Consider the following 230,686-nt stretch of genomic DNA (forward strand, 5'->3'; position numbering starts at 1 on the left):
CAGTTGTTGTTGGAGCTTCAGTCGTTGTTGGAGCTTCAGTTGTTGTTGGAGCTTCTGTCGTTGTTGGAGCTTCTGTCGTTGTTGGAGCTTCTGTTGTTGTAGTGTAAGTGTTTATGAACTTACGAGTTGAATCTGCTTCTTTAACAGTTGCAACTAGTTTACCTTCGCCGTTATCTACAACTTTAACATGAACTGTATAGCTTTCTTTAGAGTATGCAACTCCTGCTTCTGAACCAGCTTTTTCTGTAATTGTATATTCGTGGTCTCCAGCTTCAGTGTAGAGAACTGAGAAGACTACTTCATTTGTTGCTGCTTCAACACCATTAACTGTCTTACCGTTTGATGATGTTGCAATGACTTTTCCACCTTCGCTCAATTCAAACTCAAATTGTTCTTTAGCAAGTTCTTTACCAACTAATTCTTTAGTTGCTTTGAATGTGGCACGAGCAGGTGATGGCTCATATGTGTTTGTTAAAGTAGGTGTTTGAGTTGTAACCTCAGCTTTAAGTGTTCCACCTTCAGCTTTAACAACAACTGTTACTTCGTATGAGTTTTCATCAAATGTGATTCCTGGAACTTTTGTTTCAGTATTTTCTTTGATGACATAGTTATAGGTACCAGGACCTTTAGCTTTCAAACCTTCAAATGTGATGCTTCCATCTGCTTTGTTTGTTGTTGAAGCAATTGGAGTAGTCAAGTTATTTGCATTGTACAAATCAAACTTGAACTCACCATCTTTCAAGGCTACTGGACGATTTCCAGCAATTACTTTCTTAGCAGTAATTGAGAAATCTGCTGCGATTGGTTCGTCTTGAAGATTGATCTTAGAACCTTCAGCTCCAAGAGTTACCTTGTATTCTTTTTCATCAAGAGTATATCCAGCAGGAGCTGTTTTCTCTTTGATGATGAATGTCTTACCGACATATTTTTGATCAAACTCATCAGAGATTGCCACACCTTTTTCATTTGTAGTCAATTCTGTAAAGATAGTTCCATCTTCTGATTTCACTGTATAAACAGCGCCTGCAACAGGAACCAATGTGAAGGCATTTGTCTTGTTGATCTTAATCTTGAAAGCTGTAGAAGCTTCGATTTGTCCTTTTACAAGAGATACACGTTCAGCTTTGAAATCCAAATTTGTACGATTACTACGTTGAGTAATTGCAGTACCATCTGCTGTAGTCAACTGGATAACGTTTTGAACTTTGCTACCGTCACCAGGTGTAGTTGTATGATATTCAACCCAGTATGATTTAGAACCATCTGCAAAGATAAGCTTGAACTGAGTATAGTTCTCATTCCAAGCTACAGTATAGTCAGTACCTTCTACCATCTTCTTAGCATCAGATGGAACTTGAGAAGTACCATCGTTCAATGTAGCAGAAGAATAAACTACCAATGATTCTGGAATGTATTGGATAGCCGAAAACTCAGCTGTATTTGGAAGGAAGTCGTTTAATACTAAGTTCTTACCATAGTCTTGTCTTCCGGTGTTGACACGAATTCTCCATGGAGAATAGATATCTCCTTTACCTACTGAACCAATTGCTGCTAACTTTGCTGAAGTCCATTCTTTACTTACTACATCGTTACCAACCTTAGCATAGTTTTCGAAACCTTCTTGCTTACTGTCAACTGTTTTAGATGTAAAGGTATGTGTAATTGTTTTACCAACACCCTTGTTTTCAAAAGTTAGTGGTGTTGCTGTTTGGTCACTCTTGAACAAGAAAGTAATTGCATAATTTCCTTTTACGCCTTTAACGATATCCCCGCCTGTTTTAGCTTGGAACTCATCAAGGTTCTTCAAAGTAACACGTGCCTTTCCACCTTGGTTATCACCATTAGCAGTAACAACTACTGTACCGATATTAACTTTTGTTCCCTTATCGAACAATTCAGTCGTTCCATTATAGACAGTTACCGGTGTAGGAATATCTACATCAAAGTAATCGCCATTGGCCAATTTACCATCATATTGCTTGAGGTCAAATTGAACAAAGAACTGATTTGATCGATTGGTAATAATCTGATAAGTACCGTCTGCATTCGGTTCCAATTTGGAATCCGACATGTTGAGGACACTTATATCAGTTACTACACCCGTTAATTCTTTCCCATCTGCATAAGCGACATTGGTTGATAAGAAGAACGAGCTCAAGAAGGTCAGAACTGATACAAAAAATATTAAAGACGGCTTTTTCTTTAACTTTTTCACCATTATATGTTTCCTTCTTTCCTTATTTTTTAAATATATTGAATTATTAACTAACTCAACATTATAGTACTATAATTCAGTCTTAAAGTCAAAGAAATCGAGGGCGAAACCCCCTTAATTTAACATGCTTTTGCTAAAATCTTAAATTTTTGAAATTTTTAGAATTTTTCCTTTTATAGCATACATTTTTTTTGAAATTACGAAACATAAAAAGAGCGATAATTCAAATCTTTGATAGTGTAAATTTATAAACCATTCGAAAATTTTCGAATGGTTTTCATTTTTATGAGAACTATTTCTTTAATAAACTAAGTGCTCCAGCATCCGCAATAATAGTTACATCTGGATGGTTTTGCAAGCTACTTGCTGGAAGGTTTTCAGTTACTGGACCTTCAACAGTACCTGCGATAGCTTGTGCCTTAGATTCACCATAAGCAAAGAGCAAAATTGATTTAGCATCAAGAATATTTTTAATACCCATTGAGATAGCTTGTGTTGGTACATCTTCAATCTTATCAAAGAAGCGAGCATTTGCTTCAATAGTAGACTGATCAAGATCTACAAGATGCGTTTGACTATCAAATGGAGTTCCCGGTTCATTAAAGCCAATGTGACCGTTTCGACCAATTCCAAGAATTTGCAAATCAACTGGATGGTCAGCAAGAATTTGATTATAGCGTTCTACTTCTTCCTCTGCATTATCTTTGACACCACGCGGTAAAAAGCTTTCTTTAAATGGCTTTTTATTGAATAGATTTTCTTGCATAAAGTAACGATAAGACTGAGAGTTCTCTCCATCAAGTCCTACATATTCGTCCAAGTTAACACTAGTAAGATTTGAAAAATCAAGATCACTCTTAACGATTTCTCCATAAAATTCAAGCGGACTGCTACCTGTCGCAAGTCCTAATGTTTGAGCACCGTTTGCTAGCTTTTCTTTTAAAATTTCAAAAGCTACTTTCCCACCTTCTTCAGGATTTTTTACTTGAATAACTTTCATAATTGTTCCTCCATATTTCTTTATTTTATTATATGGTATAGACCAATTTTTGTCAAGTGTAAACGGTTTAATATTTTAAATTTTTATAGTATAAGAAAATAACATTTTTTAAAATTTCAATTACATAATAATGGATATGAAAATCATAAGAATATTTTCATTCTAACAAAAAATGATTCCCTTACGAGAATCATTTTTTTATTTAGATGGCTTCTGTGACAAAACTTCTGCTTTCTAGTACTTTTAGCATGGCATCTGCTGTGTCTAGAGCTGTAAAGAGAGGAACTCCATGTTCAATTGCTGAACGTCTGATTTGTTCACCATCTTCATCAGCTGTCCGTTTGGTACCAACTGTGTTGATGATAGCTTGAATTTTTCCTTTGCGGACGTAGCTTGGGATATCGTGTTCATCATCACCAATCTTTCCAACGAGTTGTGCCTGCAATCCATGACTTGCAAAGAACTCTGCAGTTCCTTCAGTAGCAAGGATTCCGTAGCCAATATTTTGGAAACGACGAGCCAAATCTAGTGCTTCTTCTTTTGCATCATCTGCGATAGTGAAGACAACATTACCAAAGGTTGGTAAGTGAAGATAAGAAGCTTCAAAGGCCTTGTAGAGAGCTTTTTCAAGAGTGGTATCAGAACCCATGACTTCCCCTGTTGACTTCATTTCAGGTCCAAGCAGGCTGTCTACCTTAGCTAGCTTGGTAAAGGAGAATACTGGTGCTTTGATATGAACGCGACTACTTTCTGGGTAAAGTCCATCTTGGTAACCAAGCTCTTCGAGACTTTGACCGAGAATTAGCTTAGTCGCTACCTGAGCCATAGGGATGTTGGTTACTTTAGAAAGGAATGGAACAGTACGGCTGGCACGAGGGTTTACTTCGATGACGTAGACTTTCTCATCCTTGATAACAAACTGAATGTTCATCATCCCAAGACAGTTGAGGCCAATTGCAAGACGTTTGGTGTAGTCTGCAATCGTTTCTTGCACTTTTTGCGACAAGGTTTGAGGAGGATAAACCGCCATGGAGTCACCTGAGTGGACACCAGCGCGTTCGATATGCTCCATGATACCAGGGATGAGGACATTTTGTCCGTCTGAAATGGCATCGACTTCACACTCTTGTCCGACGATATAAGAGTCAACAAGAACAGGGTGATCTGGACTTGCCTTAACCGCAGTACGCATGTAAGAACGAAGATCATCTTCATTCTCAACGATTTCCATAGCACGTCCACCCAAGACATATGAAGGGCGAACGAGAACTGGGAAACCAATTTTACGTGCAGCATGTACTGCTTCTTCTTCATTGGTTGCTGTTTGTCCAGGAGGTTGTGGAATATCCAAGTCTTTGAGGGCTTGTTCGAAGAGGTCACGGTCTTCCGCACGATCCAAGTCCGCAACTTGAGTACCAAGGATAGTCACACCAGCTTTTGCTAAGGGCTCCGCAAGGTTGATAGCTGTTTGACCACCAAATTGAACGATAACACCTTTTGGTTGCTCTAAGTCGATAACATTCATCACATCTTCGAACGTTAATGGTTCAAAGTAGAGTTTATCAGATACAGAGAAGTCTGTTGAAACTGTCTCTGGGTTTGAATTCATGATGATGGCCTCGTAGCCAGCAGCTTGGATTGCCTTAACAGAGTGTACTGTTGCATAGTCAAACTCAACCCCTTGACCGATACGGATTGGACCAGAACCTAGAACGAGAACTGATTCCTTATCAGACTTGATTGATTCATTTTCCCAACCATAAGTTGAATAGAAGTATGGAGTTTCTGATTCAAATTCTGCCGCGCAAGTATCTACCATCTTATAAACTGGGACAAGCTTGTTTTCTAAACGAAGTTGGCGAACTTGATCAGCTGTAGTTCCCCAAAGTTCCGCGATTTTACGATCTGAGAAACCATTGAGTTTTGCTGTTTTCAGGACATCAATATCCTGAGGATGTGCGCCCAATTCTTGCTCAATCTCAAAGATATGCAAGAGTTTATCAAGGTAGAAAATATCAATCTTAGTCAAGTCAGCAATCTCTTCTGGTGTATAACCCCGACGAATAGCTTCTGATACATAGAAGAGACGGTCATCTTGAGCCTTGACAACTTTTTCAATCAAGTCATCATCTGAAACATCTGCAAGCTCAGGCATTTCATTATGATGGACACCAATTTCTAGAGAGCGACAAGCTTTAAGGAGAGATTCCTCGATGTTCCGGCCGATGGCCATAACTTCTCCAGTTGCCTTCATCTGGGTACCAAGACGACGTTCCCCTTTTTCAAACTTGTCAAATGGGAAACGTGGAATCTTAGCCACCACATAGTCAAGTGCTGGTTCAAACATAGCATAGGTTGAACCTGTAACTGGGTTAATAACTTCATCCAAGGTCAACCCTACCGCAATCTTGGCAGCCAATTTGGCGATTGGGTAACCTGTTGCCTTAGAAGCAAGGGCTGACGAACGAGATACACGAGGATTTACTTCGATAACATAGTACTTAAAGCTGTGTGGATCAAGCGCAAGCTGAACGTTACATCCGCCTTCAATCTTGAGAGCGCGAATAATGCTCAAACTAGCATCACGAAGCATTTGGTTTTCATAGTCGGACATGGTTTGCGCAGGGGCAAATACGATAGAGTCCCCTGTGTGAATTCCAACAGGGTCAAAGTTTTCCATGTTACAAACAACAAGGGCATTATCAGCTGAGTCACGCATGACTTCATACTCAATTTCCTTGAAACCGGCAATGGAACGTTCAATCAAACACTGGGTAACAGGTGACAACTTCAAACCATTCTCAGCAATTTCACGCAATTCTTCCTCATTGGCACACATACCACCACCAGTACCACCTAGAGTAAAGGCTGGGCGGACGATAACTGGATAGCCAATAGTTGCTGCAAAGGCAACTGCTTCCTCGACTGTGTTGACAATTTCTGATTCTGGAATTGGTTGCTTGAGTTCTTCCATCAATTGTTTAAAGAGATCTCGGTCCTCCGCTTGGTCGATAGCAGACAATTTAGTCCCGAGAAGTTCTACTCCAAGCTCATCTAAGATACCATTTTTTGACAATTCCATGGCCATATTAAGCCCTGTTTGCCCTCCAAGAGTTGGAAGCAAAGCATCTGGACGTTCCTTACGGAGAATACGAGTCACAAACTCAAGTGTAATCGGTTCGATGTAGACCTTGTCTGCAATCTCTTTATCTGTCATGATGGTTGCAGGATTTGAGTTAACCAAGACAACCTCATACCCCTCTTCTTTCAAAGACAAGCAGGCCTGGGTTCCAGCATAGTCAAACTCAGCAGCCTGACCAATAATAATCGGACCAGAACCAATCACCATAATTTTTTGAATATCAGTACGTTTAGGCATAGTTTATGATACAAAGCCCGTCAAGAACACAGTGAAAATAGGAAACTTGGTGCAGACGCCTTCAGCGTCAAATCAATGTTTATCTTTTTCACACAGTTCTTAGGGCGTGTTCACTTCCGCGAACAATGTATCTTCTCCTTTCTATTCGGCAACTCTCAGGTTGCCATTAAATAAATTCTCCGACGATTTTTTAGAGAAACGATATTTTTCGATAAAAAATCTAGTGCAGGGAGTTTTTAGTTCGCCCAATAGCGACTAAAAGAAACAACCTGCCTTTCTATTCGGCAACTCTCTGATTGCCATTAAATAAATTCTCCGACGATTTCTCACTCGTCTTTAGTTTGCTTGTTTGAAAGCTTCCATCATCTCGATGAACTCATCAAATAGATAACTTGCATCATGTGGTCCAGGAGCTGCGTCTGGGTGGAATTGTACAGAGAAACCTGGTAGATATCTGTGACGTACGCCTTCAACTGACTTGTCATTGATTTCTTCATGGGTGATGATTAAGTGCTCTGGTAAATCCTCACGGCTAACCGCATAACCATGATTTTGACTTGTGAAGTCCACGCGCCCAGTTGCAATTTCACGTACTGCGTGGTTAAAGCCACGGTGACCAAACTTCATTTTATAGGTCTTAGCACCATTTGCCATCGCAAAGAGCTGGTGACCCATACAGATACCAAAGATTGGAATTTTCCCGAGAATACCACGGATCATCTCAAGAGCTTCTGGTACATCTTCTGGATTTCCAGGACCATTTGACAGCATAACTCCGTCAGGGTTTAAATGCAAGATTTCCTCAGCCGTAGTTGTGTATGGAACTACAGTCACGTTACAATCACGTTTAGATAGCTCTCGTAAAATAGAGTGTTTAAGGCCGAAGTCTACTAAAACAACGCTCAAGCCAACTCCTGGAGCTGGATAAGCAGTCTTTGTAGAAACTTGTCTGATATTATCAGTCGGTAAGACAGTTGCTTGAAGTTGATCTGCAATGTGATCCATACTATCGCCAGCATGTGTCAAAGTTGCACGCATTGTTCCATGTTTACGGATAATTTTTGTAAGAGCTCGAGTGTCAATGCCTGAAATTCCAGGAATTTTCTTAGCCTTCAAGAATTCGTCCAGCGTCATTTGGTTACGCCAGTTGCTGGCTCTACGAGCCTCTTCGAAAACCACAACTCCTTTACAAGTAGGACTGATAGACTCGTAGTCGTCACGGTTAACTCCATAATTCCCTACTAGTGGATATGTGAAGGTCAAGATTTGTCCATTATAAGATTGGTCTGTAATGGATTCTTGATATCCTGTCATCCCTGTGTTAAAGACTATTTCCCCTGTTACATCAATATCTGCACCGAAGGCCTTACCTTCAAAAACTGTGCCATCTTCTAAAACTAGAAGTCTTTTTGTCATATTTTCACCTCTCGTGGACGCTCACTGGCGTCTTTTAACGTTTTGTGTCTTATTTGGCTTTTCTACTTGCCAATACGGATTCTAAGATTGCCATTCGAACAAATACTCCATTGGTCATTTGTTGGACAATACGTGATTTTGGTGCTTCAACAAGATGATCGGCAATTTCCACATCCCGATTCACAGGAGCCGGATGCATAATGATTGCTTCTTCTTTTAAGCGATTATAGCGTTCTTGGTTCAAGCCGTGTTGAGAATGATACTCTTCTTTTGAGAAGACTGCTCCACTTTCGTGGCGTTCATGTTGAACTCGAAGCAACATCAGAACATCCACCTGGTCAACAATCTCGTCAATAGTTACAAACTGACCATAGTCAGCAAACTCTTGACTTCTCCATTCCTCAGGTCCTGCAAAGTAAAGTTCAGCACCTAAACGTTTCAAAATCTGCATATTGGACTTGGCAACACGTGAATGGTCCAAGTCACCAGCAATGGCAACCTTGAGCCCTTCAAAACGGCCAAATTCCTCGTAAATTGTCATCAAATCAAGCAGACTCTGACTAGGATGTTGCCCTGAGCCATCACCACCATTGATAATCGATGTCGTAATGGTTGGGCTCGCAATCAATTCCCTGTAGTAATCAACCTCTGGGTGCCGAATAACACAGATATCTACACCAAGCGCAGACAAGGTCAGGATTGTATCATAGAGTGTCTCACCCTTGTTTACCGAACTTGTATTCACATCAAAGTCAAGTCGTTCCAATCCCAGTTTAATCTCTGCAACTTCGAATGATTTATGCGTTCTTGTCGAATTTTCAAAGAAAAGGTTGGAAACAATGGGATGGTCTTCGTAGGGCAACTGGGCTCCATTTTTAAACTCAATCCCTCGTTTAATCAATTTTATAACCTGATCTACAGTGAGATCTTCCATGGACACCACATGTTTGAGTGCTTGTTGATTTTCTGACATGGCTACTCCTTTAGCTTTTAAGCTTCTTCAGTAATCAAAACTCTATCTTGGCCATCAAGTTCTGTCATCTCAACGATGATTTCTTCAGAACGACTAGTTGGAATATTTTTCCCAACGTAATCTGGACGAATTGGCAATTCTCTGTGTCCACGGTCAACTAATACTGCGAGACTCACACGGGCAGGGCGACCATGTCCGACAATGTTATCGATAGCGGCACGGATTGTACGACCTGTGTAAAGAACATCATCCACCAAGATAACTTCGCGGTCTGTCACATCAACAGAAATCAAGGAAGTATCTTCACCACTTTTGACATCGTCACGGTAAGGTTTGGTATCTAATTCTACAACGGGAACAGAGATGTTTTCCAATTGTTCCAAGCGCTCTTGGATGCGGTGGGCGATAAAGACACCGCGTGTTTTAATTCCCGCTAAAATGATTTTGTTCAAATCTTTGTTGCGTTCGATAATTTCATAAGTGATACGCGTAATTGCTCGCTTGACGGTTAATTCGTCTACAACTTCTTTTGTCTTCATGACAAACCTCCAAAAAGAAAAGTCTCCTTAGACAAGGAGACTTGAGAATGTATCATTAAGCGAGCCATACTGGAAACAGCATAGACTTACCCTTCTACTTTATCGAGCTCCTTGCCTGCCTCACGGGACAGGTTTAAAGGAATATTTTATTGTTCTTACTATATCACAAAGCCCAGTTCAAAGCAAGTAAAAACATTCAATGTTTGACCTTATAATGAACTAAAATCATATAATTGTGGATAGTGTTCGCATTCTGGATTTTTCGGATGACAGATAGCACGACCAAAGTAAATCATGGCCTGATGCGCCGCCAACCACTTTTCTGGTGGCAAGACATCCATGACACGTTTTTCAACTTCTAATGGTGTAGCTGATTTTTTAACAATATCATGGTGTTTGCAAATGCGCTCCACATGAGTATCTACCGCAAAAGCTGGAATTCCAAAGCCCACACTCATGACTACATTAGCTGTTTTACGCCCAACTCCCGCCAAACTTTCTAATTCTTCTCTAGTCTGAGGAACTTGACCATCAAAATCTTCTAATAACTGTTGCGCACATTTTTTAAGAAATTTTGCTTTATTTCGATACAGACCTAAACGAGAAATATGTTTTGCAATGTCCTTCTCACTTGCGTCCGCCATGGCTTGAGGCGTAGGGAAGGCTTCAAAAAGAGCTGGAGTCGCTTTGTTTACTGCCGTATCTGTCGTCTGAGCAGACAACATAACTGCAACTAAGAGTTCAAAATGATTGCGAAAATCTAGACTAGGTTTTGCATCTGGAAAAAGAGCTATGATTTCCTCAATGACATGACGGGCACGTTTCTTGGATAAAACCATCTATTCGTCTCCATCAAACAGCCCTTGTAAACCTGCAAAAGGACTATTTTCTTCTTTTTTGACTGCTTGTTGAGCTTGATATTCTTCCTCAGTCATGATTTGCCAGTCATTTCCAGAAACAAATCCCTGGCCTGCTTCTTCTTCTGCTGTTAATACCTTGATTGGAATGTTTAGCAAGATATTATCCGAAACACTCTCAGCCAGGTCGATTTCACCATTTTCGATAGGTAAAACCAAGTCATCATCAAGAACTTCTTGGTCCAGTTGATTGGTAGCACCTTCCATAAAGACTTCTGTCACTGGATAAGACTCTGCTAACTCAACAGGTTCCATACTACGACTAGAAGCAAGTACGATGGTATAAGACAGTTGGTAATCTAGGAAATACATACGGTCTTCGTACTGGACTTTTCCTACTGCTACAATATCTTTTACGTCTAAAATTTCTTGGTTACGCTCACGTAAGTCGGCTGCTAAGTCTAAGGCTACTTCAAAATGCAAGCCTTCAGGCTGCTTACGAACTTCTTGAATATTTAATTTCATACTTCCTCCATAAAGATTTACTCACTTGATTATACCATGAAAGGAGGTCAAGTAAAGCCTCTAAACTTTTAAAACATCTTTCTGTGGTTTTTTTATATATTTATTATGACAAATTTATTTTTTGTGCTATACTATAGGCATCAATACATGAGCAAAGGAGGACGCTCATATGGAAGACAAAGCTCTTTTAACAGAAGCCTATCAACTCGTTTCAAAATTAAACCAAACAATACAAAGCTGTAAACAGGAATTGCCAGATGACCTACGCTTACAGCAAAATATAGACGAAATTCTCAGAACTCTTAAAAAAGCTGAGAAAGTAGACAACGCCATCTTAATTGAACTGGAAACTTTTTACCAACGGACTAGCCTTTTGATTGGACTTGGTAGTCTAAAACTAAACGACCAAGCCCGCACTGATTGGCGAAACTATGATAAGTTTCACTACGATCACGTTAAACATACGTTGACACTTTATGGGCCTGTTTTTGGTCTTTAAAAATAGAGGATTTTCTGGCTTAATCTTGACAAATTTTCTCAAAAAGAGTATGATGATTGCAACAATACTCGGAGGTAAGGGAGACATGAACAACTAAGTCTATCAAATAAAGAACCTTTATTTAGTAGATCTTGTTTCTGTCTCTTTTTTGTGTACTCTTTTTTCTGCTGGATTTTCAGCCCTTTTAAAAGAGGTTTTTTGACATAGACGATTAGCTCTACTAGGTAAAGTAGAGCTTTTTGTTATGCAATATGGACATTCTAGAAAGGGAAATAATATGATAAAAATCAATCATCTGACCATCACACAAAACAAAGATTTAAGAGACCTTGTTTCCGATTTAAACATTACCATCCAAGACGGAGAAAAGGTCGCTATTATAGGCGAAGAAGGAAATGGAAAATCAACCTTACTTCGAACTTTAATGGGAGAAAAATTAGCTGATTTCTCTATCAGGGGAGAAATCCAGTCTGACCTTCAATCACTGGCTTACATTCCTCAAAAGTTACCTGAGGAGCTAAAAAATAGAACTCTACACGACTACTTCTTTTTGGATTCTGCTGATTTAGACTACAGCATTCTTTATCGTTTGGCTGAGGAGTTGCACTTTGATAGCGACCGTTTTGCAAGCGACCAAGAAATTGGTAGCCTCTCGGGGGGCGAATCTTTGAAAATTCAGCTCATCCACGAGTTAGCAAAACCTTTTGAGATTCTATTTTTAGATGAACCTTCAAATGACCTGGATATAGAGATGGTTGATTGGCTAAAAAAAAAGATTAAAAAGATGAGGCAAACCGTTATTTTCATTTCTCATGATGAAGACTTTCTCTCTCAAACAGCAGACACCATTATCCACTTGCGACTGATAAAGCACCGGAAAGAAGCTGAAACCCTAGTAGAACATTTAGACTACGATAGCTATAGTGACCAGAGAAAGGCTAATTTTGCCAGACAAAGCCAGCAAGCTGCTAACGACCAGAGAGCCTATGACAAAACCATGGAGAAGCATCGTCGCGTCAAGCAAAATGTAGAAACTGCACTTCGAGCTACCAAAGACAGTACTGCCGGTCGCCTATTAGCTAAAAAGATGAAAAATGTTCTTTCTCAAGAAAAACGTTACGAAAAAGCAGCTCAGTCCATGACCCAAAAGCCACTTGAAGAGGAACAAATTCAACTTTTCTTTTCAGATATAGAGCCATTAGCGGCTTCAAAAATCTTAGTTCGACTAGAAAATGAGACTTTATCCATTGGCCAACGAATTCTGTCTCAAGGGCTACAATTAACTGTCCGTAGTCAAGATAAAATCGGCATTATAGGTCCCAATGGCGTTGGCAAATCCACACTTTTAGCAAAGATACATCAACTACTAAGCGGCAAAAGAGAGATTTCGCTTGGTTTTATGCCACAAGATTACCAAGAAACACTGCAATTGGATCTATCCCCAGTAGAATTTCTCAGTCAAACTGGACACAAAGAGGAAATACAGAAAATCCAATCTCACTTAGCCAGTCTTAATTTCAGCTATCCAGAGATGCACCACCAAATCCACTCTTTATCTGGAGGTCAACAAGGGAAACTCCTTCTTTTGAATTTAGTTCTGCGAAAACCAAACTTTCTCCTTCTGGATGAACCCACACGAAATTTTTCTCCAACTTCTCAACCAGAAATAAGAAAACTCTTTGCCAATTATTCTGGTGGTCTGGTTACTGTTTCGCACGATCGACGTTTCTTAAAAGAAGTCTGTACGAGTATCTATAGTCTGACAGAGCATGGTTTAGAAGTAATTGATTTACAAGATCTTTAACTTTTGGAAATAAAACATCCAGAGAAAACCTCTGGATGTTTTATTACATTTGTTTCAAACGCTCAATCCGTTCTGAAATAGGTGGATGCGTATAAAATAGTTTTTTCAAGAAACCTGGTTTTTGAGGATCATTGATATAAAGTGCGCTACTAGCATCATCCACATGATGAGTCATGGGTTGACTATTTTCTAATTTTTGTAAAGCATTGATCATCCCTTGCGGATTGCGTGTTAATTCCACACTTGAAGCATCTGCTAGAAATTCTCGTTGGCGAGAAATAGCTAATTGCACTAAAGTCGCTGCAAGAGGTGCCAGAACAATTGCTAGGAGAGAAATGACTAACATAATCACTTCAAGTCCTCCACTGTCACGGTCACTATTTCTTCTACTACGTGATGCTCCACCCCACCACATCATACGACCAGCCATACTCGATAAAAGTGTAATGGCACTAGCCAGAGCAACAGCAATCGTAGAGATTCGAATATCCAAGTTGCGTATGTGACTAACTTCATGCCCAATTACCGCTTCTAACTCCTCACGATTCATGATCTCTAACAGTCCTGAAGTTGCTGCTACAGCAGCATTTTGAGGATTCGAACCTGTGGCGAAAGCATTCAAACCCGGGTCATCAATTACATAAACTCGTGGCATAGGAATTTGCGCCACCATAGCCATATCCTCAACAACATGATAGAGAACTGGTTCTTCATTCCTATCAACTTCACGCGCACCATTCATACTCATGACAATCTCTGTAGATTGAAAAATCATGGTCAAGGCATAGATAAAGCCAAGAATCATAGCTATAATCACGCCCCCAAATCCTGAGTTCATGAAAAGATATCCAACTGCATAACCTACAATAGCTAACAAAAGAAAGAAAACAATTAATAAAACCCAAGTTTTACGTTTATTACTAGCGATTTGTTCGTACAGCATCTTAGTCACCTAAACCACTAAAATCAACTCTAGGAACAGCCTTTTCTTCTTCTGAAGTCTGAAGGAAATCCGCTGCCTTGAAGCCAAAGATAGCCGCAACCAGATTACTTGGGAAAGTTTCTAATTTAACATTGTAGTTGCTAACGACACTGTTATAAAGCTGACGAGAGTAGGATATTTTGTTTTCTGTGTTAGTCAGTTCTTCTTGTAAGTGAGCAAAGTTGCCACTAGCCTTCAAATCAGGGTAGTTCTCTGCAACCGCAAAGATACCAGATACCTGACGAGTCAGTGCATCACTAGCTTTCATAGCTTCTGCAGGTGTAGTTGCTACAGCTACTTGCCTACGGAGTTCAGTCACCTTTTCTAAAGTAGAACTTTCGTATTTAGCGTAACCTTTTACTGTTTCAATTAAGTTTGGTAAGAGATCATTTCGACGCTTCAACTGAACATCGATCTGACTCCAAGCTTCCTTGGTCTGCATACGATTTTTCACCAATTTATTATAGCAGTCAATTACCAAGAAAATAATTAGAGCAAGAACTCCATAAAAAATCCAATTCATCATAAAGCTCCTTTCTGCCTTTTGATTAGTACAAGTATATCAAATTTCCATATTTTTTGGTAAAATAAGATGACATCAAAGAAGGATACAACTATGAAAACAGAAACTTTTTACACATTACTCGCTGAACAAAATATTGTTCTTACTGACCAGCAAAAAGCACAATTTGAGCGTTATTTTGAACTCTTAGTCGAGTGGAATGAAAAAATCAATCTAACTGCCATTACGGATAAGGAAGAAGTCTATCTCAAGCATTTTTATGATTCGATTGCACCTATCCTACAAGGGTTGATTGAAAATCAGGAAATTAAGTTATTAGATATTGGAGCTGGTGCTGGATTTCCAAGCCTTCCTATGAAGATTCTCTACCCTCAGTTAGATGTAACCATTATTGACTCTCTAAACAAGCGAATCAACTTCCTTAATCTCTTAGCACAAGAGTTAGACTTAGAAAATGTTCACTTCTACCATGGACGTGCCGAAGACTTTGCCCAAGACAAGCATTTCCGGGCCCAATTCGATATTGTTACAGCTCGTGCAGTTGCACGCATGCAGGTCTTGTCTGAGTTAACCATTCCCTACCTTAAAGTTGGTGGAAAACTTTTAGCTCTTAAGGCCAGTAATGCTCCTGAGGAATTGACAGAAGCCAAAAATGCTCTCAACCTTCTCTTTAGTAAGGTTGAAGATAACATCAGCTACACACTTCCTAATGGAGACCCTCGCTACATCACCATTGTAGAAAAGAAAAAAGAAACTCCAAACAAATATCCACGTAAGGCTGGTATGCCCAACAAACGACCACTTTAAGATATTTTAAATAGATACTCACAAGATTATACCTCGCGTCTTTATTTCTCAGCTCGGGAAAAGGGAGAGGAACAGAAATCGATTACCATTTATAATGACGATTTCGTCGTCCCTCCCCCGCAAAGTTGAGTAGGTCCATCAAAGCTAGAATCAAAGCGTAAGATGGGCCACTCAACCACTGCGTCTATCATTCAACTCTATCCTGAAACAAAATATATTCCATAGTGACTCACACCTCGCTCTCTTGTTTCAAGGCTCGGGAAAAAATGATTTACAAAATCATGCCTCGCTCTCTTGTTTCTTGGCTCGGGAAAAAATGATTTACAAAACGAATTTTTTCTGCTATACTATCCTAAGCAAAGGTTTTTAATGTCATCCCGTGAGGTGACGAAGACGCAGATATACATAACATTCATTAAAATGTGGTCAATTATTTTTTAATGAAGTCTTACTCTGAGAGCCTATTGCTGTAAAATAATGGGCTCTTTTTTGATGCCCAAAAGTGAGGTATTTATGAAACAAGAATCAACTGTTGATTTGTTATTAGACGTCGACCAACGTCCTTCTTTTGGTAAGGGAATTCTACTCAGCTTCCAGCACGTGTTTGCCATGTTTGGTGCTACCATCTTGGTGCCACTGATTTTGGGAATGCCTGTATCTGTTGCTCTTTTTGCATCAGGTGTCGGAACACTGATTTACATGGTGTGTACTGGCTTTAAAGTTCCGGTCTATCTCGGTTCTTCTTTTGCCTTCATCACTGCAATGTCACTTGCTATGAAGGAAATGGGTGGCGATGTTTCTGCCGCTCAAACAGGGGTTATCTTAACTGGTTTAATCTACGTTCTTGTTTCAACTAGCATCCGCTTTGCTGGTACAAAATGGATTGATAAACTTTTACCACCAATCGTTATCGGACCTATGATTATCGTAATTGGTCTTGGTCTTGCAGGTTCAGCTGTAACAAATGCTGGTCTTGTTGCTGATGGCAACTGGAAAAATGCTCTTGTAGCTGTGGTTACCTTCCTCATCGCTGCCTTTATCAATACAAAAGGAAAAGGATTCCTTCGTATCATTCCCTTCTTATTTGCCATTATCGGTGGATATATCTTTGCAGTCTTTCTTGGTCTAGTAGACTTCACACCTGTTCTTCAAGCTAACTGGTTTGAAATTCCAGGCTTCTACCTACCATTTAGCACAGGTGGTGCCTTCAAAGAATACAACCTTTACTTCGGTCCAGAGACAATCGCAATCTTACCAATCGCGATCGTAACAATCTCAGAACACATTGGAGACCACACGGTCTTGAGCCAAATCTGTGGCCGTCAATTCTTGAAAGAACCAGGTCTTCACCGTACCCTTCTTGGTGACGGTATCGCAACATCTGTATCTGCCTTCCTTGGTGGTCCTGCTAATACTACCTACGGTGAAAATACAGGGGTGATCGGTATGACTCGTATCGCTTCTGTCTCAGTTATCCGTAACGCAGCCTTTATCGCAATTGCCCTAAGTTTCCTTGGAAAATTCACTGCTTTGATTTCTACAATCCCTAGCGCCGTACTTGGTGGTATGTCAATCCTTCTTTATGGGGTTATCGCCAGCAACGGTTTGAAAGTTTTAATCAAAGAGCGCGTTGACTTTGGACAAATGCGTAACCTTATCATTGCAAGTGCAATGCTCGTGCTTGGACTTGGTGGAGCAATCCTTAAACTTGGTCCAGTTACACTTTCAGGTACTGCCCTATCAGCAATGACAGGTATCCTTTTGAACTTGATCTTGCCATACGAAAATAAAGACTAAAAGCATTCAGAAAAAAATCCACTCAAATGAGTGGATTTTTTTCTTAAGTTCTCCAAGTAATCAAGAGGTACAAGAGACTTGAACCAAACATATCTGCAAGAGCATGCATAAGAAAGAATGGCAGTAAATTCTTGACTACATACTTGTACAAGAAATAATAGAATAGTCCGTATACAAGCCCAATAACTAAGGCCCAGAGTAATCCTTGGTAGGTATGGAAAGAAATCCGTATGATTACCGAGTATACTAGAACCAGCCACTGATGCTTTTCTTTTACTGAAGTCAGTAATCCCAAGAAGAAAAATTCTTCGTAAAAACCATTTAAAAGCGCATAGCCAATAGCCATTGGCGTTAAGGACATGAATTTTCTAATGATTTCCATTGGGTCTATAAAAGGAATCAACTGAGGATTAAAATAATTGTACTCACCACTAAGGGTTGTTACAATATCACCAAAAATACCTACAATAGCAAAGATAAGGGGAACCCAGATGAAAACAGACCAGGAAAAACGGATAGGAAGTTGTTTAAAATCATAATTTCGAATCAAGAGATAAAGGAAAGTAATCCCTAACATCATCAGTTGAAAAGTAAAATTACTAGAATAAGCTACCCCATCACTTGCTACATTTGTTGTATTTTCCGCAACACTAGCAAGAGTTGAAGGTGATAGACTCTCCATAAATTGTTGAGTAGAACGGATGATAAACTCTCCAAACATTAAAACAGTGATGATTAAGATGTCGAACCATTTTAAGTATCTTAAAGGTTTAGCAGGATGAATACTTTGTATAAAATTCATATTTCCTCCGTTTAGCTTATTTTTGTAACTTTATTATAAACTTTCAATCTTAAAATTAATTAAATTGATACTAGAACATAAAAAAACAACCTCTTTATAAGGTTGTTCGTTCTTAAATGGACTTGTGTTTCTTTTCTAGCATTAAATCCTTTAAAGAAATAATAGTCACAGCCAATAAAATCATTGCCATTCCAACAAAATCAATAGGATAGAAAATATCTCCCATTATCATGAAAGCAAAGAAGACAGCAGATATTGGCTCAATAGAGGCCAAGAGACTAGATTTGACTGGCCCAACCAGACTTGCCCCCTTAAGAAAGGCCGTGTAGGCAAAAACAGTCCCGATGAGAATAATTCCAGCAAATGCTAAGAAAATATCAAATGACATAGGTAGACTAGCACCGATAATACCAGTAAATGGCACTGCTACAAACCCAGAAATGGTCATACCGACACCAATAACCAGAATGCTCCCCCATTTTTGAATGAGTTTAATGGGTAAAATGATATAAAGAGCATAGGTTAAAGCAGAGAACAAGCCCCAAAAGAGACCTGCTGGTGTCATAGAGAGCTGATCCAACTGACCATGAGTCGCAATTAAAAAGGTTCCACCTATTGCTAAAATCATAGAAAGGATTTCGGCTATAGTAGGTGCTACCTTATCCTTTATACTTGTGTAAGCAAGAATTCCAACTGGACAGACATACTGAAGCACCGTCGCTGTACCTGCATTTGTCTCCTGAATAGCCGATAAATAAGCCAATTGATTCAGAAAGAGGCCAAATAAAGAAAATAGGAAGAGAGAAAACAGACTTGATTTATCTTTTAAAAAAGCTAGAAATTGTTCCTTAGACTTTATATAGGACAAGAGAACTAAGAGCAAACCTGCAATAATCAAACGGATATTGGTTAGGACTAGAGCTGATATTCCATGAGCCATCAGGTACTGACCACTGGTCCCAGACAAGCCCCAAGCAATACCAGCAATCACTGTAAAAAGAGTTCCTTTAAGACCTTTTGACATGCTTCCTCCCTAGTCTGCTTCACGAATTAGGTCCATGACCTGATTACGGTCTATGATCCACTGCGCACGCTCGTCTTTTTCGTAGGTTCTATTGGACAAGAAAATCGCAGCTTCCTGCTTCTTACGATTCCACATGATAAAGGTTCCAGTATAGCCTGTATGATCTAGCCAATCACCTTCAAGATTCCAGGCCAAGGAGCGTTCCTTATCACTCAAATCTGAAAAATTCTGGCTTAATCCGTCAGCAAAATCATCCTGTAAATAATGCTCAAGGAAGATTTTTAAATCCTTCACAGTTGAAAACAAGCCTGCACTTCCAGCATGTTTACCTAGTAAACGTGCCTTAGGATCATGCACCACTCCTGCTTTCTGTCCCCGAACAGTAGGAACAGCACTGCTAACTGGTCCAAACTGAGTTTCCTTCATCTTCCATGGATCGAAAATTTGCTCTTGTAAAATCTGGTCTAAGTCTTTCTCAAAGTAATTCTCTAGGAGAAAACCGAGCAAGAGAAAGTGCACATCCGAGTATAGAAAAGCTCTCTTCTCTCGTCGATTCAAATGAAACATGGCTTCTTTCAATTCTTCTGTATTCAACTGGTCTCTATTGATAATAAACGGGTCCAAGTCCGTAGAATGTGTGAGGAGTTGACGAATGGTGATATCTGGATAATCAGAGTCAGGTAAAAATTCTGTCACTGACTTTTCTAAATCTAATTCCCCTTGATGCCACAAAAAAGTTAAGACAGTTCCAACTCCGACGACTTTGCTCACACTTGCCAAATCATAGACTAAACCTCGACAAGTCTGCTCTCCAATTTCTGGATTTGCTTCTCCGAGGTAGCAATCAGACCATGCACCATCCCGATAATACGCAAAAGAGGCACCAGGATAAATCCCTGCCTCAATTTGTTGCTCTATTTTTTGAATGATTTCTTGTTTCATACTTCCTCAAACCACAATTCGATATTGTTGGCATCCTTGGTTAGGAAAAACTTCTCAGACTTAGGAATAAAGTAACCTGCAGTTTCAAAACGTTGACGGAGACCAGCCAATTCAAGTTCTTTTACCTGGAATTTCAACATAGACAAATCCCAAGTTACATTATTTTCAACAAGCAAATCACTACCTTGAGCTTGTTTAAAAGTTATGCTAGTTTCAATTTCCTCTTTTTCAAGCAGGCTCGTCGTTTCAGCAGGCAAGTTAATTTCTGCTGAAATATCAAATGCTGTTAAATATTGCAGTTCCTCATCTTTTGTGAAAATAACAGTTTCATCAAACTTTCTCAAATCCTTGATGTCATCTTCCGCATGGATTAGGACAAGATCCCCTTCTGGAGAAAGGATTTCAAAAGCATATCCCTTGTTTCCTTTATAGAGTTGAGGAAGTTTTTCCATTCTAGCTAGCAGTGCTTCAACCTCGGATGGATTCGCTACTTTTACAATCAATCTAGCTAATTTTTTGATCCCTTCAACCTTACGGCTTCTCATACTTGGCGATTCTTCTAAAACCAATTTTTCAATGCCTGACTGGTCTCCTAGCGATAAGAAAGCCGACTCTTCAAGCAAGGGTTTCATTCCCAAGGTTTGGATATAAAACAATTCATTTAATCTTCTATTATTTATCTTTAGCGTCGGGATCATACGCACAATTTGATTTACATTCATAAATTCCTCCAACACTTTTTATTTTAAAGGATTTTATTTCATTTTACAAGTTATTCAACTAAAAACTTTAACTATATTAACCCCTTGAATAAGGAATCCCCTTCGCATATCCGAAGGGGGACTCGTTTTATTTTAGTAAAATTCTTTGTTAGTTCTTCCAAGAAAGTTCTGCTTGAAGACCGTAGTGATCACTGACCTGCGGACTTGCTTGGCCATCAAAAACTACCTGTAACTTTTCTACCTGAAGATCTTTTGTCGTAAAGACGTAATCAATTCGAAGCGGTTCTGAATTCCCTTTCCAACCATCAATTTCTGGAGGAACAGTGTAGCTTCCACTTCTCTCTTTTGCGACTTCATAGGCATCCTGTAATCCTAGCGGACTAGTTAGGATAGCTTGATATCCTTCCTGACCTGCAGGGTTGTTGAAATCTCCTGCTAGTAATAGAGGTTTATTCAACTCTTTTAGAACTGCTTCAAATCTTGCCCATTCCTCTTGGAATCCTTTATCCCACCAAGAGAGATGCACACTCGCAACTGCAAGCTCTTTACCTTCTACTACTGTTTCTACTAGTGCAACTCGACGAGTGTGATAATCAGTTGGATCATCTACATCTGAAACCAAAATCTCACGCGCCTCAATCGGTGTTTTAGATAGAATTGAAACTCCCTCATGATAACGGTCATAGCCGATATGATTATAAGCCCATGTCCAATAATAGTCCAGTCCTTTTTCAGACAACTTCTCTACCAAAAGACGAACATAGTGGTCTTGGTGAATGGGTTCTGCTGAAGGTAACGGATTGTAAAGTGGTCCAGACTCTACTTGAGTTGATGTAATTTCTTGGTTGATTTCTTGAAAACAAATCAAATCATAACTGTTTTCAAGTATATCTTGAAACAAGAGCTGAAATTTTTCTTCAGGATTTTTTTCCATCCAACTATGAGTATTGAGTGTTAAAAACTTCATGTTTTTCTCCTATAAACAAGAGGTTGGAAAACAGCTTCCAACCCCTTAGTGTATTACAATTCTACTTTTGCAACTGCTGTTTTAGCTGCAAGAGAACCGGTTTTTTCTAATTTAACTGACTTGATGGCATCTCCATTTGTAAAGACTACTACAGTTGTAGTTTCACGCTCAGCAGCCTGAATAGCTCCGAGGTCAGCTTTGACCAAGAGATCACCAGCAGCTACTGTTTGACCTTCTGAAACTACCACTTCAAATGGTTTTCCTTCAAGACTTACAGTATCAAGACCAATGTGAACAAGAACTTCAAGACCTGCTTCAGTTACAAGACCAAGAGCATGTTTAGTTGGGAAGACGCTTGATACAGTACCAGAAACTGGAGATACAATGTTTCCGTTTGCTGGTTCTACTGCAAATCCATCACCCATCATTTTTTGTGAAAAGACTGGATCCTTAACTTGTTCCAATTCAATGACTTGACCGTCAGCAACTGAATAAACTTCTTCAGTTACACCTTTGTAGACAACAGTATCTTTTTGAGCTGCTGCCATTTGACTTGGAAGAGTTTCAGGAATCACTTCTCCAGAATCAAGAATATCTTGGATATCTGATTTCAATACGTCAGCTTTAGGTCCGTAGATAGCTTGGACACCTTGTCCTTTCATGACAAGTCCCATAGCTCCTTCAGATTTCCATTGTTCTTCTGTTCCAACTTTTTCTGCATCTTTTACAGTAACGCGAAGACGAGTCATACATGCGTCGACATCAACGATGTTCGCACGTCCACCGAGAAGGTTGATGATGTTAACTGCTTGAGAAGCTTCTGCAACTTTAGTTTCACCGGCAGCTGAAGATTCAGAAGAACCATCTGCATTTTCGTAGTTACCGTTACGTCCTGGAGTTGCATAGTTGAATTTCTTAATCATGAAGTTAGCGATAAAGTACATGATAAATCCAAAGAGTACTGTCACCCAGATAAAGTTAACAATATCCATACCAATACCAGCGTTGATAGCTAGCGGAGTACGAGTCAAGAATTCGATTGAACCGAATGAGTGTACACGAAGGTTCACAATATCAGCCATTGCAAAGGCAGCACCTTGAACAAGAGCGTAAACAAGGTAAAGAGGTGTTGCGATGAACATGAACATGTACTCAATTGGTTCAGTTACCCCTGTCAAGAATGTTGCAAGAGCAGTTGCAATCATCATACCTTTGTATTGGTGTTTCTTATCTGGATCAACGTTACGGTAAATCGCAACAATGATACCCATCAAGATACCAAACGAACCAATCATTTGTCCAACTTTGAAACGAGCTGGATGTACTGTATCTAACAAGTGTTGGTATTGAGCTGCGTCAGTACCTTTAAGGTTTACAAGGTCAGTTACCCATGCAAGCCAAAGTGGATCTTGACCAAATACTTGAGTACCTTTTGCTGCACCAGTCATGATATCATAAGTACCACCAAGAGCTGTATAGTTCATTGGGATAGTCAACATATGGTGAAGTCCGAATGGCAAGAGCAAACGTTCCAAAGTACCATACAAGAATGGTGCTAGAACTGGAGCTGTTTCTTGAGAGTTGGCAATCCAGATACCGAAGTTGTTGATACCTGTTTGAACAATTGGCCAGAAAATTGAAAGAAGGATTGCAGCGATTGCTGAACGAAGGATAACAACAAACGGTACAAATCGTTTTCCGTTAAAGAAAGAAAGAGCATCAGGAAGTTTACGGAAATTGTAGTATTTGTTAAAGGCAGTTGCCCCTACAAAACCAGAAATAATCCCTACAAACACACCCATGTTAAGTGCTGGAGCTTCAAACACGCTGATAAAGTAATCAGAAACTTTGATGGAGTTACCAAAGATTGTTGAAACCATAGCATTAGGATCTTTCAACATATCACCACTAACACTAAAGATAGCACCAGTGATACGGTTAATCAAGATAAAGGCAAGTCCTGCTGCAAAGGCACCACCTGCACGTTCTTTAGCCCAGCTACCACCGATAGCAAGAGCAAATAAGATATGTAGGTTACCGATAACTCCCCAACCAATTTGCTCAAGGATCCCACCTGTAACAACAAGTGGCGCAAAGTTAGGGTTAATCATTGCAAGTGTCTTGCCGATTGAAATCATCAATCCAGCCGCTGGCATAACAGCGATAACTACCATTAGAGCCTTACCGAATTTTTGCCAAAACTCGAAAGACAAAACATTTTTGAATGTAGCTTTCATCATTCAAATCTCCTTATTTTATTTTAGTGCAAACGATTTACGAAAACGTTTGCACTGTTAACACCTCTATTATACCACTTTATTTTTTTTTGTAAAGGATTTATATAAGATTTTTTGATTTTAAAAATTTCTTACTTCTCTTCAATTGTTTACTAACTTTGAGTTTACTGGGGTTTTCTGATATAATATTAGCTATGAAATCCTATAATACCTTGAATGATTATTATCGAAATTTATTCGGAGAAAAAACTTTCAAAGTTCCTATCGATGCCGGATTTGATTGTCCAAATCGTGATGGTACAGTAGCTCATGGAGGTTGTACTTTCTGTACGGTTTCTGGATCTGGTGATGCTATCGTTGCACCTGACGCTCCTATTCGTGAGCAATTTTATAAAGAAATTGACTTTATGCACCGCAAATGGCCAGATGTAAAAAAATATCTAGTCTATTTCCAAAACTTTACTAATACTCATGAAAAACTTGAAGTCATTCGCGAACGCTATGAACAAGCTATTAATGAACCTGGTGTGGTTGGAATCAATATCGGTACACGACCAGATTGCCTGCCTGATGAGACCATCGAATACTTGGCAGAACTATCCGAGCGAATGCATGTTACTGTAGAGCTAGGTTTACAAACAACCTATGAAGAAACTTCTGAATTGATTAACCGTGCTCACTCCTATGAACTCTACGTGGAAACGGTTAAGCGCTTGAGAAAATATCCAAAGATTGAGATTGTTGCCCATTTGATTAACGGCTTGCCAGGTGAAACTCATGACATGATGGTGGAAAATGTTCGTCGCTGTGTGACTGATAATGATATTCAAGGGATTAAACTTCACCTACTTCACCTTATGACAAATACTCGGATGCAACGTGATTATCACGAGGGTAGACTGCAGCTTATGAGTCAAGATGACTATGTGAAAGTTATCTGTGACCAACTAGAAATTATTCCCAAACATATAGTCATCCATAGGATTACGGGTGATGCGCCTAGAGATATGCTGATTGGTCCTATGTGGAGTCTCAATAAATGGGAAGTTCTAAATAGTATAGAAGCTGAAATGAGACGTCGGGGTAGTATCCAAGGATGCAAGGCTGTAAAACAGGAGTTTATGAATGAAAAAACCACTTGAAATGGCACATGATTTTCTTGCCCAAGTCATCACAAAAGATGATGTTGTTGTAGATGCAACAATGGGAAATGGACATGATACACTTTTCCTTGCCAAATTAGCTAAACAAGTCTACGCTTTTGATATACAAGAACAAGCTCTTGAAAAAACTAGTCAACGTCTACAAGAATCCAGTTTGACCAATGTCGAGTTACTTTTACAAGGTCATGAAACCGTAGATCAGTTTGTAACAGAGGTGAAAGCAGCCATCTTTAATCTAGGTTATCTTCCTTCTGCCGATAAGTCTATCATTACTAAACCTCACACAACCATTGAGGCACTTGAAAAACTCTGTCAGATGCTCGTTAAAGGCGGACGAATTGCCATCATGATTTATTACGGACATGAAGGCGGAGATATAGAACGGGATGCAGTTATGGATTATGTTAGTCAGTTACCGCAACAAGAATATACTGCTACTATCTATCGCACCCTCAACCAAATTAACAATCCACCATTTTTAGTTATGATTGAAAAATTAGAAAGGTATCGACATGGATAAACAATACCTAAAAGATAAAATCGAAGCTCTTCGTCACAACTTTGTCGAGTCAACCCAACATGAACGTGCAGTTGGTATTTTGGATGAAGCACATATGAGTAAAAAAATGCTGAAAATCAAGAAGAAAATGATTTCACTTGAAATGGAGCGTTGTCAGAAGAAAATCGAGCATAAGGACTGCTCAAAGATTGATCAAAGAATCCAAGAACAAAAGGAACTTTTTGAAAATTGTCGTAAACAAAAATAGGGAGGTGGAAAATGAATTTACTTTTTTATCTCTTGGTATTTTTACTAGTTCTTATTGTTTCTAGTACGACCAATAAGCTTCTGCCCTTTTTACCCATGCCTCTGATTCAAATTTTGTTAGGGATTGGAATTGGACTTTGTTTACCCAACAACCAATATCATTTAGATACTGAGTTATTCCTAGCTTTAGTCATTGGGCCGCTACTATTCCGAGAGGCTCAAGAAGCAGACATTACTTCTATCCTAAAACACTGGCGGATTGTCCTCTACTTGATTTTCCCAGTTATCTTTATCTCAGCTCTGAGCATGGGGGGAGTCGCCCATGTCCTTTGGGCTAGCCTACCATTAGCCGCCTGTGTAGCAGTTGGTGCCGCCTTAGGGCCAACAGACCTAGTCGCCTTCGCTTCCCTTTCTCAACGCTTTTCCTTCCCAAAGCGGGTTTCTAATATCCTAAAAGGAGAAGGTCTTCTGAATGATGCTTCCGGACTAGTAGCCTTTCGTATGGCTCTCATCGCTTGGACAACAGGAACATTTTCGCTCACCCAAGCAGGAACTTCATTAGCCATTTCCATCGTTGGAGGATTTGCAGTCGGCTTTATAACGGCCCTAATCAATCGCTTCCTCCATACTTTTCTACTCAGTGTCCGAGCAACAGATATCGCAAGTGAGCTCTTATTGGAACTTAGTTTACCTCTCTTGACTTTTTTCATAGCCGAAGAAATTCATGTTTCAGGCATCATCGCCGTTGTTGTTGCTGGGATTCTGAAAGCCAGTCGTTTCAAGAAAATAAATCTCCTTGAAGCACAAGTTGATACAGTTACTGAGACTGTTTGGCAGACTGTAACCTTTATGCTCAATGGTTCAGTATTTGTCATTCTTGGGATGGAACTGGAAATGATTGCGGAACCAATTCTTAAGAGTGCTTTCTACAACAAAGTTCTTCTCTTACTCAGCGTTTTCCTCTTGACCTTCCTGCTTTTTGCTATCCGCTTTGTCATGATCTATGGATTTTACGCATTTCGGATTAAGAAGCTTCATAAAAGTTTGGACAAATATGTCAAAGACATGCTCCTCCTTACCTTTTCTGGTGTGAAGGGAACTGTATCCATTGCCACTATCCTTTTGATACCGTCTAATCTGGAACAAGAACACCCTCTTCTTCTCTTCCTCGTAGCTGGTGTAACTCTGGTAAGTTTCCTGACGGGATTACTAGTACTCCCACACCTTTCTGAAGAGAAAGAACCATCTAAGGATCAGCTCATGCACATCGCTATCTTAAACGATGTCGCCATGGAATTAGAGAAGGATTTAGAGAACACAAAAAACAAGGTTCCACTCTATGCGGCTATTGACAATTATCATGGACGTATTGAAAATCTTATTCTGAGTCAAGAAAACAAAGAAATTCAGGAGGACTGGGAAGCTCTGAAACTCTTGATTCTCAGTGTTGAAAGCGATGGCTTGGAACAAGCCTATGAAGAAGGAAAGATTGGAGATCGTGCTTATCGTGTCTACCAACGCTACTTGAAAAGCATGGAGAAAAATATTAAGCGAAACTTTGCTTCTCGACTAACCTACTACTTCCTTGTCTCCATACGCATTCTTCGTTTTCTACTTCATGAATTGCTCACATTTGGAAAAACATTCCGTTCATGGAAAGACAAGGAAAAACAGCGACTTCTTGCCATTGATTATGACCAGATTGCAGAACTCTACCTAGCCAACACTGAAATTATTATCGAGAGTTTGGAAAACCTTAAAGGGATTTATAAGAGTTCTCTGATCAGCTTCATGCAGGAATCTCGTCTTCGCGAAACCAGTCATATTACGAGTGGTGCCTTTGTGGAACGGGTTATCAATCGTATCAAACCTAATAACATCGACGAAATGCTTAGAGGATACTACCTTGAACGTAAATGTATCTTTGAATACGAAGCTCAAAAACTCATCTCAGCTCAATATGCCAAAAAGCTACGCCAAAATGTCAATAATTTAGAAACTTATTCCTTAAAAGAATCTGCTAATACCTTACCTTATGATATGATGGAATTAGTTCGAAGAAATTAAAGTCTATAAAAAACAAGAGAAAAACTGGAGGATTGTAACATGAAAAAGTTGTGGAAACAGCTGACTGATAGACCCTTATTAAAAGCTTTTTTGCACTACTATCAAGCCTCCGATAGTGAGTTAACTAGCGTTGCTGTTGCCTACTATTGGTTAATTTCAATCTTCCCTTTACTCATGATAGTGGTCAATATCTTGCCCTACTTTCAAATTCCCATCTCAAACTTTCTATTAACAATCAAGGAATTTTTACCAGATACAATCTATGAAGTTGTTGCAAAAATTGTCAGAGAAGTTCTGACTCAACCATCAACAGGTTTACTAAGTTTTGCTATCTTATCAGCTCTTTGGACTTTCTCCAAATCCATGGATTTTCTTCAGAAGGCCTTTAATAAAGCCTATGGAGTTGCAAAAAATAGAGGAATTATCTCACACCAGCTGATGAGTCTCTTGGTTAGCTTTGGTCTTCAAATTCTCTTTGCCCTTGCCTTATTCCTCAGTATGTTCGGTCATATGTTATTGGACTTGCTTAAAAACTATTGGAAATCCGAGAGTGCCCTATTTTCTTATCTACAGGATTTTACAGGTCCTCTGATTTATGCCTTTCTTTTTGCTACCGTGATTATGCTCTATTATTTCCTACCAAATGTTAAAGTAAGTAAGATTCGCTACGTCATACCTGGAAGTCTCTTTGTACTAGTTACGACGATTGCTTTATTAAACATCTTTGCAGCTTATTTCAACAATTATGTCAATTATCTCGTTGACGTCAGATTTTTCAGTTCAATCGTCGTCGTTGTCATGATGTTCTGGTTCATTATCATTGCCAAGATATTAATTATCGGTGCTGTTATCAATGCCAGTGTTCAAAGTCTAAAAGACCCAGACTTTAAAGCAAATCAATAATTTTTTATCGATTAATACTCAATGAAAATCAAAGAGCAAACTAGGAAGCGAGCCGCAGGTTGCTCAAAACACCGTTTTGAGGTTGTGGATAGAACTGACGAAGGTAGCTCAAAATACTATTTTGAGGTTGCAGATGGAAGCTGACGTGGTTTAAAGAGATTTTCGAAGAGTATAAACAAATCAATCCCCCAGTCATTTGATACTGGGGGATTTTTGAATTTCCTACTTTATTGTCCACTAGTCAGGGCTTGCAATTCTGTTTTTAGGTACTGAGCTAAATGTTGGTGAGCAAAAATATTGGCTTTTTTTTCTGCGGTAGGATTGTAGTTGGTGTTGGTATTTACATCATAGACATAAATGTCTCCACTCTCTGATTGAACCCATTCAATCGCCGCAACTTCAATCTGAGCATTTTTCAAGAAATTCTCATAAGCTTCTCTCCGGTCATCTGGTAGAGGTTCTGTAATCTGGAATTTTTCAGACATTTCTAGTTGCTCTGGTCTCTTGCCGATTTGGCAACCATCTGCTGGACACAGTTGGAATCCATCTGAAGAATCGATCGAAACAGTATAGAGGAATTTTTGATTGATAAACTCTGAACGACGGATACGTCCATCACTTGGCTTGATGTAGGCTTGTAACAAGGTAATCCCGTCCACTGATGGTTCAAAGAGAGGGCTATTGACATAAGTTGCCAGTTCCTCTTCATTTTGGAAGAGTTGAACGCCTAATCCCTTACCTGCACGATTGTGCTTGGTAATCAAAGGATAAATGTTTAATTTTCTTGCCGCTTCAATAATGTTTTCTTGACCCAAAACTGCAACTGTTGCAGGAGTCTCGATACCAGATTCGTTTAACTTCAAATATTGTTTGATTTTACTAATTTCAAGGTTGATAGCACCGGTACCATTCACAACTTTGCGTCCGTGTGCTTCTAACCAAGTAATCACTTGCTCTGTAAATTCTGGCGCATAACGATGTCCTCTTGTGTGTGAAGAGGCAGACATACGATTGTAAAAGATACCTTGCGGCGGTGGGCTTTGCAAATCTAAAATCCCACTAGACAAATCCCATAGTTCATAAGGGACTTCTAATTCTTCCAACCATTTCACTAAATGTTGAGTCCATTCTAGATTCTCATGAATCACATAAACTTTTGCTTCACTCATTACTTATAAACTCCTTAAGAAAAGCTGACTGATAATTGGCTTTCCTTTTCTTCCTCTAAAATATATCCTTCTGTTTTTTCGATAACGCTGACTGTTAAGATTTGTCCCAAAACATTGATCATGGTACGGCCTGCATTGACAAAGAAATCAACTGCAAAAATCAAGGCCACTCCTTCAACTGGCAAGCCCAGTTGAGGTGCTGCAGCTAATAGAACTACGATAGCTCCTGATGGCACAGTTGCTGCAGTTTTTCCAATCAAGGTCAACAATAAAACAGTAAACAAGAGACTTGATAAAGAAAATTGAATACCATAGGCGTGGGCGATAAAAATTGTCGCTACTGAGAAATAAACTGCTGCTCCTTCTAAGTTAAAAGTATATCCTAAAGGAACAACTAAATCAATTGTATGCTCGTCATGCCCCTGTTTTTTCAAATCTTTAAGAAGTGATGGCAAGACTACACTAGAACTTCCAGTAACAAAGGCTAGAGTCAAGAGACTCCAATTTTCACGAAAGGCTGATAAATACGGTACTTTAAAGAAGAAAGCAATCAAAGGGAAAATAAGGAGAACAAAAACAGCATAAGCCAGATAAGTTCCAATTACAAACTGACCAAGCCCAATCAACTTGTCGACACCCGTAGTTGCAACATCTTTGGCGATAAATCCAAAAATACCAATCGGTGATAGTTTGATAATTACTGCAACAATCTTGTAAATGGCTTCAATCCAGATTTGGAAACCTTCGATAATCTTCTGAGATTTATCAGACTTAAGATTCCCAATTCCGTAACCAAGAAAGATTGCAAAGACGATAATTGGCAATAGAGCGCCATCTGAAAGAGATTTAACGATATTTGATGGAATGAAACCAAGCAAAAATTCGCTGAACTTGACATTGTTAGCAATCCCATCAAGGTTTCCACCAGTTTGACCGATATTCACTCCTTGACCAAATCCTAAATAGTAACTAGCAAATACAAACAAAAGAGTAATGGCAGTTGTTACGGCAAAAAAGTAAACCAAGCTCTTGGTCAAGATTTTTCCGAAAGATTTTTTTCCGATAACTCCAGCTACTGCAACAACGATGGTTGGGAAGATTAGCGGAATGATAACCATATTGATCAATTTAATAAAGGCTTGACCTAAAAATTGATAAAAGCCTGCAAATTGTGGCCAGATAAGGGCAGCGATAACACCCAAGACCAAAGCCACCAATAATTGAATACCTAGTGAGAGTTTTGACCATAAAGTAACTAATTTCATAAGAAACTCCTTTGTTTTATTTGCTACTCATTCTACTACTATTCTTCTCTCCTGACTAATATATATTTTTTATTGTCACCATAAAAAAGATTTATAATGAAGGTTCAAACTACTCCAACTTTACAAAGTAAATCACATTGATGTTTGATATAGTATAAAAAATCAGTTTCTAAACAAAAATTTTTAGAAAAACACTGTTAAATCAAGGAATATGCTTTTCTTTTATTCGAATTTTATGATACAATATTGTTATGATTTTAATGAAACTCGCTTCCGTCTTGCTTTTGGTACTAACCTTGGCTTTGGCAATTATCTTTAGTAGATTTTTTAAGTTAAAGAAAAAGGGGATTAACTTTGCAGATTTGGCTTTTCCTTTTCTGATTTTTGAATACTATTTAATCAGTGCAAAGGTTTTTACCCATAATCAACTTCCCATTTTGGGGGCAGCCCTATCTTTGTTGGCAATCATTTTAACTTTTTTCTTCCTTAGCAAAAAACGCAACTTTTATTATCCAAAATTCCTTAAATTCTTTTGGAGAGCTGGATTTCTACTCACATTGCTCATCTACATCGTTATGATTGTTCAAATCTTCATGATGAAATAAAAATAAATCATGCCAGCACCTCAACAGTTGGCGACTAGTTCTTCCACATGAGGTGCTTTTCTAATGACATTTTAAAAAGAGATTATTAAAAAAATAGGAGATCAAACAAGTGAAAAAAACGCTCTTGGCAAGTGCCATCACGCTTTCATTTCTAGGATTCGCAACAAATCCAGCTTTTGCTGAAGAAAAACACCTACAGACTACTTCAGCAGAAAAGGCACAAGAAACTACAACTACAGAAAAAGAAAAAAAGAGCACCCCTTCAATCAAGGAAACTGCTCCTTCTACTGAAACAAGTTCAAGCCTCCCTACAACATCTACTACGACTCCAAGTACAAGTTCAGACAAGAAAGAAGAGACAAAAACTCCAGAAGTCAAAAAGAATGGTTGGGTATTTGAAGAAAATATCTGGCGCTTCTATGAAGCAAACAAACCTGCTCTAAACTGGAAAAAAATTAACGGCAAATGGTACTATTTCGATAAAAATGGAATCATGCTTGATAATACTATTTTCAATGGATACATTCTAACTTCTAGCGGTGCTATGGTCGATAGTGGCTGGGGTAAAGTCAAAGATAAATGGTATTATGCAAAGCCATCTGGTAAAATCTCTCAGCAAAAATGGGAAAAAGTTGGTGGTGTATGGTACTACTTTGACAAAGACGGAATCATGCTCAGCAACACCATTTTCAATGGTTATCTCTTTTCTAACAGTGGTGCCATGGCTGAAAATTCCTGGGTAAAACATGATGGCAAATCATATTACGCTCTAAGCTCTGGTAAAGCAGCTCAACAAAAATGGGAAAAAATCGCTGGATCATGGTACTATTTTAACAAAGATGCCAGCATGGCAAACAACCAATGGCAAGGTAACTACTACCTAAAAGCTAACGGAGTTATGGCTGAGAAAGAGTTGATTTTCGATAAAAACTATAATAGCTGGTTCTACTTGAAATCTAGTGGTACTTATGCTGCGCGTGAATGGATTGGCTCATACTACCTCAAGTCAGGTGGTTACATGGCTAAGAGTGAATGGATTGACGACAGCTACTATAATGCCCGTTACTATCTAGATGAAAATGGTGTCTATGTCACAGGAACTCGCAAAATCGATGGAAAAACACAGCAATTCCAAAGTAATGGGAAATGGATTGGCGAAATTCCTGTAAGTCGTGGATTTGAAAAAGGAAAATACACGAAGACTGTTTTCTTAGATCCAGGACACGGTGGTAGAGATCCTGGTGCTGTTTACTATAACACGAATGAAAAAGACCTCACTATGCAAGTTTACAAGAAACTTCGCAAGGAACTCGAGGGGCTTGGTTATACCGTTCTTTCTTCGAGAGATAGTGATGTCTATGTCGACTTTATCACTGAACGTTCAAAAATGGTGAATAGTACAAACTCAGATATTTTCATTAGTATCCACTTTAATGCTAGTGGCAACCCTGCTTCTAACCGTTCTGGAATTCAGACCTATTCTTACGAAGAAGATTCGGGCTATCGCGCTAAGATAAATCCTTACTGGCATAACCATCCTGATCGTATCAGTGAAAGTAATCGCCTTGCTGCTGATATCCACTCTTCACTCCTAGCTGAAACAGGTGCTAAGGATGCAGGCCTCCTCCAAAGTAGCTTTGCTGTCCTTCGAGAAACTGATAAACCAGCAGTTCTATTGGAGCTTGGTTACATTGACAATTTCAACGAAAACCAACAAATTCGTAGCGATGCTTACCAAAATAGATTGGTGGCAGGTATTGTCAAAGGTATTCAAAAATATTACGCAGGCAAATAAAGAAAAAGCCTCGAGAAAGCTCGAGGCTTTTTGTATTATGCTTCTTTCTTATTAGCGTCAGGAAAGAGAAATCCAATGCCCACGCAAGCCAGCACTCCTGCACCGATAACCAAACCACTTGAAAGTGGCAAGATATCAAAAATAGCATTTGCAATGATAAAGGCAATAATCAAGCTCATGAGACTGGCCTTATAATCTTTTTTAACCAAATTCTCAAGAGTAAAGAATAAGAATAAACCTACTGGAAAGAGTGCCCAGATGTTAACATCCAAACTTGGCCATCCAACTAAACCAAAATACAAAACTGCTACTGCAACGACTAAAAATCCGATACCTACTACTTTTTTCATGATATAACCTCATTTTCTATTTTGTTAGGAAGCTTTATCTCCCCTTGACAATTACTACTATAACAGAAATAAAAATCGCAAACAATAGGTTTTGCCTATGTGGTAGACATGATAGACTATGTGGTTAGAATTTTATAAAAAGGAAAAAAAGCCTGTCCTGAGACAAGGCTTTATTTATTTTTAAGAACCCGCACTTTCGTATGCGTCTAATCCCCTATCCCAAAGTTTGAGGGAAATAACAAAGAAAACAAGGGAAATCAGAATCAAACCACCAATATTAAATAAGACATCCTTATCCTGCAAGAAATAGCTGGCAGGATAGTAGGCGGTAAAGGCGAAAGGCACAATAAAGCTAATTAACCAACGAAGGAGCGAATTGTAAATGGAAATCGGGTACTTGGCAAAATCATTAAACATATAGAAAATGTAAATCATGGCACCTGACTGCTTGGTCCAAAAAGCGATGCTGGCTGTCGCAATTTTCAAGGAAGTATAAATCAAGGTCGCAAAAGGAATACAGACTAGGAAAATCAGGAATTTTGGAAGAGTCCAAGCAATGCTAGTCGCCGTTGTCGCTAGTAAGATTCCACCGACCAAAAGTTCACCCAAGGCATCAATCTGAAAGGTCTCAACGAGGATATGGAAGAGAGGATTGATAGGACGAGTCAGATACTTGTCAAACTCCCCTTTTCGAACTAGTCGTTGACCTAAAGCCCAGAGATTGTCAAAAAAGAGATGATCTAATCCCTTTGGAATTAAGGAAAATCCATAGATAAAGGCAATTTCTTGAAAGGTCCAACCTTCTAGCGAAGGGATGTGTTGAAAGAGCACATTGAGAAACAAGAGGTTCAGACCTTGAGTCAGAAAGACTCCCAAGACACCAACCACAAAATCCACCTTGTATTCCATGATTTGCTTGATGTATTGTCTGATAAAAATCAGATGCATGCGTTGATATTTTTTCATCCTAACCTCCCTGAATGGTGATAAATGACTGGACTCGTTTCCAAATCAACTGAGACAAGCCCACCATCACTATAAGCCAGAAAAACTGAAGCAAAAGTGCTTGAAGAATCTGACTGGCATCGTATTTCCCAACAATAATCATGACCGGAGTGTAAATCAAGGATGAAAAAGGCAAGAAGGATAGAATATCTGAAACGATTTTCGGAAAGAAAGCCAAGGGAATTAAACTTCCAGACATAAAGGCCACTATTGAAGTCTTGAGTAGGTTGGAACCCCATAGATTTTTAAACACAAAAGCTGAAAAACCAAAGCAGATATTAAAGAAAAAGTTAATCAGATAAGCCAGAGTTAAGCTAAAGAGATAAAGGACAGTTAATCCCAGCACTTCTACAATACCTTGCCCAGATAAGATTTTCATCAAGACAATCACACTTAGAAATGGCAGGCCAACAGAGATAAAAATCAACCACTTGGAACCAAGTTCTGTGAAAAGATAAGAGGCCGCAAAATGCACTGGTCTCAGCAAGCGCATGATAATGGAGCCATCCTTGACCTCATCACCTATCATAAAGGAGCTATCAGACCTGGTCAACAGATTGGTCACAAAACTCATGATGATGTAGAGGGTGATATCTGCCATACTAAAGCCCTGAATCAAAGACTCCTGCGAGGAGTCAAAGACTGCCTTCCAGAGATAAAAGGCCACAAAAGCCCCCATGACATCACCAATCCGATAGAGAATAAAATTGACTCGATAGGTAATCAACTCCTGAACCCCTGCATTGATAAAGGGTTTATAACGTCTCCACAATTTGACCATCTTAGAGCTCCTTTCGATAGAAGCGACGGATAATATCCTCAATATCCGTATCTACCATCTTCAAATCACGGACTTCAAAATCAGACAGGGTTTGTTTGATAATATCAGCTGATTGGTAGCGGGAACTATCGAATTCAATATTGAGAGTATTTCCTTGTCTATCAATGGATATATCAGGCAAGCCCTCATAATGAGAGATGGGATGACTTTGACCTGGCGTCAGTTCAAAGGAAAGAGTCTTCATCTTGCCAAAGGTCTCCTTGAGCTGGCTAACCGTTCCATCAAAAATCTCTTGCCCCTTGTCAATCATAAAAATCCGATCACAGAGTTGCTCAATATCACTCAAATCATGAGTAGTCAAGAGAATAGTTGTCTCTTCCTCTTGATTGATCTGAGTGATAGCACGTCGAATGTTATCCTTGACCGATACATCCAAACCAATGGTCGGCTCATCTAAAAAGAGAACTTTGGGATTGTGAAGCAAGGAAGCCGCAATGTCCGCCCGCATCCGTTGTCCCAGTGAAAGAGTCCGCACAGGATCCTTGATAAATTCCTTCAAATCCAAAACTTCATTCAAAAAGTCCATGCGCTTATGGAAAAGCGAGTCCGGTACATCATAGATCTCTTTCAAAACCGTGTAGGTCTCTTGCAGTGCCAAATCCCACCATAGCTGGGTGCGTTGTCCGAAAACGACTCCAATATCCTTGACATAATCTTGGCGATTGTCCTGGGGAATCTTGCCGTTAATCCGACAAAAACCAGATGTCGGTTTTAAAATCCCTGTCAGCATTTTGATGGTGGTTGACTTCCCAGCACCATTTGCCCCTATAAATCCTAAAATCTGCCCCTTAGGCACCTCAAAGGTCAAATCTTTGACCGCTTCAAAGGTCTGCTTTTCAGGATGAATAAAGGATCGCAAAGCTCCCTTCAATCCTGGCTCCTTTACTGTCTTCACAAAATTTTTCTGAAGATGTTGCACTTCTATCATTGCCATATCTATCTCCTTATCGTAAGAAACAACATTGTATTTTTGACTACAAATATTCTAAATCCTTACTTTCTACACCTTTTCAATATTATTACAGAAGGATTTATACCAACCTATTATAATCCAATAAAAAAAGGAATGCAAGCGTTTGCTTATTGATTTTGAAATTAGAGATTTCTCTCTTAAAATAATGCTTTTGAGTCAGAAATTCTGGTTTAATAGTTTCCTTAAAACACCAAAAAACCTGCCATTAGGGGCAGGTTTTTTTGTTCAGAAAAAGAATTTTTTTAATCGAAAAAATTAACGATTCTACTATTAATCCTTCAGCATTTAATTATTGTCATCAGTCTAAAATTTAAATGATCTCTAAACCATCAATGACTCTTTAAAAAATCTTCAATCTGAGAAACTATTTCATGACTTTGATAATGATAAAGTTCGTGAGGCGCGTCTATATAGACGACTTGAACATTAGACTGGTCACTAGAAAATTTCTCTGCATAATGCTGCCATTCTGATTTGCTAAAGGTCGTGCCTTCACCGTTAGAAACCAGTAATAATGTGGGAATTTTCAGATTAATGCTAGATGGAACTTTCTTGGCATTTTCCTTTGCCAAACGGGATTCATGAAGCATAGCTTGTGACATCAACTGCTTATATGCTAGTAATTTATATTGTTGTCGTTCAGTTTCAGTCAGAGTTGGATTTTTTATATAAAAGGACTCAGGGAAATAGCGTAATAAGCCAATCTTACTGCTCCAATAAGCCACAGTAAGCAAGGCCTGATTATCCTTTAATTCCTCATAACTTGCTGGTAATGCCCAATCCAGACCAACCAAGGCTTTCACTTCATCAGGATACTTTTCCTGCCAAGCCAGACTTTCAAGACTAGCCATTGAATGAGACAGAATGATAAAAGGACCTGTTACATTTGCTTGTGATAGAGCTTGATGTGTCTCAGACAAAACTTCCATCACATCTCTGGATTGATTACTATCCTCGCTATAACCATAGCCAGCTCTCTCGACTACGACAATTTTATATTTTTTTGATAGGGAATCTGTTAGATTCTTAAAGTCTAATATAGGTGAAGCAATTCCAGCACCTGATAGAACTACTATTGTCTCTGGACCATCCCCTTCAACGTAAACATTGATTTTGTGCCCATTAACGAGAACAGTTTTACCCATAGGAGTTAGAGAGGCTTGTTCCTTTTCTAAGCTGATACGATGAAAGATAAATGTCCCTACTAAAAACAAGATAAGGAAACTAAGAAGGACAAGGGCTGATTTTTTCAGTGTTTTCATAGCATTATTGTACAAAAATTAGGCTCTTTTATCAACTTAAGTTAAAGAATTTTCCTGTATAATCTGTATATATCCAGAAACAAAAACCCCACCTTCACAGGCGGGTTTCATTTTGTATAGTTCAGCTAGATTAAGCTTTACCTTCTGAACCGAATACGTCGATACGTTCTTCAACTGATGCTTGGATAGCTTTTACACCGTCAGCCAAGAATTTACGTGGGTCGAAGAGTTTCTTCTTGTCGTATTCTGCTTCGTTTGCTTCGTAGTCACGAGCAAATTTACGAGTTGCGTTAGCGAATGCGATCTGGCATTCAGTGTTAACGTTAACTTTAGCAACACCAAGTTTGATAGCTGCTTGGATTTGGTCATCAGGAATACCTGATCCACCGTGCAATACGATTGGGAAGCCTGGAAGAGCTTCTGTCAATTTTTGCAAGTGGTCAAGGTCAAGACCTTCCCAGTTTGCAGGGTAAGGACCGTGGATGTTACCAATACCAGCTGCCAAGAAGTCAATACCAGTTGCAACCATTGCTTTAGCGTCTTCTATTGGAGCCAATTCACCTTTACCGATGATTCCGTCTTCTTCACCACCGATAGTACCAACTTCAGCTTCTACTGAGATACCTTTAGCGTGTGCTTTTTCAACTACGTCTTTAGCCAATTTAAGGTTTTCTTCAACTGGAAGGTGTGAACCGTCAAACATGATTGAAGTGTAACCAACTTCGATACACTCAAGTGCATCTTCGTAGTGACCGTGGTCAAGGTGGATAGCTACTGGTACAGTGATACCCATTGATTCTACAAGGTTAGCGATCAAGTTGCGAGCAACTTTGTAACCACCCATGTATTTAGCAGCACCCATTGAAGTTTGGATCAAAACTGGAGCTTTTTTAGCTTCTGCTGCGCGCAAGATAGCTTGAGTCCACTCAAGGTTGTTTGTGTTAAATCCACCAACTGCATAACCGTTGTCACGAGCTGCTTGGACAAATTTTTCTGCTGAAACGATTGCCATTTTATCAGGCCTCCTGTATATTTTTATGGGATATCCCATTTACATTGTTCATTTTATCACTTTTTGACAAAAAAATCTAGTTTTTCCTGTAGTTTGAATTGAATTTCTTCTATCTTAAAATATGTAACTCTCCTCAAAGTCCTAATTTTATAGGTCTTTAGGTAGGTTCATATAAAAGGCTAAGTGGTCTTCATAGCGTTCAAATCGATAGTCAATTTCTTCGTTTTCCAATAAACTTTTAACTACGAATAGTCCCAAGCCAGCTCCCTTACTTTGTCGACTAGAAACCGTAAAGGATTGTTCAAACTTATCTTGTTCCTCAGGTGTACAGGCGTTCTCAATGAAAACCCAGCCATCTTCTGTCCCAATTTTTAAATAACCACCTTGAACAGAGTGTTTCACAGCATTACTGATAAGATTGGAAAGAATCAGCTTTAGTACCGAAGGATTTAGATAAGTTTGTTGGTCAGTCAGTTGATTCACAACTGAGATTTCCCTCTCTTTGGCTAATAAATCATAATCCTTTAAGAGAAAATCTGTCATTTCAAGAAGGTTGATTTGTTCTTTCTTATCTCGCAATTCTTGCACTGAAGAAAGGGATAAGATTTGCTGAACGTGGTGAGTCAAATCATCCACAATTCCCAAAGAAACTCCCAGATAATGGTCACGATCTTTATAGCGTCCAATATTGGCTTTCATATTCTCCAGAAGAATCTTTAGACTAGCTAGAGGTGTTTTCAGTTCATGGGAAGCACCTCGCAAAAACTCAACCTTCATCTTTTCCAGCTGGAGAATGGCCTCGTTCTTTTCATGCAAGTCTGCAATCACAGTCAAGAGATGCTGATAAAGGCTGTTTATTTGTTCTTTAAGATCGCCAATTTCATCCTGTGAATCCACGCGCAACCTCACTTCTGCATCCAAATCCATCATCCGTCGAGTCACTCGTTTGATTTCCAAAATAGGAGCAACAATGGTTCTAGCATAGATAAAGGCGATGAGGAGCGAAACGATGAAAGACGCTAATAAAGTATAAGGCAGAAATTGAAGACTGATATCTTCTGCTTCTTTCTGCAAATCCATAGAAGCTAAAAACTGCAAGGTCATGGTCTGACCATCCTTAGTTTGAACTTCTCTTTCCTCAATAACCAAGGAGGCCGTTTGTCGTTGTTTATCAACGGGAAGATTATCATTGACTTCCAACTTATCCTGAGTCATCTCTCCCTTAACAGCTCCCTTAATATCACTGCTTTTAGAATAAAGTTCAAGGACTTCCTGAATAGCTTGACCATCTTTGCCTTGGAGAGACTGGGCAATTTCTGTAGCCTTTTGCCCGATGCTTTCCTGACGGTGACTGAGATAGGTCGGAGGAAAGAGGAAATAGATGGCCAAATGCAAACAAATGACCAAGGTAGAAAATACCGAGAAGGTATAGATAAAAATTTTTTTAAATAAACCTGAACGTCTCATTTTCTCTCCAATTTATAACCAACATTGCGCACGGTAAGAATACAGTCTAAATCCAATTTTTTCCGTAGTTCCTTGATATAGACATCGATCACTCTGTCAAAAGGAACCTCATCTGTCATCTTCCATACAGCATCGATAATCTGCGACCGTGTTAAGGCTCGACCTTCATTTTTAACCAGATAGTCTAAAATTTCCAGTTCTTTTGCATTCACTGCAACTTCTTGACCAGCTACTTTAGCGCTATAGCTGTCAAAGTCTACCTCGGTGTCCCTATAGGTAAAAATACGACCGGTATCATAATAACGTTTAAAGATGGCATCCACTCGTACTTTTAACAAAGATAGAGAAAAAGGCTTTTCCAAATAACCATCTGCTAATGCAGCAAAGGCACTCATCTTATATTCTTCGTCCTGGAAGGCTGTCAACATCAAGACCGGAACTTGACTGCTTTTACGGATTTCTGACAAAACCTCTAAACCATTGAGTTTAGGCATTTGAATATCTAAGAGAACCAAGGCAACTTGGTGATTGGAAAATTGTTCTAAGGCCTCAAGGCCATCTGCTGCCTGAATGGTTTCATAGCCACAATCCGTCAAATAGTCACTAATTCCCTCGCGAATCATGTCTTCATCTTCTACAATTAGAATTTTCATATAAATCCTTTTCTATCAAAAATGCTACCTATATTATATCTCATTTTAGTGAGAATAGGTAGCAGGTTTTTTATTCACTATCCAACAAGAGTTCTTTTGGTTGTTTAAAGAGGAGATTGCTTGAAGCAAGTGCCATAACTAATACTACAAGAACTAAACCAAGTACAAAGATGATAGCAAAGTCAGAAGGTTGAATGGAAATATCCAGACTTGAAAGTGTCTTACTAAAGCCATCAACTTCTGCACCACCACCAAGATTAGAGGCTTGGGCTGCCTTACTTGCCTGTTTAGCCACATCTGATGTGACATTTGCAAGCACTGTATTTCCAATAGTACGAGCAGTATAGTTGGCTAGGAAATAAGCTGAAATTAGTGCTGGAATTGCAATCATAACTGCTTCTGTGATAAATTGTCCTAGAATACTTGCTTGTTTTAGACCAATTGAAAGGAGAATCCCAACCTCTTTACGACGGGCGTTAATCCATAGTGTCAGTAGGAGAGCAAGTAGAAGAACAGAGAAGCTCAAGCTACCCCAGAAGAGAAGATTAGCCATCTTGTACATGCCTGAGATAGATTGTTCAAGGGCAGGATAGTTAGATGAACTCTTAATCAAGCTATACATCTTCCAGTTGATGCCGTTGATCGACCCTAATTCTTGCATGACAGTATCTAGATTCTTATCTCCAGCTACAAAGAAGGTAGCATCTCCATAAATAGCTGTATCTTCTGTATAACCATAGAGTTGGGCTGCTGTGTGAATATCTGTGATAGCTGTATTCTCATAAAGTTCTTGTGAGTAGGTTACAGCAGATTTGTTATGTCCATCAAAAAGTCCCTTGATCGTTACTTCTACCGTTTCCTTGACTCCTTTTTCATTATCTGCATCGTAGATATTAGAGTTCAGTTTGACCTTATCTCCTACCTTCCAGCCATGTTTAGCCGCCAAATCTTTGTGCAGGAGAATCTGGTATTTGTCATCGTTTGTTAAATGTTCTCCTTCGACCAGTTTGTAAGAGCCTGACACAAACTTGTCTTCTTTAGAAGAGTCATTTACACCTGTTATCATCAAGCTACTTCCAAAACGTTGAGCTCGATCTGCAGTTAGATTTTTCTTGGTTTCAGGCGTTTCAATCAGTTCATAGCCTGTCAAATCACCGATAGCATTAATTCGTTTGATGTAGGATTCAATGGCCTTATTCTCGGTAATTTTTTTGATATCTTCACCCTTGATATTCCCCGCACCACGTGGAGTACCTTGATTGACCCTGCGGTTGATTTGCATGGAGAAACTATTGGTGATATTTTTAAAGGTTTCTTGAGAAGCCTTGGCTGTTGCTCCCTTGATAGACAAGCCGACCAAACTCAAACTAGCCATCAAGAGAATGATAAGAAAGATCACAATAGACTTAAAAAATTTTCTTGTGACATAGGCAAATGCGTTGTGTAACATAAGATTCCTTTCTAGATTTACTTCAGTTTTTAATATGTTTAAAAGTTTTAGTTACTGTTTGTTCTTATTTCAGTCAGTTTCTTATTCTTCAATTCCAGTGTAATATCTGATGCTTGTGCTACTTCCTTACTGTGGGTCACAACGATCACACACTTGCCTGTTTTCTCAGCAAGAGATTTGAGCAAATCGATAATATCTCCAGCAGTCTTAGGATCTAGGTTTCCTGTTGGTTCATCTGCTAAAATCACTGGTGCTTCCGATACAAGGCTACGAGCAATGGCAACCCGTTGTTGCTGTCCACCTGATAATTGGAGAACATTCCGCTTGATTTGACTTTCATCTAAACCAAGTTCAAGAAGGGTATCCTTGCTAGCTTTTTTATTAACCAAGCGGATATTTTCCAATGGAGAAAGATAATCAATCAGGTTATAGTTTTGGAAAACTAGCGAGATATGGTGCATGCGATGATAAGAATAACCTTGTTCACGAATATCCTTACCTTCGAATAGGATAGCACCTTCGACTGGGCTATCTAGTCCTGCTAATAGAGATAAGAGTGTTGACTTCCCAGCTCCTGATTCTCCGATAATACTATAAAACTTGCCAGGTTCAAAATCGTAATTGATTTTATATAATACTGCTTCTGCAGTGTTCTTGTAACGATAAGTAAGATCTTGTAATTGTAGTAAAGTCATAATTTCTCCTTTATTAACTGATGGATGATAAAATTTCTTTCGGTGATTTTCTAAATAAAAATAGGAAACAAAGTGCAACTGACAAGCAGCTGATGATAAGTAGGAAAATATAAGATTCTCCAAATGATAGAAGACTTGTTGAAAGATTCGTTGCTTTTGACAGAGTATCTTGTAGTGCAGCTTGGTCGCCACTTGCTAGTACAGTCTTCAAGAGATAGGAAGTAATGGCATTCCCAGCCACAAATGCAGGCAGAATAGATGCCAATGAAACTAGGATGACTTCCAGGCAGAATTGGCTAAAGATTGCTCCTTTTCCCTTACCTAGTGCCAATAAAATACCAACCTCGTAGACTCGCTCTCGTAACCAAAGTGACAAGACCAAGATCAGCGCTCCTACACCAGCAATCATAATGCCATAGAGGAAAATTTGTAGGAAGGTTTGGAAGGTCGAAACTGAATCCTTGATTTGTTCAAAAGCCTTATTTTCCTTTTCAACTTGATAACCTTTGGTTTCCAGAGATAACTTTTCAACCTCTTGAATGATACTATCCATATCTTTTGGATTTTCTAGATAGAAACGAGCGGCAGTTACTTGAGCTTCCTTATTCCCAAGAAGAGTTTGGCTACTTTCGTAGTCTGTATAGACCGTGTTTTCACTAAAATCTGACGAAAGACCAGTGAATTTCTCTTGTTTCTTACCTGAGAAAATACCTACGATTTCATAGTCTAGCTTTTGTCCACTATTTCCTTCAACTTGTCCAGGATTTAAACTAATCTTATCTCCTAGCTTTAGATTGTTTTTCTTAGCTAAATCTTCGTGGATTAAGATTTTTTTACTATCCCCTTTTTCGATATGTCTTCCTTCTTTAAGGGTAAAGGCGGAACTTGTAAAAGAAACATCCTTGGAAGAATCTTCTAATGCAATCAAACTGATAAGATTTTTTTCAGCCTCTGTCAAATCATCCCTTTGGATACTTTGTTCTCCAGTTACCACTTCTTTGTCAGTTAACTTAGCTATTGTTTCTAGCTCAGGTGAGATTTTCTCAAGACCCTTTATCTTTTTAAGGTCATCTAGTTGAGACAGTTGAAAGGTCTGATCTGCTTCTATTCTTTTAATCGAAAAAGACGTATTCAGTGAGCGATAGAGATTATTTTCTACTGTTTTGTTGGACTTCATGAGCGTCAAACAAGCCGATATTCCAGCCAATAAGACAAATAGAATCAGGAATAATATGAGACTTCTCAGTCGTTTTCTGCTGACGTAAGCCCAAGCTCTTTGAGTGGGATTCATATAGCACCTCCATATTTGTAAAACCATTATAATATTCAAATATGAAATGTTTATGAAATACCAAAAAAAGAGCAAAAATATTTTTGCTCTTTTTGATGAAAAATAAAAAGCTAGCCAAAGCTAGCTCACTATTATGCGGAGAGAGGGACTTGAACCCTCACGACCTAAAGCGGTCACAGGATCCTTAGTCCTGCGCGTCTGCCAATTCCGCCATCCCCGCGTCGATTACTTTACTAGTATATCAACTTTGAAAAAAATTGTCAACACTTTTTTCAGATTTTTTCATCTTGAAATGTATTATTCTGTAATTTCAAGCAAATTTTCATCAACCAATTTCGCACCAAGTGTATTCTTGAAATGTCCAAGTGCAAAGGCATGATTTTCAGGCCAAATGGAAGCTACTGCTGGTTTGACAACTTCTATCTGATAACCAAGATTATAAGCATCAATGGCCGTATGCAAGACACAGATATCTGTAAGAACTCCTGTCAAAATGACTGTATCTACTCTACGCTCTCTGAGACGGATATCCAAATCTGTTCCAGAAAAGGCCGAATAGTGACGTTTGTCCATCCAGAAAACACGACTATCTCCAGCATGCTCCTGATAAAAGTCTGCTAACTTGCCATACAGATTGCGTCCACTAGTCCCAATAATATTATGAGGCGGGAACAGCTTACTTTCAGGATGAAAAACATCATTTTCTTCATGGGCATCGATGGTAAAAAAGATATAATCTCCACGTTCAAAAGCCTTTTGGGTCACCCCATATATATCATCAGATATTGCTTGAGCTGGAGCGCCTGCAGTCAGTTTCCCATGATCCGCTACAAAATCTTCTGTATAGTCAATAGAAATTAAAGCCTTAGCCATTAATAGTCCCTCTTTTTCACTTCTTCAAAAATATCTGGAATTAGAACTTTGAGATAAGTTCCTTTCATACCAAGAGAACGACTCTCAATAATCCCTGCCGATTCGAGTTTACGAAGAGCATTAACAATTACAGAACGAGTGATACCGATACGGTCAGCAATGACTGAAGCTGTTAATTGACCTTCATTACCATTTAATTCAGCTAGAATAGCCGATACTGCTCTAAGTTCAGAGTAAGAAAGTGTATTGACCGCCATAGTTACAGCCGTACGACGACGAATATTTTTCTCATCTTCCTCACGTTGGAAGTTCAAGAGTTGAATTCCTACTACTGTACTGGCAATCTCAACCAGAATCAAATCATCTTCTTCAAACTTCTTATCATTGCGCCAAATAATCAATGAACCCAAGCGAATACCAGAGACATGGATTGGAGCAATCGTTGTCAAACCATCTGGGAAATCAGAACGACTCTCAGTTGGGAAAATTGTCAAATCATGCTCTACTGGAAGATTGGCCTCCGTATCGTAGATCATGTTCGCACCTTGCACATAATCTTCTGGGAAAGTCTTTGATTGGAAGAATTGCTCTACTCGGTCATTATTAGTTTTGTAGCGCATAAAGTAGCCCAACAAACGACCCTTGCTATTCACAATACAAGCGTTACAGTCAATAATATCTGCTAATTGACGTGTAATGGCATTATAAGGAAGCTCATCTTGTAATTGCTCCTCCGAACGTTTTAACATTGATGTGATTTTTCTTGTTTTTTCTAATAAATGTGCCATTTTTTACCTCGCATATAATCGCTTTCATTATATCATAAAATTCTGACTTTTTCAACAATTATCTGAAAATTGTTTATTGAATTGCAATTCAAGTGTATTCGAAAATTTTTCCTATTTTTTTATTATTTTCTTATTGACAGCTTCCTGACTTTTTGATAGAATAATATTACAAGATAACAAATTTATAAATACAAACTTCTCGTATTACTTTTCATATGACTCTCGGTCTCCTTATATATAAAAGCGATCCACCTCAGTGAACCGCTTTTTTTGTTATTTATCTCCTTTGTTACGAATAACAAAGCCTGTTTTCTTCTCGCTTGAAGTATTGCGTGGTTTTTTAGTATCCTTGCGGTAACGCTTCTCTTTATCAAAGCGATCCTTTGAACGTCCACCTTTACGATAGTCATCACGACGTCCATTGCCACGGCGATCACGGTCTCGACGGTCATCCCCACGACGGCCTCCTCGACCACCCTTGCCTTTGCCACCGAAGCCACCACCAGATGGTTTAAATGGTAACGGTTTTTCACGTGCAATCTCAACCTCAGGAAGACTGTCTGGGTCTTGAACAGTTAAGCTAAGGATATACATGGCCAATTCTTCAGGACTGAATTCTGAGGCTAATTGACGAGCATCCTTGCCAAACTTCTCAAAGTTGCTACGAATCTCCTCATTTGCAAAATCACGTTCAATTTTCTTCAGTGCAACCTGCTTCTTCGCTTGGAAGGCTTCTTCTGCACTTGCAGGCTTGAGACCTTTCATGCGTTTCTTAGTCAAGTTCTCAATGATTTGGAGATAACCCATTTCATTAGGTGAAACGAAGGTAATAGACTGACCTGACTTACCTGCACGTCCTGTACGACCAATACGGTGAACATAACTCTCAGGGTCTTGTGGGATATCGTAGTTGTAGACATGAGTCACACCTGAAATATCCAAACCACGAGCAGCTACGTCTGTTGCAACGAGGACATCAAGATTGCCATTTTTAAAATCACGAAGGACACGAAGACGTTTGTTTTGGTCCAAATCTCCATGGATACCTTCTGCACGGAAACCACGGATTTTAAGTCCACGAGTTAACTCGTCTACACGACGTTTGGTACGACCGAAGACAATAGACAACTCAGGTTGATCAACATCCATGAGACGAGTCATGGTGTCGAATTTTTCTTGTTCCTTAACGCGGATATAGTACTGGTCTACTAGTTCTGTTGTTAATTCTTTTGCAGCAATCTTTACATGCTCAGGTTCTTTCATGAACTGAACACCAATACGTTTGATAGCATCTGGCATAGTCGCTGAAAAGAGCAAGGTTTGACGATTTTCTGGTACACGAGAGATGATATCTTCAATATCTTCAAGGAATCCCATGTTCAGCATTTCATCTGCTTCATCTAAAATCAAGGTTTCAATATCATGCAATTTCAAGGCCTTGCGTTTAATCAAGTCAAGTAAACGTCCCGGTGTTCCTACAACGATGTGAGCACCTGATTTAAGAGCCTTGATTTGTTTTTCAATGCTTGAACCACCATAGACTGAACGAACTTTTACACCTTTACTACGACCAAATCGGAAAAGCTCTTCTTGACTTTGAACAGCCAGTTCACGAGTTGGGGCAATCACCAAAGCTTGGATAGTTGCTTCTTCTGTACGAATTTTTTCAAGGGTTGGCAAGCCAAAGGCTGCTGTTTTCCCTGTACCAGTCTGTGCTTGACCGATAACATCTTTTCCTTCAAGAGCCAAAGGAATGGTTTGCTCTTGGATAGGACTTGCTTCTACAAATCCTGCTTTTTCAATTTCTGCTAACAAATCAGCAGAAAGATTAAATTCATTAAATTTCACGTTATTCTTCTTTCTAAAGATGGTGCGAAGCCATCCTATAGCGCTTAGTTTATACTTTTCTTTTCATGACGGTTTTTCATATCTTTATATGAAAATATGAAAGATCGTGTTGCCTCTTTTCCACTAAAGAAAAGTACTGCTTTCTTTGCAACTTATCTAGTATAACACAAGAGAGGGCCAAAAGATAGTCTAACCACTTGATTAAATCATGTAAACGATTTTTCTATTTTTTGAACTTGATTCTCAAAAGCTTTCGTGAGACTAAATTAGTCCAATATTTTTTTCCGTAGCAGAATTGTGAAAAAAATTTTTTCTTATGCTAGAATGAAATCAAACAGGAGGATTTAAAAATGTTAACATACGATTTAATTGTCATTGGATTTGGTAAGGCTGGTAAAACTCTTGCTGCCAAACTAGCTTCAGCTGGTAAAAAAGTTGCCCTTATCGAACGCAACAAGGCTATGTACGGTGGAACTTGTATCAACATCGGTTGTATTCCAACTAAAACCTTGTTAGTTGCCGCAGAGAAGGACTTGTCATTTGACGAGGTTATGGCAACAAAAAATACAATTACGAGCCGCCTCAATGGTAAAAACTATGCTACTATCGCTGGTACTGGAGTCGATATCATTGATGCCGAAGCCCACTTTGTTTCAAATAAGGTCATCGAAATTCAAGCTGGTGATGAAAAACAAGAACTAACTGCTGAAACAATCGTCATCAACACTGGTGCTGTTTCAAACGTTTTGCCTATTCCTGGACTATCTACTAGCAAGAATGTCTTTGATTCAACTGGTATCCAAAACTTGGAACAATTACCAGAAAAACTCGGAATTCTTGGTGGTGGAAATATCGGTCTTGAGTTTGCTGGTCTCTACAATAAACTTGGAAGCAAGGTAACAGTCCTAGATGCTCTAGATACTTTCCTACCTCGCGCAGAACCTTCTATTGCTGCTCTTGCTAAACAATACATGGAAGAAGACGGCATTGAACTCCTTCAAAATATCCATACTACTGAAATCAAAAACGATGGTGACCAAGTTCTTGTCGTGACAGAGAATGAAACCTACCGTTTCGATGCCCTTCTCTACGCAACTGGACGTAAACCAAATGTAGAACCACTTCAACTTGAAAATACGGATATTGAACTAACTGAACGTGGTGCGATCAAGGTGGACAAACATTGTCAAACATACGTTCCTGGTGTCTTTGCAGTTGGAGATGTCAACGGTGGACTTCAATTCACTTACATTTCACTTGATGACTTCCGTGTTGTATACAGCTACCTTGCTGGTGATGGTAGCTACACACTTGAAGACCGTCTCAATGTTCCAAACACCATGTTCATCACACCTGCCCTTTCACAAGTTGGTTTGACTGAAAGTCAAGCAGCTGATTTGAAACTTCCATACGCTGTTAAAGAAATCCCTGTTGCTGCTATGCCTCGTGGTCATGTAAATGGTGACCTTCGTGGAGCCTTCAAAGCAGTTGTCAATACTGAAACCAAAGAGATTCTCGGAGCAACTATCTTTTCAGAAGGATCACAAGAAATCATCAATATCATTACTGTTGCTATGGACAACAAAATCCCATACACTTACTTCACAAAACAAATCTTCACTCACCCAACCTTGGCTGAAAACTTGAATGACTTGTTTGCGATTTAATTATAGAAAGCAGTCCGATAGCGGGCTGTTTTTCTTTTTCTAAAATCTCAAATCTGTCTTTTCCAGCATTTATGATATAATAGAAACATGAAATTAAAAACTACTTTGGGCCTTCTTGCTGGGCGTTCTTCTCATTTTATTTTGAGTCGTCTTGGACGTGGAAGTACGCTGCCTGGAAAACTTGCCCTTCAATTTGATAAAGATATTCTACAAAATTTAGCGAAGAACTACGAGATTGTTGTGATAACTGGTACCAATGGAAAAACCTTGACAACCGCTCTCACTGTCGGTATCCTAAAGGAAATTTATGGTCAAGTGTTAACCAATCCAAGTGGTGCCAACATGATCACAGGGATTACGACTACTTTCTTGACTGCAAAATCTTCAAAAACTGGAAAAAATATAGCAGTACTTGAAATCGACGAAGCTAGTCTCTCACATATCTGTGACTATATCCAGCCTAGTCTTTTCGTTATCACTAATATCTTCCGCGATCAAATGGACCGCTACGGTGAAATTTATACGACCTACAACATGATTTTGGACGCTATTCGAAAAGTTCCTACTGCTACTGTTCTGCTAAACGGTGATAGTCCGCTTTTCTACAAGCCTGCAATTCCAAATCCCGTTCAGTATTTTGGTTTTGATCTAGAAAAAGGTCCAGCGCAACTTGCTCACTACAATACTGAAGGTATACTCTGCCCTGAATGTCAAAGTATTCTGAAATATGAGCTCAACACTTATGCTAACTTGGGAGCTTATATCTGTGAAAATTGTGGATGTAAACGTCCTGACTTGGACTACCGTTTGACAGAATTGGTTGAGTTGACTAACAATCGTTCTCGCTTTGTTATCGATGGCCAAGAATACGGTATCCAAATCGGTGGGCTTTATAATATCTACAATGCTCTGGCTGCGGTTGCTATCGCTCGTTACCTAGGCGCTGATTCTCAACTGATTAAACAAGGATTTGACAAGAGTCGTGCTGTCTTTGGACGCCAAGAAACCTTCCATATCGGTGACAAGGAATGCACACTGGTTCTTATTAAAAATCCTGTTGGTGCTACCCAGGCCATCGAAATGATCAAACTAGCTCCTTACCCATTTAGTCTATCTGTTCTCCTCAATGCTAACTATGCTGATGGGATTGATACCAGCTGGATTTGGGATGCTGACTTTGAGCAAATTACGGATATGGACATTCCTGAAATCAATGCGGGTGGAGTTCGTCATTCTGAAATTGCTCGTCGTCTACGTGTTACTGGCTATCCAGCTGACAAGATCACTGAAACAAGTAGCCTGGAACAAGTTCTCAAAACGATCGAAGCCCAAGACTGCAAGCATGCCTATATCCTTGCGACATATACGGCTATGCTAGAATTCCGAGAATTACTAGCAAATCGTCAGATTGTTAGAAAGGAGATGAACTAATGGTTTATACTTCACTTTCCTCAAAAGACGGCAATTATCCTTACCAACTAAATATCGCCCACCTCTATGGGAATCTCATGAACACCTACGGAGATAATGGGAATATCCTCATGCTCAAGTACGTCGCTGAAAAGCTGGGTGCACATGTAACAGTTGATATCGTTTCGCTTCATGATAATTTCGATGAACATCACTACGATATTGCCTTTTTCGGTGGTGGTCAAGACTTTGAACAGAGTATCATTGCTGGTGATCTACCCGATAAAAAAGATAGTATCGACAACTTTATCCAAAATGATGGTGTCGTTCTTGCTATCTGTGGTGGCTTCCAACTATTGGGTCAATACTATATCGAAGCTTCTGGAAGACGCATTGAAGGCTTGGGTGTCATGGGACACTATACACTCAACCAAACCAATAACCGATTCATTGGTGACATTAAAATTCATAACGAAGAATTCGATGAAACCTACTATGGTTTTGAAAACCACCAAGGCCGCACCTTCCTCTCAGATGACCAAAAACCATTGGGCCAGGTTGTCTATGGAAATGGCAACAACGAAGAAAAGGTCGGTGAAGGGGTTCACTATAAAAATGTTTTAGGTTCTTATTTCCACGGGCCTATCTTATCTCGTAATGTCAACCTAGCCTATCGCTTGGTCACTACTGCTCTTAAGAAAAAATATGGTCAGGACATTGTTCTACCAACTTACGAGGATATTCTCAGCCAAGAAGTTGCTGAAGAATACAGCGATGTTAAAAGCAAGGCAGACTTCAATTAATATTTAGATTCCAATATGCTATTAGCTGTTGGAATTTTTTTAGGTTCTTTTCTCCTTCTTCCTTGCATTTTCTCCTAATTTTTGCAAAAATAGAGGGGTAGAAAGAAGGTAGCATATGTCTAAATTACAACAAATCTTAACTTATCTTGAATCAGAAAAGCTAGACGTCGCTGTCGTATCTGACCCCGTCACAATTAATTACCTCACTGGCTTTTACAGTGATCCACACGAACGTCAAATGTTCCTTTTTGTCCTTGCAGATCAGGAACCGCTTCTCTTCGTTCCAGCACTTGAGGTTGAACGTGCGACTAGCACTGTCTCTTTCCCAGTAGTTGGCTATGTGGACTCTGAAAACCCTTGGAAGAAAATCCAAAATGCCTTGCCACAGCTTGATTTCAAACGTGTAGCAGTTGAGTTTGACAATCTCATCTTGACTAAATACCACGGTTTGAAAACTGTCTTTGAAAGTGCTGAGTTTGATAACTTGACTCCATTGATCCAACGCATGCGCTTGATCAAATCAGCTGACGAAGTGCAAAAGATGATGGTTGCAGGTGTTTACGCCGACAAGTCTGTTAAAGTTGGTTTTGACAATATCTCTCTTGATAATACGGAAACTGATATCATTGCGCAAATCGATTTTGCTATGAAACGTGAAGGCTATGAAATGAGCTTCGACACCATGGTTTTGACTGGTGATAATGCTGCGAATCCACATGGTATTCCTGGAGCCAACAAGGTCGAAAACAATGCACTTCTCCTCTTTGACCTCGGTGTGATGGTGAATGGTTATGCATCAGATATGACTCGTACAGTCGCTGTTGGTAAACCTGACCAGTTCAAGAAAGATATTTACAACTTGACTCTAGAAGCTCAACAGGCTGCCCTTGACTTTATCAAACCTGGTGTAACAGCTCATGAGGTTGACCGTGCAGCTCGTGAAGTGATCGAAAAAGCTGGCTATGGTGAGTACTTCAATCACCGTCTCGGTCATGGTATCGGTATGGATGTCCACGAATTCCCATCTATCATGGAAGGAAACGACATGGTTATCGAAGAAGGCATGTGCTTCTCTGTTGAACCTGGTATCTATATCCCTGGTAAAGTCGGTGTTCGTATCGAGGACTGCGGTGTCGTTACGAAGGATGGCTTCGACCTCTTTACAAGTACCAGCAAAGACTTGCTTTATTTTGATTAAAAAGTATATTACAAAAAATAAGATGGAAAAGTTATTCTTTTCCATCTTATTTTTTGATTTGATAATAAATTTTATCAGCGATATAACCTTTTCGTTCAACTGCATTTGGAATTGTCTTCCAAAAAGTCATACCCGCCTTTTCCATCACACGACCAGAGGCGGGATTTAAACTTGCATAGCAAGCATCAACCTCTTCAAATCCAATCTTATCTAGACAGTATGATAAAACAGCCTTCAAGGCTTCTGTCATGAGTCCTCGTCCCCAGTAGTCCATCCCTAAGATATATCCGACTTCACAGCTAGAGTTTTCTTCATCCACACTGACCAGACTAATATCTCCAATGACATATTCTGGATTTTCTTTGAGACTAATGGCCCATTTGTAATAGTTAGGATTGTCGTAGAATGCTACCCAATTGCCAATAGAATTTCTAGTCTGTTCGACATTCAGGTGTGGATTCCAAGTCACATAAGTCAGATTTTCTGAGCGTGAAGCCCAATTATCAAACATGGCTTGAGCATCACCTTCCACAAATCTCCTCAAGATCAATCGTTCAGTTTCTATAGTTTGTGTACCTAGTGGTTTCATAATCGTAACTCGCCTTCTATTTTATGGATGGGCTCAAACTTGCATTGACCTATCTCAGCCTCCTATTTCAAGTTATAAAGTGAAAAATGTCCCCCGGACCTTCCTCGTTCTCCTGTTTCTAGACTCGGGGTAAAAACACTTTACTCATAAACATTGAGAAAACAACAGTTTCCTCTAATTTCATGACGCAGTAGCTGTCTGGCTTGAAATACGCTTTATAAAGCTTTTTCAAGCCTAGTCAGCCTTGCGGGGGTGAGACTACGAAATCGAACTCTTCGAGTTACTGGACCTTCCTCGCTTTTCTATTTTAAGGCTCGGGGTAAAAAGGTCCCCCGGACCTTTTTACTCCCAAAACGTATCAAACACGGTGATTGGTAGGTGGCGTTTGTGTTGGCCTTTGTGCCACCATTTTTCAATGGTTGCTTGGGCTTCTTGGCTGATTTGTTTACCTTCCAGGTAGTCATCAATCTCCGCATAGGTTACACCGAGTGCAACTTCATCTGCCAAGCCTGGTTTCTCTTCTTCTAGATCGGCAATCGGTACTTTTTCATAGAGTGCAGGATCGGCTCCGAGCTCCTTCAATAGTTGTTTTCCTTGACGTTTATTGAGGCGATAGAGAGGAAGAATATCTGCACCGCCATCACCGAACTTGGTAAAGAAACCTGTGACATTTTCTGCAGCATGGTCAGTACCAATAACTGCTCCACTATGAGCTCCTGCAAGTGCATATTGGGCAATCATCCGGCTTCTAGCCTTGATATTCCCTTTATTAAAGTCTGACATTGGACTTCCAGTAGCCTCTACTGCCGCTGCCATTGCATCTACAGAATCCTTGATATTGACCACCAAACTCACATCTGGCTGGATAAAAGCTAGGGCTTTTTGGGCATCATCCTCATCTGCTTGAATTCCATAAGGCAGGCGAACTGCTATAAATTTATAAGAATCATCACCGGTTTCAGCTCGCATTTCTTCCATAGCTATTTGGGCAAGACGACCAGCTAAAGTCGAGTCTTGACCACCAGAAATTCCTAATACAAAACTTTTAAGGAAAGGATGTTTTTTAAGGTATTTTTTCAAAAAGTCAATGGAACGACGGATTTCTTCTCGGGCATCAATGACAGGTTTAACCCCTAATTGCTGGATAATGGTCTCTTGCAAACTCATTCTTCTTCTCCTTCGCCCAAAGCTTCCTTACGCATCTTATCAATCAAGTCCATCTTGTCTTGCCATACATCACGAGCCAAGTCCACAGGATAATGTTGTGGGTTAAGAACACGTTTGTACTCGTCCCAGAGCTTGTCAAATTCCTTGCGAGCATAGGCTTGGATTTCAGGCAGACTTGGTAAGTCATAGACCAGCTTACCGTCATTAAAGATATTCACCAAGAGAGGAACGGCATCAAAATTGCGGACAGTTTTCTTGATGTAAGTATAGGTCGGATGGAACATCTTAATCTCTGTCATACTAGTAACATCTACACCATCGTATGTAATGTAGTCACCTTCAGACTTGCCTTTTTCACGGCTGGTGATACGCCAAACTTGTTTCTTACCTGGTGTTGACACCTTCTCTGCATTGTTTGAAAGTTTGATAGTATTGCGCATCTGACCATTTTCATCTTCAATGGCAACAACCTTATAAACTGCTCCTAGAGCTGGTTGGTCATAGGCTGTAATGAGCTTAGTCCCGACACCCCAGACATCAATCTTAGCTTTTTGCATTTTGAGGTTAAGGATGGTATTTTCATCCAGGTCATTGGATGCATAAATCTTAGCATCCGTAAATCCTGCCTCGTCCAGTTGTTGACGAACTTTTTTAGAAATATAGGCGATATCTCCAGAGTCAATACGAACTCCCTTAAAGTTAATCTTGTCACCTAATTCTCTTGCAACCTGAATGGCAGCAGGAACACCGATACGAAGAGTATCATAAGTATCTACAAGAAAGACACAATCACGGTGAGTTGAGGCATAAGCCTTGAAAGCCTGATAGTCATTCCCATAGACTTGAACCAAGGCATGGGCGTGAGTCCCTAAAACCGGAATTCCAAAGAGCTTACCAGCACGGACATTACTGGTTCCATTAGCACCACCAATGACAGCAGCACGAGTTCCCCAGATAGCCGCATCCATCTCTTGCGCACGACGTGTACCGAACTCCATCAAAGGCTCATCTTCAATGACCGAGCGAATACGAGCAGCCTTGGTCGCAATCAAGGTTTGAAAATTAACAATATTTAAAAGAGCTGTTTCAACCAATTGACACTGCGCCAAAGGGCCTTCCACTTGAACAATCGGTTCATTAGCAAATACTAAGTCCCCTTCTTGAGCAGAACGCACAGTTAATTCCAGCTTGAGATTACGGAGATATCCCAGGAAGGCACCATGATAACCCAGTGATTCTAAATAAGCAATATCACTATCAGAAAAGCGCAGATTTTCTAGGTAGTTCACAATTCGTTCCAAACCTGCAAAAACAGCATAACCGTTTTTAAATGGTTGTTGGCGGAAATAAACTTCAAAAACTGCTTTCTTATTATGAATTCCTTGGTCGAAGTAAACCTGCATCATATTAATCTGATACAAATCTGTGTGCAATGTTAAACTGTCATCTGGGTACATATACTGTCCTTCTTCCTTATTTGTAAAAAGAAGAAAATATTTCTTCTTTTCTCATAAATTAGTACTATTATAACACATTTTACCCAGATGGAGAAAAAGCTAACAAGCTATTCTATGCTCTCGAGCTCATCCATATCTTTTTCATACTTCTTCTGAGCCCATTCACCATAACTTTTCAAACCTAAGTTTCCAATAAAGACCCAAGGAAGATAAAAGATATAAGTAAATACCCATGCATAAATGTACTTAATATGTAGAGGGTTGTGCTGATAAATTTCGATATTAAACTGGTAGTTTTGTAGCATCAAGGTAGCTGTAATCACTAGAGTTAATAATAGGCAACCTAAAATTGTAAAATGAAAACGACTATAGTAGGTCACACCTAGACTTCGAGCACGATTGATAAAGAAAAAATTCCCTATGATGATAATTGCGAGAAGCATGCTAGGATTAAAAAGGCTTGGTGCTAACACTGATATGAAATAAGCTAGAAACAATAATCCGGTAGAGATATGAAAACTCTCTGCACCAGCTTTATGAAGTTGTTGTTCTTCTCTTTCATCAAGTAATTGATAATAAAATAATCTATTTTTCATCTTCTTCCTCCCAAAATAATTGATCTAAAGTTTTGCCTAAGCATCTGCAAATGGATTTGCAAAGTGAAAGCGAAGGATTGTACTTTCCAGCTTCTATCAAGCCGATAGTCTGCCTAGTGACACCCACAGCTTCTGCCAAATCACCTTGTGTCATGTCAAGCTCCACTCGAGCGAGTTTTAATTTTAAATTCTTAACCACTTGTTACCTCCTCCTTAATTTTAAAAGTCGCGCTTCTTTTTTCAACTTTATTATATCATATATTTTACATTATGCAACATATATCTGTCATTTTGTGAGATTTATTTTTAAAAAAACTCTACCACCGAAATGATAGAGAGTTTTCTGTTTACAAATCTTTTTGGTAATAGTATCTTTGTCCAGTGTAAGGATAATCTTTTAAGGTAAAGACTTCCTTGTAGCCCTGCTTTTGATAAAAGGCTGGCGCTTGAAACTGATAGGTATTCACAAAAGCAAAGCGACAATTTCTCATTTTAGCTTCACTCTCTGCTCGCTGCAATAGTTGGGAACCAACTCCTTGTCCTCGCAAGTCCTCCTTCACAAACAAATACTCAATTTCTAACCAATTCCCGAAAGTCTCTGCTACTAAACCAGCCATGATTTCACCATGTTCATCTTCGACATAAATGTTTAGTGGTTCACTTTCAGCAACTTCTCTTTTGGAACGATTATAGGAGCGAATCAAGTCTCCTATAATTTGCGATTTCTGAGACTCTGTATTTTCCAATCTTACCTGCATCCAAACCTCCTCGAAGATACTTATAGCTTGATTATAGTCTTATTACCAAGAGCTGTCAAACTAGAAAACTCATCAACCAGAGTTGATGAGCTTCTGACTTATTTTCTAAATTTCCATTGGCTATAAATACCAAAAGCAACAATCCAGATAGCTGAACCTCTGGCTCCCATTACAGTTGATTCTTGTAAAAAGAGAGTTCCGAATACAAAGATAAAGAAGAGCATAGTCAGAGGATTTAGCAAGCGATATTGGGGCATGAGATAGCCATCTGCCATAAAGTCTTTTGACTTGCGATACTTAAGATGGGCCACCATGATTAAGATGTAGATGGCGATATAAACACCTGATGAAGAAGCCGTAATCAAAGCAAAGGCATCTGATACGCCAGGAAGTACATTGATGAAGGCTGCAAAACCAATCAATACCGCAGAAGCAATGATAGCATTCTGAGGAACGTTGTGGCGTGAAAGTGTATCTGCCTTAATAGCTTTCAAGAAACGATTTGGTGAATCATGGGCAATTTGGTACAAGTGACGACCTGTTGAGTAAAGGGTTGAATTCAAGGCTGACGCAGCGGAAGTCAAAACAACAAAGTTAATCAAGGCTGCTGCCCACTTAAGACCAACAAGTTCAAATACCGTTACAAATGGTGAATCCGTCGCAGAAAGCTCACGCCAAGGAATAATAGACATGATTGCAAGTAAAGCCCCACCGTAGAAGAAGATAATTCGCAAAGGAATTTCCTTAACCGCCTTAGGCAAGACTTTTCGAGGATCTTTGGTTTCAGATGTTGTAACGCCAATAAATTCAATCATCAAGTAAGCAAAGAAAACCATTTGAAAGGCCATGACAAAATTCATTCCTCCATTTGGGAAAAGGGAGAATTGCTCACTAATATTGGCGAGACTTGCTAATCCATAAGGAGTTTCAAAGCCGGTCAAGACCATAAAAATACCCGTCGCAATCATGGCAAGAATAGCAACGATTTTAATCATGGCAAACCAAAATTCCACTTCACCAAATATTTTAACTGCAATCAGATTAACCAATCCTAAAATTGTTAAAAAGACAACCTGAATCAACCAAGATGGCCAAGACGGAAACCAAAACTGAACATAGTGAGCGATTGCAGTAATTTCAGCCATACCAATAAAGACTACTGATAACCAATAAGACCAAACCGAGAAATATCCCCAGCCCTTTCCAAGATAGCGAGTAATAAAATTGATAAAGGTGTGTTGCTCTGGGTCTTGATACAACATTTCACCGATAGCACGCATCATGAGATACATGAAGCCACCTGTAATCATATAGACCAAGACAATCGAAGGTCCTGTTAAACTAATCGAGCGACCTGCTCCGAGAAATAATCCTGTCCCGATTGTACCAGCAATGGCCATAACCTGAACATGGCGATTGGTTAGGCCACGCTCCATTTTACTTTTCTTTTTGTGCTTTTTTTCTGAATTCATCTAGTCTCCTTAAGTTTTTAAAAAATAAGAAAAGGAGTGATAGAAAACGCTTTCCCTAAATCCACTCCTTCTTTTTATCCTATTAAGCGGTTTTTTCAACCTTTAAGATTTTAACATCATAGCTTCCAGCAGGTGTTTCGATTGTAACAACATCACCTTTTTTCTTACCAATCAATGCTTGACCAATTGGGCTTTCATTTGACACTTTTCCTGCAAAAGCATCTGCTCCAGCTGAACCAACGATAATGTATACTTCCTTTTCGTCTTCTCCAACTTCTTGGATTGTTACAGTTTTTCCGATAGCAACTTCATTTTTTGCAACGGCATCGCTGTTAACGATTTCTGCGTAACGAATCTTAGTTTCTAGACTTGAGATTTGTCCCTCAACGAAGGCTTGCTCATCCTTAGCTGCTTCATACTCACTGTTCTCTGACAAATCACCATATGAACGAGCAATCTTGATACGTTCTACAACTTCTGGACGACGTACTAGTTTCAATTCTTCTAATTCTTTTTCGAGTTTTTCCTTTTCTTCCAAGGTCATTGGATATGTTTTTTCTACCATTTTTCTCAACTTTCTTTTGATTGAATTAATAAATATATGCTTTAAAGCAAAATTATGTGGAAAACCACATAATTTTAGTTTGTGCTATTTGATTGAGGTAATTTACTATTGATATGTTCTTGAACGTTACGATCATGTTCTTCTAGTGTTGTTGCATAGTAAACTTTACCATCTTGAACATTGGCTACAAAATAAAGATATTCACTCTTTGTCTGATTGATACTTGATTCGATAGCATCTAAGCTTGGGCTATCAACTGGACCAGGCATTAGACCTACTTTTGTATAGACATTGTATGGTGAATTAATAGATGTATCAATGGCTGCATCATCAGAGAGACTGATGTTTTGACCAAGTTTGCCTTCTGCGTAAAGGATAGCAATATTACTTTGAAGTGGCATACCGAGGTTTAAGCGGTTATAGAAGATTCCTGCAATCAGCTTACGATCTTCTGTTTTTGCACCTTCTTTCTCAACAAGTGATGCAATTGTTAAGAGCTCATTTACGGTCAAGTTCTTTTCTTTGATAGCAGCATAGTGTGAAGAAAGGTTCTTATCCATAGCTGCAAGCATTGAATCAATTAAACTTTCAACAGTTGTACTTTCTTTGATCGTATAAGTCGCAGGGAAAAGATAACCTTCTAAACGGTAACGAACACCACTATCTTTTGCTGGCAAGCTTTCAAGCAAGTTTGGATATTTGGCAACCTCTTGAGCAATAAAGGTCTCATCTTGGGCCTTAGCCAAGAATGCTTCCGCTGTCAAAGGTTCCTTAAAGTCACCTTGAAGTTGGCCAACAGTTTGAGCAATTTGTTCCAAAGTATAGCCTTCAGGAATAGTCAAGTCTGCAAGAGCAACTTCCTGAGGTTCAGGTGTACCACCCTTTTGCAACTCTTTAATGACATCTTCAACACTCATACTCTTTTGCAAGTTGTAATAACCAGACTTCAATCCAGTGTAGTTTTTATACTTGGCATAAAGTGTAAAGACCAAACCGTTCTTAATAACACCAGATTTTTCCAAAACTGAGCCAATTTCTTGAGTATTAGCACCATCTGGAATCTGAACTGACATATATTGTTTAGAACTTGGATCTACTGGTTGTAGAGCTGATTCAGCATAGCGTAGGCCAAAGAATCCACCAGCACCAATTAGAATCAATAATACCAAAACTGTTACTAAAAATCCTTTTAAGCGGGATTTCTTCTTTTTCTTGGCTGGTTTCACAGTCTCTCTCCGACTTCTTCTAGGAAGGTCTGCTTCTTCAGTAGCTTCTTGATTTGTCAATTCTTCATTGTGTGACGCAAGGTTTACTGTTTCTTTTTCTGGAACAGTATCAAATGCACGATAAGAAACTGAAACTCTAGTTGGAATTGAATTATTCTCTTCTTTTTCCGGAATTGATTGAGATGACTCAACTACTTCTTCTCGTACTGCTTCTGGAATTTCTTCTTGTACTTCCTCTGCAGCTTCTTCTGGAACTTCTTCTACAAGAACAGGACGCTCAGGAACAGTTGGGGCATTATCAATCAATTGATCAACAGCTGCAACTGATTTTGCAATCAACTCCTCTTCCGAAATACTTGGTTCCTTTTTTTCTGAAGTTGCTTCAGAAGGTTTTGCTAAAGTTGAAAAAAGATCATCCGTTTGTTCAACTTCATTTGCCTCTTTTTTTAGTCGTTCTAAATCTCGCAAAATTTGCTCTTTAAAACTCAACTTTTCTTCATTTGAATTTTCGCTCAAAGGTATTTACCTCCTTGTTGATAATCCTTAATATTATATCTTAAAAACTAAAGAAAAGCAACCTTAGAAGCCTTTCTACTCACTAATTCTTGTTTTCCCAGACCATATCATACCATTCTTCTCCCGCAAATTGGGACTTAGACTTTCCTTCATTGACAAAACCATGCTTCTCATAGTATTCAATAAGGTAGTCATGACAGGTCAGATTGATCCCCTCTCGTTCATGCTTAAGAGCCACTTCTTTCAATGCGGTCAGGAGTTTTTTTCCTAGTCCTAGAGATTGAGCTTTTTTTGCTATAGAAAGACAAGTCACAGAAATATAACCACCTTCCTTATGACTGTGGTCTTTTATTTCTTCAGTGAAAGACTGGTCTTGTAAATAACGATGAGGGATTACCGGACCTTCGATATAACCAAGTATCTCTCCATCTTTTTCAGCCACTAGAAAGCTCGTTTTTATTTCCTTTAAATGTGCTTCAAAGACAGATTGAGGTATGGCTTCTTCAATAGAAAAATTCTCTAATTCAATCTCTAAAATACGGTCTAAATCACTCAGTCTAGCTTGTCGAATAATCATAGTTCCTCCTGATAAAAGGGATTCTTCCAGCACATGAGAAAATTAACTTCATTTCCGACTCCCAGATCTACTATTCCTTGCTCTATAAATTCATTCATCTCAAAATAAGACAGCAATTCATCTTTACAGACCAGATAAATAGCTGGACTATTTTGTTGAAGAGCAACTTGTTTCATGGCTGCAAGCAACAAGGTTCCAAATCCTTGCCCTTGATAATTCGGATGAACAGATAAAGCATCAATAACAAGATTTTCATTACTAATAGCTTCTACATCTGCCATCTCTGCTATCCATCTATTTACTGAGGACATAGCAAAATCTGTCGCTAAAATATAAGCAATCACCTGATCATCTAAACTAGCTAAGAGAAACGTATCCGCAAAATTACGGATACGTTCTTCTATTATTTCTCTATTAAATGTTTCTTGGAAGTTTTGAGTACTCTCCTGTATCAAGCAAACCTGCTCGATATCAGATTGCTGAACTTCCCTTATTTTAATTGGAAATTCCATGGTGTTCCTTACTGAACATTACTTGTCAAATTTGACAAGAGACGTTCGAATGAGTATTCATATGATTGAATGTCACCTGCTCCCATAAAGACGTATACAGCATTGTCATGGTCTAAGAGCGGAGACACATTTTCAACAGTGATAACTTGATGTTTTTTATCAATTTTAGCTGCTAAATCCTCAACCTTAACATCACCATGGTCAACTTCACGAGCAGATCCATAGATTTGTGCTAGGTAAACTGCGTCAGCCTGATTCAAGGCTTGTGCAAAATCATCCAACAAAGCAATTGTACGAGTAAAAGTATGCGGTTGGAAAATAGCAACGATTTCCTTGCTTGGGTATTTTTGACGTGCAGCATCTAGAGTTGCAATGATTTCAGTTGGGTGATGCGCAAAATCATCGATGATAACAGTATCATTGACAATCTTTTCTGTAAAGCGACGTTTAACACCTCCAAAAGTATTCAAGTGTTCACGTACCAAATCCAAGTCAAAGCCAGCAGTATAAAGCAAACCAATTACTGCTGTTGCATTCATGATGTTGTGGCGACCAAAAGTTGGAATGTGGAATTGACCCAACTCTTGTCCACGGAAGTGAACTGTAAAGGTTGAACCTGTAGTAGAACGAAGTAAATCACTAGCTACAAAGTCATTGTTGTCTGCTTCAAAACCGTAATAATAGATTGGGGCATTTGCCGTAATCTTACGCAACTCAGCATCTTCACCATAGACAAACAAACCTTTGGTGATTTGTTTAGCATAATCATTAAAGGCGTTGAAGACATCCTCTAAGCTTGTGAAATAGTCTGGATGGTCAAAGTCGATATTAGTAATAATAGAGTATTCTGGGTGATATGGCATGAAATGACGTTCGTACTCGTCTGATTCGAAGACAAAATACTTAGCATTTTCAGAACCACGACCTGTACCATCTCCAATTAGATAGCTTGTATCAGTGATGTGTGACAAAACATGAGAAAGCATACCTGTTGTTGAAGTCTTACCGTGTGCTCCAGCAACTCCCATGCTGATAAAGTCACGCATAAAGCTACCAAGAAACTCATGATAACGTTTATAGCTTAGTCCATTCTTATCTGCATAGGCAATTTCAACATTGTTGTCTGGACGAAAGGCGTTCCCAGCGATGATTTCTATATCCCCTTGAAGATTCTTCTCATCAAAAGGCAAAATTTTGATACCTGCTTGCTCCAATCCACGTTGTGTAAAGTAGTATTTCTCTACATCAGATCCTTGGACCTTATGCCCCATTTGGTGCAACATCAAGGCCAAGGCACTCATTCCTGATCCTTTAATTCCGATAAAATGATAGGTTTTTGCCATCTTTTTCCCCTTTACTCTGTCATATTTGTCAAGTTCAACTCTTGAGCAATTTTACGTTCTTTTTCTGATTGATTTTCTTTTTTGTTATAAATTTGGCTTTTCTTTAAAAAATCATAATTATTTTTCTTTGGTCCAAGATGCTCTTCTTTAGTTGTCTGTTGCATCTGAGGAGCCATTTCAGCCAAAATATAATGGTTCTGAGTTAGTTTGTCACTAAATTTTGCTAGTTCCCCAGGATTTTCCTTTTGGAATGGAGCTGTTGGCTGATTTGCCTGTCTTACTACATTATTTGAAGGTTTATGACGTTTTGCAAAACTAACATCTTGCGTCAAATACTTTGCTGAACGTTTACGTTTCAAATCAGCTCTAGCTTCCTCACGAGCAAGTTCAGCGTAAGATTTTTCCTTTTGCTCAGTCAGTTTCTCTGGCGCCTTAGTCGGTGACTTTTTTTCAGTAGTAATTGGCGACCATTCCAAGTAGTTTTTATCTTGGTAGTCCCCTTTAATATTACTAATCAAATCCGACTCATCATATAAATCCATAAATGGCATCTCTGTCAGCATGATCTCATCATCTGACACTATTGGAAATCGTACTTGTTTCATTTTTATTCCCTTTCAATACTCCATTATAACGTAAAGTCTTGATTTTTCAAGTCTTGGCTTCAGAAATTCCTAATATTTCTTGAATTTCAGTAAGTGTGAGACTTCCACGAGACTCTGTTCCATCCAATACTTCTGAGACCAGATTCTTTTTCTCTTCCTGCAACTCTTGAATCTTCTCCTCAATTGTGCCTCTAGTTACCAGACGATAAACCTCAACAGCTTGGTCTTGTCCCATACGGTGGGCCCGGCCAATAGCCTGCGATTCAACAGCTGGATTCCACCATAAATCTACCAGAATAACTGTATCCGCACCAGTAAGGTTGAGACCAACTCCACCAGCTTTTAGAGAAATCAAAAACACATCGCGCTCACCTTGGTTAAAAGCCTTGGTCATTTCTTGACGCTCCTGTGATGGTGTAGAGCCAGTAATCTTAAAGGAAGTTAAGCCAAGCTGAGGCAACTCCTTTTCGATGCGATCAAGCATTCCCCTAAATTGAGAGAAGATGAGTACACGATGATTTCCCTCAGCAATTTGACTTAGCAGATCTCGTAAACTATCAAGCTTCCCACTATCTCCCTTATAATCCTCCATAAATAGAGCTGGAGTATCACAAATCTGGCGAAGACGCATGAGTCCTGTTAAAATTTCAACTCGATTTCGTTGAAATTCTGCATCGGTCACTTGTCCCAAACGCTCTTGCATCTGTTGAAGTTGGGCTAGATAGATGGCCTTTTGCTGATCTTCCAGTTCATTTTTATAAACGACTTCTATCAGATCAGGTAACTCTGTAAGAACATCCTCTTTTTTTCGACGCATGACAAATGGTTTGATAAACTGTGCCACTCTCTCAGCAGGCAATTTCATAAAGTCTTTTTTTGCCGGCAAAAGTCCTGGCAATACAATCTGAAAGATAGACCATAATTCCCCTAGATTATTTTCAATTGGTGTTCCGGAAAGAGCAAAAACTGATGGAACCACAAACTTTCTCAAAATCTTAGCAATTTTGGTTTGGGCATTTTTCATCACCTGGGCTTCATCTAGAAATAGAAAATCAAAAGATAAATTTCGATAGATTTCACTATCCTGACGGAAAGTGGCATAACTGGTCACATAGACCTGATGTTTTTCTGCTAAAATAGTCTCGCGATAAGGTTTCAATCCATGTACGACAGCCACATCCAAATTCGGTGCAAATTTTTTAAATTCATCAGCCCAATTATAGATGAGACCAGATGGAGCAAGAATCAAGACACGGCTATTTTCCTGAAGTTGGCTACTTAAAAAGGCGATGGCTTGTAAGGTTTTTCCAAGTCCCATATCATCAGCTAAAATTCCACCAAATCCATAATGGTCTAACATCTGAAGCCATTGAATCCCTTTTTTCTGATAATCCCTGAGTTGGGCTCGAATATCTAGGGACTTCATCGGAAAATCCTCTGGATGCGTTAAATGATGCGCCAAATGACGAAATTCATCAGTAAAAGTAACTTGATCCTGGTCCTTAAACAGATGAGATAAGGTATAAGCCAAAGACTTGCGAGCCTGGAAAGCAGTACTCTCTATCTCATCAATTCCTAATTCCTCTAAATCTTGTCGAATACGTTTTGTCTGTTCATCAAAATAATAGACCTGATCAGACGAGCTAATATAATAGTCCTGCTTGGCAACGAGAGCTTTCATTGCTCGATTGATTTCTTCTTGGTCTATATCCTGAAAATCAAATTGAATTTCTAAAAGACTTCCCTTAGATGATATCTGAACTTGAGGTTTTTGAATCTGATAAAGATCTTGCATGCTCTCTGAAATCTTTAATTCTCCAAGCGCTGCAAATGCTGGTAAAACTTCCTGAAAGAAAACATGGACTGCTTCAGCTTTCAAACTTTGACGCCACGAACGAAAATCCGCTTCAAACCCAGCAGATAAGGCCAACTGGAAAATCTGTTTTTCCAATTGAATGTCACTAGCAAAAGGAAGTTTCTCTAGTTCATTACGATTGGTTACTAGGCAAGTTTCATATTGAAATTGCATATCTAATCGAATAGAACCATCCTCTTCACGATCCATGTAAAAAGACGGACGGAAGGATTGGATTTGTAGTGAATCAGGAGCCTCTACTTTTCCTATGCATTTAAACTGTGACAAGGTCGAAGCTAAAAGATCTCGATCACGAGTATCAAACTGTAAGATTTTTTTGCCACCATTGTCTAAAGGAACTTTTCTAAGCGCATCTAATAAACTAGCCTGTTTTTTCGTCATCAGGAAAAAATTCCCCTTGTAGAATAATACTTGTCCCCTGTAAAAGAAATTAAGCCCTGTCTGTTCGAAAATCTCCATTTCAAAATAGTTGGATTTTTCTTCAATTCTAAATGAAAACAAACTTGCTTGGCCATCAAAGTCTTGGAAGAGAAGACGATGATAACTCGAAAGTTGGTGGTCAAACTGAAAGGCTTCTAATCCCATCAGTAGACTAGCCCCCTGCTCAAAAAAGGTTTTAGGGAAATAGAGATGTCGCCCTTGATTTTGGAAAAAAATAGAATTGTCTGTTTTCTCCTCAACTAATCCAAGTAAAAAATTCAAAACTTCTTGACTGGCTTTATCAAATTGTTCAAGTCTTAATGAAGTCTCATAATGCTTTCCTATCATGTAAGGTTTGGAAAACTCTATGACTTTTAAGAAAAGAGGGATATCCCTAATCACATAAAATTTGTCTTGCTGAGCAAGGCCAATTCTTAAAGTCCAAATAATGCGATTGGTTCCTGTTTCCACCTGCCCTTGAGCAGAAAGCCGATAGATGTTGGATTGACGCGGAACTTGGATAGACTTCAAGAATTCTCCTCCGAAAGTCACCTGTGTCTCAACAGTCTCCTTCTCTTCCTGATTAGCCTCCAGATTGAGTAAGATTTCCTGTCCTAGCTGGTCATTTTTCAAGTAATATTCTAGAGCTGCTAAATGAACACAGTAACCTCTTTTTTTGAAAAAATCACATGCACAAAAAATCAAGTCATCGTCTAAACTATAACGAATTTCTTCTTCCGCTACACGCGCATAGATGCGATGGTCTTGCTCTTTAATGATTTCAATCTGACCAGTTTCATAGAGTTCCACTCCCTCCATTCGAAGTTTTCCTGGAATCAATTTAGCCATAATTTCCCCTTTACTTTATCTCTTAATTATACCATATTTTCGCCTATGAAAATAGCCTTCTAGGAAGACTTTTCTCCTAAAAGGCTAGTTTTTAAAGATTTGAAAAAGTGGCAATGATTCGTTGGCAGACTTCTTCCAAAATAGATGTCGGCATGGCTACATTTAAGCGAGCGTGGAGGGCTCCTTCTTCACCAAAGTCCAAGCCTCTGTTCAGGATAACTTTGGCTTCGTCTCTTAAAAGCTTTCTTAGCTCTTCATCGCTAATATCATAGGCAGAAAAATCAAGCCAAATGAGATAGGTCCCTTGAGGTTTCATGACCTTGATTTTAGTTTCTTTGCCAAATACATCTACTACATAATTGATGTGTTTCTCAATCAGTTCTTTGAGTTCTGTCAACCAATCTTCACCATATCGATAGGCAGCTTCTGTTGCCAAATATCCCAAACCTGAGATTTCATGTTGATTATTAGCCAGCTGGCGCTTTTGGAAAGCAAGTCTCAACTTAGGATTTTCGATAATAGCGTAGGAATTCTTCGTCCCAGCAATGTTAAAGGTCTTGGTAGCACTGCTTAAAATCAGTGAAAATTCTTTAAAATCTTCATTTACCGTGTTGAATGACTGGTGCTTGTTTCCAAATAGAGCTAAATCTTGGTGAATCTCATCAGATACCAGCAAGACTCCATGTTTTTGACAAAGTCGCCCAATCTTTTCTAAAACTTCTTTATCCCAAACGCGTCCACCAGGATTATGAGGATTACAGAGAACGTAGAGTTTCACATCTTCTCCGACAAAGTCTTTCTCCAATTGATCAAAGTCAATCTCAAAAAGTCCGTCTTTTTCTACTAGAGAGTTGGTGATTAATCGACGATTGTTGAGCTTAATGCTTCGAGCAAAAGGAGGATAAACCGGTGTGTTAATCAGAACTGCTTCACCTTCTTTGGTAAAGGCTTGAATGGCTGTTGAAATAGCTGGCACTACTCCTTCGATAAAGACTAGAGCATCCTTTTCAAAGCGATAACTATGGTGTTTTTCCTCCCAGTTTTGAACGGCTTCAATCAATCCATCACTAGCATAGGTATAGCCATAGACTAATTGCTCAGCATAGTCATGGACAGTCTGACGAATCTCAGGTAAGACTTCAAAGTCCATATCAGCAATCCAGGCCGGCAATACTTGACGGTCAGTCTCTGCTTCTTTCCATTTGTAGGTATGATGTCCAAAACGATTGGGCAAAGTCGTAAAATCATATTTTCCCATAGTCTTATCCTTCCAAGGCTTGACGCAAATCTTCAATCAAGTCCCTTGCATCCTCAATACCAATAGACAAGCGTAAAAGGTCATCTGTTAATCCATAAGAATGACGAACCTCTGCAGGAATGTCTGCATGGGTTTGAGTGGTTGGGTAGGTAATCAGACTTTCTACACCACCCAGACTTTCAGCAAAAGAGAATACTTTCAAAGTGTTTAAGATATGAGGGATACGCTTCTCATCTGCCACTTTAAAGGAAATCATTCCCCCACGCCCTGTATACAAGACTTCTTTGACTGCAGGTGATTGTTCCAAAAAGGCTACAATCTCTTGAGCATTAGCTGTTGAGCGCTCCATACGAAGTGACAATGTTTTAAGACCACGAATCAATTGATAACTATCAAATGGTGACAAAACAGCCCCTGTCGTGTTGAGATTGTAAAAGAGTTTTTCGTACAAATCAGCATTATCTGTCACAACTACACCAGCTAGAACATCATTATGGCCTGCAAGGTATTTTGTCGCTGAATGAAGGACAATATCTGCTCCATCTTCAATTGGACGTTGGTAAATCGGGCTATAGAAGGTATTGTCGACGACAACTTTAGCACCCTTAGCATGAGCTAATTTTGATAATTTTTCAATATTAAATTCCAACATCAAAGGGTTGGTTGGTGTTTCGATATAAAGTACATCCACATCCTTTTCTAGCTCGGCAATTAGCTCTTCTTCTGTGTTGGCATAGGTAAAGCGGAAACGTCCTTCCTGCTCCACTTGATTGAACCAGCGGAAAGAGCCACCGTAAAGGTCACGGACAGCTAAAACCTTGCTTCCTACTGGGAAGACACTAAAGGCTAACACAATCGCAGACATACCTGAACTAGTCGCCAAAGCATACTTGGCTGATTCAATAGCTGCCAAAACTTCCTCTGCCTTGCTACGTGTTGGGTTTTTGGTGCGGGTATAGTCAAATCCAGTTGATTGACCAAATTCTGGGTGCTGATAAGTCGTTGAAAAGTGAATTGGTGTAACCAAAGCTCCTGTTGCCTCATCAGACTTGATCCCTGCTTGTGCTAAAATTGTGTTGATGTGAAATGATTTACTCATACAATACCTCCAAATCTATAGTAACTATTGTACCACTTATTTTGTATCCTTCGTTTTCTTGTTTTCAAGAGCTAGTTATAGTTTCAAACTATATAAAAAACGATAACCTCATTAAAGGTTACCGTTTTTAAATTTAGAGTCATTACTTAACGTGTTTAGCAAAATCTTCTTGGGCTTTTTTATTAGATTCTTCTTTTTCTTTCAGCCATTTTTGTCTAGCTTCTTCATACTCAGCTGTTGTGACAATCTTATCTTGCAATTTCACGTATTTGTAGGATTCAACACCCTTATTACCAGCTTGAGAGAAGGCAGCAGAGAATGGAACTGTTTTTCTCAATGTAGGTGTTCCACCTTTAGAAACGTTTGGAATTGCTAGAGAGCTATCCACCAACCAAGCTTGTGCTTCAGCGTATTTATCATAACGTTTGTTCAAATCTTGTTCAGCATTAGCTTCTTCTAACATCTTAGTATAGACATCCAAACCAACAGCTGTTGCTTTAGCATTGGTTGCTCCTGGTTCCAAACCGAGGTTTTGTAGTGATCCACCACTTGTTAAGCTAAGAGTATCGAGGTAGGTTGATGGGTCTTGGTAGTCTGGTCCCCAACCACCGTTATAAAGGTCATAGTCTTTTTGCGCTGCCGTATTTGCTAGATAACCAATACTATCCATTTCCTCAGTAGTCAGCATTTGAATATCGATAACGACATTATCTGCACCTAGAACAGATTCAATAGACTGTTTGAAAGAACTTGCCTCTAACACCCCCTTCTTAAAGGTTTGGTCAACCGGTAAATCCAGGTGAATTGGGAATTGAACACCTTTGGCTTCCAATTCTTTCTTGGCTTGAGCAAAGACTTCTTTGGCCTTATCGGCATTGTAGTAAGCATCTTGGGCATCAGCGAAGTTCATATTTTGCCATACTTGACCGTAATTGACCATCTTAGAAGCTACGACATCACCAAAATCTTTACCATCAAGTGTTACAAATGATGGTGGAACAAGCAAGTTTCTGATAATCTTAGTTGCTCCATCTTCCCCTTGAGATTGGGCACCATAAGCAGTACGGTCATAGGCAAAGTTGATAGCCTGACGGAATGATTTATTCAAAACTGCTTCTTGTTGGGCTGTCTTTTCAGCATCAGTTGTTTTTGAAGTATGGTTATAAGATTGTCTATCTAGGTTAAAGTTATAATAGTAGGATGTCGCATCTTGCATGCTGTAAATAATATTATCTTTATTCTTTTCCTTAATTCCTTCAAAGCTCGAACTATTTGGATAGAGACGTGCGTAGCTGTAAACTCCTTCCATGAAGTTACGTGCCAAGGCATCTTGGTCGCTTCCATCGTAGTAAGTCAACTTCACTTCATCTACGAATACATTTTTTGCATCCCAGTAATTTGGATTTTTCTTGTATTCCATGACAGATTTAGAAGTGAAAGATTTGAGAATAAATGGACCGTTGTACAAAAGATTTGCTGGATCCACTTTACCGAAATCATCCCCTTTTGAGTTCAAGAAGTCTGCATTTACTGGGAACAGAATAGTCGCAGTTGTTTTTGAGTTCCAGTAAGGTTCTGGGTGAGTCAAGGTATATTGGACAGTTTGGTCATCTATAGCCTTTACACCAACTGTTGAAAAGTCTGTTGTTTTTCCGTTGATATAGTCATCCAAGCCAGCAACAGAGTCTTGAACGAGATAGAGAGCTTCAGATTTTTTATCCGCAGCATACTTCAATCCTGTCACAAAATCTTGTGCTGTAACTGGGGCGTACTCTTCACCATCTGCTGTATACCATTTGGCGTCCTTACGAAGTTTGTAAGTATAAGTCAAACCATCTTGGGATACAGTCCAGTCTTCTGCCAATGAAGGAATGTAGTTCCCGTATTGGTCATTTTCCATCAAACCGTCTACCAAGTTTGTCACAACATCACCTGTTGTTGCACGATTCTCTAAGAGATAGTTTAGACTAGATGGATCGCTACTGTATACATAATTATATGTTTTAGTAGAACTAGCTGAGTTGCTACAAGCCGCCAATAGCAGACCTGCACTTAGGACAACGCCTGCTAGCGTCAGATATTTTGCCTTAGACTTTTTCATAAACAGAACCTCCAAATTTAAATATTTGTATCATTATACAGCTATTGTTTTTTTTAGTCAAGTGATTTTATCTAATTTTTACCAAATTATAGATTTTTTTCTACTAATTTTATATTTTATCCTATTTTTTAAATAAAAAAATGAACAATTTAAACTTTTCCGGATAGAAAAGTTCAAATTATTCATTTTATTTATAAATTTTTATGATAATTTTAATCGTGCTCGTAACTGATTTGCTTTTTCCTGTCCAATAACCTTATCCAAGAGACGAGTATAGAGACACATAACTCCGTAAAGCCCGCCACCGATTGTACCAATTAAGGCGACATATAGGAAACTCCAGAAACGTCCAGTTGGTTGGAAGACAAATCCAATAATCCATTGCAAGAGTCCTACTAGAATAAACATAACTAGAGTCAAAATAGTGACTAAGATTGTTCTCTTCAGAATAATCTTTCGACGCGCGCCTGTAACCTGACAGATATCACGATACATCAAGACGTTCGGAATGATAAGACCGATAGTCGTTGAAATGAGAGGACCATAACTATGGAAAATAGCTATCGATGGTAATTGTAGAACAATCTTAGCAATTGAGCCATAAACAAAATACAAGACCGCCTTACGGTTACGGAACATAGCCTGAAGCATTGGTGACAAGACCATGTACAAGCCTAGAATTGTTGATTGCAAGACCGCAAAGATAAATAAGCCCATAGCCAAGCCATCTGGCTTACCGTAAAAGACTGTATAGAGTGGTTCACCTACCATGACTACTCCAACCGTTGCAGGTAAGAGGAATAGGAAGAGCATGGTGATACTATCTTGAACGAGACGAGAAGCTGCTGGTAAATCCCCCTTGACATAGTTCTCCGTCAAGAGAGGCAAACCAACACTACCAATCGAAACTCCAACCGAAATCAAAATCATAGTAATTTTATTAGGATTGGCAGAGAAATAAGAAAACATGACAATTAAGTCTTCATTACTATAGTTGGTAAACCACTTCATACTATTGATAAAGGTATTTTGGTCCAAGATTTGGAAAAGTTGGATAGCCGAACCAGTCAAGATAAAAGGAATAGCTTCCTTAATCGTATCAACCAAAAGACTCTTACTATCAATCTTATCTCGTGTTTCAAAAACTTTTTGGAGCAACCCTTCCTTATAAAGGAAATAAAGCAAGACTGCAAAACTAGCTACCATTCCCACAAAGGCCGCAAAGGTAGACTGGGTAACTGCTGATATATAATCTTTTGAACCCAGCTTCATGATGATAAAGGTTGCTAAGAGCATCCAGATAACACGAATGACCTGTTCAGCGATTTGGCTCATGGCATAAGGTTTAAGATTATTCATCCCTTGGAAAAATCCACGGATAACACTCATAGACGGGAAAATCAAGACAGCCCAAGCTAGACTCTGCATAATGGGAATCAAATCCTTCCCGACACCCGAAAGATCGGCCAACCAAGGTGCAAAGAGATATAAGATCAAAGCAAAGGCAAGTCCTAATACAATCATAAAGCCTAAGAAGCTTCGAATCAGGGCAAAACTATGCTCTTCCTCATGCATGGTATTGTATTTAGCGACCTGCTTAGCGACCGCCACTGGGATACCTGCTGTCGAAATCAACAAGAACCAAGCATAGATATTATAACCCATGGTAAAAAGTCCATTAGCCTTAGCAGCATATGTTCCCATCCAAATATACCAAGGGATAATGTAAATAGCCCCGAGCAGGCGACTGATAAAGTTACTAGCTGTAAGCCAGGCAGTCCCGCGTAACATCTGGGCCTGCTGATGATTATTTTCGTTAGACATAACTTCCTCATTCATTTTTAATCACTAGGAAATGTTCCTTATCTTCCATTATAAACTTTTCCTTGTTACTTGTAAAATTCAGACTTTCAGTTTACAATAGAAAGTATGATAAAGATTGAAACCGTATTAGATATTTTAAAGAAAGACGATCTCTTCCGTGAGATTATCGACCAAGGACATTACCACTATAATTTTAACGATGTAACTTTTGATAGCATCTGCTACGATAGTCGAAAAGCAAAAGATAATAGCCTCTTTTTTGTAAAAGGAGCTGCTTTTAAGAAGGAATTTCTTCTTTCGGCAATCTCACAAGGACTCGGTTGGTATGTAGCCGAGCAGGATTATGAAGTAGGCATTCCTGTCATCGTTGTTAGCGATATTAAGAAGGCTATGAGTTTGATTGCCATGGAGTTTTATGGCAACCCTCAGGAGAAATTAAAATTACTTGCTTTCACTGGTACTAAAGGAAAAACTACAGCAGCTTACTTCGCTTACAATATCTTAAATCAGCAACATCGTCCAGCTATGTTATCAACTATGAATACGACTTTGGACGGAAAAACTTTCTTCAAGTCTGCTCTGACAACACCTGAAAGCATCGATCTCTTTGATATGATGGCCCAGGCTGTTAAGAATGGAAGAACCCACCTTATTATGGAAGTTTCCAGTCAAGCCTACTTAGTGAAGCGAGTCTACGGCCTCACTTTTGATGTAGGAGTGTTCCTAAATATCAGTCCTGACCATATTGGTCCTATTGAGCATCCAACCTTTGAAGACTACTTCTACCACAAGCGTCTCTTGATGAAAAATAGCCGAGCAGTTGTCATTAATAGCGATATGGACCACTTCTCTGTTCTAAAAGAACAAGTTGAGAACCAAGAGCATGACTTCTACGGTAGCCAATCTGATAACCAAATCGAAAACTCCAAAGCCTTTAGCTTCTCAGCTACTGGTAAATTAGCTGGAGATTATGACATCCAGTTGATTGGACATTTTAACCAAGAAAATGCAGTCGCTGCAGGACTTGCCTGCCTTCGTTTAGGTGCTAGTCTTGAAGACATTAAAAAAGGGATTGCTACTACTCGTGTCCCTGGCCGTATGGAAGTTCTCACTCAGAAAAATGGTGCAAAAGTTTTCATCGACTACGCCCATAATGGTGATAGCTTGAAGAAATTGATCTCAGTCGTTGAAACGCATCAGACTGGAAAGATTGCTTTAGTTCTTGGTTCTACTGGAAACAAGGGAGAAAGCCGTCGCAAGGACTTTGGACTTCTCCTCGATCAACATCCTGAAATTCAAGTATTCCTTACGGCTGACGATCCAAACTATGAAGATCCGATGGCCATTGCTGATGAAATTAGTAGCTACATCCATCGTCCTGTTGAAAAGATTGCTGACCGTGAACAAGCCATTAAGGCTGCGATGTCTGTTACAAGTCAAGAACTAGATGCGGTCATTATCGCTGGCAAAGGAGCTGACTGCTACCAAATCATCCAAGGTAAGAAAGAAGACTATCCTGGAGATGCTGCTGTTGCAGAACGTTATCTATAGTATATTTAAAGAAGGCTAGGAAATATCCTAGCCTTATTTTTTTATAAAAATGAATCGTTCTTTATCAAATTCTACAGCCAACTCATACTTCCCATCTTCATTTTGAACAATGTAGCCTAATAAGACTAGACTATCAACAAAGATATCAGTTCGTTTCTGCATGAGCTGATCTTTTTTGAGGAACTTGAGCAAAAAAGTAGTCATGTACTTGAGAGCATACTCAGGATTGACATCCCCTAAAATTTCATACAGTCTCTGCTGTTCTTCCGTCAGTGGATACTGGAACTTGACCTTGTAGAAGTAATTAGACAAGGTCATCTTTTCCCTTGCAAAATCGGTGTGTTCTTCTAGGATAGCCGCATTGGTTTGATTGCGCAATTCTGTCTTAAAATCTTTCTCCAGGATTTCTTGATAAACAGGACTATCATCGCTCACAAAGACTTCTTGGTCTAGTTCAAGAAATTCTGTAGATTCTAGAAATGGGAGATTGAGAGTGTAGCGTTTATTCTCTCTCAAAATCAAACCCGCTTTAATGTATTCCTCCAAAAACTTATCAACTGGTATCTCTGGAAACTGAGCCTTGATTTCACGGAGGATAACATCATCATGCTGATCAAGATAGTCTACCAAATCTCTAAAGAATGGTTGTCGCGTCAAGCGAGATGGATTAAAAATCTGAATCATGAAGATTCCTTTCTTTACAAACTAAAAGTGGTGATGCTGCTAATTGACTCGGGTTAGTGCCAGGCTGATTCAGAGGTACAGGAAGACCCAACTCTCGATAATAGTCTTTCCAGAAATCACTGATTTCTTGCTCACCATCCCCAAACTTCATGGGAATGGTCTCAAAAATAGGGAGGATTTCTGCTACAAACTGGGAACAATAGAAACCATCTCCATCTGGATAAAAGGAAGCATTGTAGGAAGCCCCTAAGAGACTCTCTGCTCGCTTTTTGACCTCTGCACCATCAATCTGCTCATAGCGATAAAGATCATAGACTTTTCCAGCTTCAAAGAAGTCCTCAGGAGCCTGGGTAAGGACGCCACCTTCCACCGTAGCATGATAGACCTGTCCGTCCAAAAAGATAGCCACGTGACTGTAGTTACCTGTAGAAGCCTGTATAGCATGCCCCATTTCTGTATCTTCTCTCACAAAAATCAGATCGCCATTTTCTAACATCTTTCTCTCCTAGAAAAAAAGGAGTCGAAACTCCTTTTTAACAATGGTTTTTTCCATATATGATTATGCATTAAAGCTTTCAGTCAATTGTGGTACCACTTGTTTCTTACGTGAAACAGCACCTGGAAGGAAAGCGTGGTTGTTTTCAAGTTTGAAGTTGAAAGCTGCTTCTACCTTGTCCATATTAGCACCAAGAGCCAAAATTTCTGAGTTTGAGTTGACGATGTCTGTAATCATCAAGACAAAGTCAGAGTAGCCGTTAGCTGCATTTGCGGCTTGGATGGCTGCTTCGATTTCAGCTTGGCGTTCCAATACTTCAGCAATATCAACTGTATTGACCTGAGCCACACGGACATTGTTTCCATTAAGTTCAAATGTCTTAGCATCGATATCAATCAATTCTTCAGCAGATTTACTTGCCAAGTTGGTCCCAGCCTTGAGCATGGCAAGACCGTATTCTTCCAAGTTCACACCAGCCAATTCAGCCAATTCAGGAGCAATGACTTTATCTGATGGGTGAGTGGTTGGTGATTTCAAAAGAAGGGTATCTGAAATCAAACCTGATAGCATCAAACCTGCGATTTCTTTTGGAACAGCTACACCATGTTCTTTGAACATGCGGTAAACGATAGATGATGCGGATCCAACTGGTTCCAAGCGCATGTAAAGTGGGCTAGCAGTTTCAAAGTTAGCTACACGGTGGTGGTCCACAGCACCATAAACTTCTACTTCAGCGATATCTGATACTGATTGTTGGAATTCATTGTGGTCAGTCAAAATAACTTGTTCCGCACCTTCTGCTTTAGCAGATGTGATCACGCGCGGTGCTTCCACACTAAAATAGTTCAAGACGAAAGCTGTTTCTTCATTTGGAGTTCCAAGAGCCACTGCTTCTGTATCCAAACCGTAAGCTTCTTTTGCAAGATAAGCAAAGGCTACAGATGAACCGATAGCATCTGAATCTGGATTTTGGTGACCAAATACTAGAATCTTAGACATGATAATACCTCGTTTCTTTATTCTCTTTATTGTAGCATTTTTTTCAATTTTTGACAAAATTAAGAGGAGCCAAAGGACTCCTCATTACATATCAAAATCATCGACTAGATTCTTATTTTGACACTCTTTGAGATAATGTTCTTTTTGCATGCGAGTCTTGCGCTTGAAATGAGCTTCAGCAGACATGGCCTCTTCCTTGCTGTCAAAGCCTTCTGCAAAGATAAGTTTTACTGGCAAGCGAGCTCGTGTATATTTGGCTCCTTTACCGCTATTGTGCACGGCAATCCGTTTCTTCACATCTGTTGTATAACCTGTATAGTAGGAACCATCACGGCACTCAACCACATACATATAAGCCTTATGATCCATAGTAAATCTCTTGAATTTCTGGTGTATAGGTCCCATCACTATTATGAACAATGAGTGGTGGTAAAACCTTAAAGCCACTAGTGGAGCCGTCCTTGATAGCTTCAATCAAAAGCATATTAGCTTCCTTCTCCCGTTTAGGATAAACAAATTGCAGACGTTTTGGAGCCAGATTATGCTGTTGGAGCGTAGCTAAGATATCTAATAATCGATCAGGACGATGAACCATTGCCAAACGCCCATTTGATTTGAGAATACTCTGGGCACTACGACATATTTCCTTAAGATTGGTTGTAATTTCATGCCGAGCTAAAAGGTAATGCTCACTTTCGTTCAGATTAGAATTTGGATCCACTTTAAAATAAGGCGGATTGCATAAAATCAAATCAACCTTGCTCCCTTGAATGTGACTAGGCATATTCTTCAAATCACCACAGATGACCTGCATCTGTCCCTCCAGCCCATTTAAACGTACTGAGCGTTCAGCCATATCAGCAAGACGCTCTTGAATCTCTACAGAGAGAATTTTAGCCTTGGTACGACTGCTAGCAAACAGTCCAACAGCTCCATTACCCGCACAGAAATCTACTATCAAACCATTTTTCGGAAAACGAGGAAAGCGTGACAAAAGTACACTATCCACCGAATAGCTGAAAACCTCTCTATTTTGAATAATCTTGATATCTGTAGAGAAGAGTTGATTAATGCGCTCTCCTGTTTTTAATAATTGTTCTTCGTTCATACTTCTATTATAGCAAAATATAATAACATCACAATGATTTGAGGGGATATCAATTACTGTTTTTCTTTAAATGTTCCAAGGCTTCTCGTGTCCAAACAGGCATCATGCGACCAAGCGGCGCGAATCCATGTTTGATGCGATCATTCGAAAAACGTCTCCGTCTAGGAAGTTGATGTTTTTCTTCTTCCAAGGTACGAATGGAAAGGCTAGCCTTCCCTGTATATTCGTCAAAATCTACTACTTGTACCTGGACTTCATCACCGATTTTTAAAACCTCGTAAATATTCTCGATAAATCCTGTCCGAATCTCCGAAATATGAATCAGGCCTGTCACTCCTGTTTCTAACTCAACAAAAGCTCCATAGGGCTGAATCCCAGTAATACGGCCATTTAGCTTATCACCGATTTTCATTTTAGTCCTCAATTTCAATAGTTTCAATTACGACATCTTCAATTGGCTTGTCCATTGCACCTGTTTCGACACCTGCAATTGCATCCAGAACTTCGTAAGAAGCTTCATCCGCAAGTTGACCGAATACAGTATGACGACGGTCTAGGTGAGGAGTTCCACCTTGTTCTGCATAAATCTCAGCAATTGGCTCTGGCCAACCACCACGAGCAATTTCTTTCTTAGAATATGGCAAGTGTTGATTCTGTACGATAAAGAACTGGCTACCGTTTGTATTTGGCCCAGCATTAGCCATAGAAAGGGCTCCACGGACATTGTAAAGTTCTTCTGAAAACTCATCCTCAAATGACTCACCATAGATAGATTCACCACCCATACCAGTTCCAGTTGGGTCTCCACCTTGAATCATAAAATCTTTAATAATACGGTGGAAAATCACACCGTCATAGTAACCATCTTTTGACAGAGCAATAAAGTTGGCTACTGTTTTTGGTGCGTGATCAGGGAAAAGTTTGACACGCATATCCCCATGATTTGTCTTAATAGTCGCAATTGGACCTTCTACTGCTTCAATTTCTACTTGTGGAAAATGTAATTCTTTTTCTACCATACCAAATCCTTCTAAGGCATTAAAAACGCCATCTTCTTCTAATGTTTTTGTAATATAATCTGCTTTTTCTTTGATTTTTTCATGAGAAACACCCATAGCGACACTAATGCCTGCATAATCAAAGAGTTCTAAATCGTTAAGTCCGTCTCCAAAAACCATCACATTTTCAGGTTTAAGACCTAATTGGTCTACCACTTTGGCAACTCCAGCTGCCTTAGAACCAGAAATAGGCACCACATCTGATGAATGTTCATGCCAGCGTACCATACGCAAAGTCGATGCCAAAGTATCAGGCAAGATCAAATCATCACCCTGCTCCTCAAAGGTCCACATCTGATAGATGTCTTCATTTTGGTAAAAATCAGGGTCCACCTCTAAATCAGGATAAATCAGGTCAATCGCCTGGCTAATCATCTCTGTTCGCCTTGATAGTTTAGCAGCATGACTTCCCACCAAACCATAATCAATCCCAACTTCTTTGGTCCAAGTAATATACTCTTCAACCTTATCTTTAGCAATTTTGTTACTATAAATGACATTGCCCTTTTTGTCCTCAATATAAGCACCATTCAAGGTTACAAAGAAATCAGGTTTGAGGGCTTTAATCTCTGGGACGACACCAAAAATGCCTCGACCAGTCGCAATTCCTGTCAAAATTCCTTTCTCACGTAATTGTTTAAAAATCGTTGGAATAGTGCTTGGAATAAAGCCAGTCTTTGAATTTCGTAAAGTATCATCTATATCAAAAAAGATAATCTTAATCTTCTTAGCCTTGTATCTTAACTTGGCATCCATTATAATACCTCCTTCAATTCACTCTTTCCATTATACCATAAAGTAGAGAAATCCCACATCCCCAATAAAATCCTTGTCTCTTACCCGAATTCCTTTACTAGATACAAAACCAAATCATCATTATTTTGGCTAGTTGCATTCATTTCCAAGGGTTGATTTCGATACCAGACACCTGTCCCATCTGGAATGTAGCCCCGTCTGATATATAATCTCTGGGCAGGGCCATAGCCTAAGTGCAAACCTACACCAAGAGTGACCTTACTCGAAACAAACTTGACTCGTTTTTCTGCTTCTTCTAGCAGTTGATTCCCAATCCCTTGATTTCGAAAAGGCTCAAACACATTAAAATCTGATAATTCTGGATAGACTTCTGCAAAAGGACCATGTTTAGCAGAGGGCAAAATGGTAACGTAGCCCGCTACAGCACCATCAATCTCTGCAACTAAGACTTCTCTCCCCCCACTTTCCTGTTCCAGAAAATATCTAGCCAAAATTTCCTCTCTACTAGGCCAACCTTGATTCATAAATCCATGAGATAAGGATTCAATATCAGACTTAATCATATTTCTAATCGTACAATTCATCTTTAACTTACCCACCTTTACTCCTTCTATTGCCATTATAGCACACCAAGGTCAGAAAAAAACACAAAAAAAGAGAACTAGTAAAACTAGTCTCTTTTTATATTTTAGAATAGCTCAAGAGCAATCATAGTAATCATAGTTGCATCATAATAATTATCCAATGGTAAATCTTGCGTAAAAATATATTTATTCTGTTGAAGGAGTTTAAGATTCCCTTCGACAGTATTTGCCGCATAAGTAATTGGAGCTAAGAAACTTCCTGCTTGATATTGATTTAAAGCATGGCCTTGAAGATCATACCCGGCATAGATCCGTTTCTCTTTCATAAAGAAAGCCATCATCTTTTGAACGATTTTCTGACTTCTTTCGTCCCGACTCTGTGCCAAGTGGTAAGGCAAGCGACAAGCGTTATAAGAATAAGCTCCGTCGTATTGAGATTCAATGGTATTAGCATCAGCAACACGCGCACCTGACTTCTCTACCCAGATAAAGTCTGGCAAGAGACCTGTCTCAGATTGAGAACTGATTTGCTCTAGTTGCCCAAGCATTTTATCCTTAATATCGAGCCATTGTTTATCTCCAGTTAGATTATAAAATACTTGGAAATAATGAGGTAGTGTATCAGATGTTCTCATCAAATAGTAAAAATCCGTATTTTTTTTCGCCCAATTTCCTACCTTTAGAACACCAGTATCCTCGTTATAATTGAATCGAAGAATATCAATCAAGATACTTTTGGCTTGACCTTCATATTCCTGAGCCTTATCTGGCCACTGCTTAGCAGCTTCGATCAAGGAATAAGCAATATAGAGATCGCCATCTGTTGCATTATGCTTTTCAACAGTTTCTTGTCCATTCTTGATAACCTGCTTCCAAGACATCAACTGAGTCCCCTCTAGTCGATGGTTTTTATAGTAACGATACAGGCTATCAAAATTCTCTTGATTGGCTTGTCCTTTTTGAGCTGCATAAACTGTCAAGAGCATACCGTAACTCTGAGCTTCTGATAAAACAGTTGTCTCATCACCACTACTAGTCGTACGAACATAAGTTTGATCCCCATTTGAAACGAGGAACTGCTGACTCCATTGATGGTAGATACGATTACGCATTTCGATTTTGCTCCTTCCTCTTGCCAAGAACAAGGTTAGGCAAAAGATTGAAAGGATGAGAACAAACCATACATATTTTAATTTATTCAGTTTCATAGTTCCCCCTAACCTGCAAAGCGTTTGGTTTTAACCCACTTCGTTTCTTTTCTACGAAGAATCTTGTCCATCACAATTGAAGTAATGGAATCAATAGATACTATGATAAATAGTTGAGCATAAGTGAAATAAGCTAACAAGGCCAACCAAACCTGCCTGCTTGTTGCTTGCCCAAATTGACTCGCTAATGCAATCATAATCTGCATCAAATAAAGGCCAATCATGAAAATCCAGTTAAAGAGCATTAATTGAGTGATGTAAATATTGTTTGCATCAAAGGCAAATGGAATATCAAAGTCCGGGACAAATATACGAACAAGCATTGCGATTATATTAGCAAAGAAAATCAAATCAGAAAGAACGATGGCAAAGTTAAACCAAAAGAAGATACAAGAATAGTTGAATACTTCTAACTTAACACGCCAGTTTCCTTTACCAAACAGGTGCTTAAAGTTTGATAGGACCACTTCATAGTTCCCCTTAGCCCAACGTTTCCGTTGCATGTAATAACTCTTTAAAGTCTCTGGCTCTTGTTGGAAGGCCTCTGAATTATAAGCAAGGGCAATCAATTTTCCACTTTGCATGATTTTAAAGGAAATGTCGGTATCTTCTGTTAAGGCACCGTTTTTCCAACCACCAATACTTTTTACAAACTCAGTTTGAATAAGGAAGTTGGTCCCAGGTATACGTCCAATTTTAAAGAGATGCCACATACCCACATGGTGCACACGCTGAGTAACGACGATTTCTTGATTGATACAACGCGTTAAGAAGTTTTGATTCGCATTACGCGTCTTATTTCTACCAAAAGATGCCACATGACGTTCTGGATCCTTCATGACTTCCTTGACAAGGAAATAGAGAGCATTTTTCTCAGGCATAGCATCAGCATCATAAACGCAGATATAGTCTCCTGTAGCCATCTCCAAAGCATCATTAAGAACTCCAGCTTTACCTCCAGTACCACTGCGATTGATAATGGTTAGATCTCTTCCAGCGTACTCTGGCATAGCCTTAACAGCTAGACACTCTTGATAAGTGTTATCTGAACAATTATCTGCAAACAAGAGCAATTCCACACGATCGTGAGGATAATTCAAATCAAGGATGGCTTTAGCTGTCTGTGCAATAACCACATCTTCATTATGGGCAGGAACGACAATCGTCACCTTAGGGTAGTATGGTAATTGTGTTGTATCAACACGAAAATCACTATGTTTAAACCAAAAGTGAACAGCCGAAAAAAGAATAACCAATCCCCAGGCAAGAGAAATCCAGATAGAAATCAAAGTAAAAATCATCAATATTTGACTAATCATGATCCACCGCCTTAAAATTTTTATTTACTCGATGGTATAGAATCTTATACGCAATAAATAATATGACAAAACAAATGCCAAACACGAGACTTACTCCGAAAGCAACTCCCCAAAATGTATCTGTCAGATTCATTTTCTCCTCCTAATATTCTACAATGACATCCGTCTCTAGCTGACGTTTTAAATGACTAGTTAAATCAGAGTAGTGTTTATTTTTCTCTCTGTTTTCAGAGTCAACTATCAAGTAACCCGTTTGAAATTGAATTCCTTGATTTCCGTCTTCACCATGAAAAACTAACTCTTCTAGTTTTTCCTTCAAATCATTGAAATAGATTTCCTTCAAGGAATGTTGATTGCTATCAGAAATAACAAGGAAATTCCCCTCTGAAATATAAAAGAGTTTATCATTGTACATCAGACTCTGTGAAATGATATCTTGAATCCGACTTAGCATACGATTATACTCTTTAGGTTTAATCTGGAAGAATAAGTCCTCATGGGACCAATGAATCAAGAGAGTCTGTATTTCCTAGCTTTTAGAAGAAAGCATAGATTCATATTCTAAAGCAGCCTCTTCTTCTTGATCTTGCACCTGAGAAGCCATCTTAAAGAGGTAATAACGAATCTTGATTAAAATTCCAATTAAAACAGGAAAACTAAAAAGGAAAATAAAAATCTGAAGACTTGGGATATAGACAATGCCCAGCACTAAAAAGATAATGCCTAGACCAAAGCTTAACAATATTGTCCAAGTCAGCAACAAATCTGATAATACCAAGGCTGCAAACAAGGCTAAGAAGAAAAATAAGATTTGTTCAAGTAAGAGTTGTCTAGCATAAATCCCACAAAACACTAGGAGAAATAACTCAAATCCAATTAAAGCAATAGACCAGTTCCTAAGTTTAATCCAACTTTTCATTATGCTTCATCTCCTTCTCTAAATTCAGATACAGCTTCCGTCAAACCATAATAATGTTGAATGGCTTGTACAATCCGTTCAGAAGCTTTTCCGTCACCATAAGGATTCGGAGCTTGAGACATATCTTTATAGAGTTTTTCATCAGTTAAGAGTGCTGTCATTGCCTCTTTCACACGATTTGGATCTGTTCCAACTAATTTTAGAGTTCCTGCTCGTACTCCTTCTGGACGTTCAGTTGTATCACGAAGGACAAGAACTGGTTTCCCTAAAGAAGGAGCTTCTTCCTGAACACCTCCAGAATCCGTCATGATAAAATAACTTCTTGATGCCAAATTGTGAAAATCTAATACATCTAATGGTTCAATCAAATGAATTCGTTCATGACCAGAAAGAATATCCTTAGCAGCTTCTTGGACTGCAGGGCTAAGGTGAACAGGATAGACAACTTCTAATTCTGAATAAACATCTACCATCTCGCGCAAGGCAGCAAAGACATCACGCATAGGTTGACCTTGATTTTCACGACGGTGCATTGTCACCAAAACTAATTTCTTTAAAGGATCCAATCGATCTAGAACTTCATGATAGTAATCTGATTGAACAGTCAATTTTAAAGCATCAATAGCAGTGTTCCCAGTGATGATAATAGCAGATTCAGGATGGTTTTCCTTAAGAAGATTTTCCTTACTATCAGTCGTTGGAGCAAAATAGAGATCCGCTAGATTATCTGTCATCTGACGGTTCATCTCTTCTGGGAATGGAGAATATTTATCAAAGGTTCTTAACCCTGCTTCAACATGCCCGATGCGAACTTGATTATAGAAAGCTACCAGACTTGCTACAAAAGTTGTTGTAGTATCACCGTGTACCAAAATCATATCTGGAAGTTCTTTCTTAACAATAGGATTGAACTTCTGGAGAATTTTAGCAGTAATATCTAAAAGTGACTGATTTTTCCCCATAATATCTAAATCATAGTTTGGTTGAATACGGAAGGTTTCAAGAACCTGATCTAGCATTTGACGGTGTTGAGCTGTTACAACTGTAATCGTTTCGATACAATCACTATGCTTTTGTAATTCCAACACTAAAGGGGCCATTTTGATGGCTTCTGGACGCGTTCCAAAAACAACCATCACTTTAAGTTTTTCCATTATGGTTTCCTTTTAAACATCATAAAATTTGACACATAATATTGATTCGAATATAGAATATTTCAAGAGTCAATTAATTTGATTGTCTTAATTATTTTACCGACATTTAATTTAAATGTCAAATTTTTTTAGAATCCACTAATGGTTTTAATAGTTTTGTAACACTATGAAATCCTTTTGTAATAAAGGGTTTCAGCAACTTTTAGTAATATATACAGTCTATATTATAATATAGATAAATATATTGAATTCCTCAATTTTATTTTAAAAAAATGTCATTAAAATCAATAATGATTGAATGGTCTCTACTAAAGACACGTAAGAAACAAATCCTTCTATTTTTATGATCGTGAAAAAAAGACCCGTAAGGGTCTTAATTCGCTTTCTTGTTTTCAAGCTCATGAAAAAGAGGTCCACTGGACCTCTTTTTTAATCTTCGTTTACGAAAGGCATCAAAGCCATTACACGAGCGCGTTTGATAGCTGTTGTTACTTTACGTTGGTTTTTAGCTGAAGTTCCAGTTACACGACGTGGAAGGATTTTCCCACGTTCTGAAACGAAACGGCTAAGAAGCTCAGTATCTTTGTAATCAACATATTCAATTTTGTTTGCTGCGATGTAATCAACTTTTTTACGGCGTTTGAATCCGCCACGACGTTGTTGAGCCATGTTTTTTCTCCTTTATAGTATTAATTGTCCATTAGAATGGTAAATCATCATCTGAAATATCCAAAGGATTGGTTGATCCAAATGGATTTTCATCACGTGAAAAGTCTGGTACTGAATTTGTAGGTGCTGCATGACTAGCAGTTGGTGCAGAATAAGCTCCACCACTTTGTCCTTCACGAGCACTACGGCTTTCCAACATTTGGAAATTCTCAGCTACGACTTCTGTCACGTAGACACGTTGTCCTTGCTGGTTATCGTAACTACGAGTCTGAATACGACCTGTAATCCCGACAAGAGAGCCTTTTTTAGCCCAGTTAGCAAGATTTTCAGCCTGTTGGCGCCACATAACGACATTGATAAAATCAGCCTCACGTTCGCCATTTTGACTCTTGAATGTACGGTTTACTGCAAGAGTAAAAGTCGCAACTGCTACATTTGATGGGGTATAACGCAACTCAGCGTCACGTGTCATACGCCCTACAAGTACAACATTGTTAATCATAATCTACCTTCTTACGCGTCAAGTTTGACGATCATGTGACGAAGAATGTCAGCGTTGATTTTTGAAAGACGGTCAAACTCTTTAAGAGCTGCGTCATCGTTTGCTTCAACGTTAACGATGTGGTAAAGTCCTTCACGGAAATCTTGGATTTCGTATGCAAGACGACGTTTTTCCCAATCTTTTGATTCAACAACAGTTGCACCGTTGTCAGTCAAGATAGAGTCAAAACGTGCTACCAAAGCGTTTTTCGCTTCTTCTTCAATGTTTGGACGAATGATATAAAGAATTTCGTATTTAGCCATTGATATGTTCCTCCTTTTGGTCTAATGACCCCAAGCCTTTGCAAGGGGTAAGTGAGGTTTGCTCACAATAAACTATTATACTAGAAAAAAGTTTTTTTCGCAAGCTTAAAGTAAGTTATATTTTTCTTTTTAGAGTTTTTTTGCAGAAGTTTTTGTAATTTCATCTACGAGAATATTTTCATCCTCGAATTTCTTTTTCAACGATGAAAGATCAATGCTTCCCTCAATTTGTACCTCAATAACGATCTTACCATCCTTACGTGGAATATTAACGGTATGAGAGATATTAAGATTTTCCTCAACGATTAAAGAAACAATCTTACCTAAAACTCCAACTTCATTTTCTGTGATAAAACGAACACGGATTCCTTCTTCACCATATCCAGCGATTTCAAGAAAGGCACTGAATACATCACGATCTGTAATGACTCCATACAATTGTCCATTGTCAACAACTGGCAAAATTCCAATCTTATTTTTAAGCATGAGATAAGTTGCATCTTCTAAACTTGCATAGCCTGAGACAGTTACAACATCTCGAATCATGACGTCTTTTACTTTTGTCTTATTAAGCAGATAATTCATCTCGAAGATTGAAAGACTAGTCGCTTTTGAAGGACTAGCTTCAGCGATTGTCCCTTCTGTTACCAAGCCTACTAATTTATCATTCTCGATAACAGGGAGACGGTGCAAGCCTTGTTCGCGCATCAAATCTGCTGCGTGTGCTACAGTTGTATCAGGACTGATATAAACGACCTTGCGTGTCATAAAATCTTTAACTGCCATAGGAAATCTCCTTTATGTTTATAGTTTTATTATACACTTTTTACGGAAAGCTATCAAACGCTTTCATTTCTTTTTCAAGATTCAGAAAAATCTGAAGGACTTTACGAAAAAGAGCTCAACTTAGAGCCCTTAATCTTATACTTATGTAGATTGTATGATTGCTTTGCAATCTTTATCCGCCGACTAAAACAATCTCTCGGACTAGATGTTAATTGCTGCCGCAATTTTTAGCCACCTAGATATGCTTTTCTGACTTCGTCTGATGCTGCGAGTTCTTTTCCTGTTCCTGATAGGACAATCTTTCCTGTTTCAAGAACATATCCTCGGTCAGCAATGGCAAGTGCTTTATTGGCATTTTGTTCAATCAAGAGAACGGTTGTTCCTTGTTTTTGAATATCTTGGATGATATCAAAAATTTCTTGGATAAAGATTGGCGCAAGCCCCATTGATGGTTCATCTAATAAAAGAAGTTTAGGCGTTGACATGAGTGCACGTCCCATGGCAAGCATCTGCTGTTCACCACCAGATAGAGTAGCTGCATCTTGATTTTTACGTTCTTCCAAACGAGGGAAACGAGAGAAGACTTTCTTCAAATTTGCTTGATTCTCTTCACGATTTTTCTTAAGAAAGGCTCCCATCTCCAAGTTTTCCAAAACTGTCAAACCAGGGAAGACATGACGTCCTTCTGGTACTTGAGAAAGTCCTGATGCCACAATTTTTTGTGCAGGCATCTTTTGAATTTCTTGTCCCAAAAATTCAATCTTACCAGCACTTGGACGCACAAGTCCTGAAAGAGTACGAAGGATGGTTGTTTTACCAGCACCGTTAGCACCGATAAGAGAAACAACTTCCCCTTCATTAACTTCAAAGCTCACATCACGTACAGCTTGAATCATACCGTAGTGAACTGAGAGGTTTTCAACTTTTAACATAGACATTAGGCTTCACCTCCAAGATAAGCTTCGATAACACGTTTATTGTTCTTGATTTCATCTGGTGTCCCATGAGCAATCAAACGACCGTACTCAAGTACGTAGATACGTTCAGTGACTTCCATGACCAAGTTCATGTCATGTTCAATCAGCATGATGGTGATCTTGAATTCATCCTTGATGCGACGGATCAACTCAGTCAATTCTGCAGTTTCTTGTGGGTTCATACCTGCTGCAGGCTCATCCAAGAAGAGGATTTTAGGTTCTGTGGCAAGGGCACGAACAATTTCCAAACGACGTTGTTGACCATAGGCTAAGTTTTTAGCTAAGGTTTCAGCATCACCATCTAAATCAAAGATTTTTAGTAATTCTAAGGCTTTAGCTTTTAATTCTTTTTCATTCTTATAAAAAGCTGGTAAGCGCAAGAAACTTGCAAAAACATGTTGTTTATGATGGTTACTAAATGCAATAAGAACGTTATCCAAAACTGTCAAGTCTTTAAAGAGGCGGATGTTTTGGAAGGTACGCCCTAAACCAAGAGCAGCAATTTTATAGGGTTGCTTACCATTTAATAAGTGACCATCTAAGGTTACTGTTCCTTCGCTTGGTTCATAAACTCCTGTCAACAAGTTGAAAAGAGTTGTTTTCCCAGCTCCGTTCGGGCCAATCAAGCCAACAAGTTCACCTTCGTTCAATTCTAGAGTTACATCTCCAACAGCAGTCAGACCACCAAAATGCTTGGTTAACTGTTTTACTTCAAGTAATGCCATTAGTTTTGTCCCTCCTTCTTACCTTTTTTAAAGAGTTTTGATAGGCTCAATTCCCATGTTCCAAGAAGACCACCTGGTCTGAAAATCATAACGAGTACCAAGGCCAAAGCATAGATAATCATACGAACGCTAGCCACATCTTGAAGGAACATATTCAAAATACCAAGAACAATCGCAGCGACAATTGCTCCTGTAATTGATCCCAAGCCACCAAATACAACGATAATTAAAACGTTGATAGAGTTGATAAAGCTATAATCTTTTGGCACAACAGAACCGATAAATCCTGCTTGAAGGGAACCTGCAATACTTGCAGTCATAGCTCCAAAGACAAATGCGATAATTTTGATTTTTGTTGTATTGACCCCGACAGATTCAGCTGCAATTTCATCTTCACGAACAGACAAGGTTAAACGACCGATTGGACTACGAAGGAAATTCAGCGTTGCAATTGTCGTAATCACGGCAAAAATGTATACCATTTGCCAATTAGTAAAGTTTGGAATACCAAGGATACCAGCAGCTCCGTTTGTTAAATCACCACCATTGACGATTAGGATACGGATAATTTCAGCAACCCCAAGTGTCGCAACTGCAAGGTAGTCCCCCTTCAAACGAAGGGTAGGAATTCCAACGACCAAGGCAACCAAACCAGCAATGATAGCACCAAGCAACATAGCTCCAAAAAAGGCACCATAAGTTGGAGATTTAGAACCAATAATGGCTGCTGCATAGGCACCGATAGCCATGAACCCAGCATGTCCAAGAGAAAATTGACCAGAAAAACCAACGATAAGGTTAAGTCCTACTGCAAGAATAATATTGATACCGATTTGTTCTAGAATCTGAATATGGAAAAGGTTTAAAATACCAAACGAAACTAATAAGCTAATCACACCATATCCAAGCAACAAAAGGAGCAACCAGAGAATATTAACTTTTAAATTTTCTTTCATTGTTTACACCTTCTCTTTCACATTCTTACCAAGGATACCAGCTGGACGAACAATCAAGATCAATAGCAAGATTCCGTACACGATAGCATCACGGAAATCTGACATTCCGAAGGCTGTTGCAAAAGTTTCCAATAGTCCGATTACAAAACCTCCAAGAGCTGCACCAGGAATAATACCGATTCCACCTAAAACGGCAGCCACGAATGATTTAATACCCGGAGTCATTCCCATCAATGGTTCAAGAGAGTTGTAGTAAAGGGCAATCAAGACACCTGCTGCACCAGCCAGAGCTGAACCTAAGGCAAAGGTGAAACTGATTGTACGGTTTACGTTGATCCCCATTAACTGAGCTGCATCACTATCTACAGATACGGCACGCATGGCTTTCCCCATTTTGGTTTTTTGCACGATGAGTTGCAAAAGAATCATCAAGACAATTGAAACTGTCAAAATCAACAATTGAATATTTGTTAGACTGATTGGACCCAAGTCATAACGAACTGTTTGGATTGCTTGAGGGAAGGCACGTGTATTGGCACCTACTAGATAGACCATTCCATACTCAAGCAAGAAGGATACCCCGATAGCAGTAATCAATACAGAGATACGAGTTGAATGACGGAGTGGACGGTAAGCTAGAAACTCGATGATAACACCGAGAATAGCTGAACCAATCATGGACAAAATTAAGGCTAAAAAGAAATTTAAATGAAGGGCATTAATCAAGAAATAACCCATGAAAGCACCCATCATATAGATATCACCATGGGCAAAGTTAATAAGCTTGATAATCCCATAAACCATAGTATAACCCAGGGCTAGCAAGGCATAGACACTACCCAAGATTAAACCATTGACAAGTTGTTGAAGCATATGGTTCACTCTTTCTAAGTTTTATTTTTAGGATTTTATAAAAAAATAATCCCTTTATAAACACCGAAACAGGGAGTGAGTAAAAGCTCATTCCCCATTTACGATATCTATAAAATTAAGGTTTTACGACTTCTGCCGCATCTACTTTACCATTATTCATGGTCATCATGAAGGCTGTTTTCACAGTGTTATGATCTGCATCAAAGCTTGTTTGACCTGTAACACCTTCGAAGTTTTGTGTTTTAGCAAGATTGTTCTTGATATCAACTGAAGTTTTTGCACCTTTTGCAGCATTAGCTACAAGGTAAACTGAGTCATAAGCAAGAGCTGCAAATGTTGAAGGATCTTCGTTATATTTTGCACGATAAGCTTCAAGGAAGGCTTTTGCTTTATCTGAAACATCAACAGTAGTTGAGAATCCTGAGATGAAGTAGATATTTGATGCGCGTTCAGCAGTTGCTTGTTGAACAAATTCTGCACCGTTAAATCCGTCACCACCGATGATTGGTTTATCAATTCCCATACCACGAGCTTGGTTTACAATCTTACCAGCTTCTGTGTAGTAACCTGGCAATACGATTGCATCAAAGTCTTTATCTTTGATTTTTGTCAAAGCTGCTTGGAAGTCTGTATCTCCTGATACAAATGTTTCGTCTGCTACGATTTCACCTGTGAATGAATCACGGAAAGATTTTGCAATACCTTTAGCGTAGTCACTTGAGTTATCTGTATACAAGACCACTTTCTTAGCGTTCAATTTGTTTGAAACGTAGTTTGAGATGATTTTTCCTTGGAAACTATCTTGGAATGTTCCGATGAAGAGGAAATCTTGACCTTTTGTCAAACCATCTTGAGTAGCACTTGGAGAAATCAATGGAACTCCAGCTTGTGTAGCATTTGCTACTGCTGCTGCAGTCGCACCTGAAGTCGCAGGTCCTACGATAGCTGCTACCTTAGATTGAGTCACAAGGTTTGTTGAAACAGAAGCAGCTTCAGCAGTTTCAGATTTGTTATCTTTGTCGACTACTTCGATTTGTTTTCCATCGATACCACCTGCTGCGTTGATTTCATCAACTGCAAGTTGAGCACCCTTTTGCTCAGAAGTACCGTAAGATGCTACAGCACCAGTTTCTTCGAAGTTGAAACCAATTTTTACAACTTTTTCATCAATTGGGTTACCAGTTGTGTTTGAAGCTCCTGACTTCACTTCCCCACAAGCTGCTAAAAGAGCTGTACTTGCAAGAGCTACAAGTGACAATGCAAATTTTTTCTTCATGTTTATCTCCTTTTAATGTTCAATTTAAATTACATGTTAAGAATATACCGAATTATCAGAAAATTGTCAACAAGTTTCTCTCACTTTTTTAAATGATAACGTTTTCGCTTGTTTTATATAGGTTTCCAACGAAAGGAGTTTCCAATTCTTGGATATGACAAACTCTCACTTTCTTGATAAATTTCTCTTTTCCTAGACGGTTTACCAGCTCTTCTACTTCCTCTGTTGGGACATAAAGTTGTAGGTAACGATGTTTTTTTGAGTGGTAACAAATATCACCATAATTTGCGAGTTTTTTAGCATCGCGATTATAGTATAAATAGATAATCAGACCAGACCGATTCTCTTTTTGAAACATAATTCAACTTCCTTCTAACAATCTTCCTTCTATTATATCAAAAAAAACAAGCTCAGTCGAGCTTGCTTTAGTAGTTTAATTCAAAGAATTATTAGCCATAATTTCGTCAATAAAACCGTAGTCAAGAGTTTCTTGAGCGCTCATCCAGTAATCACGTTCAGCATCTTTATGAATTTGCTCAACAGATTTGCCAGAATTATCTGCTAGGATTTGCTCCAAAGTCTTACGGGTTTTAAGTAAGTGTTCAGCAGCGATGGCCATATCAGTCTGCTGAGTACCACCACCTGTACCACCCATTGGTTGGTGAATCATGTATTCTGCATTTGGAAGCATGAAACGTTTGCCCTTTGCTCCACTTGATGCAATGACAGTCCCCATTGAGGCTGCCATTCCCATAACGATAGTTTGGACATCTGCCTTGATAAAGTTCATAGTATCAACGATTGCCAAACCAGCTGATACAGAACCTCCAGGCGTGTTTACATAAAGGTAAATATCTTTTGTACTATCTTGGGCATCCAAGAAAAGTAATTGGGCGATAACTGAGTTTGCCATATTGTCTTCGACTGGTCCAGTCAACATGATAATGCGGTCTTTAAGAAGACGTGAGTAAATATCATACGAGCGTTCTCCACGACTTGTTTGTTCAATAACTACAGGAATCATTCATTTCTCCTTTTGATTTCTAATTTCTTTGTTAATAGGATTATTATATATCCTTGGTCAAAAAAGGTCAAATTTTTGCTCTATCCTACTAACAGATACAAAAATTTAACCTCCTTTCAAAACTAAGACTAGGCTTTAGTCTCAATATCACTTTAGAATCTTATTTTGTTCCGAACAAGCGGTCTCCAGCATCTCCAAGACCTGGAACGATGTAACCATGTTCGTTCAAGCGTTCATCCAAAGCTGCTGTAAAGATTTCTACATCAGGGTGTGCTGCTTGAAGTGCCTTCACACCTTCTGGAGCTGATACAAGGCAGACAAACTTGATGTTTGAAGCTCCACGTTTTTTGAGGGAGTCAACAGCCAAAATCGCTGATCCACCTGTTGCAAGCATAGGATCAACTACAAAAATTTGACGTTGGTCAATATCTTCAGGTAATTTTACCAAGTATTCTACTGGTTGAAGGGTTTCTTCGTCACGGTACATACCAATGTGACCAACTTTTGCTGCTGGAACCAAACTCAATAGTCCATCAACCATACCAATACCTGCACGCAAGATTGGGACAATTGCCAATTTTTTACCAGCCAACTGTTTTTGAACTGTTTTTGTGATCGGTGTTTCGATTTCTACATCTTCAAGTGGAAGATCACGAAGCACTTCATATCCCATCAACATTGCAATCTCGTCTACTAGTTCACGAAAAGCTTTTGTAGAAGTGTCAGTGCGACGCAAGATTGATAATTTGTGTTGAATCAGTGGATGATTAATAACTTCAAGTTTTCCCATTTTCAGAATTCCTTCTTTCAATTTATTCTTCTTATTATATCAAAAAATGGTTTAAAAAGCTTTCTAAACCATTTATTTTTTTATAATTTCTAGATTAGGTGAGCCTCTTGGAGAGCTGCCTGCACTGTTTCAAGTGGTAGGTGAGTTAATTCTGTTCCCTTTTCTTGATAAAGGTGTTGGGCATAGTCATCCATACGGTATTGGTTGATATAAACCACACGCTCACAACCTACCTGAAGCAGTTGTTTTGTACAGTTGAGGCATGGAAAATGAGTGACATAGGCTGTGAAACCTTTTGGAACGCCACGCTCTGACCCTTGTAAGATAGCATTCACTTCTGCATGAAGAGTGCGGACACAGTGGCCTTCAATCACCAGACAGTCATGATCTATACAATGCTCTGTTCCTGATACAGAACCATTATAGCCTGTTGAAATAACCTTGTTATCCTTGACTAAAACAGCTCCTACCTTGGCACGTTTACAGGTTGAGCGATTGGCAATCAATAGAGCTTGAGCAGCAAAATACTCATCCCAAGCTAGTCTTTTTTCTGTCATAGCATTTCTCCTCATGTTTTATTTTTTGAAAAATGGCAGGCGTAGATCTGCGATTTTTTCAGCAGGAACCTTCATTCCATCCTTGATCCATTTAAGCAAGACCGATACGATGGCCGAACTCCAAAAAGAATGCAGGTAAGAACTGACACCTTTTGACTTCCCATAGTATTTTTCTAGAAATTCTTGCATGGCTTGCACAAAGATTTTTTCTAAGTGATAGTCTAGGGCAAGCTGAATAACCTTAGCTTCTTTCTTGGCTTCTCTAAAGAGGTGAACCCATACAAGATAAAGGTCTGTTTTAACATCGTAATGACTCAATTGCTCCATGATATTATGGACGCTACGTTTAAAGACACTTTCTAAAATTTCTTCTTTGGATTCATAATTTCGATAAAAGGCTGCACGAGAAACGCCAGCACGCTTGACCAACTCAGAAATGCTAATCTTAGCCAACTCTTTTTTCTCCAAGAGTTGCAAAAGAGCTGTTTCAATCGCTTCTCTGGTTAGCAAATTAGATTCTTGATTTGATTTTCTAAGGTTTTCAAGCGATTTTTCAGATATTTTACGTTCAGACATAACAATTTCTTTCTACTTGTGACAACAGAGAGGTACTACTTTTGTTTCAAGGGCTTTCATGATATAATTGTAAAAAAAGACAGAACCTTTGTCAATGTATAAGTGATAAAGATGGAGAATTTCTATGACTTGGAAGATTGTAGCTGACTCTGGTTGTGATTATCGCCAACTGGAAAACCTTGCTTTTGATACTGAATTTGTCAGTGTTCCCTTAAAGATTCAGGTAGCAGATCAAGTCTTTGTCGATGATGCCAATCTGGATATCGATAAGATGATGGAAACTATGTATGCGACTTCTGAAGCTTCAAAATCAGCCTGCCCTAGTCCTGATGATTACTTACGAGCATTCGAAGGTGCCAAACATATTCTTGTAGTGACTATCACTGGAACTCTCTCTGGTAGCCACAATAGTGCTCAATTAGCTAAGAATATCTATCTCGAAGAACACCCTGATACTCAGATTCATGTCATCGATAGCTTATCAGCTGGTGGGGAAGTTGACCTAATCGTCGAAAAGATCAATGATTTGATCAAACAAGGACTTTCTTTTGAAGAAGTCGTTGAAGTGATTACTACTTACCAAGAAAAAACGAAGTTGTTGTTCGTTCTTGCTAAAGTGGATAACCTGGTTAAAAACGGTCGATTGAGTAAGCTTATCGGTACAGTTGTCGGGCTCCTCAATATTCGTATGGTTGGTGAAGCAAGCGAAACTGGAACCTTAGAACTCCTCCAAAAAGCTCGTGGTGCTAAAAAGTCCCTTCAGGCTGCCTATGAAGAGTTAATCAAAGCTGGCTATGCTGGTGGGCGTATCGTCATGGCTCACCGCAGCAATGAAAAATTCTGCCAACAGCTCTCAGAGCTCTTACGAGAAAAATACCCACAAGCTGACATTAAAATCATCCCAACTTCTGGACTCTGCAGTTTCTATGCGGAAGAAGGCGGGCTCCTCATGGGATACGAAATCAACTAATAAATCTGACAAGAGATGTCTAATCATCTCTTGTTTTTTTATGGTACAATACTCTTATGAAACATTTTGATACTATTGTCATCGGAGGAGGCCCTGCTGGTATGATGGCTACGATTTCCAGTAGCTTTTACGGGCAGAAAACCCTTCTCATTGAAAAAAATCGGAAACTTGGAAAAAAATTAGCTGGAACTGGCGGTGGTCGTTGCAATGTGACCAACAACGGAACTCTAGACGATCTACTCGCTGGCATCCCTGGAAATGGGCGATTTCTATACAGTGTCTTATCCCAGTTTGATAACCATGATATCATCAACTTTTTCACAGAAAATGGTGTTAAACTCAAGGTTGAAGACCACGGACGTGTCTTCCCAGCCAGCGACAAATCGCGAACCATTATCGAAGCCTTGGAAAAGAAAATCATTGAACTTGGTGGGCAAATTGCCACTCAAACAGAGATTGTTTCGGTTAAAAAGATAGACGACCAGTTTGTCCTTAAGTCTGCAGACCAGACCTTCACTTGTGATAAACTCATCGTCACAACAGGTGGTAAGTCTTATCCTTCGACTGGTTCGACTGGTTTTGGCCACGAGATTGCCCGTCATTTCAAACACACCATTACCGAACTTGAGGCTGCTGAAAGTCCCTTATTAACAGATTTTCCACACAAGGCCTTACAGGGAATTTCGCTAGACGATGTGACCCTCAGTTATGGCAAGCACGTCATTACTCATGATCTGCTCTTTACCCACTTTGGTTTATCTGGTCCCGCTGCTCTGCGTATGTCAAGCTTTGTCAAGGGGGGTGAAATCCTATCTTTAGATGTCTTGCCACAACTTTCTGAAGGCGACTTAGTAAATTTTCTAGAAGAAAATCGTGAAAAATCCTTAAAAAATGCCTTGAAATCTTTGTTGCCAGAACGCTTGGCAGAATTCTTGGTGCAAGGCTACCCAGAAAAGGTCAAACAATTAACTGAAAAAGAACGAGACCAACTTATCCAGTTTATCAAATCCCTCAAGATTCCTGTGACTGGAAAAATGTCCTTGGCTAAATCCTTTGTTACCAAAGGAGGTGTTAGTCTCAAGGAAATCAATCCTAAAACACTGGAAAGTAAATTGGTTCCTGGACTTCACTTTGCTGGCGAGGTCCTAGATATCAATGCCCACACAGGTGGCTTTAACATCACTTCTGCCCTCTGCACCGGATGGGTGGCAGGCTCAAACTTAATCTATAAATGATTTAGTATCTAAGGATGTTAGATAAGAAAGGAACTACTTTGGAACATATTATCTTACTAAGGGGAGTTACTCCTAATGGAAAAAATGCTATCCCTAAAATGTCTTATCTAGTAGATATCTTGATAGAGGCTGATTTTCAACACGTTCGAACCTATATTCAAAGTGGGAATATCATTCTTGAAAGTGACTTATCTCTGGAAGAAATACGAGAACAGGTTCACACTCTAATAAAGGAAAAAATTGGTGCTGATTTAAAAATGGTAATCAAGAACAAAAATGATTTTGCAAAAATTGTCCAAGAAAACCCATTTGGAAAACACTATCTTTTTGACCGAATACATGTGATCCTTTTTCAAAATGATATCCAAAGTCTACCATTAGAAAAATTGGATAGTGACTATGGTGAAGAAGAAATTTGTATCGGCAACCATTGTCTTTACCTCTATCTCCCTAGAACTGCAAAACGAAAAAAACTTAATACCAACTATCTTGAAAAGCTGTTCGGCGTTGATCTGACCATGCGAAAGTTAAACGTGGTAGAAAAATTACTAACAAAATAGGAAAAATAATATGAGCAGAAGAGAATCAGTCGAATTTGTCAACATGTGCTTGATTAAAAATGGGGACAAGGTCCTAGTTCAAGACCGAGTTAGTCCTAACTGGCCTGGCATTACTTTTCCTGGTGGTCATGTTGAACGTGGCGAATCCTTTGTCGATGCTGTCATTCGCGAAGTGAAGGAAGAAACTGGTCTGACCATTTCTAAACCCCAACTCTGTGGTATCAAAGACTGGTATGATGATGCAGATTATCGTTATGTTGTCCTCTTTTACAAAACAGAACACTTTACTGGTGAGCTCCAATCTTCAGACGAAGGAAAAGTCTGGTGGGAGGATTTTGAAAATCTATCTCATCTCAAACTAGCTACTGAGGATATGTCTGATATGCTTCGTGTTTTTCTCGAAGAGGACCTCAGTGAATTCTTTTACTATAAGGATGGGGAAGACTGGTTTTGCCAACTCAAATAACAGTAAATCGGCAGAGATTACTCCGCCGATTTTTATTTTGTCTGAGTTCTAACATAGTGGGCAATAACATCTGAAGTGTATTGAGCTGTTCCCTTTCCAAACTTATCAATGTTTTCCTTGAACTCTGGATTATAGACATAGCCTTGGCCGATATAACCGAAGACCTCGATAGAGCAGTCAAATCCATAAGTACGAATAGCTTGTAAGAGCTTGGCTGCTTCCTCTTGATTTTCAGATGCTGTTATCGGCAAACCAGCTTTGAGATTTTGAGCCAAGGCTTGAAAGATTTGATTAAAGGCTGTTGTAGCTTCATCCTCTCGTCCTTTTTGACGCTCGAGAGCCTGGTCCATGACTTCTTGGCCATATTTCTCTACTGCCTCTTGGTGATATTTTTGATTGTCTTGATAGCTAAATCCAGTGAATTTTTCCTCAATAGTCATTTTTCTTTCTCCTTTTTGATCTTGAATGGTTTTTTGCAAGGTAGAAATCAAGGTATCTAGATGTTGCCTTTCTCGAGTTAGGTAATCCAACTGTCTTGCCAAATGTGGTAACAAGTCCGTCTTTTCTTCCTTCAATAGCTCTGCTATTTTTTCTAAAGAAAAGCCTAGATACTTGTAATAGAGGATAACCTGAAGTCGTTCTAAATCCTCTTGACTGTAAGTTCGATAGCCATTTTCTGACTTTAACGGAACCAAGAGTCCTATCTTATCATAATGGTAGAGGGTCTTGACGGAGACACCTGAAAGTTGCGCAGCTTCTTTTATATGGTACATGATTTCCTCCTCACATGAATAGTATATCCCCTTACCTTAGGGTAGAGTCAAGTATTTTATCATATTTTTTATGAAAACTTGAAAATCGCTTTCTTGACAGGCTTCAGAAAACATGATAGGATAATCAAGTCTATCAATCAAATAAAAGGCTCTTAAAGAGCAATTGAGAGAGGGCTATTTGACAACTCAAGTAGCCTTTTCTTATTTTAAAAATAGATTGGAGTTTTAACGATGTCTGAAAAATCGCAATGGGGCTCAAAACTGGGCTTCATCCTTGCATCTGCTGGTTCTGCTATTGGCCTTGGAGCTGTTTGGAAGTTCCCTTATATGACCGCTGCCAATGGTGGGGGAGGTTTCTTACTGGTCTTTCTTATCTCGACAATTTTAATTGGTTTCCCTCTTCTACTGGCTGAGTTTGCCCTTGGTCGAAGCGCTGGCGTGTCAGCAATCAAAACCTTTGGCAAACTTGGAAACAATCAAAAGTACAACTTTATTGGTTGGATTGGTGCCTTTGCTCTTTTCATCCTTCTCTCATTTTATAGTGTCATTGGGGGTTGGATTCTGGTATACCTTGGTATCGAGATTGGAAGATTATTCCACCTAATCGGAAATGGAGATTATGCCCAGCAATTCTCTTCAATCATTTCTAATCCAGTTATTGCTTTAGGAGCTCAAGCAGCCTTTATCTTCTTGAACATTTTCATTGTTTCACACGGCGTTCAAAAAGGGATTGAAAGAGCATCTAAGGTTATGATGCCCCTACTTTTTATCATCTTTATTGTTATTATCGGGCGTTCTCTTAGCTTGCCAAATGCTATGGAAGGCGTCGTTTACTTCCTCAAACCTGACTTTTCAAAACTAACAAGTGCTGGACTTCTCTATGCACTGGGTCAATCTTTCTTTGCTCTATCCCTTGGAGTTACAGCTATGTTGACTTACGCTTCCTACCTAGACAAGAAGACAAAGCTGGTCCAATCAGGAATTTCCATCGTAGCCTTGAACATTTCAGTTTCTATCATGGCGGGACTTGCGATTTTCCCTGCTATGTCAGCCTTTAATATCCAATCTGAAGGTGGACCAAGTCTCCTCTTTATTGTCTTGCCGCAACTCTTTGACAATATGCCTTTTGGTACGATTTTCTATATTCTCTTTCTTTTGCTTTTCCTCTTTGCGACGATAACTTCCTCAGTCGTTATGCTTGAGATCAACGTTGGAAATATCACCAACCAAGACAATCGTAAGCGTGCTAAGTGGAGTATGATTTTAGGTGTATTGACTTTTGTCTTTGGTATCCCTTCGGCCCTATCCTATGGTGTGATGGCTGATGTCCATATCTTTGGAAAGACCTTCTTTGACGCCATGGATTTCTTGGTTTCCAACCTCCTCATGCCTTTCGGTGCTCTCTGCTTGTCCCTTTTTACAGGCTATATTTTTAAGAAAACACTAGCAATGGAGGAACTTCATCTTGATGAAACACCTTGGAAACAAGGACTTTTCCAAGTCTGGCTTTTCCTTCTTCGTTTCATCATTCCAATTATCATCATCGTGGTCTTTATCGCCCAATTTATGTAAATACAAAAAAGGACTTGAGAATATCTCTCAAGTCTTTTCTTTTTATGGATGGCTAACAATCAATTCTAGACCTTGCCCTTCCAAGGTCCAAGCTTCAACATCACTCGGCAAGATAAAGTGGCTACCTTTTTGGATTGGATAGTCTTTTCCGTCTACAGTCAGTTTCCCTTGACCAGCCAAGACACTCAACAAGCTGTAATCAGCTGTCTTCTCAAATTCAACTTTTCCTGTGATTTCCCACTTGTAAACTGCAAAGAAATCATTAGAGACAAGTAAAGTTGAACGCAAATCATCTGCTTTGACAGTCACAGGACGGCTGTTAGCAGGATCACCAATATTCAAAACATCGATTGATTTTTCGAGGTGAAGTTCACGCAAGTTGCCATTATCATCCTTACGGTCAAAGTCATAAACTCGGTAGGTGGTATCACTAGACTGTTGCGTTTCAAGAATTAAGATACCTGCACCGATAGCATGCATAGTTCCACTTGGTACATAGAAGAAATTTCCAGCCTTAACAGGAACCTTTGTCAGCAAGGCATCCCAGTTTTTATCTTCAATTTGCTGACGGAGTTCTTCTTTTGACTTAGCATTGTGACCGTAAATAATCTCTGAACCTTCATCTGCAGCAATGATGTACCAGCACTCTGTTTTTCCAAGTTCACCTTCATGCTCTAGTCCATAAGCATCGTCTGGATGAACTTGAACACTGAGCCAGTCATTGGCATCAAGGATTTTGGTCAAGAGCGGAAATACAGGCTCAGGACGGTTGCCAAACAACTCACGGTGTTCTGCATACAAAGTAGCGAGGTCTGTTCCTTCATAGCGCCCATTGGCTACCTTAGACACTCCATTTGGATGAGCTGAGATTGCCCAATATTCTCCGATTTTTTCACTAGGAATGTCGTAACCAAACTCATCACGTAGTTTAGTCCCACCCCAGATTTTTTCTTGCATTACAGAATTTAAAAATAACGGTTCTGACATCTTGATCTCCTGTCTGATTTTTCTCCCTTCATTATAGCAAAAAAAGAGTTCTGATTGAACTCTTTTTCTTATCTTATAAAGTAGGGAGAAGATTTTATAAAAATAGTAACGATATGGATTTCATACTTTCGAAAAATCTACCAGAAACTATTAGTTCACAAGATTTGGAAGAATGAACACTATAAAGAAAGCTAGAGCAACCATCAGAAAAACAAGGAAATAAACTAAACATTTAGTCAGCCATGCATAACGACCTGGTTTTAAAGGTCTTTCTACATAGGAATGTTTTGGTTTCTTAGGATCATAATAAACAGTTACCTTTCCTCCAATTGGAAATCGTTCCATTAAAGGTGACTTTGTTAAAGAGATGAAACTATTCCTATAAATCTTGTATCTTAAAACCTGAGGAATTTCCCCATCTTCAAAATTATCCATTTTGACATCAGATACGATTGAACCTAAGGGAGTACTGATTGTATTTGAAATCGCATATAGAAATTTCGGTCCTAAAACCTTGTATCGGTTCCCATCAACAGTGTACTCAACCACTGGGAGACTAATTCCGTTATAAAGAGCATAGGAATATCGGATAATAACTCCTTCCGTTCTTTCGGTGCATCTCTTGGCATTTCTGTAATTACTAAAGATAAAAATGTCGAACATGAAATAGGTGAAGGCAGCAAAGCCTAACGACATTAAGCCAAATAATAGAAAGAAAGTTGTTGGCATCTTTTTTCTCCTTAAAATATCATGATGCATCTATTTTAACAGAAAATACATAAAAAGAAAAAGACCGGATTGCTCCGATCTTTTTAAGTTCCACGAGAGGAATTATTTAATTGCGCGTGATTGCAATCCTTCTTCTTCCAAGAAGAGGCGGAATGGTACGAGTTCTTCTGCTTCGTATTTTTCCTTGAAGGCTTTAATAGCTTCTTCTGAGTGTTGTTTTGGATCCAACTCAAGTACTTCTACTGGAAGTGGACGATGTGGTGTGATGTGAGCATCGATAACAACAGTTTTACCTTCTTTGTTCAATTTAACAGCTTCTGCAACAACTGCATCGATGTCTTCGATACGGTCAACTGTAAATCCTACAGCACCTTGCGCTTCAGCGATTTTCGCATAGTCAGCATTAGGGAAGTCACAACCAAACAAGTGTTTGTTTGTGTCTTCGTATTTGTCCTTGATGAAGGCATATTTACCATTTGAGAAGACAACGTTGATAACTGGAAGGTCGTATTGAACGTTTGTGATAACGTCTGGGTAGCACATGTTGAATGCACCGTCACCCATGATGTTCCATACTTGGCGATCTGGATTGTCTTTCTTAGCAGCGATACCACCAGGAAGGGCAATACCCATTGTCGCAAAGAGTGGAGATGTACGCCACATGTTCTTAGGTGTCATGTGAAGGTGACGAGTAGATGTTTGAGTAGTGTCACCTACGTCGATTGAGTAGATAGCGTCTTGATCAGCATGTTTGTTGATTGCATTGTAAACTTGGTACAATTGCAATTCACCCTCAGTTTTACCTTCGAGTTTGTTCATGTAATCACGCCAGTTTTGGTTGTTCTTAACGTTTGCACGCCACCATGGAGTAGACTCAACTGGGTTTACTTTATCGAGGATAGCTTTAGCTGCTTGACCTGCATCACCAAGGATTGAAGCGTCAAGAGCGTGACGTTTACCAAGTTTGTAAGGGTCGATATCCACTTGGATGAATTTTTCAGTGTTTTTGAATGCTTGGTATACTTCAGCAAATGGGAAGTTTGAACCAAGGAAAAGAACTGTGTCTGCTTCAAAGACCACTTCGTTGGCTGGTTTCCAACCAACACGGTAAGCAGAACCTGTCAAACCTTCGTAGTTCCATTCGAAAGCTTCGAAGTTTTTACCAGTTGTGATGATTGGTGCTTTGATTTTACGTGACAATTCAGTGATTACTTCACCAGCTTTAACACCACCGTAACCAGCGTAGATAACTGGACGTTCAGCGTTGTTCAAAATTTCAACAGCTTTGTCAATTTCAACTTCGTTCAAAGCAGGAGCGATGAATGAACGCTCGTAAGAACCTGAACCGTAGTATGAGTTTTCGTCGATTTCTTGGAAACCAAAGTTTACTGGAATTTCAACGACAGCTGGACCTTTTTTAGAAACGGCAGCACGGCAAGCTTCGTCAATCACTTTTGGCAATTGCTCTGCGTAAGCTACACGTTTGTTATAAACAGCGATACCGTTGTACATTGGATTTTGGTTAAGCTCTTGGAAGGCATCCATGTTCAATTCGTTAACTGGACGTGATCCAAGGATAGCAAGGAATGGAGTGTTATCCATAGCTGCATCGTAAACACCGTTGATCAAGTGAGTTGCACCAGGTCCACCTGAACCAACTGCAACACCGATAGAACCGCCAAATTTAGCCTGCATAACCGCTGCAAGAGCACCTGTTTCTTCGTGGCGAACTTGCAAGAAACGGATATCTTTGTCTTCAGCCAAAGCGTCCATCAATGAGCTGAGTGTTCCTGATGGGATACCGTAGATAGTGTCTACGCCCCATGTTTTCAATACGTTGAGCATTGCTGCAGATGCAGTAATTTTCCCTTGAGTCATAATGATAACTCTCCTTCAAAATAATTTCATATATTTACAAAAAACGCTTTTATATGTTATTTGAAAACGATTCAGTAAATTTACAATCCTAATTTATCACATTTGATTTTAGATTTCTAAGTATATGCTCAGAAACTTTCATTCTCTATTACAGTACAGTTTGGAAGCGTTTTGAAAATCTGTTTTAGAATAGAAAAAAGCGGTTAAGACCGCCTTTTTATACTCAATGAAAATCAAAGAGCAAACTAGGAAGCTAGCCGCAGGTTGCTCAAAGCACTGCTTTGAGGTTGCAGATAAAGCTGACGTGGTTTGAAGAGATTTTCGAAGAGTATTAATCGACTTTAGTAAAATTAAGCATAAGAGAGCTGATTAAAACAGATACTGAACTAAAGGCCATGGCCAATCCTGCAAGTTCTGGATTGAGTACCAAACCAAGACCAGAAAAGACTCCTGCTGCAATCGGAATACCAATGAGGTTATAGATAGAAGCCCAGAAAAGATTGAGTAGAATACGATTAAAAGTCTTCTTACTCATATCAAAAGCACGTGCCAATCCTAGTAAATTGTTGGTTGTAAGGACAAGATCTGCTGATTCGATAGCAATATCTGTTCCAGAGCCCATGGCAATTCCGACATCCGCTACACTGAGGGCCGGCGCATCATTGATACCATCTCCAACAAAGGCCAATTTGCCATTCTTTTGAAGCTTGTGAATTTCATGTGCCTTTTCCTCTGGCAAGACATTTGCAATCACTTCTTCTATCCCAATTTGCTCTGCAATCGCATGGGCTACTCCAGCATTATCTCCGGTAAGCATAACAGTTCTAAGGCCACGTTTTTTCAATTTGGCAATAGCTTCTTTGGCATTTTCCTTAGGGACATCCTGCAAGGCAATTAAGCCTTTTAACTGACCATCCACGGATAGGAAGACAACTGTTTTTGCTTCTTTCTCAAGCAAATCAAATCGTTCTTGATAATCATGTGGAATAGCAAGATCAGCTAAAAGTTTGGCATTCCCCAGCAAGACTTGCTTCCCATTGATAATCCCAGTCACACCTTTTCCATGCAAGGCTTGGAAGTTCTCCACTGGGTAAAGACTAATTCCTAGCTCAGAGGCACGATTAACAATAGCTTGAGCTAGCGGGTGTTGAGATACATCTTCCAGTGAAGCAGCCAAACTTAGCACTTCTTTTTCATCACCAATAACATCTGTCACTACTGGCTTCCCTTCGGTCAAGGTTCCTGTCTTATCAAAAACAACTGTTTGGACTTTTTGGATTTCCTGTAAAACTGTACCATTTTTGAGAAGAATCCCCATCTTGGCACTTCGTCCTGTTCCAACCATGAGTGCTGTCGGTGTTGCGAGTCCTAGTGCACAAGGACAGGCAATTATCAAAACAGCAACTCCGTAGAGAAGTGAAGTCACAAAGCTATCTCCAAGTAAAACAAACCAGACCCAAAAAGTAAGAAGTCCTAAAATGACAACTGCTGGTACAAAAATCCCAGAAATCTTGTCTGTCAAATCTTGAATAGGGGCACGACTCGTTTGCGCTTTTTTCACAAAGTCCACAATCTGAGCCAACATAGTCTCAGAGCCCACTTTTTCGGCTCTAAAAATGATCGTACCACTATTATTGATGGTTGAACCAATGACAGCATCTCCAACTGATTTATCGACTGGAATACTTTCCCCAGTCACCATTGATTCATCAATACTCGTTTCACCTTCTAACACAGTCCCATCAACGGCAATTTTTTCACCTGGTCGAACGCGAATGAGATCCCCAACTTTGACTTGTTCTAGAGGGATTTGAACATAAACATCATCACGCAAAACCTCTGCTGTCTTTGCTTGTAGGTCTAATAATTTTTCGACTGCCTGCGAAGTATTTTTTCGCATTTTTTCCTCAAAAACTGCTCCCAAAAGAATGAAGAATAGGATAAATGCAGCACTTTCAAAGTAAACGGGCAGATCAGTGAAGAGGGCAACTAAGCTATAGAAATAGGCCACTAGGGTTCCCAGAGCAACCAAGGTATCCATATTGGAATTGTGCTTTTTAAAACTAGCCCAGGCGCTTCTGATATATGGAACTCCAGCTACCAGCATAATGGGTGTTGTGGCTAAAAAGGTGCCCCAACGCATAACTTGGTGACTAATTCCTCCTGTAGACATCCCAATCATGAGAATCACAAGAGACACAGTAAAGATACTAGTAATCCAAAAACGTTGTAAAAGACTGAGAGACTTTTTAGTTTTTTCAACAACGGTGTAGGTCCCCTTTTGCATCTTCATGCCACATGAAAATTCATGCTCGCCCAAGTCTTGAGGCGTAAAGCGAATGACTTTTTCCTCATCTTGAGCGATTGGTTCTAGGATCCCTTCTTCTTCGAAGAGAATTTCCTTATAACAGTTTGAAGGTGTCACACGATGAAAGGTAATCTCAGCAGGAATCCCTTTTTGCAGTTGAATGTGGGCTGGATGGTAGCCTTTGTCTGCCGTGATACGGATTTTTTGAACACCATTTTCAAGACTTGCTTTTACAATTTCAGTCATATCATTCTCCTATTCTACAATCATCTTACCGTGCATCATATTCATGCCACAAGAGAAACCATACTCACCTGCTTCTTCAGGAGTGATTTCAACCACATATTGGTCTCCCATAGGCAGATCAGCATGCACACCAAAGTCTGGGAAAACGATTTGGTCCAAGCAAGGTGAAGGATCTTTTCGATCAAAAATAATACGAGCTGGTTGCGATTTTTTGAGGATAATAGTTCCTGGAGTGTATCCCCCCATGACTTCCACTCGAATTTCTTGATAGCCATTTTTTTGTTGGGCTCTCTTAGCATCTTCTTGAGGTTTTTTGAAAAACCAAAAGAGGATAAAAGCAATCATTCCTAAAACAACAATAGATACAAATAGATTTAACATAGCGTCTCCTTTACATACAATTACATTTTACTTCTGTTACAGCACTTGCTTTTTTCTTTGAAATCACTTCCTCTAAGCCTTCCAAGTCAGCTAGGGTAAAGTCACATTCTTCAATCAAATCAGTTAGCAAGAGCTTCATCCTGCGAGAACAAAGCTTGTCTTTGATATCCTGAACCATTAAACCTCTACTGTCGTCTAGAGTTAAAAGGGCCGAATAGACAAAGGACTTGCCCTGCTTTTCTCGAGTCAAACATTCTTTCTCCACCAAACGAGCCAAGAGCGTCTGGATTGTGGACTTGGACCAGCTAAACCTTTTCTCTAATACTATTATGAGATCAGTACTAGTCTGTTCTCCCTGCATCCAGATAATCTTCATGACCTGCCATTCTGCGTCTGAAATCTGCATTGGCACACCTCCAAAATCTACATTTGTCAATTACAATTATCAGTATACTCTTAAAATCTACATTTGTCAACTGAATTTCCTAAAAATTTTAAAAATTCCCTTTCCAATAGATTTTGTCTATCATTGTGATAAAAAATACATATTATTCAAAGCTCTATTTTAATGCTACAATTACTGTATTATTTTCCTAGATAGGAGGTTCTACTTTTGGATTGGTCCATTGTTGAACAATATCTACCACTCTATCAAAAGGCTTTTTTTCTGACCTTGCATATTGCAGTCTGGGGAATTTTAGGTTCTTTTCTGGTTGGGCTACTTGTTAGCGTTATCCGACATTACCGCGTTCCTGTTTTCTCCCAACTGGCAACAGCCTATATAGAATTGTCACGAAATACACCCCTTTTGATACAACTTTTCTTTCTCTACTTCGGTCTACCTCGAATAGGGATTGTTCTCTCTTCAGAAGTCTGTGCAACAGTCGGGCTCATCTTCTTAGGTGGTTCCTACATGGCAGAATCCTTCCGAAGCGGGCTAGAAGCCGTCAGTCAAACCCAGCATGAAATTGGTTTAGCCATTGGGCTTACTCCATTTCAGGTTTTTCGCTACGTAGTTCTTCCACAAGCGACAGCGGTTGCTCTACCATCCTTTAGCGCCAATGTTATTTTCCTCATCAAGGAAACTTCTGTCTTTTCGGCAGTCGCCCTTGCTGACCTAATGTATGTTGCTAAGGATTTGATTGGACTCTACTATGAAACAGATATCGCACTAGCCATGTTGGTGGTTGCTTACCTTATCATGCTTCTACCTATTTCACTAGTCTTTAGTTGGATAGAAAGGAGGCTCCGTCATGCAGGATTCGGGAATGCAAGTACTCTTTCAGGGAAATAATCTCTTGAGAATTTTACAGGGATTGGGAGTCACAATTGGGATTTCTATCCTGTCTGTATTCTTATCTATGATTTTCGGAACGGCGATGGGAATTATCATGACCTCTCATTCTAGAGTGATTCGCTTATTGACACGCTTATATCTAGAATTTATCCGGATTATGCCGCAGCTAGTACTCCTTTTCATCGTTTACTTTGGCTTAGCTCGAAACTTTAATATCAATATCTCTGGGGAGACTTCTGCTATTATCGTTTTCACCCTCTGGGGAACAGCTGAGATGGGAGACTTGGTTCGTGGCGCTATCACTTCCTTGCCTAAACATCAGTTTGAGAGCGGACAAGCGCTTGGCTTAACTAAAGTGCAACTCTACTACCATATCATTATCCCTCAAGTTTTGAGAAGGCTTCTACCGCAAGCCATCAATCTTGTCACTCGTATGATCAAAACGACTTCCTTGGTTGTTTTGATTGGAGTTGTTGAGGTTACCAAGGTTGGACAACAAATCATTGATAGCAATCGCTTAACCATCCCAACCGCTTCCTTTTGGATATATGGAACCATCCTAGTCTTGTATTTCGCAGTTTGCTTCCCTATTTCCAAACTATCTACTCATCTAGAAAAACATTGGAGGAACTAAATGTCTGAAACTATTTTAGAAATTAAGGAACTAAAAAAATCCTTCGGAGACAATCCAATCCTCCAAGGACTTTCCCTAGATATTAAAAAGGGAGAAGTCGTCGTCATCCTAGGACCATCTGGTTGTGGTAAAAGTACGCTACTTCGCTGCCTCAATGGTTTAGAAAGTATTCAAGGAGGAGATATCCTGCTTGATGGTCAGTCCATCGTTGAAAATAAAAAAGATTTTCACCTGGTTCGCCAAAAGATCGGTATGGTCTTTCAAAGTTATGAACTCTTTCCTCACCTAGATGTCCTCCAAAACCTCATCCTAGGACCTATCAAGGCTCAGGGGAGAGACAAAAAAGAAGTCACTGAAGAAGCTCTACAACTACTGGAACGTGTCGGACTTCTAGATAAACAACATAGCTTCGCTCGCCAATTATCTGGTGGACAAAAGCAACGGGTAGCCATCGTCCGTGCCCTACTCATGCATCCAGAAATTATCCTCTTTGACGAAGTAACTGCTTCACTGGATCCAGAAATGGTGCGTGAGGTCCTGGAACTTATCAATGATTTGGCACAAGAAGGGCGTACCATGATTCTGGTAACCCATGAAATGCAGTTTGCCCAAGCAATTGCGGATCGCATCATCTTTCTAGACCAAGGAAAAATTGCTGAAGAAGGAACTGCTCAAGAATTCTTCACCAATCCACAAACCAAACGAGCACAAGAATTTTTAAACGTCTTTGACTTTAGCCAGTTTGGCTCATATCTATAATCAACAAAGGAGATTATTATGAAACTACTTAAACCAATTCTAACTGTTTTTGCTCTAGCATTTGCGCTTATCTTCGTCACAGCTTGTAGTTCAGGAGGAAGCTCTGATGCTTCATCTACAAAGGCAACTGCCAAAGCTCGTACTATTGATGAAATTAAGAAAAGTGGTGAACTTCGAATCGCGGTATTTGGAGACAAAAAACCATTTGGTTATGTTGACAACGACGGTTCTTACCAAGGTTATGATATCGAACTAGGTAACCAATTAGCACAAGACCTTGGTGTAAAGGTCAAATACGTTTCTGTTGATGCTGCCAACCGTGCTGAATACTTGATTTCTAACAAGGTTGATATCACCCTTGCCAACTTCACAGTTACTGACGAACGTAAGAAACAAGTTGACTTTGCCCTTCCTTACATGAAAGTTTCTCTCGGTGTTGTATCACCAAAAGATAAAGTCATTAAGGACGTTAAAGAACTTGAAGGCAAAACCTTGATTGTTACAAAAGGAACTACTGCTGAAACTTACTTTGAGAAAAATCACCCAGAAGTAAAACTCCAAAAATACGATCAATATAGCGATGCCTACCAAGCCCTTCTCGATGGACGTGGAGATGCCTTCTCTACTGACAATACTGAAGTTCTAGCTTGGGCGCTTGAAAATAAAGGATATGAGGTAGGAATTTCTTCTCTAGGTAACCCAGATACCATTGCACCCGCAGTTCAAAAAGGTAATCAAGAACTGCTTGACTACATCAACCAAGAAATCGAAAAATTAGGTAAAGAAAACTTCTTCCACAAGGCCTATGAAAAAACACTTCACCCAACATACGGTGATGCAGCTAAAGCAGATGACCTGGTTGTTGAAGGTGGAAAAGTTGACTAACATCTAATTAAATGTAACAAAAAGAAATCAGGTAACCCTAAGGGTTACCTGATTTTTATATACCTTAAACATTTTGCCAATTTTCTTGGTCTTCTTTGAAGCGTTTTAGGAGGTCAAGTCCTTCTGGTGTGATGTAACCTTCTTCTTGGGCTAGGTGAATGAGCTCACTGTAGTTTGAAAGAGTCACTAGTTTGACACCAGCATCCGTAAAGTTTTTATCTGCTTTTGGTAATTGATAGCTAAAAATTGCCACGACACCAAGCACATCTGCCCCTTCACGTTTAGCAGCTGCTACAGCTTCAAGAACCGAACCACCAGTTGAAATGAGATCTTCCACAACGACCATTTTTTGACCTTGGGCTACACGGCCTTCGATTTGGTTTCCAGCTCCATGATCTTTTGGTTTGCTACGGATATAAGCAAATGGCAGATTCATCTTGTCAGCGATGATAGCACCATGTGGGATACCCGCAGTCGCTGTTCCTGCAATCACTTCTACCTCTGGGAATCCTGCCTTGATGGCTTCCACAAAACCATTCTCAATTAAGGTACGTGTCTCTGGGTAGGCAAGCGTCACACGGTTGTCCGTATAAATCGGTGACTTGATACCTGATGCCCAAGTGAAGGGCTCTTCTGGTTTGAGGTAAACAGCTTGGATTTTCAATAGATGGCTAGCAATGTCTTTAGCAAGTGTCATGGGATTCTCCTTTGTATTTTAAACTATATTCTTATTTCCAGTCTTGTGTCCATTCATCCTTGATAGCATGATAAGTTGCTACTGGATCAGGGGCTTGAGTGATTGGGCGTCCAACAACGATATAGTCACTACCAATATGATAAGCATCTGCTGGTGTCATGACTCGTTTTTGGTCTCCTACTGCAGCGCCTGATGGACGAATGCCGGGTGTCAGACAAATAAAGTCTGGACTGATAGCTTCTTTGATGAGCTTCACTTCCTGAGCTGAACAAACCACACCATCTAATCCCGCTTCAGCAGTTTTCTTGGCATAGTGAATAACCGATTCTTGAAGACTGGTTTGAATATTTTGAAACTCTCTCATTTGCTCCTCAGAGGTTGAAGTTAACTGAGTGACAGCAATCAATTTGGCTTCTTTCCCAAGACCTTCACGCGCAGCCTTCATCATCTCAACGCCACCAGCTGCATGAACATTGGTCATATCAACGCCCAGATGAGACAAGACCTTCATGGCTGATTTGACTGTATTTGGAATATCATGGAGTTTAAGATCCAGAAAGACACTATGTCCCAAACCTTTCAGATAAGAAACAATCTCAGGTCCTGTAGCGTAATAGAGTTCCATACCTACCTTTAGATAGAGGCTCTCTCCTGCTGGAAAAAGAGCTAAAAATTGCTTGACTGTCTCAAAACTTGGAAAATCAAGAGCAATGACTGGACGAGCTTCGCGCATACTTTTCTCCTTTTACCTTTGTTAGCTAGAGAGCATGAAAAAAGGAACCTGCCTACAGCAAGGTTCCACGAAAAATGGGTAGTCTCCACCCTTTCACCGTCTAACCTTAGCTGCCTCTCTGGACTGCTTTAAAGGTTTTTTACTATTCTATTATTTAAAGCGGTACTTGTCAAGTAAAAACAAGTAACTGAACGAATCATCTTAAACTTAGCGACTCTGTGTTGTTTGAGTCGTCTGTGTTGTTTGATCTTGATTTCCTTGCTCAGCTTGTTTTTTCTTCTCTTCTTCCTGCTTCTTCTTTTCCTCTTCTTTGGCTTTGACTCTTTCGTCATCCAGAGCCTTATCCACTAGACTATAGCTATAAATACCGACCTCCATGTCAATACCGCTAGGAACTGTTAACTGTGGTTTTATCTTACTATAGTAAGGTAATTTCTTCCCTAGTTCTGATAATGGCACCAAAATCTCGTCTGTATCATACATGGTAATCTTTAGAAGGTCACTTGTTACCTTACTTGGTGCAAGTTCAATCTTCTCAATCTCTTGCTTAATTTCTGGACTAACTTCATTTAGCTGAGAAATTAGGGTTTTAATCTGTTCCTCATCGTTAAATAAAACAGATATGTATTTCTCAGGTAAGTTGTCAGAACTAACGGCAGTTGATTCAATGCTTCCACTAGATAAGATTGGATAATAGTTATCTCCTGAAACTGAATAGGCTACAATTTCAAATTCTTTAACTTCAATGGTGAAGTGAACTGGAAATTGATAAACTATCTTAGCCGATTCAATCCAGTGATTTGATTTGACCATTTCCGCATGCTTATCTTTATTTAAGATCAAGCTGATTGTATAGTCACTGTCACGAATTCCAGAAGCTTCTTTGACTTGGTCTGCACTTGTCTGAACCGTCCCTGTAACTTCAATATGTTTCATTGTAGCTAGAGGACTTAGAAGATAAATAGACAAGAATAAGATTATAAAACTTGGGACGAGGATTGTAACTGCTCGCCAGATATGTATAGAAGGAATGGCCGGTTTTGGAGGTTTACTCTTGGCTTTTGCCTTTTTCTGTTTCTTAACCTTTTCGTCAGCTTTTTCTTTCTCTACTTGATCCTGACTCTTAGAGTCTTCTTGAGGAGTTTCCTCCGAATCTTTCTCTTCATTTGAAGTCTCATCGCTAGTATCCGAATCCTTCTCTTCAGATTTTTCGGATTCTTCGTCCACTTCTTCAGAACTCGTAGAGTTTTCTTCCGTTCTTTTACTCAAATACTCCTGGTGTTGTTTTTGCCATTCTGACACTTCTTGAGCGCTTTCAGAAGACTCTGATACTTGTTCTTCTTTTTCACGAGCTTCTTCTTCGGCACGCTTCGCCTCTTCTTCAGCTTTTTTTTGAAGATATTCTTGATTTCGTTTTTGCCATTCTGACAATTCCTTGCCTTGAGTGTGCTGATTCTTTTTATCCTTTGACATCAATTTTCCTTATGATAAATCTTTTTTGAGTAGCTCATAAAAATCTGCCACAGATTTTAATTCCTGAGAATTCTTCATCTTGTTTTGGTATATCTCTTTGTTGGTCAAGAGTTGATTTACTTTTTCTTCTAAAGTTGACAAAGTCAAATCGCTCTCTTGCAACTCCTCAGCATAGCCTTTCTTCACAAAATAGGCTGCATTTTCAATCTGATCTCCGCGGCTGGCTTCACGACCCAGTGGCACAATGACGTGCAATTTAGCCATAGCAAGGAGTTCAAAAATCGTATTGGCACCACCACGAGTGATGACCACATCAGCCATATTCATGAGTGGTTGATAGAGTTCCGTCGCATAGTCAACACGGTAGAGGTTTGAACTTAGTTCATTTAAACTAGCATCACCTGTCAGGTTAATGATATTATAGCGACTAGTCAGCTCTTCCTTGTGGTCTGTTACTAGTTGGTTAAAGACACGCGCCCCAGCAGAACCTCCGACGAAAAGAAGAGTTGGTAGCTTATCGTTGAAAGAAGTTCGGATATCCACCATTTCTTCAGGTTCTTCCATAACTGGACCAGAAACCTTGGTCACAGCTCCTACATGTTCTACCTTAGTGAGACTAGACGCTTGCTCGAAAGTAGAGTACATCTTAGTCGCAAACTTATAGGAAATTTTATTGGCCAATCCCATAGAGAGATCAGACTCGTGGATGAAGACTGGTACTCTGCATACTCGCGCTGCGATAACAGGCGGAACAGATACAAATCCACCCTTAGAAAAGAGGGCTTGTGGACGAACTCGAAGCATGATAAAGAGCGATTGAAGAATTCCAAAAGCAACCTTAAAGACGTCAACCATATTTTGCCATGAGAAATATCGACGTAATTTCCCTGTTGCAATCGAATGGAAGGTAACATCTAAACCTGACTTGAGAATTTCATGATGCTCAATCCCATTTTTATCACCAATATAGTGGACTTCCCAGCCATCTTCAATGAACTTAGGCATTAACAAAAGGTTGAGGGTAACGTGTCCAACCGTTCCCCCACCAGTAAATACTATTTTTTTCATATTATCCCTTTAACTCCGCTACAGTGTCGATGAAAAGATCTCCACGTACTTCAAAGTTAGCATACATATCCCAGCTCGCATTGGCAGGACTGAGGAGAACGACATCACCTTCTTCCGCAAGTTCATAAGCCTTGCGAGTTGCATCAGCAATATCTGTCGCGTCGACATAAGCGACACCAGCCTTATCCGCTGCACGTTTGACACGTTCTGCAGATTGACCGAGGATAACCATTTTCTTAAGTCCAGTAATATCAGGAACCAATTCGTCAAACTCATTACCACGGTCCAATCCACCAGCAATCAAGATAACCTTGCTATTATCAAATCCTGACAAGGCTTTTTGAGTTGCTAAGATATTGGTTGACTTACTATCGTTGTAGAATTTAACGCCATTGATTTGGTCTACAAACTGGAGACGGTGTTTAACTCCTCCAAAGGCTGATAAGGTTTCCTTGATGGTTTCATTGTCCACACCACGCAGTTTAGCAACGGCAATGGTTGCAAGAGCATTTTCCACATTATGGCTACCTGGCACACCAATCTCATCAGCTGCCATGACCTTTTCACCACGGAAGTAAAGAAGACCATCTTCAAGATAGGCTCCGTCAACCTTTTCAAGTGTTGAGAATGGTACTACAGTCGCATTTGTCTTTGTCGCAAGTTCTTTAGCTAATTCCTGGTTGAAGTTCAATACTAGGTAATCAGCTACTGTCATATTGCTTTGGATATTCCACTTGGCTGCCACATAGTCTTCAAAAGAACCGTGATAGTCAATATGCGTTGGCATAAGGTTGGTGATAACAGCAATTTCAGGATGAAATTCCTGGATTCCCATTAATTGGAAAGAAGAAAGTTCCATGACAAGGGTGTCCTTATCTGTCGCAGTTTGAGCAACCTGACTAGCAGGATAACCGATGTTACCTGATAAGAGTCCATTTTGTCCTGCAGCAGTCAGAACTTCACCAATCATGGTTGTGGTCGTTGTCTTACCATTTGAACCCGTAATACCGACGATTGGTGCATCAGAAATCAAATAGGCCAGCTCAACCTCAGTCAATACTGGAATTCCTTTTGCCAAAGCTTTTTCAATCATAGGGTTGCTATAAGGAATACCAGGGTTTTTCACCATGAGGGCAAAATCTTCATCCAACAATTCCAAGGGATGACCACCAGTTACAACCTTAATCCCCTCTTCTAGAAGGCTCTGAGCTGCTGGATTTTCCTCAAAAGGCTTGCCATCATTAACTGTTACAATGGCACCCAACTTGTCCAAGAGACGAGCTGCAGACTCACCTGATTTGGCTAAACCTAGGACTAATACTTTCTTATTTTCAAATTGATCAATTCGTTTCATATCTAGAACTCCATTTCTACTCTTACTATTTTACCATTTTTATGAAAATAAAAAAGCCACAAAGGGCTTTCTTATTTGTTTTTTGTTATTTGGAAACTCAATTATCAAGTTCAGCGTCTTTGTTAAGGATTTTTTGCTACCAAGAAACATAAAAAAGCGGACAAGATCTAGTTCTGTTTCTTGAAACTAGTTTGTCCACTTTTTTTAGTTGAGATTGTTTTCTTGTCCAATCTCTATAATCTAAATACTGTCAGATTATTTTATTCTTCGTCTTTCTTCTTTCCCATTGCAAAGAGTCCAAGAAGCGCTCCCACAACACCTGCTGTTGCAAGGGTTGCATTTTCCTTAGTACCTGTTTCAGGGAGAATATGTTGACGACTTGCAGGCGCCTGGTAAGTCTTGTCTTCTGACATAGCGAGGGCTACAAGAGATTGATTATCTTTGTACTCCGGTACTTCATTGACCGCTGCTTCGGCTGCGTTCACGCCACCAGTATATTCTGGAACTTCGTTCACCGCTGCTTCGACTGCATTGGCACCACCTTTGTACTCTGGCACATCGTTAACCGCTGCTTCAACCGCATTCACACCACCAGTATATTCTGGAACTTCATTCACCGCTGCTTCGACTGCATTCACACCACCAGTGTATTCTGGAACTTCGTTCACCGCTGCTTCGACTGCATTCACACCACCAGTGTATTCTGGAACTTCGTGAACTGCTGGTTCGACTACATTCGCTCCTAAAGTATGTTCTGGTACTTCGTGAACTGCTGCTTCAACTCCATTCACGCCACCTGTGAACTCTGGAACCTCATGTACTGCTGGTTCAACTCCATTCACGCCTCCAGTGTATTCTGGAATTTCGTGAACTGCTGCTTCAACTCCATTCACACCGCCGGTGAACTCTGGAACTTCGTGTACAGCTGGTTCTGTCTTAGCGCTTTCAGCATCTGCCTTAGTCAATTGAATGCGGTATTCCTTAATATGTTTACCACTTTCTGAAACAAGATGAATCAAGACTGGAAGTTTATCATTACCACTATCAACAATAGTTGCTGCTACGTTTTCGCCAGCTTCAACTGTTACTTGAGGACGATTTCCACTGTAGGTTACTTGGTAATCCACACGATCTTCAGAGAAGTCAGCAATCTCTTTACCATCCACAAGAAGTTTTGCAGCTGTACTATCCTTAGGTTCCTCACTTGGAGCAATGAAGGCCATTTCTGTAATAGCTACACCCTTGGTATCAGCTTTTCTATCCATGCGCCATCTCATAGCCTTAGCTTTAACTGGGGCAAAGGTTACATGGATATCAGTACCTGCTTGAATCTCTTGATCCGCACGGTATTCAACTTTCTCCCAGTTAGAAGGAGTGTTAAATGGATGTTCTGGATCGTATGGTTGGTAGTTAGAGTAGTATTCTGGCGAGTCAAATTCTGGTCCTACATAGCGCTCTAAGACTAGTTTAGAAGGTGCGTCTGTACCACCATCTGAGAAGAATCGAATGCTTCCTTCAGCGACTGTACGTTCAACAATCTTGCCAGCTTCTCTAAAGATAACCCCTACTGAAACTTCTGGATTATCAGATGGAGTTGGAGACCAGTTGGTCCAACGACGGGTTTCATCATCAGAACCATCGTTAACATAGTCCACACGGTCATGAGAATTTGGATCAATATCATTGGTTGCTGAGGCAAATGAACGGTTGCTATCGTCATCGAAGTCTGGGTTATCTGATAGGTTTTCACCGAGCTTATCAGTCACACGTACTGCTATTTCAGCAGTTAAATCAGTACCTAAAACGCGACCACGAACTGTAAATTCACCTGCAGTCACTAGATTTTCAGCTGGAACTTCATCCCATTCAACTGCTAAGTCTTTGACTTCATAGCCATCTTTACCTGTGAAGTAAACAGCGACTTTCGTAGGTAACTCAAGAGTATGCCCCTTAGCAACCAAGCGTGATGATTTCACAGCAACAACAGGTTTACTTGCTAGCAAGTCTTTATCATTTGTAAAGTGGAGACGGTATTCACCTAGAATATCTCCGTTTTCAGCCTTAACGACAACACGAACTGGATCCCCTTCACGAACGCTTGGAATCACTGTTGCAATACCATTATCGGATACACTTGCTGTTACAGTTGGTGCTTGGTTTTCTTTAGCTTCTAGATAATAGTCAGTCAAGCCAGGGTTAAAGTTTGGCAAATCTTTTCCATCTACTTGGATTTGAGCTTGAGCTTTCTTAGCTGCAGCTACTTGTTTAGAGAAGATTTGAATTTCTGTAATGGAAGTACCCCATTTACCATCTGGTCTAACCATACGGATACGAACCGCATAGGTATTGACTTTATCAAAACTAAAGTGAGTCATTTCTCCAGCTCTCACTTGATCTGGAGCTTTAAGATTTGTCACTTGTTTCCAATTATTGTCATCGTTAAAGACGTGGTCTTCACTAGCTACAAAGCTTGGATTTTTAGGAACTGTTGGAACATCTTTTCCTACATAGTATTCGATGACATAAGACTTAGGTGCACCAACACCGTGGTCTTCGTGGAAGGCAACATTGAGATTGTCAACCGAACGTTTAGACAGGATACCAGAATCACCAAAGAGGATTCCCACTGATGCTTCACTTGTACGTTTCCAGTTTGTCCAGCGGTTTGCCGGTTGATCATTAAATGAGATTAGTTTATCATTAACATTTGCTACCGAGTCACTTGGATTTGAGTCTGATGCAAAGGCAAGTGGTAACTCTGAACCTGTCCACTGATCAGAAATGTTTGCACCAGTTTCTGTCTGAGTAGATACACGAACATGAAGTTTTGTTGGTAACTGAGTCCCTTCTACATGCCCCGTCACTGTAAAGCTACCTTCTTGTGCATACTGGCTTGGATCAATAGCATCCCAAGTCACTTTAGCTGAAGATACTTGGCCGTTTGAGTGGTAAGTACGAACACTTTCTGGTAATTGAGGAGCTTCTGAAACTGGAGTTGTTGTAGTCACTTCTTCGACTGCAATGATACCTTCTACAGAAACTTTAGCATGAGCTTTGTTTTCAATTCCTTCCACTTTACCTAGAACATCAAAGCTGTGGTATTTAGCAAGGTCTTCCTTAGCAACTGCTTGCCAAGTTACCTTGTGAACTTTTGGAAATCCTTTATCGTACTCTACCGTTACTGTATCAGGTAGACTTGGTTCTTGGTTCAAACCTGTCACGACACTTACTGGACGAATGGCCTGGACAACTTTATTTTCAGTATTTGCCTGAATGTTCAAGTCAATCTGACCCTCAGCTCCTTCAAATTGAGCTTTCAAAGTTACTTGACCAGGTTTATGCAATTCAAGCATACCTTTACGAACAGCTACGTCTCCTTCACCTGATGTTGAGAAGGTTACCTTGTCAGCTTTTAATACGGCCTGAGTTCCATCTTGATAATGAGCCAAGACTTTGATACCAACTGTTTGGTCTTCTTTCAGTGCATCTGCATTTTCAACTTCTAGGCTCAAACGTTCAATCTGAGGAGCTTCTTGTAAGAATTGGATAGCATAAGTCTGAAGTGCTCCACCATCATTTGGTTGAACATAAATACTAGCACGCATACCATTTGCTTCGTTAGCTTGAATAACAGTAACTTGCGCATTTTCAGCTAAAGCTTTAACTTCAGGCAAAGTAGCTCCATAAGCAAGTTTATGGTATAGAACCGGTTGGTCAGTTGAGAGCCCTTCTACAGGCTGGTCTGCAACAGTTACAGTCGGTACTACTGGTGAAGCCGCTTGACCTTCGGCAACTACAAAGGTTGCAGCGATTTCATCATCACCTGAAATTCCTTTAGCTTGGATACGAGAGCCTGGGATAGTTAATTTAGCTTGATCTTCAGCAGCAACTTCCCACCTATCAACGTCATAGCTTCCTAGAGTACCATCTGACAATACATAGGTAACAGATGGATCAACCGTACTCAGATCTGTACTTGGTGCAATTCTCTTAACTACAGGTAATTCTGCTTCGAGTGCCAAGACTTCAACACGCGCTTCTACATCTCTTCCTTCTGCCACACCTTTAACAGTAAAAATACCAGGTTGGTTGACATCAACTGCGGACCATTCTACTGGAAGTTTTGCACGGCTGCCATCACTGTAGATAAATCCTACTTTTGAAGGCATTTTCGCAGCTTGACCAAGAACTGTACGAACTTTAGGTACCTCTGTACCAAGAACAGTTTTTTCTGTTTGGTCTTTCTTACCAGTAAAGATAGTTGTTTGACCAGATTTCAAGAAATCAGAGTGAGCAGTCAAGGTGAATTTACCTGCTTGCTCAGTTGATTTGACAATCACAACACCCTTACCATTGAAGGCCTTGCGAATCCATGAACCATCTGCTTGTTCTTTGTAACGTTCACGGCTGGCTTGTTCCCCATTATCCACACCGACAATCTGACCTTGACCATGTAACTGGAAGCGAACAAGGTTATTGGCAGTAGGAACGACATTACCTTTACTATCAACAATTTCGTAATAGATATAAGTAAGGTCTTTTCCATCAGCTGCGATAGCATTTTCTTCTTTGACCAAACGAACTCCTGCAGGTTCTCCAGCAGTCACAATCTTATCACGAGCAACAATATTCCCAGCTTCGTCACGAGCTACTGCTTCCAAAGTACCAGCTTCAAAAGCAACCTTCCATTCAAGGTAAAGTTCATTAGCGTTGGCACCTTCTTGGTAAGTGCGTCCATCGCTTGTTTGTTTTTTAGTAAATGTCTTCTTGCCTAGAGTTTCACCATTCAAGAACAGTTCTACACTTGCAGCGTTAGAATAGGCACGGACTGGAATGTTACCATCTGCATCCGCTACATTCGCTTTTAGAGTAGGATTTTCCCAGTTCCAGTGAGGAAGAAGGTGAACCATTGGTTTCTTCTGAGCAGATACCCATTGACTTTGATACAAGTAATAATCATTCTTTGGAATTCCAGCTGTATCTACGATACCAAAGTAAGAACTCTTAACTGGAGTTTGGTTTTGGTTATGCCATGGAGTAGGCTCACCAATATAGTCCGTACCTGTCCAGATAAACTGACCAGCATAACCAGCATTGTCTCGGTCAAAAGTCCAAGATGCAGTGGCTGTTTTACCCCAGCCAACACGGTCATTACCATAGTCTGATTGCTCATAATGACGGTAAGCCTGATTACTGTGAACTAGTTCACTCTCTGGGCGGAAATAGCTACCACGAGTACGAGTCGCAGAAGAAGTTTCTGAACCGTAAATCAACCAATTTGGATGTTTCGCACGAAGTTTCTTGTAGTTATCCTCTGAATAGTTAAATCCAACTGCGTCAAGTTCATTTGCAATCTTTTCATGATCACCACTACCATCACCAAAGCGGAACTTGTCTGCTCCCATAGTGACATATCGTGTTTTATCAACTGCTTTGATCACTTGCACCAAGCGTTTAACAGTCGCTAGAGAACGAGGTTTCCCGTCTGCTTCACCGATTTCATTACCGATAGACCACATGACGATAGCAGGGTTATTCTTTCCTCTTTCGACCATAGTACGTAGGTCAAAGTCAGACCATTTTTCACCTTTTTTAGCATCTGGGTGAGTGGCGTCTTTGTCAAAGAAACGTCCGTAGTCATATTGTTTCTTACCACCGTACCAAGTATCAAAGGCTTCTTCTTGCACCAACAAACCTAGTTCTGCAGCAATCTGCAAGGTCTGCTCACTAGCTGGGTTGTGGGTTGTACGGATAGAGTTCACACCCATATCCTTCATCTGTTTCAGACGACGGTATTCTGCTTTATAGTTTTCTTCAGCCCCTAGAGCTCCGTGGTCATGGTGAAGAGAAACTCCATGGAATTTGATGCGTTCACCATTCAAAGAGAAGCCTTCATTTGGTGTCCAATTGTAGTAACGGTAACCAAACAAGTCCTTCTTAGCATCGACCAATTGACCATCACGATAAACACGTGTCACCAATTCGTAAAGGGCAGGCTTGTCGCTATTAACTGTCCAAAGTTTTGGTTTATCAACTTGTAAAATAGCATTCAAACTAGCTGATTGATGTGCTTTCAAGACTTGGCTATCTGTACGAACTAAGTCTGTTACAGCTTGACCGTTACGTTCGATAATTTGGTATTCAGCAAGAATTTCATGATCTTTGTCATCTGTGTTGACAATCTTACTTGTTACATGAGTATCAACTTTACCATTCTGTTGTTTTTCAAGATCTGGTGTTAAGATAGTTGTTCCATTTTTCTCAGCATGAACCTTATCTGTGACTTGAAGGGTAACATCGCGGTAAATACCACTTCCTGAGTACCAACGGCTACTTGGTTGTTTGTTGATTGCATGCACTGCTACGACATTCTCGCGACCGTCTTTATGGAGATAGTCAGTGATGTCATATGAGAATTGGTTGTAACCATTTGGATAGTGACCAACTAGCTGTCCATTTACATAAACCTGAGAATCCATGTAAACCCCATCAAATGTGATACGAACATTCTTATTGAGGTCTTCTTCATCGAGTTTAAAGGTCTTACGATACCAAGCATCACCACCATTGAGTTGCCCACCTTCGTTTTGGGCAGGTGAGTTATGGTCAAAGTCATTGTAGATACTCCAGTCATGAGGGAGGTCTAATTTCTTCCAACTAGAAACATCGGCATCTGGCTTGACTGCATCTTTAGCATTGGCGTTGAGCTTGAAATGCCAGTTTTGGTTGAATTCTACTTTTCTATCCTCAATCAACTGTTTTACCTCATCATTAGTTGCAGGTTTGAGCTCTGGTTTTTCTGTTTGAGCAGATTGATCCTGAGTCACAGCTGGAGCTTGCTTTTCTACATCAGAGGTTTCTTTTTTCTCAGGAGTTGTCTCAGTAGTTGGGGCTTCCACTTTTTTCTCTACTTCATGATTAGTTTCTACTGCTTCACTGTTAACAGTTTCTTTTGTTACAGGTTGTTCAGAAGCTTTTGAATCTACAGCCTCCTCTTTAGGAGTTTCTTTCTCCACTTTTTCAGTAGCAACAGCGACTGGAGTTTCATCCGCAGATACAGTACTTGCACTAGCTAGATTTGCTCCAAATAAAACAGAGCAAGTCCCGATAAGTACCGAGCACGTTCCTACCGTAAATTTACGGATGCTATAGATACTTTTGCGATTCCAATAATCTTTTCCCATAGGGTTCTCCTTCTTAAGTAACCGCTTCCATTTTTTGTTGAAAGCGCTATACTTTTTTTGTAATTATTACTTCTATTTTATAAAATAATATAGGAAACTTCAATACTATGACTGTAAAAATCATACTTTTGATTGTTTTTTCTATATTTTGTAGAAAACTATAAAAATCTGAATGTACATTTAGTGAAATTTACCAAAAAACTGTCCTACTAGAGGACAGCTTCTTGTTTTTTATGCATCTAAAGTCACATAATCCCTTCATTTTTTGTAACTAGATACTTGTTGCAGTTGATTGCTTTATTTCGAAACAGTAATGATAAATCCATCTGGCAAGATGACTTGCTGACCATCTTTAAACTGGCAATGACTCGCTAAGTCAACTGAATCTCTGTCTAAGATAAAATTCTCAGAAGACTGATTAAAGATTGCTTGAACTTCTTTCCCTTGGTAGTTCCACTTCAAAGATAGGACATCTGGTTTCACTTCTTCCAAGCGATAATTTCCATGCTGAATAATGCTTGCAACTTCCTTACGAACCTTGATTAATTTCTTCATGAAATTCAGCATGTCATTGTCTTCAGAAACACGGTCCCAAGGCATGACACGACGGCAATCAGGGTCTGGTCCACCTATTAATGCTAGCTCTGTTCCATAATAGATACAAGGGGTCCCTTTTTGAAGATAGAGGAAAGTTAGGGCAGCCTTGACATGCTGGATATTTCCTTTGGCAGTTGTAAGGATACGCTCTGTATCATGAGAATCTAAAAGGTTAAACATCACCTCTGAGATTTGTTGCTTGTAGTACACCGACTGGCTATTGATTTCTGAAATAAACTTCTCTGTCTTTTTACGCTGACGCAAGAAATAATCCTTGATACTTTCAGAGAGCGGGTAATTCATGACCGCATGGAACTCGTCCCCTTGTAGCCAAGGCTGAGACGTATGCCAGATTTCACCTAAAATATACAAATCAGGCTTTTTAGCGAGAACTGCCTTTCTAAAATCTCTCCAGAACTGATGGTCAATTTCATTGGCAACGTCCAAGCGCCAAGCATCAATATCAAAATTTTCAATCCAGTAGGTCGCAACACTTAAAAGATAGTCCCTAACCTCCGGATTAGCTGTATTCAACTTAGGCATATAGCTAGCAAAGGCAAAGGTATGATAAGGGAGTTGTCTTGGATTCTGAAGTTTATCCTCTGTAATTGGGAATTCTTGAATATGGAACCAATCTTTATATGGTGACTTTTCTCCGTTCTTTAGAACATCCTGCCATTGGGCAGACTGGTAGCCGATATGATTGAAAACAGCATCTAGCATAATCTTGATGCCCCGTTTGTGGGCTTCCTCGACTAGATTAGCAAAAACTTCCTTATCCCCAAAGTGACGGTCAATTTCAAAATAATCCGTCGTGTCGTACTTGTGATTGGTCGTAGCTTCAAAAATCGGACATAGATAAAGTCCAGTGATTCCCAAATCTTTAAGATAGTCTAAATGGTCGATAATCCCTTGTAAATCTCCACCAAAAAAGTCATCTCTTTCAGGTGCAATCTCTGCATCCCACTCTCTAGCTCCATCAGGAGTTAGGTTTGGATTTCCATTAGCAAAGCGTTCAGGGAAAATCTGATACCAAACGGTATTTGAAACCCAGCTAGGAACATGACAACCGTCGATTTCGTGAATATAAGGAAGCTTGAAACCATTACCTTCAGCATCCAAGTTTTCTTGAGTATGTTCGACACAACCCTTATCACCATAGTAGACACCCTGACCTTCTTCATCAAGGAGTTCAAAGAGATACTGAATCCGTGCAAAATCAACCGATACTGTAACCTGCCAATAATCAAATAAAGCATCTGAAGTCACTTTGGTCATTTCCTTCTTAGCTTCATACTTATCCTCGATGAAAATAAAGGGATCCCCATAATGCAAAATGACCTTTTGAATATCATCTTTCTTTGTTCTGATTCGGATATGTAGCTGACCTTCTTTGTAAAGATAAGCATACTCTGATTCTGGTCTATGATAAATGGCTGTCAATTCCATGTCTTGTCTCCTAAAATCAATAAAAAGCAAACGTTTTCATAAATAATAGAACTAGTATACTATTTTAAGACTTAAATTGCAATACTTTAATAAAGTCGACAATAAAACACCCCAAAAGTTAAGCGTTTAATTTAACTTTCGAGGTGTGACTAAGATTTTACTTATAATTAAAAGTTTCTCCTGCCAACTTATCTGCTAACTTAGGAAAGAGGCTATAAAATTTATGAGCTAGATTTAGCAAGACTGGGAGATTGAGCTCGCGTTTGTTTTTGCCTATGGTCTTAACAATTTTTTTAGCTACTGTATCTGGCTCGAGTAGGAAGCGGTCGACCGATTTGAGGTAGGTCCCATCTGGGTCTGCCTGGTCGAAAAACGCCGTACGAATCGGACCTGGATTAACAGTCGTCACATAGACACCATAGGGCATGAGCTCAAGGCGAAGAGCATTTGAAAAACCGATAGCCGCAAACTTAGTCGCTGAGTATAGGCTAGACTTGCCGGTTGCTATCAAACCTGCCATGCTGACGATATTGATGATATGCCCTTTTCGAATCTCCTTCATACGAGAAGCAACCAAACGAGACAGATTCATCAAAGCAAAAGTATTAACTTCAAACATTTGATGAATGTCTTGATTAGAAATCTTGTCAAAATCTTCAAAAATCCCATATCCAGCGTTGTTAATTAAAACATCAATCTTGCCATAACGTTGATAGAGTTCAGCAACTAGTTCTTCTAATGCTTGAACGTCAGTAATATCAATTTCAATCAATTCTGCCTGAGGATGATTTCCGTATAGTTGAGCTAATTTTTCCTTATTTCTACCGAATAAAATGAGTTGATCATTGGGCAAGAGTTTGACCATTTCTTGGGCTAGACCCCCGCTAGCACCTGTAATGAGAATGGTTCGCATGATTCTCCTTTCTCTAGCAACTAGATTTCCACTTCTTCCAAGTCTTTGACCACATGGACATTTTCAAAAATCGTTGCAGCATCTTTCTTGAGCTGGCTGATATCTTTTGAAAGGAAACGGGCGCTGATATGGTTGAGTAAGAGTCGTTTGGCTCCTGCTTCTGTTGCCACCTGTGCAGCCTGCATATTGGTTGAGTGGCCATGATTGCGGGCAATTTTCTCATCACCCTTGCCATAAGTCGACTCATGGACAAGGACATCTGCATTGACAGCCAAACGCACACTGGCATTGGTTTTTCGAGTGTCACCTAAGATAGTGATAATCTTACCTGGACGTGGCGCTGAGATATAGTCTGCTGCCTTAATCTCGGTGCCGTCTTCTAGGATGACATTCTGACCGTTTTTGATTTTTCCAAAGAGTGGTCCAAATGGTACGCCGGCAGCCTTTAATTTTTCAGCATCCAGAGTGCCTTCTAGGTCCTTTTGCATGACACGGTAGCCCACACAGAAAATAGTGTGATCCAACTCTTCCGCATATACTGTAAATTTATCTGTTTCAAGAATTTTCCCAAGAGAAGCTTGGTCAAATTCATGGAAATGAATCTTATAGGGCAGGCGTGAACCTGACACTCGTAGACTAGTCAAGACAAAAGATTTGATGCCTTGGGGACCATAGATTTCCAAATCTGTCTGTTCTTCATTAGCCTGAAAAGCACGGCTAGAAAGAAATCCTGGTAAGCCAAAGATATGGTCTCCATGCAAATGAGTGATAAAAATTTTGCTGACCTTGCGTGGTCGAATCGTGGTTTCCAGAATGCGATTTTGCGTTCCTTCTCCACAGTCAAAGAGCCAGACTTCGTTAATCTCGTCCAAGAGTTTCAGGGCGAGACTTGAAACGTTGCGGGCTTTAGAGGGCTGACCAGCCCCCGTTCCTAAAAATTGAATATCCATTCGATACTTTCTAATTAATCAATATATAACATAGCAGTGCGATTTTCTGAGCGATAATAAAGCTTGCCAGAAAAAGCTCTAGCTTCTTGTAGTAAATCCTCTTGGCTGTAGCCCTTAAGTCGCTGTCTTCCATCTGCTAAATTTTCCAAATCTGTTAAAGTTGTTAGACTTTTTACGCTAACAACTTCCTCGTCCCCGACAGACTTCAAGTATATCTTTCCAGACTCTTCAAAGACCAACTGATGAGGAAAAATTTGCGCAATCTCAAAAAGTAATTCATCCGTAATTGCTTCCTCGTTCTCTGAGAAAATGCGACCTAGTCCTTCTTTCTCATAGCAAAATCCAAAGGATTTACTAGATAGATTGAGGCGAATAAAGGGCTTGCTTTCTTCCGTGAAACTTGGTTCAACATTGTAAAGATTCAGTTCTTGGCTGACTTCTGCAAAATAATCGGTCGCAGCTTGAGGGCTTTTTTTCTGGTAGAGCTCGGCAAAGTAGGCATTCACTACGCTGGGTGGAGGTGTAATGAGAGCTAGTTGTTCCTCTTCAGACCTACCAGCTAAAAGCTGGTCTAGATAAACCTTGTCTAGACTCGTATATCCACCATACTTGAGGGCTAACGTTTTGATATCAGTCATAAAATTCTTCTAATCTCCATTTATTTTTCTCAGAAATGAAGCCTGTAATGACTTCGCCGTCATCTTGATAGTCTCGTTCTTCAAGAATCGCGACACTTTCTAAGTCGTGAATCTTGTATGACTTAGAAAAAGGCACGCGCAGGGTAAATGTTTCAAAAATTACCTTAATCTTATCCAGCAATAAAGCCTGCAGCTGTTCGCGACTATCCTTAGATTTAGCAGAAATCAATGCATAAGGCGTTTGAGTAGGCGTAAAGTTCTCAACTAAATCTGCTTTATTATAAAGGGTTAAGCGAGGAATATCCTCCATGTCCAAGTCTTTCATGATAGAAAGAACTGTTTTTTCATGTTCCTCATGGTAGGGATTGCTGGCATCGATGACATGGACCAGGAGATCTACATGCTTGCTTTCTTCCAAGGTTGATTTAAAACTCGACACCAACTCTGTCGGTAGGTCTTGGATAAATCCAACGGTATCTGTCAAGGTTACCTGTAGATTGCCACCAAGATGGATGCTCTTAGTTGTCGCATCTAGAGTTGCAAAAAGCTCATCTGCCTCATACTGGGTCTTGCTGGTCAAAGTATTCATAATAGTTGACTTACCAGCATTCGTGTAACCGATCAAACCAATCTTAAAGGTACTTGACTCCAAACGTTTTTCTCGAACTGTCGCTCGGTTTTTCTCAACCACCTTGAGTTGACGTTCGATATCTGTAATCTGGTTGCGAACACTACGACGGTTAAGCTCCAGCTGACTTTCACCTGGACCACGGGAACCAATTCCCCCTGCCTGACGGCTGAGCATAATCCCCTGGCCAACCAAACGAGGCAAGAGATACTTGAGCTGGGCGAGGTGAACTTGTAGCTTACCTTCATGGCTTCGAGCTCTCATAGCAAAGATATCTAAAATCAACTGCATACGGTCAATTACCTTGACACCTAAGACTTCCTCTAAATTGACATTTTGTCGAGGTGTCAGACGGTTATTGACAATGACTGTCGTGATTTCTTCTGCATCAACCATTTGAGCAATTTCTTCCAACTTACCAGAACCGACAAAGGTCTTAGAGTCGTATTTTTCTCGTTTTTGTCTGTAGCTATCTACTACAACAGCCCCAGCTGTCTTGGCTAAACTAGCCAGCTCTTCCATGGAGAGGTCAAAATTATCCATGCCCTGGAGTTCAACTCCAATAAGTAGGACTCGTTCCTCTTTTTTCTCCGTTTCAATCATTTAAAAACTCCTCAATCTGGTTTAAAATACGGTCTTTTACACCAGATTCTCCTATCTGATAAAAGGTCACCTGCATGCGATTGCGGAACCAGGTTAGCTGGCGCTTGGCAAATCGGCGAGTCGCTTGCTTGAGACTATCGCTAGCCTCCTCCAAACTCTGCTCTCCACGAAAATAGGGGAAGAGTTCCTTGTAACCTATTCCTTTAGCAGCCTGCACATCTGGATAATGGTCAAACAACCACTTAGCTTCGTCTAGAAGTCCAGCTTCAAACATCAGGTCCACTCTGTGATTGATACGCTCATAAAGCTGACTACGCTCATCATCTAAGCAAATAATCAGCGGATCATATAAACTTTCTTGATTTTCCAAATCTTGACCAAAATGAGCAATCTCCAAGGCACGAATAGCACGACGACGGTTAAACTGGGGAATTTCAAGACCTGCTTGCTCTACCAGATGAACTAACTCCTCATCCGAAACAGGTTCTAAGCTAGCTCGGTAGGCTAAAATTTCCTCATGTGGTGTCTCTCCACCAAGATGATATCCCTCTAGTAGACTCTGAATATAAAGTCCTGTCCCACCAGCTATTATAGCAAGTTTACCGCGATTTTGAATATCCTCGATGGCTGCCTTTGCTTCTGAAACAAAATCAAAAGCCGAGTAAGACTCGGTTACATCTCTCACATCAATCAAATGATGAGGGACAGTTGCCTGCTCCTCCGGACTAGCCTTGGCTGTTCCAATATCCAGTCCTCGGTATACTTGTTGGCTATCCCCACTGACTACTTCACCATTGAATCGCTGAGCAACTTCAATGGCTAGGGCTGTCTTTCCAACAGCTGTTGGACCAACAATCACAATTATTTTGCTTTTCATCGTTTTTCCTTGAAAAATTCCCATTTTTTCGTTACTATTATTATATCACAAAATAGACAGGCAGAAAAATGCTATATCTTAAGCTATTTCCGTCTGATTTATAAATAAAAGGAGGAAGACTCATGGCTAAAGGATTTGCTAAAGGTCTCGTAACAGGTGTTGCAGGAACTGTTGCTGCTGTTGCAGGTGCAGTATACGCATTCAAAAAGAAAGTGATTGAACCAGAAGAACAAAAAGCAGCTTTCATCGAAGAAAATCGTAAAAAAGCAGCTCGCCGTCGCGTATCACGCTAATAAACAAAAAGAAGTTGGAATTTCCAACTTCTTTTTTTCTATTCTTTTTTACTCAATGAAAATCAAAGAGCAAACTAGGAAGCTAGCCGCAAGCTGTACTTGAGTACAGTAAGGCGACGCTGACGTGGTTTGAAGAGATTTTCGAAGAGTATTAAATAGCTAGGTCAAACTTCAATTGTGGCTTGATTGGATCATAATCAACCAGCTCAAAATCCTCTGCTTTAATATCAAAGAAATTAGTCTTGTCTGGTACATTCAAGACCAAACGTGGTTGGCAATTTGAAGGCTCACGACGAAGCAATTCCTGAGCTTGTTCAAATTGATTGTCATAGATGTGAAGGTTGTTGATAAAGTAGAAGAATTTCCCAACTTTCCAACCAAAGTGTTTAGCAATCATCATCTGAAGAGCCACATACTGCATGGCATTGATATGGTGGGCCACCAGCATATCGTTAGAACGCTGGGTCAAGGTTGCATCCAGATAGATGTCCCCATCTACACGACGGACATCAAACATAGTCTGAAAGGCACATGGAAGAAGACCGTCTGTTTGCTCAAAAGCTTGGTAATCCCAGAGAGAGATGATATTGCGACGGTTCCAAGGATTAGCTTCCAACTGTTTGAGGATTTTATTGATGATGTCGTGCTTTTTAACAACAGCCCCGTAACGCTCACCGATTGTTCCTGTATCTCCAACTTCCCAATCATTCCAGTAGTGAACATTGTACTTATCATTGAGAACTTCTAGGCTATTTGTCTGGTCTTGGTAGATCCAAAGTAGTTCTTTTATAGCTGATTTGATAGCAATTGGACGTAGGGTTGTGATGGGAAATTCACCCTTTGACAAATCATACTCCGCAAAAGCACCTGTAATGTACTTGGAGTTAGCTACTGTTCCATCCTTATACTTGGGACGAGCTTGTTCTGAAAAGACACCTTCATTGAGAATTCGCTCAATATTTTCTTTAAAAATCTTATCTGCTTTTGTCATTTACTCTCTCCTCAACGTTTATTCTTAACTAGTATAACATAAAAAGTTTTTTTCTACCTGCTCAGAAAATCAATAGCTTTTTTATATTTCTTCAATCTTTCCCTATCCTTTTCAGTAATAGAAGACAATCTCGATAAATCTGAATTGTGTTTTAGATCAGCTAATTTTACTACTCTTGCAAGAGGATTTTTCTTCACAGTTTCTAGATATGTTTGATAATCTTGCTCCTTTTTCTTTGTCAAAACCTGAACAGCAGTAACTACTGTTTCTGGTAAACCAGCTTGTAATAGTTCTTCAGCTGAAACAGGACTATCCTCTATAACATCATGTAGCAGAGCCACTGCTTTTTCTTCTTCAGTATCAACTTGGCTTGCTACATAGATTGGATGTTCTATATAATCTACTCCTGCCTTATCCAGTTGCCCTTCATGAGCTTGCCTAGCAATAGACAAGGCTAAATCAACCATGGATTGTTCTGTAGTATTCATCCAAAATTCCTCCTATCATTATTGAGTTATTACTTTATTCTAACAACTTCAACTTAAAAAGAGCTTGATCAATAACCAAGCTCTTGATTCATGTGCTTTATTGCAAGACAAGAGATGCTGCTCCAATCACTCCAGCGTCATTTCCTAGAGTTGCAAGAGCTAATTTTGTTGTTGTACGAACTTGTGGGAAGGTATTTTCATCATAAATCTTTTGAACACCTTGGAGAAGGAAGTCTCCTGCAGCTGATACACCACCACCGATAACAATCGTTGATGGGTTTAGGATGGAACCAATGTTGGCACATGCAATACCCAAGTAGCGTGAGAAGTTACGGTAAACGATTAAAGCTAGGTCGTCCCCTTCTTTTGCCAAATCAAAGACAGTTTTAGCAGTTACTTCTTCTCCGTCATCAATCAAGCGTTTCAACTCTGCATCGCCTTCATATTCATCCGCGTAACGACGAGTCAAGTTGACAATACCTGTTGCTGAAGCTACTGTCTCAAGACAGCCTTTTTTACCACAGGTACATGGGATTGGTTGGTCAAAGTCAACTGTGATATGTCCAAGTTCACCTGCAGCACCTGCAACACCGTGAAGCAATTTACCTTCTGCCACGATACCGCCACCAACACCTGTACCCAGAGTCATAAAGACAACGTCTGGTTGGTTTTCACCAGCACCCATCCAACGCTCACCAAGAGCAGCTACGTTAGCGTCATTGTCGATAAAGAATGGAATACCCAAGGCTTTTTCGATCTTTTCTTTGATTGGTTGAAGAGTTTTCCAGTTGAGGTTGTAGGCTCCGATAACAGTTCCATTTTCACGGTCAACTACACCAGGTGAACCCATACCAATCCCTAGAAAATCCGTAGCTGACAATCCAAGCAAGTTCAAACGATGTTGAATTGATTCAATCATATCGTCTACGATATGGCTTCCTTCATCCAAAATGTTAGTCTTAATAGACCATTTTTCTTGGATTTCTCCTTCTTGAGTTAAAATCGCAAACTTGATAGATGTACCACCAAGGTCAATCCCAATAATCTTTTGACTCATTTTTTTCTCCTTATCTTTAATTGAAAATGCTTACAGTTCTAGTATAACAAAATCCGCCAATCAGTGCAAAGGTTTGCATTGACTTTCCAGAATTTTTTATGTTCTATGGTTTCCACAAACCAGAAGCATCTACATAATAGCGTCCGCCATCCACTCGCTCATTTTTTGCCATTTTACCATCTGATTTGAGATAGTAGTTTCCTTGCCAAGCATTACGAGCATAAGAACCATCTGATTTTAAGTAGTACCAAGATTGATAAGAATAGTCATAAACCCATTCACTCTGAGCCATTTTACCATTTGATTTAAGGTAGTATGCACCTTGCCAAGTATTATGCGCATATGAACCATCTGATTTGAGGTAATACCAGGCTTTGTAGTAAGAATCATAAATCCATTCACCCTGAGCCATCTTACCATTTGATTTGAGATAGTAACTTCCTTGCCAAGTATTGCGCGCATATGAACCATCTGATTTGAGGTAATACCAGGCTTGGTAATAGTTATCGTATACCCATTCGTTCTCAGCCATTCTTCCATCTGATTTGAGGTAGTAAGCACCCCGCCAAGTATTTGTTAATGGTTTGCCATTTTCAGAAAAATAGTACCAAGACCCATTTTGACGAACCCAACCACTTACAGTTGTTACACTAGGGGTAGGTTCTGCACTATTTGGTGCTACACTAGAAGTAGGCTCTTCACTATTTGGTGCTACACTATCAGATGACACATTATTGTTAGCTTGAGATGCACTCGTCTTTTTCTCTTTTAACACTCCTTTTGGTGCATTCTTCGATTCACAGGCTATCCCATCATGGTCCTTATCTAGAGCAGTAGAATAACCTGGCTCTCCCTTATGAATATCCGCATAACCATTCTCCCAAGCTTCCTTACAGCTTGAAAAATGGATACTTTCATCTGCCACAACTGGATGTAAAAACAAAGCTAGAGCAGGTAAAGAAGCTAGGCCAAGTTTTAATAAATGACGTTTGTTCATGATTTTCTCCTAAAATTATAATATTAATCTCAATATTATTTTATCAAACTTATTTCTGCAATTCAAGAAACTTCTAGTTATTTCTGCAAACTCTTCTGTTTTGCTCTATTCAAGATATGAGGGCCGTCAGGGATAATCTGAAATTAAGAATCTAGCAACAGTTGTTGAATGCCTTCCATAACCTTTAGATTAGGCTTATCCATGTAAAAATATTAGTTTCATTTAGTTCTCCTTCACTGACAACTCATACAAGCCCCTAACCGCATTGCAGGCATAAATAACTTCTGCTTGCTTCAAATCTTCTATGGTTAAGACCTTCTCTTCTACCTGCCCGCTTTCAAGTAAATGCTGGCGATAAATCCCTGGTAAAAGACCTAGCTGACTAGGAGGTGTATAGAGCTTGCCATCCATTTTTAAGACCAGATTCCCAATAGAGGTTTCAAGCAATTTTCCATCAGCAGTGTGATAGATGATTTCCTGCTCTCCCACTGTCAAATGTGGTCGGTGTGTCGTCTTAAAGTAGGTAAAGGCCTGCCCCAAATCAGCTTCTTGCTGACAAAGCTTTGCATGAAAAAGTTACATCTAATAATCAATAACTATTTATCCCCTAGTTTTTGAATGGCATAGTTTGCTTCTTCTTTTGTAAATTTTCCAATCCAAGGAGAAGTTAGCCTCTCATAAATTTCTTTCTTTGATAAATTGCTGTATTTTCGGTATTCTCTTGCTTTAACTAATGCATTTGCTTTGTAATCTGCGTTCAAGTGATCAATGGCATACTGTGCTGCTGAGCTTGAAAAACCATGAGTAACTTGTGATGTTAACTGTTCATAAAGAGCTTTTTTTGACATATGTAAAGCCGAATTATAGCTTTTCGCTTTAGTTAAAGCAGCATTGTACTGATTCCCGACTGCTGGTTTTGGTTGCCATACACCATTGTATCCCACATAGTAACGGCCACCATCTACCCATTTATCCCTAGCCATTTTACCATCTGATTCAACATAGTAACGGCCACCATCTACCCATTCATTCTTGGCCATCTTACCATCTGATTTATAATAATAGTATCCTACCCATTTATTGCGGGCAGGGCTTCCTTCTGGTGTTAAATCTAGTTTTTGAATGGCATAGTTTGCTTCTTCTTTTGTAAATTTTCCAATCCAAGGAGAAGTTAGCCTCTCATAAATTTCTTTCTTTGATAAATTGCTGTATTTTCGGTATTCTCTTGCTTTAACTAATGCATTTGCTTTGTAATCTGCGTTCAAGTGATCAATGGCATACTGTGCTGCTGAGCTTGAAAAACCATGAGTAACTTGTGATGTTAACTGTTCATAAAGAGCTTTTTTTGACATATGTAAAGCCGAATTATAACTTTTCGCTTTAGTTAAAGCAGCATTGTTTTGATTCCCGCCTGCTGGTTTTGGTTGCCGGACGCCATTGTTTCCCACATAGTAACGGCTACCATCTACCCATTTATCCCTAGCCATTTTACCATCTGATTCGACATAGTAACGGCCACCATCTACCCATTCATTCTTGGCCATCCTACCGTCTGATTTAAGATAGTAATTTCCTATCCATTTATTACGGGCAGAACTTCCTTCAGCTGTCAAATAGTAATAAGAACCAGAATTTTTATCATAGATCCAATCGCTTTTTGCCCTCTTACCATCTGATTTAAGATAGTAATTTCCAACCCAAGTATTTCGAACAGCGTTTCCCGAAGCATTTAGGTAGAAATAAGAATTAGCTTTTTTATCAAAAATCCACTTATTAGTGACTTTAACACCATTTTCATAATAAGATGAGCCTACCCAGCCAGACTGGACTTTAGACTTTGGCTTATCCTGTTTAGGTGCCGTATTCTTTTGTTTATCAGATTGCTTTGGAGCGCTAGTTTTAGGCTTCTCTGATTGCTTTGGAGCGCTAGTTTTAGGCTTTTCTGATTGTTTCGGAGCAGTATTTTTTGGCTTTTCTGATTGTTTTGGAGCGCTAGATTTTGGCTTCTCTGATTGTTTTGGAGCGCTAGTTTTAGGCTTCTCTGATTGTTTTGGAGCACTTGATTTAGGCATCTCTGATTGTTTTGGAGCGCTAGATTTAGGCTTCTCTGTTTGTTTTGGAGCGCTAGTTTTAGGCTTCTCTGTTTGTTTTGGAGCGCTAGTTTTAGGCTTTTCTGTTTGTTTTGGAGCGCTAGATTTAGGCTTCTCTGTTTGTTTTGGAGCGCTAGTTTTAGGCTTCTCTGATTGCTTAGGTAAATTATTTTCTTTTACGTTACCATTCTTAGGCGTACTCTTTTCTTGAGCAGAAACTTGCTGTATTGAAAAAGGGGACATACCTGCTGTATCTGTAAGCAAAGCAAGTCCAAGTGTTGCTGTCGCTATGCTTGTTACTATATATTTTTTTGATTTCATCTTAAACTATCCCTATTTTTAAATTTAATGACGCCTACATTATATCAAATGCTTAACTTTATTTCAATTTCAATATTTAATGTTCACAAATAATATTTAATAGCCATTATATTTTTAACTCATACAAGCCCCTAACCGCATTGCAGGCATAAATAACTTCTGCTTGTTTCAAATCTGATAAAGTTAAGACCTTCTCTTCTACCTGCCCGCTTTCAAGTAAATGCTGGCGATAAATCCCTGGTAAAAGACCTAGCTGACTAGGAGGTGTATAGAGCTTGCCATCCATTTTTAAGACCAGATTCCCAATAGAGGTTTCAAGCAATTTTCCATCAGCAGTGTGATAGATGATTTCCTGCTCTCCCACTGTCAAATGTGGTCGGTGTGTCGTCTTAAAGTAAGTAAAGGCCTGCTCCAAATCAGCTTCTTGTAGACAAAGTTTGGCCTGACAAAAGTTAGAGCTAAGTGGTGTCAATACTTGTCGTTCAATTTCTATTTCTCCAGACTTGCTGAGACTGATTCGTATCCGATAATCTTGACGGATGTCACAAGACTGGTACTCCTTCTCTATTTTTTGTCTCAAAACTTCTTGGTCAAATGGAAAGGCAAAATAACGACTAGCCTTTCGCAGTCTTTCTAGATGTTGATTTTCAAAAAGTAATTTCTTCTGGCTAATTTTCCCTGTAGTAATCAGCTGAAAACGAGGTTGTTTTCGGTAAAGAACAGCTGCCTTTTGATGGACTTCACGGTATTCTGACTCCCAAGTACTATCCCAAGTGATGCCACCTCCGACACCATAGATGGCTTGCCCTCCATGCAGTTGAATAGTTCGAATAGCCACATTGAAAATCCGTCGTCCATTGGGCAGTAAGAGACCAACAGTTCCACAGTATACTCCACGCGCTTGTGGTTCCAAGTTCTTGATAATTTCCATGGTCGCTATCTTGGGAGCTCCTGTAATGGAGCCACATGGAAAGAGCGAACGAAAGATTTCAACAAGGTCTACATCCGGTCGTAACTGACTCTTGATAGTTGAAGTCATCTGCCAAACTGTAGAATACTGCTCCACTTGGCATAAACGCTCCACATGCTCACTTCCTACCTCAGAAATACGATTCATGTCATTTCGCAAGAGGTCCACTATCATCATGTTTTCTGAACGATTTTTGGGATCCTGTTCCAACCAAGCCGCCTCTTTCAAGTCGTCATCGTTGTTCAAACCACGTTTAGTTGTGCCCTTCATAGGACGAGTCGTCAACTCACGATCATTTTGTTCAAAAAAGAGTTCTGGACTCATGGAAATCACTGCCATATCATCATGCTCTACGTAAGCATTATATCCCGCTTCCTGTTCCACCACCATACGATTATAGATAGCAAAAGGATTGGCAGACAACTCCTGCTTGAGTTGGACAGTATAATTGACCTGATAAGTATCCCCTTGTCTTAAATGATGGTGAATTTGGGCAATCTCCTTTTCATAGTCCTCAGCAGATGTTACTTCCTGCCAATTTGATGGCAAATCCACCTCCTCATAAGTCAGAGGGATACTGGATTTTTCTACACTATCATGAATAGTGAAATAGAGGAGATACTCTCCTAACAAGGGACCTGAGTGTACTGCTAATTTTTCCTCAAAAGCAGGTGCAGCTTCATAGCTGACATAACCCACCACATAATAGCCTTGCTCTTGATAGCTTTCCACTTGAGCTAATAAGTCCGTCACTTCTGCTAAATCTCTGGTTTTTAACTCTTTGATAGGCTGGGTAAAGGTATATCTCTCGCCCAAAGCCCTAAAATCAATCACTGTTTTTCTATGCATATTCTAAGTATACCATAAATAAGAAGGTCCCTAGAATTTATCTAGTCAGTATTTTTTATCAGATTATCAGGAAATGTTTTAGAATTCTTTATATAATTTAACAAAATAAAAAGGTTCAGCTTATGCTGAACCACTTTTTAATCTGGCACATATTCCAATATATCACCAGGTTGGCACCCAAGTTCTTTACAAATGGCATCTAGCGTTGAAAAACGTATAGCTTTGGCCTTACCTGTTTTCAGTATTGAAAGATTTGCGGGAGTAATACCTACACGTTCTGCTAAATCTCCTGAACGCATTTTTTTCTTTGCTAATTCGACATCTAGATTAATAACAATCATGTGATATTCTCCTTTCTCTATATTGTAAACTCATTTTCTTCTGCAATTTCGTTTGCTTTTTCAAGGACTTTACCAATTGTCCAAACAACGAGAGCAGTAACCATGAAAGTTATATTTAGAAATGAATAACCATTGAGTGTCAAAATACCATCTCCTAGAAATGAGGCAATAAAGAGAGAAAGAGAAATACGATTAGCAAGTTTGACATTATGACTTGTAAAAATCTGTTCATGAATAATATTTTGGAAGAACTGTCTAACACAGAATAGTACAAACAGAATGATAAAGCTATTGATAAAGGACAAAGCACTCACTAGTATTGAAGTATTCACCATATCAGGTTTTAAGGAAATAGTCCCAAGGTTAAATAGGCTAATCTCAGTTACATTGAAAACTGTTAAAAGGATGGATATAACTAAAGATACTCCCAAGATAAAAAGTAGGATATTAATAAAACCTAAAGCAAATGGTAAGTAGGAATTTTTCTTAGACATTAATTTCAAAACCTCGTTTCTAATCTCTACTATATTATACAATATTAGTAAGTCTTACGTACATGTATTATGCTACTTTATCTGAAAATTGATTTTTGATAGAAGTAAGCACTAAGCTAGCAATAAACAAAAATGCTGCAATCGAGAAGTTAAAAATAATATGAGCTGGGTTAAGAATAAGTTCTGTAATACCTTGGATTGCTCCTACTAGTGTCATTAAAACTGCACCTTTTTTCAAGAATGAAATGGTTGTATCTTCAAAAAGATCGCTTTCCTTAAAGTTCTTAGCAAACTGTTTTAATTTGATAAGGCCATATGTCAGAAGTGTATTACCAGCAACAAAGGTTAGAACAAAGGCATTAACTCCTCCCCACGCTTCGTAGCCTGACTTTGTTACCTCTCCACCTTCAGGCATTAGTTGGCTGATATCAAATTGACCAAGGAGAAGAACTAAGGAAGCGATACTAAAGAAACTGAGGGTAAAAATTCCGAAATTAGAGCCTAGTGTAACAAGTGATTTAGTAAAGTTTACGATTTTAGTTGATGTAGTTTTTTTCATGATGATTTCCTCTTTTATAAAATATTTTTAGTTTTAGCAACAAATGAGCTCTTTTTGTTACTACTCGAAAACTTATTATTGTTTATCGATATATCTAGTATAGCATAATTTTTTTGAAATGCAACACTTTTTTATCGTTTTTTGATAATTTTTTTCTTTTGTTTAAAAATATCTTTATTTAAGAGCGATTAAACTTCAAATATTAAAGTCAACACTTCTAAAAAAATCAAATATGAATCTAAAACATTTTTAGTAAACTCTTTTTAAGAATATCACGTTCACTCAACATAATCTAACAAATAACCATAACCCTTTTCTTCCATTTGATCCTTTGGAATAAAACGGATAGACAGGCTGTTAATACAATAGCGAAGTCCCCCCTTGTCCTGAGGTCCGTCTGTAAAGACATGTCCTAGATGGGAATCACCAGTTCTACTTCTGACTTCTGTTCTGACCATATTATAAGACTTGTCTTCCTTGTAGGTCGCAACATCTGGACTGATAGGCTGGGTAAAACTTGGCCAACCACAGCCCGATTCAAATTTATCTTTTGAAGAAAAGAGAGGTTCACCTGTTGCTACATCCACATAAATTCCTGATTCAAATTTATCCCAGTAACGATTTGAAAAGGCGCGTTCTGTTTGACTGTTTTGAGTCACTGCATACTCCTCAGGAGAGAGAAGTTTTTTCAATTCATCGTCACTCGGTTTTGGATATTTACTGGCATCAATAACAGGATAGGATGCTTGATTGACATTGATATGGCAATATCCATTGGGATTTTTCTGGAGATAATCTTGGTGATAGTCCTCAGCCACGATAAAATTACTTAAGGCTTCCTTTTCAACCGCTAGAGGCTGGTCATACTTTTGAGCAACTTGCTCAAAGACTTGATTGATGACTTCTAGGTCTTTTTCATCTGTATAGTAGACTCCCGTGCGATATTGGGTTCCTACGTCATTACCTTGCTTGTTTTTGCTAGTTGGATTGATAATGCGGAAATAATGGAGCAGGATTTCTTTTAATGTAATTTGATTGGCATCATAAGTCACATGAACAGTTTCAGCATGACCTGTTTGGCCAATCAATTCATACTGGGTTGTTTCTCCCCTGCCATTCGCATAGCCAGAAACAGCATCTGTCACACCTGCTACTCGTGAAAAATACTCTTCGACACCCCAGAAACAACCTCCCGCTAGATAAATATCATGTAGGTCAGCATCTTTTCTTGGCTCAGTATTTTTCTTAGCATGTTTCCCCTGACTAACTGCTGCCTTCTCAATTTGAGAGGTATCAGTGTAGCTAGCGCTTCTTTTTTCCCAAAGAAATAAAACTCCTAAAATAAGGAAGATAATGATTCCAATCGACAGGACTATTTTTAATTTATCATTCATAATAAACCTCTAATCTATACTCTTTAAGGTCTGTAAAATAGTTTCCTTGTCCATAAAGCCTGGCTGGGTCTTAACTAGTTTACCTTCTTTATCAATAAAGGCCTGAGTTGGATAAGAACGGACTCCGTAACTTGCTAAGAGTTTTCCCGAAGGGTCTAGAAGGACAGGGAGATTTTTATAGTCCAAGCCCTGATACCATTTTTGGAAGTCTCCTTCTGCTTGCTCTCCTTTTTGACCCGGAGAAACGACTGTCAAAACGACAAAGTCATCTCCAGCTTCTTTTGCCAGTTCATCTGTATCAGGCAGACTAGCTAGACAAATAGAACACCATGAAGCCCAAAATTTGAGATAGACTTTTTTGCCTTTGTAATCTGATAGGCGATACGTTTTACCATCAACTCCCGTGAGTTCAAAGTCTGGAACTTCTTCCCCTTTTTTTGCAGTTTGAGAGCTAACTTGCGCATTTTTGTCTCCATTTTGTTTATCAGCCTCGCTCGTCGTCTGATTGTTACAAGCCGATAGACAGACCAGACTAGCGCAAACCAATACAGTTGCTTGCCATATTTTCATTTTCATCACCTTTCTTATTAGATATATGAATATAGATTTTGTATTATAGCTCTATTATATACCTAGCATCCTAAAAATACTTGAAATCTGCTCGGAAATTAATAGCGCTTCTTGATGACAAGAAAACTCCCACCTGCTTAGCAGACGAGAGCTTTCAACTTTTTATCTATATTTTTCTTATAAAATCTTGTGGGTATTGGGCACGCGCCCCTCCGATCAGTTTTGGACGACTAGCGAGGGCAGTTACATGGGCTTGGCCGATTGATCTCAAAACTGGACGTATCGGTACTTGAACATGCTTGATATGCATCCCTATAGCCGTATCTCCAATATCGAGTCCTGCATCTGCCTTGATAAATTCGATCTCAACTGGATCTTTCATATAGCGAAAGGCCGCCAATTGCCCTGATCCTCCAGCGTTCAGTGTCGGAAGAACACTCACAATTTCGAGATTGTATTTGATTGCAACCTCTCGTTCTACTACCAAGGCCCGATTGACATGTTCACATCCCTGAACTGCTAGGTGGATTCCTCTAGCTGATAAGATTTCTAAGATTCTTTTAACAATTAATTCTCCAATTTCTTGACTAGAGGCTTTCCCGATGTGTCCTCCTATCACCTCACTGGAAGATAAGCCCAAAACAAAGAGAGCTCCCTCATGGAGAGAAGCTTTTGCTAATACATCTTCTAGGATTTCCTCTACCTCTTTTTGTAATTGTCCTTGGTCCATACTTTACCTCACTTACTCCTTTCTATGATATCGTTTTTTCATCATTTTAGCAAGCTAGGGACATAGCCCACGTTCTGTCGATTCATCTATTTTCTAACCAAAAAGACAGAGAATGTCCATCTCTGTCTCATTTATAATTCTATTTATACTTTTTGGAGTCCTTGGACGGCATCGTGATTGATGATGATTTGACCGTATTCTTGGAGAACTGAACGGCTGATATCACTATCATCTGCAAATTCACGCATGCGAGCCAATAACCAAGCTGGATAAAGACTTGGATGATCTTCTACATCAACCAAGACTGTTAGATAGTATTGGTCGTTCATTTTGTAAAGTTCTGAAGTCTCCATTTGGTAATCAACTGTTTTCGCAAAAGAAACCAAACTAGTTAAGTCGTCAAAGCGTAGGATGTAGTAGATATAAGGTTCTCTTTTCCCTTCATCCACCTCAGCAATTTCATCAATCGCTGCTTCCTCTTCTTTTTCAACCTGCTCTAGAGATTGAATAGCTTCAATGTCTTCTTTAGTTTTCTCTGCCATGGTCTTTTCCAATGTTTTCAAGAACTCATCTGGAGACATTTTTGCTAGTTCATCCATGTCAGGAAGGTCTGCCAAATCTTCAAAATCCAAATTTTGGTCAATCTTAGACTTGGTTACAAAGACATCAACCTTATCAGGCTTCGGTGTCACTCGGAAGCTAAGCATACCTGTATCCAAGAAACTGTCTGGCATCTCTAACTCATCCAGAATGGCATAGAAAAACTCTTCTGTTTTTTCTTGTGGAACGAGAAAGTCTGCGATTTCCATTCCACGATCCATCAAATCTTCTAAAGACATCGTGATTTTTAAAGTCGTATCACTGATTTGTTTCATTTTCATAGTTCGTAACCTCATACTTTCAGTTCTATCTATTATACAAGATTTAAATGATTTTATCAAAAGAATGGCGTTGGAATGTGATATAATACTAGTATCTATTTTAGAATGTAAGAAAGAAAGTTTCATGAAAAATATAAAAGTTAATGCTTTGGCTAGCTTGCTGGTCAATATTTTAAACATCGTTTTTCCCCTGATTACTAATCCCTATCTAACGCGGATTCTTAGTAAATCAAATTACGGCTACTTTAACACAGCTAACACCTGGGCGAGCTTCGTCATTCCACTAGCTGCCTTTGGGATTTACAATTATGGGATTCGAGCAATTAGTAAAGTAAAGGATGACAAAAATAAGATTAATTATGTCTTTTCTAAGTTGTTCTATATTTCGCTCATTACTTCAGTTGTAACAACAGCTATCTATTTCCTCTTTATTTATTTTGATACTAGTATTGTCAATCTAAAAATTCTTTACTATATCCTTGGAATCCAAGCTCTCTTCCAATTTCTGAATATCGAATGGATGAATGAAGCCTATGAGAATTATTCTTTTATCCTTTATAAAACACTCGTGATTCGCATTGGAATGTTGGTCGCTATCTTCGCCTTCGTTAAGACACCTGATGACATTGTTCCTTATGCTACAATCATGAGTGCAACAACCATTATCAACTATCTACTCAGCTTCCTATGGATTAAACGAGAGGTTTCCTTTGTCAAGATTGAAGTTATTGAACTCATCAAAGCATCTAAGCCACTTCTGACCATGTTGCTTCTAGCAAATGCCAATATGCTCTACACCTTGCTAGACCGTATGTTCATTACCAAAGGACCTGATGAGAATTACATCTCCTACTACACTATTGCTTCAAGTATTGTTATGCTGATTGCTAGTGTCCTGAGTGGAGCTATCAATGTCAGCATTCCTCGACTTGGTTACTACTTAGGAAAAAAAGATTATACTTCATATAAAAATCTGGTAAACCAAGGAGCGGCTCTCTTCTACTTTCTTATAATTCCGACTAGCATCGGAATCATGGTTTTAGGAACTTATGCGACAGTTATCTACTCTTCTGAGAAATATATAGAAGCAGGAATTGTAACAAGCGTCTTTGCCTTTCGAACCATTATCTGGGCCATCGAATTAATCCTTGGAAAGCAGATTATCTTTATCAATGACCATGAAAACCGATTAACAGCTTTCTACTTTATCGGCGGCGGTGTCAATGTCATCCTAAACTCTCTACTCCTTTTCAACAACATCTTTACTCCTGCCTACTACATCGGGACAACGATTATTGCTGAGGCAATTGTGGTTCTGCTTGAAATCCGCTTTATTCAGAAACATAAACTCTTGGATTTGAAAGAAATCTTTGGAACATTAGCTCGCTACACAATTGTGTCACTAGGCTTTATTCCAATTTACTATATCTGTAAGATTCTCTTCCAAGTTCATTCATACACAGTGAATATGGCTATGCTCAGTATGGTAGTAGCTACAATTGCCGGATGTGCTATCTATTATGCTTTCGCTCTCTTTATCATTAAGGATAAAACCCTTCACTATGCAATAGATCTAGTTCGTGCAAAAATCAAACGAAGTTAACAAAACACCTATAAAGCTTAAGCTTTATAGGTGTTTTTATTGTAGAAAAATTTAATTAAAAATCAGTTAGAAACTTAATTCTTTTCTTGGCTCGTTTGTGTCTTAGGTTCAGTAGATTGATTCTTTTCCTCAGACGTAACAGATGAGCTCTCAGTTTGTTGAGTTCTCTCAACTTCTGTTGTTTCGAAAATGTGCCCCTGACTATTTGCCACAGTTTGTTCCTGAGTTGTTTCCTCGGTTGTAACAGTCGTCCAAATTCCATCTGCATTAAGCCTGTACCCGTCAGGACTTGTTCCATTTCTTAGGAGAGAACCATTTGTTTGGAAATAGTACCAGTTACCATTCAGTTGTTTCCAACCAGTCTGCATTGCTCCGTTAGCATCAAAGTAATAACTTTGATCATCTACCTTGTATAAACCAGTTGCCATCTGACCATTTTCAGTGTCAAGATAATACTTACGGCCGTTATCTTGGAACCAACCTGTCTTCATCGCTCCGTTGCTTGCGAAGTAATAGTAATGGTTATCGAGCCATTTCCAACCGGTCTGCATAGCACCGCTTGCATTGAGATAATAACGGGAACCATTAATTTCTTGAAGGCCTGTTAGCATAACACCTTCTTTGTCTAGATAGTACCACGTGTCCTTATCTTTTAACCAGCCAGTCTTCATCGCTCCACTACTAGTGAAGTAATAATAATGGTTATCGAGCCATTTCCAACCAGTTTGCATAGCACCACTTGCATTGAGATAATAGCGGGAACCATTAATTTCTTGAAGGCCTGTTAACATGACACCGTCTTTATCTAGATAATACCAGATGTCCTTATCTTTGAGCCAACCTGTCTTCATGGCACCACTACTTACGAAGTAGTAATAATGGTTATCGAGCCATTTCCAACCGGTCTGCATAGCGCCACTTGCATTGAGATAATAGCGTGAACCATTAATTTCTTGAAGGCCTGTTAACATGACACCGTCTTTATCTAGATAATACCAGATATCTTTGTCTTTGACCCAGCCAGTTTTCATATCCCCATCGCTAGTGAAATAGTTCCAATGACCATTAAGGAAGGCCCAGCCAGTTTTCATGATTCCATAGTTGTCAAAGTAGTAGGTCTTTCCATTAATTTTTTTCAGACCAACTGAAGGAACACCATCTCCATCATAATAATACCAGCTTACCCCAATCTTTTGCCAACTAGAAGCCCTTCCTTGAGCCTGTAGGCTACCATTACTTGCAAAGAACATCTTCTTGCCATTAAAGACTTGTAAGCCAGTCAGCATTTTACCATCTTTATCAAAGAGATATTTTTGACCACCAATTTCAGCTAGTTCATTATAAAGTCTTGCTCCCGTTGAACTGATATAGTACCAAGAACCACCTTGCTTGAACCAACCCTCATACTGCATCTTACCATTGCTATTGAGGTAATACCAGTTACCTTCTAGTTTTTCTCTGCTGTCCTGAATGTGTAACCAGCTACCTGCTAGCATTTGGCCCTTACCATTGAAGAAATAATAGTCTCCATCATCTAATCTATGCCATCCAATGGCCATTTGATTGTCTTTCAAGCGATATTTCCAGAATCCATCTTCTTTGTACCACTTTTCAGTTACTTTGGGAATATTTGGGAAGGATTCTGAAACATCAGTAAAGCCTTTATCGCTAATGTTAAAAACAGTTGCATCTTTTGTTTGGCTCGAAGCATGGACTACTTGTATATTCTTCCGTTTGAGATAGTCTCTGGTTGAGGAAAGATTGGCATCGTATGATGATGTATGGACCACCATCTTTGGCGATAAGTTGTCTAGGAAAGGAATTGTATTAGAAATCTTGGCATCATAGTGATGATTCCACTTCATCATATCTACTTTACCAATCTCTGGCCCAATCTTATCCTCTGCTCCTTCAGCGTTATCTAGGTCTCCACCAAGGTAGATTTTTTTCCCAGCTACAGTTACAACTGCTACCAAGGAATTCGAGTTGTCATCATAGACTCTTTTCAATTTGCCATCTGGACCATACTCATTTTTATAGTTGTAGAGTTGGACATCCATATCACCAAATTTAAAGCGACTATCCTCCTCTTTAATGTCCTGTACTAGAGTGACACCTTTTTCTTTGGCAGTTTTGATAGCATTGTCATAATTAAACAAATTGTCCCATAGACGCCACTTACTGGTAATTCGCTCATCTGTATATCTTTTTAGATAAAGTTTCTCTACTGGATAGCGTTTTAGGACCTCGTCTGCAGCCCCAATATGATCACTATGGACATGGGTTCCAAGGATAAAGTCAAGTTTCTTAACCCCCAGATGACTTAGATGACGGAACAATCTATCTTCCAAAACTTGCGAATTTAAGTTGGAAATTCCAACTCGACTAGGATATTTAGGGTTTGAACCATCAGGAAAATCATAGTCCTCTCCCATGTCAATGAGGGCAAAATGTCCGTTGCTTTCAAGAACAATAGCATCGCTTCCTGAAGCACCTTTGGTATTTATATAATGAATGCGGTTCCCAGAACCAGCTGAGACAGTATCCGCCTTCACTGATTGTAATTGACTTGTTGCAGCTGATAATAGTATAAAACTATATAAGAGCGATTGTTTCATTTTCTTCATGTAAATCACTTCTTTCATAAAATTCATGGTAATATGACCAGATAAAGATTCATTTTTTTATAAGTTTAGATTATTTCTTTAAAACAACTCGGGCTAATTTTGCATCACCTGGTTTATAGATTGGGTTTTCTTTCCAATTATAATTAGTATTTGGAGTTTCAAAATCAGCTCCATACAAGTGACTGATATAGTCTCTAGTATTCTCTGGAATTTTCACATCTACGCCCTTAAAGTTAGCAACTTGTAATTGACTGAATGGCAATTCGTAATGATAGACCTCATGACGAGTTGGTACTCCCAAAGCATTAATCATAAAGAAAATCGTATCGGAGGATATTGTTTCCCCTTTTTTATCATAAACAATAAGATCTACATTCAAACCTTTAAAACTGTATGATAGTTCTACCAATTGTTCATTGTAGTAAAATTCTTTAGTTCTTGAGAAACCTCTTTCCAAGAGATATTGTTCATCCTCTACAAAACGTTGATAATCTGGAATAATGATGCCAAAATCCATATCCAGGTCATGGCTAATAAAATCATTTTCTCTGAAAAAGCCTAATAGGGTCCCAAAATCCAGCCAAATATCATAATCTTTCAAAGGAGAACTATAAATAGTTTGAAGAATTTCTTCAAAGTTGTCTTTTAACAAGTCATTTCTTTTGGAGTCCAATTCAACGTTCGCTTTGTCATTGAGACTTTTAATGATTGGTAAGTTCTTGATGAGGTCTTTCTTGTCCCCTAAAAGACTTGCCAAGCTTCTTTTTAACCATTGTAACACGTCTTACACCTCTTTTATATAAGCGACAAAATCATCATGTTTTACTCGTTTTTCAACTGGTGGAATTTCCATAAAATCATCACCGTAGATAGCTGACAAGATTTGATGGAAAGCCTCAGGGATTTTGTAGGTTCTATCTTCGAATGGACTATCCATTACTTTATCAAGCAGCGTCTTCTCAAATTTTGTAGAAGTTCTCTTATTTTCCATCAAATAATCAATAGAATCACTATCATTAGCCTGCATTGAGAGAAGGTTCATTTTTTTATTCCAAGTTTTAACTCTTGTTAAACGGAAAACAAGAACCAATAGATATCTGATAATATTCTTTAATCCAGCATTTTTACTATGAATACCATAGAGAGTATATACAGAAAGTCTGCGATAGGTATCTAGTTTAACCATCTCTTTGTTGACATCAGCATAATAATCAAATGGGAAAACATCCACGCAAATTCCTAAATCGATATCATTTTCAATATAGTTATTCTCATAAACTGTACGTGCATCATATACTCGATAAAATGGATAAGGATAGCGAGCGTCATTTTCCCAAGATGCTACTTTGTAGATAGGGTCATTGTCCCGTAGAACTGCTTGGTATAACTTGTCATACTCATCACGTTTCAAAGAGATATCTACATCATCATCCCAAGGAATATACCCCTTATGTCTAACAGCTCCTAATAGAGTTCCATAAGCCAAAGAATAATTAATATTCTCTTTTTGACAGAGATTATGAATGTAGTCCATCACTCCTAATTCTACTTCTTTAATCTCTTCTTCAGATAGTCTTCTGTATCCATCTCTCTTTTTAGAAATAACAGAGAAATAATAGCCTGAAATCATAAATAGAATACAACCCAACAATGAAATACCATAGAGAGTTGAGCTCAAGAACAAATTAGAAATTAAGATAACAACCGTCATAAGTAGACCAGAAACAAGCTCATTATCTGTTATCTTATCCTTTTTGTCTTTTAGGAATTTCTTGATGCTGGCCCAGATAAATGAAATCATGAAAGCAGCAAAAGGTAGGAAACCAAGTATACCATTATAGAAAAGTACTTCTAAATATCCATTATGAGTCAAGTAATGCTCTTTAATGATATATGCACTTGCATCATATGTTTTCCCTAACTCATACCAGTTACCCGCTGAGTAACCAAATAATGGTCTCTTTGGAATAAATGAAGCTGTCGATTGCCAAATAGCAAAACGATTATTGGAGATATTTTCTTCGCTAGTATCCGTTCTCTCTAAAGTTAAATTATTGTTTTCACCTTTTTCTTTATTGAGCTGTATTTCCGCAGAATGAGCTTTTAAATACAAATCACTGCTATACTTTACACCATTATATGATAAAAATACTAGCCCAACTGTTAATAATACAGTGACAAAAGATTTCGCCTTATTGCTATATTCAAATTTTATCAAAGAATAAAGAAATGCTGCTACAACTAAACAAATATATGTCGTTCTTGAACCTGATAGAACTATATAGGCAAAGTTTAAAATAATGGAAGAAATAGCTAGAGTTTTAACAATTTTGTTTAAAGCAGAAAGTCTCATCCATAAATAAATAATGATAATTAAGGAAATAATTGAAAGATAGTTGGGACTTGCTAAAATACCAAACAAGCGTGACTCAACAAATCCTTGACGAATCAACAAGCCTTTATAATCGAAAACTCTATATCCGATTAGCATAAAAAATTGAACAAGAGATAAGAAAACCCCAACAGTGTTTGCAACAGTAATTACTGAAAAGAATACGTTAAACAAAATTCGAGATTTTTCTCTACTAAAGTTTTGAAAAATTGGGTAAATAGCAAAGAAATAGATAAAGAACACTACCAAGTTCTTGATATTTGTTGAAAAACCATACTTCATCACCAGTAAACTTGTGATAATATTCATGGCAAAAAAGATGATTAAGTACTCAATTTTTCTAACAAATAAATAGGCCTTCTTTACAAAGAAATTATATAAACCTAATAGGACTCCCAAAAGAGTCATACCTAGGGTAACAAATTTATTTGCAGAGATGAATTGAAGGGGAACAATGAGTCCCGCCATACAATAAAAAGATATGACTGATAAAAATACCAGATTAATTTTAAAATAGTTTTTCTCAATAATAGAAATCATTTTCTCTCCTAACGGCTATGTTGACGAAGTAAAATCTGTGTGTAGAGCTTTCTGCTAAATAGTAGAGCTAGAAAACTTATTTTTCTAGCATTGGTAAATCTAGCATCTCTTAAAATATTCAATCTATTTTGTTTTAGATAATTTATCAATTTATCTTCTAGTAGTTTATCTTTAAAATCAGAATCAATCAACAATCTATCCAAGACATAGAAATAGGCCCAATTTAAACGCATCGTTGCAACATCAGCGATTGCGGGATAGTGCTCTCTTATTATATTCGCATTTTGCTCATATGCTTCAATCACATTTAAGAATTTTAATGAGAATTTTTGTGTAGTAATACTATTTTCACGATGGACATAATAATACTTCTTCTCATTAGTCGCAACAACCTTCTGACATTGATCCAGTAAACGAATCATAATAAAGGCATCTTCTGCAATTTTTCCAACTTCAAATTTCAAATGATTGAAGAGCTCTTTTTTATATAATTTATTAACGGCAGTAACTGATAAGACCTTTGCTTCCATAACCATTTTTATAGCTTCTTCTGAAGAAAGGTTCCAAGTTTTAATCTCTGAAACTTGTTTTTCAGGAATCTGATGAAAGACATCGTAGTGTCCGCACATTGATAAATCTGCATTCGACTCTCTTAATTGACGGTAGAGTGTTTCGTACATATCTTCATCAATATAATCATCACTATCAATAAAGCCAATCAAATCTGAAGAAGCATGATCAATTCCTGTATTTCTGGCTGCAGATAGGCCACCATTCTCTTTATGAATCACACGAATTCGTTGGTCTCTCAAGGCCAGCTGATCACACAAGTCACCACTCTGGTCTGTTGAACCATCATTAATAAGAAGCAATTCAAAATTGGTATAAGTCTGCTTTAAAATCGACTCAACACATCGTTCAAGATAATTTTCTACGTTGTATACAGGAACAATGATACTAATTTTTTCTTGCATTGTATTCTCCCTTATATTCTGTATAGCTTTTATCCATATCTGCGATAACGGCATCGTGGTGAGGTACTTGCTTGTCTGCCGGCGGTGGTGTCATATAGTCACCAAAAGCTGTACTTAGATAGGCATCGTAACCAACTGGAATAGGCATCTCTGTTCCTTCGAAAGGTAAGAAAATGCTATCTTCAAAGGCTTGAATTGGATACTTTTTCTTCATGTATCCTGGCCCTGAACATAATTCTGTAATGCCATCACTTTCGGCTGGTCCATACTTGGTCATTTCTTTCTCAGCCTTTTTCCAGATACGATAGCGAAGCGATTTAGGAGTTAATCCTAGTAAAATGGTACTACCCCACTTCATGAGAGCTCCATGCTTTTCTGGAATTGTTTGTGCACAAAATAGAGAATAAATCAAAGCCCAGCGGACCTGTTTCTTGCGCTCTGCTGGATTTTTAGGGTAGTAGTCCAAGGGAAGAACATCCAAAGCCAAGCCGTGGGGAAGATCCAAATCTTGTTGATAAGGCTTGATACAAGTCGTCTCCTTATCACGAATGGTGATAAAGAGGTTACGGTCTACATAGTCTTTGGAACTCTTTGATAGGAAGTAACGCTCATCCGCATATTGAGGCCATAACTCTGCTAGTTTTTCATAGTCCTTTCGTGGCATAAAGAAGTCCAAATCATCATCCCAAGGGATGAAGCCCTTGTTACGAAGGGCGCCAATGGCTCCTCCACCACAAAGATAGCACAACAAATCATGTTCTTTACAAAATGCGACGAAATATTCAGCCATTTCCAGACTACGAGCCTGAATCGCTTTCAAATCACTCATGTCTCTCCTCTTCTGTCCAATAACGAGTTATATCGTTTTATTATACCATAAAAAAGCCCTAAAAATCCATCAGATACTAAGAAAAATCAAAGCCTGAGACACCCATTTAGTTAGATGTTTCAAGCTTTGACTTTAATTAATTTTTTTATCTGAATCCCATTTGGGCTAGCTTATTCTGGTAAGCTTTTTGATCCACTCGAAGGGCTTGGCCTCCATAGACATCATAGTCATCTACCCAGTCTCCAAGTTCCGGTACTGTTAGTCTTTCAATACCGTTCTGACCTCCTTCAAGGACGGATAAACCGTTGGTCAATAAGAAGGTATAAGGAAGGTTTGTAGATGTCATGGCGAATACTTTACCCAGTGCTTCTGAACCTGTGAAAAGTTTTGTAGGATCTTTAATTTGCTGTAAAACAGCAGTCATGACTTGTTGCTGTCTACGAGTACGGCCATAGTCTCCTTCATCATCATCGCGGAAACGTGCATAGTTAAGGAGAGTAGAACCATTCATTTGTTGTGTTCCGACTTTAATTGTTTGTGTTGGTGATTCTGTTTCTGTCGCATGCAAGTCATCACCAACTGTAGCTTCTGTAACTGGAACTCCATTTAGGGTTGAAAATTGAGCATCAATGGTCACCCCGTCAGGGAAAAGCGTATCAATAGCAGTCGCAAAAGCTTGGAAATCAACAAGAGCATAGTATTTGATGTCTAGATCAAAGTTATCTTTGAGGACCTTACGCACCATTTCAGCCCCTTGTTTTCCTTCTTGTTCCCCCAATTCGTAGGCCAAGTTCAACTTATGGTCAGCTTGTTTTTGTCCGTTAATAACTTGGCTATAACCATCGATATAAACTAGGTTGTCACGCATAAAACTTACAAGCTTAAGCTTTTTATCCTTACCACTTACATTGAGAACCATAATAGAATCTGTCCGTGTTTCTGAACTATTCTGTCCAATACGGCCATCTGTTCCTAAAATAAGAATATTGACACCATCTCTTGTATCCTGTCCATTAAAGACTTCAACTTGGGCAGCCTTGGCATCTTTCGATCCGCTTGAGCCATTCGGATTGGCTGACTGGAAACCTTTCAAGAACATGAAAATCATTCCCACTGCAGCACAAAGCAACAGCATTCCTAACCAAGCAAGTATGCGTTTAAAGCGAAAGACTCTTTTTTTCTTTGGTTTCTTCTGCTTAGGAATCTTAGCTTTTGGTTGCGATAGACTACTACGTCGACTAGCTCGACTTTGATTAGTATAACTCGGAAGACCTGTGTTAGGTTCCGTATAGTCTTGGCTTTCTGCTTCTTCTACGACAACTGAACGAGCTTCTTGTTGACCATCCAGCTTAGCTTGTAAAAAAGCAAACTCTCTCTTTTCTTTATCATTTAGATAGTGGATGTTTTTTAATAGATAGTCGTAACGTAGTTTCTCATGGTGTGTCAGAGGATTTTCTCTAGTCATTCCTTCTCCTTCCCTTTATCCTGTATGGTATAGATAGGGTAAGCTCCTAGTACTTTATAGTGGATCCCAATCGTTTCTAATTCTTTTTGAGCAAAATGGACCAATTCTTTATCAGCATAGTCCACATCAATGATAAAAAAGTACTCACCTAGTGCTGTTTTTAGGGGGCGACTCTCAATCTTAGTTAGGTCAATCCCGCGCCAAGCAAAGGTAGAAAGCGCCTTATATAAAGCTCCTGGAAGATTGTCTGGCAAGGTCAATGCTAGACTCATTTTCTTAGCATTTGCATTCAAGGGTATTTGCGGTGCCTTGGGACCTAACACCCAAAAGCGGGTGAAATTGGCTTCCATCTCTTGAATATCTTGAGCAATTAATTCCAAACCATATTCTCCAGCCGAACTTTTGGGGGCAATGGCCGCAAAAGGCTGATCTGGATGCTCGGAAACATAGCGCGCAGCGTAGGCTGTACTGGCAGTGACCTCCAGTTGAGCGTCTGGATAATGCTCATCGATAAATTTCTTTCCCTGCGCCAAAGCTTGTGGGTGAGAAAAGATTTTCTCAATTTTAACTTGCCCTGGCACTGCCATCAACTGTTGATGAATTGGCTGCACAATCTCCGCCACAGCTTGAATACGAGCTTGATGAAAAAGATAGTCCAAGGTCTCATGAACACTACCTTCAATGGAATTTTCAACTGGCACTACTGAATAGTCTACCAAACCTTGTTCATATGCTTTGATAACGTCCGTAATATTTGAAAAAGGCTCTAGTTCCTCATGAGGAAAAGCCGTCTGCACCACATGGTGCGAAAAAGATCCTTTGGGACCTAGATAGGCAATTTTCATCTCAATTCCTCTATAATTTCATCTGGGTTTAAACTTGATACATCTACAATCTGACTAGCTACTTCCTCATACCAAGCCTGTCTTTCTTTAAAAATTGTAAGCAATTCTTCCTTGCTATTTTTTAAAAATAGTGGACGTTGATTGTCCTTATCAGCTGAAATTCGCTGGTACAGTGTCTCAAAATCTGCTTTAAGGTAAATGTTGTCTGGATTTTGCTTGAGCAAGGCACGATTACGTGGAGAAATGACTATTCCTCCTCCTGTGGAAATAACTTTATCTGTCTTCAGCAGTTCAGCCAGTACTTCTTCTTCTAGCTGACGGAAGGCTGCTTCTCCTTTTTTTTCAAAGAAACGAGCAATCGGCATCCCCAGTCGGCCTTCCAGCAAGGCATCCATGTCTACGAAGTCAGAATCCAGCTTTCTAGCAATAGTAGTTTTTCCTGAACCCATAAAACCTAGTAAAACCTTAGCCATGAATCAAAGTCTCCAAATCATCAAAGAAGCTTGGGTAGCTAGTATTAATAGCTTCGGCTCGATCCAATTCAACTTCTCCATCTGCAACCAAGAGAGCTGCAATGGCTGTCATCATGCCGATTCGATGGTCTCCAAAGGTATTGACTCTAGCGCCATGGAGGGCAGATTTCCCTTTGATAATCATGCCGTCTGCTGTAGGAGTAATAGTTGCTCCCATGCTATTTAAAGCATCTGCGACAACTTGAATGCGATCCGTTTCTTTAACCTTGAGTTCTTCTGCATCTTTGATGACCGTTTGCCCTTGAGCTTGGGTAGCAAGGAGCGCGATAATCGGCAATTCATCAATTAAACGTGGAATCAAGGCCCCGCCAATCTCTGTCCCGTTTAGTTCTGAAGTCTCGACAGTCAAGGTTGCAGATTTGGCAATTGGATCCATATCAGTAATCTCTAATTTCCCGCCCATAGCTCGGATAACATCGATAATACCTGTACGTGTTTCATTAATACCGACATTCTTCAGCACGACACGAGAATTTGGCACAATCAAACCTGCTACTAACCAAAAGGCTGCACTAGAAATATCTCCTGGTACGACAACCGTTTGTCCACTAAGTTTCTGTGGCCCTTGAACAGTGATTTTCTTACCATTGACACTTAACTCTCCACCAAATTGATGTAGCATATCTTCTGTGTGATTACGAGTGCACTCCTTCTCGATAATGACTGACTGACCTTGAGCCTGCAAAGCCGCAAAAATCAAGGCTGACTTGACTTGAGCAGAGGCAATTGGCAATTCATATTGAATAGGTTTTAAGCTTTTTGTTCCTTTTAAGTGCAACGGTGGCAAGTCTCGCTCTGTTTGACCTGAAATGGTAACTCCCATTTTTTTCAAGGGAAGAGTTACACGATCCATTGGGCGCTTGGAAAGACTATCGTCTCCAAACATCTCTACTTCAAAGTCTGCACCAGCAAGGACGCCTGAAATTAAACGAATAGAGGTCCCAGAATTCCCCATATCCAGGGCTTTCTGAGGTGCTTTTAATCCATCCATCCCAACACCTTGAATGGTAACGACACCATCCTTGTCCTCAATCTCTACGCCGAGATCACGAAATACCTGTATGGTTGACAAGACATCTTCACCACGCAAGATATCAAAAACCTTAGTCTCACCTTCAGCCAAGCTTCCAAAAATGATAGAGCGATGACTGATGGACTTATCCCCAGGTACGCGAATACTACCATTTAAGTGCTTAATGTTTGTTTTTAATTTCATACCGGCCCTCATACTGACAATACTTTTTCTTATTTTATCATAAAAAGTCAGAAATTTCTTAAAAATTCCTGACTTTATGAGGTAAATTCTTATTTTAAAAGTTCTGAAATTGGTTCAAAAACAATTTTTTCAATATCAGAAAGGTAGATAGAAAGTTGTTGCTGTTTGGCAAAGAATTCTGACAAGAGAGAGTTTCCTTGAATTTGCTTGCCAAAACTTTCCATTTTTTCTTGGAAAGAAGCATCTGGAATTTGACCAGTTTGTGCCATGATTTGGATTTCATGTTGAAAAGCAATATAATCTGCAAAAATTTTGCTTGCTTCTGAATCCGCTTGGATGGCATCTCTAGCTTCTTTAACTGCCTTGTATTCAGGCAATTCGCGTAGTCCACGACTTAGTGCATTTGCACTATCATAAATATTTGACATAATTGTCCTCCTTATTTAATAACGACTGTGTAGTCAGTATTTTCTGTAATGACTTGCTCAGCACGTTTTAAATCCTGAGCATTCTTAAAGGAAATTTGCAGAATCCCGTGAACATCCTCACGGTTTTCCTCATTGATATGGATATTGACCAAAGAAGTTCCACGAAGCAATTCCAAGATGCGTAAAATCACATCTTCCTCATCGGGAACGTCTACATAGAGGTCAAATGAGCTATCTACTCCGCCACGTTTATGGATTTCCATGGCCTGACGTTGCTCACGCGCTTGATTGAAAAAATTCCAGATTTGGTTTTCATCACCCTTACTGATAGCTTGTCCAATCTCGTCCAAACGGCCCTTGAAGTCCTCGATGCGTTCAATAATGGTATCCCGATTGGATAAGAGGATAGAAGTCCACATGCCTGGCTCACTTTCAGCAATCCGAGTCATATCTCGAAATCCACCGGCCGCAAAGCGTCGCGCCATTTCATGCTCTTCAGCATAACTTGCAGTTTGTTCCATCAGGCCTGATGCTAAGATATGCGGAAAATGGCTAATCTGAGAAGTCACTCGGTCATGCTCATCAGCATCGATTTCAATGAAACGAGCATGGAGACCTGACAGCAAGTCTTTCATTTCTTCGAGCGTATCCGGAGTTGTCAGACTAGATGGCGTGAAGATATAATAGGCATTTTCAAAAAGATTAACATCTGCAGAGGCAGCTCCTGTCTTGTGACTTCCTGCCATGGGATGGGCCCCCACAAAGCGAACAGACTTATCAGCAAAACACTTCTCAGCTGTAGCCACGATAGCTGACTTGGTCGATCCAGCATCAGAAATAATAACACCATCTTTCAAGTCCAAGTTGGCCAATTCCTTAATAAAGGCAATAGTTTGCTTGATTGGCAGGGTAAGAATGATGACGTCTGCAAGTGGAGCAAAACTGGCAAAATCATCCGTCGCTCGGTCAATCATTCCTCTCTCCAAGGCAATATCTCTAGACGCTTGACTACGATTGTATCCTAAAATTTCATAATCAGGATGATCCCGCTTGATTCCCAGTGCCATGGAAGCACCAATCAAACCTAGTCCTGCGATATAGATGGTTTTTGCCATAAGAACTCCTTAATAATTCTTTGTATACTCCCGATGTTTCGCAACAGCTTCTTTTAATTCTTCCAGATTATCAGAGGAGAATTTCTCAAGGATTTCTTGAGCCAAAACCGTTGCTACAACTGCCTCCATAACGACACCTGCTGCTGGAAGAGCAGTAGGATCACTTCTCTCTACTGTTGCTTTATAAGGTTCATGAGTTTCAATATCGACACTCATCAACGGCTTGTAGAGAGTCGGAATTGGCTTCATAACTCCACGAACGATAATCGGTTGGCCGTTGGTCATACCACCTTCGAAACCTCCAAGGTTATTAGTCCGACGAGTATAGCCATCTTCTGATGACCAGAGGATTTCATCCATGACTTGGCTACCCTTAAGATGGCCTGCTTTAAAACCAAGACCAAACTCCACACCCTTAAAGGCATTGATAGAAACAACAGCTTGAGCTAGCCTTGCATCTAGTTTACGATCCCATTGGACATAAGAACCAAGACCAACTGGAACGCCACCGACAACCGTTTCAACAACTCCGCCGATGGTATCTCCGTCACGTTTAATTTGGTCAATATAGTCCTTAATCTCCTGCTCACGTTCTTGGTTGACAATAGAAACTTCTGACTGAGCAGCCAGTTTCTTAATCTCTGCGACTGTAAAGTTTTCTGGAACATTGATTTCCTTACCACCAAAGACAACAACATGGTTAGCAATTTCGATATCAAGCTCAGCTAAAAGCCGCTTGGCTACTGCTCCAACTGCAACCCGCATAGTCGTTTCACGGGCAGATGAACGTTCCAAAGAATTTCGCAAATCATCAAAGCGGTATTTGATGCCCCCGACCAAGTCTGCGTGACCTGGACGAGGATGTGTGATTTTTCGTTTACTTTTGAGTTTGTCTTCAATATCCTCGGCAGACATGATATCCAGCCATTTTTGGTGGTCTTTGTTAATGACATCCATGGTAATAGGTGCCCCTGTCGTCTTACCATGACGAACTCCAGAAGTAAAGACAACCTGATCACTCTCGATTTTCATTCGTCCACCACGACCGTAACCGCCTTGGCGACGTTTGAGATCCTCATTGATATCTTCTGCAGTCAAAGGCAGTCCTGCTGGAATTCCTTCAATAATTGCTGTCAGACGAGGACCATGTGATTCTCCTGCTGTTAAATATCTCATACATTCTCCTTATTTTACTAAGTAATCTTTCATTTCTTCGAGAGAAACTGGGTGAATCATCGCTGAACCAAGCTCAGGTACCAAAACTAACTTCATGGTATTTCCACGCGCTTTTTTGTCATGAGTCAAAGCCTGATAGAGCTTGTCAAGATCCCAGTTTTCATAATCAACAGGAAGACCAAATTTCTGACACATCTCTCGGATGGACTGAGTTATTCCCTCTGGCATGAGGCCTTTGCCTTCGGCTACCTTAGAGACCTGAACCATTCCCATAGCTACTGCCTCACCGTGCATGACTTTTCCGTAACCAGCAGTTGCTTCAATGGCATGGCCAATTGTGTGACCAAAGTTGAGATATAAACGAATGCCATTGTCCAACTCATCTTCAACTACCATCTTGCGCTTGACCTGGCAAGAATGCTCAATCAAACTTTCTGAATGTTCCAAAATACTCTCTACAGAACCATCCATTTCAGATAATATGTCCCAGAGTTCTGGATCTTCAATTAAGCCATACTTGATGACTTCCCCCATTCCTTCAATCAACTCTCTCTTACCCAAGGTCTCAAGAACAGTTGGGTCAATCAAAACACCATCCGGCTGGGCAAAAGTTCCTACCATATTCTTAGCAAAAGGAGTATTCACTCCTGTCTTACCACCGATTGAAGAATCCACCTGGGCTGTCAAACTAGTTGGAATTTGAACAAAGTGAATACCTCGCATATAGGTTGAGGCTACAAAGCCAGCCAAATCACCAACGACACCACCACCTAGAGCTACGATGCCGTCACTGCGAGTCAAGTCTTGCTTAACTAGAAATTCATAAGCCTTTTGAACTGTGGTTAAATTTTTTCGCTCTTCACCCTCTAGAAAGTCAAAAACTGCCACTTGAAAGCCAGCATCCTCTAAGCTCAATTTTACTTTTTCTGCATAGAGAGAAGCCACATGGTTATCGGTAATGATAACGACTTTTTGCGGTTGCCAAAGTTCGCACAACCATTTTCCTGCTTGAGACAGGCATCCTTTTTCAATCTGAATATCGTAAGGATGATGTGGAAGGTCTATTCTAATTTTCATAGCAGGTCTCCTTTTTCTTTATTGGTACTTTTGTTTTAATAATTCCCAGATTTGATCTGTTGGCATTTCCTTGCCTGTCCATAACTCAAAAGCTTCCGCAGCTTGGTAAAGCAGCATGCCAAGGCCATTGATAGATTGATTTCCCTGGTTTTTTGCCCATTTTAAAAACGGTGTTTCAAAGGGTTGATAAATCACATCTGCTACCAAAAGCTTCTCTGGTAAAACGATGCTGGTCGGGATCGGCTGAGAGAATCCATCCATGCCCACACTAGTCGCATTGACCAGGAGGTCGGCTTTAGTGATGCTGTCTTGAAGATCTTGAACATCCTCTAATGCAAATAAATCTACTCTAAATCCAGTCGCATTCTGTATTTTTTCTAAGTAAGGTCTTGTTTTTTCTATGGATGAAGAACGAACAAAGACAGAAATCTGACTCACTCCATCCAAGATTGCCTGTGCCAAAATTGCCTTGGCTGCACCGCCTGCTCCTAACAAAACCAGTCTTTTCCTTGATATTTTAAAAGAAGGCAAGCTCTTAAAGAATCCCTTGCCATCTGTGTTATATCCAATTAATGTTCCTTCTCGATTCACAACTGTATTAACTGCACCAATTAAACAAGCCTCTTCGCTCAACTGGTCCAGATAAGGAATCACTTGTTCCTTGTAAGGCATAGAGAGATTGATTCCATACATCTGGTAGCGACGAATATTAGCAACTGTTTCTGCTAGTTCAGTCGCATCTACTTCCCAAGCAAGATAAACACCATTGGTATTGGTTGCTTCAAAAGCGCTATTGTGAATAAAGGGAGAAATGGAGTGTTTGATAGGATTTGCGACTACAGCTGCTAAACGTGTGTAGCCATTAATCTTCATTTAGAAGCTCCCTAATTTTTTTCATGCTAGATAGTGAAATTTGTCCTGGAGCACTAGCTTCATCTAGACTTGCAAAAGACCAACTAGAACCAGTCACATCTGAAGTAATACGAGAGACCTTGCCCACTTTTCCCATAGAAATCGTTACATATTCTTGTTCAGGATTCAGTGTTTTAAAGCCACGTGTAAAGTTCATCAGATCCAACACATCCTGTTCTGTATTAGCCATAACAGCTATTTTCACAACTTTAGGATTTAAACTTGTTAACTCAGACAATATTTCCATTAGATTTTCAGGTGTCTCTTGGAAGTTATGGTAGCTCAAGACGAGATTTGGAAAGTCCAACATCTGATCAAAAACATCCTTGTAGCTAAAATACTCAAAATCAATATAATCTGGTTGATAAAGCTGTGCCACTTCCTTGATAATTTGAACATACTCTTCTGAAGAGAGCTCAATTTGACCACCCTCAGCACGAGTACGTAAAGTGAAAACAAGCTCACGACCTGCAAATTTTTCAAAAATAGCTGGCGCTACCTGCAAGATAGCTTCCTTGGGTAAGAAGTCTGCTCTCCACTCAATGATATCTGCATCATGATACCGCATAACATCAATAGCCTGAGCCTCTTCTATACTTCTTGGCATGACAGAAACAATTAATTTCATTTACTAACCTTCATGGTAATCACTTTGAGGTAATTACTACTTTCATCTTTTTCATTGTAGACAAAGTCTGCTGGAAGTCCATATTTATGAAGGACCTGATACTTTCTACCTGCAAATCCTTTGTCGATTTGTTCTGTAAATTTTTGACGGGAAACATTAGCCGCATTGGTACTAGCAATAATGATTCCACCTGGGTTTAAAATCTCTAGGCTTTGGGAAATCAACTTATGATAATCCTTAGCTACAGAGAATGTTTGTTTTTTATTTCGGGCAAAGCTAGGCGGATCCAGAACAATCACGTCATAGCTTAAACCTTTTCTTTTAGCATATTTAAAGTATTCAAAGACATCCATGACAAGCAGTCGATGATTGTCTAGACTCAAACCGTTGGCATGAAAATGAGCTTCTGATAGTTCTCTTGAACGTTTGGCTAGGTCTACAGAGGTTGTTTCACTAGCTCCCCCCATAGCTGCAGCGACTGAGAAGGCCGCTGTATAGGAAAACATATTGAGTAAGGATTTCCCCATTGCTAAACCATCAACTAAACTCCCACGAACTTCATGCTGATCCAAGAAAATCCCTGTCATAAGACCATCATTCATAAAGACTTGGTACAAGACTTCATTCTCAAGAACAGTGAAATATTCAGCTGCTTCTTGACCATAGATATGAGCAGACTCATAGTCTAGACCTTTAAAGCGAATCTTTTCATAGGCACCTAGGACTTCTGGAAAAACTTGATTAAAGGCTGCAATAATCTCTTGACGAATTCCATAGATATAGGAGTTATACCAGGAAAAGACAACATAATCTCCATAGAGATCCAGCGTCATTCCACCAAATCCATCGCCTTCTTGATTAAACAAACGAAAGGCAGTTGTCAACTCATCTTGATAGTAGGAAGAACGTTTCTGTTTGGCTTTTTCAAACAAGCTTTCAAAGAAGGTTTGTTTAAAAGAAATGTTCTGGTTAGATATAAACCAGCCAATTCCCTTATTTTGACGGGATAAATAAGCCTTCCCTAAAAATTCTTTGCTTTGGCTGAAAAGTTCAACTTCCTGATCAGTTTCAGATAAATCTGGAAAATCAACTTCTTCCAAAAGAACCTGACCTTTGCGGAGCTTTTTTTCGACACGCCGACTGACGAATACTTTATTCATAGATACAATTATATCAAATTTGTTGAAAATTCACAAAGTAGAAAGTGATTTCTCCATTGATGTCATAGGAACTATCCAAGCTTTTTGTTTCTGCTTGATGATTTCTAAATGAGAATGGTCATTTGTGTTGAGAAATTTCATTCTATTACCGTAAAAATAGACATTCACATCCTGAGGTCTATTTTTGTAGCGCAAACGTTTGCTCATTTGCTTGCTTTGTGGTAAAATGATTCTCAAATTGTTAAGTATGAGGACTATCTATGAAAAATCAAACCCTAATGCAGTATTTTGAGTGGTACCTTCCCCACGATGGACAACACTGGACGCGACTTACCGATGATGCTGAGCATCTTGCAAATCTAGGAATTAGCCACGTCTGGATGCCACCTGCCTTTAAAGCTACCAATGAAAAAGATGTCGGTTATGGTGTCTATGATCTTTTTGACCTCGGTGAATTTGACCAAAAAGGAACTGTGCGTACCAAGTACGGTTTCAAAGAAGACTATCTTCAAGCCATTCAAACACTTAAATCACATGGAATTCAACCTATGGCTGACGTTGTCTTAAACCACAAGGCTGCTGCAGACCGTTTAGAATCCTTCCAGGTTATTGAAGTCGACCCAGAAGATCGCACAATTGAACTTGGAGAACCTTTTACCATCAATGGTTGGACAAACTTTACTTTTGATGGAAGACAAAACACCTACAATGATTTCCACTGGCACTGGTACCATTTCACTGGAACTGACTATGATGCCAAAAGACGGAAGTCTGGTATTTACCTTATCCAGGGAGATAATAAGGGGTGGGCCCACGAGGAATTAGTCGATAACGAAAATGGTAACTATGACTACCTCATGTATGCGGACTTAGATTTTAAGCATCCAGAAGTCATACAAAATATCTACGATTGGGCTGATTGGTTCATGGAAACGACTGGCGTAGCTGGTTTTCGTTTAGATGCAGTCAAGCATATCGACTCCTTCTTTATGCGTAATTTCATTCGTGACATCAAAGAGAAATATGGACAAGACTTCTATGTTTTTGGAGAATTCTGGAATCCAGATAAGGATGCAAACCTTGACTATCTCGAAAAGATTGAAGAGCGCTTTGACCTTGTCGATGTCCGCCTCCATATGAATCTCTTTGAAGCAAGCCAGGCTGGTGCAGACTACGATTTGCGTACCATCTTTAATGATAGTCTGGTTCAAGTCAAACCAGATAAGGCTGTAACCTTTGTCGAAAACCATGATACTCAACGAGGACAAGCTTTAGAATCTACTGTAGAAGAGTGGTTTAAACCAGCAGCCTATGCTCTCATCCTCCTACGTGAACAAGGGCTTCCTTGTGTCTTTTACGGAGACTACTATGGTATCTCTGGTCAATATGCTCAGCAAGATTTTAAAGAAGTTCTTGACTGTCTGCTAGCTATCCGAAAAGATTTGGCTTATGGAGAACAGACGGACTACTTTGATGATCCTAATTGTATCGGTTGGGTTCGTTCTGGAGCTGACAACCAATCGCCTCTTGCCGTTCTTATCTCAAACGCTCAAGAGAATTACAAAACCATGTTTGTAGGTCCAGAATGGGCTGATCATACTTTTGTTGATTTACTTGGCAACCATTCAGACCAAGTAACTATTAATGCTGAAGGTTATGGTGATTTTCCAGTTGCTGAACGTTCTGTAAGTGTTTGGGGACTTACTTATTAAGAACATAAAAAAACTTGCCATAGGCAAGTTTTTTTATTGCTAAATATTAGTCTTTCCAAAGATCCATGGCATTTTTAAAATCAGATGAAACCTGAACATTTTGAGGGTTTGTTGCCTCTCTCTCTTGACGTTTCGCTTCTACCTGGGCTACGCTCCTAATCCCCTCATGACGCCAGTTTCGTAGGATAGCTTGGATATATTTCCAATTTGGTTTTCCATTTAGAACAGCTTCTCGTAAGGCTTCTTTTATCAAATCCGCACTAGTTCCGTCTTCTTTCAAACTCTTTTCCAAGTCTTCAATCTCAAACGGGCTCAATAGACGACCTAGCTCCTGTTGGAAAGTATCTACCAAGCTCTTTAAATCATTTGGGGCAGATTGCACCTGGTTTGGAGCTTGTTTTTCAAACAGTTGGTCTAGGCGCTCCAAGGCAAGAGTTGCATCGAAGATTACTTCTATTTCTCCATTCAGTTCAATGGTTCGGTATTGAAGCAACCCTTTCTCAGTCAATCGTGAAATAGCCTGATTGACTTCAGTGACATTTTTGCCGATTTTTTCAGCAATCTGACTTGGAGACAATTCACCTAAAGCCGTTGTATTCTGTAGGTAAAAGAACTGCCAAACCAAGAAATCATCGCTTGACGAGAACAGTTGATTGTAATGTAAGAGCAGGTCACTCGGTAACACTAAGTTTCCTGATTTGAAAGCATCTAAATATGTCATAATTCCTCTTATAAATATCCAAAATGAGACACATCATCTTCCACACTTTTCCACTCAAAAGGCGTTTCTTGGTACACTGCATAATTTACCCAGTTACTGAAAAAGAGGGCTGCAGATGAACTCCAACGCATACATGGGAGTTCATGAATGTCATCATTTTTGAAATAATTTTCTGGTATATGTGGATCTAAACCAGCATCTAGATCTCTGAAATATTCCTTTGCAAGCGTATCGCGATCATACTCTAAATGCCCAAAGCTATATACTTCTCTCAAATCTCGACTCGCAAGGATAGAGATTCCCACCTCTTTTCCTGATGCTAAAATCTCTAGATTTGTTTTATTCAGGATATCTTCTTTGTGAACTTCTGTATGGCGAGAATGAGGGGATACATATAAATCATCAAAACCTCTCAGTAGAAGATGACCTTCTTTCAAAACATCTTGAGGATAAATCCCAGAAAGCTTCTGGTCCATCTGGTATTTATCTACGCCATAGCGATAGTATAGACCCGCTTGTGCTCCCCAGCAAATATACAGGGTTGAAAAGACATGAGTCTTAGACCAATCGATAACCTTAGTAAATTCCTCCCAATAGTCCACTTCTTCAAAAGGGAGATGTTCAACTGGAGCACCTGTAATAATCAAGCCATCAAAATACTGGTCTTGAACTTCTGAGAAGGTCTTATAAAAAGTCTTCATATGCTCAGAACGAGTTGTTTTCGACTGATGACTTTCCATATATAAAAATTCAATATCTAACTGCAAAGGAGTATTGGCTAAATGGCGTAAAAGCTGAGTTTCTGTAACCATTTTCAGTGGCATCAAGTTTAAAATCAGAATTTTCAGTGGTCGAATATCCTGATGAGCCGCCCGTTGATCATCCATGACGAAAATATTTTCTGTTTGTAAAATCTCAACTGCTGGTAATTTTTTATCAATTCGAATCGGCATGGAAATCTCCTAACTGTATCATACTGGACTCAAGTAACCTGACTGTCATCAAATGGAATAATCCAGTTGATGACACTTCTTCCCTTTATTATACTGTAAGAAGATATAGTTTTCAATTATAGTTTTTCTCTAACTAGATATAGCCTTTTTTTATATCATCATTAAGAGAAAACAGCCCTAGGGACTGTTTTTCATTAATAATGCATCAAAACTTTATAATCGTAATCGCCGATTGCCTCACGACCTTTTAGCTCGTCAAGCTCAATCAAGAAGGCACAACCAGCTACGACACCACCTAATTTTTCAATCATTTCGATTGTCGCTTTAACAGTACCACCTGTTGCCAAGAGGTCATCTACAATAAGAACACGTTGACCTGGTTTGATAGCATCTGCGTGCATAGTCAAAGTGTCAACCCCATATTCTTTTTCGTAGTCAGCTGAAATGACTTCACGTGGCAACTTGCCAGGTTTACGAACAGGCGCAAAACCAATTCCCAACTCAAAAGCGACTGGACATCCAACGATAAATCCACGAGCTTCTGGTCCTACGATCATATCAATCTTTTTATTAGTAGCATATTGAACAATTTCACGAACAGCGTAACTGTAGGCATTTCCATCTGCCATCAATGGGCTAATATCACGGAAAGTAATTCCTTCTTGTGGGTAATTTTCAATACTTGCAATGTAATCTTTTAAGTTCATAGCATTTCTTTCTTTTAAAGTTTTTACTCCCTATTATACCATAATTCCTAGAAAAGCAAAATAGAAAGAGGCCTTGATACTTGGTTCAAGACTTCTCATTTTTTCTTCAATTGTTGCTAGAAGTACTTACTTCTTTTTGCTTTTAGAGTTTTGGTTGCGTTGACGATTTTGTTGGATGCGCCACTCTCGCTCATAGTAGGCCATGGTTTCAAATACTCTACGAGGTAATCCAACATCCAGTAAATAGATTGGGATTTTCAAAACGTTAGAATGTTTTGAACTTGTAAATCTACTTCGAAGACGATACCAGAAAAAGTTGGATTTTAAAAGTTCCTTGTCATAAAACTGAACCTCAATCATATAAAAATCCCTTGCATTTCTACTACCCTTAATTCTCGTGAGAGCAAACTTTTCTACCTGTCCCCAGGAATAAAACTGCCAGTCTTTCTTTGGATATGGTTTATAGAAAAATCCTTGAGCCGTACATTTCAAATACTCTTTATCAGAAAAAAGTAGTCGCAAACGTTGATACAAAATGAAGCCAACGATGATGATTAAGAAACCAATAAAGAGGATTAAGGCCACCAATCCCGCAGGTGCTTCTTCGGGATAGCTCAGCAAAAACGAAAAAATCCAAAGTAGAAGAGCCAATTCTAGTAGATAAAGAATAAGGCTCAAGACGATTTTCTTACTACTCCATTTAATAATTGTTTCTTCCATTATACTAACTCACTTAAATATTCATAGCGTTCATATTTTTCCAGCAAGTCTTCATTTTTCTCGTCTAACTCTTTTTGAAGGGTAGCTAGTTTCCCAAAGTCAGAACCATTTGCTAGCATTTCTTCCTCTATAGAAGAGATGCGGTTTTCCAAGGCTTCGATGTCACCTTCAATACTTGCCCATTCCTGCTTTTCTTGGTAGGTCATCCGTTTTTTCTCTTCACGGACTTTGACGACTTTTTCCTTCTCAACTTTTTGACTTTGTGTTACTGCTTCTGCTTCAAAGGCCTTTTCATCTAGATAATCTGTATAATGGCCAAAGAAAGGACGGATGGTCCCGTCTTCAAAAGCAAGAATCTTAGTTGCTACCTTATCAAGGAAATAGCGGTCATGACTAACTGTCAAGACTGGTCCTGCAAAACCTTGCAAGAAATTTTCTAGAACCGTTAAGGTTGCAATGTCTAGGTCATTTGTTGGTTCATCCAAGAGAAGTACATTGGGTTTTTCCAATAGTAACTTGAGGAGGTAAAGACGCTTCTTCTCTCCACCTGACAGCTTCTCAATCAAGGTACCGTGCGTTGAACGAGGGAAGAGAAATTGTTCTAGTAATTCTGCAATGGATGTCGTAGTACCACCGCTAGTCTTAACCTCTTCTGCCACTTCCTGCAGGTAATTGATAACCCGCTTACTTTCATCTAACCCTTCGATTTGTTGAGAGAAATAAGCGATACGAACTGTTTCACCGATGATAACTTGTCCTTCAGTCGCTTCAAGTCTTCCTGCAATAAGGTTAAGAAGGGTTGATTTCCCGACACCATTGTCCCCGACGATTCCGATACGGTCTTTGGCTTGTACCAAAAGATTAAAATGTTTCAGAATCGGTTTATCGTCATAGGCAAAGGAAACATCCTTAAACTCGATAACTTTTTTACCGATACGGCTAGTTTCAAAATTCATGCTCAAGTCTGTCTCAAGGCTAGTATCTGAAACTTCCTTTTTCAAGTCATGGAATCGATTGATACGAGCTTGTTGCTTGGTCGCACGAGCTTGAGGTTGCCGTCTCATCCAAGCTAATTCTTGTTTGTAAAGTTGTTCCTTTTTGTGAAGAAGAGCTGCGTCACGCTCATCCTGTTCAGCCTTGAGACAGACATAATCTTGGTAATTCCCCTGATACTCTGTTAATCCACCTCTATCCAATTCAAAAATTCGCGTAGAAAGAGCATCTAGGAAATAACGATCGTGAGTGATGAAGAGGACGGTCTTCTTGGAATTCTTCAAGAAAAGTGTCAGCCACTCGATGGTCGCAATGTCCAGATGGTTGGTTGGCTCATCAAGAAGCAAGAGATCATGATTTCCTAAAAGCACTTGCGCCAATTGAACCCGTCTACGAAGACCACCCGACAAAGCTCCAACAGGAGTTGATAATTCTTGAATGCCTAGTTTACTGAGAACAGTCTTGACCTGACTTTCGATTTCCCATGCTTGGAGGGAATCCATCTCCGCCATAACCCGTTCTAAACGAGCCTGCTTGTCCTCACTATAGTTAAGCATGAGCAGTTCATACTCACGTATTAACTGGATTTCCTTCAAATCACTTGATAAGACAGTATCCAAGACAGTCTTGCTGTCATCAAAATCTGGATCCTGAGTCAAATAACCAATCTTGTAATCACTCTTTGCTGAAAATGGGCTTACGTCACCATCAAAACCTGAAACACCTGAAAGCACATCTAGAAGGGTCGTTTTCCCAGTTCCGTTGACACCGATAAGACCGATACGATCCAAGTCATGGATAATAAAGGAAATATCCTTAAAAACAGTCTTATCACCAACTGATTTGCTTAGTTTTTCAACGATAAAATCACTCATTTTCTCTCCCTTAAGTATGCATGAATGGCTTCCACTTCATTATCTAGATTACCATCCACAATAGCGTACTCAATTTCCTCTAAAACATCTCCTAATTCTGGACCTGGATGATAGCCATATTCCTTAATAAGAATGCCACCATTAATTTGCATTTCTTTCTTATCATGAATAGTCAAGCTCTCGTAGGTTTCTGTGATCGCTTGTGGGTTGACTTCCTTCCCTTGAGCTCTGCGAAGATTTTCAGCCTGTAAAAGCAAGTCCAAATCAAAACGGTAACAATCACGTTTACCTAGTTCCCCTTCTTCTCGGAGAGCCAAAATAGACAGCAAATCCTGTACCTGCTTGGCAAATTGGCGTGAAGTCTTCCAATGTTTCAAAAATTGTTGAGCATCTTCCACTTCTAAAACCCATAAAAGTGCAGCCCAAGCTTGCTCAGAAGATTCAAAAGTAAAATCTTTTTCTAAATCAAACAAAGACTGGAGTTTTTCCTGACTGCCTACCATATCTGGAAGATAATCATAAGCTTGACTCTCAATCATAGATGATAAACCTACTCGCCAATAGGGAGCCAGTAAGAGCTTATCAAACTCGACAAAGGTGCGCTCCACAGAGATTTTATCTAAGAGTGGCGTTAAGGCCTTCATCGCTTCAAACGTTTCTTGCTCGAGTTCAAAGCCAAGACTAGCCTGAAAACGAAAGCCACGCATGATGCGTAGCGCATCTTCGTTGAAGCGTTCACTAGCTACACCGACAGCTCGCAGGACTTGATTTTCTAAATCTTTGAGACCATCAAATAAATCGACGATTTCCCCTGTCTCATCCAAGGCAAAGGCATTGACTGTGAAATCTCGGCGTTTGAGATCTTCTTCGAGTGAACGAACAAAAGAAACAGAACTTGGTCTCCGATAGTCTACATAGACATCCTCTGTTCGAAAAGTGGTGACTTCGTACTCTTCATCTCCATCTAAAACCAAAACGGTCCCATGCTCAATGCCGATATCAGCTGTGCGTGGAAAAATCTGCTTGGTCTCTTCAGGATAAGATGAAGTCGCGATATCCACATCATGGATGGGACGATTAAGAAGGGCATCCCTAACAGAGCCACCCACAAAATAAGCCTCAAATCCTGCTTCTTTAATTTTTTCTAATACTGGTAAAGCCTTCTGAAATTCAGAAGGCATTTTTGTTAATTTCATAATAAGTGTTCTAATCCATAAACAAGCTCATGACGCTTGACAACTTCTTTGATTCCCAAATTCACCCCTGTCATGAAGGAGCTACGATCATAGGAGTCATGACGCAGGGTCAATCCTTCTCCTTGATTTCCAAAAATAACTTCCTGATGAGCTACCAAACCTGGTAAACGAACCGAATGGATTCGCATACCATCAAAGTTAGCTCCACGTGCTCCCGCAATGAGTTCTTCCTCATCGCTAGCACCTTGTTGAATAGACTCACGAACTTCAGCCATCAACTCAGCTGTTTTGATAGCTGTCCCGCTCGGCGCATCTTTTTTCTTATCATGGTGAAGTTCAATAATCTCCACATTTGGGAAGTATTTTGCTGCCTGTGCTGCAAATTGCATGAGTAAGACAGCACCCAAGGCAAAGTTAGGAGCAATCAAGCCACCCAAGCCTTTGGAACGAGACAATTCTTTTAATTCTTCGATTTCCTGACTGGTGAAACCTGTCGTTCCTACTACTGGAGCAAAGCCATGTTCAAGAGCAAAGCGTGTATTCTCATAGGCGACAGCTGGTGTAGTAAAGTCCACCCAAACATGGGCATCAAAGCCTGCTAAGTCATTTTTATCATTGAATACTGGAATTCCTTGCCATTCAGATGCAAACTCAAAAGGATCCAAAACAGCTACTAGTTCAAGTTCAGGATCAGACAAAACCATCTGACAAGCAGATTGACCCATTCTTCCCTTAAAACCAGCAATAATCACTCGAATACTCATCTTTACTCCTATCTAAGATACAAAGGACGTTAGCTGCCCATGAAAAATAGGGAATGGCGCTGACTTTCCACGAAAGGCAAGACAGGCATCTTTTTTCAAGAGGCAGATAGTCCGTGTTCAATTTTAAGATACAAAGCCTGCAAGAACAATTTAGACAATTGGTGTATAACCTAAAGCAATACTTCCTTCTCCAAGGTGAGTCCCAATAACACTACCGAAGGTTGCAATTGAAATGTCTGTAGCTACTCCACCGTCTAACAAAAGCTGAAGCAAATCAGCTGCTTTTTGAGGAGCATTCCCATGAATTACAGTAATCTGATAATTTCCATTACTTGTTACTTCTTTGACAATTTCAACCAAACGTTTTGTTGCTTTCTTCTCTGTACGAACCTTCTCATAAACTTCGATAACACCTTGGTCATTGAAATAGAGGATTGGTTTAATGCTAAGAAGATTCCCTAAAATAGCTGCGCCATTTGATAAACGACCACCTTTAACCAGATGATCAAGGTCATCTACCATGATAAAGGCAGAGGTATTTTCAATCTGTTCGGTTAACTTATCTAGTATAGACTGGAAATCATCTCCCTGCTCAGACCATTGAAAAACACTTTCTACCATGAAACCTAGAGGGGCACTTGTAATACGAGTATCAGGAAAAGCAATGGTTAGATCTTCAAACTCATCCGTCATATACTGGATATTCTGGTGAAATCCTGAGATTCCAGAAGAAAGGAAGAGACCCAAAACATGAGTATAGCCTTTTTCTTTTAATGATGATAAAATTTCATCCAACTTTGCAATACTTGGTTGACTTGTTTTAGGTAGTTCAGATGAACGAGCCATTTTTTCATAAAATTCTTGAGCGGTTAGATTTACACCTTCAACATACTCCTGTCCGTCGATATTCACAGGAATGTCAAGCACAAATAAATCTTCTTTCCGCAAGGTTTCCGCTTGTAGAAAAGCAGATGAGTCTGTTATGACCGCTAATTTCATTCTTTTAAAACTCCAAATTAATTCCTGGTAAATCTAGTGCAATTTCCGTTACTTCATAAGTCAAACGGTTTAGCATATCCAAAGAAGGACGAGCAAGCGTCTCAACTTCTTCTTGACTAAAGTCACTTGGTTGATCTACGATACGACCTTCAACGTGGTTGACTTGAGAAATAGTACCACTGATAACAAATTTATCAAAAACAATCATAAAGCTCAAAACAACTACGAGAGAAGTCACCTGATTTTCTTGGTCATGTTGAAGTAGTTGGAAGTTCACATCAACCTTTGTTTCAGGAATTCCGTTCTCATTTTCCCATTCAAAGTTACGAGCATCAAAGTGATACTGACTTACAAATTCTTGTTCACGTTTTAAATTCATCATATTCTCCATGGTTACAATTTACTTTGACATTGTAACATATTTTCTTATTTTCTGCTAACTTTCCTAAATTCCGATTTCTGCTTTCACAACTTCAGCAATGGTATCCACATAGTAATCTACTTCTTCAGTTGTTGGTGCTTCAGCCATGACACGCAAGAGTGGCTCAGTTCCACTTGGGCGAACGAGAATACGTCCGTTACCTGCCATCTCTTCTTCCATCTTATCGATAATAGCCTTGATAGCTGGTACTTCCATGGCTTTGTCTTTCATGGTGTTTTCCACACGGATATTAACCAATTTTTGTGGGTAAATTGTTACTTCTGAAGCCAACTGAGATAAGCTCTTACCTGTTTCTTGCATGATCTTAGTCAATTGAACTGCTGACAACTGACCATCACCAGTTGTATTGTAGTCCATCAAGATAACGTGACCTGACTGCTCTCCACCGAGATTGTAGCCTGATTTTCTCATTTCTTCAACTACATAGCGGTCTCCAACAGCAGTGACAGCTTTATTAATGCCTTCACGATCCAAGGCTTTATGGAAACCAAGGTTGGACATAACTGTTGTTACAATTGTATTTTGTGCCAATTGACCTTTTTCAGAAAGGTATTTACCGATGATATACATAATCTTATCACCGTCGACAATCTCGCCGTTTTCATCTACTGCAATCAAACGATCGCTGTCCCCATCAAAGGCTAAACCAATGGCTGATTGATTTTCTTTTACAAGTTCTTGCAAGGCTTCTGGATGAGTCGAACCAACATTCAAGTTAATGTTCAAACCATCTGGAGTTTCTCCAATGACAGTAATTTGAGCACCCAAATCTGCAAAAATTTGACGAGCACTTGTAGAAGCTGCTCCATTTGCAGTATCCAAGGCTACCTTCATCCCTTCAAGAGCTGTTCCAGTTGAAACCAGGTAGGCTTCATACTTGCGTAATCCTTCTGGGTAATCAACAACAGTACCTAATCCTTCAGCACTTGGACGTGGGAGAGTATCTTCACTGGCGTCAAGCAATGCTTCGATTTCTGCTTCTTTTTCATCGTCTAGCTTAAAGCCATCTCCACCAAAGAATTTAATCCCGTTATCAAGGGCTGGGTTGTGGCTAGCTGAAATCATGACACCTGCGCTCGCTCCTTCAGTTTTCACCAAATATGCTACTGCAGGCGTAGCAAGTACACCAAGTTTATAAACGTGAATTCCCACAGAAAGAAGACCAGCAATCAAGGCTGCTTCTAACATTTCCCCTGAAATACGTGTATCGCGTCCAACAAAAACCTTAGGCGCTTCTGTCGCATGTTGACTGAGGACATATCCTCCAAAGCGACCCAATTTAAAGGCCAATTCTGGCGTTAATTCTACGTTTGCTTCTCCACGGACTCCGTCCGTTCCAAAATATTTACCCATTTTATCATTCCTTTTCTAGTATAATGTTTATTTTAAGATTCTGACTTCGTCTCTGCTGCTGTCGTTGAAGAGTTTTCAGTAGATGAAGTATTACTTGTTGTGGTTGTGCTACTTGTTGTTCTTACAGCTTTGGTCGTTACTTTCATAGTAGTTTCAAAAGGTGTAATCACTGTTGGTAAGACAGCTCCATTTTTATCAACAGCTTGCAAAGGAACTGATCCAGAATAGTTCCCTGTAATCTGTTCACTCGTTGGTAAAACTGCAACAATCCGATCAATCTTAGATAGTGTATCCGCATCACTAGTTACTGAAACTTTTTCATCAGAAACAGTAACACGTTCGATTATAATCTTCTCATCAATTTGACTAGAATCAATTTGAGGTACAACAGGTACATTATCTCGAGTAACTTTCTTACCAATCTTGACTGTGATCTTTTGTGGTGTTGCTACAGCTGTCAAACCACTTGGAAGATTTTCAATGGTCAAGGGGACTTCAATCGTTCCTTCTGTAGCTTGCGTCAAATCAGCAGTCACTTTAAATTTACGAGTGCTCTCTTGCATCTCACTAGCCAAGGTGACTCGATTCGAACCCGTCAAAAATACCGTTACTTCTGAGCTGAAACCACTGATAAAATACTGCTCACTATCATACTGAATATCAATCGGTACATTGACTACTGTATTGGTATAGGTTTCAGTTTTAGTTTGTCTTGCGTTGGTATTGTTTTGATAATTGATTGATGTTGCATAGATAAACAGGACACATGCAAAGAGGAGTGAGGAGATGATATAAAGACTATTTCTTTTCATTATTCCAGCCTCCTAATAGACGTTCTTTTAAGCTTAGTTCTTGTTCATCCTTAGGTATCAGAATACGACGTAGCTCTTCCTCGAATTCTTCCAAACTTAGATCATGTTTGAAGACACCGTTATAGGTGATGGATATACCTCCAGTTTCTTCAGACACAACAAAAGTAAGGGCATCTGAAACTTCTGATAAACCTATGGCTGCACGGTGACGAGTTCCGAACTCTTTGGAAATACCTGTGTTTTCAGTCAGTGGTAAATAGGCAGAAGTTACTGCAATCCGATCTCCACTGATAATGACTGCACCGTCGTGGAGAGGCGTATTAGGGATAAAGATGTTAATTAATAACTCAGCAGAAATCTTAGCATCCAAAGGAATTCCTGTAACGATGTACTCCTGCAAGGTTCTCACACGCTGAACAGCTACCAAAGCTCCAATCTTTCGCGGGCTCATATACTCAACCGATTTTACAAAAGCCTGTACCATCTGCTCTTCTGAACTTATAGGAGTATTTGAAAAGAAGTCCGTAGCTCGACCTAATCGTTCCAAACCTGTCCGAATTTCTGGAGAAAAGATAACAACCGCTGCGATAACTCCATAGGTAATCAATTGGTTAATCAACCAGGAAATAGTCGTCAAGCCCAAAAAATTAGCCGCAATCTGAGCTAAGATAAAAACTAAAACGCCTCGAACCAGAATCATAATCTTGGTTCCTGCAATTGATTTTGTAAATTGATATAAGATATAAGCGACGATTAGAATATCAATCACATTTATCGCAATACTCCAAGGACTGGAAAATAAACTAGACCAGTATTGAAGATTAGATAATTGCTGAAAATTCATCCTGTGTCCCCTCTCCAAAAAAGCTTCTCTTCATTATACCATTTTTAATGGAAATTTTCTCCCCCTTACCTCATTTTAAATTGGCAGAAAATATGATAGAATAAAATGATAAAAATGAAATAAGGAGAAACCATGTCTGAATTATATGATATTACCATCATAGGGGGTGGCCCAGTTGGTCTTTTCGCTGCCTTTTATGCAAATTTACGTCAAGCTAAAGTACAAATCATTGACTCTCTTCCTCAATTAGGTGGCCAACCTGCCATTCTTTATCCTGAAAAACAAATTCTTGATGTCCCAGGTTTCCCAAATCTCACTGGTGAAGAACTAACTAATCGTCTCTTAGAACAACTAAAAGGTTTTGATACACCAGCACATCTCAATGAAACTGTTCTTGACATTGAAAAAGAGAATGATGTATTTAAGATAACAACTACTAAAGGTATTCATAGTAGTAAAGCTGTCATTATCGCTATGGGTGGAGGTGCCTTTAAACCGCGTCCACTTGAACTGGATGGTGTTGATAGTTATGAAAATATCCACTACCACGTTTCTAACATTCAACAATATGCTGGCAAGAAAGTAACAATCCTGGGTGGAGGAGACTCTGCTGTGGACTGGGCCTTAGCTTTTGAAAAGATTGCTCCAACTACACTTGTTCACCGTCGAGATAACTTCCGTGCGCTTGAACATAGTGTCCAAGCACTTCAAGAATCATCTGTTAGCATCAAAACACCATTTGTGCCAAGTCAACTTCTTGGAGATGGAAAAACTCTTGACAAGCTTGAAATCACAAAAGTCAAATCCGATGAGACTGAAACTATTGAACTCGATCACCTCTTTGTCAACTATGGCTTCAAATCATCAGTTGGTAATCTTAAAAACTGGGGACTTGACCTTAACCGTCACAAGATTATCGTCAATAGCAAGCAAGAATCAAACCAAGCTGGAATTTACGCTATCGGTGACTGCTGCTACTACGATGGTAAGATTGACTTGATTGCAACAGGTCTTGGTGAAGCACCAACTGCTGTCAACAATGCCATTAACTACATTGACCCTCAACAAAAAGTACAACCAAAACACTCTACAAGTCTATAAGAAAAGAACCACGAATCATATGATTCGTGGTTTTTACAGTTCATCAGCAATTTTATTAATCTTTCTCAGTCGATGATTGACACCACTTTTTGTGAGTGGATTTGTCAAGCTATCTGCCAATTGCTGGATAGAATAATCTGGATGTTGGATACGCAAATGCGCTACTTCCTGCAAATCTGCTGGAAGATTATCCAAACCAATTCTATCTTTGATTTTACTGATATTGTTGATGGTTTTCATGCTCGCAGAAACCGTACGAGCGATATTAGCTGTCTCTGCATTATTAGCACGATTGAGATCATTCCGAGTTTCTCGGAGAATCTTGACGCCTTCAAAAGTATCTCTCGCCTCCATGGCTCCCACTAAAATCAGGAAATCCATAATATCTTCCGCTCGCTGAAGATAGGTCACCGCGCCCTTTTTTCGTTCGATAACCTTTGCATCTAGCAAGAACTGCTGCAAGAGCGAAGCAATCCCTTGGGCGTGGTCTAGATAAACAGAACTTATTTCTAACTGATACTTGCCTGACTCGGGATCTCTGATACTCCCATTTGCTAAAAATGCACCACAGAGATAGGCACGACCTGCTTCCTCATCTCCTAAAATATCTGGATCAATCCCTGTTTCCAAACCAAAGAAAGAATCGGCCAAACGCAAATCTGCTAAAAGTTCCTGGACTCGCTCATCTGTAAAAACAGTATAGACACGATTTTTTCTAAGATTACTTCTCTGGTGGTGACGAATCTCAGACTTGATGCCATAAAAGTGCAAGAAAGATTCATAGAGATGACGAGCCAATTTAGCATTTTCTGTAATGACGGACAAGGTCAAACCAGAGCTCGATAAACCAATACTACCGGACATCTTGATAATAGCTGACAATTCATGACGACTCAGGTGATGCTGACTTAAAATTTCTTCTTTTACTGCTACTGTAAAACTCATTTTCTCACCTGTATGATATGCATGAGCTCATCTACGATTAAATCACCATCGTGAAAGGCTCCCCCATTTTCCAAGCGAAGAAAGTTGGATGAAATGACACGTGGGACTTGCTTACGCAAACCTTCAAAATCATGCTCAACCTGCACCAAATACTCATCAAAACGGTTGGTATCCATATAATCCCTCGGAACCTTTTCGATGTTAACAAGCACAGTATCGATAAATGGACGGCCCAAATGACGATGCAAAACTTCTACGTGATCACTGTCTGAGAAATGCTCTGTCTCTCCACGTTGAGTCATAATATTGCAGACATAGGCAACCTCTGCCTTAGTTTCCAGAAGTGCCTGACCAATTTCTTCAATAACAATATTTGGCAAGATGGATGTAAAAAGCGATCCCGGTCCCAAAACAATCATATCACTCTCAAGAATCGTATTGACGACTCTGCGACTTGCCTGCGGTTTTTCATCATCTAGAGTGTTTGTCACATAGACATGGTCAATCATACCTGGATGATCTGCAATGTGACTTTCCCCAGCAACTTCTGAACCATCTTTAAAGACAGCATGGAGTGTCAAAGGATGGTCACTTGATGGGAAAATCTTCCCTGTAGTATGGAAGAATTTACTCAGCAATTGCATGGCATTATAGGTCGAACCCTGCATTTCAGATAATCCAGCTATGATAATGTTTCCTAATGGATGACCAGCAAAAGCACCAGCATCCTCTGAAAAACGGTATTGAAAGACCTTTTCATAAAACTTAGGCATATCAGACATGGCTACGAGGACATTGCGAAGATCCCCTGGAGGTGTCAACTGTTGAATATTCTTACGCAATTCACCTGAAGAACCTCCATCATCAGCAACAGTTACAATAGCTGCAATGTCGACATCCTTTTCCCGTAGACTATTTAAAATAACAGGGATTCCGGTTCCTCCACCAATCACCGTAATCTTTGGTTTTCTCATGAACGGTTTACCGTTTCCTTTCTTCGGTCTTTATCACGATGACTTTCATTTACAGGCCAACTTTTAGATAGGTCAGTTGCTAAACGCTTGGCAAAAGCTACACTTCTATGCTGTCCACCAGTACAACCAATCGCAATAGTTAAGACTGATTTGCCTTCTTTTTTATAGCCTGGTAGGATTGGTTCAACCAAGGCTAACAAATGACGGTAAAAATCTTCAGATTCTTCATGGTTCATGACATAGTCATAAACTGCCTGGTCCTCACCTGTCTGATTACGAAGTTCTGGCAAATAGTATGGGTTTGGTAAAAAGCGAACATCAAATACCAAATCTGCATCAATTGGAATGCCATATTTAAACCCAAAAGACATGACCTCGATACGGAAGGACTGTGTTTGTTCTTGGTCTGAAAATTGCTCTGCAATAGTCTTGCGAAGTTCACGAGGAGTTAGTTCAGTAGTATCAACCACATTTTGGCTCATATTTTTTAATGGGGCTAAGAGTTCGCGTTCCAGCTTGATACCGTCCAAAATACGACCATCTGCTGCAAGAGGGTGACTTCTTCTAGTTTCCTTATAACGTGCCACCAATTCCTTATCAGCAGCATCCAAAAAGAGGATTTTGAAGTCCAAATCATCTTGGTTTTCCAATTCATCCAAGACAGCCTGAATCTCTGAGAAGAAAGAGCGGCTTCGCATATCCACCACTAGGGCTAACTTGTGGTCGTCATCCTTGGTCTCTACCAACTGCAAAAACTTTGGCAATAGAGCTGGTGGCATATTATCAATCGTAAAATATCCTAAATCTTCAAAAGATTGAATGGCTACGGTTTTCCCTGCACCACTCATCCCTGTTACAATCACCAAGTGAAGTTGTTTCATTGTCATCATAGTCTCCTTATATTAAAAGAAGTTTGGAAGAACCAAACTTCAACTCGCTTATCCAATCTCTGCGATGACTTCAATTTCGACTTTTACATCGCGAGGAAGACGAGCTACTTCCACAGCTGAACGAGCTGGAAACTCCTTGTTAAAGGCTGTTTGGTATACCTCATTGAAAGGTACGAAGTCGTTCATATCACTCAAGAAACAAGTTGTTTTAACAACATGGTCAAAATCTGTGCCTGCTTCTGCCAAAATAGCTCCAATGTTTTTCAAAACTTGTTCAGTCTGTTCTTGAATCGTTTCTCCTACGATTTCTCCAGTTTCAGGAGATAAAGGAACTTGACCGCTAGCAAACAAAAGGTTCCCAACGATTTTTCCTTGAACGTAAGGTCCGATTGCCTTTGGAGCTTTATCTGTATGAATTGTTTTTGCCATATGTATTCCTCACAATTTTTCTAAAATAGCATCCCAAGCTTGATCCATTCCTGCTTTTGTTACGGATGAAAAGAGGATAAAGTCATCACTTGGATCAAAGTTTAATTTCTTTTTAATAGCTGATTCGTGCTTGTTCCATTTACCACGCGGAATCTTGTCTGCCTTGGTCGCCACAATGATGACAGGAATCTCATAATATTTAAGAAATTCGTACATCTGTACATCATCTGCTGACGGATCATGACGAAGGTCAACGAGACTAACCACTGCTCGAAGATTTTCTCGAGTGGTTAAGTACTCCTCAATCATGCGTCCCCATTTTTCGCGTTCCTTTTTGGACACACGGGCATAACCGTAACCAGGCACATCTACAAAACGCATCTTATCATCAATATTAAAGAAATTAAGTAGTTGTGTTTTCCCTGGTTTTCCAGAGGTACGAGCTAGATTTTTACGATTGAGCATGGTATTGATAAAGCTCGATTTACCAACATTTGAGCGTCCTGCAAGAGCAATTTCAGGGAGTTCATCCTGCGGATAGTGGGACTTATTGGCAGCACTCAATAAAATCTCAGCATTGTGTGTATTGATTTCCATAGTCACCTCTAGGCTGTCTCTAGGATTGGCTTAGCTGTTCCATCAACTGCTTCTTTTGTGATACGAACTGTTTTCACATTTTCTTGACTTGGAACTTCAAACATAACATCTAGCATGGTTTCTTCGATGATTGAGCGAAGACCACGTGCTCCAGTTTTACGTTCAATAGCTTTGTTAGCAATCTCTTGGAGAGCCTCATCGTCAAATTCAAGCTCTACATCGTCATATGAAAGCAAGGTCTGGTATTGTTTAACCAAGGCATTTCTTGGCTCTTTCAAAATGCGAACCAAGTCATCTACTGTCAACTGCTCCAAGGCTGCAAAGACAGGCAAGCGTCCAATTAATTCAGGAATAATACCGAATTTCTGAATATCTTCTGCAATGATTTCTTGCATGTATGAGCTGTTTTCGTCAATAGCCTTGTTATTTTGTCCGAAACCAATGACTTTTTCACCAAGACGCTGTTTGACAATTTCTTCGATTCCATCAAAGGCACCACCCACGATGAAGAGGATATTCTTGGTATCTACTTGAATCATTTCTTGTTGTGGATGTTTGCGTCCGCCTTGAGGTGGCACGCTAGCTACAGTTCCCTCGATAATCTTGAGGAGGGCTTGTTGCACACCTTCACCAGATACATCACGCGTGATAGAAACATTCTCGCTCTTCTTAGCAATCTTGTCGATTTCGTCTACGTAGATAATTCCACGTTCTGCACGTTCGATGTTAAAGTCAGCTGCTTGCAAGAGTTTGAGGAGGATATTTTCAACGTCCTCACCCACATAACCAGCTTCAGTAAGAGCTGTTGCATCAGCAATGGCAAATGGTACATTCAAACTTCTAGCCAGAGTCTGAGCAAGGAAAGTCTTCCCTGATCCAGTTGGGCCAATCATTAGAATGTTTGACTTTTGCAAATCCACATCTTCAGTCTCTTCACGAGTGTCATGGAAATTGATGCGTTTGTAGTGGTTATATACAGCCACTGCCAAAGCACGTTTGGCACGATCTTGACCGATCACATAGTGGTTCAAAATATTTAGGAGTTCGATTGGTTTTGGTACCTCAGACAAGTCCGCCAAAACTTCCTCAGCCAACTCCTCACGAATAATTTCCTGAGCCAACTCCACACATTCATTACAGATAAAGGCATTGTTCCCAGCAATTATTTTTTTAACTTCTTCTTGGCTTTTGCCACAAAATGAGCAATAAACCATCATATCATTTTTCCTATTTGTAGACATGATTCCCTTCCGTTCTAACTATTCATTCTATCTAAAATAAGGTCATATAAAAAGCATGAATGCTATTCACCAAGTTTGTGAAAGCATTTAGCCAAAGCAGAGTAGCAAGTCCAAAGCGCTTTTTACGAAAAGCGTGTGTTCCAGCTACAAGACAGACAGCACACAAAAGAGCTGTAAAAAATCCAAAAATACTACGCTCCATTAGACTTCCTTTCTCTTTCTATATTCGACGGTAAAATCATAGACATTTTTCTCATCTTTGGAATAAGATTTGCTTGCAACAGTCTCAAAAGCAGTCAAGTCAAAATCTTCTGGGAAATAGGTATCCCCTTCAACTTGAGCATGAATTTGTGTCACAATAATCTCATCGAGATAAGGTTCAAAAAGCTGAAAAATCTGCTTGCCACCAATGATATAGAGATTCTTAGCCTGATGATGATACCAGTCTAAAACATCCTCGACATTTTGGAAAACCAGTGCTCCTTCAATTGACTCTTCGGGATTGCGCGTCAAAATTAAGGTTTCACGTTCTGGAAGCAATCGTCGCCCCATCCCATCAAAGGTTACACGACCCATTAAAATGGCATGATTCAAGGTTGTTTCTTTAAAATGTTTTAACTCTGCTGGCAAATGCCAAGGTAAACGATCCTCTTTCCCGATCACACCCTTTTCATCTTGAGCCCAAATGGCTACGATTTTCTTTGTCATGCTTTCATCCTTTTCATTGATAGTTCTATTTTATCAAAAAACTTCAAAAAAGACTGTTTTGGAATGCCCTCCTGAATAGAAAAAATCCGTAGAAAACTTCTACGGATTTTTAGAAAAATGCAGTATCTTACAAACCAGGTGCTTGTCCTAATTCTGCTGCAAGCATCCAAACTGTTTTTTCAAGGTCAGCTTTAGCACCAACGAAGATATCATTGGTTACATCATCACCTTCATCATCTGTTACATCCAATGCTTTTTGGAAAAGAGTGATAAGGTAACGATAAATTTCAAGGACACGTTCCAAACTTTCTTCTACGTTGCGGAATTCTCCAACACCTTCTTCGATTTCACTGTGTTGAAGGAATTCTGTCAATGTAGAGTAGGGTTTGCCACCAAGAGTGATCAAGCGTTCGCTGATTTCGTCAAGGTAACCATCAAGACTGTCCATGTATTCATCCATCTTAGGATGCCATACCATAAAACCACGCCCACGCATGTACCAGTGTACTTGATGAAGAGCGATATGCGCTACGTACAAGTCAGCTACGGCTTGATTCAAGACTTCTTTCGTTTTTACTAGCGTTTCAGGAGCTGTCTTAGATAATGTTGTTACGTCTTTTAATGCATCTTTTTTCAATTCTACCATTTTTCTCACCTCATAATATTATTTTTGTAACCATATTTATTGATTACTACCTCAGTATACTACACCTAGTAGACAAAAGCAAGAAAATTAACCCATATTAAAAAAGTTGTAATTGACTGATAATTTAAGAAAATGAGTGGCTATTTACCCTAGCTATTTTCTCTGTTTTTACTAGAAAATTGACTTTGATAAAGATCATAATAGAAACCTTTCGCAGCCAAAAGACTTTCATGATTTCCTTGTTCGATAATCTGCCCATCTTTCAGCACCAAAATTTTGTCAGCTTCCTGAATAGTCGAAAGTCGATGGGCGATAACAAAGCTTGTTCTCCCCTTCATCAAACGTTTCATAGCCTTTTGAATCAAGAGTTCTAAACGAGTATCGACTGATGAGGTCGCTTCGTCCAAAATTAAGATTTTAGGATCCGCCAAGAGAGCACGCGCGATAGTTAACAACTGTTTTTGCCCAAGAGAAATATTACTTGACTCTTGGTTCATTTCCATGTTATAGCCACCAGGAAGGGTGCGGATAAAGTGGTCAACATTGGCCGCCTTAGCAGCTTCAACGATTTCTTCATCTGTTGCCTCAAGATTTCCAAAGCGAAGATTTTCCTTGATACTGCCTTCATAGAGCCAGGCATCCTGTAGGACCATACCAAACTGTCGACGATAGTCCTGACGAGACAAGTCACGAATATCTTGGCCATCCACTAAAATGGCACCAGCTGTCACATCGTAAAAACGCATGAGAAGGTTAATCAAGGTTGTTTTCCCTGCTCCAGTAGGTCCAACGATAGCTACCATCTCTCCAGGTTCAACATCTAAATTAAAATTGCGAATCAATGGTTTGTTTTCCACATATTGGAAATCGACATTTTTGAAACTAACTTGGCCTGTCAATGGTGCTAGTTCTTTCACTTCAGCAGTTTGGACTTCTTCCTGTTCATCTAGAACTTCGAAGACACGATCAAGCGAAGACTTAGCACTTTGCATTTGCCCTGCTAATTGAGTAATATTTTGGATCGGTTGGCTGACTTGCCACACATACTGAACGAAGGCCTGCATATTACCAATCGTCAAGCGCCCTGCAATAACCTGCAATCCACCTAAGACAGCTACAATTAAGTAAGTTAAATCAGACACGATGTGAAGAGCAGGCATCATCAAACCTGAAATAAAGCTCGCCTTAAATCCGACTTGTTGCAATTCATCCGTAATCTTTTCAAATCTCTCTTGAGAGTTTTCTTCGCGTCCGAAAAGTTTTAAAACATTGAAACCTGTCAAGTTTTCCTGTACAAATCCATTCATACGTCCCAATATAGCTGCCTGCTGTTTAAAGTATGGCTGCGAACGATTTAGAATTGTTTTGGCTCCAAAATAAGTCACTGGAATCGACAAGATAACAATGATAGCCAACTGAAGATTTAGATAGAGGACCATACCCATAACAAAAATAATGGTAAAGACTGCATTAACAATCTGTAAGAAGGATTGTTGGAGTGCATTAGATACGGTCTCTACATCACTAGTAAAACGTCCCAGCAAATCTCCAAATTGGTGCTTGTCAAAGTAAGACACAGGGATGCGGTTGATTTTTTCGCTCATTTCATTTCGCAAATCCTGTATCATAGACTGGACAGCATTGGTCATGAAATAGTTTGAGTAATAAGAACCCAACTCATAAAAAAGGCCACGCAAGAGATAGATCACCAGAATCACCGCGATATAGCTAGTATTAATACCTGCTCCTGCGACACCATTTGCCATGGCAAGGAGGTTGCTGGTTAACTCAGTGATAGCAAGCCCCAATATGAATGGCTCGATAACACTCATTATGACGCTGACTATTTTCAAGAAGACTGCAAAGAAAACAGAGAAACGGTAGGCTTTTAAATAGTTCCATAGACGAGCTAGACTAGATTGTTGTTTCATCCTTTACCTCCTATTCTTCTGTCAGAGACGCATTTTTCAACTGCGACTCAGCAATTTCTCGATAGATGTCATTGGTTTCCATCAATTCTTCATGACGTCCACGACCAACGATTTCGCCCTTATCAAGGACGATAATCTGGTCCGCATCCATAATGGTTCCAACACGTTGCGCAACAATCAATACCGTAGCATCTTGAGTCACTTCCTTGAGACGACGGCGCAAGATTGCATCTGTACGGTAGTCCAAGGCTGAGAAGGAATCATCAAAGATATAGATATCTGGACCCTTGATGACTGCGCGGGCAATCGACAATCGTTGCTTTTGACCACCTGATAGATTGCTTCCCCCTTCAGCCAGATGAGTTGCAAAACCTTCTTCTCGACTTTCGATAAAGTCTTTGGCTTGGGCTACATCAGCTGCTTGGTGCAAGTCCTCATGACTGGCGTCCTCTTTTCCGTAACGGAGATTATCTGCGATAGTCCCTGTAAAGAGCAAGGCTTTTTGTGGAATAAATCCAATCTTCTGGCGGAGTGATTTGAGACGGTAATCACGGACATCAACACCATCGACCTTAATTTTCCCCAGTGTAACATCGTAGAAACGTGGAATTAACTGAACCAGAGTAGACTTACCTGACCCAGTCGAACCGATAAAAGCAATGGTTTCTCCCGGTTTAGCAGTAAAGGAAATATTATGCAAAACAGGGCTCTCTGTTTCCCCAGGATAAGCAAAGGTCACATTATCAAATTCTAGGTAACCATGTGTTTCTGTTTCTTGAATTCCTTCCTCATTTGGATCAATAGAAATAGGCATATCTATGATTTCCTTCAAACGCTCACTAGACACAGCCGTACGTGGATACATGGTAAAGAGGTTTGACAAGAAAAGGAAGGACAAGAGAGCGTGGAAACTATACTCGATAAAGGCCACCAAATCCCCAATCTGCAAACTTCCTTGTTTGAGAGGATCTAGAGCAAACCAAACGATAGCTACAATCATGGCAATAATGATTTGCACAAAAAGTGGCTCTGTCAAACCAGTCAATTTGAACAAACGATTCGAATTATCTGCATAGATTGCATTTTTCTCTTTGAAACGTTTTTCTTGGAAATCTTCACGAGCAAAGGCACGAATCACTCGTAGCCCCATCAAATTTTCACGGACATATTGGTTTATCTTGTCCAGTGTTTTCTGTTGTTTTTCAGATAAGGGGCGCGTTTTCACTGCCACATAAAGGACTACTACAGCTAGGAAAGGAACGGAAAAAGCGACAATCCAAGCCAGTGAGGGACTAGTTAAGAAAATCATGAGAATACTCGTCAGCATCATCATGGGAGTGATCACACCCAGCTTAAGCGTCTGCTCTGCAAACTGCATAAGGACAAAGGCATCACTGGTAATACGAGTCACCAATGAAGAAACACCAATTTGTTCATATTCGTGATGAGAATACTCTTGCAGCTTAGCATAGACATCATTTCGCATGTCCTTAACCATATTGGTGGTCAATTTACTAGCAGCATAGGATAGAACAACCCGCCCAAATGTCCCCAAGACGATAATAACCAACATGATGATGGCCCAAAAATAGAGCTTTTCTTCATTACCTTGATTAATCCCCTGGTCAATCATACGAGCAAGAACAGTCGGTAACCCAAGATTGACAATCACAAAGAAAATAGCTCCGAAGAAGTCTAACACTAACCACTTGGGATAACGTTTGAGATAAAACCAAATATAAAGCATAATTCTCCTTTCTTTTTCATTTAAAATGCAGAAAAGAGCGTGCTTTCGCACGCCTTTTTACTAAAAAGAAGACAGGCAGTCTTAACCTCGTGGGAGGGAACTGTCTGTCTCAGATATTTGAAGCTTATTTTACAAAGTCAAGCAATGCCAAGAAGCTTTCTGGATCAAGTGATGCACCACCAACAAGAGCTCCGTCAACGTCTGGACAAGCCATGTATTCTGCAACGTTTTCAGGTTTAACTGAACCACCGTATTGAACACGTACTTTATCAGCTACTTCTTGACCAAAGTCAGCTGCTACAACGTCACGAACAACTTTACACATTTTTTGTGCATCGTCTTGTGAAGCTGATTTACCAGTACCGATAGCCCAGATTGGCTCATAAGCGATAACCGATGAAGCTACTTGTTCTGCAGTCAATCCTGCAAGAGCAGCTGAAACTTGAGCACCTACGAATTCAGCAGCTTTTCCTGCTTCGTAAGTTTCAAGAGACTCGCCACAACAGATAATTGGAAGCATACCGTTTGCAAAGATTGCTTTTGCTTTTTTGTTGATATCTTCGTCTGTTTCGTGGAAGTAGTCACGACGTTCTGAGTGACCGATAACAACGTAGTCAGTACCGATTTCTTTCAAAACTTGTGGGCTAGTTTCACCTGTGAAAGCACCTGCATTTTCAAAGTAGCAGTTTTGAGCAGCAACTTTAAGGTTTGAACCTTTAGCAGTAGCAAGAACAGTTGTCAAGTCAAGAGCAGGTACAGCAATCCCAGCTTCAACAAGGTCTGATGAAGGAAGTTTTGATGCTACAGCTTCAACGAATGCTTTTGCTTCTTCTGGGTTTTTGTTCATTTTCCAGTTACCAGCGATAAATGGTTTACGTGACATTTCACATACCTCTTTTTTCATTTTATTTTCTACTTATTTTATCATAAATAGAGGGAGCTTGCAAATTTTACTCTGTAACTAGAAGTCTTCTTTTCAAATACTTTCCAGTCATCAATTCTATTTAGAGTCTGGCTTTCTCCTGGTTAATTTGACCACTGCTTCTGTCCTAGCCGTGTGCGGAAACATATCAACTGACTGGATATAATGCAGATCATAGACTTCCATCAATCTGACTAAATCACGTGCCAAGGTAGATACATTGCAGGAAATGTAGACCATCTTTTCAGGAGCGTATTTAACGATGGTATCCAAGAGTTTGTCATCTAAACCGGTACGAGGCGGGTCCACAATCAAGGCATCGGCACGATAGCCTTCCTTGTACCAACGAGGGATGATTTCTTCTGCAGTTCCAGCCTCATAGTGAGTATTGGTATACCCCATACGCTGGGCATTTTCTTTGGCATCCTCAATAGCTTCTGGAATAATATCCATCCCTCTCAGACTTTTAACTTTTTTGGCAAAGGCAAAACCAATGGTGCCAACACCACAGTAGGCATCAATCAGATGGTCATTCTCATTTACGTCCAAGGCTTTAACGGCTTCACTATAGAGAGTTTCTGTCTGTTCAGGATTGAGCTGGTAAAAAGCTCGTGGCGAGAGAGAAAACTCATAGTCTAATACACCCTCACGAATACTATCCTGTCCCCAAATAATCTCTGTCTTGTCCCCATAAATCTCACTAGTTTTAGCGGTATTGGTATTGACTGCGACAGTCACTACTTCAGGATAATCCTTGACTAGGTCTTTCACAAATTGAGTCAGATTTAATTGACGATTGGTCACAATAATAATCTGAACTTGCCCAGTTTTCCGTGCGCGACGAACCATGAAGGTCCGAACTCCAAGGATTTTCCGTTCATCCGTAATCGGAATTTGATGATAGGTCAAGAGTTCAGCAATGCGATTAGCAATTGCTTGTGTCTCCTTATCTTGAACTAGGCAGTCCTTTAACTCGACTAGATAGTGGGAATTCTGAGCATACAAACCTGCCTTGACTTGGCCCTTAAACTTTCGAGTTTGGAATTGTAGTTTAGCCCGATAATATTTGGGTTCCTGCATACCAATGGTTGGTCTGATTTCATAGTTTTCGTAACCAGCGGGTGCAAATTTCTTCAGAGCTTGATGGAGAAGGTCCGTTTTAAACTCCAGCTGCTTGTCATAATGCAGATGCATGATTTGGCAACCACCACACTCATTATAAATGGTGCAGTCTGGTACCACTCGAAACTTAGATTTTTTATTGACCTCAAGCAGTTTAGCCTCAACGTAGTTACGCTTAACGGAAGTCACCTGACAATAGATATCTTCTCCCTTGAGGGCTCCAGGAACAAAAACAAGGGTTTTCTGGCAAAATCCGATACCTTCCCCGTTTATCCCCATACGCTTAATTTTTAATGGAATTTTTTGTTTGACTTTAAGACTCATAAGTCTATTATACCACGTAGTTTCTCAATGTTTAAGAATATGTTACAATAAAACCATGAATACAAAGATATCTCATTTTTCCCCATTGGATTTTCCTGAGCAATTACGAACTTATATAGAGGGAGCAACTCTTTCTGACAGCTCTTCTCATTCAGGCGCAAGGGTTCTCTATCTTGATTCAGGTTACTACTTGAAAATAGATCAAAAGGGAAGATTAGAGCGAGAAGCTAGAATTGCGAGTTGGTTTGAACAAGAGGAAATAGGAACGCCAGTCATCCACTATCTATCTACAGATAAAGACTACCTCCTGACGAAAGAGGCTATTGGCCATGATACTCTCGCTTTTTTAGATCAACCAGAAAAAATTTGCCGTACCATGGCCGAAGCTCTTAAAAAACTTCACAACTTTTATCCGCAAAATTTTCCATCAGAAAATCATTTACAAGCCTATAAAGAAAGAGCCTTGAAAAACTATGAAAAAGGGGAGTTCTATGCCAAGGCCCTCCTACCCCAATTCCGGATTAGCAGTCGTGAAGAGGCCTTCCAGCTCATTCGAGAACAAGGGCACCTTTTAAAGACTGATGCCTTTATTCACGGGGATGCCTGTCTACCGAACTTTATTCTAAAAGATGCTGACCACTTCTCTTGCTTTATTGACCTTGGCCTAGCTGATTTCAGTGACCGACATATCGATCTCTTTTGGGCAGTTTGGTCCCTCAACTATAACCTACATGACCCTAACTACGCTGAACTATTTCTTGACTATTATGGTAGAGAACAGATCGATATAAATAAACTTCGACTCGTTGCTGCCTTTGAAGCGTTTGGATAAAAGGAAAACCATGAAAATCACAAAACTAGAAAAGAAAAAACGTCTCTATCTGCTAGAACTTGATAGCGACCAAACCTGCTATATTACAGAGGATACCATTGTTCGCTTTATGTTGACCAAGGATAAGGAAATTAGTCCACAAGAGTTTGCAGAAATTCAGACCTTTGCACAATTTTCCTACGGAAAAAATCTGGCCCTCTACCACTTATCCTTCAAGGCCCGTACCGAAAAGGAAGTCCGAGATTATCTTGTTAAACATGAGATTGATGAGAAAATCATACCACAAGTCATCCAAGCCCTCAAGGATGACAACTGGATCAATGACCGTCAGTATGCCTATGCGATCATCAATTCCAATCAGCTATCTGGCGACAAGGGAAGCTACATGCTGATACAAAAGATTTCTCAAAAAGGAGTTGCTAAGGCCGTTATCCAAGACGTCTTACAGGAATTTAACATGATGGAAGTCGCAGAGCGTACAGCCGAAAAACTACTGAAAAAATATCAGGGTAAATTGCCTGCTCGCGCTCTACAAGACAAGATAATCCAAAATCTTACCAACAAAGGGTTTTCCTACTCGGAAGCTAAAAAAGCCTTTGACCAACTGGATAACCAGATAGAAGAGGAAACCGTTCAGGAGCTAATCTTTAAAGAGTTGGATAAGCAATATCGAAAGTATTCGCGTAAGTATGAAGGATACGAACTCAAGCAGCGTTTGACCCAAGTTTTAGCACGAAAAGGATACGATTTTTCGGATATAGCCAGCGCTCTCAGAGAATATCTTTAATTTTTTCATGAAAAACTAAGAACTTTAAACAAAAATGTGATACAATAGTAAACGATAAACTTATAAATTGTAGAAAGTTGGTTAGTTATGAAACTTCCAAAAGAAGGCGACTTTATTACAATTCAAAGTTATAAGCATGATGGGAGTCTCCACCGCACTTGGCGAGACACCATGGTACTAAAAACAACAGAGAACGCTATTATCGGCGTCAACGACCACACACTTGTTACCGAAAGTGACGGTCGTCGTTGGGTAACTCGAGAACCGGCTATTGTTTACTTTCACAAAAAATATTGGTTTAATATCATTGCTATGATCCGTGATAATGGGATTTCCTACTATTGCAACATGGCTAGCCCATACTATCTAGACGAAGAAGCTTTAAAATACATTGACTATGATTTAGATGTTAAAGTTTTTACAGATGGCGAAAAACGCCTCTTGGACGTTGAAGAGTATGAGCGCCACAAGCGTAAGATGAATTATCCTGATGATTTAGACTATATTTTGAAAGAGCATGTTAAGATTCTTGTTGATTGGATCAACAATGAACGAGGCCCCTTCTCAGAAGCCTATGTCAACATTTGGTACAAACGCTACGTAGAACTAAAGAATCGGTAAAGTTGTCAAACTAGGGTGTCTGCCCTAGTTTTTTTAAAATCAAAAAACCTGCCTTAAGGCAGGTTTCCCTTTAAATATCTAACTTCGTAACGGTGAACTTGATATGGGAATAATCTTTCTCGATATCCTTATCTACCATAAAGGCTGTTGCATCCTTCTTGACCTGCACCAAGTCGATATTCTGGGCTTGAGCAGCATAGACACAACCACAGTAACATTGACGATAAATATCGTACTCTTCACACATTTCTACAGAACGTTTGTAACCTTGATTTTTCTTAAAATCACTTGGGAGATAGTGGGTGGTATAAATCTTTTGCACATCAATTCCGATGCTGTTGATGGTTTGGGAATTCTTATGGGGACTGATGGTCAAGGCTGAGCCAAAGTAGTCAAAGCCCAAGTCCATAGCCACCTGCGCTGTCTTATCCAAACGATAGTCAAAACAGACCTTGCAACGATCGCCACCTTCAGGTTCTTCTTCCAAACCTCGAACCAGTTTACGGTATTCATTGGGTTCGTATGGTGCTTCTAGGTATTGGACGTTATTGCCAGTTCGCTCATTAAAATCACTGACAAACTTTTGGGTTACATAAGCACGCTTGTGATACTCAGCCTTGGGATGGATATTGGAATTAGCAAAATAAATGGTCACATCGGCATACTTAGTCAAGTACTCTAAAGTGTAGGTACTGCAGGGAGCACAACAGACGTGCATGAGAATAGTTGGTCTTTCTTCATTTTTTTCCCAAACTTGGACCATCTTTTGCATGACACGGTCATAGTTGATCTTTTGATTGGGATTCATCTTGCTTAGAATTTCTTCTACATCAATCATGCTCTTCTCCTTTTCTTCTTGTTATTTTATCACAAGAAGCCTCTTTGGGCAAATAGGGTCTCGTGCTTTATTCAGTTTTTAAGTCCTGATTTAATAGCTTACCCATCCTTGTCAGACTAATTATTAAGATAGGAGAGATCACAAGCAAGATAAGGCCTAAAACTAAAAAGACAGCAACAATACCCCAACGATCGATCAACCAACCTGTCAATGGGAAGATGACAATCATAGATAAACTAAAGAGCATAGAATTGATACTAAGCATAGTTGCTCTTACACTGGAAGGTAAATAACCTTGTAAATCATTGAAATAGATTGGCTGATAGACTGCATAAAGTGTATCGGTTAAAAGATATACGAGAAGAAAGGCAAAGGGTGTTCCAGAAAACACCAATAGCATTGCTAGGCCTGTCAGTGCAACAAGCCTCGGAAAAACTTGGTTGCTATTCCATTTTTTACCGATTTGACTAGCCACATAAACTGCCAATAGATTTAACCCACTACCAATCAGCATGATCAGGGAAACCTGCCATCCTGCTAAGTCACTTATTTTCTGCTGATAGTAAAAGTAAAACATGCACATGAGTGTCCCGACTAGCTGATAAGTCATCATCCAGTAAAAGAGTACTGGTTTTTCCTGCCATTCTTTTCGAACTTGCAGGACAATCGTTTTAAAGGTTAAGACTTCATTTCTTCCTCTCTTAGCCATTGGTTCTTTCATAAAATAAATCAAGATTATAGAAAGAAAAGATAATCCAATAGCAATTAGATAGGTCCAAGCCAATGCTCCGTGAATAAAGAAGCCTGCGACAACTGTACCTAGAGTTCGGGTGACTTCTGCCACACCAGACAAAAAGCTATAAATCTGAAGATATCGGTCCTTTTGACCCGCTTCAACCGCCGAATCATATAAGAAAGCAGTACTGGTCCCCGAGTCAAAATTGTAGGACCAAGCATTAACCATCATGGCAATCGCATAAATCCAAAAACTCCCCTGACCAAACAAAATCAAGATAGAGGAGCCAATACTGGCCAAGCGAGCCAAATAGAGATTGGTCTTGTAGCTAAATCGATCGGCCAACATACCAGATGGGATTTCACACAAGAGACTGGTCCCATGAAAGATACTTTCTAGTAAACCGATTTGAAGCAAGGAAAGACCATTTTGGATAAAAAATAAAATCCAAAAACTGGTAATTCCAAAATAAGATGTGAATTCCAGTCCTGCTAGGAGTGGAATATTGCCTTTGTAAGTTCTTTTAAACATTGTTTTCTCTCTTTCAATAAGTAATATGATTGTTTCTAAAAGACTTACTGAGATTTGCCTACATTTTCTCTACCTCTTTCATTTAAAGTAATACTCAATGAAAATCAAAGAGCAAACTAGGAAGCTAGCCGCAGGCTGTATTTGAGTACGGCAAGGTGAAGCTGACGTAGTTTGAATTTGATTTTCGAAGAGTATAAAAACGCCAGCTGGCGTTTTTATAGTTATTAAGGTTTAATACGGTGCAACATACGTGGGAATGGAATAGCTTCACGGATGTGTTTTGTTCCAGCTGCAAAAGTTACCATACGCTCAATTCCGATACCAAATCCACCGTGTGGTACTGTACCATATTTACGAAGGTCAAGGTAGAATTCGTACTCTGTACGATCCATACCAAGCTCTTCCATCTTAGCGACAAGGGCATCGTAGTCTTCCTCACGCATGGAACCACCGATGATTTCTCCGTAACCTTCTGGTGCAAGCAAGTCTGCACAAAGCACGCGATCTGGGTTCCCAGGAACTGGTTTCATGTAGAAAGCCTTGATGTCAGCTGGATAGTTGATCACAAAGGTTGGTACACCAAAGTGGTTTGAAATCCAAGTTTCGTGTGGTGAACCAAAGTCATCTCCATGCTCAAGATGTTCGTAGTCAGCATCTTCGTCGTTCTCATGCTCTTGCAAGAGGTCAATCGCTTCATCGTAAGTAATGCGTTTAAATGGCTCAGCAATGTAGCGTTTCAAGAGCTCTGTATCACGCTCTAAGGTCTCCAAGGCTTGAGGAGCACGGTCTAGAACACCTTGAAGCAACGCTTTAACATAAGCTTCTTGCAAGTCAAGTGATTCATCGTGTGTTAAGTATGAGTACTCTGCATCCATCATCCAGAACTCAGTCAAATGACGGCGAGTTTTTGATTTCTCCGCGCGGAATACTGGACCAAAGTCAAAGACACGACCTAGAGCCATAGCACCTGCTTCAAGATAGAGCTGACCAGATTGGCTCAAGTAGGCTGGTGTTCCAAAGTAGTCTGTTTCAAAGAGTTCAGTAGAGTCTTCTGCAGCATTTCCTGAAAGGATTGGGCTATCAAATTTCATGAAGCCATTCTTATCAAAGAACTCATAAGTTGCATAGATAATAGCGTTACGGATTTGCATTACAGCGACTTGTTTGCGTGAACGCAACCACAAGTGGCGGTTGTCCATCAAGAAGTCTGTTCCGTGTTCTTTTGGCGTGATTGGGTAATCTTGAGATTCACCGATGACTTCAATGTCTGTAATATCCAACTCATAACCAAATTTTGAGCGCTCATCTTCTTTGACAATCCCAGTCACAAAGACAGACGTTTCTTGGCTCAAGCGTTTGATGGTATCGAATTTTTCAAGACCTACTTCTTCACCAAATTTCTCAATAAAGTTTGGTTTGAAAGCCACGCCTTGGAAGAAGGCAGTTCCGTCACGCAATTGCAAGAAGGCAATTTTTCCTTTTCCTGACTTGTTAGCAACCCAAGCACCAATAGTGACTTCTTGACCAACGTAGTCTTTTACTTCGATAATTGTTACACGTTTTGTCATCATTTATCTTCCTTTTTTCGTTTAACTTGTCTAAAGACATTATTACCCACTATTGTACCACAAATAATGCCTGATAGCTAGCTTGTTCGACAGAAATTCATAAGTTTTTAAACACAAAAACCTCCGTCAAGACGACGAAGATTTTATTTTTATTTTTCCATAAATTGGTGCAAGCGACGAATAGCTTCTTTGAGTGTATCTAGGTCTGTCGCATAGCTGAGACGGACATTCTCTGGTGCTCCAAATCCTGCTCCTGTAATCAGGGCCAGACCAACTTCCTCAAGAATAGCCGTTGTAAATGCTGTTACATCTGTATAGCCTTTCATCTCCATAGCTTTTTTAACATTTGGGAAGAGATAGAAAGCTCCTTGCGGTTTGACTACTTCAAAGCCAGGGACTTGGCACAAGAGAGGATAAATGGTATTGAGACGTTCCTCGAAAGCCTGACGCATTGCTTCTACGGAGTCTTGTGGACCAGTTAAGGCCTCGATTGTTGCGTATTGTGAAACAGCAGTTAGGTTAGAAGTTGTTTGACCAGTCAATTTGCTCATAGCAGCAATAATTTCTGGATCACCTACTGCATAACCAACACGCCATCCTGTCATAGCGTAGGCCTTAGACACTCCATTGATGACAATAGTTTGTTTGCGAATAGCTTCTGACAGACTAGAGATTGGAACGAACTCATTCCCGTTATAGACCAAACGACCATAAATATCATCGGCCAGGATATGAATATCATGTTCAACAGCCCAATTTCCAATGGCTAACAATTCCTCACGAGAATAGATCATCCCAGTCGGATTAGATGGTGAGTTAAGAACCAAGACTTTAGTCTTATCTGTGCGAACAGCTTCTAATTGCTCCACAGTTACTTTAAAGTGATTGTCTTCCTTGGCTTGGACAAATACTGGAAGGCCTTCTGCCATCTTAACCTGATCCCCATAGCTGACCCAGTAAGGTGTTGGAATGATTACCTCATCACCTGGATTAATCACAGCCATAAAGAAAGTATAGAGGGAAAACTTGGCACCAGTCGCAAAAGTCACCTCGTTAGCTGCTACAGAATACCCATAATATCTTTCAAAATAGGTATTGACTGCTGCTTTTAACTCAGGCAAACCTGAAGCTACCGTATAGAAAGACGCGCGACCATCTCGAATGGCTGCAACCGCAGCATCCTGAATATTTTCAGGAGTATGAAAATCGGGCTGACCTAAAGTCAAGAAAAGAACGTCTTTTCCTTCAGCCTTTAACTTCTTTGCTCTTGCATCACTAGCCAGAGTAACGCTTTCTTCCATCTCTAAGACACGTTTGGATAATTTCATTGTTTCTCCTTTTCGACTAAGGCGCCAGATTCAAAATCTACCAGATAATAGTCTCCTCCGGACTTGATTTCCCAGACAGGCTTTTCAGCGTACCGTCCGAAGGTAATCTTGTCGATCTCAGTTGCTCCTTTTTCTCTGACAACTGCTTCTGCTTTTTCTTGAGAAGTACCATTTTCTAGTTGATATACGTAAATATTGTTGCTACTTTTCTCTATTAAGACAGCAACAGGTTTCTGGTTCTTATCTTGGCCAAGAACACTATAATAGCTTTCTAAACCATTGAAGATATCAGTCTGGCTAACCGTTTCTAGATTTGCATACTGCTTAGCGAGTCTTTCACCTTCTACCTTTGCAGTTCGATAAGGCTTCATGCTGAGCCATACCAAGTAGAGAAAGGAAGAAGTGATGACTAGAGTTAACAAAGTTATACCAATAATGTACTGAAATAATAGGGAATTTTTTTCTTTTTTCTGTCTCTTTTTCACTCGTCTATTTTACCATCTATCCTAGTGAATTACAAGTGAAGTTAGGGGAGGAATCTGGATTTTCAATACGTTTTTAGGATATCATTACATAACTTCAAGCCGTGTTTTTATAGACTTTTCTACGGTCTTCATTTTTAATTAAAAACTTAGATTCTATTAATTTTATTTTCTGAGCATATCCCTTGCAAATGATTTTATTCTGTTGTAACATATATTGTAACAACAAAGTGGTTCTGATTAAAAGATTAAAATTAAAAGGAGACTCCCTATGTCTAAAAAAGTATTGTTTATCGTTGGTTCACTTCGTGAAGGTTCATTCAACCACCAAATGGCACTAGAAGCTGAAAAGGCACTTGCTGGCAAAGCCGAGGTAAGTTACCTTGACCACTCAGCCATTCCTCTCTTTAGCCAAGACCTTGAAGTTCCTACACTTCCAGCTGTTGCAGCGGCTCGCGAAGCTGTTCAAGCTGCTGATGCTATCTGGATCTTCTCTCCAGTTTACAACTTCTCAATTCCAGGAACTGTAAAAAACCTACTTGACTGGCTTTCACGCGCCATTGACTTGTCTGACACTCGTGGAGCATCTGCTCTTCAAGATAAGATTGTTACGGTATCATCTGTAGCTAACGCTGGACACGATCAACTCTTTGCGATTTACAAAGACCTCTTGCCATTTATCCGTACACAAGTTGTTGGTGATTTTACCGCAGCCCGTGTTAATGATTCTGCCTGGGCAGATGGTAAACTAATCCTTGAAGATAGCGTCGCTGCTTCTCTTAAACAACAAGCTGAAGACTTACTTCAAGCTATTCAATAATTAAAAAAAGATAGTAGAAAATCTCATTTCTACTATCTTTTTGTTTATTCAACAAATTCTCCAATCATACTATGTTTTAATGGTAAACTACACATTACTAAAAGGAAAATGAAGGAGGATTGAATCCAAAAGAGGGCCAAATCAAAAATTCCATGCACAGCAACTACTGTTAAGAATGAAAGATAAAGACCAACAATCGGACGCTTGCTCGGCTCCTGACTCATATCAATCAACATTCGAATTGGACCAGAAGAAGCTATTCCTAACAATACCGTTCCAACCACACCGTAACTCAATATCGTATCAATGTATATACTATGAGCATGTTCGTGATAAGGAGCAAAAATACGAGGATAGGAATGCATATAAGTTAGGGGCCCCTCGCCCCAGAAGGGATTTTGTTTGAATAAGGTCATACCTGCATTCCAGATCGACACTCGTTCTTCCATAGACGAATCGAGCGTTCCCATTCGAACTCCCAAATCACTCGAGAAGAGAAAGGCTAGACCAACACCAAAGACTCCGATACTGAGCCAGAAGGCACGCCAGTTCTTAATGGTAGTGAAAAGATAAATAATCGCACCAAAGATAATAGCTGGAAAAGCTGTTCTATTTTGGGTGAAATTCAAGCCAAACAAATTCGCAAAGATTGCAATGAGAGAGAAAATTCTCAACCATCTCAATCTAGTCGTACTAATTAGGTAAAATCCAATCATAATACAGAAGCAACAGATAATCCCATAATAATTAGGATTAAAGAAGGCTACCTCTGCACGGTTCTGATGCCAGACTTGCATCTTAGGTGATAAGAAAGTATAATCAAATTTCTTTACAATCTGAAAGTGCTCTAAGGCTGCAAAAACTGATGCTAGCACACTAAGCGACATAACCGATTGCAATACTAATCTGAAAAACTTAGGGGTTAAATGGGCTTGGTAATAATAAAAGAAAATTGCAAAGAGGAACATTCCTAAAGTGGAAACCATCCCCATCACATTTTGAGCTAAAAGAGAGATAACACCACTATAGCCGATAAATAAAAGTAAGATAGAATGGTGGGATAATCGTTTTAATATCCCCTTCATCTCTCCTGTAAATATTAGACCTATTAAGTAGGCGATAAAAATAATAACGAAAATATAAAAAGGCAAGAAAATACTTAGAATAACAGCTAGTAAGACTAGCTCTTGCTTGGATAAGCCTTTCAATTTTTCAATGATACCTATTGATTTCACAACAGTTCCTTTCTCTCTGCGCTATAAAGCTCAGATAAATAAACTATTAAAACATTTTACCATTTTTCAAATGATTTGAAAACCACTTTGTCCATGTCATCCTGACTAAAACTAGGTAAAATTTTATAGCGAGCTAAGATATCTCTCAAAGCGCGCATCCTTTTTTTAAAAATATGGTACAATAAATCTAGTTGTTCCAGAAAGGACCTAGTATGAAATCCTACCAAGAAGTTTACAAAATCTTAGCTCATGAAACAGATTATTTAAGCGGAGAGAAAATCGCTGAAATATTAAACCTCTCTCGCACCTCTGTTTGGAAAGCTATCCAACGCCTCCAGCAGGAAGGTTTAGAAATTGACAGCATCAAAAACCGTGGCTACAAACTTCTTCACGGTGACCTAATCTTACCTCAAGAAATAGAAGCCAACAGCTCAATCTCAGTTCAATTTAAACCTATCACCAAATCAACCCAGAGTGATGCTAAGGAGGCCATGGAAGCTGGTGCCAAAGGAGACACACTCTACCTATCAACAGGCCAAACTATGGGACGTGGTCGATTTCAACGCCCCTACTATTCTCCAGAACAAGGTGGGATTTACATGTCTCTCCACCTCAAGCCCAATCTCTCTTATCTAGATCTACCAGCTTATACACTCCTGACTGCAGCCGCAATTTATAAGGCTGTTAAAAACCTTTGTCTGATTGATTTAGATATCAAATGGGTAAATGATTTATACCTAAATCAGAAAAAAATAGCCGGTATTCTAACCGAAGCCATCACTTCTGTCGAAACAGGCCTTGTCACAGATGTTATTATTGGTGTTGGTATCAACTTTTCTATCGCTGATTTTCCAAAAAACCTACAAGGGAAAGCTGGAAGTCTCTTCTCTCAAAATAGCCCAATCACTCGCAATGAGCTGATTGCAGAAATTTGGAAATGCTTCTATGAAACTGAGGTCGATGAGCTGCTTTACCTTTATAAAAAACAATCAATTGTTTTAGGCAAAGAAATTTCCTTTAAGAAAGATCAAGAAATCATCTCAGGAAAAGCTTGTGATATCTCTGACCAGGGTCAACTACAAATCCAATTAGCTACTGGTGAAAAAATTTGGCTCAATAGTGGCGAAGTTTCGCTCACTAAATGGTAAATACTCGTCAACAACATAAAAATCGACCTCTCTTTCAAGAAGGTCGATTTTTTTATCATTTATTTTTTCAAACGCTCCACATCACGCGCAATCACAAGTTCTTCATCCGTTGGGATGACAAGTACACGAAGTGTCGCAGCATCTGTAGAAATGTCTCCAGTTACTCCAAAGACATTTTTCTCTGGGTCTAGATCACAACCAAACCAAGAGATACCTGAAATAACTTTCTCACGTACAAGAGTTGCATTTTCACCAACACCAGCAGTAAAGATAATAGCGTCTGCCCCGTTTAGAACTGCCAAGTATTGTCCAATGTGTTTTTGGATACGGTCAACATACATTTCAAATGCCAAAGCAGCATCATGATTCCCTGCTTCCATTGCAGCAATCACATCACGCATATCACTAGACTTCCCTGAAACACCCAGCAATCCTGACTCACGATTAAGAATACGACTGATGTCCTCAGGCTTGTTAAAGTCCTCTGTATATTGCATTAAATAAGGAATGATGGCTGGGTCAATATCCCCTGTACGAGTTCCCATCATAACACCACCAAGTGGAGTGAATCCCATTGATGTATCGATTGATTGACCTCCCTTAACAGCTGTGATAGAAGCACCATTACCGATATGGCAAGTGATCAATTTCAACTCTTCTAGTGGACGTCCCAAAAGTTTTGCTGCTTCTTGAGCAACATACTGGTGACTTGTACCGTGTGCTCCATATTTACGAACCTTGTTTTCTGTATAGTACTTAGTTGGTAATGGATAACGGTATGCTTTTTCTGGCATTGTTGTGTGGAATGATGTATCAAAGACTGCTACACTTGTAATATCTGGCAACAATTCTTTGAAGGCACGAATCCCAGCTGCGTTTGCAGGGTTGTGCAATGGAGCAAGAAGTCCTAGTTCTTCAATTTTTTCTAAGACATCACCTTCAACAACTGTAGACTCTTTGAAGTACTCTCCACCTGCAACAACACGGTGTCCGACACCAGTAATTTCATCATAAGTTTTAATAATATTAAAACGAATCAAGTCATCAAGTAAAATCTTAACAGCCAAGGTATGGTTTTCAATATCAAGAACTTGTTCTTCAGAACGACCATCAAACTTAACTGTTGAAACAGAATCCTTCAATCCGATTCGCTCAATTAAACCTTTTGCAAGCACCTTTTCTTCTGGCATTTGATATAGTTGCCATTTCAAGCTAGAGCTTCCAGCGTTAATTGCAATGGTTTTTGTCATAAATTTATTCCCCTTTTTAAGCGTTTTCAACTATTATACCAAAATTTGCACTAGATTTCATGCCCTTGACACCAATTTTGAAAATTTTCCTTAAACTCCATCAAAATTTCAGGGTCACGAAGACTGGTAAGTGGATAAACAAATGGTTCAACTCCTTCTCCTGTCTTCTTTTGTAGGACAAAAATGCTCTTAGACTGGGCTCCTTGCGCGAAGAGATCCTCTGGTAAGGCAATAATTGCCACTAGTTGAGCCTGGTCAGTGAGCCATGATTTCAAAAGTTCACTCTGTGGACTTGTCAGGAGATCTGTTGGAGCCAGAAAAATCGCATAGCCTCCTGTTCTGAGATACTTGAGTGATTGTTCCATTAACAAATGATGAGCATAAGTATGTTCTTTCTTAGCCGCTACTTGATAACGTGAGGCTATCTGATCATCTGGATAGTAACCGACAGGCAGGTCGCTCACAATGATGTCACTTTCTTTTAATACTTGTGGACGTACTGCATCTCCTTGGACAAAGCCCATTTGAAGATCCATTACTTCCGCCATGCTTGCCGCCAAGTCAATCAAGAGGTCATCAAGTTCTATTCCCAGGTAATCTATCTTTTTGTTCATGGACGTTAAGAAACTAGCTCCCAGAATTCCCATCCCAGATCCCAATTCCAATAAGCTCACATTTTCAGCAGGGAAAAGTTGTTCAATGATAAAAATCATCAAATGACCAACCGCATCCGGGGTGAACTGGTGATTGGCCTGGAGAGGTTCTGTTTGCGCTGCCTTCATTAACAAAAATTGATAGGTCCGTAACCACTCCTCTTTTCGAAGTGCCAAACGTTTTAAGGCCTGGTTATTTTTTTTGACTTGCTCCAGAGCGGTTTGACCATCTAGATAAATCCCGTTTTGTTCAATTAAGGCGTCATAAAAACTTGTCGCCAAATCGTTTTGAATGATTTGGACATTTTCTAGTAAATAGGTATATGCTTGTTCAATTTTTTCAAAATCCATAATCTTATCTTACCAAATTCAGAGCTGATTTTCCAGATTTTCATAATACTGAAAACAAATAAAAACCTCTGAGATGACTCTCAAAGGTTTATTCTACTATTTACTATTTTCAACAGCTGCTGTTACAAAAGCAGTGTAAAGTTCTTCTGGACGATTTGGACGACTTGAAAGTTCTGGATGGTACTGACAAGCCACAAAGAATTTGTTTTCTGGGATTTCAACAATTTCGACCAAGCGATTGTCTGGTGAAACACCTGAGAAGACAAATCCTGCACCTTCAAACTGTTCACGGAAGGCATTGTTAAACTCATAACGGTGGCGATGGCGACGTTGGACCACTTCTTTGTTATGATAAGCTGCCGCTGCCTTAGAACCACGTTTCAACTTAGAAGGATAAAGTCCCAAACGAAGGGTTCCCCCCATGTCCTCAACATCAATCTGATCACGCATGATATCGATGATTGGATATTTTGTATCAGGATCAAGCTCTGCTGAATTAGCCCCTTCAAGTCCCAAAACATGACGGGCAAACTCGATACAAGTCAATTGCATTCCCAAGCAGACTCCCAACATTGGTACATCATTTTCTCGAGCATAGCGAATCGCTTGAATCTTACCTTCTGTTCCACGTTGACCAAAACCACCTGGAACGATAATTCCATCAGCGTCAGATAGAAGTTCTACCACATTGTCAGCTGTCACATCGTTAGCATTGACCCAATCAATCTTGACTTCTGTATCATTGGCATAACCAGAGTGTTTCAAGGCCTCTACGACAGAAATGTAGGCATCTTGCAGCTCGACATACTTACCAACAAGAGCAATCTTTACTTGTTTTTTTAGATTCATAACCTTATCAACCATAGCAGACCACTCTGTCATATCTGCTGCCGGTGCATCAATTTTCAAATGGTCGCAGACGATTTGATCCATGCCTTGAGCTTGCAGATTAAGCGGAATTTGGTAAAGATGATCTACGTCTAAGGACTCGATAACAGCTTCTGGCGCCACATCACAGAACTGGGCTAGTTTGTTTTTAATCCCTTGTCCTGCTGGTTTTTCTGTACGAATGACTAACATATTTGGCTGGATTCCCAAACCACGCAATTCTTTGACAGAGTGTTGAGTCGGCTTAGTCTTCATTTCTCCAGCTGCCTTGAGGTAAGGAAGCAAGGTCGTATGGATATACATAACATTATCTGCACCGACATCTGCCTTCATCTGACGAAGCGCCTCTAAGAATGGAAGGGACTCAATATCGCCGACTGTTCCCCCAACCTCTGTAATAATAACATCAGAGTCAGTTGTTAGGGCAGCACGCTTGATTTTTTCTTTCAAGGCATCAGTAATATGAGGAATGACTTGGACAGTTGCTCCCAAATACTCTCCTCGACGTTCTTTACGCAGAACTTCGCTGTAGATTTTACCAGTTGTCACGTTGGAATATTTGTTGAGATTGATATCGATGAAACGTTCATAGTGACCCAAGTCCAAATCTGTCTCAGCCCCATCATCTGTTACAAAGACTTCCCCGTGCTGGTAAGGGCTCATGGTTCCTGGGTCAATATTGATATAAGGGTCAAATTTTTGGATGGTTACCTTCAAACCACGATTTTTCAAGAGCCGTCCTAGGCTCGCCGCTACGATTCCTTTCCCAATAGACGACACCACACCACCAGTTACAAAAATATATTTCGTAGACATAGATTCCTCTTTCTAAAATGCTCAAGATCTTGTTCACTAGAGGGGGACTAAGAAAACAAGATCTTCACCGATAACTACAATCCAGGATGATAATTTCCCTGGAAAAACAAAAATAGCTCCCTAGTAACTAGGAAGCCCCGACCTCAAAAAAAGGTGCCCGAACAATATCTTACCTCAATTTAGCTCATTTGTCAAATGTCATTCTTTACTAGATTTATAGTTCTACTGCAGAAAAGAAAACAACAAGGAGATTTCCTTGTTGTTTGGTATTATTCTTCTTCTTCCTCAGAATCTTCGTCATCTTCTTCAACGAGATCAACATCTTCCCCAAGATCATCTGGTGCGATTTCGTTGATTTCAGCGTCGTAGGCTTCTACTTCGTTCTTCTCATCGTCTGGATTTTCATCATCATAAGAAAGAGCTGGATCTTCTTCGTAGGCGTCCTCATCCTCTGGATCATCTGCACCATAATCAATGGCATCCGTATCTCCATCCATAAAGGCATTAACACGTTTTTTCTTAGCCTTAGGTGCTACTTCTTCATCGTCACTTTCTTCAAGAGCAATGATTTCTTCGTCAATTTCATCAACTCCATACCATGAACGAAGGCCCCACTTGTTATCTCCAAGAGAGATGAAGCTACCATCAAAGTTCAACTCTGTATAGAACAAAGGTAGTGCTTCGCGAATATCGCTATTAGAGGTACCAAGATAGTTTTGGATTTCATTGACCAAATCGCTAAAATGCATTTCGTGGTCGCGACCACGTTGTTCCAAGATGGCACGAGCCACCTCAATCATAGATAGTTCACTTTTTTCTTGCCCAGCAAATACTTCTAATTCCAAAGCGTTTCTCCTCTTTTTTACTACTAACGCCAGAGTATATAAACTCTGGTCTCATTTTATCACGTACTCTTTATTGTACGATAATTTTCTTTATTAGTCAAAGGTTTAGAAGAAATTAATGTGAAATATTTCAGCGAATAAAAAGACCTGGGAGATACACTCACAGGTCTGTTACTTTATTTATAGCTTAAAGCTCGTTTAAAGGTTTTCCAGATACCTAAATCGTCTGTTTGAAGGACTAGGCTGGCATACATACGTCCGATAAAGGCTGTTGCAGTCACGGCGAATACAACTGTGATCGCAAGAGAAATCCAAGCCTCGATACTATTTGCATAGCCATTGATAGCTCTAAAAGGCATAAAGAAGGTCGAGATGAAAGGAATATAAGAACCGATTTTCAAAATCAAATTATCCCCAGAAGCCCCTAAGGCGGTTACCCCTATAAAACCTACCATAATCAAAAGCATCAAAGGCGACAAGGCCTTACCTGCATCCTCAGGTCGAGAAACCATAGAACCCAGAAAGGCTGCCAAGACCACATACATAAATAGGCTGACCAATACAAACAACAAGGTATTGACCGAAAAAGCTTCTCCCAAATGACTTAGAATACCTGAATTAGCCAAGAAAGGCATATCCTTAAAGAATAAGATAGCTCCAAGTCCGCCTACAACATAAATACCAATATGAGTCAAAATAACAAGAAGCAAGGCAATCATACGCGCGTAAAAGTAGTGACTAGCACGAATACTTGAAAAGACCACTTCCATAATTTTTGTCCCTTTTTCACTGGCTACCTCTTGAGCAGTGACACTGGCATAAGTAATCAAGATCATATAGAGGAAGAAGCCTAGTCCTGCCGCCGCAAAGGTTTGGACCATCTTTTTACTTTCCTTAGATTCATCAATCTGCTCTGAGAATTGAATCGTTTGTGCCAAGTGCTGTTCCTGTTCCTGAGATAAATGTGCCTCCGAACGATTGAGTTGGTATTGGAGCTCATTCAACTTAGTTGTCACAGCTAATTTTATACCAGTTTCAAGTGAAGTTTCACCGTGATAGACTGCCTTGAGGACACTACCTTCTTGATCAATCGTTAGATAGCCCTTGATTTTTTCATCCTTGACAGCTTCTTGGGCGCTTGCTTCATCCTTATAGTCAAAATTAATGCCATTGGTCGATTTAAGACTCTCTGTTACAGCAGGCACCGAACTAACTACTGCCACCTTATTATTCTGAGCCAGAGAGGAACCTTGGAGATAGCCAATTCCGCCAGACAAGCCGATAAAGAGAAAAGGCGAGATTACCATAAAGAAGAAACTCCAGGATTTGACATGACGTAAATAAGTTTCTTTGATTACAACCAACATATTTCTCATACTTCCACCCCTGATTCTAGTTTAAAGATTTCATCAATTGTCGGAGCTTGCTGGTCAAAGGTCGAGATATAGTGTCCTTGAGTCAAGATAGCAAAAAGCTCCTGTCCAGCATTTTCATCATCTAGGATGAGCTTCCAAATCCCCTGCTTGGTCAAGCTAGCATGTGTGACATGAGGAAGTTTTTCCAAGTCTTCCTGACTCTTTTCACTTGCAACAAAGAGTCGCGTTTTGCCGTATTGATTACGAACATCTTGGACTGGTCCATGCAAGACGACACGCCCATCACGAATCATAAGGATATCATCACATAGCTCTTCGACATTGGTCATGACGTGGTCTGAAAAAATAATGGTTGCACCACGTTCTTTTTCTTTGAGGATAACCTGCTTGAGCAATTCGGTATTGACTGGATCCAGACCACTAAAAGGTTCATCTAGAATGATCAGATCTGGTTCATGCATTAAAGTAATAATCAGCTGAATCTTCTGTTGATTCCCTTTTGAGAGACTCTTAATCTTGTCTGTCAATTTTCCCTTTACTTCCAGTTTCTCCATCCATTGAGGGAGTTTTTCTTTGACTTCTTTGGCATCCATGCCTTTTAACATGGCTAGGTAACGAACCTGCTCTAGAACTGTCAACTTAGGCATGAGACTACGTTCCTCGGGTAGATAGCCAATCCGAGCATAGGTTTCCTGACGAATTTCCTGGCCATCAAACTGAATTTCTCCTTGATAATCCAAAAATTTCAAAATACTGTGGAAAATGGTTGTTTTCCCAGCTCCATTTTTCCCAACTAGACCTAAAATTCTTCCAGGCTGAGCTTGAAAGTCAACGCCAAACAAGACTTGTTTGGGACCAAAATTTTTTTCAAGATTGCGGACTTCTAACATAATCCACCTCCTACTAATCTTACCCTCATTATACTCCTTTTTTTAGTCATTACAAGGATTTATGTACATTTTTATTAGTAGAATTTACTAGGCATTTTTTATATCAAAACAAATAAGATTCAACTTCATTTTTCTTTCCAATATTCGGCATTTACAAAGACAAAAAAATCCATCCCTAGGGATGGATTTTAGACTGTTAACGCACTTCTGCATTCACTTTTTCTTCGAGAGAAGCTTGGATTTTTTCCATGTAGCGTGCGACTTCTTCATCTGTCAAGCTATCTTCTGGATTTTGGAAGGTCAAACTGTAGGCCATAGACTTCATGCCAAGTCCTAGTTTTTCACCTGAGAAGACGTCAAACAGTTTGATGCCTGTCAAACGTTTCACGCCTGCGGCTTGAATAGCATCAACCACCTCTTGGTGAGTCACTTCTGCTTTGAGGAGAAGGGCGATATCACGGCTGACTGCTGGGAATTTAGTAATTTCCACAAAGGCTTCTGCTGGTTGAAGGGCTGCCTCAATAGCTGAAAGGTTAAGCTCCGCTACATAAGTTTCTGGAATATCGTAAGCCTTAGCCGTCACAGGGTGCACTTGACCGAGGAAACCGACTACTTGATCATCGAGTGAGATCAAAGCTGTACGTCCTGGGTGAAGACTCTTAATCTCTTGCGTTGCTGCATAAGTCACTTCAAGACCCAAACGAGTAAAGAGTGCTTCAAGGATTCCCTTAGCATAGAAGAAGTCAACAGGAACAGCTGCTGTTTGGAAGTCTTTTTCAGCGACTAAACCAGTCAAAGCAAAGGCGAAACTGTTGATTTCATTTGGCAAGTCTTCTTTTGGGTTACCTGTTTGTTCAAAGACTTTTCCAATCTCATAAAGAGCCAAGTTTTTATTCTTACGCGCTACGTTGTAGGCAACTGTATCTAAAATACCTGAAACCATATTTTGACGGAGGACCGAACGGTCCACAGTCATTGGCCACATCAATTCTGTCAAATGACTTGGTTGAATGGTAAACTCAACCGCTTTTTCAGGAGTTGTCAGTGTATAGGTGATGATTTCTGTCAATCCAGCACCTTCTGCAATGGTACGAACTTGACGTCGCAATTTTTGTGTCGCTGTCAACTCACCGGCTGTCCCATCATCTTTTGGAAGACTGGTTGGCAAGCGATCGTAACCATAAATCCGAGCGATTTCTTCAAAGAGGTCCGCTTCAATCGTGATATCCCAACGACGACGGGGAACGCTAACTGTGAAGGCTTCTGCATTTCCAGAAAGGCCAAATCCAAGGCGACGGAAGACATCCTCTACATCCGCGTAGGAAAGCTCAGTACCAAGAACACGGTTAACGTCTGCAAGAGTTGAAGAAACTTCCACATCAGATGTATCCAACTGACCTGCTGAAACGATACCTTTACGCACGGTCGCACCAGCCAATTCTGCAATCATGCTTGCTGCCGCATCAAGGGCTTCATTGACAGTTGCCACGTTGATGCCTTTCTCAAAGCGAGAAGAAGATTCTGAACGAAGGTTGAGGCGACCGCTAGTCTTACGGATCGATTTACCATTGAAGACAGCAGCTTCAAGGACTACACGACTAGACTTTTCAGAGATTTCTGTAGCCTGACCACCCATGACACCTGCAAGGGCTACTGCTTTGTCAGCAACTGTAATCACGAGGTCATTTGTTTCCAACTCACGCTCTTCCCCGTCCAAGGTTACTAATTTTTCACCAGCACGAGCTTCACGCACACGGATGTCAGTCCCTTCAAAGGTATCCAAGTCAAAGGCATGCATTGGTTGACCAAAGTAAAGCAAGATATAGTTGGTCACGTCGACGACATTATTAATCGGACGGATGCCTTCGTTCATGAGGAGGTTTTGCAACCATTGCGGACTTGGTGCAATCGTCACATTGTCCAAGATACGGGCAGCATAGTAAGGCGCCTTGTCTGTATCAATGCTGACAGAAAGAGCATCGGCTACAGCTTGGTCTGTTTCTGAAAGAGCAAATTCTTTAAAGTTAACTGACTTGTCATAAATCGCTGCTACTTCATACGCTACCCCACGCATAGAAAGAGCGTCTGCACGGTTTGGAGTGATAGAAAGTTCGATGATTTCATCATCCAAGTCTAGGTAGGAGAAGACTTCATCCCCTGGAACAGCATCTTGAGGCAAGATTTGGATCCCATCTGCAAATTCCTTAGGCACAACTGAGTCAGAAATTCCCAACTCACCAAGTGAGCAGATCATTCCGAGAGATTCCAAACCACGGATTTTCCCTTTTTTGATCTTGTAGTTGTCCGCTATGCGAGCACCTGGAAGAGCTACCATGACCTTGATGCCTGCGCGCACATTTGGTGCTCCACAGACGATTTGACGGGCTTCTTCTTCACCTACATTGACTTGGCAGACATGCAAGTGTGTTTCTGGTACATCTTCACAAGACAAGACTTCTCCGACGACAATTTTTGAGAGACCAGCAGCTGGTGATTCGACACCTTCTACTTCAATCCCTGTGGTTGACATTTTTTCAGCCAACTCCTCTGATGGTACATCAATGTCCACCAATTCTTTTAACCATTTATAAGATACTAACATAATTCTGAGCATAAGATCCCAATCAGCGAGATCTTTTCAATTCCTTTCTTTTTCTTCGAGTCAGTCGTTCCTATTGCTACACTATAAAAAATGAGGACGACTTGTAGGATTGTGTTTAGGTTTCAATCTTATTTAAACTGTTCTGAGAAGCGGACATCTCCTTGGTAGAATCCACGAATATCGTTGATTCCGTAACGGAGCATAGCGACACGTTCTTGTCCAAGACCAAAGGCAAAACCAGAGTATATAGTTGCATCGATACCACTCATCTCAAGGACACGTGGGTGAACCATACCGGCACCCATAATCTCGATCCAACCAGTTTTCTTACATACGTTACAGCCGGCTCCCCCACACTTGAAGCATGAAACATCCACCTCAACAGATGGCTCAGTGAACGGGAAGTAAGATGGACGCAAACGAATTTGACGCTCTTTACCAAACATTTTTTGTACAATCAACTGGAGGGTTCCTTGAAGGTCAGCCATAGAGATGTTTTTCCCAACAACCAAACCTTCGATTTGGTGGAACTGGTGACTGTGGGTTGCATCATCCGTATCACGACGGAATACACGTCCTGGTGAGATCATCTTCAAAGGACCTTTTGAAAAATCATGGGCATCCATAGCACGCGCCTGAACTGGAGACGTGTGAGTACGAAGCAAGATTTCTTCTGTGATATAGAAAGTGTCCTGCATATCACGAGCTGGGTGATCCTTTGGAAGGTTCATACGTTCAAAGTTATAGTAGTCTTGTTCAACTTCAAAACCATCCACTACTTGGTAACCCATCCCGATGAAGATGTCTTCAATTTCCTCACTAGTTTGTGTGAGGATGTGACGGTGACCAGTCGCAACTGGACGACCTGGAAGCGTAACATCAATGCTCTCACTTGCTAGTTGAGCTTCCACTTTCTTTTCTTCCAAGAGCTTAGCTGATTCTTCAAATGCAGCTGTCAAAACATCACGAGCTTCATTGACGTGTTTCCCGATAACAGGACGCATTTCTGCAGAAACATCTTTCATCCCTTTCAGGATTTCAGTAAGGGAACCTTTTTTACCAAGGACAGAGACGCGCAATTCTTGCAGCTCTTTTTCATTTTCAGCAGAAATCTGCTTCAAGCTAGCTAGCGTTTCTTCACGAAGCGCTTTTAATTGTTCTTCAATAGTTGACATAATTCCTCCATCAGTCTTTCGTAGATAAAAAGAAAACCACATGCCAAAAACTCCACACTCGGAGCGTTGACACGCGGTACCATCCGTTTTCATCTGACAAGTCAGACCTTTATTTCTGAATCCATTGGCAAGTGAATTCACCCAGTTTTCATATAGAGAGCTTTCAGTCACGGCTCTCCTCCCTGATATACTTCCCCTGAGATACTAGTCTTGCAGATTCCTATTTAATTATTATTCATTTTATCAAATTTCAAGCATTCTTGCAAGATGTTTTGCGACTAATCAACATAGTCTCCACCTTCAAAGCCGTAATACTCTTCCAAGCTGAGACCACTTGCAGCGATGTCCTTGGCTTCTTTTCCGACGTAGCGAAGGTGCCATTCTTCAGCCATATAGCCTGTTTCTTTTTCCTTACCTTTGAGATAGCGAACGACAAAACCATAGTCTGCAGCATGATCTAAAAGCCATTGGGCAGCTTTTTCTTCTGTCACTAAATCTCCATCTGTGCCGATAAGGTCGAAAGCAAGACCTGTTTGGTGTTCACTATATCCAGGTCGTGCAGAATAGCGATCAGCCTCTGCCTTTCCGTCTTGGTTGACATAGTCCTGATAAAGTTGAGTTTGAGTTTCATAACTTCTGAAACCACTATAATGATCGCTAATTGGGAAACCTGCTTCCTGCATAGCAGCAATAAGCTTCAACAACTCAGCCTTTGCTGTAGGATTTTCTCCAGGATTATAGTCCTTAGACAAGGGATAATGTTTATTAGCGATAACAATCTCATCGTACTTGCCTTGGATGCTGTAATGATCTCCTTTGTCTACCACTTCTGCCTTCTTTTGGCTAGCCTCATGAGACTTACTACCTACAGTTCCTTCTTGAACAGTTGTTTGCTCTGAAGAAGCTTTGGCGTCAGAAGTTGCTGGCTTTTCTTGTGAACATGCTGCCAATGTCAAAGTTAGTAAGCCTGACAAGATAAGATATCTTTTTTTCATGTTTTATCCTTTCATTTGATAACTTTATCCAATTCAACAGATAAAGATTGGATTAAATTTTCTAATTGTTTCGGTTGTACTTGGTAATCTTCTGCTGCCATTTCTTCCCAAGGAACCCACCAGACTGGACCACGTCCATTTAGACCGTGCCCCTTCATATCACCAGCTCGTCTTGGAAAAATATGCCAGTGAACATGAGCGTCTCCATTTCCCAACAACTCTACATTCATCTTTTCAGCAGAAAAAGCCTTAGAGACAGCTTCCTGAACCAGACTCATTTCCTCTAAAAAGCGGAGTTTGACAGTTGGATGTAGATGATGTAATTCTGTGACATGTTCCTTGGCTAGAAAGAGAGTGTAGCCTTCAAAATACTGGTGGTCTCCGATGACAACATAGCCTGTTTCCAGTTCTTTTACAAAGTAGGGATTTTCCCCTGCCTTAATCAATTCAATTCGATCACAAATCAAGCACATATCAGTCCTCCAACTCACTCTTGAGATAAGCATCTACCATACGCTCAGTAGCCACTACAGAATCAATATGAGTTCGCTCGTAAGAGTGACTAGACTCAATACCTGCACCAAGAAGAGCGTGTTTGACTTCTGCTCCAGCTGACATAGCTGCAGAAGCATCCGAACCGTAAAATGGATAGATGTCTAATTTAAACGGAATGTCTTGCTCTTTTGCTAGAGCTACCAAGTGTTGACGGAATTCATAGTGATAAGGACCTGAAGCATCTTTAACACAGATAGAAACTGTGTACTCGTCTGTCTGCTGATCATCTCCCATCGCTCCCATATCTACCGCTAGATATTCGACAACTTGACTTGGGATACTTGAGTTAGCACCATGCCCCACTTCTTCAAAGACCGAGAAGGCAAAATGCGTAGTGACAGGAAGTTCAACCCCTTCTTCTTTATAGACTTTAAGAAGATTAAGGAGGATAGCCGCGCTGACCTTATCATCCAAATGACGCGATTTGATAAATCCTGTCTCAGTCACGACAGTTCGTGGGTCAAAGCTGATAAAGTCACCAACCTCAATACCAAGTGCGCGTGTTTCTTTTTCGTTTGTCACTTTTTCATCCAAACGCACTTCCATATTGTCCTGCGTGCGTTCAGCAGTTCCAGCGTCCTTGTATACATGACAAGAAGTCTGGTGGATCAAAATGGTACCTGAAATAGTCTTACCTGTACTAGCCACATGAACTGTACAGTTTTCGCCTTCAATCATATTCCAAGGGTAGCCACCAATGCGGTCCATTTTAAGACGACCATCTGGTTTAACAGCGCGAACGATAGCTCCCAAGGTATCCACATGGGCGGTCACATAACGCTGTTGCTCATCATTTTTACCTTTGATAGTAACGTTGACACCACCTTTGGCAGTACGGATTGGTTGATAACCTAGTTTTTCAAGAGTCTCAACCAAATAATTCGTAATTTCACGTGTAAAACCTGTTGGTGATGCGATAGCAGTTAGTTCTTTGATATATTCTACAGTTTGATTCATTTCTTCACCTCTTCCTAATATTATATCACTTTTCCCATCTTAGTATGTGTAAAAAGGAAAAACGAATATACTTTGATTGCGAAAGTATTTTATGATATAATGAAAAAAGTTCTTATGATGAAAGGAAAAAATATGAACAGATATTTCAAAATGACGTTTCTCTTAGCCTTACCGTTGGCATTCTTGTTGGGATGTTCTAAACAAGTATCAACACCTGCAAACAGCAGTTCTAAAGAAGACACAACAACTCAGTCAAGTGAGAGCAAACAAAGCAGTCAACAATCATCTGAGAAGAAAGAAACAGCCAAGACACATACTTTTGTCAACAAAAGCAATCCTGGAATCACTTCTACCTTGGTTTATACTGTAGAAGGCGACAATGTTACCAAGCAAACCGCTCAGAATGTTGCAGATCCTGAAATCCTTGGTGCAACTCCAGAAGAGGTCAAGAGTACACTCGAGGATACCTATAAAGGTTATTACGGGCTAAAAGGTGTTAAACAAACCATTGAAATCAAAGATGGAAAAGTTGTTCAAGATCTCGAAGTTGATTACTCAAATGCAAGCCTTGACGAACTTAGAAAAGCACTCCCTGAAGAATATCCTGGTATTGGAAATCGTGTCAGTTTCTCAATCACTAAAAATGGACTAGAGACACTGGGATTCACTGAAAAGACAAACTAATCCCCTAAAATTTCATATAGACTAGTGTAGGTCCACCCCGAAAGCTATACGCAACTCTAGCTCTTGGGGTATTTTACTATATCCCTAACCGATGAGTCTAATAGACTCCTCCCGATTCCATAAAAAATTCATTTGAAACTTTCCCCCTTTCAATCTATACGATAAAAGACCTTTGAAACAGATAGAGACATAACTTTAATCGTCAGACTAGTTTCTATTCGTTGTCATGTCAAATCAGATGAGAGGATAGATCAAGTTGATTTTGCAGTAGAATCATGTTATAATACAAAATACTTTTATTCTGAAAGGAGATTCTATGAAAACTTATGTTAAAACTTCACTAGTCCTAGTGGCTTCGCTACTCCTCCTACTCGGATGTTCTAAACAATCATCAACAACTTCTAACTCCTCAAAAGCAGAGACAACTGAGGTAAAAACGACTGAAGCTGAAACTACAGAAAAGAAAGCTGAATCAAAAACTGTAGTCTTTGTTCATGACAGTAATCCAGGAAGACATTCTACCTTAACATATACTGTTGAGGGTGATGACGTTATGAAACAAGAAGTTTATAATGTTTTTGAACCTGAGATACTCAATAAGAGCGCTGATGAGCTTAAAGAACTTATCGTGAAAACTTATAAAGGGTATGAGGGAATCAAAGGTGTTACACAAAATATCGAATTCAAAGATGGAAAAGTCATCCATACCATGGTCATTGACATGACTGTAGTCAATCTTGATGAGATGAAAAAAGCAATGCCAAATGAATATTCAGGAGCTGGAAAACGTGTGAGTTTTTCAAAAACTAAAAAGATGCTTGAGGACCTTGGATATACTGAAAAAACGAACTAAGAGTAATAAAAAAACCTTGGCATAAGCCAAGATTTTTTTATTCCATCTCAAAAGCTTCACTCTTTTGCTTATTTGGAAGAACAAGGGAAAGTAAAATCCCAATGATCGCTGGTACTAACCATGGCAATGAAGCCTTAGCAAATGGTAGAGCATTCACAATGTTGGCAAGGAAGGTCACTTCAAATGAACTTCCTAAGACACTAGCTACGGCAATAGCTGTAACAAGACCCATCGTCAATTGCATGCCTGGTTTTGAAAGTGGTACAAACTTGTTCACAATCACAATCATAACAATCACAATGGTAATTGGATACAAGATAACTAGGACAGGGATAGAATATTTGATAATTGCATCAAGACCAAGGTTGGCAATTGCAAACCCAATCAAGGTAAAGACAGTCGCATAAACCTTATAGCTGAGTTGTGGGAAACGTCCGTTAAAGAACTCCGCAGTTGAAACAATCAAACCTACAGTCGTTGTGAAGCAAGTTACTGTTACCATGGCTGCTAGGAATAATTGAGCTGTTGAACCAAAGATTTCTTGAGTCGCTTGTGACAAGATATAAACCCCTGGAGTTCCACCCTTCATCGCTTCTTCTGTCATCGGGAAGTGATTTCCAAGGAAACCTAGGCCAATGTATAGAGCACTAAAGCCAAGCGCTACGACAATTCCGACTACCCAAATGGTTGAGATGTACTCTTTTTTACTCGAAAATCCAAGTTGTTTCAAGGTTTCAACCGCGATTACACTAAAGGCAACAGATGCGAGAGCATCTAGAGTATTATATCCTTCAAGGAATCCTGCTCCAAATGCTGAAGTTTGATAAGCTGCTGTAGCTGCTTGCGGTGCATTTCCACCATATTTGAGGGCTCCAAGAATTACCAAGATGATAATTAAGATGGCAAAAACTGGTGTCAAAATACGACCGATACGATCCAAAATCTTTGAAGGATTAAGCGCGATTAAGAATGCTGCAACAAAGTAGATAAGGGTAAAGACAATCAAGCCTAGACCTTTGTCAGCATCTGCCAAGAGGGGACTAATCCCTACTGCATAAGAAGTTGTTGCAGTACGTGGAATGGCAAAGAATGGACCAATCGACAAGTACAAAACTGCTAGATAAATCGTTGCAAACCAAGGAGAAATCTTTGTAGAAATCTCATAGATATATCCCTTAGGATTTAAGGTCCCGATGATCAAGGTCAAGACGGCAAGTCCGACACCTGAAAGTACAAATCCTGCAATGGCAGGGAGAAAGTGTTCCCCAGATTGAGCACCTAGAGTAGGGGGGAAAATCAAATTACCCGCACCAAAAAATATTCCAAACAGGAGTAATCCTGTTAAAGCACCTTTTTTAGCCATAAACTCTCCTTATATAAAATAAAATACTTTCTTAGTATAACATGATTAAAGGCTTGAAAAGGCTATCTCGGAATAATTTTAAAATGTTTTCAATTTTCTGATTTTTAGAGCAAATAAACTCCCTTTAAAACCTTTCTTATTTTCGGTCTTAAAGGGAGTTTTTTCTTATTCTAAGGCATCCATGCCACCTTGGACATTGATAACCTCATATCCTTGTTCTGCTAAAAATTGACAAGCGCGTGCTGAACGAATTCCTGATTTACAAATCACGTAGTAAAGATTATCCTTATCTAGTTGTTTATATGTATCAGCTAATTGGCTAAGAGGTAAATTACGAGCGCCTTCTAAATGAAGAGTCTCAAATTCCTCTACTTCTCTCACATCTAATACAGAAAGCGACTCTTTCTGGTATAGTTGGTAAAAATCATTAAAAGTAATTTCTTTCATTTTTCTTCTCCGAGAATTTTTTGAATTCTTTCTTTCAAGTCAGGCAAAACATCTGCTTCAAACCAAGGATTTTTTTTCATCCAGATTTGGTTCCGAGGTGACGGGTGCACCAAAGGGTAATAATCTGGCAAATAATCCTTAAAGCGATGCACACGGTCTGTTACCTTGCCACTGACTTTCTCATGCAGATAGTAAGCCTGAGCATACTGACCAATCAAGAGCGTTAATTGAATATCAGGTAACTCTTTCAAAAGTTTAGGGTGCCATTTTTCTGCAAAACCTGGACGAGGTGGCAGGTCACCCGATTTTCCATGTCCTGGAAAATAGAAATCCATGGGCATAACTGCAAAGTAACCTGACTTGTAAAAAGTATCCTCATCCACACCCAACCATTCTCGCAAACGATCCCCACTTTTATCCTTCCAGTAAAGTCCTGCTTCTTGGGTTTTTAGACCAGGTGCCTGCCCAATGATATTGATACGAGCAGTTTTTGGAGCAGCAAAGAGAGGTTCGATTCCTTGCTCAGTATAGTGTTGATTTTGTGGATCAGCCATGATGGCTTGTTTGATTCTTTCGATTTGAGACATCTACTCTCCCTCCAAAAAGAAGTCTAAGTATAAAATCTCAGACTTCTATAGCATTATTTGATCAATTCATAGATAGCTTCAGCGTAGATGGCTGCTGCACGGAAGAGGTCATCCAAGGCGATAAATTCATTGGCTTGGTGCATAGTATCGATAGAGTCTGGGAACATAGCACCGTAGGCTACACCACGCTCTAAGAGACGTCCGAAAGTTCCACCTCCGATAACTTGTTCATGCCCTTGAAGACCTGTTTGTTTTTCATAAACATTTAACAAGGTTTGGACAAGCGGATCTTCCATTGGTACATAGTGAGGTGTGTGACCATGTTCTGATAAGCTAACAGATACAACTGGCAAGGTTTCAAGAACTGACTTGATTTGCTCTGGACTTGTTCCTTTTGGATAACGGAAGTTAAGGGCAATGGTATTGTCAGCACTTGTCTCATCAAAGCGGAAGACACCAGCATTCATAGAAAGGGCACCCATCTTTTCATCCACATGAGCCACCTTCAAGTTTTTGCCTTCATGGTCATTTAAGAGAATCTTTCCAGCAATGTCAAGGAAGTCTTTTGCAGGTCCTTCAAAAGCAAACTGGCTGAGGAAGAGAGCAAGGTAAGTCGCACCATTGACACCTGAAGCAGGCATAGCACCGTGAGCAGATTTACCGATAATCGTAACCTTGTACTTGCCGTTCTCTTCTTGAATGTCTCCTCTAAGCTTGTGCTCTGCAACAAAGACATCTAGTTTCGCTTGCAAATCAGCCAAATCCCCTGAAACGACTGCAGTTGCTGATTCTGGCACCATATTTTCACGCAAACCACCTGTGAAACTGTGAAGACGAGCTGCACCCTTGTTTTCACCAGCAAAGTGGAGGTATTCTGTGATATTTCCTTTTTCACCATTGATAATAGGGAATTCAGCATCTGGAGAGAAACCAAAGTCTGGCTTCGCAAGTCCTACATGTTCAAAATAGTAGTCCATATCTGCCCAACCTGATTCTTCATCAGTTCCGACGATAAAGCGAACTTTTTTAGAAGTTGGAAGTCCCAATTCTTTGATGATTTTCAAACCATAGTAGCAAGCAGTTGTAGGTCCCTTATCATCTGAAGCACCACGCGCATAGAGACGACCATCTTTGATAGTTGGAGTATAAGGATCAGTATCCCAACCGCTACCTGCTGGCACCACGTCCATGTGGGCAAAGATTCCAAGAACTTCTTCCCCTTGACCAAACTCAAAATGTCCTGCATAGTTGTCGACATTTTTTGTTGGGTAACCATCACGGTCTGCGATTTCAAGGAATTTCTCCAAAGCTTTTACTGGACCAGGTCCAAAAGGATGTTGCACATCTGCCTTACTGTCATCGCGTTCTGAGTTGATTTCCAAAAGGCTAAACAAGTCAGCCAAGAGAGCTTCTTTACGTTTTTCTACTTCTGCTGTAAAATCAATAACTGTCATTTTTACTTCCTATCTTTTTTCGATAATTTCATCTACTGGCAAGCGGTAGCTTGGTTCCAATTTCTCGTCTGTGTATCCTACTGTGATCAAAAGTTCTGGACGGAAGCGTTCTTCAACTTCCAAGACTTCATTAGTTTTTGATTTATCAAAACCAAGGATAATGTTTGAACCGATTCCCTGGTCAGTCAATGCAAGGACTAAGTTCATCGCAACCAACCCTGCATTAAGGGCTAGGTAGTCACTGATTTGTTGTTCATTGTAACGCGCAAACTCTGCTGGAAGATTTTTCATAAAGTACTGAAGCTGTTCTTCTGAGAAGTTCTTTGCTCCACCAACACGGGCAATCTTGCGAGCTCGTTTAGCTAGGTCAGTATCTGTAAACAAGGCAATGGTTACAGGGGCAGATGCTACTTGCTCAAAGTTTGAACCGTAAGCCAATTTTGCTAGTTCAGCATTTTTCTCACGAACCACAACAAACTTCCAAGGCTGACTGTTGTGAGCACTCGGTGCCAAGGTTGCGATTTCAATAGCTGTTCGAACATCCTTGGGATCAACTGGTTTATCAATAAAATGCTTAGTCGCATGACGTTTTTTATTTAACTCAAGAAATTTCATAATTGATTTCCTTTTCTATTTCTACTGCTTCCATTTTACCACATTCTGAAAGAGCTTGCAGAGATTTTTCATTAGTGGCCTAAATTATCTTTTTCTTATCTGATTTTAAATTTTAGATTACAAACTCTAACTGAAAATTATAATATTTTTCTATCACTTCCATAAAAAATATATATTGGCTATTTGATTGATTGTCTGGTAAGCTAGATACCATTAAGTAAAGGAGACACACATGAAAAAATTATTCTTATTATTAGCCATTAGTCCCTTGTTGGTGGCCTGTGGACAATCTAAACAGGATAGTACTTCAACTTCCACTGCTAGCCCTAAAACCATTGTCGTAGCAACTGCTGGAGACATTCCACCTTTTGATTTTGAAAAAGATGGTCATTTGACTGGATATGATGTTGAAGTTTTAAAAGCGGTCGATGAAAAACTAGATCAATACAAGATTGAATTTCAAAAAACAGCTTGGGAGAGTATCTTCCCTGGAGTTGATGCTGGTCGTTACCAAGCTGCTGCCAACAACTTGAGCTTCACCAAAGAAAGAGCCGACAAATATCTCTACTCCCTACCAATCGCAAAAAATCCTTTGGTTCTCGTGAGCAGAAAAGACAAGGCTCTTACCTCTCTTCAAGACATCGCTGGTAAAACAACCCAGGATGACACTGGAACTTCTACTGCCAAGGTTGTTACGGACTGGAATCAAAATCACTCCGACAATCCTGCCACCATCCAATACTCTGGTGAGGATGTCGCTAAACGCCTGACTGACCTCGCCAATGGTGAATTTGATTTCCTAATCTTTGACAAAATCTCTGTTCAAAAAATTATCCAAGACCGAGGTTTAGACTTGAATGTAATTGACTTGGAAAGCAATGATAATCCAAATAACTACATTATCTTCTCAAGCGACCAAAAAGAATTTAAAGAACAATTTGACAAGGTTCTCAAAGAGCTCTACCAAGATGGAACCCTTGAAAAACTCAGCAAAACTTATCTCGGTGGTTCATACCTACCAGATCAATCTCAATTACAATAAGATATATTAAAAACGATTGGCTAGTCCAATCGTTTATTTAGTATCTGTTCGTTAAAGCACCTTTTACAAAAAATCAAAATAGTTTTTGACATCCTTGATATAACCATGTTTTTCATTGAGGCTGGCTAACAAATCTCTATTATGGCCTTGATAGTTGTCCTCACGTCGCAACTCTTCATACATTTCGATAAAAGGAAGGTCTTTGGTCTTGGCTGATTCTAGCTCTGCTTCATAGTCATAGGCAACTTTTCGAAATTGAATATTGACTAACTCACCATTTTCAACCTCAAGTAAGGCATACTGGGCACGGTGATTTTTCAGCCCTACCCAGTCAAAATAAGGCATACCAATCGAACCTGGATTGATGATTTGTTGACCTTGGCTACCATAACGAAGCAACTGCTTGTGAACATGACCATAGACGGCTACATCAGTAGTCTCATCAAGTAACTGGTCAAATTTTTCGGTATCATTTTCAACCAGCAGATCACCACCATAGTTTTTCTCAGGTAAATTATGTGAAAGAGAAAAGCGCAAGCCTTCGACTTCTTTCTTGGCTACCATAGGTAGATTTCTCAACCAATCAATATGCTCTGGGTTTAGACGCTCCATCAGATACTGAGTCATCCTGAGAAGCTGAATTTCTTGGGGATCTTCTAAACCATATTGCCCATCTAAAGCCTCTAACACACAATCATCCCAGTTCCCTCGAACGGATGATGTAATGGGAAGGTCTTTCAAAAGAGCCACCAAGTCATTTGCTCCCGGCCCAGGAAGAAAAATATCTCCCAGAAGCCAATATTCAGTCGCTCCCAAATTTTTAGCGTCCTCAAGCACTCCAGCTAAGGCTGTCGTGTTGCCATGAATGTCTGATAAAATTGCAATCTTATGGTTCATTTTACACACTCTCTTTATTCGTATTTATTTATTCTAGCTATCCCTTACACCGTTATAGGTCTGCACCTTTCTTCATCTCACTTCTCCGTGCTAGGGGGTCTTTTAGTTCCTTAAATATCGTATATACTCTACTAATACGTAGATGAGGATTGTTAAACAAATAATCATCTCTAACCAAACGACGAGGTTGAGGACCGGAAACTGCAGAATGCCTTGGGACATTTTCAATGAAGTTGCTGTGATGATGGTTGGAAAGGTTAGAGCTGAAAAGGCTGGTTGGAAACCTTGTTTTAAAATCCTTGGCAAGCGACTAAGGACAAAGAAAAAGAAGGTCTGTGATGCAAGGATCATAACTAGTAAAATCCAACTAGGAAGACTGTATCCTCCTACTCTCACTAATGCTGCCAAAAGGAGAGAAAATGGAGCACAATAGATTCCTTCTTGCCCCAGCAAAGCGAGCGGTAATGGATTTTTCCTCAAATCTTGATAAATTAGAGGGTAAAGGATAAGGGTTAAGATAAAACCAAAAATCCAAGCTCCATAGGCAATCCCAACAATGCCCACCACTGGGTAGGTCAAACTTGCTACTGCAATTCCTACATAAAGAACCGTCCAAGTTGGTGTTGCACTGGCCCTTTGTTTAACCAAGGCATAGTTCTTTGTAAAGTATAAGATGAGGTAAACATCTAGAAGAAAAGCAAACCACCAGAGAATCTGTGCAACAATACTCATGTTCGGGGGTAAGATTCGTAATAAATACGTTGATAAAATCATCCCTGCCATGGGAAAGGTTGCCATTCCTGACAAAACAGGGGCTTTCTTTAATTCTTGCTTACTTTCATGCCAGTTATTGAGGTGGCTTACCAAAAAATAAAACCATAAAATCAAGCCTGACAAACTAAAGATGTGTGATAAAAGCGGAAAAATATCCAAGATGAGATTTCCTGCTCCAGCCAATCCCAATAAGCAACCTGAAAAGGCTAAGGGGAGTTTTTTCATACCAACCTCCGAAAATGATGTTACTATCAGTATAGCATAAATAAAACTCAGCTAGACAAGACTTCATCAATTTTTTTTTGGCTATAAAACGATTGTCCCTTTTTAAAATACTCACTAAGAATAATGATTAAAATATATTCATCAAAAAAAGTACTTATCACTTGATAGGTACTCTTTTGACATTTTATTCTATAGTTTGGTTAGCCTTTAAAGGTAACGATAGTCGCTCCAGAACCACCTGCATTTTGTGGCGCATAGCCAAAGCTCTTGACTTGCTTGTTTCTTTGAAGGTATTTGGTTACTCCTTCGCGGATGACTCCTGTACCGATACCATGGATGATGTCCACTTGAGCCATGTTGTTGAGTAGGGCTTGGTCGATAAAGGCGTCCAAGGCTTCCATAGCTTCCTCATAGCGTTTGCCTCTGAGGTCCAGTCGAGCCTGTGGTGCTTTACCAGCAGCACGCTTGACAACGTTGACTTGTTTTTTCTTGACTGGTGCTTCTTGCTGAGCCTGAACCAAGTCAAACTCTCTTTCCTCAAGGGTCATCTTAATTAATCCAACTTGAGCTTCCCAGCGACCATCCTTGAGTTGATTGATCAAGGTACCTCGTTGACCATAGCTTAAAACGATGATATCATCCCCAACTTTTGGAGCTCGTTTTTTCTTAGCCTTTTGGAGGACCTTATTTTTAGAAAGATCAACTTTTTCAGGTGCTAACTTCTTGAGTTTAGCCTTGGCTTCGATAATCTCATGTGGTTTTAGTTGAGATTTGCTGTGAAGATTTTTAAGAATATCATCACTTTCTGCCAGAGCTAAGTCAACAATCTCCGCAGCTTGCTCACGCGCCTTATTGAGTTCTGTTTCCTTCTCACGATTAAGCTCGTTGTAGAGTTTTTTAAGCGCACGGTTCATCTTGAGGTTTTCTTGCTCGACTTGGCGAATATTCTCAAGACGTTTACGGCTTTCCAGCGTCTGCTCTTCCAATTGTTCAATAATGCGATTGACATCATTGTCTTGATTAATCTGCTTGCTGGCATCGCCTACAATGACATCTGACAAGCCGAGACGTTTAGCAATCTCAAAGGCGTTGCTTCGACCAGGTACGCCTTGCATAAAGCGATAGGTCGGGCGCAAGCTAGCTGTATCAAACTCCATGCTGGCATTTTGAACATAGGCCGTTTCAATCCCATAAGCCTTGAGTTCAGGATAATGAGTGGTTGCCATAGTCTTGACCTGACGCAAGCGCAAGTCTTCTAGGATAGACATAGCAAGGGCTGCACCTTCTTGGGGATCTGTTCCTGCTCCAAGCTCATCTAGTAACAAGAGCGAGTTTTGATTGACCTTACCAAGAATATCAACGATATTAGTCATGTGACTAGAGAAGGTTGAAAGACTTTGTTCGATGGATTGTTCGTCTCCGATATCCGCAAAGACCTCCTCAAAAATTCCCACACGACTTCCCTTATCGGCCAAAATCGGCAAACCTGACTGAGCCATCAATTGCGTCAAACCTAAGGTTTTGAGCATAATGGTCTTACCACCCGTATTGGGACCAGTGATGACGATGGCTGTTAGATCTTTACCAAAGTGTACATCATTAGCAACAGCATTTTGCACCAAGGGATGACGAACATGAAGGAGTTGAATCTCCTGGTCCTCAGAGACTTGAGGAACTACTGCTCCTGTCTCTTGGATAAAGCGCACCTTAGCACGAATCAAGTCTAAATGTCCAATAATCCAGCCATCATTTGCGATTTCAGCCGCATGCGATCTTACTCGTTCAGAGAGTTCTTGCAGGATACGCATCATCTCATAGCGTTCGTCTGCACGAAGACTAGCAATTTCCTCACTCAGCTTGACTACTTCACGCGGTTCGATATAGACAGTGTTCCCGCTGGCAGAAATATCATGAACCACACCGGCAATCTTATTACGATATGTGTTTTTGACAGGAAGAACCTGGCGACCATTTCTACTAGCGATGATACCTTCTGTCAACATCTGAGCCTTTTGTTTGAGAAGTTCTTGCAAGACGTCGCGAACTTGGCTCTCGCTATCATGGATTTTACGACGGATTCGTGCTAGTTCTTCACTAGCAAAATTCTCAATAAATCCAGCTTCATTGATGGCTTGGAGATTACCCTGCAGATGTGGAAAATCATGAAGTTTCTCAAACCAATTTGCCAAGTGGTCCAAGCGGACATTTTCAAGATTATCATAGAAATTTTTCAGTTCACGGCTAGCAAATATGACACGTTTGAGAAGGAGAAATTCCTCTATGTTGAGATCAGCACCCATCTCCAAACGTTTGCAGGTAGCTGCAATATCTTTTGTTGCCGAAATGCTGAAATGAGGATGCTCAACAAAGAGTTCTTGCATCTCCTTCATCTCTGCAAAGGCCTGTCTAATTTTATCAGCTTTATCTGTTGGGACTAGCTCTTTTAATTGTTCTAGTCCTTGTTCCGTCAAAAGATGAGGTTCAAATAAAGCCTTGACCTTGTTAAATTCTAACGTTTCTAGTATTTTTGTATTCATCTTATTTCCTTAGTATAAAAGTTATGGCTTTTCTTATTTTCAATTCTTTAAATCAGTCTCTTACTTTTCGAAATTGTAAACAAAAGGCTAGGAATAGTTCCCGCCCTTTTTAACCGATTATTTTAGTAACCCAAAGCTGTTTAATAAAATTAGTTGTGAATGGAATGCTTTGGATGATATGTCTAGCTATAAAGCTATTTTCAAGTGAATTTTGAACAATTTGTAATGGCACAGTCGCGAGAATCATTAGCATCATCTGGAGGACAAATAAGGTCACACCGATTGATAGCACACCCGCACCGATACGGTAGTATTTCCCATCAAGTATCTTACTTGGTACTAGGTTTAGAAAAAGACCAAGCAAACGGCCGATGCAGTAAAAAATCGTAAAGGCTAATAGGAAGCCGACACCTGCATAAAAAACCTTATCTAGATGGAAAAGTTGATTGGATGGGAAAAAGAAAGTTCCCTGTCCTTCCTGCGGATTAGCATAAGGGATTAATAAATTGAACTTCTGCCCTAAAGCTAGGTAATATTTGCTTGCAAAATAAGCAGAGACAATCGTTGCTACAAGATAATAAGCTTGCAAAATAATTCCTCTGCGGTAGCCAATATAAAAGCTCCAAGCAAGGATTAATAAGAGTAGAATGGAAATCATAGGGAATCCTCAATCTTACTCTGCTCTTGTTTAGCCGCAACCACTTTATAACGGAGCGATTCTAACTCTTGCTCCTTATCATCAAATTCAATCTCACGACTGAGCTGTGTTGACAAGCAGTTAACCGCTAAGAGAATAGCTACTGTCTCATCATCAGCTCCAGGCATTTGTTCTTTGATTGCTTCATACTTTTCCGTCGCAACTTTAGCAATCTCCTCCATGAAAAGATTGTCATGTTCAGTTGTCAGCGTTAATGTTTTTTTCCCAAATGTAAACTTGAATCGATTTAAATTTGCCATAAAATTCACCTCAAGATATTATACCAAATTTCACTTAGTTTGTCAGTTTTTACCAATTCTAGCGCTTTTATGGTACAATAGAGACTATGGCAAGTATCACATTAACTCCGAGTGAAAAGGAAATTCATGCTTTTGTTCAAAAGCATGAACATGCACTCACTCCTAGTAAAAATCCCTATATTCGCTACTTTTTAAAGCTTCCTCAAGCCAGTGTTTCCGTCTATACATCTGGGAAAGTCCTCTTGCAAGGAGAAGCCGCTGAAAGCTATGCTAGCTTTTTTGGTTATCAAGAAGCACAAGTAGTTAGCGGGCAAAATTTCCCCTTGATTGGAACAGATGAGGTTGGAAATGGTTCCTACTTCGGTGGTCTGGCTGTAGTAGCGTCATTTGTAACTCCTGATCAGCATGACTTTTTACGAAGACTCGGGGTTGGAGATTCTAAAACACTAACTGACCAAAAGATTCGTCAGCTTGCTCCCCTTCTTAAGGAGAAGATTCAACATCAAGCACTCCTTCTTTCGCCAAGTAAGTATAACGAAGTCATTGGAGAACGCTATAATGCTGTTTCTGTCAAGGTAGCTCTTCACAATCAATCAATCTTTCTCCTCCTTCAAAAGGGAGTTGAGCCTGAAAAAATTGTTATTGACGCCTTTACCAGCTCACAAAATTATGAAAAGTATCTAAAAAATGAAGCCAATCATTTTCCTAATCCAGTCACGCTAGAGGAAAAAGCTGAGGGCAAGTACTTGGCTGTTGCAGTTAGCTCCATCATTGCGCGTGATCTCTTCCTAGAAAATCTTGAAAACCTAGGACGAGAGCTGGGATTCCAACTTCCAAGTGGTGCTGGAACTGCTTCTGACAAGGTAGCTAGCCAAATCCTTCAAGCATATGGAATGAAAGGGCTCGGCTTCTGTGCAAAGCTGCATTTTAAAAACACTGAAAAAGCTAAGCAACTTCTAGAAAGGTAAAAGTATGAATTATTTTAAAATATTTTTAAAAGAGTGGGGAATTTTCTTCCTGATTATTGCGTTAATAGGTCTCAGCCGTCTCTTTCTCTGGAGCAATGTTCGTGTAGAAGGACACTCTATGGACCCTACTCTAGCTGATGGAGAAATTCTCTTCGTTGTCAAACATCTCCCTATCGATCGCTTTGATATAGTTGTCGCTCATGAGGATGAAGGGAATAAAGATATCGTGAAGCGAGTCATCGGATTGCCAGGTGATACCATCCGTTACGAAAATGATAAGCTCTACATCAACAATCAAGAAACCGATGAGCCTTACCTAGCAGATTATCTCAAACGCTTTAAAGAGGATAAACTCCAATCAACCTATACCGGAGATAGCTGGGATGGGAAAAAAGGCGAGTACTTCAGAAGTCTTGCTGAAAAAGCTGATGCCTTTACCTTAGATGTTAACTTCAATACTAGCTTTACCTTCACTGTTCCAGAGGGACAATACCTCCTACTTGGTGATGACCGTCTGGTATCTAGTGATAGCCGGCATGTTGGTACTTTTAAAGCAAAAGATATTATTGGAGAGGCTAAATTCCGCTTCTGGCCACTCAAACGTATTGGAACATTTTAAGAACACTAAGAGGCCGAGAAATATAAATCTCAGCCTCTTCTCATTTTATTCTGAATGATAGATTTCATTCAGGAATGTAAAGGAATTATATGGAAGTCTATTTTACAGGTACGATTGAACGTATTATTTTTGAAAATGTCAGCAACTTTTATCGTATTCTCCTTTTAGATATAGAGGATACCAATGCTGAGGACTTTGATGATTTCGAAATCATTGTTACAGGGACCATGGCTGATGTTATCGAGGGAGAAGAATACACTTTCTGGGGGCAGATTGTCCAACACTCCAAATACGGAGAACAACTGCAGATTTCCCGTTACGAAAGAGCAAAACCAACTAGTAAGGGATTGGTCAAGTATTTCTCAAGTAGTCATTTCAAAGGGATTGGTCTTAAAACTGCCCAAAAGATTGTGGAACTCTATGGGGAAAATACTATCGATGAAATCCTGGAACATCCTGAAAAACTTGAGACTATCTCAGGGCTGTCTTCTAAAAGTCGTGAGGCCTTTGTATCTACACTCCGTCTCAACTACGGTACAGAAATGGTCTTGGCCAAGCTTGCCAACTACGGAATCCCTAATAAATTAGCTATTCAAATTCAGGATACCTACAAAGAGGAAACTATCGATATCGTTGAAAATTATCCCTATCAGTTGGTAGAAGATATCAAGGGTTTGGGTTTTACCATCGCTGACCAATTGGCACAAGAATTGGGCATTGAAAGTCAGGCACCTGAACGTTTCCGAGCAGGACTCATTCATAGCCTTTTAAACGCTTGTATGGAAAGTGGGGATACTTATGTTGAAGCTAGAGACTTATTAGAAAAGACTCTAAATCTACTGGAATCCTCACGTCCTGTAGAACTGGAACCAAGTCAACTTGCTCAAGAATTGTCCAATCTCATTGAAGAAGAAAAAGTCCAACAAGTTGATACGAAAATCTTTGACAACAGTCTCTTTTTCGCTGAAGAAGGGATTCATAATCACCTCATTCGTATCCTTGAAAAAGAAGAAACCGATAAACAAGAAACAGAAATCATCCAGGAGCAGATCGCAATTGTTGAGGAAGAATTAGGCATCCAATACGATGCCATTCAAAAACAGGCAATCTGCGATGCTATCCAAAACAAGGTCTTTATCCTGACCGGCGGACCTGGTACTGGAAAAACCACTGTTATCAATGGGATTATTGCCGTCTATGCTCTATTAGAAGGTCTGGACCTTCGAAAGAAAAGTAATCTACCGATTCTCCTTGCTGCTCCAACTGGTCGTGCGGCTCGTCGCATGAATGAACTAACAGGCTTGCCGAGTGCAACCATTCACCGCCACTTGGGTATGACTGGTGACGACGACACAAGCCATTTAGAAGATTATCTAGATGCTGACTTTATCATCGTAGACGAGTTTTCTATGGTAGATACTTGGCTAGCCAATCAACTCTTCTCAAATATCTCCTCTACTAGTAAAATTCTCATCGTTGGAGATAGTGATCAGTTGCCATCGGTTAGCCCAGGCCAAGTTCTGGCTGACTTGCTCCAGATTCCAAGTATTCCTCAAACACGCTTGGAACGAATTTATCGTCAGAGCGAAGAATCAACCATTGTCACACTTGCGAGTCGGATTCGTCAGGGAATTTTACCTGCAGATTTCACTCAGAAAAAAGCAGACCGTTCCTACTTTGAAATCGCTAGTAACCAGATCCCAGCGACCATTGAAAAAATCCTAGACGCTGCCATCAGAAGTGGCATCCCTGCACGAGACATCCAAGTTCTAGCTCCTATGTATCGTGGTACAGCAGGAATCGATGCCATCAATCAACTCATGCAAGAACTGCTCAATCCTCTTCAAAAAGGACAGATTAGTTTTGAAGCAAGTCAGTTTCAGTATCGTAGTGGAGATAAGGTCATTCATTTGGTTAACGATGCAGAAGTCAACGTTTTTAACGGAGACCTAGGCTACATCACGGACCTCATTCCTGGAAAATACACTGAATCTAAACAAGATGAAATAATGATTGATTTTGATGGGAACGAAGTCGTCTATCCACGCAACGAATGGTATAAAATTCGTCTTGCCTACGCCATGAGTATCCATAAATCTCAAGGAAGTGAATTCCCAGTTGTGTTTCTTCCCATCACCAGCGCTAGCAAGCGCATGCTGGAGCGTAACCTCATCTACACTGCTATTACTCGGGCTAAAAGCAAACTCATTCTACTCGGTGAACTTCAAGCCTTTGATTATGCGACTAAACATATTGGAACTGCTCGAAAAACCTATCTGATTGAACGTTTCAGCGACTTAACTGAAAGCTCTGAAGAAATAAATGAGCCAATTCATGAAA

The 230,686-nt window shown here is 39.7% G+C and carries 215 protein-coding genes, 1 tRNA gene and 2 pseudogenes (1 of these 218 cut by a window edge); 40 read left to right on the forward strand and 178 right to left on the reverse strand.

Translation table 11 applies throughout. The annotated features are described in order from the left end of the window. From M1F91_RS02900 to M1F91_RS02935, 8 genes are all read right to left on the reverse strand, one after another. A partial coding sequence (locus M1F91_RS02900; protein WP_247912575.1) for an FctA domain-containing protein occupies positions 1-2,218 on the reverse strand: 2,218 nt, incomplete at its 3' end. Positions 2,219-2,507: 289 nt separating this feature from the next. Further along, complete coding sequence (locus tag M1F91_RS02905) at positions 2,508-3,215, reverse strand: glucosamine-6-phosphate deaminase (protein ID WP_247912576.1); 708 nt, start codon at positions 3,213-3,215, stop codon at positions 2,508-2,510. A 202-nt stretch (positions 3,216-3,417) separates the two neighbouring features. Further along, complete coding sequence (gene carB / locus M1F91_RS02910; protein WP_247912577.1) at positions 3,418-6,594, reverse strand: carbamoyl-phosphate synthase large subunit; 3,177 nt, start codon at positions 6,592-6,594, stop codon at positions 3,418-3,420. A gap of 336 nt (positions 6,595-6,930) precedes the next feature. Next, positions 6,931-8,010 carry a carbamoyl phosphate synthase small subunit gene (locus M1F91_RS02915; protein WP_006151564.1) on the reverse strand — a complete coding sequence of 360 codons (1,080 nt, stop codon included), beginning with the start codon at positions 8,008-8,010 and terminating at the stop codon, positions 6,931-6,933. Between the two features lie 49 nt (positions 8,011-8,059). After that, positions 8,060-8,983 carry an aspartate carbamoyltransferase catalytic subunit gene (locus tag M1F91_RS02920; RefSeq protein ID WP_006151454.1) on the reverse strand — a complete coding sequence of 308 codons (924 nt, stop codon included), beginning with the start codon at positions 8,981-8,983 and terminating at the stop codon, positions 8,060-8,062. Positions 8,984-9,000: 17 nt separating this feature from the next. Continuing rightward, positions 9,001-9,522 carry a bifunctional pyr operon transcriptional regulator/uracil phosphoribosyltransferase PyrR gene (pyrR, locus tag M1F91_RS02925; protein ID WP_004252509.1) on the reverse strand — a complete coding sequence of 174 codons (522 nt, stop codon included), beginning with the start codon at positions 9,520-9,522 and terminating at the stop codon, positions 9,001-9,003. 209 nt (positions 9,523-9,731) lie between these two features. Then, positions 9,732-10,361 (reverse strand): endonuclease III, encoded by a 630-nt coding sequence (nth, locus tag M1F91_RS02930; RefSeq protein WP_247912578.1) that lies wholly within the window; start codon positions 10,359-10,361, stop codon positions 9,732-9,734. Beyond that, positions 10,362-10,904 (reverse strand): DUF177 domain-containing protein, encoded by a 543-nt coding sequence (locus tag M1F91_RS02935; RefSeq protein WP_247912579.1) that lies wholly within the window; start codon positions 10,902-10,904, stop codon positions 10,362-10,364. Between the two features lie 169 nt (positions 10,905-11,073). On the opposite strand from M1F91_RS02935, the gene M1F91_RS02940 reads away from it, so the two are divergent. Both M1F91_RS02940 and M1F91_RS02945 read left to right on the forward strand, forming a co-directional pair. After that, positions 11,074-11,403 carry a helicase BlpT gene (locus M1F91_RS02940; RefSeq protein ID WP_247912580.1) on the forward strand — a complete coding sequence of 110 codons (330 nt, stop codon included), beginning with the start codon at positions 11,074-11,076 and terminating at the stop codon, positions 11,401-11,403. Positions 11,404-11,647: 244 nt separating this feature from the next. Further along, positions 11,648-13,207: an ATP-binding cassette domain-containing protein gene (locus M1F91_RS02945; protein ID WP_247912581.1), complete on the forward strand. Its 1,560-nt coding sequence runs from the start codon at positions 11,648-11,650 to the stop codon at positions 13,205-13,207. A gap of 43 nt (positions 13,208-13,250) precedes the next feature. Here M1F91_RS02945 and htpX read toward each other — a convergent pair whose 3' ends face one another. Then, on the reverse strand, positions 13,251-14,150 hold the full coding sequence (gene htpX / locus M1F91_RS02950) for a zinc metalloprotease HtpX (RefSeq protein WP_247912582.1): 900 nt from the start codon (positions 14,148-14,150) through the stop codon (positions 13,251-13,253). A 1-nt stretch (position 14,151) separates the two neighbouring features. Further along, entirely contained in the window at positions 14,152-14,712 is a 561-nt protein-coding gene (locus M1F91_RS02955) for a LemA family protein (RefSeq protein WP_247912583.1), read from the reverse strand. A gap of 93 nt (positions 14,713-14,805) precedes the next feature. Between M1F91_RS02955 and rsmG the strand changes: the two genes are divergently transcribed. Then, positions 14,806-15,519 (forward strand): 16S rRNA (guanine(527)-N(7))-methyltransferase RsmG, encoded by a 714-nt coding sequence (rsmG, locus tag M1F91_RS02960; RefSeq protein ID WP_247912584.1) that lies wholly within the window; start codon positions 14,806-14,808, stop codon positions 15,517-15,519. A gap of 513 nt (positions 15,520-16,032) precedes the next feature. Continuing rightward, entirely contained in the window at positions 16,033-17,316 is a 1,284-nt protein-coding gene (locus M1F91_RS02965; RefSeq protein ID WP_036753427.1) for a solute carrier family 23 protein, read from the forward strand. Between the two features lie 43 nt (positions 17,317-17,359). Here the strand turns inward: M1F91_RS02965 and M1F91_RS02970 are convergent, their stop codons facing one another. The 6 genes from M1F91_RS02970 to M1F91_RS02995 form a co-directional block, all read right to left on the reverse strand. Next, positions 17,360-18,118, reverse strand: a complete 759-nt coding sequence (locus M1F91_RS02970) for a CPBP family intramembrane glutamic endopeptidase (RefSeq protein WP_247912585.1) — start codon at positions 18,116-18,118, stop codon at positions 17,360-17,362. Between the two features lie 112 nt (positions 18,119-18,230). Continuing rightward, the gene (locus tag M1F91_RS02975) at positions 18,231-19,142 is read right to left on the reverse strand and encodes a DMT family transporter (protein ID WP_247912586.1); all 912 of its coding nucleotides are present in this window, start codon (positions 19,140-19,142) and stop codon (positions 18,231-18,233) included. Between the two features lie 9 nt (positions 19,143-19,151). Then, on the reverse strand, positions 19,152-20,084 hold the full coding sequence (locus tag M1F91_RS02980) for a serine hydrolase domain-containing protein (RefSeq protein WP_247912587.1): 933 nt from the start codon (positions 20,082-20,084) through the stop codon (positions 19,152-19,154). Continuing rightward, the gene (locus M1F91_RS02985; RefSeq protein WP_247912588.1) at positions 20,081-20,806 is read right to left on the reverse strand and encodes a CppA family protein; all 726 of its coding nucleotides are present in this window, start codon (positions 20,804-20,806) and stop codon (positions 20,081-20,083) included. Before M1F91_RS02985 ends, M1F91_RS02980 begins: the two co-directional genes overlap by 4 nt. 148 nt (positions 20,807-20,954) lie before the next feature. Next, positions 20,955-21,773, reverse strand: coding sequence for an endonuclease/exonuclease/phosphatase family protein (locus M1F91_RS02990; protein WP_247912589.1), 819 nt, complete (start codon positions 21,771-21,773; stop codon positions 20,955-20,957). 53 nt (positions 21,774-21,826) lie between these two features. Beyond that, complete coding sequence (locus M1F91_RS02995) at positions 21,827-24,013, reverse strand: PTS transporter subunit IIBC (protein WP_247912590.1); 2,187 nt, start codon at positions 24,011-24,013, stop codon at positions 21,827-21,829. Between the two features lie 182 nt (positions 24,014-24,195). On the opposite strand from M1F91_RS02995, the gene M1F91_RS03000 reads away from it, so the two are divergent. From M1F91_RS03000 to M1F91_RS03020, 5 genes are read left to right on the forward strand one after another with little or no spacing between them, the layout of a single operon-like run. Further along, complete coding sequence (locus M1F91_RS03000) at positions 24,196-25,152, forward strand: TIGR01212 family radical SAM protein (protein WP_247912887.1); 957 nt, start codon at positions 24,196-24,198, stop codon at positions 25,150-25,152. Continuing rightward, positions 25,136-25,693, forward strand: a complete 558-nt coding sequence (locus M1F91_RS03005) for a class I SAM-dependent methyltransferase (protein WP_247912591.1) — start codon at positions 25,136-25,138, stop codon at positions 25,691-25,693. The genes M1F91_RS03000 and M1F91_RS03005 overlap by 17 nt, the downstream gene beginning before the upstream one ends. Beyond that, positions 25,686-25,940, forward strand: a complete 255-nt coding sequence (locus tag M1F91_RS03010; protein ID WP_006151534.1) for a hypothetical protein — start codon at positions 25,686-25,688, stop codon at positions 25,938-25,940. The genes M1F91_RS03005 and M1F91_RS03010 overlap by 8 nt, the downstream gene beginning before the upstream one ends. 11 nt (positions 25,941-25,951) lie before the next feature. Further along, complete coding sequence (locus M1F91_RS03015; protein WP_247912592.1) at positions 25,952-28,006, forward strand: sodium:proton antiporter; 2,055 nt, start codon at positions 25,952-25,954, stop codon at positions 28,004-28,006. 39 nt (positions 28,007-28,045) lie between these two features. Then, positions 28,046-28,909, forward strand: coding sequence for a YihY/virulence factor BrkB family protein (locus M1F91_RS03020; RefSeq protein ID WP_247912593.1), 864 nt, complete (start codon positions 28,046-28,048; stop codon positions 28,907-28,909). Between the two features lie 227 nt (positions 28,910-29,136). Here M1F91_RS03020 and M1F91_RS03025 read toward each other — a convergent pair whose 3' ends face one another. Then, positions 29,137-30,078, reverse strand: a complete 942-nt coding sequence (locus M1F91_RS03025; protein ID WP_247912594.1) for an alpha-L-glutamate ligase — start codon at positions 30,076-30,078, stop codon at positions 29,137-29,139. Between the two features lie 14 nt (positions 30,079-30,092). Next, complete coding sequence (locus M1F91_RS03030) at positions 30,093-31,343, reverse strand: dicarboxylate/amino acid:cation symporter (protein ID WP_247912595.1); 1,251 nt, start codon at positions 31,341-31,343, stop codon at positions 30,093-30,095. A gap of 245 nt (positions 31,344-31,588) precedes the next feature. Between M1F91_RS03030 and M1F91_RS03035 the strand changes: the two genes are divergently transcribed. Together M1F91_RS03035 and M1F91_RS03040 are read left to right on the forward strand one after the other, a co-directional pair. Continuing rightward, positions 31,589-31,948, forward strand: a complete 360-nt coding sequence (locus M1F91_RS03035) for a DUF3397 domain-containing protein (RefSeq protein WP_247912888.1) — start codon at positions 31,589-31,591, stop codon at positions 31,946-31,948. Positions 31,949-32,057: 109 nt separating this feature from the next. Next, positions 32,058-33,743: an N-acetylmuramoyl-L-alanine amidase gene (locus M1F91_RS03040; protein ID WP_247912596.1), complete on the forward strand. Its 1,686-nt coding sequence runs from the start codon at positions 32,058-32,060 to the stop codon at positions 33,741-33,743. 35 nt (positions 33,744-33,778) lie between these two features. Here M1F91_RS03040 and M1F91_RS03045 read toward each other — a convergent pair whose 3' ends face one another. From M1F91_RS03045 to M1F91_RS03115, 15 genes are all read right to left on the reverse strand, one after another. After that, positions 33,779-34,093 carry a hypothetical protein gene (locus M1F91_RS03045; RefSeq protein ID WP_247912597.1) on the reverse strand — a complete coding sequence of 105 codons (315 nt, stop codon included), beginning with the start codon at positions 34,091-34,093 and terminating at the stop codon, positions 33,779-33,781. 180 nt (positions 34,094-34,273) lie between these two features. Next, positions 34,274-35,059 carry an ABC transporter permease gene (locus M1F91_RS03050; protein WP_070677909.1) on the reverse strand — a complete coding sequence of 262 codons (786 nt, stop codon included), beginning with the start codon at positions 35,057-35,059 and terminating at the stop codon, positions 34,274-34,276. A 1-nt stretch (position 35,060) separates the two neighbouring features. After that, the gene (locus M1F91_RS03055; protein WP_247912598.1) at positions 35,061-35,879 is read right to left on the reverse strand and encodes an ABC-2 family transporter protein; all 819 of its coding nucleotides are present in this window, start codon (positions 35,877-35,879) and stop codon (positions 35,061-35,063) included. Between the two features lies 1 nt (position 35,880). Then, positions 35,881-36,873 carry an ATP-binding cassette domain-containing protein gene (locus M1F91_RS03060; RefSeq protein ID WP_006151906.1) on the reverse strand — a complete coding sequence of 331 codons (993 nt, stop codon included), beginning with the start codon at positions 36,871-36,873 and terminating at the stop codon, positions 35,881-35,883. Positions 36,874-37,241: 368 nt separating this feature from the next. After that, on the reverse strand, positions 37,242-38,174 hold the full coding sequence (locus M1F91_RS03065) for an alpha/beta hydrolase (protein WP_247912599.1): 933 nt from the start codon (positions 38,172-38,174) through the stop codon (positions 37,242-37,244). 130 nt (positions 38,175-38,304) lie between these two features. Then, positions 38,305-39,186 carry a class II fructose-bisphosphate aldolase gene (locus M1F91_RS03070; protein ID WP_016466093.1) on the reverse strand — a complete coding sequence of 294 codons (882 nt, stop codon included), beginning with the start codon at positions 39,184-39,186 and terminating at the stop codon, positions 38,305-38,307. A gap of 147 nt (positions 39,187-39,333) precedes the next feature. Continuing rightward, a complete protein-coding gene (gene vncS, locus M1F91_RS03075; protein WP_247912600.1) occupies positions 39,334-40,653 on the reverse strand; it encodes a HAMP domain-containing sensor histidine kinase in 1,320 nt (439 codons plus the stop codon). Further along, positions 40,650-41,306: a response regulator transcription factor VncR gene (gene vncR, locus M1F91_RS03080; protein ID WP_006151546.1), complete on the reverse strand. Its 657-nt coding sequence runs from the start codon at positions 41,304-41,306 to the stop codon at positions 40,650-40,652. Before vncR ends, vncS begins: the two co-directional genes overlap by 4 nt. 70 nt (positions 41,307-41,376) lie before the next feature. After that, positions 41,377-42,756, reverse strand: coding sequence for an ABC transporter permease (gene vex3 / locus M1F91_RS03085; RefSeq protein ID WP_247912601.1), 1,380 nt, complete (start codon positions 42,754-42,756; stop codon positions 41,377-41,379). Positions 42,757-42,803: 47 nt separating this feature from the next. Beyond that, a complete protein-coding gene (gene vex2, locus M1F91_RS03090; RefSeq protein WP_070677916.1) occupies positions 42,804-43,451 on the reverse strand; it encodes an ABC transporter ATP-binding subunit Vex2 in 648 nt (215 codons plus the stop codon). Between the two features lie 13 nt (positions 43,452-43,464). After that, the gene (locus M1F91_RS03095; protein ID WP_247912602.1) at positions 43,465-44,742 is read right to left on the reverse strand and encodes an ABC transporter permease; all 1,278 of its coding nucleotides are present in this window, start codon (positions 44,740-44,742) and stop codon (positions 43,465-43,467) included. A 134-nt stretch (positions 44,743-44,876) separates the two neighbouring features. Beyond that, positions 44,877-44,962, reverse strand: a tRNA-Leu gene (locus M1F91_RS03100). Positions 44,963-45,039: 77 nt separating this feature from the next. After that, the gene (locus M1F91_RS03105; protein ID WP_247912603.1) at positions 45,040-45,615 is read right to left on the reverse strand and encodes an isochorismatase family cysteine hydrolase; all 576 of its coding nucleotides are present in this window, start codon (positions 45,613-45,615) and stop codon (positions 45,040-45,042) included. Continuing rightward, complete coding sequence (codY, locus tag M1F91_RS03110) at positions 45,615-46,403, reverse strand: GTP-sensing pleiotropic transcriptional regulator CodY (protein ID WP_004252433.1); 789 nt, start codon at positions 46,401-46,403, stop codon at positions 45,615-45,617. The genes M1F91_RS03105 and codY overlap by 1 nt, the downstream gene beginning before the upstream one ends. A gap of 273 nt (positions 46,404-46,676) precedes the next feature. Beyond that, a complete protein-coding gene (locus M1F91_RS03115) occupies positions 46,677-48,251 on the reverse strand; it encodes a DEAD/DEAH box helicase (RefSeq protein WP_074324622.1) in 1,575 nt (524 codons plus the stop codon). A 350-nt stretch (positions 48,252-48,601) separates the two neighbouring features. Here M1F91_RS03115 and M1F91_RS03120 point away from each other — a divergent pair, with 350 nt between their 5' ends. The 4 genes from M1F91_RS03120 (at position 48,602) to M1F91_RS03135 (ending at position 53,329) form a co-directional block, all read left to right on the forward strand. Then, positions 48,602-49,918 carry an FAD-containing oxidoreductase gene (locus M1F91_RS03120; RefSeq protein ID WP_247912604.1) on the forward strand — a complete coding sequence of 439 codons (1,317 nt, stop codon included), beginning with the start codon at positions 48,602-48,604 and terminating at the stop codon, positions 49,916-49,918. Positions 49,919-50,005: 87 nt separating this feature from the next. Next, on the forward strand, positions 50,006-51,349 hold the full coding sequence (gene murT / locus M1F91_RS03125; RefSeq protein WP_247912605.1) for a lipid II isoglutaminyl synthase subunit MurT: 1,344 nt from the start codon (positions 50,006-50,008) through the stop codon (positions 51,347-51,349). Continuing rightward, complete coding sequence (gatD, locus tag M1F91_RS03130) at positions 51,349-52,131, forward strand: lipid II isoglutaminyl synthase subunit GatD (protein WP_247912606.1); 783 nt, start codon at positions 51,349-51,351, stop codon at positions 52,129-52,131. Before murT ends, gatD begins: the two co-directional genes overlap by 1 nt. 115 nt (positions 52,132-52,246) lie before the next feature. After that, a complete protein-coding gene (locus tag M1F91_RS03135) occupies positions 52,247-53,329 on the forward strand; it encodes a Xaa-Pro peptidase family protein (RefSeq protein WP_247912607.1) in 1,083 nt (360 codons plus the stop codon). Between the two features lie 46 nt (positions 53,330-53,375). Here M1F91_RS03135 and M1F91_RS03140 read toward each other — a convergent pair whose 3' ends face one another. The 18 genes from M1F91_RS03140 to M1F91_RS03225 all read right to left on the reverse strand — a co-directional run bounded on the left by M1F91_RS03140 (position 53,376) and on the right by M1F91_RS03225 (position 74,139). After that, the gene (locus M1F91_RS03140; RefSeq protein ID WP_247912608.1) at positions 53,376-53,918 is read right to left on the reverse strand and encodes a GNAT family N-acetyltransferase; all 543 of its coding nucleotides are present in this window, start codon (positions 53,916-53,918) and stop codon (positions 53,376-53,378) included. Between the two features lie 342 nt (positions 53,919-54,260). Continuing rightward, complete coding sequence (gene nadE, locus M1F91_RS03145) at positions 54,261-55,085, reverse strand: ammonia-dependent NAD(+) synthetase (RefSeq protein WP_247912609.1); 825 nt, start codon at positions 55,083-55,085, stop codon at positions 54,261-54,263. Beyond that, entirely contained in the window at positions 55,082-56,542 is a 1,461-nt protein-coding gene (locus M1F91_RS03150; RefSeq protein WP_247912610.1) for a nicotinate phosphoribosyltransferase, read from the reverse strand. Before M1F91_RS03150 ends, nadE begins: the two co-directional genes overlap by 4 nt. Positions 56,543-56,649: 107 nt before the next feature. Continuing rightward, entirely contained in the window at positions 56,650-57,138 is a 489-nt protein-coding gene (locus tag M1F91_RS03155) for a DUF6773 family protein (RefSeq protein ID WP_247912611.1), read from the reverse strand. Further along, positions 57,128-57,337: a helix-turn-helix transcriptional regulator gene (locus tag M1F91_RS03160; RefSeq protein ID WP_247912612.1), complete on the reverse strand. Its 210-nt coding sequence runs from the start codon at positions 57,335-57,337 to the stop codon at positions 57,128-57,130. The genes M1F91_RS03155 and M1F91_RS03160 overlap by 11 nt, the downstream gene beginning before the upstream one ends. 148 nt (positions 57,338-57,485) lie before the next feature. After that, positions 57,486-57,896: a GNAT family N-acetyltransferase gene (locus M1F91_RS03165; protein ID WP_247912613.1), complete on the reverse strand. Its 411-nt coding sequence runs from the start codon at positions 57,894-57,896 to the stop codon at positions 57,486-57,488. 98 nt (positions 57,897-57,994) lie between these two features. Further along, entirely contained in the window at positions 57,995-59,368 is a 1,374-nt protein-coding gene (locus tag M1F91_RS03170; RefSeq protein ID WP_247912614.1) for an amino acid permease, read from the reverse strand. Positions 59,369-59,450: 82 nt separating this feature from the next. Beyond that, positions 59,451-59,933 (reverse strand): transcription elongation factor GreA, encoded by a 483-nt coding sequence (gene greA, locus M1F91_RS03175; protein WP_006148148.1) that lies wholly within the window; start codon positions 59,931-59,933, stop codon positions 59,451-59,453. Between the two features lie 74 nt (positions 59,934-60,007). After that, positions 60,008-61,675, reverse strand: a complete 1,668-nt coding sequence (gene mltG / locus M1F91_RS03180; RefSeq protein ID WP_247912615.1) for an endolytic transglycosylase MltG — start codon at positions 61,673-61,675, stop codon at positions 60,008-60,010. 82 nt (positions 61,676-61,757) lie between these two features. Then, positions 61,758-62,252, reverse strand: a complete 495-nt coding sequence (locus M1F91_RS03185; protein WP_247912616.1) for an N-acetyltransferase — start codon at positions 62,250-62,252, stop codon at positions 61,758-61,760. Further along, positions 62,249-62,764, reverse strand: a complete 516-nt coding sequence (locus M1F91_RS03190; protein ID WP_247912617.1) for a GNAT family N-acetyltransferase — start codon at positions 62,762-62,764, stop codon at positions 62,249-62,251. The genes M1F91_RS03185 and M1F91_RS03190 overlap by 4 nt, the downstream gene beginning before the upstream one ends. A gap of 8 nt (positions 62,765-62,772) precedes the next feature. Next, a complete protein-coding gene (murC, locus tag M1F91_RS03195) occupies positions 62,773-64,107 on the reverse strand; it encodes a UDP-N-acetylmuramate--L-alanine ligase (protein ID WP_247912618.1) in 1,335 nt (444 codons plus the stop codon). A gap of 11 nt (positions 64,108-64,118) precedes the next feature. After that, on the reverse strand, positions 64,119-64,712 hold the full coding sequence (locus M1F91_RS03200; RefSeq protein ID WP_247912619.1) for a cystathionine gamma-synthase: 594 nt from the start codon (positions 64,710-64,712) through the stop codon (positions 64,119-64,121). Positions 64,713-64,758: 46 nt separating this feature from the next. Continuing rightward, on the reverse strand, positions 64,759-67,857 hold the full coding sequence (locus tag M1F91_RS03205) for a DEAD/DEAH box helicase (protein WP_247912620.1): 3,099 nt from the start codon (positions 67,855-67,857) through the stop codon (positions 64,759-64,761). Positions 67,858-67,948: 91 nt separating this feature from the next. Continuing rightward, complete coding sequence (locus tag M1F91_RS03210) at positions 67,949-69,115, reverse strand: MalY/PatB family protein (RefSeq protein WP_247912621.1); 1,167 nt, start codon at positions 69,113-69,115, stop codon at positions 67,949-67,951. A gap of 4 nt (positions 69,116-69,119) precedes the next feature. Further along, complete coding sequence (locus tag M1F91_RS03215) at positions 69,120-70,214, reverse strand: cystathionine gamma-synthase (protein WP_247912622.1); 1,095 nt, start codon at positions 70,212-70,214, stop codon at positions 69,120-69,122. 142 nt (positions 70,215-70,356) lie between these two features. Next, positions 70,357-72,315, reverse strand: a complete 1,959-nt coding sequence (locus M1F91_RS03220; protein WP_247912623.1) for a peptide ABC transporter substrate-binding protein — start codon at positions 72,313-72,315, stop codon at positions 70,357-70,359. Between the two features lie 201 nt (positions 72,316-72,516). Next, positions 72,517-74,139 (reverse strand): polysaccharide biosynthesis protein, encoded by a 1,623-nt coding sequence (locus M1F91_RS03225; RefSeq protein ID WP_247912624.1) that lies wholly within the window; start codon positions 74,137-74,139, stop codon positions 72,517-72,519. A gap of 105 nt (positions 74,140-74,244) precedes the next feature. Here M1F91_RS03225 and M1F91_RS03230 point away from each other — a divergent pair, with 105 nt between their 5' ends. Further along, positions 74,245-75,690: a UDP-N-acetylmuramoyl-L-alanyl-D-glutamate--L-lysine ligase gene (locus tag M1F91_RS03230; RefSeq protein WP_247912625.1), complete on the forward strand. Its 1,446-nt coding sequence runs from the start codon at positions 74,245-74,247 to the stop codon at positions 75,688-75,690. Positions 75,691-75,723: 33 nt separating this feature from the next. Here the strand turns inward: M1F91_RS03230 and M1F91_RS03235 are convergent, their stop codons facing one another. The 26 genes and pseudogenes from M1F91_RS03235 to M1F91_RS03360 all read right to left on the reverse strand — a co-directional run bounded on the left by M1F91_RS03235 (position 75,724) and on the right by M1F91_RS03360 (position 95,988). Then, positions 75,724-76,374: a DUF1803 domain-containing protein gene (locus tag M1F91_RS03235; RefSeq protein WP_247912626.1), complete on the reverse strand. Its 651-nt coding sequence runs from the start codon at positions 76,372-76,374 to the stop codon at positions 75,724-75,726. After that, positions 76,358-76,870: a YiiX/YebB-like N1pC/P60 family cysteine hydrolase gene (locus tag M1F91_RS03240; protein ID WP_247912627.1), complete on the reverse strand. Its 513-nt coding sequence runs from the start codon at positions 76,868-76,870 to the stop codon at positions 76,358-76,360. The genes M1F91_RS03235 and M1F91_RS03240 overlap by 17 nt, the downstream gene beginning before the upstream one ends. Positions 76,871-76,933: 63 nt before the next feature. Beyond that, positions 76,934-77,869, reverse strand: a complete 936-nt coding sequence (locus tag M1F91_RS03245; protein ID WP_247912628.1) for a manganese-dependent inorganic pyrophosphatase — start codon at positions 77,867-77,869, stop codon at positions 76,934-76,936. 84 nt (positions 77,870-77,953) lie between these two features. Beyond that, positions 77,954-78,238: a GIY-YIG nuclease family protein gene (locus M1F91_RS03250; RefSeq protein WP_247912629.1), complete on the reverse strand. Its 285-nt coding sequence runs from the start codon at positions 78,236-78,238 to the stop codon at positions 77,954-77,956. Then, positions 78,228-78,977 (reverse strand): tRNA1(Val) (adenine(37)-N6)-methyltransferase, encoded by a 750-nt coding sequence (locus M1F91_RS03255; RefSeq protein WP_247912630.1) that lies wholly within the window; start codon positions 78,975-78,977, stop codon positions 78,228-78,230. The genes M1F91_RS03250 and M1F91_RS03255 overlap by 11 nt, the downstream gene beginning before the upstream one ends. 49 nt (positions 78,978-79,026) lie before the next feature. Continuing rightward, positions 79,027-79,389 carry a S1 RNA-binding domain-containing protein gene (locus M1F91_RS03260; protein ID WP_004252382.1) on the reverse strand — a complete coding sequence of 121 codons (363 nt, stop codon included), beginning with the start codon at positions 79,387-79,389 and terminating at the stop codon, positions 79,027-79,029. Between the two features lies 1 nt (position 79,390). Beyond that, complete coding sequence (locus tag M1F91_RS03265) at positions 79,391-80,791, reverse strand: bifunctional Cof-type HAD-IIB family hydrolase/peptidylprolyl isomerase (RefSeq protein WP_247912631.1); 1,401 nt, start codon at positions 80,789-80,791, stop codon at positions 79,391-79,393. Between the two features lie 80 nt (positions 80,792-80,871). Beyond that, complete coding sequence (locus M1F91_RS03270) at positions 80,872-81,375, reverse strand: GNAT family N-acetyltransferase (RefSeq protein WP_247912889.1); 504 nt, start codon at positions 81,373-81,375, stop codon at positions 80,872-80,874. Positions 81,376-81,479: 104 nt separating this feature from the next. Beyond that, positions 81,480-82,583 (reverse strand): glycosyl hydrolase family 8, encoded by a 1,104-nt coding sequence (locus M1F91_RS03275; protein ID WP_247912632.1) that lies wholly within the window; start codon positions 82,581-82,583, stop codon positions 81,480-81,482. A gap of 8 nt (positions 82,584-82,591) precedes the next feature. Next, positions 82,592-83,902, reverse strand: coding sequence for a glycosyltransferase (locus M1F91_RS03280; protein ID WP_247912633.1), 1,311 nt, complete (start codon positions 83,900-83,902; stop codon positions 82,592-82,594). 142 nt (positions 83,903-84,044) lie between these two features. Beyond that, positions 84,045-84,821 (reverse strand): annotated as a pseudogene (locus tag M1F91_RS03285) (hypothetical protein). Then, positions 84,821-85,975 carry a UDP-N-acetylglucosamine 2-epimerase (non-hydrolyzing) gene (gene wecB / locus M1F91_RS03290; RefSeq protein ID WP_247912634.1) on the reverse strand — a complete coding sequence of 385 codons (1,155 nt, stop codon included), beginning with the start codon at positions 85,973-85,975 and terminating at the stop codon, positions 84,821-84,823. Before wecB ends, M1F91_RS03285 begins: the two are co-directional and overlap by 1 nt. A 429-nt stretch (positions 85,976-86,404) precedes the next feature. Then, entirely contained in the window at positions 86,405-86,644 is a 240-nt protein-coding gene (gene rpsR, locus M1F91_RS03295) for a 30S ribosomal protein S18 (protein ID WP_000068664.1), read from the reverse strand. A 31-nt stretch (positions 86,645-86,675) separates the two neighbouring features. Then, positions 86,676-87,146 (reverse strand): single-stranded DNA-binding protein, encoded by a 471-nt coding sequence (locus M1F91_RS03300; RefSeq protein WP_036755226.1) that lies wholly within the window; start codon positions 87,144-87,146, stop codon positions 86,676-86,678. Between the two features lie 11 nt (positions 87,147-87,157). Then, positions 87,158-87,448 (reverse strand): 30S ribosomal protein S6, encoded by a 291-nt coding sequence (rpsF, locus tag M1F91_RS03305; protein WP_002896497.1) that lies wholly within the window; start codon positions 87,446-87,448, stop codon positions 87,158-87,160. A gap of 129 nt (positions 87,449-87,577) precedes the next feature. Then, positions 87,578-88,234: a CBS domain-containing protein gene (locus tag M1F91_RS03310; RefSeq protein ID WP_006148127.1), complete on the reverse strand. Its 657-nt coding sequence runs from the start codon at positions 88,232-88,234 to the stop codon at positions 87,578-87,580. 227 nt (positions 88,235-88,461) lie between these two features. After that, positions 88,462-89,172 carry an ABC transporter ATP-binding protein gene (locus tag M1F91_RS03315; RefSeq protein WP_247912635.1) on the reverse strand — a complete coding sequence of 237 codons (711 nt, stop codon included), beginning with the start codon at positions 89,170-89,172 and terminating at the stop codon, positions 88,462-88,464. Beyond that, positions 89,172-89,936 carry an ABC transporter ATP-binding protein gene (locus tag M1F91_RS03320; protein WP_006151788.1) on the reverse strand — a complete coding sequence of 255 codons (765 nt, stop codon included), beginning with the start codon at positions 89,934-89,936 and terminating at the stop codon, positions 89,172-89,174. The genes M1F91_RS03315 and M1F91_RS03320 overlap by 1 nt, the downstream gene beginning before the upstream one ends. Then, on the reverse strand, positions 89,936-90,892 hold the full coding sequence (locus M1F91_RS03325; RefSeq protein ID WP_006151638.1) for a branched-chain amino acid ABC transporter permease: 957 nt from the start codon (positions 90,890-90,892) through the stop codon (positions 89,936-89,938). Before M1F91_RS03325 ends, M1F91_RS03320 begins: the two co-directional genes overlap by 1 nt. 3 nt (positions 90,893-90,895) lie before the next feature. Continuing rightward, positions 90,896-91,765: a branched-chain amino acid ABC transporter permease gene (locus tag M1F91_RS03330; protein ID WP_004252371.1), complete on the reverse strand. Its 870-nt coding sequence runs from the start codon at positions 91,763-91,765 to the stop codon at positions 90,896-90,898. A 115-nt stretch (positions 91,766-91,880) separates the two neighbouring features. Continuing rightward, complete coding sequence (locus M1F91_RS03335) at positions 91,881-93,041, reverse strand: ABC transporter substrate-binding protein (protein ID WP_195184153.1); 1,161 nt, start codon at positions 93,039-93,041, stop codon at positions 91,881-91,883. Positions 93,042-93,129: 88 nt separating this feature from the next. Then, positions 93,130-93,399 (reverse strand): YlbG family protein, encoded by a 270-nt coding sequence (locus tag M1F91_RS03340; protein ID WP_004252368.1) that lies wholly within the window; start codon positions 93,397-93,399, stop codon positions 93,130-93,132. Between the two features lie 75 nt (positions 93,400-93,474). After that, positions 93,475-94,065 (reverse strand): ATP-dependent Clp protease proteolytic subunit ClpP, encoded by a 591-nt coding sequence (clpP, locus tag M1F91_RS03345; RefSeq protein ID WP_004252366.1) that lies wholly within the window; start codon positions 94,063-94,065, stop codon positions 93,475-93,477. Between the two features lie 160 nt (positions 94,066-94,225). Continuing rightward, entirely contained in the window at positions 94,226-94,855 is a 630-nt protein-coding gene (gene upp / locus M1F91_RS03350) for a uracil phosphoribosyltransferase (protein ID WP_004252365.1), read from the reverse strand. 89 nt (positions 94,856-94,944) lie between these two features. Next, the gene (locus M1F91_RS03355) at positions 94,945-95,412 is read right to left on the reverse strand and encodes a cytidine/deoxycytidylate deaminase family protein (protein ID WP_006155564.1); all 468 of its coding nucleotides are present in this window, start codon (positions 95,410-95,412) and stop codon (positions 94,945-94,947) included. Between the two features lie 18 nt (positions 95,413-95,430). After that, a complete protein-coding gene (locus M1F91_RS03360; protein WP_070677977.1) occupies positions 95,431-95,988 on the reverse strand; it encodes a TetR/AcrR family transcriptional regulator in 558 nt (185 codons plus the stop codon). A gap of 124 nt (positions 95,989-96,112) precedes the next feature. Here M1F91_RS03360 and M1F91_RS03365 point away from each other — a divergent pair, with 124 nt between their 5' ends. From M1F91_RS03365 to M1F91_RS03380, 4 genes are read left to right on the forward strand one after another with little or no spacing between them, the layout of a single operon-like run. After that, complete coding sequence (locus tag M1F91_RS03365) at positions 96,113-96,958, forward strand: DegV family protein (protein ID WP_247912636.1); 846 nt, start codon at positions 96,113-96,115, stop codon at positions 96,956-96,958. A 56-nt stretch (positions 96,959-97,014) separates the two neighbouring features. Then, entirely contained in the window at positions 97,015-98,193 is a 1,179-nt protein-coding gene (locus M1F91_RS03370; protein ID WP_247912637.1) for an NAD(P)/FAD-dependent oxidoreductase, read from the forward strand. Positions 98,194-98,231: 38 nt separating this feature from the next. Then, positions 98,232-98,753, forward strand: a complete 522-nt coding sequence (locus tag M1F91_RS03375) for a DUF1697 domain-containing protein (RefSeq protein ID WP_049508826.1) — start codon at positions 98,232-98,234, stop codon at positions 98,751-98,753. A 10-nt stretch (positions 98,754-98,763) separates the two neighbouring features. Next, the gene (locus M1F91_RS03380) at positions 98,764-99,219 is read left to right on the forward strand and encodes an 8-oxo-dGTP diphosphatase (protein ID WP_247912638.1); all 456 of its coding nucleotides are present in this window, start codon (positions 98,764-98,766) and stop codon (positions 99,217-99,219) included. Between the two features lie 32 nt (positions 99,220-99,251). On the opposite strand, the gene M1F91_RS03385 is transcribed toward M1F91_RS03380, so the two are convergent. After that, a complete protein-coding gene (locus M1F91_RS03385) occupies positions 99,252-99,992 on the reverse strand; it encodes a MerR family transcriptional regulator (RefSeq protein WP_247912639.1) in 741 nt (246 codons plus the stop codon). 231 nt (positions 99,993-100,223) lie between these two features. Between M1F91_RS03385 and M1F91_RS03390 the strand changes: the two genes are divergently transcribed. Next, a complete protein-coding gene (locus M1F91_RS03390) occupies positions 100,224-101,564 on the forward strand; it encodes a sodium-dependent transporter (RefSeq protein WP_247912640.1) in 1,341 nt (446 codons plus the stop codon). Between the two features lie 42 nt (positions 101,565-101,606). On the opposite strand, the gene manA is transcribed toward M1F91_RS03390, so the two are convergent. From manA to M1F91_RS03420, 6 genes are all read right to left on the reverse strand, one after another. After that, positions 101,607-102,551: a mannose-6-phosphate isomerase, class I gene (gene manA, locus M1F91_RS03395; RefSeq protein WP_247912641.1), complete on the reverse strand. Its 945-nt coding sequence runs from the start codon at positions 102,549-102,551 to the stop codon at positions 101,607-101,609. Positions 102,552-102,701: 150 nt separating this feature from the next. After that, entirely contained in the window at positions 102,702-103,280 is a 579-nt protein-coding gene (locus M1F91_RS03400) for a DUF3592 domain-containing protein (RefSeq protein WP_247912642.1), read from the reverse strand. Between the two features lie 102 nt (positions 103,281-103,382). Continuing rightward, entirely contained in the window at positions 103,383-105,158 is a 1,776-nt protein-coding gene (gene spxB / locus M1F91_RS03405) for a pyruvate oxidase (RefSeq protein ID WP_045614086.1), read from the reverse strand. Between the two features lie 331 nt (positions 105,159-105,489). Then, positions 105,490-107,712, reverse strand: coding sequence for a heavy metal translocating P-type ATPase (locus M1F91_RS03410; protein ID WP_247912643.1), 2,223 nt, complete (start codon positions 107,710-107,712; stop codon positions 105,490-105,492). A 9-nt stretch (positions 107,713-107,721) separates the two neighbouring features. After that, on the reverse strand, positions 107,722-108,093 hold the full coding sequence (locus M1F91_RS03415) for a cupredoxin domain-containing protein (RefSeq protein WP_004252344.1): 372 nt from the start codon (positions 108,091-108,093) through the stop codon (positions 107,722-107,724). A gap of 10 nt (positions 108,094-108,103) precedes the next feature. After that, entirely contained in the window at positions 108,104-108,499 is a 396-nt protein-coding gene (locus M1F91_RS03420) for a CopY/TcrY family copper transport repressor (protein ID WP_247912644.1), read from the reverse strand. Positions 108,500-108,706: 207 nt separating this feature from the next. On the opposite strand from M1F91_RS03420, the gene M1F91_RS03425 reads away from it, so the two are divergent. From M1F91_RS03425 to M1F91_RS03440, 4 genes are read left to right on the forward strand one after another with little or no spacing between them, the layout of a single operon-like run. After that, positions 108,707-109,387: an amino acid ABC transporter permease gene (locus M1F91_RS03425; protein ID WP_247912645.1), complete on the forward strand. Its 681-nt coding sequence runs from the start codon at positions 108,707-108,709 to the stop codon at positions 109,385-109,387. Next, a complete protein-coding gene (locus tag M1F91_RS03430) occupies positions 109,347-110,024 on the forward strand; it encodes an amino acid ABC transporter permease (protein ID WP_247912646.1) in 678 nt (225 codons plus the stop codon). Before M1F91_RS03425 ends, M1F91_RS03430 begins: the two co-directional genes overlap by 41 nt. Beyond that, positions 110,025-110,783, forward strand: a complete 759-nt coding sequence (locus tag M1F91_RS03435; protein ID WP_049525881.1) for an amino acid ABC transporter ATP-binding protein — start codon at positions 110,025-110,027, stop codon at positions 110,781-110,783. An 18-nt stretch (positions 110,784-110,801) separates the two neighbouring features. Further along, positions 110,802-111,668: a cysteine ABC transporter substrate-binding protein gene (locus M1F91_RS03440; protein ID WP_004252332.1), complete on the forward strand. Its 867-nt coding sequence runs from the start codon at positions 110,802-110,804 to the stop codon at positions 111,666-111,668. Between the two features lie 64 nt (positions 111,669-111,732). Here the strand turns inward: M1F91_RS03440 and pyrE are convergent, their stop codons facing one another. From pyrE to miaA, 12 genes are all read right to left on the reverse strand, one after another. Continuing rightward, positions 111,733-112,365, reverse strand: a complete 633-nt coding sequence (gene pyrE, locus M1F91_RS03445) for an orotate phosphoribosyltransferase (protein ID WP_247912647.1) — start codon at positions 112,363-112,365, stop codon at positions 111,733-111,735. A gap of 31 nt (positions 112,366-112,396) precedes the next feature. Beyond that, a complete protein-coding gene (gene pyrF, locus M1F91_RS03450) occupies positions 112,397-113,098 on the reverse strand; it encodes an orotidine-5'-phosphate decarboxylase (protein WP_247912648.1) in 702 nt (233 codons plus the stop codon). 207 nt (positions 113,099-113,305) lie between these two features. Continuing rightward, positions 113,306-114,571, reverse strand: a complete 1,266-nt coding sequence (locus M1F91_RS03455) for an FtsQ-type POTRA domain-containing protein (RefSeq protein WP_247912649.1) — start codon at positions 114,569-114,571, stop codon at positions 113,306-113,308. 9 nt (positions 114,572-114,580) lie between these two features. Next, complete coding sequence (locus tag M1F91_RS03460) at positions 114,581-115,639, reverse strand: UDP-N-acetylglucosamine--N-acetylmuramyl-(pentapeptide) pyrophosphoryl-undecaprenol N-acetylglucosamine transferase (protein ID WP_247912650.1); 1,059 nt, start codon at positions 115,637-115,639, stop codon at positions 114,581-114,583. A 1-nt stretch (position 115,640) separates the two neighbouring features. Beyond that, complete coding sequence (murD, locus tag M1F91_RS03465) at positions 115,641-116,993, reverse strand: UDP-N-acetylmuramoyl-L-alanine--D-glutamate ligase (protein WP_247912651.1); 1,353 nt, start codon at positions 116,991-116,993, stop codon at positions 115,641-115,643. Positions 116,994-117,253: 260 nt separating this feature from the next. Further along, the gene (gene bgaA / locus M1F91_RS03470) at positions 117,254-124,177 is read right to left on the reverse strand and encodes an SIALI-17 repeat-containing surface protein (protein ID WP_247912652.1); all 6,924 of its coding nucleotides are present in this window, start codon (positions 124,175-124,177) and stop codon (positions 117,254-117,256) included. A 297-nt stretch (positions 124,178-124,474) separates the two neighbouring features. Next, a complete protein-coding gene (locus M1F91_RS03475) occupies positions 124,475-126,223 on the reverse strand; it encodes a glycoside hydrolase family 13 protein (protein ID WP_247912653.1) in 1,749 nt (582 codons plus the stop codon). Positions 126,224-126,380: 157 nt separating this feature from the next. Next, the gene (locus tag M1F91_RS03480; protein ID WP_247912654.1) at positions 126,381-127,136 is read right to left on the reverse strand and encodes an SDR family oxidoreductase; all 756 of its coding nucleotides are present in this window, start codon (positions 127,134-127,136) and stop codon (positions 126,381-126,383) included. A gap of 20 nt (positions 127,137-127,156) precedes the next feature. Then, positions 127,157-128,086: a ribonuclease Z gene (gene rnz, locus M1F91_RS03485; protein WP_247912655.1), complete on the reverse strand. Its 930-nt coding sequence runs from the start codon at positions 128,084-128,086 to the stop codon at positions 127,157-127,159. Between the two features lie 14 nt (positions 128,087-128,100). After that, the gene (locus tag M1F91_RS03490; protein WP_247912656.1) at positions 128,101-128,724 is read right to left on the reverse strand and encodes a cystathionine beta-lyase; all 624 of its coding nucleotides are present in this window, start codon (positions 128,722-128,724) and stop codon (positions 128,101-128,103) included. Then, complete coding sequence (gene hflX, locus M1F91_RS03495) at positions 128,717-129,955, reverse strand: GTPase HflX (RefSeq protein ID WP_247912657.1); 1,239 nt, start codon at positions 129,953-129,955, stop codon at positions 128,717-128,719. Before hflX ends, M1F91_RS03490 begins: the two co-directional genes overlap by 8 nt. Beyond that, positions 129,948-130,832: a tRNA (adenosine(37)-N6)-dimethylallyltransferase MiaA gene (gene miaA / locus M1F91_RS03500; protein ID WP_247912658.1), complete on the reverse strand. Its 885-nt coding sequence runs from the start codon at positions 130,830-130,832 to the stop codon at positions 129,948-129,950. The genes hflX and miaA overlap by 8 nt, the downstream gene beginning before the upstream one ends. Positions 130,833-130,954: 122 nt before the next feature. Here miaA and M1F91_RS03505 point away from each other — a divergent pair, with 122 nt between their 5' ends. Then, a complete protein-coding gene (locus M1F91_RS03505; RefSeq protein ID WP_001051780.1) occupies positions 130,955-131,125 on the forward strand; it encodes a DUF3042 family protein in 171 nt (56 codons plus the stop codon). A gap of 151 nt (positions 131,126-131,276) precedes the next feature. Here the strand turns inward: M1F91_RS03505 and M1F91_RS03510 are convergent, their stop codons facing one another. The 14 genes and pseudogenes from M1F91_RS03510 to mecA all read right to left on the reverse strand — a co-directional run bounded on the left by M1F91_RS03510 (position 131,277) and on the right by mecA (position 143,857). After that, positions 131,277-132,116, reverse strand: a complete 840-nt coding sequence (locus tag M1F91_RS03510) for a thymidylate synthase (RefSeq protein ID WP_247912659.1) — start codon at positions 132,114-132,116, stop codon at positions 131,277-131,279. A 53-nt stretch (positions 132,117-132,169) separates the two neighbouring features. Next, entirely contained in the window at positions 132,170-132,604 is a 435-nt protein-coding gene (locus tag M1F91_RS03515) for an HD domain-containing protein (RefSeq protein ID WP_247912660.1), read from the reverse strand. Positions 132,605-132,701: 97 nt separating this feature from the next. Then, positions 132,702-133,661: an ROK family glucokinase gene (locus M1F91_RS03520; RefSeq protein ID WP_247912661.1), complete on the reverse strand. Its 960-nt coding sequence runs from the start codon at positions 133,659-133,661 to the stop codon at positions 132,702-132,704. 103 nt (positions 133,662-133,764) lie between these two features. After that, positions 133,765-134,658 carry an excalibur calcium-binding domain-containing protein gene (locus tag M1F91_RS03525; protein WP_247912662.1) on the reverse strand — a complete coding sequence of 298 codons (894 nt, stop codon included), beginning with the start codon at positions 134,656-134,658 and terminating at the stop codon, positions 133,765-133,767. A 222-nt stretch (positions 134,659-134,880) separates the two neighbouring features. Next, positions 134,881-135,225: pseudogene (locus tag M1F91_RS03530) on the reverse strand (aminotransferase class IV); the annotation flags it as partial. Positions 135,226-135,254: 29 nt separating this feature from the next. Continuing rightward, positions 135,255-137,069 carry an Ltp family lipoprotein gene (locus M1F91_RS03535; protein ID WP_247912663.1) on the reverse strand — a complete coding sequence of 605 codons (1,815 nt, stop codon included), beginning with the start codon at positions 137,067-137,069 and terminating at the stop codon, positions 135,255-135,257. A gap of 106 nt (positions 137,070-137,175) precedes the next feature. Continuing rightward, the gene (pabB, locus tag M1F91_RS03540; protein WP_247912664.1) at positions 137,176-138,888 is read right to left on the reverse strand and encodes an aminodeoxychorismate synthase component I; all 1,713 of its coding nucleotides are present in this window, start codon (positions 138,886-138,888) and stop codon (positions 137,176-137,178) included. A gap of 137 nt (positions 138,889-139,025) precedes the next feature. Further along, positions 139,026-139,229 (reverse strand): helix-turn-helix transcriptional regulator, encoded by a 204-nt coding sequence (locus M1F91_RS03545; protein ID WP_024054000.1) that lies wholly within the window; start codon positions 139,227-139,229, stop codon positions 139,026-139,028. A 17-nt stretch (positions 139,230-139,246) separates the two neighbouring features. Beyond that, complete coding sequence (locus M1F91_RS03550) at positions 139,247-139,723, reverse strand: DUF2975 domain-containing protein (RefSeq protein ID WP_247912665.1); 477 nt, start codon at positions 139,721-139,723, stop codon at positions 139,247-139,249. Between the two features lie 67 nt (positions 139,724-139,790). Continuing rightward, the gene (locus M1F91_RS03555; RefSeq protein WP_247912666.1) at positions 139,791-140,282 is read right to left on the reverse strand and encodes a hypothetical protein; all 492 of its coding nucleotides are present in this window, start codon (positions 140,280-140,282) and stop codon (positions 139,791-139,793) included. 278 nt (positions 140,283-140,560) lie between these two features. Continuing rightward, positions 140,561-141,676: a peptide-methionine (R)-S-oxide reductase MsrB gene (gene msrB, locus M1F91_RS03560; RefSeq protein WP_247912667.1), complete on the reverse strand. Its 1,116-nt coding sequence runs from the start codon at positions 141,674-141,676 to the stop codon at positions 140,561-140,563. A 9-nt stretch (positions 141,677-141,685) separates the two neighbouring features. Beyond that, on the reverse strand, positions 141,686-142,246 hold the full coding sequence (locus tag M1F91_RS03565; protein WP_247912668.1) for a redoxin family protein: 561 nt from the start codon (positions 142,244-142,246) through the stop codon (positions 141,686-141,688). Positions 142,247-142,412: 166 nt separating this feature from the next. Continuing rightward, positions 142,413-142,976, reverse strand: coding sequence for a TIGR01440 family protein (locus tag M1F91_RS03570; protein WP_247912669.1), 564 nt, complete (start codon positions 142,974-142,976; stop codon positions 142,413-142,415). 143 nt (positions 142,977-143,119) lie between these two features. Then, positions 143,120-143,857: an adaptor protein MecA gene (gene mecA, locus M1F91_RS03575; RefSeq protein WP_070678029.1), complete on the reverse strand. Its 738-nt coding sequence runs from the start codon at positions 143,855-143,857 to the stop codon at positions 143,120-143,122. A gap of 124 nt (positions 143,858-143,981) precedes the next feature. Between mecA and M1F91_RS03580 the strand changes: the two genes are divergently transcribed. After that, positions 143,982-145,460 carry an oligosaccharide flippase family protein gene (locus M1F91_RS03580; protein ID WP_247912670.1) on the forward strand — a complete coding sequence of 493 codons (1,479 nt, stop codon included), beginning with the start codon at positions 143,982-143,984 and terminating at the stop codon, positions 145,458-145,460. Positions 145,461-145,534: 74 nt separating this feature from the next. Here M1F91_RS03580 and M1F91_RS03585 read toward each other — a convergent pair whose 3' ends face one another. From M1F91_RS03585 to M1F91_RS03660, 16 genes are all read right to left on the reverse strand, one after another. Beyond that, positions 145,535-148,087 (reverse strand): MBL fold metallo-hydrolase, encoded by a 2,553-nt coding sequence (locus M1F91_RS03585; protein ID WP_247912671.1) that lies wholly within the window; start codon positions 148,085-148,087, stop codon positions 145,535-145,537. Positions 148,088-148,157: 70 nt separating this feature from the next. Further along, a complete protein-coding gene (locus M1F91_RS03590) occupies positions 148,158-148,868 on the reverse strand; it encodes a LicD family protein (protein ID WP_247912672.1) in 711 nt (236 codons plus the stop codon). Positions 148,869-148,871: 3 nt separating this feature from the next. Next, entirely contained in the window at positions 148,872-151,019 is a 2,148-nt protein-coding gene (locus M1F91_RS03595; protein ID WP_247912673.1) for a LicD family protein, read from the reverse strand. Between the two features lie 8 nt (positions 151,020-151,027). Then, entirely contained in the window at positions 151,028-151,993 is a 966-nt protein-coding gene (locus tag M1F91_RS03600) for a glycosyltransferase (protein WP_247912674.1), read from the reverse strand. Then, positions 151,977-152,822, reverse strand: a complete 846-nt coding sequence (locus M1F91_RS03605; RefSeq protein WP_247912675.1) for a phosphorylcholine transferase LicD — start codon at positions 152,820-152,822, stop codon at positions 151,977-151,979. Before M1F91_RS03605 ends, M1F91_RS03600 begins: the two co-directional genes overlap by 17 nt. Positions 152,823-152,967: 145 nt before the next feature. Next, entirely contained in the window at positions 152,968-154,287 is a 1,320-nt protein-coding gene (locus M1F91_RS03610) for an LCP family protein (RefSeq protein WP_247912676.1), read from the reverse strand. Beyond that, positions 154,284-155,132 (reverse strand): prephenate dehydratase, encoded by an 849-nt coding sequence (pheA, locus tag M1F91_RS03615; protein ID WP_247912677.1) that lies wholly within the window; start codon positions 155,130-155,132, stop codon positions 154,284-154,286. Before pheA ends, M1F91_RS03610 begins: the two co-directional genes overlap by 4 nt. Further along, positions 155,129-155,605, reverse strand: a complete 477-nt coding sequence (locus M1F91_RS03620) for a shikimate kinase (RefSeq protein ID WP_247912678.1) — start codon at positions 155,603-155,605, stop codon at positions 155,129-155,131. Before M1F91_RS03620 ends, pheA begins: the two co-directional genes overlap by 4 nt. Continuing rightward, a complete protein-coding gene (aroA, locus tag M1F91_RS03625) occupies positions 155,598-156,881 on the reverse strand; it encodes a 3-phosphoshikimate 1-carboxyvinyltransferase (RefSeq protein WP_247912679.1) in 1,284 nt (427 codons plus the stop codon). Before aroA ends, M1F91_RS03620 begins: the two co-directional genes overlap by 8 nt. 89 nt (positions 156,882-156,970) lie before the next feature. Further along, complete coding sequence (locus M1F91_RS03630; protein WP_247912680.1) at positions 156,971-157,309, reverse strand: YlbF/YmcA family competence regulator; 339 nt, start codon at positions 157,307-157,309, stop codon at positions 156,971-156,973. Positions 157,310-157,320: 11 nt separating this feature from the next. Further along, positions 157,321-158,424 carry a prephenate dehydrogenase gene (locus M1F91_RS03635; RefSeq protein WP_247912681.1) on the reverse strand — a complete coding sequence of 368 codons (1,104 nt, stop codon included), beginning with the start codon at positions 158,422-158,424 and terminating at the stop codon, positions 157,321-157,323. Between the two features lie 9 nt (positions 158,425-158,433). Beyond that, entirely contained in the window at positions 158,434-159,600 is a 1,167-nt protein-coding gene (gene aroC / locus M1F91_RS03640) for a chorismate synthase (protein ID WP_247912682.1), read from the reverse strand. Between the two features lie 9 nt (positions 159,601-159,609). Beyond that, positions 159,610-160,677 (reverse strand): 3-dehydroquinate synthase, encoded by a 1,068-nt coding sequence (gene aroB / locus M1F91_RS03645; protein WP_247912683.1) that lies wholly within the window; start codon positions 160,675-160,677, stop codon positions 159,610-159,612. 18 nt (positions 160,678-160,695) lie between these two features. After that, positions 160,696-161,550 carry a shikimate dehydrogenase gene (locus tag M1F91_RS03650; protein WP_247912684.1) on the reverse strand — a complete coding sequence of 285 codons (855 nt, stop codon included), beginning with the start codon at positions 161,548-161,550 and terminating at the stop codon, positions 160,696-160,698. Then, entirely contained in the window at positions 161,540-162,217 is a 678-nt protein-coding gene (gene aroD, locus M1F91_RS03655; RefSeq protein WP_016466646.1) for a type I 3-dehydroquinate dehydratase, read from the reverse strand. The genes M1F91_RS03650 and aroD overlap by 11 nt, the downstream gene beginning before the upstream one ends. Then, a complete protein-coding gene (locus tag M1F91_RS03660; protein WP_247912685.1) occupies positions 162,214-163,377 on the reverse strand; it encodes a class I SAM-dependent rRNA methyltransferase in 1,164 nt (387 codons plus the stop codon). The genes aroD and M1F91_RS03660 overlap by 4 nt, the downstream gene beginning before the upstream one ends. A gap of 260 nt (positions 163,378-163,637) precedes the next feature. Here M1F91_RS03660 and M1F91_RS03665 point away from each other — a divergent pair, with 260 nt between their 5' ends. After that, positions 163,638-165,089, forward strand: a complete 1,452-nt coding sequence (locus M1F91_RS03665) for an alpha-amylase (protein ID WP_247912686.1) — start codon at positions 163,638-163,640, stop codon at positions 165,087-165,089. Between the two features lie 46 nt (positions 165,090-165,135). Here the strand turns inward: M1F91_RS03665 and M1F91_RS03670 are convergent, their stop codons facing one another. The 12 genes from M1F91_RS03670 to cdaA form a co-directional block, all read right to left on the reverse strand. Next, a complete protein-coding gene (locus tag M1F91_RS03670; RefSeq protein ID WP_004252223.1) occupies positions 165,136-165,810 on the reverse strand; it encodes a DnaD domain-containing protein in 675 nt (224 codons plus the stop codon). An 8-nt stretch (positions 165,811-165,818) separates the two neighbouring features. Then, the gene (gene metA / locus M1F91_RS03675) at positions 165,819-166,763 is read right to left on the reverse strand and encodes a homoserine O-succinyltransferase (RefSeq protein WP_247912687.1); all 945 of its coding nucleotides are present in this window, start codon (positions 166,761-166,763) and stop codon (positions 165,819-165,821) included. A gap of 194 nt (positions 166,764-166,957) precedes the next feature. Further along, positions 166,958-167,470: an adenine phosphoribosyltransferase gene (locus M1F91_RS03680; protein ID WP_006148048.1), complete on the reverse strand. Its 513-nt coding sequence runs from the start codon at positions 167,468-167,470 to the stop codon at positions 166,958-166,960. A 126-nt stretch (positions 167,471-167,596) separates the two neighbouring features. Next, complete coding sequence (locus M1F91_RS03685) at positions 167,597-168,190, reverse strand: hypothetical protein (RefSeq protein WP_247912688.1); 594 nt, start codon at positions 168,188-168,190, stop codon at positions 167,597-167,599. Next, the gene (locus M1F91_RS03690; protein WP_247912689.1) at positions 168,190-170,058 is read right to left on the reverse strand and encodes an ABC-F family ATP-binding cassette domain-containing protein; all 1,869 of its coding nucleotides are present in this window, start codon (positions 170,056-170,058) and stop codon (positions 168,190-168,192) included. Before M1F91_RS03690 ends, M1F91_RS03685 begins: the two co-directional genes overlap by 1 nt. Then, positions 170,055-171,254, reverse strand: a complete 1,200-nt coding sequence (locus M1F91_RS03695) for a CCA tRNA nucleotidyltransferase (protein ID WP_247912690.1) — start codon at positions 171,252-171,254, stop codon at positions 170,055-170,057. The genes M1F91_RS03690 and M1F91_RS03695 overlap by 4 nt, the downstream gene beginning before the upstream one ends. Beyond that, on the reverse strand, positions 171,251-172,018 hold the full coding sequence (gene dapB / locus M1F91_RS03700; RefSeq protein WP_247912691.1) for a 4-hydroxy-tetrahydrodipicolinate reductase: 768 nt from the start codon (positions 172,016-172,018) through the stop codon (positions 171,251-171,253). The genes M1F91_RS03695 and dapB overlap by 4 nt, the downstream gene beginning before the upstream one ends. Positions 172,019-172,168: 150 nt before the next feature. Next, a complete protein-coding gene (locus tag M1F91_RS03705) occupies positions 172,169-173,017 on the reverse strand; it encodes a DegV family protein (protein WP_247912692.1) in 849 nt (282 codons plus the stop codon). A 4-nt stretch (positions 173,018-173,021) separates the two neighbouring features. Continuing rightward, positions 173,022-173,396 (reverse strand): DUF1149 family protein, encoded by a 375-nt coding sequence (locus M1F91_RS03710; protein ID WP_004252208.1) that lies wholly within the window; start codon positions 173,394-173,396, stop codon positions 173,022-173,024. A 66-nt stretch (positions 173,397-173,462) separates the two neighbouring features. Beyond that, complete coding sequence (gene glmM, locus M1F91_RS03715) at positions 173,463-174,812, reverse strand: phosphoglucosamine mutase (RefSeq protein ID WP_247912693.1); 1,350 nt, start codon at positions 174,810-174,812, stop codon at positions 173,463-173,465. A gap of 32 nt (positions 174,813-174,844) precedes the next feature. Continuing rightward, positions 174,845-175,624, reverse strand: a complete 780-nt coding sequence (locus M1F91_RS03720) for a CdaR family protein (RefSeq protein WP_070677123.1) — start codon at positions 175,622-175,624, stop codon at positions 174,845-174,847. Further along, on the reverse strand, positions 175,611-176,468 hold the full coding sequence (gene cdaA, locus M1F91_RS03725; protein WP_247912694.1) for a diadenylate cyclase CdaA: 858 nt from the start codon (positions 176,466-176,468) through the stop codon (positions 175,611-175,613). Before cdaA ends, M1F91_RS03720 begins: the two co-directional genes overlap by 14 nt. 132 nt (positions 176,469-176,600) lie before the next feature. Here cdaA and M1F91_RS03730 point away from each other — a divergent pair, with 132 nt between their 5' ends. Then, positions 176,601-177,569: an NAD(P)/FAD-dependent oxidoreductase gene (locus M1F91_RS03730; RefSeq protein ID WP_247912695.1), complete on the forward strand. Its 969-nt coding sequence runs from the start codon at positions 176,601-176,603 to the stop codon at positions 177,567-177,569. Between the two features lie 33 nt (positions 177,570-177,602). On the opposite strand, the gene whiA is transcribed toward M1F91_RS03730, so the two are convergent. The 13 genes from whiA to rlmD form a co-directional block, all read right to left on the reverse strand. Further along, positions 177,603-178,514 carry a DNA-binding protein WhiA gene (gene whiA, locus M1F91_RS03735; RefSeq protein WP_247912696.1) on the reverse strand — a complete coding sequence of 304 codons (912 nt, stop codon included), beginning with the start codon at positions 178,512-178,514 and terminating at the stop codon, positions 177,603-177,605. Beyond that, a complete protein-coding gene (locus M1F91_RS03740) occupies positions 178,511-179,488 on the reverse strand; it encodes a YvcK family protein (protein WP_247912697.1) in 978 nt (325 codons plus the stop codon). Before M1F91_RS03740 ends, whiA begins: the two co-directional genes overlap by 4 nt. Continuing rightward, positions 179,485-180,375, reverse strand: a complete 891-nt coding sequence (gene rapZ, locus M1F91_RS03745; protein WP_006151650.1) for an RNase adapter RapZ — start codon at positions 180,373-180,375, stop codon at positions 179,485-179,487. Before rapZ ends, M1F91_RS03740 begins: the two co-directional genes overlap by 4 nt. Before the next feature lie 51 nt (positions 180,376-180,426). After that, the gene (locus M1F91_RS03750) at positions 180,427-180,807 is read right to left on the reverse strand and encodes a RidA family protein (protein ID WP_001140424.1); all 381 of its coding nucleotides are present in this window, start codon (positions 180,805-180,807) and stop codon (positions 180,427-180,429) included. Positions 180,808-180,816: 9 nt separating this feature from the next. After that, complete coding sequence (gene yihA, locus M1F91_RS03755; protein WP_049494688.1) at positions 180,817-181,404, reverse strand: ribosome biogenesis GTP-binding protein YihA/YsxC; 588 nt, start codon at positions 181,402-181,404, stop codon at positions 180,817-180,819. Between the two features lie 8 nt (positions 181,405-181,412). After that, on the reverse strand, positions 181,413-182,645 hold the full coding sequence (gene clpX, locus M1F91_RS03760) for an ATP-dependent Clp protease ATP-binding subunit ClpX (protein WP_247912698.1): 1,233 nt from the start codon (positions 182,643-182,645) through the stop codon (positions 181,413-181,415). 31 nt (positions 182,646-182,676) lie between these two features. Continuing rightward, entirely contained in the window at positions 182,677-182,847 is a 171-nt protein-coding gene (locus M1F91_RS03765; protein ID WP_000442255.1) for a hypothetical protein, read from the reverse strand. Continuing rightward, the gene (locus M1F91_RS03770; protein ID WP_247912699.1) at positions 182,847-183,353 is read right to left on the reverse strand and encodes a dihydrofolate reductase; all 507 of its coding nucleotides are present in this window, start codon (positions 183,351-183,353) and stop codon (positions 182,847-182,849) included. Before M1F91_RS03770 ends, M1F91_RS03765 begins: the two co-directional genes overlap by 1 nt. Positions 183,354-183,480: 127 nt before the next feature. Beyond that, positions 183,481-183,999 (reverse strand): Dps family protein, encoded by a 519-nt coding sequence (locus M1F91_RS03775; RefSeq protein WP_247912700.1) that lies wholly within the window; start codon positions 183,997-183,999, stop codon positions 183,481-183,483. Between the two features lie 149 nt (positions 184,000-184,148). Beyond that, positions 184,149-185,930, reverse strand: a complete 1,782-nt coding sequence (locus M1F91_RS03780) for an ABC transporter ATP-binding protein (protein WP_247912701.1) — start codon at positions 185,928-185,930, stop codon at positions 184,149-184,151. 10 nt (positions 185,931-185,940) lie between these two features. Continuing rightward, complete coding sequence (locus tag M1F91_RS03785) at positions 185,941-187,677, reverse strand: ABC transporter ATP-binding protein (RefSeq protein ID WP_247912702.1); 1,737 nt, start codon at positions 187,675-187,677, stop codon at positions 185,941-185,943. 124 nt (positions 187,678-187,801) lie between these two features. Further along, the gene (gene tpiA, locus M1F91_RS03790) at positions 187,802-188,560 is read right to left on the reverse strand and encodes a triose-phosphate isomerase (RefSeq protein WP_247912703.1); all 759 of its coding nucleotides are present in this window, start codon (positions 188,558-188,560) and stop codon (positions 187,802-187,804) included. 117 nt (positions 188,561-188,677) lie between these two features. Next, the gene (gene rlmD, locus M1F91_RS03795; RefSeq protein ID WP_247912704.1) at positions 188,678-190,045 is read right to left on the reverse strand and encodes a 23S rRNA (uracil(1939)-C(5))-methyltransferase RlmD; all 1,368 of its coding nucleotides are present in this window, start codon (positions 190,043-190,045) and stop codon (positions 188,678-188,680) included. Positions 190,046-190,100: 55 nt separating this feature from the next. Here rlmD and M1F91_RS03800 point away from each other — a divergent pair, with 55 nt between their 5' ends. From M1F91_RS03800 to M1F91_RS03810, 3 genes are all read left to right on the forward strand, one after another. Next, the gene (locus M1F91_RS03800) at positions 190,101-190,877 is read left to right on the forward strand and encodes an aminoglycoside 3'-phosphotransferase (RefSeq protein ID WP_247912705.1); all 777 of its coding nucleotides are present in this window, start codon (positions 190,101-190,103) and stop codon (positions 190,875-190,877) included. 10 nt (positions 190,878-190,887) lie between these two features. Beyond that, positions 190,888-191,664, forward strand: a complete 777-nt coding sequence (gene recX, locus M1F91_RS03805) for a recombination regulator RecX (protein WP_247912706.1) — start codon at positions 190,888-190,890, stop codon at positions 191,662-191,664. Positions 191,665-191,751: 87 nt separating this feature from the next. Beyond that, a complete protein-coding gene (locus tag M1F91_RS03810) occupies positions 191,752-192,285 on the forward strand; it encodes a DUF402 domain-containing protein (protein WP_004252157.1) in 534 nt (177 codons plus the stop codon). A 70-nt stretch (positions 192,286-192,355) separates the two neighbouring features. Here the strand turns inward: M1F91_RS03810 and M1F91_RS03815 are convergent, their stop codons facing one another. The 5 genes from M1F91_RS03815 to M1F91_RS03835 all read right to left on the reverse strand — a co-directional run bounded on the left by M1F91_RS03815 (position 192,356) and on the right by M1F91_RS03835 (position 197,771). Continuing rightward, complete coding sequence (locus M1F91_RS03815; protein ID WP_004252154.1) at positions 192,356-193,123, reverse strand: epoxyqueuosine reductase QueH; 768 nt, start codon at positions 193,121-193,123, stop codon at positions 192,356-192,358. Positions 193,124-193,190: 67 nt separating this feature from the next. Continuing rightward, a complete protein-coding gene (locus tag M1F91_RS03820) occupies positions 193,191-194,390 on the reverse strand; it encodes an MFS transporter (RefSeq protein ID WP_247912707.1) in 1,200 nt (399 codons plus the stop codon). A 224-nt stretch (positions 194,391-194,614) separates the two neighbouring features. Then, positions 194,615-195,961 carry an asparagine--tRNA ligase gene (gene asnS / locus M1F91_RS03825; protein WP_247912708.1) on the reverse strand — a complete coding sequence of 449 codons (1,347 nt, stop codon included), beginning with the start codon at positions 195,959-195,961 and terminating at the stop codon, positions 194,615-194,617. A 146-nt stretch (positions 195,962-196,107) separates the two neighbouring features. Continuing rightward, positions 196,108-197,286: a pyridoxal phosphate-dependent aminotransferase gene (locus M1F91_RS03830; RefSeq protein ID WP_247912709.1), complete on the reverse strand. Its 1,179-nt coding sequence runs from the start codon at positions 197,284-197,286 to the stop codon at positions 196,108-196,110. Continuing rightward, positions 197,283-197,771 carry a DUF5590 domain-containing protein gene (locus tag M1F91_RS03835; protein WP_247912710.1) on the reverse strand — a complete coding sequence of 163 codons (489 nt, stop codon included), beginning with the start codon at positions 197,769-197,771 and terminating at the stop codon, positions 197,283-197,285. Before M1F91_RS03835 ends, M1F91_RS03830 begins: the two co-directional genes overlap by 4 nt. Before the next feature lie 268 nt (positions 197,772-198,039). Between M1F91_RS03835 and M1F91_RS03840 the strand changes: the two genes are divergently transcribed. Then, positions 198,040-198,588 (forward strand): NADPH-dependent FMN reductase, encoded by a 549-nt coding sequence (locus M1F91_RS03840; protein ID WP_247912711.1) that lies wholly within the window; start codon positions 198,040-198,042, stop codon positions 198,586-198,588. A 44-nt stretch (positions 198,589-198,632) separates the two neighbouring features. Here M1F91_RS03840 and M1F91_RS03845 read toward each other — a convergent pair whose 3' ends face one another. Continuing rightward, positions 198,633-199,823 carry an O-antigen ligase gene (locus tag M1F91_RS03845; RefSeq protein WP_004252136.1) on the reverse strand — a complete coding sequence of 397 codons (1,191 nt, stop codon included), beginning with the start codon at positions 199,821-199,823 and terminating at the stop codon, positions 198,633-198,635. Positions 199,824-200,035: 212 nt separating this feature from the next. On the opposite strand from M1F91_RS03845, the gene birA reads away from it, so the two are divergent. Further along, complete coding sequence (gene birA, locus M1F91_RS03850) at positions 200,036-200,971, forward strand: bifunctional biotin--[acetyl-CoA-carboxylase] ligase/biotin operon repressor BirA (protein ID WP_247912712.1); 936 nt, start codon at positions 200,036-200,038, stop codon at positions 200,969-200,971. Between the two features lie 59 nt (positions 200,972-201,030). Here birA and M1F91_RS03855 read toward each other — a convergent pair whose 3' ends face one another. The 11 genes from M1F91_RS03855 to M1F91_RS03905 all read right to left on the reverse strand — a co-directional run bounded on the left by M1F91_RS03855 (position 201,031) and on the right by M1F91_RS03905 (position 214,324). Beyond that, positions 201,031-202,221 carry an acetate kinase gene (locus tag M1F91_RS03855; RefSeq protein WP_247912713.1) on the reverse strand — a complete coding sequence of 397 codons (1,191 nt, stop codon included), beginning with the start codon at positions 202,219-202,221 and terminating at the stop codon, positions 201,031-201,033. A gap of 50 nt (positions 202,222-202,271) precedes the next feature. Continuing rightward, entirely contained in the window at positions 202,272-203,225 is a 954-nt protein-coding gene (locus M1F91_RS03860) for a class I SAM-dependent methyltransferase (protein WP_247912714.1), read from the reverse strand. Positions 203,226-203,321: 96 nt separating this feature from the next. Further along, positions 203,322-204,929 carry a CTP synthase gene (locus M1F91_RS03865; protein WP_247912715.1) on the reverse strand — a complete coding sequence of 536 codons (1,608 nt, stop codon included), beginning with the start codon at positions 204,927-204,929 and terminating at the stop codon, positions 203,322-203,324. Between the two features lie 269 nt (positions 204,930-205,198). Further along, positions 205,199-205,774, reverse strand: coding sequence for a DNA-directed RNA polymerase subunit delta (gene rpoE / locus M1F91_RS03870; protein WP_006148015.1), 576 nt, complete (start codon positions 205,772-205,774; stop codon positions 205,199-205,201). A gap of 176 nt (positions 205,775-205,950) precedes the next feature. Next, on the reverse strand, positions 205,951-207,150 hold the full coding sequence (locus M1F91_RS03875) for an ABC transporter permease (RefSeq protein WP_247912716.1): 1,200 nt from the start codon (positions 207,148-207,150) through the stop codon (positions 205,951-205,953). Next, complete coding sequence (locus M1F91_RS03880) at positions 207,147-208,040, reverse strand: ABC transporter ATP-binding protein (RefSeq protein ID WP_247912717.1); 894 nt, start codon at positions 208,038-208,040, stop codon at positions 207,147-207,149. Before M1F91_RS03880 ends, M1F91_RS03875 begins: the two co-directional genes overlap by 4 nt. Positions 208,041-208,236: 196 nt before the next feature. Continuing rightward, the gene (pheT, locus tag M1F91_RS03885; protein WP_247912718.1) at positions 208,237-210,642 is read right to left on the reverse strand and encodes a phenylalanine--tRNA ligase subunit beta; all 2,406 of its coding nucleotides are present in this window, start codon (positions 210,640-210,642) and stop codon (positions 208,237-208,239) included. 128 nt (positions 210,643-210,770) lie between these two features. Continuing rightward, positions 210,771-211,817, reverse strand: coding sequence for a phenylalanine--tRNA ligase subunit alpha (pheS, locus tag M1F91_RS03890; protein ID WP_247912719.1), 1,047 nt, complete (start codon positions 211,815-211,817; stop codon positions 210,771-210,773). Positions 211,818-212,095: 278 nt separating this feature from the next. Next, the gene (ldcB, locus tag M1F91_RS03895; protein ID WP_247912720.1) at positions 212,096-212,812 is read right to left on the reverse strand and encodes an LD-carboxypeptidase LdcB/DacB; all 717 of its coding nucleotides are present in this window, start codon (positions 212,810-212,812) and stop codon (positions 212,096-212,098) included. A gap of 11 nt (positions 212,813-212,823) precedes the next feature. Further along, positions 212,824-213,285 (reverse strand): HIT family protein, encoded by a 462-nt coding sequence (locus tag M1F91_RS03900; RefSeq protein ID WP_247912721.1) that lies wholly within the window; start codon positions 213,283-213,285, stop codon positions 212,824-212,826. 1 nt (position 213,286) lies between these two features. Then, positions 213,287-214,324 (reverse strand): M42 family metallopeptidase, encoded by a 1,038-nt coding sequence (locus M1F91_RS03905; protein ID WP_247912722.1) that lies wholly within the window; start codon positions 214,322-214,324, stop codon positions 213,287-213,289. Positions 214,325-214,456: 132 nt separating this feature from the next. Between M1F91_RS03905 and M1F91_RS03910 the strand changes: the two genes are divergently transcribed. Beyond that, complete coding sequence (locus tag M1F91_RS03910) at positions 214,457-215,008, forward strand: DUF1307 domain-containing protein (protein WP_247912723.1); 552 nt, start codon at positions 214,457-214,459, stop codon at positions 215,006-215,008. Positions 215,009-215,324: 316 nt separating this feature from the next. Continuing rightward, positions 215,325-215,861 (forward strand): DUF1307 domain-containing protein, encoded by a 537-nt coding sequence (locus M1F91_RS03915; protein ID WP_247912724.1) that lies wholly within the window; start codon positions 215,325-215,327, stop codon positions 215,859-215,861. Between the two features lie 37 nt (positions 215,862-215,898). Here the strand turns inward: M1F91_RS03915 and brnQ are convergent, their stop codons facing one another. From brnQ to M1F91_RS03940, 5 genes are all read right to left on the reverse strand, one after another. Continuing rightward, entirely contained in the window at positions 215,899-217,224 is a 1,326-nt protein-coding gene (gene brnQ, locus M1F91_RS03920) for a branched-chain amino acid transport system II carrier protein (protein ID WP_247912725.1), read from the reverse strand. Between the two features lie 165 nt (positions 217,225-217,389). Further along, the gene (locus M1F91_RS03925) at positions 217,390-217,671 is read right to left on the reverse strand and encodes a rhodanese-like domain-containing protein (RefSeq protein ID WP_247912726.1); all 282 of its coding nucleotides are present in this window, start codon (positions 217,669-217,671) and stop codon (positions 217,390-217,392) included. After that, complete coding sequence (locus M1F91_RS03930; RefSeq protein WP_247912727.1) at positions 217,668-218,258, reverse strand: uracil-DNA glycosylase family protein; 591 nt, start codon at positions 218,256-218,258, stop codon at positions 217,668-217,670. The genes M1F91_RS03925 and M1F91_RS03930 overlap by 4 nt, the downstream gene beginning before the upstream one ends. A gap of 53 nt (positions 218,259-218,311) precedes the next feature. Beyond that, positions 218,312-219,712: a dipeptidase PepV gene (pepV, locus tag M1F91_RS03935; RefSeq protein WP_247912728.1), complete on the reverse strand. Its 1,401-nt coding sequence runs from the start codon at positions 219,710-219,712 to the stop codon at positions 218,312-218,314. A gap of 9 nt (positions 219,713-219,721) precedes the next feature. Beyond that, positions 219,722-220,327 (reverse strand): nitroreductase family protein, encoded by a 606-nt coding sequence (locus M1F91_RS03940; RefSeq protein ID WP_247912729.1) that lies wholly within the window; start codon positions 220,325-220,327, stop codon positions 219,722-219,724. A gap of 232 nt (positions 220,328-220,559) precedes the next feature. Here M1F91_RS03940 and M1F91_RS03945 point away from each other — a divergent pair, with 232 nt between their 5' ends. After that, on the forward strand, positions 220,560-221,369 hold the full coding sequence (locus tag M1F91_RS03945) for an amino acid ABC transporter substrate-binding protein (protein ID WP_247912730.1): 810 nt from the start codon (positions 220,560-220,562) through the stop codon (positions 221,367-221,369). A gap of 63 nt (positions 221,370-221,432) precedes the next feature. On the opposite strand, the gene M1F91_RS03950 is transcribed toward M1F91_RS03945, so the two are convergent. The 5 genes from M1F91_RS03950 to zapA all read right to left on the reverse strand — a co-directional run bounded on the left by M1F91_RS03950 (position 221,433) and on the right by zapA (position 226,759). Further along, positions 221,433-222,266 (reverse strand): metallophosphoesterase family protein, encoded by an 834-nt coding sequence (locus M1F91_RS03950; RefSeq protein ID WP_247912731.1) that lies wholly within the window; start codon positions 222,264-222,266, stop codon positions 221,433-221,435. A 102-nt stretch (positions 222,267-222,368) separates the two neighbouring features. After that, positions 222,369-223,265, reverse strand: coding sequence for a TDT family transporter (locus M1F91_RS03955; RefSeq protein ID WP_247912732.1), 897 nt, complete (start codon positions 223,263-223,265; stop codon positions 222,369-222,371). 200 nt (positions 223,266-223,465) lie between these two features. Beyond that, complete coding sequence (locus M1F91_RS03960) at positions 223,466-225,802, reverse strand: endonuclease MutS2 (protein WP_247912733.1); 2,337 nt, start codon at positions 225,800-225,802, stop codon at positions 223,466-223,468. 109 nt (positions 225,803-225,911) lie between these two features. Then, positions 225,912-226,460: a CvpA family protein gene (locus M1F91_RS03965; RefSeq protein WP_247912734.1), complete on the reverse strand. Its 549-nt coding sequence runs from the start codon at positions 226,458-226,460 to the stop codon at positions 225,912-225,914. After that, positions 226,457-226,759: a cell division protein ZapA gene (zapA, locus tag M1F91_RS03970; protein ID WP_004252047.1), complete on the reverse strand. Its 303-nt coding sequence runs from the start codon at positions 226,757-226,759 to the stop codon at positions 226,457-226,459. The genes M1F91_RS03965 and zapA overlap by 4 nt, the downstream gene beginning before the upstream one ends. 86 nt (positions 226,760-226,845) lie before the next feature. Between zapA and rnhC the strand changes: the two genes are divergently transcribed. From rnhC to M1F91_RS03985, 3 genes are all read left to right on the forward strand, one after another. Beyond that, positions 226,846-227,727, forward strand: coding sequence for a ribonuclease HIII (rnhC, locus tag M1F91_RS03975; RefSeq protein ID WP_247912735.1), 882 nt, complete (start codon positions 226,846-226,848; stop codon positions 227,725-227,727). A 4-nt stretch (positions 227,728-227,731) separates the two neighbouring features. Next, positions 227,732-228,346, forward strand: coding sequence for a signal peptidase I (gene lepB, locus M1F91_RS03980; RefSeq protein ID WP_223333567.1), 615 nt, complete (start codon positions 227,732-227,734; stop codon positions 228,344-228,346). Between the two features lie 89 nt (positions 228,347-228,435). Then, positions 228,436-230,686 carry the 5' portion of an ATP-dependent RecD-like DNA helicase gene (locus tag M1F91_RS03985; protein ID WP_247912736.1) on the forward strand. It continues 116 nt past the right edge of the window, so 2,251 of the gene's 2,367 nt are visible here — the first part of the coding sequence; its start codon is at positions 228,436-228,438; the stop codon falls past the right edge of the window.

The organism is Streptococcus sp. oral taxon 431 (assembly GCF_023110115.1).
In the GTDB taxonomy this organism is placed as follows: Bacteria; Bacillota; Bacilli; order Lactobacillales; family Streptococcaceae; genus Streptococcus.

Excerpts from the sequence above, each read along its gene's own strand:
- M1F91_RS02905 (WP_247912576.1), bottom strand. The coding sequence starts at position 3,215 with ATGAAAGTTATTCAAGTAAAAAATCCTGAAGAAGGTGGGAAAGTAGCT.
- carB (WP_247912577.1), bottom strand. The coding sequence starts at position 6,594 with ATGCCTAAACGTACTGATATTCAAAAAATTATGGTGATTGGTTCTGGT.
- M1F91_RS02915 (WP_006151564.1), bottom strand. The coding sequence starts at position 8,010 with ATGACAAAAAGACTTCTAGTTTTAGAAGATGGCACAGTTTTTGAAGGT.
- M1F91_RS02920 (WP_006151454.1), bottom strand. The coding sequence starts at position 8,983 with ATGTCAGAAAATCAACAAGCACTCAAACATGTGGTGTCCATGGAAGAT.
- pyrR (WP_004252509.1), bottom strand. The coding sequence starts at position 9,522 with ATGAAGACAAAAGAAGTTGTAGACGAATTAACCGTCAAGCGAGCAATT.
- nth (WP_247912578.1), bottom strand. The coding sequence starts at position 10,361 with ATGGTTTTATCCAAGAAACGTGCCCGTCATGTCATTGAGGAAATCATA.
- M1F91_RS02935 (WP_247912579.1), bottom strand. The coding sequence starts at position 10,904 with ATGAAATTAAATATTCAAGAAGTTCGTAAGCAGCCTGAAGGCTTGCAT.
- M1F91_RS02940 (WP_247912580.1), top strand. The coding sequence starts at position 11,074 with ATGGAAGACAAAGCTCTTTTAACAGAAGCCTATCAACTCGTTTCAAAA.
- M1F91_RS02945 (WP_247912581.1), top strand. The coding sequence starts at position 11,648 with ATGCAATATGGACATTCTAGAAAGGGAAATAATATGATAAAAATCAAT.
- htpX (WP_247912582.1), bottom strand. The coding sequence starts at position 14,150 with ATGCTGTACGAACAAATCGCTAGTAATAAACGTAAAACTTGGGTTTTA.
- M1F91_RS02955 (WP_247912583.1), bottom strand. The coding sequence starts at position 14,712 with ATGAATTGGATTTTTTATGGAGTTCTTGCTCTAATTATTTTCTTGGTA.
- rsmG (WP_247912584.1), top strand. The coding sequence starts at position 14,806 with ATGAAAACAGAAACTTTTTACACATTACTCGCTGAACAAAATATTGTT.
- M1F91_RS02965 (WP_036753427.1), top strand. The coding sequence starts at position 16,033 with ATGAAACAAGAATCAACTGTTGATTTGTTATTAGACGTCGACCAACGT.
- M1F91_RS02970 (WP_247912585.1), bottom strand. The coding sequence starts at position 18,118 with ATGAATTTTATACAAAGTATTCATCCTGCTAAACCTTTAAGATACTTA.
- M1F91_RS02975 (WP_247912586.1), bottom strand. The coding sequence starts at position 19,142 with ATGTCAAAAGGTCTTAAAGGAACTCTTTTTACAGTGATTGCTGGTATT.
- M1F91_RS02980 (WP_247912587.1), bottom strand. The coding sequence starts at position 20,084 with ATGAAACAAGAAATCATTCAAAAAATAGAGCAACAAATTGAGGCAGGG.
- M1F91_RS02985 (WP_247912588.1), bottom strand. The coding sequence starts at position 20,806 with ATGAATGTAAATCAAATTGTGCGTATGATCCCGACGCTAAAGATAAAT.
- M1F91_RS02990 (WP_247912589.1), bottom strand. The coding sequence starts at position 21,773 with ATGAAGTTTTTAACACTCAATACTCATAGTTGGATGGAAAAAAATCCT.
- M1F91_RS02995 (WP_247912590.1), bottom strand. The coding sequence starts at position 24,013 with ATGATGAAAGCTACATTCAAAAATGTTTTGTCTTTCGAGTTTTGGCAA.
- M1F91_RS03005 (WP_247912591.1), top strand. The coding sequence starts at position 25,136 with ATGAAAAAACCACTTGAAATGGCACATGATTTTCTTGCCCAAGTCATC.
- M1F91_RS03010 (WP_006151534.1), top strand. The coding sequence starts at position 25,686 with ATGGATAAACAATACCTAAAAGATAAAATCGAAGCTCTTCGTCACAAC.
- M1F91_RS03015 (WP_247912592.1), top strand. The coding sequence starts at position 25,952 with ATGAATTTACTTTTTTATCTCTTGGTATTTTTACTAGTTCTTATTGTT.
- M1F91_RS03020 (WP_247912593.1), top strand. The coding sequence starts at position 28,046 with ATGAAAAAGTTGTGGAAACAGCTGACTGATAGACCCTTATTAAAAGCT.
- M1F91_RS03025 (WP_247912594.1), bottom strand. The coding sequence starts at position 30,078 with ATGAGTGAAGCAAAAGTTTATGTGATTCATGAGAATCTAGAATGGACT.
- M1F91_RS03030 (WP_247912595.1), bottom strand. The coding sequence starts at position 31,343 with ATGAAATTAGTTACTTTATGGTCAAAACTCTCACTAGGTATTCAATTA.
- M1F91_RS03045 (WP_247912597.1), bottom strand. The coding sequence starts at position 34,093 with ATGAAAAAAGTAGTAGGTATCGGATTTTTAGTCGTTGCAGTAGCAGTT.
- M1F91_RS03050 (WP_070677909.1), bottom strand. The coding sequence starts at position 35,059 with ATGAAAAAATATCAACGCATGCATCTGATTTTTATCAGACAATACATC.
- M1F91_RS03055 (WP_247912598.1), bottom strand. The coding sequence starts at position 35,879 with ATGGTCAAATTGTGGAGACGTTATAAACCCTTTATCAATGCAGGGGTT.
- M1F91_RS03060 (WP_006151906.1), bottom strand. The coding sequence starts at position 36,873 with ATGGCAATGATAGAAGTGCAACATCTTCAGAAAAATTTTGTGAAGACA.
- M1F91_RS03065 (WP_247912599.1), bottom strand. The coding sequence starts at position 38,174 with ATGAAAACACTGAAAAAATCAGCCCTTGTCCTTCTTAGTTTCCTTATC.
- M1F91_RS03070 (WP_016466093.1), bottom strand. The coding sequence starts at position 39,186 with ATGGCAATCGTTTCAGCAGAAAAATTTGTCCAAGCAGCTCGTGACAAC.
- vncS (WP_247912600.1), bottom strand. The coding sequence starts at position 40,653 with ATGAGACGTTCAGGTTTATTTAAAAAAATTTTTATCTATACCTTCTCG.
- vncR (WP_006151546.1), bottom strand. The coding sequence starts at position 41,306 with ATGAAAATTCTAATTGTAGAAGATGAAGACATGATTCGCGAGGGAATT.
- vex3 (WP_247912601.1), bottom strand. The coding sequence starts at position 42,756 with ATGTTACACAACGCATTTGCCTATGTCACAAGAAAATTTTTTAAGTCT.
- vex2 (WP_070677916.1), bottom strand. The coding sequence starts at position 43,451 with ATGACTTTACTACAATTACAAGATCTTACTTATCGTTACAAGAACACT.
- M1F91_RS03095 (WP_247912602.1), bottom strand. The coding sequence starts at position 44,742 with ATGAATCCCACTCAAAGAGCTTGGGCTTACGTCAGCAGAAAACGACTG.
- M1F91_RS03105 (WP_247912603.1), bottom strand. The coding sequence starts at position 45,615 with ATGGCTAAGGCTTTAATTTCTATTGACTATACAGAAGATTTTGTAGCG.
- codY (WP_004252433.1), bottom strand. The coding sequence starts at position 46,403 with ATGGCACATTTATTAGAAAAAACAAGAAAAATCACATCAATGTTAAAA.
- M1F91_RS03120 (WP_247912604.1), top strand. The coding sequence starts at position 48,602 with ATGTTAACATACGATTTAATTGTCATTGGATTTGGTAAGGCTGGTAAA.
- murT (WP_247912605.1), top strand. The coding sequence starts at position 50,006 with ATGAAATTAAAAACTACTTTGGGCCTTCTTGCTGGGCGTTCTTCTCAT.
- gatD (WP_247912606.1), top strand. The coding sequence starts at position 51,349 with ATGGTTTATACTTCACTTTCCTCAAAAGACGGCAATTATCCTTACCAA.
- M1F91_RS03135 (WP_247912607.1), top strand. The coding sequence starts at position 52,247 with ATGTCTAAATTACAACAAATCTTAACTTATCTTGAATCAGAAAAGCTA.
- M1F91_RS03140 (WP_247912608.1), bottom strand. The coding sequence starts at position 53,918 with ATGAAACCACTAGGTACACAAACTATAGAAACTGAACGATTGATCTTG.
- nadE (WP_247912609.1), bottom strand. The coding sequence starts at position 55,085 with ATGAGTTTGCAAGAGACCATTATCCAGCAATTAGGGGTTAAACCTGTC.
- M1F91_RS03150 (WP_247912610.1), bottom strand. The coding sequence starts at position 56,542 with ATGTACCCAGATGACAGTTTAACATTGCACACAGATTTGTATCAGATT.
- M1F91_RS03155 (WP_247912611.1), bottom strand. The coding sequence starts at position 57,138 with ATGAAAAATAGATTATTTTATTATCAATTACTTGATGAAAGAGAAGAA.
- M1F91_RS03165 (WP_247912613.1), bottom strand. The coding sequence starts at position 57,896 with ATGCAGGTAAGATTGGAAAATACAGAGTCTCAGAAATCGCAAATTATA.
- M1F91_RS03170 (WP_247912614.1), bottom strand. The coding sequence starts at position 59,368 with ATGAATTCAGAAAAAAAGCACAAAAAGAAAAGTAAAATGGAGCGTGGC.
- greA (WP_006148148.1), bottom strand. The coding sequence starts at position 59,933 with ATGGTAGAAAAAACATATCCAATGACCTTGGAAGAAAAGGAAAAACTC.
- M1F91_RS03185 (WP_247912616.1), bottom strand. The coding sequence starts at position 62,252 with ATGATTATTCGACAAGCTAGACTGAGTGATTTAGACCGTATTTTAGAG.
- M1F91_RS03190 (WP_247912617.1), bottom strand. The coding sequence starts at position 62,764 with ATGGAATTTCCAATTAAAATAAGGGAAGTTCAGCAATCTGATATCGAG.
- murC (WP_247912618.1), bottom strand. The coding sequence starts at position 64,107 with ATGGCAAAAACCTATCATTTTATCGGAATTAAAGGATCAGGAATGAGT.
- M1F91_RS03200 (WP_247912619.1), bottom strand. The coding sequence starts at position 64,712 with ATGAAACAAGTACGATTTCCAATAGTGTCAGATGATGAGATCATGCTG.
- M1F91_RS03205 (WP_247912620.1), bottom strand. The coding sequence starts at position 67,857 with ATGGCTAAATTGATTCCAGGAAAACTTCGAATGGAGGGAGTGGAACTC.
- M1F91_RS03210 (WP_247912621.1), bottom strand. The coding sequence starts at position 69,115 with ATGGGAAAATATGATTTTACGACTTTGCCCAATCGTTTTGGACATCAT.
- M1F91_RS03215 (WP_247912622.1), bottom strand. The coding sequence starts at position 70,214 with ATGAGTAAATCATTTCACATCAACACAATTTTAGCACAAGCAGGGATC.
- M1F91_RS03220 (WP_247912623.1), bottom strand. The coding sequence starts at position 72,315 with ATGAAAAAGTCTAAGGCAAAATATCTGACGCTAGCAGGCGTTGTCCTA.
- M1F91_RS03225 (WP_247912624.1), bottom strand. The coding sequence starts at position 74,139 with ATGTCTAACGAAAATAATCATCAGCAGGCCCAGATGTTACGCGGGACT.
- M1F91_RS03230 (WP_247912625.1), top strand. The coding sequence starts at position 74,245 with ATGATAAAGATTGAAACCGTATTAGATATTTTAAAGAAAGACGATCTC.
- M1F91_RS03235 (WP_247912626.1), bottom strand. The coding sequence starts at position 76,374 with ATGATTCAGATTTTTAATCCATCTCGCTTGACGCGACAACCATTCTTT.
- M1F91_RS03240 (WP_247912627.1), bottom strand. The coding sequence starts at position 76,870 with ATGTTAGAAAATGGCGATCTGATTTTTGTGAGAGAAGATACAGAAATG.
- M1F91_RS03245 (WP_247912628.1), bottom strand. The coding sequence starts at position 77,869 with ATGTCTAAGATTCTAGTATTTGGTCACCAAAATCCAGATTCAGATGCT.
- M1F91_RS03250 (WP_247912629.1), bottom strand. The coding sequence starts at position 78,238 with ATGGATCATAAGGCTTATATGTATGTGGTTGAGTGCCGTGATGGTTCC.
- M1F91_RS03255 (WP_247912630.1), bottom strand. The coding sequence starts at position 78,977 with ATGAACGAAGAACAATTATTAAAAACAGGAGAGCGCATTAATCAACTC.
- M1F91_RS03260 (WP_004252382.1), bottom strand. The coding sequence starts at position 79,389 with ATGAAAATCGGTGATAAGCTAAATGGCCGTATTACTGGGATTCAGCCC.
- M1F91_RS03265 (WP_247912631.1), bottom strand. The coding sequence starts at position 80,791 with ATGGATGCCAAGTTAAGATACAAGGCTAAGAAGATTAAGATTATCTTT.
- M1F91_RS03270 (WP_247912889.1), bottom strand. The coding sequence starts at position 81,375 with ATGAATTGTACGATTAGAAATATGATTAAGTCTGATATTGAATCCTTA.
- M1F91_RS03275 (WP_247912632.1), bottom strand. The coding sequence starts at position 82,583 with ATGAAACTGAATAAATTAAAATATGTATGGTTTGTTCTCATCCTTTCA.
- M1F91_RS03280 (WP_247912633.1), bottom strand. The coding sequence starts at position 83,902 with ATGATTAGTCAAATATTGATGATTTTTACTTTGATTTCTATCTGGATT.
- wecB (WP_247912634.1), bottom strand. The coding sequence starts at position 85,975 with ATGGAAAAACTTAAAGTGATGGTTGTTTTTGGAACGCGTCCAGAAGCC.
- rpsR (WP_000068664.1), bottom strand. The coding sequence starts at position 86,644 with ATGGCTCAACAACGTCGTGGCGGATTCAAACGCCGTAAAAAAGTTGAT.
- M1F91_RS03300 (WP_036755226.1), bottom strand. The coding sequence starts at position 87,146 with ATGATTAACAATGTTGTACTTGTAGGGCGTATGACACGTGACGCTGAG.
- rpsF (WP_002896497.1), bottom strand. The coding sequence starts at position 87,448 with ATGGCTAAATACGAAATTCTTTATATCATTCGTCCAAACATTGAAGAA.
- M1F91_RS03310 (WP_006148127.1), bottom strand. The coding sequence starts at position 88,234 with ATGGCAGTTAAAGATTTTATGACACGCAAGGTCGTTTATATCAGTCCT.
- M1F91_RS03315 (WP_247912635.1), bottom strand. The coding sequence starts at position 89,172 with ATGTCTATGTTAAAAGTTGAAAACCTCTCAGTTCACTACGGTATGATT.
- M1F91_RS03320 (WP_006151788.1), bottom strand. The coding sequence starts at position 89,936 with ATGGCATTACTTGAAGTAAAACAGTTAACCAAGCATTTTGGTGGTCTG.
- M1F91_RS03325 (WP_006151638.1), bottom strand. The coding sequence starts at position 90,892 with ATGAAAGAAAATTTAAAAGTTAATATTCTCTGGTTGCTCCTTTTGTTG.
- M1F91_RS03330 (WP_004252371.1), bottom strand. The coding sequence starts at position 91,765 with ATGCTTCAACAACTTGTCAATGGTTTAATCTTGGGTAGTGTCTATGCC.
- M1F91_RS03335 (WP_195184153.1), bottom strand. The coding sequence starts at position 93,041 with ATGAAGAAAAAATTTGCATTGTCACTTGTAGCTCTTGCAAGTACAGCT.
- M1F91_RS03340 (WP_004252368.1), bottom strand. The coding sequence starts at position 93,399 with ATGTTTCAAAAAGAGAATCGGTCTGGTCTGATTATCTATTTATACTAT.
- clpP (WP_004252366.1), bottom strand. The coding sequence starts at position 94,065 with ATGATTCCTGTAGTTATTGAACAAACAAGTCGTGGAGAACGCTCGTAT.
- upp (WP_004252365.1), bottom strand. The coding sequence starts at position 94,855 with ATGGGAAAACTTGAAGTTATTAATCATCCACTGATTCAACACAAATTA.
- M1F91_RS03355 (WP_006155564.1), bottom strand. The coding sequence starts at position 95,412 with ATGACAGAAAAAAGACTAGCTTGGGATGAGTATTTTGCTGCTCAAGCT.
- M1F91_RS03360 (WP_070677977.1), bottom strand. The coding sequence starts at position 95,988 with ATGTCTGAACGTAAAATATCTGAAAAATCGCTTGAAAACCTTAGAAAA.
- M1F91_RS03365 (WP_247912636.1), top strand. The coding sequence starts at position 96,113 with ATGACTTGGAAGATTGTAGCTGACTCTGGTTGTGATTATCGCCAACTG.
- M1F91_RS03370 (WP_247912637.1), top strand. The coding sequence starts at position 97,015 with ATGAAACATTTTGATACTATTGTCATCGGAGGAGGCCCTGCTGGTATG.
- M1F91_RS03380 (WP_247912638.1), top strand. The coding sequence starts at position 98,764 with ATGAGCAGAAGAGAATCAGTCGAATTTGTCAACATGTGCTTGATTAAA.
- M1F91_RS03385 (WP_247912639.1), bottom strand. The coding sequence starts at position 99,992 with ATGTACCATATAAAAGAAGCTGCGCAACTTTCAGGTGTCTCCGTCAAG.
- M1F91_RS03390 (WP_247912640.1), top strand. The coding sequence starts at position 100,224 with ATGTCTGAAAAATCGCAATGGGGCTCAAAACTGGGCTTCATCCTTGCA.
- manA (WP_247912641.1), bottom strand. The coding sequence starts at position 102,551 with ATGTCAGAACCGTTATTTTTAAATTCTGTAATGCAAGAAAAAATCTGG.
- M1F91_RS03400 (WP_247912642.1), bottom strand. The coding sequence starts at position 103,280 with ATGCCAACAACTTTCTTTCTATTATTTGGCTTAATGTCGTTAGGCTTT.
- spxB (WP_045614086.1), bottom strand. The coding sequence starts at position 105,158 with ATGACTCAAGGGAAAATTACTGCATCTGCAGCAATGCTCAACGTATTG.
- M1F91_RS03410 (WP_247912643.1), bottom strand. The coding sequence starts at position 107,712 with ATGACTGAAATTGTAAAAGCAAGTCTTGAAAATGGTGTTCAAAAAATC.
- M1F91_RS03415 (WP_004252344.1), bottom strand. The coding sequence starts at position 108,093 with ATGTTAAATCTATTTGTATCTATTGTTGTTTTAGGAATGATTGCTTTT.
- M1F91_RS03420 (WP_247912644.1), bottom strand. The coding sequence starts at position 108,499 with ATGCAGATTTCAGACGCAGAATGGCAGGTCATGAAGATTATCTGGATG.
- M1F91_RS03430 (WP_247912646.1), top strand. The coding sequence starts at position 109,347 with ATGCAGGATTCGGGAATGCAAGTACTCTTTCAGGGAAATAATCTCTTG.
- M1F91_RS03435 (WP_049525881.1), top strand. The coding sequence starts at position 110,025 with ATGTCTGAAACTATTTTAGAAATTAAGGAACTAAAAAAATCCTTCGGA.
- M1F91_RS03440 (WP_004252332.1), top strand. The coding sequence starts at position 110,802 with ATGAAACTACTTAAACCAATTCTAACTGTTTTTGCTCTAGCATTTGCG.
- pyrE (WP_247912647.1), bottom strand. The coding sequence starts at position 112,365 with ATGACACTTGCTAAAGACATTGCTAGCCATCTATTGAAAATCCAAGCT.
- pyrF (WP_247912648.1), bottom strand. The coding sequence starts at position 113,098 with ATGCGCGAAGCTCGTCCAGTCATTGCTCTTGATTTTCCAAGTTTTGAG.
- M1F91_RS03455 (WP_247912649.1), bottom strand. The coding sequence starts at position 114,571 with ATGTCAAAGGATAAAAAGAATCAGCACACTCAAGGCAAGGAATTGTCA.
- M1F91_RS03460 (WP_247912650.1), bottom strand. The coding sequence starts at position 115,639 with ATGAAAAAAATAGTATTTACTGGTGGGGGAACGGTTGGACACGTTACC.
- murD (WP_247912651.1), bottom strand. The coding sequence starts at position 116,993 with ATGAAACGAATTGATCAATTTGAAAATAAGAAAGTATTAGTCCTAGGT.
- bgaA (WP_247912652.1), bottom strand. The coding sequence starts at position 124,177 with ATGGGAAAAGATTATTGGAATCGCAAAAGTATCTATAGCATCCGTAAA.
- M1F91_RS03475 (WP_247912653.1), bottom strand. The coding sequence starts at position 126,223 with ATGGAATTGACAGCCATTTATCATAGACCAGAATCAGAGTATGCTTAT.
- M1F91_RS03480 (WP_247912654.1), bottom strand. The coding sequence starts at position 127,136 with ATGCGAACCATTCTCATTACAGGTGCTAGCGGGGGTCTAGCCCAAGAA.
- rnz (WP_247912655.1), bottom strand. The coding sequence starts at position 128,086 with ATGGATATTCAATTTTTAGGAACGGGGGCTGGTCAGCCCTCTAAAGCC.
- M1F91_RS03490 (WP_247912656.1), bottom strand. The coding sequence starts at position 128,724 with ATGACTGATATCAAAACGTTAGCCCTCAAGTATGGTGGATATACGAGT.
- hflX (WP_247912657.1), bottom strand. The coding sequence starts at position 129,955 with ATGATTGAAACGGAGAAAAAAGAGGAACGAGTCCTACTTATTGGAGTT.
- miaA (WP_247912658.1), bottom strand. The coding sequence starts at position 130,832 with ATGAAAAGCAAAATAATTGTGATTGTTGGTCCAACAGCTGTTGGAAAG.
- M1F91_RS03505 (WP_001051780.1), top strand. The coding sequence starts at position 130,955 with ATGGCTAAAGGATTTGCTAAAGGTCTCGTAACAGGTGTTGCAGGAACT.
- M1F91_RS03510 (WP_247912659.1), bottom strand. The coding sequence starts at position 132,116 with ATGACAAAAGCAGATAAGATTTTTAAAGAAAATATTGAGCGAATTCTC.
- M1F91_RS03515 (WP_247912660.1), bottom strand. The coding sequence starts at position 132,604 with ATGAATACTACAGAACAATCCATGGTTGATTTAGCCTTGTCTATTGCT.
- M1F91_RS03520 (WP_247912661.1), bottom strand. The coding sequence starts at position 133,661 with ATGAGTCAAAAGATTATTGGGATTGACCTTGGTGGTACATCTATCAAG.
- M1F91_RS03525 (WP_247912662.1), bottom strand. The coding sequence starts at position 134,658 with ATGAACAAACGTCATTTATTAAAACTTGGCCTAGCTTCTTTACCTGCT.
- M1F91_RS03535 (WP_247912663.1), bottom strand. The coding sequence starts at position 137,069 with ATGAAATCAAAAAAATATATAGTAACAAGCATAGCGACAGCAACACTT.
- pabB (WP_247912664.1), bottom strand. The coding sequence starts at position 138,888 with ATGCATAGAAAAACAGTGATTGATTTTAGGGCTTTGGGCGAGAGATAT.
- M1F91_RS03545 (WP_024054000.1), bottom strand. The coding sequence starts at position 139,229 with ATGATTGTTATTAATCTAGATGTCGAATTAGCAAAGAAAAAAATGCGT.
- M1F91_RS03550 (WP_247912665.1), bottom strand. The coding sequence starts at position 139,723 with ATGTCTAAGAAAAATTCCTACTTACCATTTGCTTTAGGTTTTATTAAT.
- M1F91_RS03555 (WP_247912666.1), bottom strand. The coding sequence starts at position 140,282 with ATGAAAAAAACTACATCAACTAAAATCGTAAACTTTACTAAATCACTT.
- msrB (WP_247912667.1), bottom strand. The coding sequence starts at position 141,676 with ATGAATGATAAATTAAAAATAGTCCTGTCGATTGGAATCATTATCTTC.
- M1F91_RS03565 (WP_247912668.1), bottom strand. The coding sequence starts at position 142,246 with ATGAAAATATGGCAAGCAACTGTATTGGTTTGCGCTAGTCTGGTCTGT.
- M1F91_RS03570 (WP_247912669.1), bottom strand. The coding sequence starts at position 142,976 with ATGGACCAAGGACAATTACAAAAAGAGGTAGAGGAAATCCTAGAAGAT.
- mecA (WP_070678029.1), bottom strand. The coding sequence starts at position 143,857 with ATGAAAATGAAACAAATCAGTGATACGACTTTAAAAATCACGATGTCT.
- M1F91_RS03580 (WP_247912670.1), top strand. The coding sequence starts at position 143,982 with ATGAAAAATATAAAAGTTAATGCTTTGGCTAGCTTGCTGGTCAATATT.
- M1F91_RS03585 (WP_247912671.1), bottom strand. The coding sequence starts at position 148,087 with ATGAAGAAAATGAAACAATCGCTCTTATATAGTTTTATACTATTATCA.
- M1F91_RS03595 (WP_247912673.1), bottom strand. The coding sequence starts at position 151,019 with ATGATTTCTATTATTGAGAAAAACTATTTTAAAATTAATCTGGTATTT.
- M1F91_RS03600 (WP_247912674.1), bottom strand. The coding sequence starts at position 151,993 with ATGCAAGAAAAAATTAGTATCATTGTTCCTGTATACAACGTAGAAAAT.
- M1F91_RS03605 (WP_247912675.1), bottom strand. The coding sequence starts at position 152,822 with ATGAGTGATTTGAAAGCGATTCAGGCTCGTAGTCTGGAAATGGCTGAA.
- M1F91_RS03610 (WP_247912676.1), bottom strand. The coding sequence starts at position 154,287 with ATGACTAGAGAAAATCCTCTGACACACCATGAGAAACTACGTTACGAC.
- pheA (WP_247912677.1), bottom strand. The coding sequence starts at position 155,132 with ATGAAAATTGCCTATCTAGGTCCCAAAGGATCTTTTTCGCACCATGTG.
- M1F91_RS03620 (WP_247912678.1), bottom strand. The coding sequence starts at position 155,605 with ATGGCTAAGGTTTTACTAGGTTTTATGGGTTCAGGAAAAACTACTATT.
- aroA (WP_247912679.1), bottom strand. The coding sequence starts at position 156,881 with ATGAAATTAAAAACAAACATTAAGCACTTAAATGGTAGTATTCGCGTA.
- M1F91_RS03630 (WP_247912680.1), bottom strand. The coding sequence starts at position 157,309 with ATGTCAAATATTTATGATAGTGCAAATGCACTAAGTCGTGGACTACGC.
- M1F91_RS03635 (WP_247912681.1), bottom strand. The coding sequence starts at position 158,424 with ATGGCAAAAACCATCTATATCGCAGGACTAGGTTTGATTGGTGCTTCC.
- aroC (WP_247912682.1), bottom strand. The coding sequence starts at position 159,600 with ATGAGATATTTAACAGCAGGAGAATCACATGGTCCTCGTCTGACAGCA.
- aroB (WP_247912683.1), bottom strand. The coding sequence starts at position 160,677 with ATGAAAATTAGAATAGACCTTCCACATCATCCTTACGATATTCAGATT.
- M1F91_RS03650 (WP_247912684.1), bottom strand. The coding sequence starts at position 161,550 with ATGAAGATTAATGGCTACACACGTTTAGCAGCTGTAGTCGCAAATCCT.
- aroD (WP_016466646.1), bottom strand. The coding sequence starts at position 162,217 with ATGAAATTAATTGTTTCTGTCATGCCAAGAAGTATAGAAGAGGCTCAG.
- M1F91_RS03660 (WP_247912685.1), bottom strand. The coding sequence starts at position 163,377 with ATGAATAAAGTATTCGTCAGTCGGCGTGTCGAAAAAAAGCTCCGCAAA.
- M1F91_RS03665 (WP_247912686.1), top strand. The coding sequence starts at position 163,638 with ATGAAAAATCAAACCCTAATGCAGTATTTTGAGTGGTACCTTCCCCAC.
- M1F91_RS03670 (WP_004252223.1), bottom strand. The coding sequence starts at position 165,810 with ATGACATATTTAGATGCTTTCAAATCAGGAAACTTAGTGTTACCGAGT.
- metA (WP_247912687.1), bottom strand. The coding sequence starts at position 166,763 with ATGCCGATTCGAATTGATAAAAAATTACCAGCAGTTGAGATTTTACAA.
- M1F91_RS03680 (WP_006148048.1), bottom strand. The coding sequence starts at position 167,470 with ATGAACTTAAAAGATTACATTGCAAGTATTGAAAATTACCCACAAGAA.
- M1F91_RS03685 (WP_247912688.1), bottom strand. The coding sequence starts at position 168,190 with ATGGAAGAAACAATTATTAAATGGAGTAGTAAGAAAATCGTCTTGAGC.
- M1F91_RS03690 (WP_247912689.1), bottom strand. The coding sequence starts at position 170,058 with ATGAGTGATTTTATCGTTGAAAAACTAAGCAAATCAGTTGGTGATAAG.
- M1F91_RS03695 (WP_247912690.1), bottom strand. The coding sequence starts at position 171,254 with ATGAAATTAACAAAAATGCCTTCTGAATTTCAGAAGGCTTTACCAGTA.
- dapB (WP_247912691.1), bottom strand. The coding sequence starts at position 172,018 with ATGAGTATTCGAGTGATTATTGCTGGTTTTAAGGGAAGAATGGGTCAA.
- M1F91_RS03705 (WP_247912692.1), bottom strand. The coding sequence starts at position 173,017 with ATGAAATTAGCGGTCATAACAGACTCATCTGCTTTTCTACAAGCGGAA.
- M1F91_RS03710 (WP_004252208.1), bottom strand. The coding sequence starts at position 173,396 with ATGAATTTAAAACGTGAACAAGAATTTGTAAGTCAGTATCACTTTGAT.
- glmM (WP_247912693.1), bottom strand. The coding sequence starts at position 174,812 with ATGGGTAAATATTTTGGAACGGACGGAGTCCGTGGAGAAGCAAACGTA.
- M1F91_RS03720 (WP_070677123.1), bottom strand. The coding sequence starts at position 175,624 with ATGAAAAGAAATAGTCTTTATATCATCTCCTCACTCCTCTTTGCATGT.
- cdaA (WP_247912694.1), bottom strand. The coding sequence starts at position 176,468 with ATGAATTTTCAGCAATTATCTAATCTTCAATACTGGTCTAGTTTATTT.
- M1F91_RS03730 (WP_247912695.1), top strand. The coding sequence starts at position 176,601 with ATGTCTGAATTATATGATATTACCATCATAGGGGGTGGCCCAGTTGGT.
- whiA (WP_247912696.1), bottom strand. The coding sequence starts at position 178,514 with ATGAGTTTTACAGTAGCAGTAAAAGAAGAAATTTTAAGTCAGCATCAC.
- M1F91_RS03740 (WP_247912697.1), bottom strand. The coding sequence starts at position 179,488 with ATGAGAAAACCAAAGATTACGGTGATTGGTGGAGGAACCGGAATCCCT.
- rapZ (WP_006151650.1), bottom strand. The coding sequence starts at position 180,375 with ATGACAATGAAACAACTTCACTTGGTGATTGTAACAGGGATGAGTGGT.
- M1F91_RS03750 (WP_001140424.1), bottom strand. The coding sequence starts at position 180,807 with ATGGCAAAAACAATTCATACAGATAAAGCTCCAAAGGCAATCGGACCT.
- yihA (WP_049494688.1), bottom strand. The coding sequence starts at position 181,404 with ATGGAAATCAATACACACAATGCTGAGATTTTATTGAGTGCTGCCAAT.
- clpX (WP_247912698.1), bottom strand. The coding sequence starts at position 182,645 with ATGTCTACAAATAGGAAAAATGATATGATGGTTTATTGCTCATTTTGT.
- M1F91_RS03765 (WP_000442255.1), bottom strand. The coding sequence starts at position 182,847 with ATGGAGCGTAGTATTTTTGGATTTTTTACAGCTCTTTTGTGTGCTGTC.
- M1F91_RS03770 (WP_247912699.1), bottom strand. The coding sequence starts at position 183,353 with ATGACAAAGAAAATCGTAGCCATTTGGGCTCAAGATGAAAAGGGTGTG.
- M1F91_RS03775 (WP_247912700.1), bottom strand. The coding sequence starts at position 183,999 with ATGGTAGAATTGAAAAAAGATGCATTAAAAGACGTAACAACATTATCT.
- M1F91_RS03780 (WP_247912701.1), bottom strand. The coding sequence starts at position 185,930 with ATGAAACAACAATCTAGTCTAGCTCGTCTATGGAACTATTTAAAAGCC.
- M1F91_RS03785 (WP_247912702.1), bottom strand. The coding sequence starts at position 187,677 with ATGCTTTATATTTGGTTTTATCTCAAACGTTATCCCAAGTGGTTAGTG.
- tpiA (WP_247912703.1), bottom strand. The coding sequence starts at position 188,560 with ATGTCACGTAAACCATTTATCGCTGGTAACTGGAAAATGAACAAAAAC.
- rlmD (WP_247912704.1), bottom strand. The coding sequence starts at position 190,045 with ATGAGTCTTAAAGTCAAACAAAAAATTCCATTAAAAATTAAGCGTATG.
- M1F91_RS03800 (WP_247912705.1), top strand. The coding sequence starts at position 190,101 with ATGAATACAAAGATATCTCATTTTTCCCCATTGGATTTTCCTGAGCAA.
- recX (WP_247912706.1), top strand. The coding sequence starts at position 190,888 with ATGAAAATCACAAAACTAGAAAAGAAAAAACGTCTCTATCTGCTAGAA.
- M1F91_RS03810 (WP_004252157.1), top strand. The coding sequence starts at position 191,752 with ATGAAACTTCCAAAAGAAGGCGACTTTATTACAATTCAAAGTTATAAG.
- M1F91_RS03815 (WP_004252154.1), bottom strand. The coding sequence starts at position 193,123 with ATGATTGATGTAGAAGAAATTCTAAGCAAGATGAATCCCAATCAAAAG.
- M1F91_RS03820 (WP_247912707.1), bottom strand. The coding sequence starts at position 194,390 with ATGTTTAAAAGAACTTACAAAGGCAATATTCCACTCCTAGCAGGACTG.
- asnS (WP_247912708.1), bottom strand. The coding sequence starts at position 195,961 with ATGATGACAAAACGTGTAACAATTATCGAAGTAAAAGACTACGTTGGT.
- M1F91_RS03830 (WP_247912709.1), bottom strand. The coding sequence starts at position 197,286 with ATGAAATTATCCAAACGTGTCTTAGAGATGGAAGAAAGCGTTACTCTG.
- M1F91_RS03840 (WP_247912711.1), top strand. The coding sequence starts at position 198,040 with ATGTCTAAAAAAGTATTGTTTATCGTTGGTTCACTTCGTGAAGGTTCA.
- birA (WP_247912712.1), top strand. The coding sequence starts at position 200,036 with ATGAAATCCTACCAAGAAGTTTACAAAATCTTAGCTCATGAAACAGAT.
- M1F91_RS03855 (WP_247912713.1), bottom strand. The coding sequence starts at position 202,221 with ATGACAAAAACCATTGCAATTAACGCTGGAAGCTCTAGCTTGAAATGG.
- M1F91_RS03860 (WP_247912714.1), bottom strand. The coding sequence starts at position 203,225 with ATGGATTTTGAAAAAATTGAACAAGCATATACCTATTTACTAGAAAAT.
- M1F91_RS03865 (WP_247912715.1), bottom strand. The coding sequence starts at position 204,929 with ATGTCTACGAAATATATTTTTGTAACTGGTGGTGTGGTGTCGTCTATT.
- M1F91_RS03875 (WP_247912716.1), bottom strand. The coding sequence starts at position 207,150 with ATGAGAAATATGTTGGTTGTAATCAAAGAAACTTATTTACGTCATGTC.
- M1F91_RS03880 (WP_247912717.1), bottom strand. The coding sequence starts at position 208,040 with ATGTTAGAAGTCCGCAATCTTGAAAAAAATTTTGGTCCCAAACAAGTC.
- pheT (WP_247912718.1), bottom strand. The coding sequence starts at position 210,642 with ATGTTAGTATCTTATAAATGGTTAAAAGAATTGGTGGACATTGATGTA.
- pheS (WP_247912719.1), bottom strand. The coding sequence starts at position 211,817 with ATGTCAACTATTGAAGAACAATTAAAAGCGCTTCGTGAAGAAACGCTA.
- ldcB (WP_247912720.1), bottom strand. The coding sequence starts at position 212,812 with ATGAAAAAAAGATATCTTATCTTGTCAGGCTTACTAACTTTGACATTG.
- M1F91_RS03900 (WP_247912721.1), bottom strand. The coding sequence starts at position 213,285 with ATGTGCTTGATTTGTGATCGAATTGAATTGATTAAGGCAGGGGAAAAT.
- M1F91_RS03905 (WP_247912722.1), bottom strand. The coding sequence starts at position 214,324 with ATGAATCAAACTGTAGAATATATCAAAGAACTAACTGCTATCGCATCA.
- M1F91_RS03910 (WP_247912723.1), top strand. The coding sequence starts at position 214,457 with ATGAACAGATATTTCAAAATGACGTTTCTCTTAGCCTTACCGTTGGCA.
- M1F91_RS03915 (WP_247912724.1), top strand. The coding sequence starts at position 215,325 with ATGAAAACTTATGTTAAAACTTCACTAGTCCTAGTGGCTTCGCTACTC.
- brnQ (WP_247912725.1), bottom strand. The coding sequence starts at position 217,224 with ATGGCTAAAAAAGGTGCTTTAACAGGATTACTCCTGTTTGGAATATTT.
- M1F91_RS03925 (WP_247912726.1), bottom strand. The coding sequence starts at position 217,671 with ATGAAAGAAATTACTTTTAATGATTTTTACCAACTATACCAGAAAGAG.
- M1F91_RS03930 (WP_247912727.1), bottom strand. The coding sequence starts at position 218,258 with ATGTCTCAAATCGAAAGAATCAAACAAGCCATCATGGCTGATCCACAA.
- pepV (WP_247912728.1), bottom strand. The coding sequence starts at position 219,712 with ATGACAGTTATTGATTTTACAGCAGAAGTAGAAAAACGTAAAGAAGCT.
- M1F91_RS03940 (WP_247912729.1), bottom strand. The coding sequence starts at position 220,327 with ATGAAATTTCTTGAGTTAAATAAAAAACGTCATGCGACTAAGCATTTT.
- M1F91_RS03945 (WP_247912730.1), top strand. The coding sequence starts at position 220,560 with ATGAAAAAATTATTCTTATTATTAGCCATTAGTCCCTTGTTGGTGGCC.
- M1F91_RS03950 (WP_247912731.1), bottom strand. The coding sequence starts at position 222,266 with ATGAACCATAAGATTGCAATTTTATCAGACATTCATGGCAACACGACA.
- M1F91_RS03955 (WP_247912732.1), bottom strand. The coding sequence starts at position 223,265 with ATGAAAAAACTCCCCTTAGCCTTTTCAGGTTGCTTATTGGGATTGGCT.
- M1F91_RS03960 (WP_247912733.1), bottom strand. The coding sequence starts at position 225,802 with ATGAATACAAAAATACTAGAAACGTTAGAATTTAACAAGGTCAAGGCT.
- M1F91_RS03965 (WP_247912734.1), bottom strand. The coding sequence starts at position 226,460 with ATGATTTCCATTCTACTCTTATTAATCCTTGCTTGGAGCTTTTATATT.
- zapA (WP_004252047.1), bottom strand. The coding sequence starts at position 226,759 with ATGGCAAATTTAAATCGATTCAAGTTTACATTTGGGAAAAAAACATTA.
- rnhC (WP_247912735.1), top strand. The coding sequence starts at position 226,846 with ATGGCAAGTATCACATTAACTCCGAGTGAAAAGGAAATTCATGCTTTT.
- lepB (WP_223333567.1), top strand. The coding sequence starts at position 227,732 with ATGAATTATTTTAAAATATTTTTAAAAGAGTGGGGAATTTTCTTCCTG.